Origin of the sequence: Streptomyces liliiviolaceus (assembly GCF_018070025.1) — a bacterium.
Taxonomy (GTDB): Bacteria; Actinomycetota; Actinomycetes; order Streptomycetales; family Streptomycetaceae; genus Streptomyces; species Streptomyces liliiviolaceus.
Genome location: NZ_JAGPYQ010000001.1, coordinates 1311654 through 1542339 on the forward strand (window position 1 = coordinate 1311654; position 230686 = coordinate 1542339).

Sequence of the window (230686 nt, forward strand, 5' to 3'; positions counted from 1 at the left end):
CTGTGCGCCCCGCCGCGCGCCTCGTGTCCGAGCCGCACGTCGCCCCGTGTGTGAGCCGCACGTCATCGGGTCTTCCGGCCCTGGGCGCTCTTCCGTACGACCGTACGATGGACAGCGTCCAGAGTCGTATCGAGGAGGCAGATCGTGTCGGAGGCGCTCATTCCGGAGACCCCGGAAGCCGTGCTTGAAGATGCCGCCGACCAGGCGGATGAAGAAGAGCCCATCAAGCAGCGCAAGAACGGCCTGTATCCGGGTGTGTCCGACGAGCTGGCCGAGAGCATGAAGTCCGGCTGGGCCGACACGGAGCTGCACGGCCTGGAGCCGATCGCGCAGGCCGCGCACACGGCGGCCCGCCGTGCCGCGCTCTCCGCGCGCTTCCCGGGCGAGCGCCTGGTCGTCCCTGCGGGGAACCTGAAGACCCGCTCGAACGACACGGAGTACCCCTTCCGTGCCTCGGTCGAGTACGCGTACCTGACCGGCAGCCTCACCGAGGACGGCGTCCTCGTGCTGGAGCCGGCCGCCGACGGCCACAAGGCCACGATCTACCTGCTGCCGCGCTCCGACCGCGAGAACGGCGAATTCTGGCTCTCCGGCCAGGGCGAGCTGTGGGTCGGCCGCCGCCACTCCCTGGCCGAGGCCGAACAGCTGTACGGCATCCCCGCCTCGGACGTCCGTGAACTGCCCGACAAGCTGCGCGAGGCCACCGGTCCGGTCCGGGTCGTGCGCGGTCACGACGCCGGGATCGAGGCGGCGCTCACCGACAAGGTCACCGCCGAGCGCGACTCCGAACTGCGGGTCTTCCTCTCCGAGGCCCGGCTGGTCAAGGACGAGTTCGAGGCCGGCGAGCTGCAGAAGGCGGTCGACTCGACCGTGCGCGGCTTCGAGGACGTCGTCAAGGTCCTGGACCGCGCCGAGGCGACCAGCGAGCGGTACATCGAGGGCACGTTCTTCCTGCGCGCGCGGGTCGAGGGCAACGACATCGGCTACGGCTCGATCTGCGCGGCCGGACCGCACGCGTGCACGCTGCACTGGGTGCGCAACGACGGCCCGGTGCGCTCCGGGGACCTGCTCCTGCTGGACGCGGGCGTGGAGACCCACACCCTCTACACGGCCGACGTCACGCGCACGCTGCCCGTCAACGGCACGTACTCGGAGATCCAGAAGAAGATCTACGACGCCGTGTACGAGGCCCAGGAGGCCGGCATCGCGGCCGTGCAGCCGGGTGCCAAGTACCGGGACTTCCACGACGCCGCCCAGCGTGTGCTGGCCGAGAAGCTCGTCGAGTGGAGGCTCGTCGAGGGCCCGGTCGAGCGGGTCCTGGAGCTGGGGCTGCAGCGCCGCTGGACGCTGCACGGCACCGGTCACATGCTCGGCATGGACGTCCACGACTGCGCGGCCGCGCGGACGGAGACGTACGTGGACGCGACGCTGGAGCCCGGCATGTGCCTGACCGTCGAGCCGGGGCTGTACTTCCAGGCGGACGACCTGACCGTGCCTCAGGAGTACCGGGGCATCGGCGTCCGGATCGAGGACGACATCCTCGTCACGGAGGACGGCAACCGGAACCTGTCCGCGGGGCTCCCTCGCCGGTCGGACGAGGTCGAGGCGTGGATGGCCGCGATCACGGCCTGACCTGCGGTCGGCTGGCAGACAGTGACATGAAGTGAAGTGAACGGCCGGGCACCGAAGGGGTGGCCGGCCGTTTTCGTCTGCGGGTGCGCTGTGGCCGGCCGCGCGGTTCCCCGCGCCCCTCAAGACAAAAGGCTGCGCGGTTCCTCGCGGCCCCGGCAGAAGGGGATCTGGTCGGTGGACTCGTTCTGGGCCGGTGTCGGTGTCGATCTGCATCTCGAACCCGACGTCTCCGACGGGCGTCGCGCCGGGCTCGAACGGGCGTTGCGCGACGCCGTCCGGGACGGGCGGCTGGCTCCCGGGGCACGGCTGCCCGCGACCCGGCGGCTCGCCGTCGAGCTCGGGATCTCGCGCGGCACGGCGAAGGCGGCGTACGACCAGCTCGTCGCCGAGGGCTATCTCACCGCGCGGCAGGGGGCGGGCACGCAGGTCGCCCCGCTGCCCTCCGTGGACGCTGCCGCTCCGAAAGCGTCGGCACGCACGCGTGCGCCCCGTTTCGATCTGCGGCCCGGCAGCCCCGACGTCGGTACGTTTCCGGCGGCGGCCTGGCTGCGGGCGCTGCGCCGGGCGATCGCGAACGCGCCCTCCCTGGCGTACGACTACGGGGATCCGCGCGGCCGGATCGAACTGCGGACGGCGCTGTCGGGGTACCTGGGGCGGGCCCGCGGGGTGATCGCGCCGCCCGAGCGGATCGTGGTCACGACCGGATACGTACAGGGGCTCGCGCTCCTCACCCGTGTGCTGGAGGGCGGGGCGATCGCCATGGAGGACCCCGGGCTGCCCTTCCACCGGGACGTGGTGCGGCACAACGGCGGGACGGTGGCCCCCGCGGAGGTCGACGAACGGGGCGTCCTCGTACGGGGGCTCGGTGACGCGGCGGCCGTCGTGGTCACGCCCGCGCACCAGTACCCGACCGGGGTGACCCTGCACCCGGAGCGGCGGCGGGCCCTCACGGACTGGGCACGCGCGCGTGGAGGGGTGATCGTCGAGGACGACTACGACGGGGAGTTCCGTTACGACCGGCAGCCCGTGGGCGCGCTCCAGGGGATGGCACCCGGGCAGGTGGCCTACCTGGGGACGGCGTCCAAGACGCTCGGACCCGCGCTGCGGCTCGGCTGGATGGTGCTGCCGCCGCACCTCGTCGACGCGGTCGCCGACGCCAAGCTGCACAGTGACCACCACACCGAGTCCATCGGCCAGTTGGCCCTCGCCGAGCTGATCACGGGCCACGCCTACGACCGGCACGTACGCGCGTGCCGGCTGCGCTACCGGCGCCGCCGCGACCAGCTCCTCGACCGGCTGGGCACGCGGCGGGGCGTACGGGGCATCGCGGCGGGGCTGCACGCGCTGGTCGAGGTGGCGGACGAGGGGGCGGTGCTGGCGCGGGCCGCGGAGAAGGGCCTCGCGGTGGGGCACCTCGGCGAGCACTGGCACATGCCGGGCGACGGACGGCCCCAGGGGCTCGTGGTGGGATACGGGACGCCTCGGGAGCGGGTCTATCCGGAGGCGTTGGAAGCGCTGGGGCAGGTGCTGGACGGGCTCTGAGGCAGGACGGGTCCGAGGCAGGACCGGCCTTGGGCAGGGCGGGAATTGGGCCAAGGAACAGCGTGGATATTGGGTCTGCCGAGAGGTCCACCGTCCCCATAGCGTCGTAGCCATGAGCAACCGAGCAACGGCAGCCGAGGCGTCCGTACGGGCGAACCGTGTGATCCCGCCCGCGGGGCCGCAGCGGGTCCTGGCCCTGGCCCAGTTGAGCAATTCCGTCGGGGACGGCGCCTATTACGTCACCTCCGCCCTCTACTTCACGCATGTGGTCGGGCTCGCACCCGCGCGCGTGGGACTCGGGCTGACGCTCGCCTGGGCGGTCGGTTCGGTGGCGGGCGTGCCCCTGGGCCGGCTCGCCGACCGGCGGGGGCCGCGCGGCACGGCGGTGCTCCTGGCGCTGGCCACGAGCCTCGCCGTGGCGTCCTTCCTCGTCGTACGCGGCTTCGTGCCGTTCGTGCTGGCGGCGTGCGCGTACGCGACCGCGCAGTCCGGGCTCGCGGCGGCCCGGCAGGCGCTGCTGGCCGGCCTGGTGTCCCGCCAGGAGCGCACGGGGCTGCTCGCGCACCTCCAGTCGACGCTCAACGCCGGGCTCGCGGTGGGGGCGGGCCTCGGCGGACTCGCACTGAACGCGGGGTCGCGGGCGGCCTACCTCGGGGTGTTCGCGCTGGACGCGGCGAGCTTCCTGCTGTGCGCGGCGGTGCTGCTGCGGCTGCCGGCCGTGGACGGGACGCACAAGCGAAACGGGACGCACGCGCGCGTGGAGGTCGATCAGGGGCCCGGGCGGGATGTTGCCGGGCGGGGTGACGCGTCCGGCGTGCTGCGCGATCGCCCCTACGCCGTCGTGACCCTCCTCAACACCGTGCTGCTGCTCCGGATGCCGTTGCTGAGTCTGGGCATCCCGCTGTGGATCGCCGAGCGGACCGCGGCTCCGACATGGGTGGTCTCCGCGCTGTTCGTGCTCAACACCGGTGCGGTGATGCTCTTCCAGGTGCGGACGGCCCGCGGCGTGACGGGCACGGCGTCGGCCACGCGCGCGGTACGGCGTTCGGGGCTCGTGATGCTGGCCTCGTGCGCGGTGTTCGCCCTGTCGGCCGGGGTCTCGCCGTGGACGGCGGTCGGCGTGCTGGCGGTCGGCGCGGTGCTCCAGGTCGTCGCCGAGATGCAGCAGTCGGCGGGGTCCTGGCAGCTCTCCTTCGACCTCGCCCCGCCCGACAGGGTGGGCGAGTACCAGGGCTTCTTCGGTACGGGTGTGACGGTGGCGCGGACGCTGGGCCCGCTGGTGCTGACGGCACTGCTGGTGGGCTGGGGCACGCCGGGCTGGCTGCTCCTCGGCACCCTGACGCTGGCGGCCTCGTACGCGATGGGGCCCGCGGTGCGGTGGGCGACGCAGAGCCGGGGCACGGAGGGCCAGGGCACGGACCCATTCGGCGGCCCGGCCCCGGAACCGACGCTCAAGCGGCCGGTACCCGTGAACTGACCCACACCGGAAGCGAGTCCGCGAACAGGGCCCCCGCGAGCAGCCCGCTGCTTCCGCGGGGGCTCCACGCGCGCGCGTGGAGGTCCGCGTCGAAGGCGGCCAGGGCCGCGCGGCCCGCCTCGGTGGACGTGCTGCCCGCCTCGACGACCCCGCGCGCACCCGCCTGCACGTGCCGCAGACCGTGCGGTCCCGCCATGTACAGCAACTCGGTGTCCTGGAGCGTCGACATGACGGTCAGCAGGGCGTCGAGCCGCGCGTACGGCTCGGGGACGCCCGCGGTGCGGGCCGCGGCCAGCGTGTCCAGCGCCCGGCGCACATGGGGGAAGCCGGCTTTCGCCTCGCCCCGGGCGCCGGCCGCTCCGTACTTCGCGGAGACCGAGGAGCCGCGGGAGGGCCGTCGGGGCGCCCGCCGGTCGGAGTGGGCCGCGATCCGCTTGGCGGCCGCGGTCAGGTCCCGACCGCCGGCCCGGGGTTCCAGGGCCGCGGCGGCCACCAGCAGGCCGAGCACCCACAGCGCTCCGCGGTGCCCGCCGCCCGCCAGACCCACCGAGTGCTCGGTGCAGCGCCCGATCGCGCCCAGTTCCGCCCGGAGTTCGGGCGTCGGCGAACCGGTGCGGCGGGCGGCGGCGGCCATCGCCGCGAGGCCCGGCTCCAGCGCCTTGGCCGACCAGCGCAGTGAACAGTGGTCCTCACCGGTCACCCGGGCACCGAGATCACGCGGGTCGGGCAGTCCTGGCTTGGGTGCCAGCGCCAGCTGCCCGGTGAGCGCGGTCACCGCGGCCCGCGCCAGCGTCTCGTCCGCACGGCTGCTCATCGCCCGCGGCCCCCTTACGAGGAGGCGGCGGAGGAGGAGGCCGACGCGCTCGGCGCGTCGCTGGGGGTCCCGCTCGGAGCGCCGCTCGGGGGCGTGCCGCCGCCACCGCCGCCGCTGCCCGCGCCGGTGTTCTCGGCGTCCGGGTCGATCCCGAGCGTGATGGAGCCCTTGTAGCCCTTGGAGGGGTCCTTCTTGTGCACGGCTTTGAGGGTGAGCAGGCCACTGGAGGCGCCCCCACCGTCGTAGACCATGTCGTCGTCGAGCTTGGTCCAGGTGCCCGAGTGCTTGGAGTAGGGCTCCAGTTCGAAGATCTGCTCGGCGATGTCGTCGTCGAAGAAGAGCTGGCCGGTGTAGTTGACCTTGCCGCCCTCGTAGGTGCCGTCCTCCTTCTCGCCACCGGTGTGCACCTTCACGTGGATGTGGCAGGTCCGCGGCGTGTACCAGCCGGGGACGATGGTCTCGAACGTGACGACCCCGTTGGCGTTCGCGACCTGGTAGCCCCGCAGATACGTCTTGTCGTCGGCGGTCGAGCCGTCCTCGCTCTCGGCGGGCGCGGAGCCGCCGGGGTTGGCCGTCGTGTAGCCCGAGTAGTAGCCCCAGGCGTCGCAGTGCCAGATCTCCACGGCCGCGCCGGCGACCGGGGCGCAGGACTCCGTGATGTCCTGCACGGTGATGCGCAGCGTCAGCGGGACACCGCTCTTGCCCTCGGTGATGTCCTTCCTCACGAGGGCGCCGTCCAGGTAGTACGGGCCTTCGGTGACGCTGGACATGAGGACGCAGGTACCGCTGCCCGAGGTGGCCGACGCGCTCGCGGAGGCCGTCTCCGTGGCGGTCCCCGCAGTCGTGGCGGTCGTCCCGTCGGCGAAGGCGGACTGGTATCCGGCGAACGCGAGACCGCCGGCCGCGGCCGTACCGCCGGTGACCGCGAGGGCCCGGCGCCGCGTGATGCTCGTGCCTTTGTGTGTTCCCGTCATGACAGAAAAGCTAGGGAGACCACCCGTCAGGGACATGGGTGAAAGCTGTGAGCCCCCTGAGAATGCCGGGAAAGCTGAAATCGGCGGGAAAACGCCCCTCTTGGGGGGCCGTCCAGGGGTGAGTCGCCGGGGTGAGCTCCTGGGGTGAGCCCCTGGGGCGGATCTCCGGGGTGAGCCCCTGGAGCGGATCGCCGGGACGTGCCGTCAGGTGGCCAGCAGCGACGTGCCCTCGCGCCACTTGAGGATCTTGTCGAAGCTGACCACGGCCCCGCCCCTGACGGAACTGCCGATCTGGACATGGTCGGCCAGCTCCTGGATCAGACACAGGCCACGGCCGTGCTCCGCGTCGCTGTGGGAGGGCCGCAGGGGCGCACGGCTGCGTCCCGACGGGAAGCCCGGGCCGGAGTCGGTCACTTCGATACGGCACTTCTCGCCGTCCAGATAGGCGGTGACCCGGTAGGCCTCGGTGGGCTTCCCCCGGTCCGTGTCGCCCCCGTGCTCGACGGCGTTGGCGCAGGCCTCGCTCAGCGCGACGGAGATGTCGTAGGAGATGTCAGGATCCACCCCCGCCGACTCCATCGTGCCGATCAGCAGGCGCCGGGCGAGCGGAACGCTCGCCGCTTCACGCCGGAGATGGAGGGACCACCAGATGCTCATGCTCCAGCCTCCTGGCCGCGGCTCGACATACCGATACGTATTGCCGCCGGAGCCCGGAACTAAGCGTGCGGCCGACGTGAGAACGCCCATACGGGGGATGTACCGAGGCCATCTGCCGGTGTATAGCCGGTGTGTATCCGACACAATGCCGGACACATGACGAACGCATGCCGGTGCATGTGCGGGCGAACAGTGCCAGAACCTCATCTTCCGGTCCGCACGTCATCTTGTGGACCTGCCGTATGGGGCGGGTAAGGCCAGTGCGATGATGAGCCCGCCATGACTGCCCCCCACCAGCGCGCGCGCACCGGAGGTGATCTCCGGGTCCTGAGGGCCGCGGTGTTCACCGCGGTCTGTGTCGTGCTGGCCGCGGCAGGCCACTCCATCGCCTCCTGCGCGACGGTTCCGCCGTGGTCGCTCGGGGTGGGTTTTCTCGCCGTCTTCGCCGTCGCGGCGCCGCTCGCCGGGCGTGAGCGCTCGCTGCCGGGCATCACCGTGCTCCTCGCGACCGGCCAGACGGTGCTGCACACGCTCTTCGGACTCGGACAGCACGGCACGGCGGCCGCCACCTCCACCGCCTCCACCGGGGTGGACACCTCGCTGGTGGCCCGGGCCGCGCGGCTGGTGTGCGGCGCGTCCGTGGCGACGCTCAGCCCCGCCCAGGCCCAGCGGATCCTCGCCGACGCACAACTCGGCACCGGCGGCAGCATCGGCACCGGCGGCACGAGTACCGGCATGGGCACCTCGCACGCGCTGCACGAGCAGACGGGCGCCATGTCGGCCGCCGCCGGATCACCGGCGTCGGTGCTGCCGTCGCTGCCGATGCTCCTCGGCCACGTGCTCGCCGCCGTCGCCGCCGGGTGGCTGCTGCGCCGCGGGGACATCGCCCTGCGGCGCCTCCTGCGGCTCTCGGCGCACGGAATGACGGAAGGGCCGCTGGTATCCCTGCGCGGCGCCCTGGCGCTCGTACGGGCCCTGCTGTCGGGCCTGCCCGGCGCGCTCCCGGCGGTGCCCGGCGCCCCGCGCGTCCGGGCGGACGAGCCACCGGCCCCGCGGACGACCGCTCTTCAGCACTCGGTCAGCCGGCGCGGTCCGCCGGCCGGCGAGGCACTCGCCCTCGCCGTCTGACACGACGGACCACTTCGGACGTACTTCTTCGGACGTACCACTCCAGGGGTGCCGTCGTGCGGCACGCGCGCGTGCCCGCTCTTTCACGCGCGCGCAATCCCCAGTTCTTCACCGAACGGTTCTTCACCGAACCAGTGCTGAAAGCGAAGTGTTGTCTGCCATGAAGGCTTCTCGTATCGCCGCGACCGGTGTCGTCGCCGCCTCCGCCGTCCTCGTCCTGTCCGGCCCCGCGTTCGCGCACGTCAGCGTGCAGCCCGAGGGCACGGCCGCCAAGGGCGGTTACGCGACGGTCAACTTCAAGGTGCCGAACGAGCGCGACAAGGCCTCGACCACCAAGCTGGAGATCAACTTCCCGGCCGACCACCCGCTCGCCTCGGTCATGCCGCAGCCCGTCGACGGCTGGAACGTCAAGGTCACCAAGTCCAAGCTCGACAAGCCGCTCGAACTGCACGGCGAGAAGATCAACGAGGCCGTCACCAAGGTCACCTGGACCGCGGACGGCAAGGGCATCCAGCCCGGCTTCTTCCAGAAGTTCCCGCTCTCCATCGGCGCGCTGCCCGAGGACGCCGACGAACTGGTCTTCAAGGCGATCCAGACGTACTCCAACGACGAGGTCGTGCGCTGGATCGAGACCCAGGAGAAGGGCGAGGAGGAGCCCGAGACGCCCGCTCCGGTGCTCGCGCTGTCCGCCGCGACCGACGACCACCACGGGTCCGCCGCCTCCGACGACGACGCCGACGCCGAGAAGGCCGACGACGCGAAGGCCGCCGCCTCGACCACCGAGGCCGCCTCCTCCGACAGCAGCGACACCACGGCCCGTGTACTGGGCGTCGTGGGGATCGTCGTCGGCGTGGCGGGCGTGGCGTTCGGCGTTCTGGCCGGCCGTCGGCGTACCAACGCATAAGTCCCATACGGCCTGCGCGCAGGTCCGGACCGGCCCCCGCCGGTCCGGTACGGCCTCCGCGCAGGTCAGGTCCGACCGATCCGACGTCGGACGCCCATCGCGATCCCGGCCGGTCCGTTTCCGGCCGGGGCCGGGGCCCGTACACAGGAGATCGCGTACGGCGTCCCCAGGAGAATGCACTATGCGCAAGAAGACGTACGCCGTGGCCGCGCTGTTCGCCGCGGCCGCTCTGACCCTTTCCGCCTGCGGCAGTGGCGACAGCGGCAGTGACAACACCGTCGCCGAGGTGTCCACCGGGACCGGCTCGGACAAGGCCGCCACGGTCCTCGACAAGCCGTTCGAGAAGCCGGACCTGGTCCTCACCGACACGCACGGCAAGAAGTACGACCTCCGCGAGGCGACCGCGGGCAAGCCGACGCTGGTCTACTTCGGCTACACCAACTGCCCCGACGTCTGCCCGCTGACGATGAACAACATCGCCGTCGCCAAGAAGCAGCTCGCCCAGGACAAGAAGCTGTCCCAGGCCGAGAAGGACTCGCTGCGCATCGTCTTCGTCAGCACCGACCCCGAGCGCGACACCCCCGCCGCGCTCGGCAAGTGGCTCAAGGGCATCGACTCGGACGTCGTCGGCCTGACCGGCTCCTTCGACACGATCCAGGCGGGTGCCCGCACGCTGGGCATCTCCATCGAGGCGCCGACGAAGGACAAGGACGGCAAGGTCACCTCCATGCACGGCACGCAGGTCATCGCCTTCTCCCCGAAGACCGACGGCGGTTACGTGCTGTACGGCGAGGACGCCACCGTCGACGACTACACCAAGGACCTCCCCGCGCTGATCAAGGGCGCGAAGCCGTGACCCGTCGTACGGCGTCCGCGGCGGCCCTCGTGGCCGCCGCCGCACTGATCCTGTCGGGCTGCGGGGACTCGGACTCCGGCGGCTCGGGGGGCTCCGGCAGCGGGCTCTCGGTGGGCTCCGCCTATATGCCGCAGCCCGTGTCGGACTCCATGGCGGCCGGTTTCCTGGTCATCGCCAACGACGGCGGTGCGGCCGACCGGCTGTCCTCCGTGACCAGTGACGTGGCCGGCGAGGTCACCATCCACACGACCGTCGGGCAGTCGATGGAGCAGGTGAAGGACCTCGACATCCCCGCCCACGGCAAGCTCGTCCTCGCGAGCGGTGGCGACCACCTCATGTTCGAGAAGCTGAAGCGCAAGCCGAAGGAGGGCGACACGGTGTCCCTGGAGCTGCGTTTCACCAAGTCCGATCCGATCAAGGTCGAGATGCCGGTGAAGTCCGCCACCTACCAGCCGTCGGCAGCGACGAAATCGTCCTCGCGGTCGTCTTCCGCCCCGACTGCTCCGACTGCTCCGACCGCCCCGTCCACCGTGTTCGCTGCATCCGCTCTGTCCGCTCTGTCCATGACATCGCACCACTGAGGGAGGGACCACCCTTGAGCCAGACCACCGCTCCCCGTGTGCGGACGCTGTTGCTGCTGCTCCTCGCCGTCACCGGCGCGCTCCTCGCCGGGGCCGTGCCCGTCTCCGCGCACGCCGCCCTGACCGGGAGCGACCCCCAGCAGGGAACGGTGGTCGCCGAGGCTCCCGCCCAGGTGTCGCTCACCTTCTCCGAGCAGGTCGCGATGTCCGACGGCTCGGTGCGCGTGCTCGACCCCAAGGGCAAGCGCGTCGACACGGGCAAGACGTCCGGGCAGGGCGGCAACACGTACGCCGTGAAGCTGCACTCCGGCCTGCCCGACGGCACGTTCACCGTGACCTACCAGGTGGTGTCGGCGGACAGCCATCCCGTCGCCGGCGCCTTCACCTTCTCCATCGGGGCGCCCTCCACGACCACCGTCGCCGTCTCCGACCAGGAGGCCGGCGGCGGGCTCGTGGGCGGCCTCTACGGCTTCGCGCGCTACGTCTCGTACGCGGGATTCATCCTGCTCGTCGGCGGCTCGGCCTTCGTGCTGGCCTGCTGGCAGCGCGGCACCGGTGTACGGGCGGTGCAGCGCCTCGTCGTCTCCGGGTGGCTCGCCCTGACCGGGGCCACGCTCGCCATGCTGATGCTGCGCGGGTCGTACACCGGCTCGGGGAAGTTCGGGGACGTCTTCGACCTGAACCTGCTCAGCGACGTGCTGCAGACCAAGACGGGCGCCGCCCTGGTGTCGAGGCTGCTGCTGCTCGCCGCGGCCGCGCTGTTCATCGCCGTGCTCTTCGGGGCGTACGAGAAGCGCGAGGACGAGGAGGAGAAGGGCGACCTGACTTTCGGGCTCGCCATCGGCGGGTTCGTCGTGGCGGCCGGTCTCGCCGCGACCTGGGCGATGGCCGAGCACGCCTCGACCGGTCTCCAGGCGGGGATCGCGATGCCCGCCGACGTGCTGCATCTGCTCGCCGTCGCGGTCTGGCTGGGCGGGCTGTCGACGTTGCTGGTGGCTCTCTACCGGGCACCGTCGATCGAGGAGTCCGCCGTGCGGCGCTTCTCCCAGGTCGCGTTCGGCAGCGTGGCCGTGCTGGTCGTGACCGGGATCTACCAGTCGTGGCGGCAGGTCGGCTCGTGGTCCGCGCTCACCGGGACCTGGTACGGGCAACTGCTGATGATCAAGGTCGGCCTGGTGGTCGTCCTCGTCGGTATCGCGTGGTTCTCGCGGCGCTGGACCGCCCGGCTGGCGCAGACGCCGGCGCCTGCCAAGGAGCGGGTGAAGGCCTCGGTCGGGGCTTCGGCTTCGGCTTCGGCTTCGGCTTCCAAGAAGTCGAACGGTTCGGCCGGATCGTCCGGATCGACGGGCTCGGCGGGATCGTCCGGGGGCAAGGGGTCCAAGAGCTCCAAGGGAGCCAAGGCGTCCAACAGCTCCAAGGGGGCCAAGGGCTCCAAAGCGTCCGCCGGGGCCGGGGAGAGCCCGGAGGAGAAGGAGAAGGTCCCCGCGGGCGGCGAAGGCGGGAACGGGGGCGGCGGCAAGCGGGCCGCCCAGCTGGCCCGGCAGCGGGCCGCGGTGGCCGTCGCGCGCGACAAGCGCCTGCGCGACGCCGACCCCGTCCGCTCGGGCCTGCGCCGCTCGGTGCTCGCCGAGGCGGGCGTCGCGGTCGTCCTGCTGGCCGTCACCACCGTGCTCACGTCCACCGAACCGGGGCGTACGGAGGAGGAGGCGAAGGCCGCCACCGCCGCCGCGTCCGCGGAGCAGACCGGTGAGGCGCTGTCGCTGGACATCCCGTTCGACACGGGCGGTCAGGACGGCAAGGGGATAGCCCGCGTCGAACTGGACCCGGCCCGCGTCGGCGGCAACGACATGCACGTCTACGTGGAGCGGCCGAACGGCAAGGCCTTCGACATTCCCGAGGTCAAGGTCGCCTTCACCCTCAAGGCGAAGGACATCGGACCGCTGCCCGTGGTCCCCGACCGCATCGCCACCGGACACTGGACGGCGAGCGGGGTGCAGATCCCCATGGCGGGCAGCTGGCAGATCGAGGTGACCGTGCGGACGTCCGACATCGACCAGGTGACCGTGGACAAGAACGCGCAGATCGGCTGAACGACACCATGGCTGAACAGTCCACTCCGAAGACCCCTGTTCCGAAAACCCCTGCTCCGAAGAGCCCTGTTTCGAATACCCCTGCTTCGGAGCCCTCCTCCAGCGGTGTCGTCTCACGGCGGCGTCTGCTCGGCACCGCCGGTGCCGCGGGCCTCGCGCTCGGCGCGGTGGGCGGAGCCGCCGGTTACGCCGCCGCGCCCGCCGCACCCACCGCCGACCGGACCGCGCTCCTCAACTCGGTGGGCGCGGACGAGGCGATGTTTCACGGGAAACATCAGCCGGGCATCACGAACGCCCTGCAGGCCAAGGGCCATCTCGTCGCCTTCGACCTGGCGGCGGGCGCGAGCCGCAAGGAGGCGGCGGCCCTGCTGCGGCGCTGGTCGACGACCGCCGAGCGGCTGATGGCGGGCGAGGCGTCCGCGAACGACGACACGGACGTGGCGCGCGACGCCGGACCCTCGTCCCTCACGGTCACCTTCGGCTTCGGCCACAGCTTCTTCGCCCGTACGGGACTGGAGAAGCAGCGCCCGATCGCCCTCGACCCGCTGCCCGACTTCTCGTCGGACCATCTCGACAAGGCCCGCAGCAACGGCGACCTGTGGGTCCAGATCGGCGCGAACGACTCCCTCGTCGCCTTCCACGCCTTGCGCGCGATCCAGCAGGACGCGGGCCGGGCGGCCAAGGTGCGCTGGCAGATGAACGGCTTCAACCGCTCGCCCGGCGCCACCACACGCCCGCTGACGGCCCGCAATCTGATGGGGCAGATCGACGGCACCCGAAATCCCAAGCCCTCGGAGTCCGACTTCGACCGGCGGATCTTCGTGCCCGACGCGGGCGACCCGGCGTGGATGGCGGGCGGTTCCTACGCCGTCGTACGCCGTATCCGGATGCTCCTCGACGACTGGGAGAAGCTCTCCGTCACGGACCAGGAGGACGTGATCGGGCGCCGGAAGTCCGACGGGGCACCGCTGTCCAGCGGCACCGGCGGCACCGAGACGACCGCGATGGATCTGGAGAAGACCGGCGGCGACGGAAAGCTGCTCGTCCCCATCAACGCGCACGCCCGGATCACCCGTCCCGACGAGAACGGCGGCGCGGCGATGCTCCGCCGGCCCTTCTCCTTCCACGACGGCATCGACGCGGACGGTGTGCCGGACGCGGGGCTGCTCTTCGTCTGCTGGCAGGCCGACCCGTTGCGCGGTTTCGTACCGGTGCAGCGCAAGCTCGACCGCGGGGACGCGCTGTCCACCTTCATCCGGCACGAGTCGAGCGGTCTGTTCGCGGTGCCGGGCGGGGCGGCGAAGGGGGAGTACGTGGGACAGAAGTTGCTGGAGGGCTGAGATCAGCTCACCGGGGCGGGGTTCCGGAAGCGTGAGCCCAGTTCCGCCAGGCCCATTAGGGTGAGGCCATGCCAGCCAGCTACGCGTATCTCGGCCCCGAGGGCACCTTCACCGAAGTCGCCCTGCGGACTCTTCCGGAGACGGCCACCCGGCAGCTCGTCCCGATGGTGTCCGTCCCCGCGGCGCTCGACGCCGTCCGGGCCGGGGAGGTCGAAGCGGCGTTCGTGCCGATCGAGAACTCGGTGGAGGGCGGCATCACCACGACGATCGACCAGCTGGCCGTCGGCGAGCCGCTGATGATCTACCGCGAGGTGCTCCTCTCGATCACCTTCGCGCTGCTGGTCCGGCCCGGCACGAAGCTGTCCGACATCAAGACGGTGAGCGCGCACCCGGCCGCCCAGCCGCAGGTGCGCAACTGGATGAGGGACAACCTCCCGGACGCCATCTGGGAGTCGGCGGCCTCCAACGCGGACGGCGCCCGTCTGGTGCAGGAGGGGCGTTACGACGCGGCCTTCGCGGGCGAGTTCGCGGCGGCGCGGTACGGCCTGGAGGCCCTGGAGACCGAGATCCACGACGCGGAGAACGCGCAGACCCGGTTCGTCCTGGTGGGCCGGCCCGCCCGGCCCGCGGCGCCGACCGGTGCCGACAAGACGTCCGTGGTGATCTGGCAGCGCGACGACCATCCCGGCGCCCTGCTCGAACTGCTCCAGGAGTTCGCGGTCCGCGGCGTCAACCTGATGCTGCTGCAGTCCCGGCCGACCGGTGAGGGCATCGGCAACTACTGCTTCGCCATCGACGCGGAGGGGCACATCGCGGACCGGCGGGTGGCCGAGGCGCTGATGGGGCTCAAGAGGGTCTGCCCGAAGGTGCGGTTCCTCGGGTCCTATCCGCAGGCCGACGTCGATCCGGCGGACGTCCGCGCACCGCGGGCCGGTACCTCGGACGGCGAGTTCGCGGCGGCCTCGGACTGGCTGGCGCGCTGCCAAGACGGCCGCTTCTAGCCGGTCCTGCCTGCTGGTCCTACCTGCTGGTCCTACCTGCTGGTCCTACCTGCAGATTTTCTTCGTCCACAGAAGTTATCCACAGGCTCGCTTCTCGACCTGGGGACAAGTCGACAACGAAGCACTACATGGTCGACAAATCGGCCTATGACCCACAACTGCTTCCACAGCCCCGCAGGTCACCCTTCGTCCACCTGTTTTCCCTGACCAATCCCTTAGAGGGAACCATTTCCACCCGAACGTGGGTGTAGAGAGGGTTTGGATCGGGAATTCCCCGCCCCGGATGCGGCTTTCGGAACGATCACTTCCGATGTCCACAGATCTTTCGCACAGCCTGTGGATAACTTTTCGAGGGTGTGGATTCCTGTGGACAACCCCCATGCCAAGTCCCTTGCGCCACAAGGGAATCGAGTCAACCCGCCACCTCCCGCCTGCCCCGTTCCAGGGAGTTGGGCCCTTTTCGATTGACGCGGATCCGACGAGGATCGACACAATTCAAACGATTCGACAATTCTCGCAAAGCATGACAGAAGCGACAGATCGGAATACCGGGTCGTGTCCCGGAACCCCGCACCGGTAGCCTTGTGGGGTGATTGACCTTCGCCTGCTTCGTGAGGACCCCGACCGTGTTCGCGCCTCCCAGCGCGCCCGTGGAGAGGATGTCGCGCTCGTCGACTCCCTGCTCTCCGCCGACGAGCGGCGCAGGTCGTCCGGCGTCCGCTTCGACGAGCTGCGCTCCGAGCAGAAGGCGCTCGGCAAGCTCATCCCCAAGGCCTCGGGCGACGAGAAGGCCGAGCTGCTCCAGAAGGCCGGCCGGCTCGCCTCCGACGTCAAGACGGCCGACGCCGAGCAGCACGAGGCGGACGAGGAGACCAAGCGGCTCCTGCAGCAGCTCGGCAACCTCGTGCACCCCGACGTCCCGGTCGGCGGCGAGGAGGACTTCGTCGTCCTGGAGACGCACGGCACGATCCGCGACTTCGGCGCCGAGGGCTTCGAGCCCAAGGACCACCTGGAGCTCGGCGAGGCGCTGGGCGCCATCGACGTCGAGCGCGGCGCCAAGGTGTCCGGCTCGCGCTTCTACTACCTGACGGGTGTCGGCGCGCTCCTGGAGCTCGCCCTCGTCAACGCGGCGATCGCGCAGGCCACGGAGGCCGGCTTCATCCCGATGCTGACCCCGGCGCTGGTCCGCCCGCGCGCCATGGAGGGCACGGGCTTCCTCGGCCAGGCCGCGGAGAACGTGTACCACCTGGAGAAGGACGACTTCTACCTGGTCGGCACCTCCGAGGTCCCGCTCGCGGCGTACCACATGGACGAGATCCTCGACGCGGACAAGCTGCCGCTGCGCTACGCGGGCTTCTCGCCGTGCTTCCGCCGCGAGGCCGGCACGTACGGCAAGGACACCCGGGGCATCTTCCGCGTGCACCAGTTCGACAAGGTCGAGATGTTCTCGTACGTCGATCCGGCGGACGCGGAGAACGAGCACCAGCGGCTCCTCGACTGGGAGAAGCAGTGGCTGACCGGCCTCGGGCTGCCCTTCCAGGTCATCGACGTGGCCTCGGGCGACCTGGGCTCCTCCGCCTCGCGCAAGTTCGACTGCGAGGCGTGGATCCCGACCCAGGGCAAGTACCGCGAGCTGACCTCGGCCTCGAACTGCGACGGCTTCCAGGCCCGCCGGCTGTCGGTGCGCATGCGGGACGGCAAGAAGGTGCAGCCGCTCGCGACGCTGAACGGCACGCTGTGCGCCGTTCCGCGCACGATCGTGGCGATCCTGGAGAACCACCAGCTGGCCGACGGTTCCGTACGGGTGCCCGAGGTGCTGCGTCCATATCTGGGCGGCCGTGAACTGCTGGAGCCGATCTCCAAGTGACCGGCACCACCCAGTCCACAGAGACCACCCAGTCCACAGGGTCCACAGAGACCACCGGGGCCTCCGAGGCATCGGAGGCGTCCGGGGCGTTCCCGTACAAGCTCGTCGCGACCGATCTCGACGGAACGTTGCTGCGCTCCGACGACACGGTCTCGGAGCGCACCCGTGAGGCACTCGCCGCGGCCACCGCGGCGGGTGCCGCGCACCTCGTCGTCACCGGCCGGGCGGTGCCCTGGACCCGGCACATCCTCGACGACCTCGGGTACGAGGGCCTCGCGGTGTGCGGCCAGGGCGCCCAGCTGTACGACGCCGGGGCGCACCGGCTGCTCACGTCGGTGACCCTCGACCGGCAGCTGGCGGGGCTCGCCCTCGCCAAGATCGAGGCGGAGGTCGGCCCGCTGGCCCTCGCCGCGAGCCGCGACGGACTCGACGGTGACGTGCTGGTCGGCCCCGGCTACCGCGTGCAGGGCCTGCTGGAGTCCGTCCCGTTCACCGACGTGGCCGAGCTGTGGGCCGCGCCCCTGACCAAGATGTACATCCAGCATCCCCGTCTCACCGACGACGAGCTGACGTCCGCGGCGCGGGCGGCGGCGGGCTCGCTGGTGAACATCGTGATGGCGGGCGAGGGCATCGTGGAGATCCTGCCCCTGGGCCTGTCCAAGGCCACGGGGCTCTCCCTGGCGGCCCGCCGCCTGGGCGTGAAGGCCGCCGACACGATCGCCTTCGGCGACATGCCGAACGACATACCGATGTTCGCGTGGTCGGCGCACGGCGTGGCGATGGCCAACGCCCACACCGAGCTCAAGGCCGTGGCCGACGAGATGACCCTGTCGAACGACGAGGACGGCATCGCGGTGGTGCTGGAGAGGCTGCTGGGCTAGGCCCTAGCGGCTCCACGGCGTCTCGGCACCTCGGGTCCCGCCCGGGAGGGGCGGCCCGCGCGGAGGTACGCGCTCGAAGCGGCCGCCCCGGGCAGCTCCCTGACGGGGCGGACCCGACGGAGCTGACTACTCCGGAGCCCGCGCGCTGCCCTGCCGGGAGCCCGACGCACCGCCACTGAAAGGCATCGTCGTGCTCCTCACCCGGACTGCGGCGCCGGAGGAATCCGGCGGCCTGGACATGACCACTGTGCCCGTGGGACGAGTCGGACGCCACTGAATAAAAGGGCGTCCGGCGCACGGCGGGCGGGCCGCTCAGCGGCGCCGCCACCTGCGCCGCCGCGCCTTGCTGAAGAACCATCCCGCGGGCGGCTCGTCGGAGCGCCAGGGCTGTGGATCGGGGCCGCCCTCGCGCCAGCGGGCGGCGAGCATACGGGCGCGCGCGGACGGCTCGGCCGTGTCGGCGGACCGTATGAAGTCCTCGTCCAGGACGAGTTCGTCCCAGACCTCCCCGGCAACCTCCCCCCGGCCTTCGCCGGGGCTCTGCCCGTCACCGCGTCCGTCGCCACGTCCGTCACCGCGTGGTGCCTGTGCTGCCATCCCCGTTCCTCCTCGTCGCATCCCCTCGGGCAAGTGTGCCGTCACCGGCGTAAAACCGACTTCAAGATCAAAACGCACGGCACGATCGAACCGCACGGCACGATCGAAACGAATGCGGCTCCACGCGCGCGTGGAGCCGCATCGGCCACCGGAGGCCCCGCCTCACCGGGCCCCGGAAGGCCTACTCCTCGCCGGCCAGCGTCAGCGTCCGCAGCTTCTGTCCCGCGAACCAGGTGGCGGCGACGGTCACCACGACCAGCAGCACCGTGCCGGTGGTGAGACCCACGTCCGAGGTGACGAGATCGCCGCCGGAGACCTTGTGGGCCACCGCGAGCGACCACTGCTGGACGCTGAGCGTCTTCGCCCCGGAGACCAGCGTCCCGAAGAGCGCCTCCCACACGAGGGCGTACACGAGCCCGAAGACCACCGCGTGCCGCGTGATGGTGCCGAGCAGCAGGAAGAGCGCGGCGTACGCGATCGAGGCGACCAGCGCGGCCACGGTGTAGGCGACGGCGACCTGCTGGCCGTTGCCGTTGAGGATCAGCCCGGCGAGGAACGTCGGGACCGCTGAGAACACCATGGTGACGGCGATGGCGACGATCAGCTTGGTGAAGATGATCGTGGGGCGCTTGACCGGCTTGGCGAGCAGGTAGACGACCGAGCCGTCGTCGATCTCCGGGCCGATCGCGCCGGTGCCCGCGATGACGCCGATGATGGGCACCATCGTGGCGAGCGCGAAGCCGCCGAGGACGTCCGCGGCCACCTGGTCGTCGGCGCCCGTGAAGCCGCGTACGGCCGCGGAGATGACGATCAGCAGGACGGGCAGGGCGCCCAGGATGAGGGCCCGGCGGCGGCCGAGGAGGCCGCGGTAGGTGAGCCGGGCGACTGTGGGGTCGTACATCTTTCGGCCTCCTACGCCGCGACGAGATACGAGAAGACGGACTCAAGGGACTCGTCGGACGGCGAGACCGTGAGCAGTCGGATGCCGTGGTCGCGGGCCACGCGCGGCAGCAGTGCCGTGAAGCGCGGGAAGTCGACGGCCTGGATGCGCAGGGCGCCCTCCTGGAGGTCCACCTCGATGCCGGACGTCGACGGGTCGGCGATGAGCGCCGCCGCGAGCGCGCGGTCGTCGCTGGAGCGGACCAGATAGCGGTGCGGGCGGTCGGTCATCAGGCGGCGGATCCGGCGGAAGTCGCCGCTCGCCGCGTGCCGTCCGGCGACGATCACCTCGATGTGCGAGGCGAGCTGCTCGACCTCCTCCAGGATGTGCGACGAGAAGAGGACCGTGCGGCCCTCGTCGCCCATCCGCCGCAGCAGGTCCATCAGCTGCATGCGCTGGCGCGGGTCCATGCCGTTGAAGGGCTCGTCGAGCAGCAGCAGCGAGGGGTTGTGGACGAGCGCGGAGGCCATCTTCACGCGCTGGCGCATGCCCTTGGAGTACGTCGAGATCTTCCGGTCCTGCGCGTACTCCATCTCGACCGTGGCGAGGGCCCGGTGCGCGGCCTTGTCTCCGAGGCCGTGCAACTCGGCGTTGGCGACGACGAATTCGCGGCCCGTGAGGAAGTCGTACATCGCCTCGCGCTCGGGGACGATGCCGATCTGCTGGTAGATCTCCTCGTTGCGCCAGGTCGGCCGGCCGTCGAGGGTGACGGAGCCGGTGGAGGGGGCCAGGAAGCCGCCCATCATGTTGATGAGGGTGGACTTTCCGGCGCCGTTCGGGCCGAGCAGGCCGGTGACGCCGGGGCCGATGGTCATGGTGATGTCGTTGACGGCCACCACGTTGCCGAACCAGCGCGAGACGTGGTCGATGGTGAGGGTGCTCATGGGCGCGGCCCGTTCCTTGGAAGGGTGGTGGCGGACGACGGGCGGGCGGTCACAGTCCGACCTTTCGGTAGCGGCGCATCAGGAGGCCGTAGCTGCCCGCGACGAGTCCGAGGACGACGAGCAGATACACGACGCCCTGGCCGCTCGAAGGACCGTCACCGCCGGGGAACGCGGACGTGGCTCCCAGGAAGGCGGTCTGCACCCCGTCGATCAGCGTGATCGGCGAGAAGAGGCCGAGCCAGGCGATCGCGTCGGTGCTGGACTGGTCGTAGGCGATGGCCTGGACGGTGGACACCGCTCCGTAGGAGATGGTCAGCACGGCGATGACGGCGGCGATACCGAAGCCGCGGCGCGGGGTGACCGCCGAGATGACCAGGCCGATGCCGGCGAAGAGCAGGGAGAGCAGTGCCACGGAGACGAGCCCTTGTCCGAAACCCTTGGTCTGGTCCCAGAAGTCGAGTTTGGCGAGCAGCGCTCCCACGTACAGCACGAGCAGCGGTGCGGCGGTGAGCATGAACAGCGCCGAGGCGAGCGCCGCGTACTTGGCGCGTACGTAGTCGGCGGTCTCGATGGGGCGTGAGAAGTACAGCGGGACGGTCTTGAAGCGCAGGTCGCGGGAGACGGACTGCGGTCCCTGGGAGGCGACGTACAGGCCGATGACGGCTTGCATGATGACCGCGTAGCGCGTGTAGTCGACGGGCAGGTCCTTCGCCTTGGTGGCGACGGCGACCGCGACCATGATCAGTGCGGGGACGCACATCACCACGAAGAGCAGCATCGGCAGCACTTTGGACTTCACCGAGCGGCCGAGGCCGTACGAGCCGCGCAGGGACATCGAGTAGAGCGAGCGGCGGGCGTACGCGCGGCCCAGGCGCGGGCCGTCGTAGTTGCGGTAGCCGATGTTGTGGATCCGGGTCTGCTCGCCCGCGCGGGCCGGAGCCGGGACCTGTGCCTGGGGCTGCTCAACCGCCATGGCCGACCGCCTCCTTCCGCTGTTCGTCGCCGTCCTTCAGGGCCGACCGGGCTTCGGCGTCCCTGGCTGCCTGCTCGTCGCTGTCCTTGAAGACCTCCGCGATGTGGTGCCTGCGCTGCTCCATGCGCACCAGACCGAGGCCCAGGTCGGCGACGACGTCCCGGACGAGGTCGTACGTCTCCTCGCCCTGCGCGGTGAGCAGGAGGATGTGGCCCGCGCCCGGCAGTCCGCTGCCGTCGTGGGTCTCGACATCGCGCGCGTGGAGCGCCTCGCGCAGTGCGCCGGTGCCGTCCGGGTGCTCGTCCGTGTCGGTGACCTCGACCGCGAGGATCGCGGTGCGCTGGGTGAAGTCCGTGGTGGAGCTGGACCGCAGGAGCTTGCCGCCGTCGATGACGACGACGTGGTCGCAGGTGCGCTCCAGCTCGCCGAGCAGGTGCGAGGTGACCAGGACGGAGATGCCGAAGTCGGTGTGGATACGGCGGATCAGGCCGAGCATCTCGTCGCGGCCGACCGGGTCGAGGCCGTTCGTCGGCTCGTCGAGGAAGACCAGCTGCGGGTCGTGGACCAGCGCCTGCGCGAGCTTCACGCGCTGCTTCATGCCCGTCGAGTAACCGCCGATGGGGCGGTACCGCTCCTCGTAGAGGCCGACGTGGCGCAGCGTGTCCGCGGTGCGCTCGCGGGCCGCCGCCGGGGGCAGGCCGGACATGCGCGCCATGTGGACGACGAACTCGGTGGCCGAGACGTCGGGCGGCAGGCAGTCGTGCTCGGGCATGTATCCGACGCGCTCCCGGATGTCGCCGCCCCTGGTGGCGACATCGAGTCCGAGCACCGCGGCGCGGCCCTCGGTGGCGGGGGACAGCCCCAGCAGGATCTTGATCAGTGTGGACTTGCCGGCTCCGTTGGCTCCGACGAGTCCGGTCACACCGGGCCCGACGTCCACGGAGAGCCGGTCAAGAGCGGTCACCCTGGGGAACCGCTTGCTCAGGCTTTCGGTCGCGATCACAGTCACGATTCGAAGGTAGTGGCGCAGGCCACATCAGTCGTCAGACCTGGGAGCTGTATCGCTGTCACTCTCCAGTCGTACGGGCCCGTAGGGGTCCCCCTCAGGTCGAACAACCGACGGCCGCCGCCGTGCCCGGGTCGCCCGGGGTCGGCCGGATCACCCGGGGCGCCCGGGGTCGCCCGGGTTGTCCACAACCACATGGTTTTCCACAGGTCTCGCACCCACCCCTTGACGCAGCCGCCGACAATGGTCACATTCATCAGTGTCAAGTTACGGGCGCGTACGGCAGTCGGCTTGGAACGGACGGTGGCATGACCTCAGCAGTGGCTCCGGCAGGGGCCTCATCCGGCCCGCTCGCCGCGGAGCTCGGCGGGTTCAGGCAGGTGCAGCGGCTCGCGTACGCGTGCGCCGAGGCGGTGGCCGCGCGGCTGGAGCCGGGTGTGACCGAGCGCGAGGCGGCGCGGATGCAGCGCGCGTGGCTGCACGAGCGCGGGGTCCGGGACTGGTTCCATCTGCCCTTCGCCTGGTTCGGGGACCGTACGGCGTTCGCGGGCTTCCGGATCCCGCTGCAGTTCTTCCCCACGAACCGGCGGCTGGAGCCGGGGATGCCGTTCATCCTCGACATGGCCCCGATCCTCAAGGGCTGCACCGCGGATATCGGCTACTCCGGCTCGCTGGGCCCGAATCCGGTGCAGGACCGGCTGCTCGCCGATCTGGAGGCGCATCGCGAGCTGCTGCTGCGCGAGGTGCGCGAGCGGCGCCCGCTGCGGGAGATCTACGAGGACGTGGACCGGCTCATGGTCCGCCAGGGCTACGCGAACCGTCATCGGGCGTACCCCTTCGGCGTGATCGCCCACAAGGTGGACCGCGTCCGGGAACGGCGCTGGTCACCGCGTCTGTTCGGCTTCGGCGTCCAGTCACTGAAAGGGCTGGCGGGCGACGCGCTGCACGGCCACCGCGACGGCTGGTCGCCCCTGTGGTCGCCGTACCGCTTCTCCGACCATCCGCCGCATCCGGGCCTGTGGGCGGTCGAACCGCACCTCGGATTCCGGGGCACGGGCGCGAAGTTCGAGGAGATCCTCGTGGTCACCGACTCCCGGGACCCCGAGCAGAGCGCGTTCTGGCTGGACGACGATCTGCCGCACGTGCGGCGCTGGGCGGAGGACGAATGACCCTTGGTGAAGGACGAGTGCCCCTGGCGGGCGGAGTGCCCCTCGCGGGCTGGCGTGAGCGCCGGGTGCGTACGGGCGGTGTCGAGCTGTGCGTCGTCGAGTGGGGCGATCCCTCGGCGCGGCCCACGGTGGTGCTCGTGCACGGCTATCCGGACTCCAAGGAGGTGTGGTCCGAGGTCGCCGGGCGGCTGGCCGAGCGCTTCCATGTCGTGCTGTACGACGTGCGCGGCCACGGCAGATCCACCGCGCCCCGGCCCCTGCGCGGCGGGTTCACCCTGGAGAAGCTGACGGACGACTTCCTGGCGGTCGTGGACGCGGTCAGCCCGGACCGGCCGGTCCATCTGGTCGGCCACGACTGGGGTTCGGTGCAGGCCTGGGAGTTCACCACGGTCAAGCGCACGGAAGGGCGGATCGCGTCCTTCACGTCGATGTCCGGTCCGTCCCTCGACCACTTCGGGCACTGGATCAAGAAGCGCATGTCCCGCCCGACGCCCCGCAAGGTCGGGCAACTGCTCGGCCAGGGCGCCAAGTCCTGGTACGTGTACCTGCTGCACACCCCCGTCCTGCCCGAACTGGCCTGGCGCGGCCCCCTCGGCAAGCAGTGGCCGAAGATCCTGCGCCGCCTGGAGAAGGTCCCCGCCGGCGGCTATCCGACCTCGTCGCTGCCCAGGGACGCGGCCAACGGCGCTTGGCTGTACCGCGACAACATCCGTCCCCGCCTGGGCAGCCCCCGCGGCGACGCGTACGCCCACGCGCCCGTGCAGCTCATCACGCCTCTGGGAGACGCCTACCTCTCGGAGCGGCTCTACGACGAACTGGAGCAGTGGGCACCGCAATTGGTGCGCCGCACCCTCCCGGCCAAGCACTGGATCCCGCGCACCCGGCCCGACCAGGTGGCGGCCTGGATCACCGAGTTCGTGACCTCGACCGAGGGCGGGCGGCCGGCACCGGCGGTGAGCGGTCCGCACGCCGAGCGCTTCGGCGGGCAGCTCGTCCTGGTCACCGGCGCGGGCAGCGGCATCGGACGGGCCACCGCCTTCGCGTTCGCCGAGGCCGGCGCGCGCGTGGTGGCCGTCGACCGGGACGCGGAGAGCGCGGCGCGCACCGCGGAGCTGTCCCGGCTCGTCGGCGCCCCGGAGGCCTGGGCCGAGACGGTCGACGTCTCCGACGAGCAGGCGATGGAACAGCTGGCCGCGAAGGTCGCCGCCGAGTACGGGGTGGTCGACGTCCTGGTGAACAACGCCGGGATCGGGCTGTCCGGCTCCTTCCTCGACACCACCGCGGAGGACTGGCGCAACGTCCTCGACGTCAATCTGTGGGGCGTGATCCACGGCTGCCGGCTCTTCGGCAAACAGATGGCGGAGCGCGGACAGGGCGGCCACATCGTCAACACCGCGTCGGCCGCCGCGTATCTGCCCTCGAAGGCGCTGCCCGCCTACAGCACCTCCAAGGCGGCGGTGCTGATGCTCAGCGAGTGTCTGCGCGCCGAGCTGGCGGGCCGGGGCATCGGCGTCTCGGCGATCTGCCCCGGATTCGTCAACACCGCCATCACCTCGACCGCGCGCTTCACCGGAGTCGACGCCGCCGAGGAGAAACGGCGCCAGAAGAGGTCCGCGCGGCTGTACGGGCTGCGCAACTACCCGCCGGAGAAGGTCGCCGAGGCCGTGCTGCGGGCCGTCGTCCGCAACCAGGCCGTGGTGCCCGTGACGGCGGAGGCCCGCGGCGGCCGTCTCATGTCCCGTTTCGCTCCCAGGGCACTGCGCGCGATCGCACGGATGGAGCCACCGCTGTGACAGAGCACCACGCCATCACCCCCCGCCGGGTCTCCTTCGACTGGGAGCGGACCCCGCTCCACTGGATACCGGACGAGCCGACCGCCACCCACGTCATCAATGTGCTGCATCTGCTGCTGCCCGCGGGGGAGCGGTGGTTCGTCAAGGTCTTCAAGGAAGGCCTGCCGCTGGTCACCGACCCCGAACTGCTCAAGGACGTCAAGGGGTTCATGGGCCAGGAGGCGACGCACAGCGTGCAGCACGCGTACGTGCTGGACCATCTGGCGGCGCAGCGCCTGGACACGGACGCGTACACGAAGCATGTCGAGTTCCTCTTCCGGCGGATCCTCGGTGAGACTCCGCCGCTGGGCCGCGTACCGGCCCGGGAGTGGCTGCTCTTCCGGCTCTCGGTGATCGCGGCCATCGAGCAGTTCACGGCGGTGCTCGGCGACTGGGTGCTGGCCGCCGAGGGGCTTGACGAGGCGGGCTCCGACGAGGTCATGCTCGACCTGCTGCGCTGGCACGGCGCGGAGGAGGTCGAACACCGCGCGGTCGCCTTCGACATGTACCAGCACTGCGGCGGCGAGGGCCTGCCCCGGTATGCGCGCCGGGTGGCGGGCATGGCGGTCACGGCCCCGGTGATGCTGTACATGTGGGCGTGGGGCGCGGGCTATCTGATCCGCCACGATCCCCGGCTGGCGGGTGGGCTGCGCTATTCGCTCGGGGCGCACAACCGGGCGGTGCGCAAGGGGCTGTTGCCCACGTGGAAGGAGCTGGGCTCGGCCGTACCGCGTTATCTGCGGCGCTCGTACCATCCTTCGCAGGAGGGCTCGATGCGCCGCGCGGTCGAGTATCTGGCGACGTCGCCCGCGGCCCGGGCGGCTGCGGGGGCGATCGGCAGGGCGGCGATCGCGTAGCCGACGGGCCCTCGGGAGGGCAGGAACCGAAAGGGCAGGAACCGAAGGGGCAGGGACTGTGATCGAGGAGTCGGCCGGCGCCGCGTACCGGATCGAGGACCTGGCGCACCGCAGTGGCGCCACGGTCCGGACGATCCGCGCCTATCAGGACCGCGGGCTGCTCCCCCGCCCGGAACGGCGCGGGCGCGCCAATCTCTACGCGGACACCCATCTGGCCCGGCTGCGGCAGATCGCGGACCTGCTGGACCGCGGCTACACCCTGGCCTCCATCAAGGAGCTCCTTGAGGCCTGGGACGCGGGGCGCGGTCTGGGCGGCGTGCTCGGTCTGGTCGCCGAGGTCCACGGGCCGTGGACGGACGAGGAGGCGGTCCGTATCTCACGGGCCGAGCTCGACGAACGGTTCGGCGGTCACCCGGACGACGCGGCGGTGGCCGAGGCGATCGAGCTGGGAGTGCTCGAACGGATCCCGGGCCAGGACGACACGTTCCTCGTGCCGAGCCCCCAAGAGCTGGCGGTGGCGGCGGAGTTGTACGAGGCGGGCGTTCCGCTGTCCGCGATCTCCAGCCATCTGCGGGAGTTGAGGGGCCAGGTGGAGCACATCGCCTCCCGGTTCCTGGAGTTCACGGCCGAGCACGTCTTCGCCCGCTATCTCGGCGAACACCCGCCGAACGACTCCGATGCCACGGAAGCGGCCGCGCTCGTACGCCGCCTGCGGCCGCTCGCACGCCAGACGGTGGACGCCGAACTGGCCCGGGCCATGCAGCTGTTCGCCCATCGACAGCTGCGCCGGCATCTCGGTGTGGAGAAACCCCGGGCGGACGCGGAGGAGACGCGTACCGTGGCGGTCCCGGCCGCGACAATGACCGCTGTGGAAGGGCTTGTCGGCGCGGAGCACGCGGCCGAGTTCATCGCGCTGGCCGCCGAACGCGAGGTCAGGGCACGGGCCTTGGACGCACTTGCCGCACACCGCCCTCAAACAGCCGAAGTTGACGAACCATCATAAAGTGTAAGGGAGTTGTCCACAGATTCCGCAACTACGCCTGTGGATAACGCATTTGGCTGTGGATCAAACCTCCGGGCCAAAATCAAATGCGTGATCAGTGTCTCTCCAGGCACCCTGGCGGGATGAACGAGAGACCCATGGACGAGAAGCGCACCGCGGACGAGAGGCGCACCGTGAAGGTGTCGAAGTACCTCTCGAAGCATCTGCGGCACCGGCCCGAGAGGATCGGGCTCACGCTCGACTACGGCGGCTGGGTCGAGATCGGCACGCTGATGGCCGCGGCGGCGGCGCACGGCTTCCCGTTCACCCGGGACGAGCTGGACCACGTGGTGGCCGCCAACGACAAGCAGCGCTTCGCGATCGAGGGCAACCGGATCCGCGCCAGCCAGGGCCACTCCGTGGAGGTCGACCTCGGACTGCCGCCGGCGACGCCGCCCGCGTACCTGTACCACGGCACCGTCGCCCGCAGCCTGGACGCGATCCGCGCCGAGGGGCTGCGGCCCATGAACCGGCACGACGTGCACCTGTCGGCCGACCGCGAGACGGCGACCCGTGTCGGAGCCCGCCGCGGCCGCCCCGTCGTGCTCTCCGTGGACGCGGGCGCCATGAGCCGCGACGGCCACGTCTTCACGGTCAGCGCCAACGGCGTCTGGCTCACGGCCGCCGTGCCCCCGCACTACCTGCGGTTTCCGGCCACGCACTGACGAACCGATGAACGGGGGAACGGGGTGGCTCGCACGGCCCGGCCGTGGCCGCCTCCGCCGGTCGGCCGCTTCGGTGTGCCGCACGGCTGCGCTTAGGCTCTGCGGCATGAGTCTGCGTCTGAGCACCGTGATCCTGCCGTACCTCCGCTGGCACGAGGGAGGGCGTTCCACCTGGCAGCGCGCCGAGCAGCTCGGTTTCCACACCGCTTTCACCTACGACCACCTGGCGTGGCGGACGTTCCGCGAAGGCCCCTGGTACGGCGCCGTGCCGACGCTGACCGCCGCCGCGGGCGCCACCGACCGGCTGCGCCTCGGCACGCTGGTGACCTCCCCGAACTTCCGGCACCCGGTGGCCCTCGCCAAGGAACTGATCTCCCTCGACGACATCTCCGGTGGCCGGATCACGCTGGGCATCGGCGCGGGCGGCTCCGGGTTCGACGCCACGACACTGCTGCGCACCGGCGAGGAGCCGTGGACGCCGCGCGAGCGCGCCGACCGCTTCGGCGAGTTCGTACCGCTGCTCGACCGGCTGCTCACCGAGGACACCGTGTCGTACGACGGCACGTTCTACTCGGCGCGTGAGGCGTACAACATCCCCGGCTGTGTGCAGCGCCCCCGGCTGCCCTTCGCGGTGGCCGCCACCGGACCGCGCGGGCTGAGGCTCGCCGCCGCGCACGGACAGGCGTGGGTGACCACCGGGGACCCGAAGATCTTCGAGACGGGCACCCCCGAGCAGTCGGTGGACGCCCTGCGGGGGCAACTGGAGAAGCTGGCGACCGCGTGCGAGACGGTCGGGCGCGATGTACGCGAGCTCGACAAGGTCCTGCTCACCGGCTTCACCCCGGACCGCGGACGTCCGCTGGAGTCCCTCGACGCGTTCGTCGACTTCGCGGGCCGCCACCTGGAGCTGGGCTTCACGGACATCGTGATCCACTGGCCCATCCCGGACTCCGACTTCGCGGCGGACGAGAAGGTCTTCGAGCAGATCGCGCTGGAAGCGGTCGCGCAGTTGGGCTGACGCCCCGTGGAAGGCCGGCACCCGGCGGGGAGGGGCCGACGCCCGGTGCGCGACCGCGGGTGTCCTGGGCCTGGGTTGCTCGCGCCGTTCCCCGCGCCCCTGATGGGACACGCCCCCGCCCAGGGGCGTGCGGCGTGCGGCTTGCGGCTTGCGGTGCGGAAAAGGGCAGGTGAGGGGTTACGTCACTCACATGTGCGGACCGCCGCACGCCCGTGCGCGCATATGCGGGAGAATGGCGGAGTGACCTCAGCGACCCGACGGCCCGGGATTCCGGCCTCCCCCCTCCCGCCCCGCCTGATCGCCACGGACCTCGACGGCACCCTGCTGGGCGACGACAAGTCCGTCTCACCGCGCACGGTGGCCGCCCTGGCCGCCGCCGAGGCGGCCGGCATCGAGGTCTTCTTCGTGACCGGGCGCCCGGCCCGCTGGATGGACGTCGTGAGCGACCACGTCCACGGCCACGGCCTCGCCATCTGCGGAAACGGCGCCGCCGTGGTCGATCTGCACGGCGGCCCCGGCGCCCACCGCTTCGTCAAGGTGCGGGAACTGGCACGGGAGAACGCCCTCGACGCCGTACGGCTGCTGCGCGACGCCGCTCCGGGCACACTCTTCGCCATCGAGCAGACCTACGGCTTCTACCAGGAGCCCGCGTACCCGAAGATGCACCTGGAGGCGCCCGACACCGTCGCGCCCGCCGAGAAACTTCTGGCGCCGGACGCCCCGGGCGCCGACGAGCCGGTGCTCAAGATCCTCGCGTTCCACCACGAGATCGCCCCGGACGACTTCCTCATGACCGCCCGGCTGGCCATCGGGGAGCGGGCCAACGTGACCCGGTCCAGCCCCAGCGCGCTGCTGGAGATCAGCGGTCCCGGCGTCTCGAAGGCCAGCACCCTCGCGCTGTGCTGCGCCGAGCGCGGCATCTCGCACGAGGAGGTCGTCGCCTTCGGCGACATGCCGAACGACGTGGAGATGCTCACCTGGGCGGGCACGTCGTACGCGATGGGCAACGCGCACCCCGACGTGATCGCAGCGGCGTCCGGACGCACGGCCGCCAACACCGAGGACGGCGTGGCCGTCGTGATCGAGCGGATACTCGCGGAGCGCCGGTAGGTACGGGACTCGCGGAGCACCAGTAGATACGGAAACTCTCGGAACACCGGTAGGACCGATAGGACCAGTAGGACCGGTAGGACGGGTAGAACCGGCAAGACCGGTAGATACGGAGCACGGTCGGCAGCGGTCGGCCCGCTCCTGCGGCTACAGCCGCACTCCCCGCTCGGCGAGCCACTCCCGCGGGTCGACTCCCGAGCCCGACTGCGGGGTCAGGCGTACCTCGAAGTGCAGATGCGGGCCCGTCGAGTTGCCGGTCGTGCCCGACTGGCCGACCCACTGCCCGGTGGACACCCGCTCCCCCTGGTCCACGGTGACGGCCGCCAGATGGGCGTACTGCGTGTAGTAGCCGCCCTCGTGCCGCACCACGACCTCCATGCCGAACGGGCCGCCGCACGACACCTTGACCACCCGTCCCCGGCCCACCGAACGCACCGGCGTACCGATGTCCACCGCGAAGTCCTGCCCGGTGTGCCGGCTCGCCCAGCGTTCACCACCGCTGCCGAACCCCGCGGAGAGCCCGTACGTCTCCACCGGGGGGATCCACGGCTGGGTGAAGGCCTCTTCCGGCTGATCGAGCCGGACCGAACCCCGGCACGCCCCGGCGGCGGCCGAGGCGTCCGCCTGCCCCTGGAGCGTGCCCTGGGCCTCCGCCAGCTTCCGCTCGATGCCGCGCCTGATCCCGGCGAGTTCGTCGTTGCGCCGCTCCAGCACCTGCCAGGCGGAGGCCGCCTTCGACTCGTCGGCCGCGAGCCTGCTCTCGGCCCGGCGGCTCTTGGTGACGGCGTTGTCGACCGCCAGATCCGCCTGCCAGACGGCACGCTGACCGCGCATCAGCTCCTCGGGGCTGTCCGCGAGCAGCAGCTGCACGGTGTGCGGGAGGCCTCCGCCGGTGCGGTACTGGGCACGTGCGATACGGCCGAGGTCCCCGTGCAGCACGGCGATGTCCCGCCGCTCCCGGTCGAGAAGCCGCTCCAGCCGCTGGGCCCGCCCCCGCTGCTCATCGGCCTCACGGCGCCCCGCCTCGTACCGCTGCGTCGCCACCGACGCCTCCTCGTACAGCCGCACGACCTCGGCGCCGACCCCGCCGGAACTGTCCGCGTCCCCGGTGGCCGCCGTGGGCCCCGCCGCCAGGACGGCCGGCGCGCACAACAGCGCCGTGACGAGCAGGGGGTGGCGACGTCGACGTGAGCGCATGACATGGATCGTGTCGCGCGGGGACGGCTCCGGTCCTGTTCAAGTCGTACACCTGGGGGAGGGGCGGGCACGGATGGACCACCGCGCTGGGCCGAACAGGGGTCCCGCCGAAGCCACTTCGGCAATTCGCCCCGCCCTCCCCTCGCGCCGCCCGATCCGCCCTGCCAGCCCCTCCCCGCCCGGTCCGCCCGGTCCGCCCGGACTCAGTACGGCGCCTCCCAGATCACCGACGTGCCGCCGCCGTCCTTCCCGGATCCCGGTCCGTACCAGCTGTCCCCGCCCAGCGACTCCGCGCGCCGCTTCAGGTTCTTCAGCCCGCTGCGCCGACCCCCTTCGGGGATGCCGACGCCGTCGTCCGTCACCGTCAGGCGTACGCCGCTCCGCTCGCCCGGAAGCCGTACGGTCGCGTCCACGGTGACGTCGATGCGGGACGCCCCCGCGTGCCGGAAGGCGTTGGACAGGGCTTCGCGGAGGGCCGCGACGAGGTTCTTGGCCGTGAGTTCGCCGACCACCGTGTCCACGGAGCCGACGAAGCGGTGCGACGGCTTGAAGCCGAGCGGTACGGCGGCCATGTTGATCTCCCGCAGTACGCGCGTGCGCAGCCGGGTCGGAAACTCCGCGGGCCCCTGCTGGAGGGCGAAGATGGCCGTACGGATCTCCTGGATGGTGACGTCGAGTTCATCGACCGCCTTGCCGACGCCCTTGCGGACCTCGGGCAGCACGGATCGCCGCTGGGCGCTCTCCAGCAGCATCCCGGTGGCGAACAGCCGCTGGATGACGAGATCGTGCAGGTCACGGGCGATCCGGTCACGGTCCTCGTAGACCGCGAGCTGTTCCCGGTCCCGCTGCGCCTCGGCCATCATCAGCGCGAGCGCGGCCTGGGAGGCGAACTGCGTCGCCAGGGTGCGCTCGACCTCCGTGAACGGACGGGCGTGCGCCGCACGTGCCATGACGAGGCTCCCCAGGACCCGGCCGCCGCTGTGGAGCGGAAGGAGCATCGTCGGTCCGTAGCCCCGGGAGAGGTCGGCGAGCATCCGAGGATCGGAGGCCGCGTCCTCGACGAACACGGCGTTCCCCGCGAGGATCTGGCCCGCCACCGCGTTCTCGGGCGGCACGACGAGGCCCAGTGCCCTCGACGGGTTTTCGGAGGCGACGGCGACGATCTCCAGTCCGCCCGCCGCCGCGGGCAGGAGCACGAGCGCGGCCAGCGAGTCGGAGAGCCGGCGGGCCTGTTCGGCGACCACCTGGAGGGCTTCGTCGGCGTCTCCTCCGGAGAGCAGCGCGGTGGTGACGGCCACCGATCCGTCGATCCAGCGCTCACGCCGCTTGGCCGCCCCGTACAGGCGCGCGTTGCCCACCGCGATGCCCGCCTCGCGCGCCAGTACGCGCACCATGTCGAGGTCGTGCTCGCCGAACGGACCCCCGTCGCGCTTTTCGGCGAGGTAGAAGGTGCCGAGGCTCTCGCCCTGTACGCGGACGGGTACGGCCAGGAAGCCGGCCTCGGGCGGACGACGGGTGTCCTCGGTCCCCCCGGCCCCGTCGTATCCGTCCGGCAGCCGCCCGATCCACCGGACCGCCTGTCCGCCGGTGTCCTCGCCCGCGTGCTCGGCGAGGCCGTCCCCGCACTCCACCGTCAGTGCGACCGCCGCGTACCGCGCGTCCGCCAGCTCCGCCGCCGTCTCGCAGATCCGTTCCAGCGTGGACCGCAGCTGCAGACCGCTTCCGACCGCGCGCATCGCCTCCAGCAGCCGCGGCACGTCGTCTGGATTCGGGGCGCCACCGGGGCCCGGCTCGACTGACATGCACCGAGCCTAGTTAGTCCCATTTGTCAGGGAAAGTCGAGCCCTGTCACGGAGTCCTGTGCGCTCCTCCCACCGCGCGACGGCCGACATCCCGTCACCGCGCGAGGGCCGGCATCTCCGTCCGGCTCTCCCGCTCGGCCATCCCCCGCAACGGCCCCTCCGCACGCACCAGCTCGTCGAACGCGCCCCGCTGCACCACATGTCCCTCGGCCATGACGATCACCTCGTCCACCGCTTCGAGGCCCGCTAGCCGGTGAGTGATCATCAGCGTCGTACGCCCCTCGGTCGCGGCCAGCAGATCGGCGGTGAGGGCGTCGGCGGTGGCCAGGTCGAGATGCTCGGCGGGCTCGTCGAGCACCAGCACGGGGAAGTCCGCGAGCAACGCGCGCGCGAGCGCCAGCCGCTGCCGCTGTCCCCCGGACAACCGGGCCCCGTGCTCCCCGATCATCGTGTCGAGCCCGTCGGGCAGACCGTCGGCCCAGTCGAGCAGCCGCACCCGGCCCAGCACGTCCCGCAGCGCGGAGTCCGTCGCGTCCTTCCGTGCGAGCAGCAGGTTCTCGCGCACCGAGCTGTCGAACAGGTGCGCGTCCTGCGCACAGAGCCCGACCAGTCGCCGCACGTCGTCACCGTCCATGCCGTACGCGTCCACGCCCCCCAGCGTGTACGTCCCGCCGCGCGGGTCCAGGAAGCGCAGCAGCACCTGCGCCAGCGTCGTCTTGCCGGACCCGGACGGCCCGACGACGGCGGTCCGGCGCCCCTGCCCGAGCACCAGGTCCACCCCGGCGACGGCGTCCCGCTCCTGTCCCTCGTACCGGGCGGCCAAGCCCTTCACCACGACCGGGAACGGCGATTCGGGCGCCTCCACCGGCCGCTCCGGTTCCCGTACGGGCTCGGGCGCGTCCAGGACCTCGTACACGCGCTCGGCGCTCCTGCGTACCCGCTGTCGGTACTGGGCGGCGAGCGGCAGGCCCAGGACGGCCTCGAAGGCGGCCAGGGGGGTGAGGACGACGACGGCCGTCGCGACGCCGCTGAGGCGCCCGTCGACGACCGCCTGGGCGCCCACGAGCGCGGCGGCCGTGACGGTGAGGCCGGAGATCAGCGCGGTCAGTCCGTCGCCGAGCGCGGTGGCGGTGGCGGCACGCGAGGTGATGCGGGTGAGTTCGGCGTCGGCCCGGCGCGCCTCGGCGGTACGGGCGGGCAGGGCGCCCGCGACGGTCAACTCGGCCGTTCCCGTGAGGAGATCGGCCACCCGGGTCGCCAGCACTCCGCGTGCCGGTGCCAGGCGGCGCTCGGCGCGGCGTGCGACGGCGCCGGTCACCAGTGGAACGCCCACGCCCGCGGCCAGCAGCCCGACGGCGAGAACGGCACCGGCCTCGGGCAGCAGCCAGGCCGTGAACCCGACCGAGCCGGCGGACACGACGGCGGCCGCGGCGGCGGGCAGCAGCCAGCGCAGCCAGTAGTCCTGCAGCGCGTCGACATCGCTGACGAGCCGCGAGAGCAGATCGCCGCGCCGGGTGGTCCGCAGTCCCGCGGGCGCCAGCCGTTCGAGGCGCCGGTACACGGCGACCCTGGTGTCGGCGAGCATCCGCAGCACCGCCTCGTGCGACACCAGCCGCTCGGCGTACCGGAAGACGGCTCGCCCGATCCCGAAGGCCCGCGTGACCGTCACGGCGACCATCAGATACAGCACGGGCGGCTGCTGCGAGGCCCTGGAGATCAGCCAGCCCGAGGTGGCCATGAGGCCCACGGCGCTTCCGAGCGCAAGGCTGCCGAGCAGGAGGGCCAGCGCGAGCCGCCCCCGGCGCGGCCCGGCCATGGCACGTACGCGCGCGAGCACGTCACCGCGCCTCTCCGGGCGCGCGGCCGTCTTCTCCGCGTCCGCCACGGGCAGGGCCGCCACCACGTCGGAGCGACCCGGCCGCGTACCGCCGGGCTCCGCGGTGGCCCGGTCCGCCGAAGCCGCCGGTTCCAGGCGCACCACCCGGTCGGCCACGCCCAGCAGGGCGGGCCGGTGGACGACCAGGAGGACGGTCCGTCCGACGGCGAGGCGCCGGACCGCCGCCACCACCTCGGCCTCGGTCGCCCCGTCCAGCGAGGCCGTCGGCTCGTCGAGCAGCAGCACCGGCCGGTCGGCGAGGAACGCCCGCGCCAGGGCGAGCCGTTGCCGCTGTCCGGCGGACAGCCCGGCACCGTCCTCACCCAGGAGCGTGCGCAGTCCGTCGGGAAGCGCGTCCACGAACTCCAGGGCGCCGGCGTCGGCCAGCGCCTCCCGCACCGCGGAATCGTCCGCGTCCGGCCGCGCCAGCCGTACGTTCTCGGCGACGGACCCGGCGAACAGATGAGGGCGCTGCGGCACCCAGGCGACGTGCGAACGCCACTGCTCCGGGTCGGCGTCCGTCAGATCGACTCCCCCGACCTCGACGCGCCCCTGTGTGGGCCGGACGAACCCCAGCAGTACGTTCACAAGGGTCGTCTTGCCCACGCCGCTGGGCCCCACGAGCGCCACCGTCTCGCCGGGCCGGACCGCGAAGGACACGTTCGACACCGCATCGGACGACCGACCGGGGTAGCGGACCGTCACGCCGTCGAAGCGCAGCTCGCCGGAGGCGGGCGCGACGCCGGTCCCGGGCTCCCGCACAGGCGTCTCCAGGACCGAGAAGATCTCCTCGGCGGCCGACAGCCCCTCCGCCGCCGCGTGGTACTGCGCTCCGACCTGGCGCAGCGGCAGATAGGCCTCGGGGGCGAGGATCAGCACGACCAGTCCGTCGTACAGCGCCATTTCGCCGTGGACGAGCCGCATGCCGATGGTGACCGCGACCAGGGCGACCGAGATCGTGGCGAGCAGTTCCAGCGCGAAGGACGAGATGAAGGCGATCCGCAGGGTCCGCATGGTCGCCTGCCGGTACTCCCCGGTGATCCGCCGGATGGACTCGGCCTGCGCTTTGGCCCGCCCGAAGACCTTGAGGGTGGGCAGCCCCGCGACGACGTCCAGGAAGTGCCCCGAGAGCCGGGACAGCAGGTGCCACTGCCGGTCCATCTGGGACTGCGTGACCCAGCCGATGAGCATCATGAAGATCGGGATGAGCGGCAGCGTGCCGACGATGATCGCCGCCGACACCCAGTCCTCGGTGACGATCCGCGCGAGGACGGCGACGGGTACGACCACCGCGAGCCCCAACTGCGGCAGATAGCGCGAGAAGTAGTCGTCGAGGGCGTCTACCCCGCGGGTGGCGAGCGCGATCAGTGAGCCTGTCCGCTGCCCGCTCAGCCACTCCGGACCGAGCGCGCCGGCCCGCTCCAGCAACCGTCCGCGCAGCTCCGACTTGACCGCCGCGCTCGCCCGGTGCGCCGCGAGTTCGGTGAGCCAGGAGATGAGCGCGCGACCGACCGCCACAGCCGCCAACAGAATCAGCGGCGTGCGGAGTTCGCCCGTCGACAGCCCGTGCTGGAAAGCACCGACCACCACTTCGGCGATGAGCATGGCCTGTGCGACGACCAGTCCAGCGCCCACGGCCCCCAGCCCCACGACCGCCATCAGGAAGAGACGGGTGGCGCGGGCGTATCGAAGAAGTCGTGGGTCGATCGGTTTCACGTGAAACACACCCCTGGGTCAAGCCGGTGTGTTTCACGTGAAACACACCTTCTTCTCATGAGGCATGTTTCACGTGAAACATGCCCCCGGATTCATGGGTCTCAGTGCACGGCGTCGGCGATGTGCTGGGTACCGATCCGCTTGCGGAACACCCAGTACGTCCAGCCCTGGTAGAGCATGACCACCGGTGTCGCAATCACCGCACACCAGGTCATGATCTTCAACGTGTACGGGCTCGACGAGGCGTTGGTGACCGTGAGGCTCCACTCGTCGTTCAGCGAGGACGGCATGACGTTCGGGAAGAGCGTCAGGAACAGCATCGCGACCGCGGCGACGATGGTGAGGCCCGACAGTCCGAAGGCCCAGCCCTCACGCCCCGCCTGGTTCGCCCCGATCGCCGCGACCAGCGCGACCACCGCCACGACCAACGCGACCAGACTCTTGCCGTCGCCGTTCTCGACCTGGGTCCAGAGCAGGAAGACCAGTGCGAGCACGGCCGTCACCACTCCGAGCCGCAGAGCCAGCTTCCGCGCCCGTTCCCGGATGTCACCGAGGGTCTTGAGCGCCGCGAACACCGCTCCGTGGAAGGTGAACAGCGTCAGCGTCACCAGCCCGCCCAGGACGGCGTACGGGTTGAGCAGATCGCCGAGATTGCCCACGTACTCGAAGTTCTGGTCGATCTTCACGCCCCGGACGATGTTGCCGAAGGCCACACCCCACAGGAACGCCGGGAGCAGCGAGGTCCAGAAGATCGCGTTCTCCCAGTTGCGCTGCCACTGCTCCTCGGGCCGCTTGGCCCGGTACTCGAAGGCGACTCCGCGCAGGATCAGGCAGACGAGGATGAGCAGCAGGGGCAGATAGAAGCCGGAGAAGAGCGTGGCGTACCACTCGGGGAAGGCGGCGAAGGTCGCGCCTCCCGCCGAGAGCAGCCACACCTCGTTGCCGTCCCAGACCGGGCCGATGGTGTTGATCAGCACCCGCTTCTCGGTCCGGTCGCGGGCGAGCAGCTTGGTGAGGACGCCGATCCCGAAGTCGAAGCCCTCCAGGAAGAAGTAGCCGATCCACAGGACGGCGATGAGGACGAACCAGATGTCGTGAAGTTCCATGACTCAGCAGCTCCCTGGGCCTAGTACGAGAAGGCCATCGGCTTGTCGGCGTCCCGAGGGTCGCCGCCGATCTTCGTGGGCGGGTTGAGGTCGGCCTCGGTGAGCTCGGGCGGTCCGGCCTTGATGTACTTCGCGAGCAGCTTCACCTCGACGACGGCGAGGATCGCGTAGATCGTCGTGAGGACGGCCAGCGAGATGATCATCTCGGTCTGGGAGACACCGGGGGAGACCGCGTCGCGGGTCTGCATGACGCCGTAGACGACCCAGGGCTGGCGGCCCATCTCGGTGAAGATCCAGCCCCACGAGTTGGCGATCAGCGGGAAGGCCATCGTCCAGACCGCCAGGAGCCAGTACAGCCGGGTGAGCCTGGAGCCGAGCGGCTTCCTCAGCAGCACCAGATGCGGTACCTCGTCCTCCCCCGTCCGCCGGGCGGCCGGCAGCAGGAACTTCTTCCGGGTCAGCCACAGTCCCAGCAGGCCCAGGGAGAAGGACGCCATGCCGAAGCCGATCATCCAGCGGAAGCCCCAGTAGGCGACGGGGACGATGGGCTTGTAGTCGCCGGGGCCGAACTTCTCCTGTTCGGCCTTGTTGGTGTCGTTGATGCCGGGCACGTACGAGTCGAAGTCGCTGTGGGCGAGGAAGGACAGGAGACCGGGTATCTCCAGGGCCACCGAGTTGTGCCCCTTGTCGACGTCCCCGTAGGCGAACACGGAGAAGGGTGCGGGCTCCTCGCCGTCCCACAGGGCCTCGGCGGCGGCCATCTTCATCGGCTGCTGCTCGTACATGACCTTGCCGAGGGTGTCGCCGCTGATCGCGGTGAGCAGCCCGCCGACCGCCATGGTGACCAGGCCGAGCCGCAGCGAGGTCCGCATCACCGGGATGTGCTTCTTGCGCATCAGGTGGAACGCCGCGATGCCCACCATGAAGGCGCCGCCCGTCAGGAAGGCCGCCGAGAAGCTGTGGAACACCTGGTTGAGCGCCGTGTTCTGGGTCAGGACCAGCCAGAAGTCGGTGAGCTCGGCCCGGCCCTTCTGCTCGTTGATCCGGTAGCCGACGGGGTGCTGCATCCAGGAGTTGGCCGCGAGGATGAAGTACGCGGAGAGCAGCGTGCCGATCGAGACCATCCAGATGCAGGCCAGATGGATCTTCTTCGGCAGCTTGTCCCAGCCGAAGATCCAGAGCCCGATGAACGTGGACTCGAAGAAGAAGGCGATCAGGGCCTCGAAGGCGAGCGGGGCACCGAAGACGTCACCGACGAAGCGTGAGTAGTCGGACCAGTTCATACCGAACTGGAACTCCTGCACGATGCCCGTGACGACACCCATCGCGATGTTGATCAGGAAGAGCTTGCCCCAGAACTTGGTGGCTCTGAGGTACTTCTCCTTCTCCGTGCGCACCCAGGCGGTCTGCAGGCCCGCGGTGAGCGCGGCGAGCGAGATCGTGAGCGGGACGAAGAGGAAGTGGTAGACGGTGGTGATGCCGAACTGCCATCGCGCTATCGTCTCCGGCGCCAAAGCCAATTCCACGTCGTCAACTCCTTACGTCGCCGTGGTAACCGCGGCAGTTTGTCCCGCTCGCCCCAGACATCCAGGGAGCAAATGGGACGCGCTTGTGAACGCGTTCACATTCACAAGCAATTATGACGCATGCCCGTTCGAGCCGTGACAGGTGGGGGTGCCTTGCTGCGGGCCCCGGCACCTCTGATACGAAACGCCAGCTCAGAGCCGCGCTGGGGCAAGAAACGAGACGAACGCCACAAGGCCCTGGCACCCCGCGAGCGCGGGGTGCCAGGGCCTTGATCGACAGCCTCTGCCGGCGGTTCGGCTAGATCTCCTTGCGGAAGCTCTCCGCCGTCTTCAGGAAGATGTCGTTGGCCTCGGTCTCGCCCACCGTCACCCGGACGCCCTCGCCCGCGAACGGCCGCACGACGACCCCGGCCCGCTCGCACACGGCGGCGAAGTCGGCCGTGCGCTCCCCGAGCCGCAGCCACACGAAGTTCGCCTGGGTGTCCGGCACCGTCCAGCCCTGGCCGCGCAGCGTCTCGACCACCCGCGTGCGCTCGGAGACCAGCGAACCGACCCGCCCGAGCAGCTCGTCCTCGGCGCGCAGCGAGGCGACCGCCGCGTCCTGCGCGAGCTGGCTCACACCGAAGGGCACGGCCGTCTTGCGCAGCGCCGCCGCCACCGGCTCATGAGCGATCGCGAAGCCGACCCGCAGCCCGGCGAGACCGTACGCCTTGGAGAACGTACGCAGCACGCACACGTTCGGCCGCTCCCGGTACAGCTCGACGCCGTCCGGCACCTCGGCATCGCGCACGAACTCCCGGTACGCCTCGTCGAGAACCACCAGGACATCGCCGGGCACCCGGTCGAGGAATCGTTCCAGCTCAGCCCGGCGCACGGCCGTGCCCGTGGGGTTGTTGGGGTTGCAGACGAAAATCAGCCGGGTCCGGTCGGTGATCGCGTCCGCCATCGCGTCGAGGTCGTGGACGTCCCCCGGCGTCAGCGGCACCTGGACCGGCGTCGCCCCGCCGACGCGGGTGATGATCGGGTACGCCTCGAAGGACCGCCAGGCGTAGATCACCTCGTCGCCCGGTCCGGCGGTCGCCTGCACCAGCTGCTGGGCGACACCGACCGACCCGGTGCCGGTCGCCAGATGCGTGAGCGGCACCCCGAACCGGTCCGCCAGCTCGGCCATCAGCCCCGTGCACGCCATGTCGGGGTACCGGTTGAAGGCCCCGACCGCCGCGGTCACGCTCTCCAGCACGCCCGGCAGCGGCGGATAGGGGTTCTCGTTGGAGGACAGCTTGTACGCCACCGGACCGTCCGCGGCCGCGGGCCTGCCCGGCTTGTACGTGGGGATACCCTCCAGCTCGGCTCGCAGCTTCGGGCTCGTCTCGCTCACCGCAGTCCTCCTCGTGACCGTCTCCGGCTCATCACCACCACCGGCTACCAATACTGCTCACCTTAAGAGGATTCGCGGCCGCTGAGTACGGCCCGGGACCGACCTCCCGGCCGCCACCGAAGATCCGTGTGCGCACTCCCGGGCATCACCGCACGAAGGCGTACGAAAGAGGGGGCGCGCCGCGCGCCACAGCCCGCGCCGGTGGCTCGCGCCGTGGCGCGCATCCCTCGTGAAGGTGAGTTGAGACCTCTTCGAGACATGGCCTCTTTGGCAGGCTCATGCGCGTCGACAAGTGACGTACTGCCATTGAATCGGTCAACTCCCTTGCATTCCAAGGACGTTGGGTACTTATGATCATGCAGAAACGTGCCTGTCAACGAGTGCATATGCGTCCGCACTACCCCACCGCATGAGCCCTACTATCGGCTCGCCATGACAGCAGCAGGGAAGCACCAGGTGAGCCGGTCGGATACCTCGCGTCGAGGAAACCGGCCGGGCCGGGCGGGCATCAGAGACGTGGCCGCGGCCGCCGGAGTCTCCATCACGACGGTCTCCGACGCCCTCAACGGCAAGGGACGGCTCCCGGACGCCACCAGACGCCATGTCCGCGAGGTCGCCGATCGGCTGGGCTACCGGCCCTCCGCGGCGGCCCGAACCCTCCGTACCGGCAAGTCGGGCCTCATCGGTCTGACCGTGACGACCTACGGGGACGAACCCTTCACCTTCACGGAGTTCGCGTACTTCGCGGAGATGGCCAGAGCCGCCACCTCGGCCGCGCTCGCCCGGGGCTACGCCCTGGTCATCCTCCCGGCGACCTCGCGCCACGACGTGTGGTCGAACGTGGCCCTGGACGGGACGGTCGTCATCGACCCCTCCGACCAGGACCCGGTCGTCAGCGAACTCGTCCGCCAGGGATTACCGGTGGTCTCGGACGGCCGCCCGGCCGGCTCGCTGCCGGTGACCGCCTGGGTGGACAACGACCACGAGGCCGCGGTCCTGGGCATCCTCGACCACCTGGCCGCCGCCGGAGCCCGCAGGATCGGCCTGCTGACCGGGACGACCACGGACACGTACACGCATCTCTCGACGACCGCGTACCTGCGCTGGTGCGAGCGCGTGGGCCAGGATCCCGTGTACGAGGCCTATCCCGCGCACGATCCCTGCGCGGGGGCGGTGGCCGCCGACCGGCTGCTCGCCCGGCCCGACCGTCCCGACGCCGTCTACGGGCTGTTCGACCCGAACGGCACCGACCTCCTCGCGGCGGCCCGGCGCTACGGCCTGCGCGTACCGGACGACCTGCTGCTCGTGTGCTGCAGCGAGTCCACCGTCTACGCCAACACCGAACCGCCCGTCACGACACTCTCGCTCAAACCGAGACGAATCGGTACGGCCGTGGTCCAGCTCCTCATCGACGCCATCGAGGGGGTCGAATCGGACCAACCGGTCGAGCAGGTGATACCGACCGAGCTGATCGTGCGCACCTCCTCCGAGCGACGACCGCCACGGACGACCGTCAGTCCGCCGAGGTCTCCGGAGCAGGGGTGACCTCCGACGCGGAAAGGTGCTCTCAATTCGGGAGAAAACCACGGTGAACTGGGGTTCTGCTCCGATTCACCACCCCTGGGTCATCACATGGCGCGATCCGCATTCCTATGATGGGCGGACGACACCGCGGGCCGCTGCGACCAGGCAGTCCGACGCGGTGCAGATGCGGCGCGATGGTGGTGGAGGGGTCGATGACTCAGGGGGCCGGTCAGGGACCCGAGATGCGGACGCCGACGGTGCGCGACTTCCGCGTACCGGCGTACGTCCACGAAGCCGGTCCGTACGCGCAGCCGCCCGGACCGCACCCGGCACCGCCCGGGCAGTACGACCGGCCGGCCGAACCGTACGACCGCTCCGCCGAGCCGTACGACCAGGCCGCCGACCCGTACACCGGGCCCCCGGAGCCGTACGTCCGATCCGGTTCCTACGCGGGCGTGCCCCCGCACGGTGAGGCCGGCGTCCCCGCCGCCGAGCCGGAGGGCTACACGCCGACGGAGCGCGATCTGCCGGTCATCAACCGCGGCGACACGGTCCAGGTGCCGGTCGACCCCGAGGCCGGGCAGATTCCGCAGCCCGAGGAGGGGCCGGGGCCGCTGTACGTCGTCGGTGACGTGCACGGGTACCTCGACGAACTCGTCTCCGCGCTGCACGAGAAGGGGCTCATCGACCTCGAAGGCCGCTGGGCGGCCGGTACCTCCCGGCTGTGGTTCCTCGGCGACTTCACCGACCGCGGGCCCGACGGGATCGGCGTCATCGACCTCGTCATGCGGCTGTCCGCCGAGGCCGCCGCGGTCGGCGGCTACTGCAAGGCGCTGATGGGCAACCACGAGCTGCTGCTCCTGGGCGCCAGGCGGTTCGGCGACACCCCCGTCAACTCCGGCGCGGGAACCGCCACCTTCCAGGCCGCCTGGCTGCTCAACGGCGGCCAGAAAACCGACATGGAACGTCTCCAGGACCACCATCTGCAGTGGATGGCCCGCCTGGACGCGATGGAACTGGCGGACGGGCATCTGCTCGTGCACTCCGACACGACCGCCTATCTCGACTACGGCGACTCCATCGAAGCGGTCAACGACACCATCCGCGAAACCCTCACCCGCAATGACGCGGACGAGTGCTGGGACCTGTTCCGCAAGTTCACCAAGCGCTTCGCGTTCCGCGACGACGGCGGTGCGCAGGCGGTCCGCTCCCTGCTGGAGACCTACGGCGGTTCACGCATCGTCCATGGTCACAGCCCCATTCCGTATCTCCGGGGCGAGGTCGGCTCGGAGGACGGGGAGAATTCGCCGCCTCTCGCGGTCGAAGAACCTCATGTGTACGCCGACAAACTCGCGATCGCGATGGACGGCGGCGTGACCATGGCCGGAAAACTGCTGGTCCAGCAGCTTCCCCTGGACAACTGAGCGTTCACGGGGCACGCGTCCTGCGATGGAGGACGCGTGCGGTCCGGGGGCAAATTCTGGAAACCCCCTGTCACCCTGTGCCGTCATCGCTCTACCATCGGCTTATCCGTAGCAGGCTCCCCTCCGTTTCTGCCCGACGGCTCGTCAGCATGCCGAGTCACCCAGCCCTACGGAGCATCGGGGGATGCACATGAACAGCGTTCCGCAGCACCTGCTGAGCGAGGACCGCCAAGAGTACGAGCGGATCCTCGACGAGGCGCTGCGCTCCGCACCACACCGTCCGGAACTCGCCGCTGTCGGTCAGCGGCTCAACCCCGAGCAACTGCGCACGATGGCACTCAACGCCACCGCACTCATCACGGCGGCCGCGTCGAGCGAGTACCAGCACTATGTGAAGGTCCGCGAGGAACTGCGCCAGCCGGCGCCGTCCACCCCTCACGTCCGCGAAGGATCCGGCAGTTCCTCGGATCCGGGCACCAGCGCGGTGGGGCTCGCCACGGCCATGGGGGAAGTCGCCGAGACCGCGGGGGCCGGCGCCGCCGCCGTCGTCGCCGTGCTCGCCCCGGTCCTCGCCGGCACCGCCGCGGCGATCTTCCTGCTCGTCGGCTACATCCTGAAGATGCTCGACCCCCAGCCGGGCATCGCACGGACCCTGCTCACCACCGGCTGGGTCTTCGGTGCCATCACGGCGGTCTCGATCCTGGTCGCCGCGGTCGGCCTGCTGCTCGCCGCCCTGCGCAACGGCGCCAGCTCACTGCAGGCCGGAGTCCACGGCGAACGGAGCGAGGAGGTCGCTCTGGCCAGGGAGGCCTGGCACGAAGCACTCCTGGAGCGCGGCCTCATGCCGTTCCTCAGGGAGGCTCTCGCCGACCCGGGCACCGCGGCCCTCGGCCGTATGAAGCCGACCGAACCGGTCAGCCGGATGCCGCAGCTCGGCTACAACCGCCCGGGCTTCAGCAGCCCCGACGGGGGTGCGTCAGCGGGCCCCCGTCCCAGCTACTCAAGCCCGGACTTCAGCAGCCCGGACTTCGGCGGACCTGAGCACGCTCCGGAGTAGGGCGGGCCCGCCGACACCGCCCGCCCCGGCAAGAATGATCGACGACGGAAATCCGTCGTCGATCTTTTTTGTGCGTTCGCCTCGCGTTCGGCGCGCATTCGGCATTCGCCCCCGTATACGGAGGTCCACGCCTCACAGCAATTCATTCGCACCGCTGGACAAGGAATCTCCCTCGCGCGACGGGAACAACATGACAGCACTCCTGAAGCTCTTCCGCACACATTCGCAGGTGGGCTTGTCATATGCGGTGGCTCGGAAGATGCTGTATGCCATGTGGCGATCCATCAGCAGGCAAGAAGCGGACACGCACTCCGCTGTACGGCGCTGAGCATGGTGGCGGACGGCGGACAGGCCGTTAGCCTGCTGACCGACAACGCCGGCTGTGTGGGGACGGAGTGCCAAGTGGCCCAGGAAGAGCCCGGATTCCAGCGTGCACGACTGCGGGACCGCCTGAGGAAGGCACGGGAGGGCGCGGGGCTGAAGCAGCGCGAGGTGGCCGAACAGCTCGACTGGTCACCGTCCAAGGTGATCCGCATCGAGGCGGGCACCGTCGGAGTGTCCGTGACCGATGTACGCGTTCTGCTGGGGCATTACGGAATCACCGACCAGGCTCAGGTAAAGGCCCTGACCGACATGGCCCGGGCGGCGCGTCAACCGCCGTGGTGGGCGCCGTACCGCTCCTGGGTGAGCCAGGATTTCGAGACCTACCTCGGTTACGAGAGTTCGGCGTCGGTCATTCGGAACTTCGAACCCCATGTGGTGCCCGGTCTGTTGCAGACCGAGGAATATGCCCGAGAACTCATGACGCGGACCAATGCCGGCACCGAGGCGACGGAACAGCTCGTGCAGCTCAGGATCGAGCGGCAGGACCGCCTTGTGCGGGCCGACGGGCCCGATATCTTCTGCGTCCTCGACGAAGCCGTGCTCCGCAGAGCAGTGGGCTCGCGGGAGACCATGAAAAGGCAGTACGAGAAGCTGCTGACCGTCAGTGAACTGCCGAACGTGACCGTACGCGTCGTCCCATTCGACGCCGGCGTCTACCGGCAGTTCCGCTCGCCCTATGTCCTCTTCGAATTTCCCGGCGACGAGGACGAGATGGTCGCCTACCTGGAGAGCGCGGACGGCGAAGTCATCATCAGCGAGAAGGCGTTGGGGCGCACCTCCCAACGTCGCCCCACCGACTACCTGGACGACTTCTGGGACGTGGAGAGGGGGGTGGCCACAGAGGTGACGAGGGAGTTTCTGTTCGGCCAGAGCTAAAGGCGCCAAGGGGAGCGTGCCACGGAGAAACATTCTGACCGCACGAACAGATTCCCGTCACCGTTCAGACAGGCAGGTCCCCTACGAGGATGCTCGTGGGGATGTGTCGCAGTCCTTCAGACCGGAGAGGAATGAGCGCCAAGCATATGCACTGAACCCCACCGATGCCCCGTCAGGGTCATTCGAATCGCGTACCGCTATCCCACCGGTGGCGGCCACCTCCACGCAGTTCCCCTCCACACTGGCCGAACTCCTCAGCCAGCGCACTTCAGCATCATCGAGCCCCATGCATCCCCCACACCTTCACCTACAAAAAGTGGCGATGCCCTGTATTTCGGCATCCAAATCAGTATGGGCGTCGCTCTCGGCACTGCCAAGACGCGCGTGAACGCCCGACGGAGGCCATTAAATGGAGGTATATGCATAATAAACGCAACAAAGGGCCGACCGCGCCGCGCAAATCGCTGGCCGAAAAGAAACCGGGATTGTTCATACGGGCCGGATCACCGAGGTCCTGGAAATGATCGTCCAAGACCTCGGCGTCGCGGCATCACAGCCTATCGGTCGGCCGAAAAGCGTACCGGAACGACGGGCAGCGCGGTTCAGTCCGCCAAGGGCAGATAGACCCGGTTGCCCGCGGCGGCGAACTCTTTCGACTTCTGGAGCATCCCGTCGGCGACCTCTTCGGGCGAGGCTCCCGCGGCCGCCGTACCGCCGAACTGCTCGTTGATGCTGTGGCTGATCTTCATCGAGCAGAACTTCGGCCCGCACATGGAGCAGAAGTGCGCTGTCTTGGCCGGTTCGGCCGGCAGTGTCTCGTCGTGGAACTCCCGGGCGGTGTCCGGGTCCAGTGCCAGGTTGAACTGGTCCTCCCAGCGGAACTCGAAGCGGGCGTCCGACAGCGCGTCGTCCCACTCCTGTGCGCCCGGATGCCCCTTGGCGAGATCCGCGGCATGGGCCGCGATCTTGTAGGTGATGACGCCCGTCTTGACGTCGTCCCGGTTGGGCAGGCCCAGGTGCTCCTTGGGCGTGACGTAGCAGAGCATCGCCGTGCCCCACCAGGCGATCATCGCGGCACCGATGCCGGAGGTGATGTGGTCGTACGCAGGCGCGATGTCGGTCGTCAGCGGGCCGAGCGTATAGAACGGCGCCTCCTCGCAGATCTCCTGCTGAAGGTCGATGTTCTCCTTGATCTTGTGCATCGGGACGTGCCCCGGGCCCTCGATCATGGTCTGTACGTTGAGACGCTTCGCGACCTTGTTGAGCTCCCCCAGCGTCCGCAGCTCCGCGAACTGCGCGGCGTCGTTGGCGTCCGCGATCGACCCGGGCCGCAGCCCGTCGCCGAGCGAGTACGTGACGTCGTACGCGGCGAGAATCTCGCAGAGCTCCTCGAAGTGCTCGTACAGGAACGACTCCTTGTGGTGCGCCAGGCACCACGCGGCCATGATCGAGCCGCCGCGCGAGACGATGCCGGTCTTGCGGTTCGCGGTCAGCGGGACGTACGGCAGGCGCACGCCCGCGTGGACGGTCATGTAGTCCACGCCCTGCTCGGCCTGCTCGATGACCGTGTCCTTGTAGATCTCCCAGGTGAGTTCCTCGGCGCGTCCGTCGACCTTCTCCAGCGCCTGGTAGAGCGGGACCGTGCCGATGGGGACGGGGGAGTTGCGCAGCACCCACTCGCGGGTGGTGTGGATGTTGCGGCCGGTCGACAGGTCCATCACCGTGTCGGCGCCCCAACGCGTCGCCCAGGTCATCTTGTCGACCTCCTCCTCGATGGAGGAGGTGACCGCGGAGTTGCCGATGTTGGCGTTGACCTTCACCAGGAACCGCTTGCCGATGATCATCGGCTCGATCTCGGGATGGTTGACGTTGGCCGGCAGTACGGCCCGGCCCGCCGCGATCTCCTCACGGACGATCTCGGGGTCGACGTTCTCGCGGATGGCCACGTACTCCATCTCCGGTGTGACCTCGCCCCGCCGCGCGTAGGCGAGTTGGGTCACCGCCTGCCCGCCACGGCTCCGGCGGGGCAGTCGTGGACGCCCCGGGAAGACCGCGTCGAGGTTGCGCAGTCCGCCGCGCGGCGAGGTGTGCTTGATCCCGTCGTCCTCGGGGCTCACCGGACGGCCCGCGTACTCCTCGGTGTCGCCGCGGGCGATGATCCAGTTGTCGCGCAGGGGCGTCAGCCCCCTGCGTACATCGGTGTCGACGGCCGGATCGGTGTACGGGCCGGAGGTGTCGTACAGGGTGACCGACTCACCGTTGGTGAGATGCACCTGACGGACCGGCACCCGTAGATCGGGGCGCGAGCCCGCGACATACGCCTTGTGCCAGCCGATCGACTTCGCGGTTTCGGACTTCGCGGTTTCGCCGTTCCCGGCCTCGCCGTTCGCGACCTCGCCGTTCGCGACCTCGCCGTTCCCGGGCGAAGCAGCTGCGCCGCCGCCCTCGGTCGCCGTGGACGCCTCGGTGCCGTCGACCGGGGCGGGCGCCCCACTCGTCTGGCTGGAGGCAGGCGTGCGTACGTCCTTGATGGTCATGAGACCTACTCCCTACGCCGGCATTACCCGGTAACAGGTTCGGCGGTCGACGCAGCGTTTCCCGTCCGGCGATGTTCCACGTGAAACATCGCGGATACGGAGGTCAGCGCCCTCTCAGCCCGGTGCTCCGAGCTCCCGCGTGTGCAAAGGTGCTTCCACGCTAGCGTCACAATGGGCGCGGTGAACAGTGGGCCCCTCTCGTTCTTGCGATGATCGGTCGGTGACCACGACGCAGCAGCCCCCACTTCCGCCGTCCGAACCGCCCCACGGACACGGCCACGACGGCCACGGTCACGGCGGCGGACCTGGACAGGGATCCCATGGCCCCGGAGGCGGCGGCGACCGGCCCGGCGGTGGCGGCGACGGACCTGTCGGCGGTGGGCACGGCCACTCGCACAGTCATGGCCCCGCGGCTCCTGTCTCCATGCACCTGCGCAAGATCATCGCGGCGGTGCTGATTCCTTTCGCCGCGGCGGTCGTGGTCGGTCTCGCGGTGCTCTGGCCGGGCGGCGCACCCGGACACGAGCGCACGGGCGTCGGCTTCGACCGGCAGACCCAGCAGGCCACCGTGACCAAGGTCGACAAGGTCGACTGCAAGTCCGTGAACGCCTCGGGCGAGACCCCGACAGGCGACACCTCGACGGCCGAGGGCTCATCGGCTCAGCAGCAGGAATCGGGCACCTGCAAGAAGGCGACGGTCCGGGTCGACTCCGGCAAGGACAAGGGCCGTACGTTCACGGAGATCGTCCAGCCGGACTCCTCACGCCAGTTGGAGCAGGGCCAGGAGGTGATCGTGGCGTACGCGCCCGACGCCCCCAAGGAGCTCCAGTACTCGGTCACCGATGTGAACCGCAAGTTCCCCATGGCGCTGCTCGCCGGCATCTTCGCCCTCGCCGTGGTCGTGGTGGGCCGGATGCGCGGTGTCATGGCGCTGATCGCGCTCGCCGTCAGCTTTCTGATCCTGACCTTCTTCATCCTGCCCGCGATCCTTCAGGGGTCGAATCCGCTGGTCGTGGCGGTGGTCGGGGCCAGCGCCATCATGCTGATCGCGCTCTACATGTGCCACGGCCTCTCGGCCCGGACATCGGTCGCCGTCATCGGCACGCTGCTGTCCCTGGTGCTGATCGGGCTTCTCGGCTCGCTGTTCATCGACTGGGCCGCGCTGACCGGCAACACCGACGACAACACCGGCCTGATCCACGGTCTCTATCCGTCGATCGACATGAGCGGCCTGCTGCTCGCGGGTGTCATCATCGGTTCGCTCGGAGTGCTCGACGACGTCACGGTGACGCAGACCTCGGCGGTCTGGGAGCTGCACGAGGCCAACCCGACGATGGGCTGGCGAGGGCTGTACCGCGCGGGCATCCGCATCGGCCGCGACCACATCGCGTCCGTCGTCAATACGCTCGTCCTCGCCTACGCGGGCGCGGCGCTGCCTCTGCTGCTGCTCTTCTCCATCGCGCAGAGCAGTGTGGGGACGGTGGCCAACAGCGAACTGGTGGCCGAGGAGATCGTCCGTACCCTCGTCGGCTCGATCGGGCTGGTCGCCTCGGTTCCGGTCACCACGGCTCTCGCGGCCCTGGTGGTCTCGGCCGACCGCCCGGGTGACACCGCCCCGGCCCAGCAGCCGCAGCCACAACACCCGCAGCCTCAGGCCCAGTCCGGCTCGAAGGCACCGCTGCGCGGGGGGAGCGGCCGCCGCCGCAAGCACTGAGACCGGTGCGTCACCGGGACGGACCGGTTCTCCTGGGGCCTTCTCGGACGGGGAAGCCTCACCTCACGACTGTCGCCGCCGCGTCACCCCGCGCTCTGTTCCTCCGCCAGGATGCGGTCCAGGGCCTCGTCCAGATGCGTGTCGAAGTCGGCGAGGGAACGCTCCTGGCCCAGCGGCACCAGCCGGTCCGTGCGGTCGAGGAACGCCAGCAGCGGCGCCGTACCGCAGCGGAACAGGGCCTGGTCGACGCCCACCTGGAGCCGGATCAGCACATCGCCGAAACCCTCGGAGTCCGAGGGAGCGATGTGCACGTCCCCGTCCCCGCACGGCCGGCCCACACCGTCGATCAGCAGCTCCCGGCCGAAGGCCCAGGTCACCGGAGCGTCGCCGGGCAGGTGGAAGGTCAGACGCACGGCATAGGGATCACAGGTCTCGTAACGCAGCTCCACCGGAATGCGGAAGGAGAGCTCCTCCGAGACGACGAAGCTCATCATGACCTCTGCCTGTACTACCGACTCGCGCATCGCCTACCCCGTCGTCTGCCGTCCATGGCCGGGAATCGTCCACCTAAACACTTCTGGCATCTTGCTGAACGTGTACACCAGATCACAAGGAGTGAGTTTTCAGATGCTGATAGAGACCGCAAGTGTCCCCAGCAGCGTGTCGATCTCGCTCTGCAGTCGCCGTGCCGCGAGCAGCAGCCGTTCGGCCTGGTGGGACGGCATGGAGATGGCCACCGTGGCCGCCGTGCTGCCCAGGGTGAGCGGGATCGCGGCGCAGACCGTGCCCAGCGCGTACTCCTGACGTTCGACCACCGGCTGCATGCGCCCGGTCGATTCGAGACGGCGAATCAAGGTCTGATCGTCACGCACCGTGTACGGCGTGACGGATCGCACGGGGTAGCGGTCGAGGTGGTCCCTGCGCCCCTGCGTGTCGAGCTGGGACAGCAGACACTGGCCGATCGCGTGCGCGTGCCCCGTCTCCCGGAAGTCCGCCCACTCCTGGACCGCGGGATTGCCCGGGGTGTCGGCGACGCACTCCACCTCGATCTCCCCGCCGCGGTAGACCGCGTAGTAGACGGGAGCACCGATCGAATCGCGCCAGCTTCCCAGAGCATCGGCGATCGTGCTGCGACGTTTCTGCTGGGCTCCGCTGCGGCTCAGCCGCTCGGCCGCCTCTCCGAGGAAGAACAGCCCCTTCTCGCGGCGCAGATATCCCTCGTGCACCAGGGTGCGCAGCAGGTGGTACGCCGTGGGGAGCGCGAGTCCGGCCTCGCGGGCCAACTGCTTCGCGGGCGCTCCGTGCTCGTGACGCGCGACGGACTCCAGAAGACGCATCGCACGCTGCACCGAACCGATGAGGGTCGTGGGATGCGGCTCGGAGGCCGAAACCTTCGGTCCTGCGGGTGCGGTGTCAACCGTGGCCAAAGGTCACTCCCGAAGCGCGAGGGGGCCGCCCGTGCGAGGGTGACACGGGAGGGTCAGGAACGCCGCTCCCGAGGATCAACCCCGCGGCGAGTTCCGGACTTTAACCGTCTGCCACCGATCGCCGACGACATGCCTCGAAAACTTCCCCCACCCGAGGGAACCGATGGTTCCCGCATGCAGTGGGGCCTGCCGGACAGTGGCGTCCGGCGGATCATGCGTCCCCCGCGCCGGCCGTCTACCAGTCGCTCCTCGACGTAGAGCCCGACATGAACTTCCGTACGACGTAGATCAGTCCGCCGACCAGTGCCACGAAGAGCAGCAGCTTGAAGAGCAGGCCGATCACGAATCCGACGACACTCGCTATCAGGCCGCCGAACACGACCAGGGCGATGACCGGCACCGCGACCCACTTAACCCACCACGGCATACCCGCGAAGATCTCTCGCATCGCCCTTGTTCCTTGTCTCTCTGCCCGTTTCCGAGTGCTGTCCCTGATCGTCCCCGCCGAGCCGGCGGGCCACGAATGTCCTGCCTCGATGCTAGGCGCGGCAGGGGTCCCTGCGGGGGCCTCGCACCCCTTGTCTGCCCCTGACCGTTCCCCTAGGGAACCCTGAGGCGGACGTCAGCTCTCCGGCGGAGAGAAGACCACCACGACCCGCAGATCCTCGCTGATGTGGTGGAACTTGTGAGCCACCCCCGCGGGTACGTACACGACGCTGCCACGCGCCACCTGGGTCGTCTCCATGCCGACCGTGATCGCGGCACGGCCGCTGACGACGAGGTAGACCTCGTCCTGGCGGTGGGGCTGCTGCGGGTCCTGTGTGCCCGCGTCCAGCGCGTACAGGCCGACCGACATGTTCTTCTCGCGCAGGAACTGGAGGTACGCGCCGTCGTTGGCGGCGCGCTCCGCCTCCAGTTCGTCCAGCCGGAATGCCTTCATCGCCCTGCTCCGCCCTCGCCCCGCTGCTCGTTTTCGATCTCTTCTGTCACGATCAGACACATGAAGAATTTCGTAGTCAAGACGATCGCCAACGCGGGCGCCCTGGCGGTGGCGGTGTGGCTGCTCGACAAGATCACCCTGAGCGGTGACAGCACGGGCAAGGAGATCGGCACGCTGCTGCTCGTCGCGCTGCTGTTCGGACTGGTGAACTTCCTGGTCAAGCCGGTCGTGAAGGTCCTCACCTTCCCGCTGTTCATCCTCACGCTCGGACTGATCACGCTGGTGGTCAACGCCCTGATGCTGCTGCTCACCTCGTGGCTGGCGGACAAGCTCGACCTAAGCTTCCACGTCGAGGGTTTCTGGACCGCCGTCCTGGGCGGCCTGATCATCTCGATCGTCTCCTGGGCCCTGAACGTCGTCCTTCCCGACGAGGACTGAGCGGCCCCCGATGCCCTATCGCGTGTGCTTCGTATGCACCGGCAACATATGCCGCTCCCCGATGGCCGAGTCCGTCTTCCGCGCGCGGGTGGCCGAAGCGGGCCTCGACGGTCTGGTCGAGGTGGACAGCGCGGGTACCGACGGCTGGCACGAGGGTGACGGAGCCGATCCGCGCACCGTCTCCGTGCTGGAGACGAACGGCTACGGCAGCGACCATGCGGCCCGCCGGTTCCGGCCCGAGTGGTTCTCCCGGCTCGACCTGGTGATAGCTCTCGACTCCGGCCACCTCACAGCCCTGCGCCGCCTCGCACCGACCCCGGCCGACGCCGAGAAGGTCCGGCTGCTGCGCTCGTACGACATCGCCGCCGGCGCCGATCTCGACGTACCTGATCCCTATTACGGGGGGATGGACGGTTTCGAGGAGTGTCTTGAGATGGTGGAGGCGGCGAGCACCGGACTGCTCGCCGCTGTACGCGAGCAAGTGGAGGAACAGGCGGCATGACGAATTCTTTCGAGGGAGCGGGTTCCGAGGGAGTGGGTGACGGCACGCGTGCCGTGCGGGCCGGGCTGCCCGAGCCGGTCAAGCACGAGCCGACCCTCCCCGGCCCGGTCTTCGCCGCCCACTTCCATCTGGCGGGCGAGCCCACCGGCTCCTACACCTACGGACGCGACGAGAACCCGACCTGGACCCATCTGGAGCGCGCCATCGGCGAGCTGGAGGCTCCGGGGCGGGACGGCGTCGAGACGCTCGTCTTCGCCTCCGGCATGGCCGCCATCTCGGCCGTCCTCTTCTCCCAGCTGAGCGCCGGCGACACGGTCGTGCTGCCCGACGACGGCTACCAGGTCCTGCCGCTCGTACGCGGGCAGTTGGAGGCGTACGGCATCGAGGTGCGCACGGCGCCGACCGGCGGCGACGCCCAGCTCGACGTCCTCGACGGAGCGAAGCTGCTGTGGATCGAGACCCCGTCGAACCCGGGGCTCGACGTGTGCGACGTGCGTCGGCTCGTCGAGGCCGCCCATGCGCGCGGCGCTCTCGTCGCGGTCGACAACACCCTGGCGACGCCGCTCGGACAGCGGCCGCTGGAGCTGGGCGCGGACTTCTCCGTGGCCAGCGGCACCAAGCAGCTCACAGGGCACGGAGACGTCCTCCTGGGGTACGTCACGGGCGTCGACGCCTCGGCGATGGCCTCCGTACGGCGCTGGCGCAAGATCGTCGGGGCAATCCCGGGGCCCATGGAGGCCTGGCTCGCGCACCGCTCGCTCGCCACGCTGCAGCTGCGCGTGGACCGGCAGAACGCGACTGCCCAGGTGATCGCCGAGACGCTGCGGGACTGGCCCGAGGAGCTCGGAGTCCGCTATCCCGGGCTGCCCGGCGACCCTTCGCACAAGATCGCCTCGCAGCAGATGCGGCGCTTCGGGTGTGTGGTGTCGTTCACGTTGCCCACGCGCGCGCGTGCCGACCGTTTTCTCGACGCGCTGCGGCTCGTGGACGACGCGACGAGCTTCGGCGGGGTGCGGTCGACCGCCGAGCGGCGCGGGCGCTGGGGCGGCGACGCGGTCCCGGAGGGCTTCATCCGTTTCTCGGTCGGCGCCGAGGATCCGGAGGATCTGGTGGCCGACGTCCGGCGGGCGCTCGACGAGTCCGCGAAGTGAGCGCCTGCTGAGTGACCGGCCAGTAGCCGCGCTACGCACAACGGACGGTCCGAGCCTCCCCCCTCGTGGCTCGGACCGCCCCGGTTCTCTGCGCTAAGAACCGCGCGAACAAGGCTAGTTGACTCTGTGTCAGTGTCCAATCACGGTAGCGACAGGGGGCTATCGACTTATTTATAGTTGGGGGCTTCCGGCAAGCTGAAGATCGAAGGGAAGCCATGGATCTGGCTCTGCTGCGGACCTTCGTGACCGTGCACCGGGCCGGCTCCTTCACCCGGGCCGCCGCTTTGCTCGGCCTCTCCCAGCCGGCCGTCACCTCACAGATCCGCACGCTCGAACGGCAGCTGGGACGCCCCCTGTTCCTGCGCCAGGCCCGTGGGGTGACCCCCACCACCATCGGGGACGAACTCGCCCACAAGGCCGCCCCGCATCTCGACGCCCTCGTGGAGATCACCGAGACCGGCCTCGACGCGGACTCCTCCCTGCGCACCCTCCACCTCGCCGGGCCACCGGAGTTCACCGCCGAGCGCGCGCTGCCCGCGCTCACCGAGCTGATCGGCGACGACGGCCACGGTTTCGCACTGCGGGCCTCCTTCGGCAATGCGGAGGAGACGCTGGAAGGACTCTCTGCCGGGCATCACGATCTGGCCATCAGCACGGCACGCCCCCGGGGCGCTCTGCTCACCGCGACTCCGCTCTGCGACGAGGAACACGTGCTGGTCGCCGCCCCGCGCTGGGTCGCCCGTATCGACTCCGACAAGTTACGGCTCCAGGGCGCGCCGGCCCTGGAGAACCTGCCCGTGGTCGAGGTGCACGAGTCGCTGCCGTTCATCGCCCGCTACTGGGCTTCCGTCTTCGACTCCCTGCCCGCCGCGTCGGGCACCGTCATCGTTCCCGACCTGCGGGCCGTGCTCGCCTGCGCCACCACCGGCGCGGGACTCGCGGTCCTGCCGCGCTATCTGTGCGGACCGGCCCTGGAGCGGGGCGACGTGGTGGCGCTGAGCGAGCCGACGGTCCCACCCCTTCGTACATACTTCCTGGTGGTACGGACCGGCACCCTGGCCATGCCGCATATCGCGCGGGCCCACGAATGGCTGATGCGCGCCGCTACCGGCTGGTCGTGACGCAGAAGCTTCGCCTGGTCCGGGCGGCGATGTTTCACGTGGAACCAACCGGGCCACATTCCTCCCATGACCGACCGACCCGTGGTCAAGCGCACCGCCCGGGCCGTCCTGCTGGACGGCAACGACTTGATCTTGATCAAGCGGACCAAACCCGGCGTCGATCCCTACTGGCTGACACCCGGCGGCGGGGTCGAGCCCGAGGACACGACCGTCGTCGACGCGCTCCACCGTGAAGTGCACGAGGAACTCGGCGCCAAGATCACCGATGTCGTGCCGTGCTTCGTCGACACCGTCGAGCACATCGGCGAGGACAGCAGCTCGACCGGGGTGAAGGTGCAGCACTTCTTCGTCTGCAACCTGGAATCCATGGATCCCTCGCTGCGCCACGGCCCCGAGATCGAAGAGCCCAGCGGCGAATACGAGATCGTGCGAATCCCCTTCACCCGCGTCGGCATCGCCTCCGTCCACCTCGTACCGCTGTCGCTGCGGCACTATCTCGACGGGAACATCGAGGGCGTACGGGCGATGCAGGCGCCCGATCTGGGCTGACCCCCCGCCCGTTGCCCCGCTGACGCGAGCCGGGGCCGGAGTCGGCCCGGTGTCAGTCGCGTGCCGCGACCAGGTCCTCCACCGCGTCGTGACGGATCCGGGCCGATGGGATACCGATGTCCCGGAGTGCGTCCACGCCGTTGCGGATCATGCCGGGCGGGCCGGAGAGATAGGCGTCGTACTCGTCCCACGGACCGTATTCGCGGACCGCGTCGGGCAGTTGGAGATGTGCCAGCTGGTCGACTATGGGACGCACCGAGAGCCATGAGTGGCTCTGCTGGAGCCGGAGCATGGTGTCGATGTCGTACAGGTCGTGATCGGTGCGGGCCCCGTAGAAGACCTCGACCGGGCGCCTCTGCCCATGCTCGGCGACGTCCTCGACCAGTGCCTTGATCGGCGCGATGCCGGTGCCGCCGCCCAGACAGAGCAGTCCGCTGTCGGTGGTGTGGTCTACGGTCATCGAGCCCGCGGGCGGTCCGAGCCTGACGATGTCGCCGGGGCGGGCCCGGTGCACCAGCGCGCTGGAGACCCAGCCCGCCGGAATCGCCTTCACGTGGAACGACAGCAGTCCGTCCGATCGGGGCGCGGAGGCGAACGAGTAGTGCCGCCAGACGCGGGGCCACCACGGGGTCTCCAGGCTCGCGTACTGGCCGGCGAGGAAGGGGTACGGCTGATCGGGGCGGACCGTGACGACAGCGACGTCCGGGGTCCTCAGATCGTGCGAGACCACCTCGGCGTACCACCAAGCCGGCGCGCGCAGTTCGTCCGCGGCCGCGGCGTCGATCATGACCTGGGAGATCGTCGTGTACGCCCTGACCCAGGCCGCCTCGGTCTCCCTGTCCCAGACCGTCCCCGCGAACCGGCTGAGCGCGCCGAGGAGGCACTCCCCGACGGCGGGGTAGTGCTCGGGGCGTGTGCCGTACTTGCGGTGGCCGCGGCCGAGGTTCTGCAGATACGAGACCAGGACCTCGGTGTTGTCGATGTGTTCGGCCGCTGTCAGCAGCGCCTTGAGCAGCCGGTCCCGCTGGGTGTCCATCGCGGCCGGGAACAGGGGGCGCAGGTCGGGATGGCGGACGAAGAGCAGCGCGTAGAAGTACGAGGTGACCTTGTCGGCGACGGGCGCCACCTCGGCCATGGTGCGGCGGATGAGGACGGCGTCGGGGGAGGCGGGCCTCGCGGGCGCGGGAGCCGGCTCGGGCTCTGAGGTCGCCGCGGGGGCCGGAGCCGACGTGGGCGCGGCTGCTGCGGGAGCGGGGGCGGCGAAGTGAGAGGGCTGCCGGCCGGGGCCGGCGTGCTCGCGATCCGGGCGCCCACGGTCCGGATGCTCACGGTCCGGCCTCGGTGAAGGGGGCGGCCCGTTGTGCGTCACCGCCGGCGGTGTCGCCTCGCGTGACGCCTGCGGGGGCCCGGACGAGTGGGCACGGGCGGCGCCTTCGCTCCCGCTGGGGGCGCCTCCACGACCGGGGCCGGGGCCGAAGTCGCGGCCGGCTCGGGCGGCGTCGGTCCGGTCGGCGGCGATCCGCTCGGCGTCGGTTCGCTCGGCGTCGGTTCGATCCGTGTCCGGTCCGGGCTCCGCCTTCGGGGGTATTCGTCGCGGTGCCGCGTCGTCCTCTCCCGCCGCGGGCCTGCGGACCGGCCGCAACGCGGCCAAGCGCCGCCCCTCGGTCGCCCCCTGCTCGCCGCCCGCGGGCGGCTCCGGTGGCGTGTGCGGTGTGAACCAGCCGCCTCCGCCGCCACCCCCTGAAGTGCCTTTGTCGGCCGACGTGGTGGTCGGAGCGTCCATGCTGTGCCTCGCCTCGAACATCTTTCGGTCGGTCTGCGCACCTCCTCGATCGGAAGATGCCTGCTTTCCCCCCGCAGACTGCTTGCTTCGCCCCGTTCCGTCCTGTCGGCCAATGCGCCCATATTGGACCGCGTCATCGCACGCTGGGGACAAGTGAGCCGAGAATGTGACATTGGCCGCACTACAGCCAAGTCAGCATCCCACCCATTACCACCAACCCGGTCGCGTAACCGGAAATGCGGGTCTTCGATCTTTCTGTCCCGTTAGGCTGCATTGTCGTTCGATCGCCCCGACGGGATGTGCGGACACCTCGTCGGACACGAACCGGAGTCGACCATACCGGCCGCGGTCCGACGCACAAGTCCCCGCTTCCTTACGTCAGGAATTGCGTGGTGGACGTTTCATCAATTCTTTCAATTCCCGGGCGGGACAAGCCAATTCGCGGCGTGTACGCCGAGGCTAGTACGCGCGGTTACTCCCGCTGTCAGATGCCTCAGGCCGCTCCCGCCCCGCACGGTGTTTCACGTGAAACTAAGCCGCCCCGTGCGCAGGGCCACCCTCGTCGTCCATGTAGCCGCGTCCGCGTGCTGGCTCGGGCTCACGCTCGGGCTGCTCGCCCTGGGAATCACCGCGACCACCACCGGGTCCGCGATGACCGTGGAAGCCTCCGTCCGCGCCATGAAGACCTTCGCCGACTGGCTTCTGCTCCCCCTCGCGTTCCTTACGCTCCTCACCGGCTTGGTGCTGTCCCTGGGCACGCCATGGGGGCTGGCGAGGCATCGGTGGGTCTACACCAAGTTCTGGCTGACGCTGGCCACCGCCACGGCCACCGTGTTCGCCCTGCGCCCCGGAGTCGACACCGCGGTCGCCGCGGTGGCGGACGGGGGACCGCTGCCCGACCCCGGTGACGTCCTGTTCGGACCGATCGTCTCGCTGTGCGCGTATCTCTTCATGACGGTGATCTCGGTCCTCAAGCCCTGGGGGCTGACCCGGCGCGGGCAAAGGATCCGTACGGCCGCCCGCAAACCGGTGGACGCGGAAGCCGCCCGTCGGACAGCCTGACCTGCGTGCCGACTCCTTCCCCCGCCGCTCTGCCCATCCGCCGTCTGACGCCTCGCGATCTCTCCGCCTGTGCCGACCTCTCCGAGAACCGGGGCTGGCCCCGCGAGGAACACAAGTGGGGTCTGCTGCTCGCGGCCGGTACGGGCCTTGGCATCGACGACCCCGGCGGGGGTCTTGTCGCCGCCTGCGTCGTGACCGCCTACGGGCCCCGGGAACAGCCGGATCTGACAGCCATCGGCATGGTGCTGGTCGCCGAGCGGTACGCCCGCCAGGGCATCGGACGCCGTCTCATGCGCCATGTCGTGGCCGAGCTGGGGACCACCCCGGTGACCCTGCACGCCACGCCGTACGGGCGCCCGCTGTACGAGGAACTGGGCTTCAAGGCCATCGGGCGTGCCGAGATGGTCCGTGGCCGCTTCAGCCCCCTGGGCCCGGAGCCCGAGATCGCCACACGTGCGGCCACGGCCGAGGATCTCGTCACGATCCTCCGCCTCGACGAGGAGGTCTTCGGCACGGACCGGACGCACATGATCACGCGGCTGCCCGCTTTCTCCGACCATCTGCGGGTCGCCGAGGAGGACGGCCGGATCATCGGGTACGCGGCCGCCTGGCCCAACATGGACAGCCATGTGGTGGGCCCGCTGATCGCCCGCGACACCGAGACGGCGAAGGCGCTCATCGCCTCGCTGGCCTCGCGTACCGACCGTCCACTGCGCACGGACATCGACGTACGCCATGAGGAACTGCTGGCGTGGGTCAAGGAGCGCGGGCTCACCTCCGTGAGCTTCAACGCGGTGATGACGTACGGCATCGGGGAGTTGCCCGGCGACTGGACGCGGCGGTTCGCTCCGCTCACCGTGGCCGCGGGCTGAACCGGGCGACGCGGACCGAACCGGGGGACGCGGACCGAACCGGGCGAACCGCCCGCTCTGGGATGAGCGGGCGGTTCTCCGGTACGGGGCGCTCCGAGCGCCGGCGGCCGTCCTAGCCGAGGGTCTGCACCGCGGCGGTGGCGAAACCGTGGTCCTGCTCCGGGGCGCCGCCGCCCACTCCGATCGCGCCGATCAGGCGGCCGTCGCGGTGGACCGGCACTCCACCGGCGATGAACAGGAGCGGCCGGTCGAGCGCGGTCGGCAGGGTGTGGAAGAGCCCTCCGGGCTGGACCGCTTCGACGAGATCCGCGGTGGGAGTGCCGAGTTGCAGCGCCGTGTAGGCCTTGCGGGTGCTGGTCTCGCCCGAGATCAGGACCGCCCGGTCGTCCCGCCGGAAGGCGAGCAGGTGGCCGCCCGCGTCGAGGACCGTGACGCTGACCTTGACGTCCGCGGCTTCCGCGGCACGGCGGGCGGCCGTGACGAGCGCCTCGGCGTCCTGGATGGTCAGCGGGGTGACGGTGGTGGTGCTCATGAGGGGTTTCTCCTTGCGAGATGGTGCGGTGTGGGGGATTGCGGCCGGCGCTCAGTGGTGGACGGCGGCCTGCTGCACGGAGTGCGCCTGTTCCGCCTTCACGACGACCGGGTCCGCCGAATCGGCGGAGTCGGCTGATTCGGCGGAGTCGGCGCGCCGCTCCAGTGCGGCCGAGAGGACGGCGAGCAGCAGGGCGGCGGCGGCCAGGACGGCGCCGACCCAGTTGGGGGCGGTGTAGCCCATACCGGCCGCGATCACGACGCCGCCGAGCCAGGCCGAGAGCGCGTTGCCGAGGTTGAAGGCGCCGATGTTCACGGCGGAGGCGAGTGTCGGGGCGCCGTGCGCCTGGTCGAGCACCCGCTTCTGCAGCGGCGGAACGGTGGCGAAGCCGAGGGCTCCGATCAGCGTGATGGTCACGGCCGCCGCGATCTTGTTGTGCGCGGTGAGGGTGAACAGGGCGAGTACGACCGCGAGGGCGCCCAGTGACACGTACAGCATCGGCATCAGGGCGCGGTCGGCGAACCTGCCGCCGACGAGGTTGCCGCCGACCATGCCGAGGCCGAAGAGGACGAGCAGCCAGGTGACGGAGCCGTCGGCGTAACCGGTGACGTTGGTCATCATCGGCGCGATGTAGGTGATCGCCGCGAAGACTCCGCCGAAGCCGAGCACGGTCATCGCCATGGCGAGCAGGACCTGGACGTTCTTGAAGGCGGCCAGTTCGTGGCGCAGGTGGACGCCTTCCGGCTTGGGCATGTCGGGTACGAGCCTGGCGATGCCGGCGAGGCCGAGGACGCCCAGCGCGGCGACGACCGTGAAGGTCACGCGCCAGCCCGCGGACTGCCCGATGAGGGTGCCCAGCGGTACGCCGACGACATTGGCGACGGTCAGGCCGGTGAACATCATCGCGATGGCGCCGGCCTTCTTGTCCGGCGCGACCAGGTCGGCGGCGACGACCGAGCCGATGCCGAAGAAGGCACCGTGCGCGAGCGAGGCGATCACGCGTCCGATCAGCATGACGGTGAAGGTGGGGGCGATCGCGGAGATCAGGTTGCCGACGATGAAGAGTCCCATCAGCAGCATCAGCATCCGCTTGCGGGAGATCTTGGTGCCGAGCACGGTCATGAGGGGCGCGCCGAACATGACTCCGAGCGCGTAGCCCGTCACGAGGAGACCCGCGGTGGGGATGGAGACACCGAAGTCGCCGGCGACCTCGGGTAGCAAGCCCATGATCACGAACTCGGTGGTTCCGATTCCGAAGGCCCCGATCGCGAGGGCCAGAAGCGCGAGAGGCATGGGGACGACCTTCCCAGAAGATTGCAGGAGCGCTTTACGTGCGTTCACAATAGTTGCAGACGCGGGTTAAGTGCAAGCGCAGGATATTGCGGTCGTGCCCTATCCTGGTGTCAGCCACTCCGGGACGGAGGAAATGCCATGACAGCGACGGACCCCGCGCTCACCGCTCTCGCCCAGGGCTGGTGCGCCCTCTCTCTGCTGCACGGGAGGATCGAGGCGCACATCGAGCGAGCCCTGCAGACGCGGCACGGTCTGAGCGTGCGCGAGTACTCGCTCCTCGACGTCCTCAGCCGCCAGCACGACGGCGACGGCGGCCATCTGCAGATGAAGCAGGTCGCCGACGCGGTCGTCCTCAGCCAGAGCGCCACCACCCGGCTGGTGACCCGACTGGAGGACAGAGGCCTGCTCTCGCGCTATCTGTGCCCGACCGACCGCCGCGGCATCTACACGAACGTCAGCGAGGCGGGGCTCAAGCTCCTGGAGGAAGCCCGGCCCACCAACGACGCGGCGCTGCGGGAGGCGCTGGACGAGGCGGCCAGGAGCCCCGAGCTGGCCCCGCTGGTCCGCGTCGTGGAATCGGCGAGCCTGCCCGCGCCCGCGTAGACAGCTGTCTACGTACACAGGTCCGCCGCCGTAAGCGGCTCGGCTGCGCCGATCCCGCTTCTGCGTAGGCTGCGGCCATGGGAGATCTTGAGATACGGCCCGCGGTCGCCGACGACATCCCCGCGATCGTCGGAATGCTCGCCGACGACCCGCTGGGCTCGCAGCGTGAGTCGCCAGACGACCTGACGCCGTACCTGGCCGCGCTGGAACGCCTCAGCGAAGATCCGAACCAGCACGTGGTCGTCGCTGTGCGGGAGGGCCGGGTCGTCGGCACGCTTCAGCTGACGATCGTTCCCGGGCTGTCCCGCAAGGGAGCGACCCGCTCGATCATCGAAGGCGTACGTGTCCATGCCGACGAGCGGGGCAGCGGTCTGGGCACCCGCTTCATCGAATGGGCTGTGGACCGCTCCCGGAGCGAGGGCTGCCAGTTGGTCCAGCTGACGTCGGACGCCACGCGGACGGACGCTCACCGGTTCTACGAACGCCTCGGCTTCACCGCGTCGCACGTCGGGTTCAAGCTGCAGCTCTGAGTCCCGACCCGGCGAAGTCGGGTCATGGATCACGACATGGCACGGCATGCCGAGGGGCGTCCTGTTTCACGTGAAACAGGACGCCCCTCGGCATGCCACATCCATGCGCTGCGGACGGATAGGCGGCTACTTGATCCCGCGCCACCCCTCGGGGTCCACTCCACCCGGGACCGGAGCGCCCTCACCGTACGGCTGACGGGTGAACACGAACGAGCCGAGGTCCAGGTGGGTGACCGACCCGTCAGGCCCCTCAACGGCCCGTAGAAGCTCACCGGCGTAATAGCCGTCGAGCCCGGTCCAGGTCCCGTCGTCCTCGGCCCGGAATCGCGAGCGCCGGCCGTTGCCCGCCAGTGGCCCGAGCGTCACGCCCCCGTCGGCCGTGAGCCGCAGCGCGAAAGCGTGCGTCCCCCAGTACCAGGGTCCGGCCAACTCCAGTACGGATTGGTCGACTTCGGACAGCGGTCGCCATGGCTCGGGAATCCGGGGCTCGGCCTCCGCGACGATACGCACGAGGTCGGCGGCGACCGTCGCCACCGGTGGACCCGAGGTGCAGTTCGCGAGCACGACGGCGGCGAGATCGTCCTCGACACTGATCATGAGCCCGGCGACGAAGCCCGGGAGGGAACCGCCGTGCCCCACCAGAGTCCGGCCGTCCCGATACTGAACCTGCATACCGAGCCCGTACGCGGCACCGGCCGCCACCTCCTCCGGTTCGGCGGGCGCGGCGGGCGTGCGCATCTCCCGTACGGACTCCGCGCTCAGCACCCGGTCGTCACCCCGTGCGAGGAAGACGGCGAAGCGCGCCAGATCGCCGCTGGTCGACCAGAGCTGACCGGCCGGCGCCATCAGCCCCAGGTCCTCGACCGGCTCGGGAAGCATGACGTCCGCCCAGGGGTGCACGGCCCAGCCGCCCGCATGAGGCGCCTGCGGCTGTCCGCTCGTCCGGTGCAGGCCCAGCGGTTCGAGTACCTCGCCGCGCAGGACCTCTTCCCAGGGGGCGCCTCGCAGTTCCTCCACCAACGCGCCCAGCAGGGTGTAGCCGGGGTTCGAGTAGTGGAACCGCCGACCGACCGGATGCCGGTGCGGCTGCTCGCCCAGGACATCGGCGAGTTCGGGACGCAGCGACCCGGGAGTGCGCTCCCACCAGGGGCCGGGCGACTCGGCGGCCAGCCCGGCTGTGTGCGCGAGGAGTTCGGCGATCGTCGCCTCCCCCGCGCCGGTGCCCGGAAGATGCTTCTCCAGCGGATCACCGAGGTCGAGCAGTCCCTCGTCCCGCAGCCGCAGGACCAGGACGGCCGTGAACGTCTTGGTGATCGAGCCGATGCGGTACTGCACGTTCTCGTCGGGGCCGTGCCCGTCCACCGAGGTACGGGACCCGTGCCAGACCGCCTGCCCGCCCCGCACCACCGCCGCGACCAACGACGGCGCACGCCCCTGCGCCTGGGCGGTGGCGATTCGGTGCAGCAGGGCCCGGCGCGTGGCCGGAAGCAGTTCTTCCGCGGATGTCGTCGTCATGTCCCCAGTCCACCTGGCCCGGCCTCCCGCGTCGAGCGCATTCGGCCCCGCCCCGGTGGCTCCTGAGGAGAGATCAGGTCTGTGCCATGTCCACGAAGCGGGAGTAGTGGCCCTGGAAGGCGACCGTGATGGTGGCCGTCGGGCCGTTACGGTGCTTGCCCACGATGATGTCCGCCTCGCCCGCGCGCGGTGACTCCTTCTCGTAGGCGTCCTCGCGGTGCAACAGGATCACCATGTCCGCGTCCTGCTCGATGGAGCCGGATTCACGGAGGTCGGAGACCATGGGCTTCTTGTCCGTGCGCTGCTCGGGACCACGGTTCAGCTGGGACAGTGCGATGACGGGCAGCTCCAGCTCCTTGGCCAGCAGCTTCAGGTTTCGCGACATGTCCGAGACTTCCTGCTGCCTGCTCTCGGAGCGGCCCTTGCCGCCCGACTGCATCAGCTGCAGATAGTCGATGATCACGAGCTTCAGATCGGCGCGCTGCTTGAGGCGGCGGCACTTGGCCCGGATCTCCATCATCGACAGGTTCGGGGAGTCGTCGATGTAGAGGGGAGCGGCCGAGACGTCCGGCATCCGGCGGGCGAGCCGGGTCCAGTCCTCGTCGGTCATCGTGCCGGAACGCATGTGGTGCAGGGCCACACGTGCTTCGGCGGACAGCAGACGCATGGCGATCTCGTTGCGGCCCATTTCGAGCGAGAAGATCACGCTCGGCATGTTGTGCTTGATCGAGCAGGCCCGGGCGAAGTCCAGCGCCAGCGTCGACTTACCCATCGCGGGACGGGCCGCGATGATGATCATCTGACCGGGGTGCAGACCGTTCGTGAGCTGGTCGAGGTCGGTGAAGCCGGTCGGCACACCGGTCATCTCCCCCGAGCGCGAACCGATCGCCTCGATCTCGTCGAGCGCGCCCTCCATGATGTCGCCGAGCGGCAGATAGTCCTCGGTCGTGCGCTGCTCGGTGACCGCGTAGATCTCGGCCTGGGCGCTGTTGACGATCTCGTCCACGTCGCCGTCGGCCGCGTAACCCATCTGCGTGATGCGCGTACCGGCCTCGACCAGGCGGCGCAGGACCGCGCGCTCGTGGACGATCTCCGCGTAGTACTCGGCGTTGGCCGCTGTCGGGACCGTCTGGACCAGGGTGTGCAGATACGACGCGCCGCCGACCTTGGTGATCTCGCCGCGCTTGGTGAGTTCGGCGGCGACCGTGATCGGGTCGGCCGGCTCTCCCTTGGCGTAGAGGTCGAGGATCGCGCCGTAGACGGTCTCGTGCGCCGGCCGGTAGAAGTCGTGGCCCTTGAGCACCTCGACCACGTCGGCGATGGCGTCCTTCGAGAGCAGCATGCCGCCGAGGACGGACTGCTCCGCGTCCACGTCCTGGGGCGGCACCCGCTCGAAGGACGAACCCCCGCCGTCCCAGCCACCGCTGTCCGAACCGCGGTCGTGCTGGTCCTCCCTGCCCCGGCCGCCACCGTCGCGGCGCTGTCGGGAGGCGGGCAGCCGGTCACTGGGACCGCTGTCGGCCCACGGGTCGTCCAAGGGCTCGGAAATACTCACCGGGCCACCTCCTCCCGTCCGCCGAGCGGACCTCGCCGTGCCCTTCATTCCTACGGCACGACACTGACAAATAAGACGCCCCAACTCCGGTTCTGACGCGTCGGTTTTGCGAGGTTTCCGAGGACGGAGGAGGGAGAGGGTGCCGCACCACGGTAGGCCCGCGGGCACCGTCAGCCAATCTGGTTATCCACAGGCCATGTGGACGACGGCCCCGATGCTGTGGAGAACTCCGCAAAACCTGTGCACGACCCGGTGGACAGGCCTGTGAACAAGCACTCAGCCCGTTTTCCACACCGTCTCTGACCTGCACGTATCCCATCCACCGGCTGTGCAGAAGAAAAACTTTCCGACTCGGGCCAAGATCGATGCGAATGGCGCGAGGTGGTACGTCGCACGAGTTTGCCAGTAAGGGTCGCTGGATAGTTGCATCTCTTACCTGTGGAAGATTAGATTGATGTGCATGACACAGGCTCCAGCAGCCCCCAGAGCCACTCGGCGACGGCACGACCGGGAGATCGTCGCGCTGGCCGTTCCGGCCTTCGGCGCGCTCATCGCCGAGCCTCTTTTCCTCATGGCCGACACCGCCATCGTCGGCCATCTCGGCACCGCCCAGCTCGCCGGACTCGGAGTCGCCTCCGCTCTCCTCACCACGGCCGTGAGCATCTTCGTCTTCCTCGCGTACGCCACCACGGCCGCCGTCGCCCGACGGGTCGGGGCGGGCGACCTTCAGGCCGCCATCCGCCAGGGGATGGACGGTATCTGGCTCGCCCTGCTGCTCGGCATCGCTGTCATCGCCGTCTTCCTGCCCACCGCACCCGCACTGGTGGAACTCTTCGGGACCTCGGACACCGCCGCGCCCTACGCCGTCACCTATCTGCGGATCTCGGCGCTCGGCATCCCCGCGATGCTCGTCGTCCTCGCCGCCACCGGTGTACTGCGGGGTCTGCAGAACACACGGACACCGCTCTATGTCGCCATCGCCGGCTTCATCGCCAACGCGGCCCTGAACGCGGGTCTCGTCTATGGCGCGGACCTAGGCATCGCCGGCTCCGCCTGGGGCACCGTCATCGCCCAGTTCGGAATGGCCGCCGCCTACCTCTTCGTGGTCGTCCGCGGTGCACGCAGGCACGGCGCCTCCCTGCGGCCCGACGCCGCCGGGATACGCGCCTGCGCCCAGGCCGGTGCACCGCTGCTCGTCCGCACTCTCTCCCTGCGGGCGGTGCTGATGATCGCCACCGCCGTCGCCGCACGCCTCGGAGACGCCGACATCGCGGCCCACCAGATCATCCTGTCCCTGTGGAGCCTGCTCGCCTTCGCGCTCGACGCCATCGCCATCGCGGGACAAGCCATCATCGGCCGCTATCTCGGCGCGGGCGACACCCAAGGAGCCCGTGAAGCCTGCCGACGCATGGTGGAGTGGGGCATCGCCGTCGGAGTCGTACTCGGCGGCCTGGTGATCCTCTGCCGCCCCCTCTTCCTTCCGCTGTTCACCAGCGACTCGGCCGTCCATGACATCGCGCTGCCCGCGCTGCTCATGGTGGCGCTCTCCCAGCCGATCTGCGGCATCGTCTTCGTCCTGGACGGCGTGCTGATGGGCGCGGGAGACGGCCCCTATCTCGCGCGGGCCATGGTGCTCGTCCTGGCGGTCTTCGCTCCGGTGGCGCTGCTCATTCCCACCCTCGGCGGCGGCCTCACCGCTGTCTGGGCGGCGATGACCCTCATGATGACCGTGCGCATGCTGACCCTGTGGCTGCGCACCCGCTCGGGCCGCTGGATCGTCACGGGCGCCACGCGCTGACTGCGCTGACTGTTTCACGTGAAACGGGGACGTTCGTGTTTCACGTGAAACGAGAACCGTCCTGGTTTCACGTGAAACAAGACACCGGCCGGCCCGGAGCAACGAGGCAGGACAGCAAGAAGGGCCGCACCCACACGGGGTGCGGCCCTTCTTTCAGCTCTGCTGAGCGCAGCGATCAGGCTGCGACAACCTCGATGCTGACCTTGGCGGCCACCTCGGGGTGCAGACGCACGGACGTCTCGTGAGCGCCCAGCGTCTTGATCGGCGAGCCCAGCTCGATGCGGCGCTTGTCGACCTCGGGGCCACCGGAAGCCTTGATCGCCGAAGCGACGTCGGCCGGGGTGACGGAACCGAAGAGACGGCCGGCGTCGCCGGAGCGGACGGCCAGGCGGACCTTGACGCCCTCAAGGCGCGCCTTGATCTCGTTGGCCTGCTCGATCGTCGCGATCTCGTGGATCTTGCGAGCACGACGGATCTGCTCGACGTCCTTCTCGCCACCCTTGGTCCAGCGGATGGCAAAGCTCCGCGGGATCAGGTAGTTGCGAGCGTAGCCGTCCTTGACGTCGACGACGTCGCCCGCGGCACCGAGGCCGGAGACCTCGTGGGTGAGGATGATCTTCATGTTTCGGTCACCCTTCCCTTATCGCGCGGTGGAGGTGTAGGGCAGCAGCGCCATCTCACGGCTGTTCTTCACGGCCGTGGCGACGTCACGCTGGTGCTGAGTGCAGTTGCCGGTCACGCGGCGGGCACGGATCTTGCCGCGGTCGGAAATGAACTTCCGCAGCATGTTCGTGTCCTTGTAGTCCACGTACGTGACCTTGTCCTTGCAGAATGCGCAGACCTTCTTCTTAGGCTTGCGCACAGGCGGCTTCGCCATGTGTGTCTCTCCTGTGTGATCAAGAAGTGTGGGTACGGCCCACCCTCTTCGGCCCTGGGCCTAGAAGGGGGGCTCGTCCGAGTAGCCGCCACCGGAACCGCCGGAGCCGCCGGAGTTTCCACCCCAGCCGCCACCGCCGCCGCCCTGGTTGCCGCCGCCCGCAGGAGCGCTGGTCGCCCAGGGGTCGTCGGCGGGAGCACCGCCACCGCCACCCTGCTGCTGACCGCCGCCGGAGCCTCCGCCCCAGTTGCCGCCCTGCTGGCCGCCGCCACCGCCGCCGCCGCTGTAACCGCCCTGGCCACCTCGGCCGGTGGTCTTGGTGACCTTGGCCGTGGCGGTCTTCAGGCTGGCGCCGACTTCCTCGACGTCCAGCTCGTAGACCGTGCGCTTGACGCCCTCACGGTCCTCGTAGGACCGCTGCTTCAGCCGGCCCTGCACGATGACGCGCATGCCTCGCTGGAGCGACTCCGCGACGTTCTCCGCCGCCTGACGCCAGACCGAGCAGGTCAGGAACAGGCTTTCGCCGTCCTTCCACTCGTTGGTCTGCCGGTCGAAGGTGCGGGGAGTGGACGCGACACGGAACTTCGCGACCGCCGCACCGGACGGGGTGAAGCGCAGCTCGGGGTCGTCGACAAGATTGCCGACGACCGTGATGACGGTCTCGCCTGCCATGGGGGAACCTCTCGGCGGGTTTGCTGCTGGCTGCTTGGTGCTGCTACTCGATGCCCGAGTTCAGCTGAGCGGGAAAGCTCAGTGGGTCTCGGGACGGAGGACCTTGGTCCGGAGGACCGACTCGTTCAGGTTCATCTGGCGGTCGAGCTCCTTGACGACCGCAGGCTCGGCCTGCAGGTCGATGACCGAGTAGATGCCCTCGGGCTTCTTCTTGATCTCGTACGCGAGACGACGACGGCCCCAGGTGTCGACCTTCTCGACCTTTCCGTTCGCCTCACGGACGACGGAGAGGAAGTTCTCGATCAGCGGCGAGACAGCACGCTCTTCGAGATCGGGGTCGAGGATGACCATGACTTCGTAGTGACGCATGTGTAACCCACCTCCTTTGGACTCAGCGGCCACGGTCGTTCCGTGGCAGGAGGGTTGTGATGCGTTCGCAACGGTATCGGCAGCCACTGACAATCGGACCGCCGATCAGCGAACTGAGCGAGGGACCGTGCCGTGGCCTGGGCAGACACCGGTGCAGACGCTACAGACTACCCGCTCACCGGCTTCCGGTTGAAATCAGGGCCCGGTGACCGTCAGTCTGTACCCATCGGGTGTGTATGGCGCTACGATGCGCCACCTTCCGCAGGAGGTGCCAGATGGCACAGACATTGCGACCCAACACCGCCGGCTCTCTCTTCGCCACCGACCACAAGCCCCATCCGCTCCAGCACACGCTGGTCGCCGTGACGGCGGTCCTCGGAGTCACGGCCTTCGTCTCCGCGATGTTCCACAGTCTCCATCTGCTCAGTTCGTGGGCGGGGCTGATCGGCATCATCACCGGCGCGTACGGACAGTTCGTCTCCGAGACCACCCGGGAACGGTTCGCACTGATCGTCGGTCTGGGTGCCTCCGCTGTCGGCTTCCTCCTCGGCATGGCGCACGGCGGCCTCTTCGGCGGCGTCATCGGCTGACGGCGCCCGCCACCACGTGTCAAAGGGCCCCGGCCACACACCGGTCGGGGCCCGGGACGCATACGGCCAGACGGGGCGCTCGCAGGGCGCAGTAGGCTTCGGCGCGAGAGCCGGAGCCCCTGTACCCATGGGGACACACCAGCCGAGGAGCGCCCCGAATGAGCCTGACCCTGAGGACCATCAGCCGCGAGCAGCATCTGGCGTACATCCAGAGCCTGCCCGCGGCCAGCCACATGCAGGTCCCCGCCTGGGCAGATGTCAAGGCGGAGTGGCGCTCCGAGAGCCTCGGATGGTTCGACGACAGGTCCGGCGAGATCGTCGGTGCGGGCCTGGTGCTGTACCGCCAACTGCCCAAGATCAAGCGCTATCTCGCCTATCTGCCCGAGGGCCCGGTCATCAACTGGTTCGCGCCGAATCTGACCGAGTGGCTGGATCCGATGCTCGCGCACCTCAAGCAGCAGGGTGCCTTCTCCGTGAAGATGGGTCCGCCGGTGATCATCCGGCGCTGGGAGGCCACCTCGATCAAGAGGGGCATCCAGGACCCGGACGTGAAGCGCCTGCGCGACATCGAGGCCGACTTCATCGAACCGCGCGCCTTCGAGGTCGCCGACAAGCTGCGGCGCATGGGCTGGCAGCAGGGCGAGGACGGCGGAGCGGGCTTCGGCGACGTACAGCCCCGCTACGTCTACCAGGTGCCGCTGGCGAACCGGTCCCTGGAGGACGTCCACAAGGGCTTCAACCAGCTCTGGCGGCGCAACATCAAGAAGGCCGAGAAGGCCGGCGTCGAGGTCGTCCAGGGCGGTTACCAGGATCTGGAGGAGTGGCAGCGCCTCTACGAGATCACGGCTCTGCGCGACCACTTCCGGCCCCGGCCGCTCTCGTACTTCCAGCGCATGTGGACGGCTCTCAACACCGAGGACCCCAACCGCATGCGGCTGTACTTCGCCCGGCACGAGGGTGTGAACCTGTCGGCCGCGACGATGCTGGTCGTCGGCGGGCACGTCTGGTACTCCTACGGCGCCTCCGACAACATCGGCCGTGAGGTCCGGCCCTCGAACGCGATGCAGTGGCGGATGCTGCGCGACTCCTACGCGCTCGGCGCCACCGTGTACGACCTTCGCGGCATCTCCGACTCGCTGGACGAGACCGACCACCTTTTCGGCCTCATCCAGTTCAAAGTGGGTACCGGCGGGCAGGCCGCCGAGTACCTCGGCGAGTGGGACTTCCCGCTCAACAAACTGCTCCACAAGGCGCTCGACATCTACATGTCGCGCCGCTGACGCACCAGAATTCGTCTTCACACCTCTGATACACCGCTGCCACGAGAAAGGTTCCAGGTCCGGCCATGGCGCTCACGCTCTACGTCGACACCGCACGCTGGCGGGCGCACCACAAGCACGTGTCCGAGCAGTTTCCGGGACTCGTCCCCGTCTGCAAGGGCAACGGCTACGGCTTCGGCCATGAGCGGCTCGCCGACGAGGCCACCCGCCTGGGCTCGGACGTCCTGGCCGTCGGCACGACCTACGAGGCGGCTCGGATCAAGGACTGGTTCGGCGGCGACCTCCTGGTGCTGACGCCGTTCAGGCGGGGCGAGGAGCCCGTACCGCTGCCCGACCGTGTCATCCGGTCCGTCTCGTCCGTCGACGGGGTCTACGGCCTCGTGGGCGCCCGTGTCGTCATCGAGGTCATGTCCTCCATGAAGCGGCACGGGGTGAGCGAGCGGGATCTGCCCCAGCTGCACGCCGCCATAGAGAACGTGCGCCTGGAGGGCTTCGCCATCCACCTGCCCCTGGACCGTACCGACGGCTCGGACGCCGTCGAGGAGGTCATCGGCTGGATGGACCGGCTGCGCGCGGCGCGGCTGCCGCTGCACACGATGTTCGTCAGCCATCTGAAGGCCGACGAGCTCGCCCGGCTGCAGCAGCAGTTCCCGCAGACCCGCTTCCGGGCCCGTATCGGCACGCGGCTGTGGCTGGGGGACCACGACGCGACCGAGTACCGCGGAGCCGTCCTGGACGTCTCGCCCGTCGCCAAGGGCGACCGTTTCGGCTACCGGCAGCAGAAGGTCGCCTCGGACGGCTGGCTGGTCGTCGTGGCGGGCGGTACGTCGCACGGGGTGGGCCTGGAGGCCCCCAAGGCCCTGCACGGCGTCATGCCACGCGCCAAGGGCGTCGCCCGGGCCGGTCTGGCCACGGTCAACCGGAACCTCTCGCCGTTCGTCTGGGGCGGCAAGCAGCGCTGGTTCGCGGAGCCCCCGCACATGCAGGTCTCGATCCTCTTCGTGCCCTCGGACGCGCCCGAGCCGAAGGTCGGCGAGGAACTGGTGGCCCATCTGCGGCACACCACCACGCAGTTCGACCGCGTCGTCGAGCGCTGACCGCACGGCGCCCCGCGCCGGGCCCGCACACGGGCGAAAGGCCGTACACGGACTGCGTGTACGGCCTTTCGTGTGTCTGCCCGGGCTCCTGTTCGCTCAGAGCGAACCCGGATCTCTCCCGCCCTTGCCCTCGCCGCCGCCCCATTCGACGTACGGGCCGTCGAAGTGCCCCGCGTGCCGGGGAGGATGAGCCGCGGGGCCCACGACGAAGACGTCCGGGGCGCCGTCCAGCACACCGCCCGACGGATCGTCGTCCCCGGAGCGGCGCACCACGTCCCTCTCGGGCATGAGGATGTCGCGCACGATCACGGCGCACAGGTACAGCGTCCCCAGGAGGTGGACGGCGATGGCCAGCTGGTAGCCCTCCTGGGGCAGTCCCTTGTGGGCGTCGCCGCTGGTCGTGTAGGCGAGGTACATCCAGATCCCGAGGAAGTACGCGACCTCGCACGCCTGCCAGATCAGGAAGTCCCGCCACTTCGGGCGGGCCAGCACCGCGAGGGGAACCAGCCACAGTACGTACTGAGGCGAGTAGACCTTGTTGGTAAGGATGAAGGCCGCGACGATCAGGAACGCCAGCTGGGCGAAGCGGGGCCGGCGCGGGGCGGCCAGCGTGAGCGCCGCGACCCCCGCGCTGGACAGCAGCATCAGTACCGAAGCCCACGTGTTGACGGCGTCGGTGTCGAGGGGTGTGTCGCTGCGCTGGGAGAGGATCAGCCAGAAGGAGCCGAAGTCGACTCCGCGTTCCTGGCTGAACGTGTAGAACTTCGACCAGCCCTCGGGCGCCAGGAGCATGACCGGAAGGTTCACGACCAGCCAGGCGCCCGCGGCGCCGAGCAGGGCGGTGCCGAACGCACGCCATCTGCCCGCCCGCCAGCACAGCACGAGCAGCGGCCCCAGCAGCAGCACGGGATAGAGCTTGGCGGCCGTTGCCAGCCCCAGGAGGACCCCGAAGGCGAGCGGACGGCTCCTGGACCACATGAGCATCGCCGCGGCCGTCAGAGCGACCGCCAGGAGGTCCCAGTTGATGGTGGCGGTCAGCGCGAAGGCGGGCGCCAGAGCGACCAGCAGGCCGTCCCAGGGCCGCCGCCGGTGGGTGCGGGTCACGCAGACGGCGATGACGGCCGTGCAGGCCATCAGCATCCCGGCGTTGACCATCCAGTAGACCTGCTCCTGGTCCTGGATGCTTCCGCTGCCCGGCGTGAGCCAGGAGGCGACCTCCATGAACACGCCGGTGAGGACCGGGTATTCGAGGTACTCCATGTCGCCTTCGAGCTTGTCGAAGTACGGCACGAGCCCGTCGGCGAAGCCACGCCCCTGGTAGAGGTGCGGAATGTCCGAATAGCAGGCGTGCGTGTACTGGGAGCTCGCTCCGAAGAACCAGGCACCGTCGTAGCAGGGCAGTTTCTGCACCATGCCGAGGGCGAACATGCCGATCGCGACGAGTGCGACGACCCGTACGGGGGTCCACCAGGACGTCCCCGTCAGCGCGCGCCGCCCGAGGGGACCGCCGAACAGTTCACTGCCGGTCGCCGCGACCGGGTCCTCCTTGGTCGGGGGCACCAGATCTGGCTCGTGCACGCTCGCGCGCGTCGTTTCTGCACTGGGCATGCCGCACATCCTGCCGTACGTGTCTGGGGATACGCCGAGAGCGGTCGGGTCCGGTGCCCCGGCGGATGACCGCCGGGGCACCGGACCTCGTAAAACGCGACGTGGTCGCCGGCCGGAGCCGGCGACCACGTCGCGTCGATGGGACCTCTGCCCGCTAGCCCGAGGAACCCTGGAAGAGGCCGCCGTTGCCGTTGCCTCTGCTGTTCCCGCCGTCCTCCTCCTCGGACTCCGAGGTCGAGGGACTCGCGCCGCCGTCCGTGCCACCGGTGTCGGTCTCGCCGGTGCTGGCTCCGCCGTCGTCCTCGCAGCCGAAGAAGGCGCCACAGGACTCACTGGTGGTGGGAGCGGGGGGAGACGGCTCGCTCTTGGTCGGCGTGGGCTCCGGCTCCTCGGACTCCTCCTCCTCCGTCTCGGTGGGCGTCGGAGTCGGGGTCGGGACCACGACGTCGTTGACGACCTCGCCGATGGGTTCGGGCGTCGGGAACTGCACGACCTTCGCGCCCTTGAGCGCCTGCTCCATGTAGTCGTGCCAGATCTCGGCCGGGAACGAGGCGCCGTGGATCTTGTCCTGGCCACCCGTTCCGTACATCTCCAGGAACTCGCGCTTCTTGTTGGACTCGTCGTCGTCCATGCGGTACATGGAGATCGCGGTCGAGAGCTGCGGGGTGTAGCCGACGAACCAGGCGGACTTGTTGCCGTCGGTCGTACCGGTCTTGCCCGCCACCGGCCGGTTGCTCAGCTTCGCCGCGGTACCGGTGCCCTCGTCGACGACGGTCTTGAGGACGTCGGTGACGTTGTCGGCGACCTGCGCGGTGAAGGCCTGCTTCGCCTTGGCCGAGTTCTCGTGCGTGAAGACCGTTCCGTCCTTGTCGGTGATCTCGTCGACCGAGTACGGCTCGTTCTGCTTGCCGCTCGCCGCGAAGGTGGCGTACGCGCCGGCCATGCGGATCGCGCTCGGGTCGGAGGTACCGATGGAGAAGGACGGGAAGTTGGCGCTGGCCAGGCTGCCTTCCTTGATGCCGGCGTCCACGGCGGACTCCCGCACCTTGTCCAGACCGACGTTCATGCCCAGCTGGACGTAGGCGGAGTTCGAGGAGACCCTCATCGCCTCACGCAGGTCGATCTGGAAGGTGGGCGGGTTGTACGACTCGTCGCCGTCGTTCCGCTGCAGCCATTCCTTCTCGTCCTTGTCCTTCCAGACCGTCCCGTCGTAGTCCTCGATCTTCAGCTTGTTCTTACCGCTGTACAGGCTCTTCGGAGAGACCTTGATCCGCTCGTCCTGGGCCTGGGTCGGCTCCAGGTCGGGATCGCGCACGCCCCACTTCATGGCCGCCGCGAGGACGAACGGCTTGAAGGTCGAACCGACCTGGGCGCCCGTCTGGTCGGCGTTGTTGGTGAAGTGCTTGGTCGCGTCCACACCGCCGTAGATGGCCTTGATCGCGCCGGTCTCCGGGTCCACGGAAGCGCCGCCGAACTGGACGTGCTTGTCCGTCTTCGGGCGCTCCTTCTCCTTGATGTTCTCCTTGCGGACCTTCTTCACCGCGGCTTCGAGCTGGGTGACCTTCTTCTTGTCGAAGGTCGTGTGGATCTCGTAGCCACCGTCACGCAGTTGCTTCTCGGTGATCCCGGTCTTCTCGCTGTTGTTGACGATGTACGCCTTGGCGAGGTCGACCAGATAACCGACCTGACCGCCCAGCTGGGCGTTCGACCGCGGACTCTGCAGCGTCGGGAAGTCGGGGTACTTGCTCCGTACCGACTCCTCCAGGTGCCCGTCCTTGACCATCTCGCCGAGGATCCAGCGCCAGCGGGTCTCCGCGCGCTGGCGGTTGGCCGCGGGGGTGGCGGAGGGGTCGATCGACTCCGCGCCCGCCGGGTCGTAGTACGTGGCGCCCTTGAGCACCGCCGCCAGGAAGGCGCACTGGCTCGGGTTGAGGTCGTCGGCGTCCTTGTCGAAGTACGTACGCGCGGCGGCCTGGATCCCGTAGGCGCCGCGGCCGTAGTAGGCCGAGTTCAGATAGCCGGCCATGATGTCTTCTTTGTCGACGTTGGCGCCGACCTTGATCGAGACGAAGAGCTCCTTGAACTTACGGGAGATCGTCTGCGACTGGTCCTCCAGCATGGCGTTCTTCACGTACTGCTGGGTGATCGTGGAGCCGCCCTGGGTCTGACCGCCCTTGGCCATGTTGAACAGGGCCCGGCCGATACCCATGGGGTCGACGCCCCGGTCGTTCTCGAACGTCTTGTTCTCGGCCGAGATGACGGCGTAGCGCATCTCCTTGGGAATCCGGGAGTAGTCGATGATCTGCCGGTTCGTCTCACCACCGGTGGCGACCATCTGCGTGCCGTCGGCCCAGTAGTAGACGTTGTTCTGGGCCTCCGCCGTCTTGGCGACGTCGGGCAGGCCCACCAGCGCGTACGCGACTCCCGCGACCGCCATCATGCTGCCGAAGAAGCCGATGAACAGACCCGTCACGAGCTTCCAGGACGGCACCCAACGTGCCGCCCCGTACTTGCCCGCGCGCGGGTAGTCGATGATCCGCTTCTTCGACGGTACGGACGCACGCCCGCGGCCGCGGCCTCCCTGCCCCGCGCCGTCGGCCGCTCTGCGTCGACCGGCGCCGCTGCTGTTTCTCTGTGACGCCCGCCGGGCCTCTGCGCGGCTGCCGTACGGGCGTTCCTCACCCCCCGAGTCGTATGAATCGGAAGGAGACTCGGTTGCGCCTCGCGGTGCCGCACGGCGGCCGGAGGACGAGCCGGTCTGGCCGCGTCGGGCCGCGGCACGTCCGCCACCTTGCGGCTGCGGCGATTTGCGACGGTGCTCGCTCATCGAACGATTACTCCTCGGGCAGGCGCACCTGAGCGCACCTGGAAACGGCAGCTGGTTTCCGGTCCCCCCGAAGTACGGATGCGGTCGTTTTTACATTCATCCGTACTGCACCGAGGACATGGACGTCCCCAGGCGTCACTCGGTTCCCGGTGGTTTGCATGGCGGACAGACTACGCACCGTCAAAACCTGCCTAGCACCGAAGTTCACCCCAAATCAGGCAACTTGCTTCCTACGAATCGGTGATGTGACGCCGTTCACCGTGCCCCCTCTTGTCGCAGGGGGAGGACCGATCTATCGTTCTGATGTATCGAGTCGATACATCAGCTCGGCATAAAGACCGTCACGGCACGGCCGCGGCAGAGAGGAGGCGACGATGAGCCGGCGTTCCGGAATCCTTGAGTTCGCCGTCCTCGGCCTTCTCCGCGAGTCCCCGATGCACGGCTATGAGCTGCGCAAACGTCTCAATACGTCACTGGGTGTGTTCCGTGCGTTCAGCTACGGGACGCTCTACCCCTGCCTCAAGACGCTGGTCGCCAACGGCTGGTTGATCGAGGAACCGGGGAACACCTCCGAGGACGCCCTCGCGGCACCGCTCGCAGGGCGTCGCGCCAAGATCGTCTATCGGTTGACGGCGGAAGGTAAGGAACACTTCGAGGACCTCCTCTCGCAGACGGGTCCCGACGCGTACGAGGACGAACATTTCGCCGCTCGTTTCGCCTTCTTCGGCCAGACGTCACGGGATGTACGGATGCGGGTCCTCGAAGGCCGCCGCAGCCGTCTCGAAGAGCGCCTGGAGAAGATGCGGGCCTCGCTGGCGCGCACCCGGGAGCGACTCGACGACTACACGCTTGAGCTCCAGCGCCACGGAATGGAGTCCGTGGAGCGCGAAGTGCGCTGGCTGAACGAGCTCATCGAGAGCGAGCGGGCGGGACGGGACCATCGGCGTCCCGGACCTGACGGCTCCGCTCAGCAGGACAACACATCTGGGGAGTCGGGCGGCCTGCCCCGGCCCGGGGGCACCCCCGGGCCGGATCCGTCCGATGACACTGCCACGTGAAGTCCTCTCAGGGCTTCACCGAGTACACACAGGGAGCAACCGGAATGGGTTCGGTTCGCGTAGCCATCGTCGGCGTGGGCAACTGCGCCGCCTCGCTGGTTCAGGGCGTCGAGTACTACAAGGACGCCGACCCGGCGTCCAAGGTGCCGGGCCTGATGCACGTCCAGTTCGGCGAGTACCACGTGGGTGACGTCGAGTTCGTCGCCGCCTTCGACGTCGACGCGAAGAAGGTCGGCCTCGACCTCTCGGACGCCATCGGCGCCAGCGAGAACAACACCATCAAGATCTGCGACGTCCCGAACAAGGGCATCACGGTCCAGCGCGGCCACACCCATGACGGGCTCGGCAAGTACTACCGCGAGACCATCGAGGAGTCGGCCGAGGCCCCGGTCGACGTCGTCAAGGTCCTCAAGGACCAGCAGGTGGACGTCCTCGTCTGCTACCTGCCCGTCGGTTCCGAGGACGCGGCGAAGTTCTACGCCCAGTGCGCCATCGACGCCAAGGTCGCGTTCGTCAACGCTCTGCCGGTCTTCATCGCCGGCACCAAGGAGTGGGCGGACAAGTTCACCGAGGCGGGCGTCCCGATCGTCGGCGACGACATCAAGTCGCAGGTCGGCGCCACCATCACGCACCGCGTGATGGCGAAGCTGTTCGAGGACCGCGGTGTCCGTCTTGAGCGCACCATGCAGCTCAACGTCGGCGGCAACATGGACTTCAAGAACATGCTGGAGCGCGACCGCCTGGAGTCCAAGAAGATCTCCAAGACGCAGGCCGTCACCTCGCAGATCCCCGACCGTGACATGGGCTCGAAGAACGTCCACATCGGTCCCTCGGACTACGTGGCCTGGCTCGACGACCGCAAGTGGGCCTACGTCCGCCTCGAAGGCCGCGCCTTCGGTGACGTCCCGCTGAACCTGGAGTACAAGCTGGAGGTCTGGGACTCCCCGAACTCCGCGGGTGTCATCATCGACGCCCTGCGCGCCGCGAAGATCGCCAAGGACCGCGGCATCGGCGGCCCGATCCTCTCCGCGTCGAGCTACTTCATGAAGTCCCCGCCGGTCCAGTACTTCGACGACGAGGCGTACGACAACGTCGAGAAGTTCATCAAGGGCGAGGTCGAGCGCTGAAGGCTCGTTCCGCGCACGGCTGTTGAGGGTCCCCGGGGCATCGCTCCGGGGACCCTCGCCCTGTGCGAGGCTGTAACCCATGGCTGTCGTGAGTGACCTGCGCGTACTCCTGCGCTTCAGGAACTTCCGGCGTCTGCTCGCCGTCCGGCTGCTGTCGCAGGGCGCCGACGGGGTCTACCAGGTCGCGCTCGCCACCTACGTCGTCTTCTCACCGGAGAAACAGACCTCGGCCGCCGCGATCGCCTCCGCGATGGCGGTCCTGCTCCTCCCGTACTCCCTCGTCGGCCCCTTCGCAGGCGTCCTCCTGGACCGCTGGAGACGCCGCCAGGTCTTTCTGTACGGGAACCTGCTGCGGGCGCTCCTGGCGGCTCTGACGGCCGTTCTGATGCTCAGCGGTGTACCGGACTGGCTCTTCTACGCCTCCGCGCTGTGCGTGACCGCCGTCAACCGGTTCGTGCTCGCGGGTCTGTCCGCCGCCCTGCCCCGCGTGGTCGACTCCGAGCGTTTGGTGATGGCGAACTCCCTGTCGCCCACGGCCGGAACACTCGCGGCGACCCTCGGCGGCGGCGTCGCCTTCGTCGTACGCCTCGTGGGCTCCGACTCCGACGCGGTGGTCGTCCTCGTGGGAGCGGCCCTGTACGTGTGCTCCGCGCTCGCCTCGCTGCGACTGGCCCCGGATCTGCTGGGCCCCGAACGGCAGTCGGCGCGGCCACGGCTGAGGACGGCCGTGCTCGGCACGGCGCGGGGCCTCGCGTCGGGCGTACGCCATCTGACCGAGCCCGCGCGCCGCGAGGCCGCCTGGGCGCTGGCCGCGATGACCCTGATGCGGTTCTGCTACGGCGCGCTGACGGTCATGGTGCTGATGCTCTGCCGGTACGCCTGGTCGTCCGGCCCCGACGACGACGGGCTCGCCCTGCTCGGCCTGGCCGTGGGGATCTCCGGAGCGGGTTTCTTCGCCGCGGCCGTGCTGACACCGGCGGGCGCGAACCGGCTCGGCCCCGGCGGCTGGATCATCGCCTGCGCGGCCGTCGCCGCGGTCCTGGAACCGGCGCTCGGCCTCTCGTTCTCGGAAGTTCCCCTCCTGATCGCGGCCTTCGTCCTGGGTCTGACCACCCAGGGGGCGAAGATCGCCACCGACACGGTCGTCCAGTCGTCCGTCGAGGACGGCTTCCGTGGCCGGATCTTCGCCGTCTACGACGTCCTGTTCAACGTCGCCTTCGTGGGCGCCGCGGGAGTGGCCGCCCTGATGCTGCCTCCTGACGGTCGATCCGTGCCGCTTGTGGTCACGGTGGCCGTTATCTACGGGGCGGTTGCTGCCGCTATGGCCCGTTTCGAGCGCCAGTAAGTGTCACATCAAGGACACAGAGACACTCCGGGCTACGGAGTTGTCAGTGGGGCCAGATAGCTTACGTGGGTCTTATTTCGCGCCAAGCGCTCCACGTTCGAGGGGGACCCCCAAGTGACCACGCCGCCGCCGCAGGGCCAGAATCCGTTCGCTCAGGGCCAGCCGGCCGAGGGAAATCCCTACGGGCAGCAGCAGCCGCCCCAGGGCAACCCCTACGGCCAGCAGCCCCCGCAGGGCTACCCGCAGCACCCGAACGCTCCCTACGCCCCGGTCACGCCCGAGCCGCCGAAGCGCAACCTGAAGAAGTACCTGCGCTTCGCCATCCCGGTCGTCGTCCTCATAGTCGCCGTGGGCGGCTGGATCGCGAGCCGCGACGACGCGTCGAGCGCCAAGGTCGGCGACTGCATGAGCATCGGTAACCCGAACAGCACCACCGACCCGGAGCTTGAGGTCGTGGACTGCGGCGACTCCAAGGCCGCGTACAAGGTCGAGCAGAAGAAGAGCGACAACTCCGGCTGCGACCGCACCAAGTACGCCGAGTACACCGAGACCGGCGGCAGCAGTGACTTCACCCTCTGCCTGTCGGAGTACTCCGCGAAGAAGTAAGAGCCTGGATACGCCGAGGGCCGTTGTTTCACGTGAAACAACGGCCCTCGGCGTATCCGGCTCACATCGGCCGGGGTGATGTTTCACGTGAAACATCACCCCGGCCGATCGCGCTCGCGTGCTCTCAGCTCTGCTCCGCCCACCACTCCTTGAGAGCCGACACCGCGGCGTCGTACTCCATCGGCCCGTTCTCCAGACGCAGTTCCAACAGGAACTTGTAGGCCTGCCCGATGGCCGGGCCCGGTCCGATGTCCAGGACCTTCATGATCTGGTTGCCGTCGAGGTCCGGACGGATCGCGTCCAGCTCCTCCTGCTCCTGGAGCTGGGCGACGCGCTCCTCCAGACCGTCGTAGGCGCGGGAGAGGGCGCTGGCCTTGCGCTTGTTCCGTGTCGTGCAGTCGGAGCGGGTCAGCTTGTGGAGCCGGCCGAGGAGCGGGCCCGCGTCACGGACATAGCGGCGGACGGCCGAGTCGGTCCACTCCCCGGTGCCATAGCCGTGGAAGCGCAGATGCAGCTCGACCAGGCGCGAGACATCCTTCACCAGCTCGTTGGAGTACTTGAGCGCGGTCATCCGCTTCTTGGTCATCTTCGCCCCCACCACCTCGTGGTGGTGGAAGGAGACCCGCCCGTCCTCCTCGAAGCGACGCGTCCGCGGCTTGCCGATGTCGTGCAGCAGCGCGGCCAGACGCAGGGTGAGGTCCGGGCCGTTCTCCTCCAGCGCCATCGCCTGCTCCAGGACGATCAGCGAGTGGTCGTAGACGTCCTTGTGCCGGTGGTGCTCGTCCCGCTCCAGACGCAACGCGGGCAGCTCGGGCAGCACGCGGTCGGCGAGCCCCGTGTCGACGAGCAGCGTCAGTCCCTTGCGCGGGTACGCGGAGAGGATCAGCTTGTTCAGTTCCTCACGCACACGCTCGGCCGAGACGATCTCGATGCGGTCGGCCATGGCCTTCATCGCCGCGACGACCTCCGGCGCCACCTCGAAGTCGAGCTGCGCCCCGAAGCGCGCCGCCCGCATCATCCGCAGCGGGTCGTCGGAGAAGGACGACTCGGGGGTCCCCGGAGTCCGCAGGACACGGGCCGCGAGATCACCGAGCCCGCCGTGTGGATCGATGAACTTCTTCTCGGGAAGCGCCACGGCCATCGCGTTCACCGTGAAGTCACGGCGGACCAGGTCTTCCTCGATGGAGTCTCCGTAGGACACCTCGGGCTTGCGCGAGGACCGGTCGTACGCCTCAGAGCGGTAGGTCGTCACCTCGATCTCGAAGCTCTGCACGACATCACCGACGCGTGCTTCCTTCTGCGCCCCCACCGTGCCGAAGGCGATACCGACCTCCCACAGCGAGTCGGCCCAGGGCCGCATGATCTTCAGTACGTCCTCGGGGCGGGCGTCGGTCGTGAAGTCCAGATCGTTGCCGAGCCGGCCGAGCAGGGCGTCCCGGACCGAGCCGCCGACGAGGGCGAGAGAGAACCCGGCCTCCTGGAAACGGCGGGCCAGCTCATCGGCGACGGGGGACACCCGCAGCAGCTCGCTCACCGCGCGGCTCTGCACCTGGCTCAGGGCACTGGGACTGTCTTCGTTGGCGTTCGACACAACAGAAAAGGTTACGTGGCCCCGATGCCCGAGGGCGCCTTCATTAAAAGTGCACAGGTCCCTCGCCTTGTTCACGGTGGGGACACTGCCCTAGATACGGCCACATAGAGGGACAGCCGGGTCTCTTCTTCCGATCTTGTGGAGCGGACCGCGGCACTTACCCTCGGCGCGCATCGTTACCATGCGTGGACGCACATTCCGACGACCACTGACGACGACGAGGGACGGGCGAGCGCGTGGCCGAGGCGGCAGACTTCCAGGGGACCAGTCCCTCACCTGCCCGCCGGTGGCTTCGGCGCACCGGAGCGGTGCTTGCCGGGGCGCCTCTGCTGGCCGGCGTCCTACAACTGCCCACTTCTTCGTCCTCGTATGCCGCTGAGCCCAGCGCAGCTGCGGAGGCCACCGGCTCCCGTACGGTCGACGTCTCGCTCGACTCGCTCAGCCCCAGCGTCCCGTCCGACGGTGACACGCTCACCGTCTCCGGCAGGATCGTCAACAAGGGCAAGCAGGCGGTCACCGCCGCTCACGTCGGACTCCGGGTGGGTCCGACGCTGAACGGCCGCTCGGCCATCGACGACGCCGCCAAGAGCAACCCCTACGCGGGCTCCGAGGTCGGTGGCAAGTACGTGGCCGAGTTCGAGAGGCTGGCGCCGGGCGTCCCGCAGACGTTCAGCATCTCCGTCCCCGTCGACAAGCTGGACCTCGGCTCCGACGGCGTCTATCAGCTCGGTGTCACGCTCACCGGCCGGACCACCGCCGCGGCGTACGACCAGATCCTCGGTATCGAGCGGACCTTCCTCCCGTGGCAGGAGGACGCCGCGGACTCGAAGACCAGGACCACCTACCTCTGGCCGCTGATCTCGACCTCCCACATGACGGCCGAGACGGGTTCGAACGAGCAGCAGACCCCCGTCTTCGCGGACGACGACGCCCTGGCCGCCGAGCTCTCCCCCGGTGGCCGTCTGGAACAGCTCCTCAGCCTCGGCAAGGACCTCGACATCACCTGGGTCATCGACCCTGACCTGCTCGCCTCCGTCGACGCCATGACCCGCAGCTACCGGGTCCAGGTGAACGGCTCCAGCCAGACCACCACGGCCGGCACGCACCAGGCGGTGGCCAAGCAGTGGCTCAGCAAGCTGGAGAAGGCGGTCGAGGGCGAGGAGGTCGTCGCCCTCCCCTTCGCCGACCCGGACCTGGCGTCGCTGGCCCACCACGGCACGAAGGTGACCGGGTCCCTGAGCCATCTCAAGGACGCCACCACCGCGGCTGCGATCACCGTGGAGGCGGTCCTCCATGTGACCCCCAGCACGGAGTACGCCTGGCCCGTGAGCGGAGCGATCGACCCGTCGATCGTCAAGGTCGCGACCTCGGCCGGCGCCGACACGGTGCTCGCCCGCAGCGACAGCCTCCAGGAGACCGGCGCCCTCCCGTACACGCCCTCGGCGGCCCGGCCGATCGGCGGCGGCACCACGGCGGTCGTCGCGGACGCCCGTCTGTCGACGGCTTTCCAGGGCGACATGACGGTGGCCGGCAACTCCACGCTCGCCGTGCAGCGGTTCCTCGCGCAGAGCCTGATGCTCAACCGCCAGGCGCCCGACAAGCAGCGCACCGCCGTGGTCGCCCCGCAGCGCATGCCGACCGCCAGCCAGGCCCAGACGATGGCGCAGGCACTGACAGCGCTCCAGGGCGGGAACTGGTCGGAGTCGGCCGAGCTGGCCGCGGCCACCAAGGCCAAGCCGGACGCGGGTGCCACCACCCGGGTGCCGTCGGCGTCCGCGTACCCCCGCTCCCTGGCCAAGCAGGAACTGCCGGAAGAGGCCTTCGCGCGGATCGAGGAGACACAGAGGAAGCTCAACAGCTTCCAGGTGGTCCTCTCCGACAAGTCCCGGGTGGTCACCCCCTTCGGGCGGGCCATGGACCGGTCGATGTCCACCTCCTGGCGCGGCCGTGCCGACGAGGCGGAGGCGTACCGCGAGGGTGTGCTGAACTACCTCATCGGCCTCACCGAGGGCGTCGGGCTGATCGACAAGTCCGAGGCCAAGCTCTCGGGCCGCAGCGCCACGATCCCGGTCACCGTGCAGAACAACCTCGTCCAGGGCGTCGACCACCTGGTGCTGCGTCTCACCTCCACACAGCCGAGCCGCCTCAGCATCGGGGACGGTGCCTTCCAGGAGCAGCCGGTCGCGGTCGCGGGCGGGCACAGCCAGTCGGTGAAGTTCACCACCAACGCCCACGCGAACGGCCGGGCCGGGGTGATCGCCCAGCTGTACACCGAGGACGGCCAGGCGTACGGACCCGCGGTCGCCTTCGATGTGAAGGTCACCGAGATCACCGCCACGGTGATGCTGGTCATCGCCGGCGGTGTCCTGCTGCTCGTGCTCGCCGGGTTCCGGATGTACACGCAGCGCAAGCGGGAGGCCGCCCGCCAGGCCGCGCTGGAGAAGGACGCCGTCCCCACGGACGACCCGGCGGAGAGCGCCTCCGCCACCGATGCGGAGAGCACCGACGCGAAGAACGCCGACACGGAGAGCGCGGACGGGACGGAGGGCGGTCACGACCGGGCGTCCACGACCGGATCGAGCGCACCCGACCCGGAGCACCCGAGTGACCCTTCACCGGACACCGCACCGGAAATCACCGACCCGTCCGGCACGGGTGAGAGAGTGGACCGTTGAGCGATGTCGTGGCCGGTGGGCCCGGGGACGATGAGGTGGGGTAACCATGAACGCGCCGTACGACGGTGACCGCGGTCAGGGCGCGGGAGGCTCCGGCCACCCCGACGGCCCGCCGCAGGGCCCGCCGGAACCTGGCGAGGTGCCTCCGCAGCCCGCGGCCGAGGTGTACTTCCAGGACGCCTACGCCCAGGATCCCTACCGGGCCCAGGACCTGTCCGCCCAGGACCCGGTCACCGAGGCCCTCTACGACCGCGCCGCGCATCCTCCGCCGCCGCCCGGCACGTACCCGCCCCAGCCTCCGCTCTATGCCCAGCCGCCCCAGTCCCCGTACGCCCCGGATCCCCGGGTGTGGGCGCAGACCCCGGCGCCCGAGCCGGAGGGCCCCACCCAGTACCTGCCCTACGGGGACGATCCCCGGACGACGCAGTTCGTGGGTGTCGACGACCTGGTGACCCAGGCCGGCGAGGAGCGCCACGAGCCGGACGCGTTCGCCCATCTCTTCCAGGACCAGCAGCAGGGCGGCGTCCAGCCCCCCGCCGGGCCGCCCAGCGTTCCCCCGCCCGCGCGGGAGCCCGCTGCTGCCACCACCACGGCGCCTCCCGCGCCGGCCGCCGCCCCCGCCAAGAAGTCCGGGGGCCGTGCGTCGGGGCTGCTGAAGTCGAGCGCCCTGATGGCGGCCGGCACCATGGTGTCCCGTCTCACCGGCTTCATCCGCTCCGCGCTGATCGTCGCCGCGCTGGGCGTCGGCCTCCTCGGTGACACCTTCCAGGTCGCCTACCAGCTGCCGACGATGATCTACATCCTCACCGTCGGCGGCGGCCTCAACTCCGTCTTCGTACCGCAGCTCGTACGTGCCATGAAGGACGACGAGGACGGCGGGGAGGCCTACGCCAACCGTCTGCTGACCCTCGTCATCGTGGTGCTCGGCGCCCTCACCGCACTCGCGGTGCTCGCCGCGCCCCTCCTGGTCCGCGCACTGTCGGCACCTGTGGCGGGCAACGCGGCGGCCAACGACGTCGCCGTCACCTTCGCCCGCTACTTCCTGCCCACGATCTTCTTCATGGGCATCCACGTGGTGATGGGTCAGATCCTCAACGCGCGCGGGAAGTTCGGCGCGATGATGTGGACCCCGGTCCTCAACAACATCGTCATCATCGTGACGCTCGGACTGTTCATCTGGGTGTACGGCACCGCGAGCAGCTCCGGCATGAAGGCCTCGACCATCCCGCCGGAGGGCGAGCAACTGCTCGGCGTCGGCGTCCTGCTCGGCCTCGTCGTCCAGGCCCTCGCGATGATCCCCTACCTCCGCGAGACCGGCTTCCGGCTGCGGCTGCGCTTCGACTGGAAGGGCCACGGACTCGGCAAGGCGGCGATGCTCGCCAAGTGGACCGTGCTCTTCGTCCTCGCCAACCAGGCGGGCGCGATCGTCGTGACCCAGCTGTCCACCGCGGCGGGCAAGGACTCGCCGGTCGACGGCACCGGTTTCGCCGCCTACGCCAACGCCCAACTCATCTGGGGTCTCCCGCAGGCCATCATCACGGTCTCCCTGATGGCCGCCCTGCTGCCGCGGCTCGCGCGCTCCGCCCACGAGGGCGACACCGGCGCCGTACGCGACGACATCTCCCAGGGGCTGCGTACGACGGCCGTGGCGATCGTGCCGATCTCCTTCGGCTTCGTCGCACTGGGCGTCCCGATGTGCACGCTGATGTTCGGCGCCTCCGGGACCAGCGAGGCCACGAACATGGGCTTCATGCTGATGGCCTTCGGCATCGGCCTGATCCCCTACTCGGTCCAGTACGTGGTGCTGCGAGCCTTCTACGCGTACGAGGACACCCGCACTCCCTTCTACAACACGGTCATCGTGGCGATCGTCAACGCCAGTGCCTCCGCGCTCTGTTTCCTTCTGCTTCCTCCGCGCTGGGCGGTGGCGGGCATGGCCGCCTCGTACGGTCTCGCCTACGCCATCGGCGTCGGGGTCGCGTGGCGGCGGCTGAGCAAGCGGCTGGGCGGCGACCTGGACGGCGGACGCGTCCTGCGCACCTACGCGCGGCTCGCGATCGCCGCGGTACCGGCCGCGCTGCTCAGCGGCGCGGCCTGCTACGGAATCAGCAAGTCGCTGGGACAGGGCGCCGGAGGCTCGCTCATCGCCCTGGTCGTCGGTGGTGTCGTACTGCTCGGAGTCTTCTTCGTCGCGGCGCGACGGATGCGCATCGAGGAACTGAACGGAATGGTGGGCATGGTCCGCGGGCGCCTTGGGCGCTGAGAGCGGGGTAGGCGCACAACCATCGTCCGCGACCGCGTGTCGTGCAGAGGGACGGACTGTGGGCACAATTGGCTTTGGCGTCGGAGAGCGCGCAACGAATGGGGAGGCAGGAGCGACGGTGGCAGAACGGAGCACGGCTGCCGTCGACGTGGCGGACAGCAGCGGCGATGAGCCGCTGACCGCGAAGGCGGACCAGTCCACGGCCGACGGGGTGGCCCAGAACCGGGAGCGGGACACGGACAGCTCGGAGAGCACAGAGGCACAGGGGAGCGGGGGGAACGAGAGCCCCGGCAGGACTGCACCGCCCGAGTTGCACAGCGGTCACAAGCTCGCCAGACGGTATCGCCTGGAGGAGTGTGTCACCCGTCTGGACGGTTTCAGCAGTTGGCGTGCGGTGGACGAGAAACTCCGCCGTGCCGTCGGTGTGCACCTGCTGCCCGCCGACCATCCACGAGCGCGTTCCGTCCTCGCGGCGGCCCGTTCGTCCGCCCTGCTGGGCGATCCCCGGTTCGTCCAGGTCCTGGACGCGGTCGAGGAGAACGACCTCGTCTATGTGGTGCACGAATGGCTGCCCGACGCCACGGAGCTGACGACGCTCCTGGCCGCCGGACCGCTGGAGGTGCACGAGGCGTACCAGATGGTCAGTCAGGTGTCCCAGGCGATGGCCGCCGCGCATCGCGAGGGGCTGGCGCATCTGAAGCTGACCCCGGGCGCGGTGCTGCGCACCTCGACCGGTCAGTGGCGCATCCGGGGCCTCGCTGTGAACGCCGCGCTGCGCGGCATCACTTCCGACACCCCGCAGCGCACGGACACGGAGGCGATCGGCGCTCTCCTGTACGCCGCGCTCACCCAGCGCTGGCCGTACGAGGACGACGCGTACGGGCTCTCCGGACTGCCCAAGGGCGTCGGCCTCATCGCGCCCGACCAGGTACGCGCAGGCGTGCACCGCGGTATGTCGGAACTCGCGATGCGCGCACTCGCCAACGACGGGGCCACCGCGTCCCGTCAGGAACCTCCGTGCACCACGCCGGAGGAACTGGTGAAGGCGATCGGCGAGATGCCCCGCATCCGTCCGCCCGAGCCGACGTTCACCGCGCCACCCGACTACCAGCGCACGACGTACCAGCAGGGCAACTACGGCCGTCCCGCGCCGCACCCGGGAGCCACCCAGGCGATGGCCGCGCCGCTTCCCCCGCTGCAGACCCGCACCGGCAAAGCCCTCAAGTGGGCTGTGTCCGCGCTTCTGATCGCCGCGCTGGGACTGGGCAGTTGGCAGCTCGCCGACGCGCTCATGGATCACGGGAAGTCCGACGAGACGGGCGACACCCAGATCACGGACGACAACGACAAGGGCAGCGACGAGACGAAGCCGGCCAGGCCGCTCACGATCCAGAGCGCCGCGGAGTACTACCCGGACGGCAAGCCCCAGCACGCGAACGACGTGGGCCTGACCTACGACAAGGACAGCTCCACGTACTGGCGGACGTACTCCTACCGGGGCGGTCCCAAGCTGGCGCCCTTCAAGGAGGGCGTCGGGATCGTCTACGACCTCGGATCCGAGAAGGACGTGTCGGCGGCCTCGATAGGGCTGTACTACGCGGGCGACCACACGACGGCCACGCTGTACGCGGCCAACTCGTTGTCGTCCTCGCAGAGTCTGAGTTCGATGACGAAGATCGCGGCAGGCACGACCAGTACGACGGACTTGAAGATCTCGGCCAAGAAGGCTGTGAAGACCCGGTACGTTCTGGTCTGGATCACGGCGGTGCCGAACGCGGCCGGCGACCAGTTCAGTGGCGCCGGTTACAAGCAGGCGATCACCGACGTGAAGTTCACCGGCTGAGGAGCAGACCGAGGGGGAGGGGGTTCGATGGCGGACGGCGCCTACAGCGAAGTAAGCGATCAGGACCTCCTCGCCCGTCATGTCGAAGGTGATCCCGATGCCTTCGGCGAGCTCGTACGGCGTCACCGCGACCGGCTCTGGGCCGTGGCCCTGCGGACGCTGGGCGACCGTGAGGAAGCCGCTGACGCCGTCCAGGACGCCCTCGTCTCCGCCTACCGGGCCGCCCACACTTTCCGCGGCCAGTCGGCCGTCACCACCTGGCTGCACCGGATCACGGTGAACGCCTGTCTGGACCGGGCTCGCAAGACGGCCTCCAGGAAGACCTCCCCGGTGGACGACACGGAACGCCTGGAGCAGCTCCTGGAGCCGCACGAGTCGGCTTCCGCGCCGGCCGAGCGCAACGATCTGCACCGTGAGCTGCTGGCCGCTCTGGGCACCCTGCCCGCCGACCAGCGGGCCGCTCTCGTCCTGGTGGACATGCAGGGCTATCCCGTGGCGGAGGCCGCCAGTCTGCTCGACGTGCCGACCGGCACGGTCAAGAGCCGCTGTGCCCGTGGCAGAGCCAGGCTCCTCCCCCTGCTCAAACACCTGCGCGCGGACGGCGGGAGCGACAGACCGAGCAAGAAGTCGGGCGAGGGAAGGAACCGTACGCAGGGGACATCCGTCCCACCCGCAGCGGGACCACATGACGGACCAAGCGATTCAGCGGCTGTGAAGGGCGGAGGTGGGCGAGCGTGACATCCACGACCGACACGGCCGGGCACCCGGACGTCACGGAGATCTCCGACCTCACCGAAGGTCTGCTCCCCCCGTCCCGGTCAGCCGATGTACGACGTCACCTGGACGACTGCGCTCTCTGTGCCGATGTGTACGACTCTCTGGAAGAGATCCGCGGCATGCTCGGCACGCTGCCGGGCCCCGTGCGGATGCCCGACGACGTCGCCGGACGCATCGACGCCGCTCTCGCTGCCGAAGCCCTGTTGAATGCCACCGGGCCTGACACCTCTGCTGTGGGGGCTCTGTCGTCCGTGAGTGAGTCCCGCCCGTCGGCGGACGACGAGCGCGCGAGCGTGAGTGGCGGCAGCAGCGGCAGTCGGCATGTTTCACGTGAAACATCGACCGTGACGGACCGCCCCGCAGGACATGCTCGTGCCGCCACAGGACCGGGTCGCACGAACCGCCCCCGTCGCGGTCGCCGCGGCACCGTCGTCCTGGGCGCCATGTTCACGGCTGCCGCGCTGGGCCTCGGAGGCCTGCTGATCCAGGCGATGGGAGGCGACGGCACGGACAACGACCCGCCGTCGGCATCCCCACAGCAAAGGGACTCCGCGAACACGTTCGCCGGAGAGAAGCTGGAGAACCAGGTGGCGGATCTCCTGGCCAAGGCGGGCGAGGAGAAGGAGGGCGGTCCTCGCTCCCGCCCCCAGGGCACCGCGTCCAGCGATGAGCCGAAGGTCCTCAACACACCCTCGGTGCCCAGCTGCGTCCTGCAGGGGATCGGCCGCGATGCGATTCCGATCGCTTCCAAGGAAGGCTCCTACGAGGGCACGGACGCGTATCTCGTGGTGCTGCCCGCCGCCACCGACCTGACACAGGTCACGGCGTACGTCGTCGACTCCGCCTGCATGGACAAGCCGTCGGCCGCTGGTGGCAAGGTCCTGCTGGAGCACACCTACCCGCGCAACTGAGTCCGCTCGGCTCCGTCACGGACGATCGTCGGCTCCCTTCGCCCTGCCCCTGACCTCCGCTCGCGATGGCTCGTCTTCGTGTGCCCGGACACAGTGGGAATGCGCGCCCCTTAGGATCCGTTGGGTGGGGTGAGAGTTCCGAGAGAAGCTCCCCCGGTCGTACGTAGCAGTCCCCAGAGACGAGGAATCAAGCCGTGACCGACGTCCGTAACGTGATCATCATCGGCTCCGGCCCCGCCGGCTACACGGCGGCGCTCTATACCGCGCGCGCGTCACTGAAGCCGCTGGTCTTCGAGGGCGCCGTCACCGCGGGTGGTGCCCTCATGAACACGACCGAGGTGGAGAACTTCCCCGGCTTCCAGGACGGAATCATGGGCCCCGAGCTCATGGACAACATGCGGGCACAGGCCGAGCGCTTCGGTGCCGAGCTGATCCCGGACGACATCGTCTCGGTCGACCTCAGCGGTGAGATCAAGACCGTCACGGACACCGCGGGCACGGTCCACCGGGCGAAGGCCGTCATCGTCACCACCGGCTCGCAGCACCGCAAGCTGGGGCTGCCGAAGGAGGACGTCCTCTCCGGACGCGGCGTCTCCTGGTGCGCGACCTGTGACGGCTTCTTCTTCAAGGACCAGGACATCGCCGTGATCGGCGGCGGTGACACCGCCATGGAGGAGGCCACCTTCCTCTCCCGGTTCGCCAAGTCCGTGACCATCGTCCACCGGCGCGAGACGCTGCGGGCTTCCAAGGCGATGCAGGAGCGCGCCTTCGCCGACCCGAAGATCAAGTTCGTCTGGGACAGCGAGGTGGCCGAGATCCAGGGCGACCAGAAGCTCGCCGGCCTGAAGCTGCGCAACCTGAAGACCGGCGAGACGTCCGAGCTGCCCGTCACCGGCCTGTTCATCGCGATCGGCCATGACCCGCGCACGGAGCTCTTCAAGGGCCAGCTCGACCTGGACGAGGAGGGCTACCTGGAGGTCCAGGCGCCCTCGACCCGCACGAACCTGACGGGTGTCTTCGGCGCCGGCGACGTCGTCGACCACACCTACCGTCAGGCGATCACCGCAGCCGGCACCGGCTGCTCCGCAGCTCTCGACGCCGAGCGATTCCTCGCCGCCCTAGCGGACGGCGAGCCTGCGGAGCCCGAGAAGACCACTGTCTGACCCCCATCCGCCCCACCGCACCAACCAGTTAAGGAGCCCGCCGTGGCCGGCACTCTGAAGCACGTGACAGACGACTCTTTCGAGCAGGACGTCCTGAAGAGCGACAAGCCCGTACTGGTGGACTTCTGGGCCGCTTGGTGCGGTCCGTGCCGCCAGATCGCGCCGTCCCTTGAGGCGATCGCCGCCGAGTACGGCGACAAGATCGAGATCGTCAAGCTCAACATCGACGAGAACCCGGGTACGGCCGCCAAGTACGGCGTCATGTCCATCCCGACCCTGAACGTCTACCAGGGTGGCGAGGTCGCCAAGACCATCGTGGGTGCGAAGCCGAAGGCCGCGATCGTGCGGGACCTTGAGGACTTCATCGCCGAGTAGTTCAGCGAGCCGTCGCCTACGGGCGACGATGTTTCACGTGAAACATGGATGGGCCGACCCCGGCGGGTCGGCCCATTTCCTATGTCCAGCACGGTCCGCTCTACAACGGGCGCAGAGCTGGTTCCTTCTGTACGGCTCCCAGCAACCGGTCGAGCGCCAACTCCACGTCTTCCTTCCAGGAGAGCGTCGTCCGCAGCTCCAGCCGCAGCCGCGGGTACGTGGGGTGCGGTCGGACGGTCTTGAAGCCCACGGCCAACAGATGGTCGGCGGGAAGGACGCAGGCGGGCTCTTTCCAACGGGCGTCCCCGAAAGCCTCGATGGCTTTGAAGCCTCGCCGCAGGAGATCCTTGGCAACCGTCTGGACCATCACGCGCCCGAGCCCCTGGCCCTGGAACTCCGGCAGGATGAAGGCCGTCATCAACTGGATCGCGTCGGGTGAGACCGGGCTCGTGGGAAATGCCGTTGCGCGCGGTACATAGGCGGGCGGTGCGTACATCACGAAGCCCACCGGTGCGTCGTCCACGTAGACGACCCGGCCGCAGGATCCCCACTCCAGCAGAACAGCGGAGATCCACGCCTCCTTCTCCAGATCGGGAGTGCCTGCCTTTACCGCGGCCTGGCCGCTGACTGGGTCCAGCTCCCAGAAGACGCACGCGCGACAGCGCTCGGGAAGGTCCTGAAGGTTGTCCAGCGTGAGCGGTACGAGCCGGCGCCCCATGAAGGCAGTTCCTCGCTTCCCTCGCCCGCGGCATCGCGAGCGGCTGTCAGAGCGCCCCGTTCCCGGAGCAGGCTGCCGACGAACCCGCCGACAGCGCCGAGCCCCAGACCCGCGCTCACCAGTCCTGTGCGGCTCACCGTTCGCATGGCTTCCGCCTCCCCACAGAAGGTACTGCCAGGTGAATGCGCCATACCCGAACGCATCGTATCCACGATGCGATTCCATCGATACCGACAGAAAGCAAAGAGCGGGCCGTGTTCCGGTACACACCGGACACGGCCCGATCCACTGGTCGGCCGGTCGCAGCCGACCGGCCGATCAAGACTCAGGACTCCGAACTCTCGGAGTCCTCGGAGTCGTCCTCCAGGAGGCTCTTCTGCAGAACCGGTCCCTCACCAGGGGCGAGCGAGCCAAGGATCCGCTCAAGGTCCTCCATCGAGGCGAACTCGACGGTGATCTTGCCCTTCTTCTGACCGAGGTCGACCTTCACCCGGGTTTCGAAGCGATCCGAGAGCCGACCCGCGAGATCGCTCAGCGCGGGAGAGACCAGCGCACCGGCTCGTGGACCCTTGGACCGCGGAGCCGACTGCGGCCGCGAACCCATGAGGGTGACGATCTCTTCGACGGCCCGCACCGAGAGCCCCTCGGCCACGATCCGATGAGCCAGTCGGTCCTGCTCCTCCGAGTCCGCGACGGAGAGCAGAGCACGGGCGTGTCCGGCGGAGAGAACACCGGCGGCCACCCGACGCTGGACCGACGGCGAGAGCTTCAGCAGACGCAGGGTGTTGGAGACCTGAGGGCGTGAGCGCCCGATGCGGTCGGCCAGCTGATCGTGCGTGCAGTTGAAGTCCTGGAGCAGCTGGTCGTAGGCGGCAGCCTCTTCCAGCGGGTTCAGCTGAGCCCGGTGCAGGTTCTCCAGAAGGGCGTCCAGGAGGAGCTTCTCGTCGTCCGTGGCGCGGACGATCGCCGGGATGGCCTCAAGCCCTGCCTCACGGCAGGCCCTCCAGCGCCGCTCGCCCATGATGAGCTCGTAGCGCGTCGGTCCCGCCTGCCGTACGACGACCGGCTGAAGAAGCCCGACCTCCTTGATGGAGGTGACGAGCTCGGCGAGAGCGTCGTCGTCGAACACCTCGCGGGGCTGGCGCGGGTTCGGCGTGATGAAGTCGAGGGGCAGCTCAGCGAAGTACGCACCCACAGGTGCCGCCGGAGCCTCCCCGAACACACTCACCGACGGCTCTTCCGGCTCAGGTGAAACCTGGGCCGGCGGAAGTGAGGCGACCTTGGCCGCCGCCACGCCGCGCTCGGCGGTGAGCACCGGTACGGCTCCCGGCGACGCTGACGCTCCGCCCATCGCCGGCGGTACTGCCTTCTCCCCTGTCGGGGCAGCAGGGATCAGTGCGCCGAGACCACGGCCCAACCCCCTCCGTCGCTCGCTCACTGGATCCCCTCCACCATGCTCTGTTCATTGAGTGCGCCCATGTGGGCGTGTTGCGCGTCGTAGGCCACGCCGGCTCCGCGCAAAGCGATCTCGCGCGCCGCCTCAAGATAGGAGAGAGCGCCGCTCGATCCCGGGTCGTAGGTCAGCACCGTCTGCCCATAGCTGGGGGCTTCGGAGATACGGACCGAGCGCGGAATGCTCGTGCGCAGTACCTCGTCGCCGAAGTGGCTGCGCACCTCGTCGGCAACCTGGGATGCGAGGCGCGTCCTGCCGTCGTACATGGTGAGCAGGATCGTCGACACGTGCAGGTTCGGGTTGAGGTGTCCCCGCACCAGGTCGACGTTGCGCAGCAGCTGGCCCAGACCCTCCAGTGCGTAGTACTCGCACTGGATCGGGATGAGGACCTCGGCGCCCGCGACGAGTGCGTTGACCGTCAGCAGTCCCAGAGAGGGCGGGCAGTCGATGAGGATGTAGTCGAGCGGCTGCTCGTACGCCAGGATCGCCCGCTCCAGCCGGCTCTCACGTGCCACCAAGGACACCAGCTCGATCTCCGCACCGGCGAGATCGATCGTGGCAGGCGCACAGAAGAGGCCCTCGACATCTGGGACCGGCTGAACAACCTCGGAGAGCGGCCTGCTGTCGATCAGCACGTCGTAGATGGACGGAACTTCGGCGTGATGGTCGATCCCCAGCGCGGTGGACGCATTGCCCTGGGGGTCCAGGTCGATCACCAGGACCCGGCCGCCGTGCAGTGCGAGAGAGGCAGCAAGGTTGACCGTGGTCGTGGTCTTCCCGACCCCGCCCTTCTGGTTGGCGACCACCATGACGCGGGTCTGCTCGGGCCGTGGCAGGCCCTCGCCGGCTCGACCTAGAGCGTCCACAGCAAGTTGGGCAGCACGACCAATGGGAGTGTCGTCCATCGGGGGCGGTGTTTCACGTGAAACATCGTCCCCGATCGACTCGGTTCGGGGACCGGGGACCGGATCGGTCATCGGTCCCGCGATGTTGGCGTCGGACCGCAAGGATTCACTCTCCTCGACTTCAGGCTCGCAATGAACAGAGCCTCCCATGCCATCGGGGTCGTGAACCAGCGAGGCCCGTGCTTCTGTGGAGAAATCCACCTCTGTGGACAACTCCGTGCCCTCTTCGGGGGACGCGCTTCGGTCAGGAGAGGCTCTTTTCCCGAAGGATCCCAAGGATCCCAGCGGGTTACGGTCGCGGGGTTCGGCCGCGGCACGACCGCGACCGATGATGCCGTGCAGCAATGAGCGACGTTTCACGTGAAACACGATGCACAGCGCGCAGGGTCGCCATCGCGCGACACTCCGGCATGCATAGGTTTGGCAGCTTGTGTGGAGTACGTCTCGTCGTCAGGACGGATCAGTCACCATGCCTCCGCCCCGACGACGTACACCCACCGTCCGGCACCCCCGCCGGACCCGGGTCAGCGGCGCCGGCGGGTCCTCCCCGTCCGCGCTGCCTTCGCCCGTTTGGCCGCGAACCGTACGCCGCCCGGGCTCTCCCCGACCTCCACACGCACCACCGTGGCCAGGGGCTCCACAACGCCCTCACCGACGTGCAGCACCGAGGTGTCGACGGCTCCGAGCTTGCTCAGGGCGGCTCCGGCGCTCTTGACCTCTTCCTCCGCGGTGTCGCCCTTGAGGAGCAGCATCTCTCCGTACGGACGCAGGAGCGGGACTCCCCAGGCCGCGAGGCGGTCCAGAGGTGCCACCGCCCTGGCCGTCACCACATGGACCGGAGGCAGCTTGCCGAGGACCTCCTCGGCACGCCCACGGACGACGGTGACATGGTCGAGCCCGAGCAGCTCGACGACCTCGTTGAGGAAGTTCGTGCGCCGCAGCAGCGGCTCAAGCAGCGTGATCTTGAGGTCCGGGCGGACAAGAGCCAGGGGGATGCCGGGCAGACCGGCCCCGGACCCGACGTCGCACACGGTCACGCCCTCCGGAACCACTTCCGAGAGCACGGCGCAGTTCAGCAGATGCCGTTCCCACAGACGAGGCACTTCGCGAGGACCGATCAGACCGCGCTGAACTCCCACGTCGGCCAGCAACTCCGCGAAGCGAACCGCGTCCGCGAAGCGATCACCGAATACCGCCCGAGCCTGCTCGGGCGCAGGGGGGAGCTCCGCTGCCTCCGTCACGGGGAACCGTCCTTCCGTACCGCTTGAGCGCATGACGCGCTGACTACAAGGACTATCAGGAACTATCGACAAACAACGGGCTGACAAAATTCGGCCCCGCCTGCGAACACAGACGGGGCCGGGAGTACGACGTGCTTGATCAGGCGGGGAGCACGACGACGAAGCGCTGCGGCTCCTCGCCCTCGGACTCGCTGCGCAGGCCGGCCGCCTTGACGGCGTCGTGCACCACCTTGCGCTCGAAGGGCGTCATCGGATTCATCTTCACCGGCTCGCCGGAGCTCCTGACCTCGGCCGCGGTCTTCGCGCCCAGCTCGGAGAGCTCCTCGCGCTTCTTGGCGCGATAGCCCGCGATGTCCAGCATCAGCCGGCTGCGGTCTCCGGTCTCCCGGTGCACGGCCAGGCGTGTGAGCTCCTGGAGTGCCTCCAGCACCTCGCCGTCACGGCCGACCAGCTTCTGCAGGTCGCGGCTGTTGGAATCACTGATGATCGAGACAGCCGCACGATCGGCCTCGACATCCATGTCGATGTCGCCGTCGAGGTCGGCGATGTCCAGCAGACCCTCAAGGTAGTCGGCCGCGATCTCGCCCTCCTGCTCCAGGCGGGTCAGGGTGTCGCCACCCTCAGGGGCAGCGGAGGTGGTGCCTTCCGTCACGGGATGGACTCCTTCTTGCTTACTTCTTGGACGGGGACTTGGGCCGCTGCGGACCCTTGCGCTGTCCGGACTGGGCCTTGCTGCGGGTGCCACCGGACGCGGGCTTACCGCCGGACGCGGGCTTGCCACCCGCAGGCTTGGGGCCGGGCTTGGCGTCCTGCGGTTCGTCGGTCTTGCTGAGGGAGGTCTTCGGCTCGGACTCGCCCGCGGCCTTGGCACCGCCCTGGACCGTGCCCGACTGCCGCTGGGACTTGCTCTGCCGCTTGGGCTGCTGGCGCTTGGGAGCCGCGCCTGCCGCCGGGGTGCCGTCCTCGGTCTCGACCAGGGTCGAGGCCTCGCTCTTCACCACGTTGCCGTCGGCCTGGGCCGCCAGGCCCGCCTTGGTCAGACCGTTGATGAACTTGCGCTCGAACTCGTTGCGGTCACGGCCCTTGGCGACGATGGCCTTGACGATGGCCTTCTGTCCGCGCCCGCGGGTCTTGCCGTGCTGCGTGACGTTCTTGTTCAGACGCTCCAGGTAGGAGGCCTGAGCCTTGGAACCCGGCGTCGGGTTGTTGCGGATGACGTACATCTGCTGGCCCATGGTCCACACGTTGGTGGTCAGCCAGTAGACGAGGACACCGACGGGGAAGTTGATACCGAAGACGGCGAACATGATCGGGAAGACGTACATCAGCATCTTCTGCTGCTGCATGAACGGCGTCTTGACCGTGGTGTCGACGTTCTTCGTCATCAGCTGACGCTGCGTGTAGAACTGCGAGAACGACATCAGGACGATCATGATCGCCGTGACGACGCGCACGTCGGTGATCGAGGAACCCAGTGCCTGTACCTTGGCGTCGCTGTCCGTGAACTTCGCGGCCAGCGGTGCTCCGAAGATGTGCGCCTTCTGCGCGCTCTCCAGCAGCCGGTTGTTGATCACGCCGATGGTGTCGTTCGACGCGATGCTGTTGAGCACGTGGTACAGGGCGAAGAAGAACGGCGACTGCGCCAGGATGGGAAGGCACGAGGAGAGCGGGTTGGTACCCGTCTCCTTGTACAGCTTCATCATCTCTTCGGACTGGCGCTGCTTGTCGTTCTTGTAGCGCTCCTGGATCTTCTTCATCTCGGGCTGCAGCGTCTGCATCGCCCGGGTGGCCTTGATCTGCTTCACGAAGAGCGGGATCAGGCAGATACGGATCAGGATCACCAGGGACACGATGGACAAGCCCCAGGCCCAGCCCGTGTCGGGGCCGAAGATGGCGCCGTACACCGAGTGGAACTGGACGATGACCCAGGAAACGGGTGTCGTGATGAAGCTGAAAATACTGGCAATCGTGTCCACTAATCAGGCTCCTTGAGCATGGGACGGGGTCTCGGCGGCCGGGCTTGAGGGTTGGTTGGACATACCGTGCCCCTCGGTGGCCGGTTCGGCGGCGGAGTTCCCGCCCTTGCGTGCACGCCAGGCGTTGCGCAGCATCTCGTGCCACCGCGGACGCTTGCGCGGCGGGACATGGTCCACACCGCCGAGCGACCACGGATTGCACCGCAGGATGCGCCAGGCGGTGAGTGCCGTTCCCTTGATCGCACCGTGCCGGTCGATGGCTTGGTACCCGTAGTGGGAACACGACGGGTAGTACTTGCACACCGGCCCGAGCAACGGGCTGATGGTCCACTGGTACATCTTGATGAGAGCCAGCAGCGGGTACTTCATCGCGCGCCCCCTCCCAGCAACCGCTCCAGGGCGGCGTCCAGGTCTCGGGCCAGCTGTGCATGGTCGGCGTCACCCGCACCGGGCAGCGCTCGTACGACTACCAGGCTACCGGGGGTCAGCCGAGCCACTCGCGTACGCATCAGATGGCGAAGCCGACGCTTCACCTTGTTGCGTACGACGGCTCCGCCCACGGCTTTGCTGACAACGAAACCCGCACGCGTCGGGGGAGTGCTCTCCCCAGGCACGTGCGGGTCTGTTGCACCGCTACGAAGGTGGACGACGAGGAGCGGGCGTCCGGCCCGGCGTCCTCGGCGTACCGCGGTCGCGAAGTCCTCGCGCCGCCTCAGCCGATGCTCGGTAGGCAGCACGTCATGACCTGTTTAGGTAATCAGGCGGACAGGCTGCTGCGACCCTTGCCACGGCGGTTCGCGAGAATCGCGCGGCCGGCGCGGGTACGCATCCGCAGACGGAAGCCGTGGGTCTTGGCGCGACGGCGGTTGTTCGGCTGGAAGGTGCGCTTGCTCACTCGGGGGCTCCAGTAAGAATCGGTGGCGGCGGAGTGCCGTCCTGGCTGTCACCGTGCGCCAACGAGTAGCTCGCATTACGCCCGAGTGCACCGCTTCCCGATCACTCTTCGCGATCTGTGCCCATCGGAGGCAGGCGGCAGCAGCCATCGACAACTCGACCTGGTCACGGTACGCGCGGCTACGCCATCCGGTCAAACCGGCGCCGCCCGGGAGACACTGTCCACAGGCTGGGGACAACAACTTGAACCGCATGGGTCGCCCTGACTACCGTGGCCGGACTCCGGTTCGTTCCCTTCTCCCCGCTCCACCGCCTTCGTTCCGGCCGCTCCAGCGGATTCGTCCACCCCGTTCACCGAGTTCCAACCCGACCCGTCCCAGGAATCACACGTTCGTGGGACCCGTGAGAGAGCGTGCCCTGTGGCTGACGTACCTGCCGATCTTGCCGCAGTGTGGCCACGAGTATTGGAGCAACTTCTCGGTGAGGGCCGCGGGCAGGGTGTCGAGACGAAGGACGAGCACTGGATCAAGCGCTGTCAGCCGCTGGCCCTGGTGGCGGACACCGCACTGCTGGCGGTCCCCAACGAGTTCGCGAAGAACGTCCTCGAAGGCCGGCTGGCCCCGATCGTCAGCGAGACGCTGAGCCGCGAGTGCGGCCGGCCGATCCGTATCGCGATCACAGTCGACGACTCCATGGGGGAATCCCCCGCACCGTCGGCGCCGCCCGTCCAGCAGTCGCAGCAGCGTTACGACGAGCCGGAGCGCCCGCCCTCGCAGGGCCGCGACGGCTACCGCGGGTACGGCCGGCACCGCGCGGACGACCGCATGGACGACCGGCTGGACGACCACCCGCAGGGCCGTCCCGACCAGCAGCCCTCCCACGAGGACCAGCTCCCGACGGCCCGCCCCGCGTACCCCGACTACCAGCGCCCCGACCCCGGCGCCTGGCCGCGGTCCTCGCAGGACGACTACGGCTGGCAGCAGCAGCGGCTCGGCTTCCCCGACCGCGACCCCTACGCGTCGCCTCCGCGGGACTACCGGCAGCAGCCGGGCCGCTCTCCTTACGACCAGCGGTCCGACTACGAGCAGCAGCGGCCCGACTACGACCAGCCGCGCTCCGACTACGACCAGCGTCCGGACCGCCGTGACCGGTCCGAGCCGCCGTCCCCGTCCGGCATGGGCCACGTCCACCGCGGCGGCCCGGTCGGCTCGTCCCTGCCCGCCTCCAGCGGCGCCCCGGGCCCGCTGGCCGCGCAGCCGGCGCCCGCGACGGGTCCCGGCGAGCCCACCGCGCGCCTCAATCCGAAGTACCTCTTCGACACGTTCGTCATCGGGGCCTCGAACCGTTTCGCGCACGCGGCCGCGGTGGCCGTCGCCGAGGCGCCGGCCAAGGCGTACAACCCGCTCTTCATCTACGGGGAGTCCGGCCTCGGCAAGACGCACCTGCTGCACGCGATCGGGCACTACGCGCGCAGCCTCTACCCGGGGACGCGGGTGCGGTACGTGAGCTCCGAGGAGTTCACCAACGAGTTCATCAACTCCATCCGCGACGGCAAGGGCGACAGCTTCCGCAAGCGGTACCGCGAGATGGACATCCTGCTCGTCGACGACATCCAGTTCCTGGCGGACAAGGAGTCGACGCAGGAGGAGTTCTTCCACACCTTCAACACCCTCCACAACGCGAACAAGCAGATCGTGCTCTCCAGCGACCGGCCGCCCAAGCAGCTGGTGACGCTGGAGGACCGGCTGAGGAACCGCTTCGAGTGGGGTCTGATCACCGACGTCCAGCCGCCCGAGCTGGAGACCCGTATCGCCATCCTCCGTAAGAAGGCGGTGCAGGAGCAGCTCAACGCCCCGCCGGAGGTGCTGGAGTTCATCGCGTCCCGCATCTCGCGCAACATCCGCGAGCTGGAGGGCGCGCTGATCCGGGTGACGGCGTTCGCGTCGCTCAACCGGCAGCCGGTCGACCTCGGTCTCACCGAGATCGTCCTCAAGGACCTGATCCCCGGCGGAGAGGACTCGTCCCCGGAGATCACCGCGCCGGCCATCATGGCGGCCACCGCCGACTACTTCGGCCTCACGGTGGACGACCTGTGCGGCTCCTCGCGCAGCCGGGTCCTGGTGACGGCGCGCCAGATCGCCATGTACCTCTGCCGCGAGCTCACGGATCTCTCCCTGCCGAAGATCGGCGCGCAGTTCGGCGGCCGCGACCACACGACCGTGATGCACGCCGACCGCAAGATCCGCGCGCTGATGGCGGAGCGCCGCTCCATCTACAACCAGGTCACCGAGCTCACGAACCGCATCAAGAACGGCTGACACCCACCGCGGTACGTCACCGAAGGCGCCCCGGGACTCGTTCCCGAGGGCGCCTTCGCCGTTCCCACGGCTGATCGGCACCACGGGTGCTGCCGTCCCCGGATGCGCTCGGACGCTCCCGTAGGCGTCCTGTGGACCGTCTCCAGGAGGCTCCAAGACCCTCTTCGGACCCCCGGAACCCCTCCCGAGCCGCCCCCGAACCGCCCCCGAACCGCCTTCGACCCCCTCCAGGACCCCGCCCGGACCCGTTCCGCCGTTACCCGACAGCCATCAGCCGTTCGATTACGCGCCTGGTTACGGGCGCCCTCCACAGATTCGGGCACTTTCTTGTGTCCACACCCTGGGGACTGCGAAGTTGTCCAGATCGTGTCCACAGGCACGGCGGCTGAAAGAGGATCAGTGCAGCTCAGTCGCCTGTGGATCCGTGGACAAAAGATCTCCACAGGCTGTGGACAAAGAAAAGATCCACAGGCTGTGCGGAAAGTTGTCCACCGGCGACCCACAGGCTAGGGGCAGTTGTCCCCAGTGATCGTCAGCTTCTCCACATCGCTGTCCACTGTTCGGCAACACGACGCGCGTTCTCACCGGGTCGAGTGAAAGGCGTCACACGAAGGTGCCGGGTTGGGCTGTGGGGAACGTGGGTAAAGCTGGGGACGGCGCTGGGGAGAAGTACCCCCCGCCTGTGCACGGAGTGTGCAGAACTTTTCGCCGTCCACAGAAGAGGCGTGTTATCCACCGCCTCCGCCCACAGGGGCAGTGGACAAAAAAGCGGCCCTGACCTGCGAAAACGGGGTTATCCACGGTATCCACAGGCCCTACTACTACTGACAACTAGAGAGAGCCTGAGAACCGTTTCGAAGTCTGGGCTGTGCACAACTCTCGCTCGGAGCCTCGACTGCCGCTCGGAACGACTTGACCCCGAGAGGCACCGACTGTCAGTGCGGTGCGTCAGACTGTTCCCCGGCGACCGGCCCATCGGTGGGCTGAGCAACGCCGAGTCAGACGACGAAGACCGAGCAGGGCGAGAGCGCCGGCAACAGACGGAGGCGGCAACGGTGAAGATCCGGGTGGAACGCGACGTACTCGCGGAGGCAGTGGCCTGGGCGGCACGCAGCCTCCCGGCCCGTCCACCGGCGCCTGTGCTCGCCGGCCTCCTTCTGAAGGCCGAGGAGGGCGCACTGAGCCTCTCCAGCTTCGACTACGAGGTCTCGGCACGCGTCTCCGTGGACGCGGAGATCGACGAGGAAGGCACGGTGCTCGTCTCCGGCCGCCTGCTCGCCGACATCTGCCGCGCCCTCCCCAACCGTCCGGTGGAGATTTCCACAGACGGTGTACGGGCGACCGTGGTCTGCGGCTCCTCCCGCTTCACCCTCCACACACTGCCTGTGGAGGAGTACCCGGCGCTGCCGCAGATGCCGTCCGCGACCGGCACCGTCCCCGGCGATGTCTTCGCCTCGGCCGCCGCCCAGGTGGCCATCGCGGCTGGCCGCGACGACACGCTGCCCGTGCTCACCGGTGTGCGCATCGAGATCGAGGGCGACACGGTCACCCTGGCCTCCACCGACCGCTACCGCTTCGCGGTCCGCGAGTTCCTGTGGAAGCCGGAGAACCCGGAGGCGTCCGCGGTCGCCCTGGTGCCCGCCAAGACGCTCCTGGACACCGCCAAGGCGCTCACGAGCGGCGACAGCGTGATCCTGGCGCTGTCCGGCTCCGGAGCCGGTGAGGGCCTCATCGGCTTCGAGGGGGCGGGCCGGCGTACGACCACGCGCCTGCTGGAGGGCGACCTCCCGAAGTACCGCTCGCTGTTCCCGACGGAGTTCAACTCGATCGCCGTCATCGAGACCGCCCCCTTCGTGGAGGCCGTCAAGCGCGTGGCCCTGGTCGCCGAGCGCAACACCCCGGTGCGGCTGAGCTTCGAGCAGGGCGTGCTCATCCTGGAGGCCGGCTCCAGCGACGACGCACAGGCTGTGGAAAGGGTCGACGCCCAGCTGGAGGGCGACGACGTCTCGATCGCCTTCAACCCGACGTTCCTGCTCGACGGACTGAGCGCCATCGACTCCCCGGTCGCGCAGCTCTCCTTCACGACGTCCACCAAGCCGGCGCTCCTCAGCGGCAGGCCCGCCCTGGACGCCGAGGCGGACGAGGCCTACAAGTACCTGATCATGCCGGTGCGGCTCAGCGGCTGACGAAGAGCCGCAGGTGAGGGCATACGTCTGAGCGGCTATGCCCACAGGTGTGCAGGAGAGTCCGGGTTTAGGCTCGGGCGCAGGTACGAAAGTGCCCTCCTGCCACATCGCTAGTGAAGGAACAACCTGATGGAGCTCGGTCTCGTCGGCCTCGGCAAGATGGGCGGCAACATGCGCGAGCGCATTCGCCGCGCAGGCCACACCGTCATCGGATACGACCGCAACGCGGATCTCGCCGATGTCCACAGCCTTGAGGAGCTTGTGGGCAAGCTCAAGGGCCCGCGGGTCGTGTGGGTGATGGTCCCGGCCGGTGCCGCGACGCAGTCCACCGTCGACGAGCTGGCCGAGCTCCTTGAGCCGGGTGACGTGGTCGTGGACGGCGGCAACTCGCGCTGGACGGACGACGAGAAGCACTCCGAGGAGCTGGCGGCCAAGGGCATCGGCTTCGTCGACGCCGGCGTCTCAGGGGGCGTGTGGGGCCTGCAGAACGGCTACGCGCTGATGGTCGGCGGCGACGCCGAGCACATCGCCAAGGTCCAGCCGGTCTTCGACGCCCTCAAGCCCGAGGGCGACGCCGGGTTCGTGCACGCGGGCAAGGTCGGCGCCGGGCACTTCTCCAAGATGGTCCACAACGGCATCGAGTACGCCATGATGCAGGCCTACGCCGAGGGCTGGGAACTCCTCCAGGCCGTCGACTCGGTCACGGACGTGCGCGAGGTCTTCCGGTCCTGGCAGGAGGGCACGGTGATCCGTTCCTGGCTGCTGGACCTGGCGGTCAACGCGCTGGACGAGGACGAGCACCTGGAGCGGCTGCGCGGCTTCGCGCAGGACTCCGGCGAGGGCCGCTGGACCGTCGAGGCGGCCATCGACAACGCGGTACCGCTGCCCGCGATCACCGCGTCGCTGTTCGCCCGCTTCGCGTCCCGGCAGGACGACTCGCCGCAGATGAAGATGATCGCGGCACTGCGCAACCAGTTCGGCGGCCACGCCGTCGAGAAGAAGTAGCCCGGAGGCGGTCCGGAGGATTCCGGCGGCGGTTCGGGAGAAGAAGCAGTCCACGGGTCCGCTCCGCGGATCCACAGCTCCGGGGGAGGTCGGCGAACGACCATGCACGTCACGCATCTGTCGCTGGCCGACTTCCGCTCGTACGCCCGGGTCGAGGTTCCGCTCGACCCGGGCGTCACCGCGTTCGTGGGGCCCAACGGACAGGGAAAGACCAACCTCGTCGAGGCGGTCGGCTATCTCGCCACCCTCGGCAGCCACCGGGTCTCGTCCGACGCGCCTCTCGTGCGGATGGGCGCCGAACGGGCGATCGTCCGGGCCAACGTCCGCCAGGGCGACCGCCAGCAGCTCGTGGAACTCGAACTGAACCCCGGCAAGGCGAACCGCGCCCGCATCAACAGATCCTCGCAGGTCAGACCCCGTGACGTGCTCGGCATCGTACGGACCGTGCTGTTCGCGCCCGAGGACCTGGCGCTGGTGAAGGGCGACCCCGGGGAGCGCCGGCGGTTCCTCGACGAGCTGATCACCGCGCGCTCGCCGCGGATGGCGGGCGTGCGCTCGGACTACGACCGCGTCCTGAAGCAGCGCAACACCCTCCTGAAGTCGGCCGCGCTCGCCCGCCGCCACGGCGGCCGCACGATGGACCTCTCCACCCTCGACGTGTGGGACCAGCACCTCGCGCGCGTGGGCGCCGAGCTGCTCGCCCAGCGGCTCGATCTGATCGCCACGCTCCAGCCGCTCACCGACAAGGCGTACGAGCAGCTGGCGCCCGGCGGCGGTCCGGTGTCGCTGGAGTACCGGCCCTCCTCGCCCGGGATCACCGGGCACGCGCGCGAGGAGCTGTACGAACAGCTGACGGCGGCCCTGGTGGAGAGCCGCAAGCAGGAGATCGAACGGGGGGTCACCCTCGTGGGCCCCCACAGGGACGAACTACTGCTCAAACTTGGCCAGCTGCCCGCGAAGGGATACGCGTCACACGGCGAGTCCTGGTCGTACGCGCTGTCGCTGCGCCTCGCCTCGTACGACCTGCTGCGGGCCGAGGGCAACGAGCCGGTGCTGGTCCTCGACGACGTGTTCGCCGAGCTGGACACCCGCCGCCGCGAACGCCTCGCCGAACTGGTCGCCCCCGGCGAGCAGGTACTGGTGACGGCCGCGGTCGACGACGACGTGCCGGGCATGCTGAAGGGGACGCGGTACGCCGTGTCCGAGGGTGCCGTGGAGCGCGTATGAGCGAGAACACACCCGACCCGAAGGACGCCCCGAAGAACACTCCCGAGCCTTCCGGGGTCGACCTCGCGCGCGTGGCCCTGCGCGCGGCGAAGGAGCAGGCACGCGCGCGCGGGGACGCGGCGCGGGACAAGAAGCAGGCGCGTCGTGGCGGTCTGCGCTCCGGCGCGCACGCCGACGGGCGCGATCCCATGGCCCTCGGGTCCGCCATCAACCGGCTCATCACCGAGCGCGGCTGGGAGACCCCGGCCGCCGTCGGCGGAGTCATGGGCCGCTGGCCGCAGATCGTCGGGGACGACCTGGCCAAGCACTGCGTACCGGAGAAGTACGACGAGGACGAGCGGGTACTGGTCGTGCGGTGCGACTCGACGGCCTGGGCCACCAACCTGCGGCTGCTCGCTCCGCAGCTGGTCGCCCGCCTGAACGAGGACCTCGGGCACGGCACGGTGCGGCTGATCAAGGTGCTGGGCCCCGGGGGTCCCGCCCACCGCTACGGCCCCCTGCGCGCCCCCGGCAGCACGGGTCCCGGCGACACCTACGGCTGAGCCAGACCGGACGGTATGCCGTCCGTAGCGCCGGGTTGACACCCGGAAGCGCTGAGTGCCGCTCTGCGCCTCTTTGAGCCCGGGTCCACATATGGGGAGTCGGTGGAGACCGGTTCAGGGCGGCACATGCGGACTCAGGTACCGGCAAACCCCCATCACTGTCGGCGCTACCGGTAGACTGGAAGCTAATCCCGCCCCACTTGTGGGACACACCGAGCAACGCTGACAAAGGCTTACCGACGTAACACGCCGCAGCCGCTCCGGACACCCTCCTCCGAGAGGACCCGGAGCTTGGCTTGTGCTGTGCCAGAAAGGGCGCTTCGTGGCCGATTCCGGCAACCCCAACGAGAACATCCCGTCCACCGACGCGGCCGCGAAAAGCGGGTCTCACTCCTCGAACGGCGAGGTCAAGGCCTCGTACGATGCCAGCGCCATCACCGTCCTCGAAGGTCTGGACGCGGTCCGCAAGCGACCCGGTATGTACATCGGCTCGACCGGCGAGCGCGGACTGCACCACCTCGTGTACGAGGTGGTCGACAACTCCGTCGACGAGGCGCTGGCCGGCCACGCGGACACGATCGACGTCACGATCCTTCCCGACGGCGGTGTCCGCGTCGTCGACAACGGCCGTGGCATCCCGGTGGGCATCGTCCCCTCCGAGGGCAAGCCCGCCGTCGAGGTCGTCCTGACCGTGCTGCACGCGGGCGGCAAGTTCGGGGGCGGCGGCTACGCGGTCTCCGGTGGTCTGCACGGCGTCGGCGTCTCCGTCGTGAACGCGCTGTCCACCAAGGTGGCCGTGGAGGTCAGGACCGACGGCCACCGCTGGACCCAGGACTACAAGCTGGGCGTCCCGACGGCCCCCCTCGCCAAGCACGAGGAGATCGAGAAGACCGGCACGTCGGTCACCTTCTGGGCCGACGGGGACATCTTCGAGACCACGGAGTACTCCTTCGAGACGCTCTCGCGGCGCTTCCAGGAGATGGCGTTCCTCAACAAGGGTTTGACCATCAAACTCACTGATGAGCGCGACTCGGCGAAGGCCACGGCGGGCGCCGACGAGGCCGGTACGGACGAGGCCGAAGAGGTCAAGACCGTCACGTACCACTACGAAGGCGGCATCGTCGACTTCGTGACGTACCTCAACTCCCGCAAGGGCGAGGTCATCCACCCCACGGTGATCGACATCGAGGCCGAGGACAAGGAGCGCATGCTCTCCCTCGAAGTCGCGATGCAGTGGAACGGCGGCTACAGCGAGGGCGTGTACTCCTTCGCCAACACCATCCACACCCACGAGGGCGGTACGCACGAGGAGGGCTTCCGCGCGGCGCTCACCGGTCTCATCAACCGGTACGCGCGCGACAAGAAGCTGCTGCGCGAGAAGGACGACAACCTCACGGGCGACGACATCCGCGAGGGTCTGACGGCGATCATCTCGATCAAGCTGGGCGAGCCGCAGTTCGAGGGCCAGACCAAGACCAAGCTGGGCAACACCGAGGCGAAGACCTTCGTACAGAAGGTCGTGCACGAGCACATCAGCGACTGGCTGGACCGCAACCCGAACGAGGCCGCGGACATCATCCGCAAGTCCATCCAGGCGGCCACCGCGCGCGTGGCGGCCCGCAAGGCCCGCGACCTCACCCGTCGCAAGGGGCTCCTGGAGACGGCGTCGCTGCCGGGCAAGCTGAGCGACTGCCAGTCGAACGACCCCACCAAGTGCGAGATCTTCATCGTCGAGGGTGACTCCGCCGGCGGTTCGGCCAAGTCCGGCCGCAACCCCCAGTACCAGGCGATCCTCCCGATCCGGGGAAAGATCCTCAACGTCGAGAAGGCGCGGATCGACAAGATCCTGCAGAACCAGGAGATCCAGGCGCTGATCTCGGCCTTCGGCACCGGGGTCCACGAGGACTTCGACATCGCCAAGCTCCGCTATCACAAGATCATCCTGATGGCGGACGCCGACGTCGACGGCCAGCACATCAACACCCTGCTGCTGACCTTCCTGTTCCGCTTCATGCGCCCCCTGGTCGAGGCAGGGCACGTCTTCCTGTCCCGTCCGCCGCTCTACAAGATCAAGTGGGGTCGCGACGACTTCGAGTACGCGTACTCGGACCGTGAGCGCGACGCCCTGATCGAGCTCGGCCGGCAGGCCGGCAAGCGCGTCAGGGAGGACTCGATCCAGCGCTTCAAGGGTCTCGGTGAGATGAACGCCGAGGAGCTGCGCATCACGACCATGGACCAGGAGCACCGCGTCCTCGGCCAGGTCACCCTCGACGACGCCGCCCAGGCCGACGACCTCTTCTCGGTGCTGATGGGCGAGGACGTCGAAGCACGCCGCGCGTTCATCCAGCGCAACGCCAAGGACGTCCGCTTCCTCGACATCTGAGTCGGTCTCAGCTGACCGCGTCAGAAAGGATCTGCACCAGCAATGACCGACGAGACACCCATTTCCCCCACCGGTCCGGGCATCCCCGCGGGCATTCCCGTGGAAGAGGACGGGACCGCTCTGCGGGTCGAGCCCGTCGGGCTCGAAACCGAGATGCAGCGCTCGTACCTCGACTACGCGATGTCCGTCATCGTGTCGCGCGCGCTGCCCGACGTACGGGACGGTCTCAAGCCCGTCCACCGCCGCGTCCTGTACGCCATGTACGACGGCGGCTACCGGCCCGAGAAGGGCTTCTACAAGTGCGCCCGCGTCGTCGGCGACGTCATGGGCAACTACCACCCGCACGGCGACTCCTCGATCTACGACGCGCTGGTCCGTCTCGCGCAGCCGTGGTCGATGCGGATGCCGCTGGTGGACTCGAACGGCAACTTCGGTTCCCCGGGCAACGACCCGGCCGCCGCCATGCGGTACACCGAGTGCAAGATGATGCCGCTGTCCATGGAGATGGTCCGCGACATCGACGAGGAGACCGTCGACTTCACGGACAACTACGACGGCCGCTCCCAGGAGCCGACCGTCCTCCCCGCCCGCTTCCCGAACCTGCTGATCAACGGCTCGGCGGGCATCGCGGTCGGCATGGCCACCAACATCCCGCCGCACAACCTGCGCGAGGTCGCCTCCGGTGCCCAGTGGTACCTGGAGAACCCCGAGGCCTCGCACGAGGATCTCCTGGACGCGCTGATCGAGCGCATCAAGGGCCCCGACTTCCCGAGCGGCGCCCTGGTGGTGGGCCGCAAGGGCATCGAGGAGGCGTACCGCACGGGCCGTGGCTCCATCACGATGCGCGCGGTCGTCGAGGTCGAGGAGATCCAGAACCGCCAGTGCCTGGTGGTCACCGAGCTCCCCTACCAGGTCAACCCCGACAACCTGGCCCAGAAGATCGCCGACCTGGTGAAGGACGGCAAGATCGGCGGCATCGCCGACGTCCGGGACGAGACCTCGTCGCGTACGGGCCAGCGCCTGGTCATCGTCCTGAAGCGGGACGCCGTCGCCAAGGTCGTCCTGAACAACCTGTACAAGCACACCGACCTGCAGACGAACTTCGGCGCCAACATGCTGGCGCTGGTGGACGGCGTGCCGCGCACCCTGTCGCTCGACGCGTTCATCCGGCACTGGGTGACGCACCAGATCGAGGTCATCGTCCGGCGTACGCGGTTCCGGCTGCGCAAGGCCGAGGAGCGCGCGCACATCCTGCGCGGCCTCCTGAAGGCCCTGGACGCCATCGACGAGGTCATCGCGCTGATCCGGCGCAGCGACACCGTCGAGATCGCGCGCGAGGGCCTGATGGGCCTCCTGGAGATCGACGAGATCCAGGCCAACGCCATCCTTGAGATGCAGCTGCGCCGGCTGGCGGCCCTGGAGCGCCAGAAGATCGTCGCCGAGCACGACGAGCTGCAGGCGAAGATCCGCGAGTACAACGCGATCCTGGCCTCGCCCGAGCGGCAGCGCGCCATCATCAGCGAGGAACTGACCGCGATCGTCGACAAGTTCGGTGACGACCGCCGCTCCAAGCTGGTGCCCTTCGACGGCGACATGTCCATGGAGGACCTGATCGCCGAGGAGGACATCGTCGTCACCATCACGCGCGGTGGCTACATCAAGCGGACCAAGGCCGAGGACTACCGCTCGCAGAAGCGCGGCGGCAAGGGCGTACGCGGGACGAAGCTCAAGGAAGACGACATCGTCGACCACTTCTTCGTGTCGACGACGCACCACTGGCTGCTGTTCTTCACCAACAAGGGCCGGGTCTACCGGGCGAAGGCGTACGAGCTTCCCGACGCCGGGCGCGAGGCGCGCGGCCAGCACGTCGCGAACCTGCTGGCCTTCCAGCCGGACGAGGCGATCGCCGAGATCCTCGCGATCCGCGACTACGAAGCGGTGCCTTATCTGGTCCTCGCCACCAAGGGCGGGCTGGTGAAGAAGACATCCCTGAAGGATTACGATTCGCCGCGTTCCGGAGGCGTCATCGCGATCAATCTCCGTGAGACGGAGGACGGTTCCGACGACGAGCTGATCGGAGCCGAGCTGGTTTCGGCAGAGGACGATCTGCTTCTGATCAGCAAGAAGGCCCAGTCGATCAGGTTCACCGCGACGGACGACGCACTGCGCCCCATGGGCCGTGCCACCTCGGGCGTCAAGGGGATGAGCTTCCGCGAGGGCGACGAGCTGCTCTCGATGAATGTTGTTCGACCCGGTACGTTCGTGTTCACTGCCACAGACGGTGGGTACGCGAAGCGGACCGCTGTCGACGATTACCGCGTCCAGGGTCGCGGTGGCCTGGGTATCAAGGCCGCCAAGATCGTCGAGGACCGGGGCTCGCTCGTCGGCGCGCTGGTGGTCGAGGAGACGGACGAGATCCTCGCCATCACACTGTCCGGTGGCGTGATTCGCACGCGAGTCAACGAGGTCAGGGAGACGGGCCGTGACACCATGGGCGTTCAACTGATCAACCTGGGCAAGCGCGATGCCGTCGTCGGTATCGCACGTAACGCCGAGGCCGGTCGCGAGGCCGAGGAAGTCGACGGGGTGGTCGACGACTCGGACGAGGTCGAGACGGTCGCCGGCACGGACGAGGGCGAGCCGTCCTCGGACGAGTAGCGCGAGGAGTGAGTCATCGTGAGCGGAGCCGCGGGCGCCGGTTCGACCGAAACGGAAACGGACGGCGGCCGTGGCTCCGCCACGGAGGCGACTGACTCCCATGACTCTCATGGATCCCAGGGGGGAACTGTGACGGACACCCGAGGCCCACAGACGCCGCACTACGCGGCCGGTGCGGCCCCAGGCTCGCAGGTGCCTCCGGGCCCGGCGGCCTCTCCTGGCACGGCCGTGCCGCCGGCGCCGGGCTCGCCCCTCCCGGGCGAGCGGCAACCGCAGCAGGCCGCCCAGCCGTACCACCCGCCGCAGGCGTACGCGGCGCACACGGCGCCCGCAGCGGGCGCCGTCCGCCGGCCGCGCACCGGGGCGCGCACCACGCCCCGTACGCGCAAGGCCCGGCTGCGGGTGGCCAAGGCCGACCCCTGGTCGGTGATGAAGGTCAGCTTCCTGCTCTCGATCGCGCTCGGGATCTGCACGATCGTCGCGGCCGCGGTGCTGTGGATGGTCATGGACGCCATGGGCGTCTTCTCCACCGTGGGCGGCACGATCTCCGAGGCCACCGGCTCGAACGAGTCGAACGGCTTCGACCTCCAGTCGTTCCTGTCGCTGCCGCGCGTCCTGATCTTCACGTCGATCATCGCCGTCATCGACGTCGTCCTGGCCACCGCGCTCGCCACCCTCGGCGCGTTCATCTACAACCTCTCCGCGGGCTTCGTGGGCGGTGTGGAGCTCACGCTCGCCGAGGACGAGTAAACGTTGTCACCACGGCTTCACCGCGAGAGCGCATCCCGGTCCGGGGTGCGCTCTCGCGCTGTCCGGGGTGCCGTTCCGTGTCGGGGAGGGTCCTTCCGCGGTGGCGAGGAGCGACCTTCCGCGGTGGCGGTGGGTGCGTTTTCGGCCTGCCCGGGCAGGCCGGGGTGGGCCGCGGATACCGATTTTGGGACTGGCCCCGTCGTGCGCTAATCTTCAGAGGTCAGCGCGCGGGACATACACCGCAGAGCGCGGCGGGGCTATAGCTCAGTTGGTTAGAGCGCATCCCTGATAAGGATGAGGCCACAGGTTCAAATCCTGTTAGCCCCACTTGTTCAAAGACCTCCAGGCCATCGTGCCTGGGGGTTTTTGGCGTTACTGGAGCCTGGAGTCTGAAGGTTCTGGCGGGCTGCGGGAATGCCTGAGGGGGGCCTGAGAAGCCCTGAGAACTGTCGGGAGCGCGCCCGGCCGGGAAACCCGCGGAGTTTCCGCGTTCGGCGGCTGACCGGCCGTCAGGGGGCGCGTGGCGGTATGGGCTGCCGACGGGTCCGGTGGCCGCGTCGACGGCATGCGTGTGGCGCGTACGCGCTGGTTCATGTGAACGCGAGAATTCAATCCATCGATCTGCGATCCACGTGCCCGTGCAGATGCCGATGGTCAATGTTTGAGCTTGTGATCAGGGGCTTTCAGCCGAATGGGGCGTCCGACGTGGGTGTGTCGGACCTGGGTCGATCTGAGTGATCCGAGCGATCTGATTGCCTGTATGGCGGTGTGTCCGTCTGCCGCGAGTGGCGGCCGGGGCGCGAGGGTGAGGGGCAGGGTGGGGATGGCGGGCGGGGGCAGTCGGCATCCTGGGGCGTTGTAAGGCGCCTGCGAATCGGTCGGCGGAGCCCGGATCGTCCAAGCGTCGGACGTCGGACGTCGTCGAAGCGTCTGGCGCCGGCCTGTCGGGTCTGCCGGGTCTGCGAGATTTGTTGAACCTGCTGGGTCTGCGGGGTCTGTCGAACCTGCCGAGGGACGGGCGATCCTGCGCGGACCCCTCGGGCGGGGCACCGTACGGCTGGGGCGGGTGGCCTGCGCCTGTGGCGATGCCGGGGGTACGAGGTCATCCCCGAGTCGCTGAGCCGACGGCGGCCAGGACCGGAGCGGGAGCCGGCGCCGGGAGCTGGACCGGTGCCGAGGACTGTGAGGGGAGCATGACGGCACCGATGGGCGCGGCCTCCGTGGCGGGTGCTGCCTGGCCTGTCTGACCTGCCGGAGCCGCTGCGTGTACGGCCCGTACCGCGGGTACGTCGAAGTCGAAGGCGCCGGTGGTCGTGTGGGTCGTGCCGCAGGGACGGGCGGGCACCGAGACGGCATCCCTTGTGACAGGTGCCTGCGTGGCACGTTCCCTCGTGGCGCGTTCCCGCGCGTCGGAGTCCGTTGTATCGACGGCAGTAGGTACTGCGGCGCTCAGCGCGGCGACGACTTCTGGTGCCTCGGCGCTGTCCCGTGCGACGGCTGTCTCCGCGTCCGTCGCGTCCGTCGGCGGGCGGTGCCGGCAGGACGGTGAGGAGCCGTGCGCCTCCGCGTGGATGCGCTGTTTCATCGTGGGCGGCAGGGAACTCGCCCGTGGGCGGCTCCAGATGGGCTCCTCCTGCGCCGTCGCCTCCTGCGGGGCGTTGGTGTTGCGCGCTGTCTGCGTCGCGGGTACGGCGGCGACGGCAGTCGTCGTGATCAGTCCGAGTGACGTGCACAGTGCGAGGAAGGCGGTGACGACCGCGGTCCACAGGTTCATGACCTTGTTGCGAGTCATGGTCCCTCTCCTTTCGGGTGGGTGGATTTGCATACTTTCCTCATGATGTGTATGTCGGTGGCGAAGTGACGGACCGACGCCCGTGGCGCGGCGATCTTCTGATGAACACCACTCGGATGGGCTCAATGCTCGCTAAATGAGCGGAAGCATGAGGAAAGCGGGGCGAAATAGCCCTCGGTGAGGATGTGATCACCCTCCGATCCGAGCGGTCGGCCCCGGTCGTACTGCGCTGCCCCGGCGGGCAGTTGAGGCCCCGACGCAGGTCACCGATCGGTATCGGCCGGTGTGTATAGTCGGGCGCCAGAAGTCCCCAACGCCTAAGAAAGACGAGGTCTCGCGGTGAAGAAGCTTCTCCTGGTCGCACTGGCCGCCATCGGCGGGCTCCTCGTGTACCGCCAGATCCAGGCGGATCGCGCCGAGCAGGACCTGTGGACGGAGGCGACCGACTCCGTGCCCACGGGTTCGTGAGTGTCGACGACAGTCTCAGTACAAACCCCGGCCGCCTTGCTGCGGCCGGGGTTTTGTGTTGCCCGGGTGCGCGGAGCCCGGTAGGGGCAGGATGGTCGAGGCTTCGCGGGCGTTCGGGACGGTGTCGGAACAGCGACGTCGCCGACCCGCGGGAGCCCGTCGGGTGAGGGTCCGGGTTACGGCGAGGGGGCGCGTGATGGGGCGGCGCACGGGATGGTGGCGCGGCCGTACGGTCCTGGCGGGGGCGGCGGCGCTGCTCTCGGTCGCGGTGCCGGCGGGGCAGGCGACGACGGCGACCGCGGCCGACGCTCCCCCTCCCTACCGTTTCGCCGTCGACGCCGAGCGGATCGAGGGCGCGGACCAGGCCACCGACGCCGAGAGTCTGACACCCGGCACGTACTACCGGAGCACCGTCCCCGACAACGGAAAGCTCTACTACGGGCTGCGGCTCGACGAGGCCTCCACCGCGTCCGGCGCGTACGTGTCGGCCACCGCCGTACCCAAGCCGGGTACGAAGGTCAGGTACTCGGACGGCATCAAGGTGTCCCTCCAGGACCCCGAAGGTCACCGCTGCTTCTCCGGGGACGCCGGCATCGCCCGTTTCGGCCCCACCGAGAGCCCCCGTCCGATCACCGCCTGGGCGTCGCGAAGGACCGGCCCCGGCGCGTACATCTGCAAGGGCGCCGGTACGTACTCGGTGCTCGTCGAGCGTACGAGCGGGCCCGGCTCCTCGCTGGACGACTGGGAGCTGGAGCTCCAGTACGTCTCGGAGCCCGCTCTGGGGAAAGCCGCTTCCACGGCCGCCCCGCAGGTGTGGGACTCCGCCTCCCCCCAGGCGTTCGAAGGCCCCGCCCTGGCCCGTGAGGGGGGTACGGGCTTCAGTGGGGCGCGTTCGCTGGAACAGGGCGTCTGGAAGGACGGGATCCGGGCCGGGCAGACGCTCTTCTACCGCGTTCCCGTCGACTGGGGACAGCAGTTGGACGCCACCGCCGAACTGGGCCCGGCGGCGAGCGGCGACGGCTATCTGGGGAACGCGCTCGTCATGTCGCTCCACAACCCCGTACGCGCCCTGGTGGACGACGCCGACACCGGATACGACGGCACGCGGAAGCAGACCGCGCTGAGGCCGCTGCCTCCGGTCGCCTACGAGAACCGGTTCGCCGTCGAGGACCAGGTCGGCGGTATGCGGTTCGCCGGCTGGTACTACCTCGTCGTACATCTGGCGGCGGAGGTGTCCGACAAGTTCGGCGACGGGCCGTTCGCGCTGACGCTGCACGTGCGGGTGAAGGGGACGGCCCAGGAGGCACCGGCCTACAGCGGTGCCGCCGTGCCGCGCGACGTCTTCGAGGTCACCGCCAAGGACAAGCACGCCGCGGCGAGCGGCAGCGCGGCGACCGGTGGGGACGGCGGTGACGGTGGCTCTGCGGGCGAGAACACCGCGATGAAGGCGGTGGCCGTGGGCGGGATCGGCACGGGGTGCGTCCTGGTCCTGGGGCTCGCGATGTGGACGGTGATCGCCCGGCGGCGGGCGGGGGCCGGGACGGCCGAGGGTGCCGCGCCCGTTGCCGGCGGCGGAGTCGCGAGGACGTACGGACGGTCCCGGGTCCGGTAGGCCGACGGTTCTGCCGGCCGGTGGGGTGGGTCGACGGTTCTGCCGACCGGTGGTCCAGGAGGTCCGGTGGTCCGGTAGGTCCCGGGGGGCGTCTCAGATCCGTCCCAGTGCCCAGAATCCGACCGCGAAGCAGATCAGCGCGAGCAGGAGCACCGGAACCGTCACCGCCATGGGGGGTCCGGGCCGCCGTCGTGACCGTCTGGCGCGGTGCCGCGCAACCGGCTGCGGCTGAGGTGGAACCCGAACGCCTTGAGCGGTGTATGAAGCAGTAGAGGCTGTCTCACGCGGCTGTGACTGCGGCAGGGGCAGAGGCAGCGGCATGGATTGGGGCAGTGGCAGCGGTAGCGGGAGGGCCTGCTGGGGCGCTTGCGGCAGCGGGTGTGGCGTAGGCGCGGACGCAGGGGCGGGAGCCGTTGGGTACGGGGCCTGGGGGGAGGGCACGTGGGTGGGTTCGTACGACTGCGACGGGGTGTAGGCGGAATCCGGGAGTTCCTGCGGGGCGGGGGGAGCGAGGGGCTGCTTCTCCCGCAGCGGGGGCGGCAGATGGAAACTGCCGGTGTCCGAGGGGCTGGGGGGCTGCGAGGGGGTGGGATCGGTGGTCGGCTGGGGCGGTATGCCGCCGGTCCACCGGCCGGAAGCGGAAGGGGCGGGGGAGGGACCGCTCGCCGGGAGACCGTCCGCCGGGAGACCGCCCGCCGGGGAGGCGTCTCCCGTGTCGGCCTCCGGAGAGACCGTGCCCGGCGCCGTGTTCTGCGCTCTGCCCGTCCGCTGGGCCTGTCCTGGTTCCGGCCCCGGTCCTGGCCCCGTTCCTGGCCTCGGTGTCTGTTCGGAGGCCGTCGCCCGGGACGTCGTGGTGGCCGAGGCAGCCCTGGCAGCCGTGCTCGTGAGAGGGCCTTCGGGACCGAATCCCTTGGGAAGCGGACCGAGTTGGTCGAATATCTCGATCAGCTCGTCGTCGGGGCCGGGCTCCGGGAGGAGCTCCCTGGCCGAGACGAGCGCTTTGCGCGCCCCGTTGGCCGTGCGGAACCGCGCGTGCGGGTCCGGTTCGAGCAGAGACGCCACGACCTGCCACAGAGGCTCGGGTATCCCCTTCGGGGCGCCTGGCGTGCCATGGGCGTCGAAGTGCTCGACCAGCGCCTTGGCGTCGGGTTTGGCGCCCTCCAGGAGGAACAGGGCCACCAGGCCCACGGCGAAGAGGTCGGCGGGGAAGTCCGGGTCGGCGCCGCGCAGCTGCTCGGGGGCGAAGTAACCGGGCGTTCCCACCACGTAGTTGGTCTCGGTGAGCCGCGGCTCACCGAGGCGCATCGAGATGCCGAAGTCGGACAGCCGCAGCCGCGGACGGCCCGTGCCGGTCGACTCCAGCAGGATGTTGGCGGGCTTGATGTCACGGTGCACGATCCCCTCCGCGTGCACCGCGGCGAGTCCCGCCAGCAGCTGGTCGAGCAGGGTGCAGACGAAGGCCGGCGGCAGCGGGCCGTAGTCCCCGATCAGGTGGACCAGGGATCCACCACCGACGAGATCCATGGTGAACAGGACCTTGTCGTCGTCGGCCGCCCAACTGGCGGGAGCGAGCACATGGGGGTGATCGATCCGGACCGCCTGCTCGCGCACGAACCGCAGCAGCGAGTGGGCGTCGCTCTGCTGGAGCACCTTGGCGGCCACATACCGGCGCCGCCGGTGGTCCCAGGCGCGCCAGACGGCACCGACTCCCCCGCGTCCGACAGGGTCGACCAGTTCGTACCGGCCGGCGAAGACCTCACCCATGGTCGTGCGTCGCTCCCCCTTCGGCGGTCGGTACTGCGGTGGCCTCTTTCCGAGGTGCCCGGCTGCCTGGCTTCCGCCGCTGGAAGCCCGGACAGGGCTCCGGTGGCGGGGTGTTCGGCTGCCGGGCGGTGTACTCAGTTCTGGTGGGACTGGTAGTGGGCGACCGCGTCGGACGTGCGTCCGGCTCCGTACACCCGGAGGAACTCTGCCAGTTCCGGGTGGGTCGGGGCGAGGGTGTCCGCCGCGTCGATGATGTCCCCGGCCGCGGACACCGAGCGGAGCAGCGACTGGATCTCGCGCACCACGCGCTTCACCGTGGGCGCACCGCCCGAAGTGGTCGTCGACTGCGTGGTGTTGCTGAGCACCGAGCCCCCCTGAGACTTCTTGATCTCGTCCATGCGTTCGGTGGCCTCGGCGGCGCTGACACTGCCGTCCGCGACCTGACCTGCGAGATCCTGCAGCAGCTGCACGCGCTGGACCACCGCGGGATTGCCGATCTTGGCGCGCTGGCCGCTCATCAGCTGAGACAGCATGGGCGCGGACAGGCCGAGCACCCCCGCCAGACGGGCCTGGTTGAGACCCAGGTCATCTATGAGCCTACGGAAGAGCGCCCCCAGCGGCTCCCCGTACCAGTTCCGCTGCAGCTCCCGGGCTCTCGCGGTTGCTTCCTGCTGTGCGGCGTCCATGCGCGTCTCCCCATCGCTTCCCCAAGTACCGTGGTTCGCTGTAGCGAACCACGTCGAGCATCTTACGGAGAGTGGTCGTGCACGGGGACCCCCAATCTTTTTGCGGGATACCCGGGGTGACCCGGTAGTCTGGTCTGCGGTGGCAGCGCGGAGGGAGATCTTTCCGGTGTCTGCCTTCCTTTCGGGGCCTTAGCTCAGTTGGTAGAGCGCTGTCTTTGCATGGCAGATGTCAGGGGTTCGACTCCCCTAGGCTCCACGAGAAGAACCCCCTCGGACCGGCTTTACGCAGGTCGGAGGGGGTTTTCTCATGTGGTGGAGTGGGGGAACCGGTGGAGTGCCGGCCCTCTCGGGGGCTGTGGGGGACCGGCCGTCGCTCCGTCCGCGGTGCTGCTCGTGGTGCCGGGTGCATCGCCCGTGAAGAATTTTGATCTCACGCGGTTTCGCCGTGATCCCGCTCCGGGCCGGCCTCTTCAACGGGTCCGGGACGAAAGGGAATTGGCCGCCCGCCGTGACGTGACGTGGCCTCATCAACCTTCAAGGTGCACGTTTTCCGGGGCGCAGACACTCCATTGGGTCATGTGCGGTGACGTGCGTCACAGGGTTTTCGTTGCGATCTTTGCAGTTGTTTGCGCAAAGCATTGCCCGGGGGGAAGGGTGTGCGATCGCCGTTCAGGGGGTCCGGGTGACGTGAGGGTGGCATGCAGGAGTCGTGAAGGCATGTGTGAGCTGCTGTGAACGAAGGTGCGTAACCAGAACGCTGCGCTCCGTTAGTCGGATCGGCGCGAATGTTGCACAGTCGGTCGGTTGCAAACGTCATCGTGGTTCGAGGACGTAAACAGCGCCTGTTTCACGTGAAACATGGCTGTAGGGCAGCAGACTTGAAGCCTCCTGCCCTACAGCTCTTCACTCTGTCCGACCTCGACGTGCTCGGTCTCGACATGTCCGGTCCCGGCGTCGCGCACCGCAGGCGTGCCGGACGCGTCAGCCGCGCTCGGTGCGGTCCGCTGCCTCCGCCTCGGCCTGCTTGGCCTGGACCTCGGGGTCGAGGTCTTCCTGGCCGCTGCCGTCGACCGAGGTCAGCCGGCCGGTCTCCGGGACCTCGGTGGCGGCGGGCGGTTCGACCAGCCAGTCCGGGTTGGCCTGCTTGTCCCACCACTTCCAGGCGGCGAAGGCGCCACCGGCCAGGAGGCCGAGCACGGCCAGCCTCTTGGCGAGACGACCGTTCCTGGCGCGCCGCTCGTGCTTGCGGACCAGCTTCTCGACCTCCTTGGCCGAGACCTGGCCACGCAGAGCTGCCAGCGCCGCCGTGCTTCGGGATGCGGCCTCCTCGCGGACGGGTCCGGCCGCGGCCCTCGCATGCTCGATCCGCGGGCGGGAGTACTCCGCCGCCTGCCGAGCGGCCTTGCGCGTACGAACAGCGGCCTCGTGCGCGGCGTGGTCGACCTTCGGCGGCACATGTGTACGCGCCTGCTCGATACGTGGTGCGAGATGAGCGGCGTACTGGGTGCGTGCCTGTTCGGCGGCTGTGACGGCGGTGGACGACACCTTGGGCGCGAGCTTCACACGGGCTTCATGCGCGTAGTGGGTGGCTCGGTCCTTTGTCGTGTCGGCGTAGGGCGCCACCACTTCCGCGGCGTGCCGCACGCTGTCCTTCGCCGACTCGGCTGCCGCGCGCACGCTGTCCTTGCGGGTCACGGGATCCTCCTCCTCGGTGGCGTACATGGGGGCTCGGGGGCCGTCCCCCGGAAAGTCACAGTTCGCCTTTCCACCCTTATCCGGATCATGCCTGCCGGAGCGCTTCGGGGCATGTGAGGGCAGGCATCCGGGTCATGAAAGGTGACTCCGGGTGTACTTGGTGCAATAACCGATCAATATGGTGCAACAGGAGTCTGCGACGACAATGCCACGGATCCCCGGTCCGCGCGCCTGTTTGGTGCGAAGCGGCTGAACCGGTGTGTACGGCGGTGACGCAAGACTGGCGGCGCGGTCCGTGCGAGGATCGGAGCGTCACAAAGGACAACGGAAGGCAGATCGTGGCCGAGCAGCTTTACGCCACCCTGAAGACCAATCACGGCGACATCGAAGTGCGGCTCCTGCCGAACCACGCGCCCAAAACGGTCCGGAACTTCGTGGAACTCGCCAAGGGCGAGCGTGAGTGGACCAACCCGGCCACGGGTGTGAAGACGACGGACAAGCTCTACGACGGCACGGTCTTCCACCGCGTGATCAGCGGCTTCATGATCCAGGGCGGCGACCCGCTGGGCAACGGCACCGGCGGACCCGGCTACGAGTTCGAGGACGAGTTCCACCCGGATCTCGCCTTCGACAAGCCGTACCTGCTGGCCATGGCGAACGCCGGCCCGGGCACCAACGGCTCGCAGTTCTTCATCACCGTCTCGCCGACGGCCTGGCTGACCCGCAAGCACACCATCTTCGGTGAGGTCACCGAGGGAGCCAGCCAGAAGATCGTGGACGCCATCGTCTCGCTGCCGACGAACCCGCGTACCGACCGTCCTGTCAACGACGTCGTCATCGAGTCGGTCGTCGTGGAGACCCGCTGACCCGGCAGTCGTGACCTGCTGTCGGTGAGCCCCCTCCGGCCCGGTGCCGGAGGGCTCCCGCAGGGAACCAAACGCCCCGCCCGTCCGTAAGGATGAGCGGGGCGGTTCGTTGCGTACCCAGTGCGTACAGAAGGATGAGGGGAACCCGATGGATCAGGTGCCAGGCAGCCCGCAGGGACCGCAGGGTGCCCCGAGTCTGCCCACCTGCTACCGGCATCCGGACCGGGAGACCGGCATCAGCTGCACCCGGTGCGAGCGCCCGATCTGTCCCGAGTGCATGATCAACGCCTCGGTCGGCTTCCAGTGCCCGGAGTGCGTACGGGAGGGTTCCGGCACCGGGCACGCGCCCGGGGCGTCCCAGCCCCGCACCCTCGCGGGCGGCACGGTCACCTCGGACCCCCGGCTCCTCACCAAGATCCTCGTCGGGCTCAATCTCGCCGTCTATCTGGTCCAGCTCTCCGTGGGCGACCGCTTCACCGACAGCTTCGACCTGATCGGCCGGGCGTTCGTGCCGGTCCTCGGCGATGTCGAGGGTGTCGCGGAGGGCCAGTGGTACCGGATGGTCACGGCGATGTTCCTGCACGGGAGCTATATCCACATCGCCTTCAACATGCTCAGCCTGTGGTGGATCGGCGGCCCCCTGGAGGCGGCGCTCGGCCGCGCCCGCTATCTCGCCCTGTACGTGACGTCCGGCCTCGCGGGCAGCGCGCTCACGTATCTGATCGCCGAGCCGAACCAGCCCTCGCTCGGCGCCTCCGGAGCGATCTTCGGTCTCTTCGGCGCGACCGCCATCCTGATGCGGCGGCTCAACTACGACATGCGCCCGGTCATCGCCCTGCTGGTGATCAACCTGATCTTCACCTTCGGGTGGAGCAACATCGCCTGGGAAGCCCACATCGGCGGTCTCGTCGGTGGTGTCCTCATCGGCTACGCGATGGTGCATGCGCCCCGGGAACGACGAGCGCTCATCCAGTACGGCGCGTGTGCGCTGGTACTGCTCGCGGTTGTGGTCATGACACTCATCAGGACTGGTCAGCTCACCTGAGCGTCCACGTTGTCCACAGACCGTGGCGGATCTTGTGCATGCTGTGGGGGAACAAGTGTGCCCCCTGTCGCTGACCTGGGTTTCCCCAGGCAGGACAGGGGGCGAACATGCTTCCGGATCCCAGTAGGTCAGTCACACCGGCGTCAACATGACGGCAGTCCCGAGAGGGTTATCCACAGATCTTCTGACCTTTTCCCCACTGTGGAAATCGCTGTGGATAACTCAGTGGACAACTTGGGCCAGGGCTTGCGGACAAGGGCTCGCACAGACTCCGTGCAAGCCCTCGGTACTCCGGGTGGGAGTTACTTCCACTGGGTGGAGACGCCGAATCCCGCCGCGATGAAGCCGAAGCCGACCACGATGTTCCAGTTGCCCAGAGAGTCGATCGGCAGCGAGCCGTCCGTCACGTAGAACACGACGATCCAGGCGAGGCCGATGAGGAACATGGCCAGCATGACCGGGGCGACCCAGGCACGGCTGTTCAGCTTGATGTTGGTCGCCTGCTTCGCCGGCGGCGGCGTGTAGTCGGCCTTCTTGCGGATACGTGACTTCGGCACGAGGGTCTCTCCTGTCGATGCGCTGCGTGGCCGCGCAGGGAACGTGGGCTGCCGAAGCAGCGTACAAGGGGACTCCCAGGACCTGTCCTAGTGCTCCCCCGGGCGTCCGTTAGCGTAGTGCTTCCGCGGCGCCGAAGGAGATAAGGGTACGTTGAGCAATTCTGCCGACTCTCCCCGGCCGGGTTCCGGCCCCGACCGTATCCGGCGATTCCGGCCGGTGCGGTTGCTGACCATGGCCGTCTTCGCACTGGCCGGGCTGATCTTCTTCACCAGCTTCGACACGGCCAACGGCACCAACATCCGTACCGACGCCTCGCTGCTCAAGCTCTCCGACCTCATCCAGGAGCGCAGCCACAAGAACGGACAGCTCGACGAGAGCAACGGTTCGCTGCGCGACGACGTCGAGACCCTCGCCGAGCGGGACAACGGCAGCACCGCGGCGGAGGCGGCCAAGCTCGCCGCCCTGGAGAAGCACGCGGGTACCCAGAAGCTCAAGGGCGAGGCCCTCACCGTCACGCTCAACGACGCGCCCCCGAACGCGACGGCCAAGCTCCCCGGCTACCCCGAGCCGCAGCCCGACTACCTGGTCATCCACCAGCAGGACCTGCAGGCCGTGGTCAACGCCCTGTGGCAGGGCGGTGCCAAGGGCATCAAGGTCATGGACCAGCGGCTGATCTCCACCAGCGCCGTCCGCTGCGTCGGCAACACCCTGATCCTCCAGGGCCGCGTCTACTCGCCCCCGTACAAGGTCCAGGCGATCGGTGACCCGGAGAAGCTCCAGAAGTCCCTCTCGGCGTCCCCGGCGATCCAGAACTACATGGTGTACGTCAATGTCTACGGGCTCGGCTGGAAGGTCGAGGAGGACGGGACGCGCACCATGCCCGGCTACACGGGCACGGTGGACCTCCACTACGCGAAGCCCGTGGAGTAGCGGGGCGGCGGATCCGATGTCCAAGACTTCCCAAGGTCCCGTGCGGCGGGGGCCGTTGGGGTAGAAGGCTGTGGAGAACGGGAACAGCTGCCGCTGGGGGACCTTGTGTCGGTGCGAATCGTCGTCAGGACGTTCAGCGAGCTGTGCATCACGGTCGGCACGGTGATCGTGCTCTTCGTGGTCTACGTGCTGTTCTGGACGGGTGTGAAGGCCGACACCGCGATGGACGACCAGATCGAGCAGCTGCAGGAACAGTGGGCGAAAAGCTCCGCAGCGGCCGAGCCCGGCGGATCGACCACTACGGAGAGCCCGGACAAGGCTCCGGAGAAGCCCGCCGCGTACCAGGACGGGCGGCCGTTCGCCGTCATGTACATCCCCAGGCTTGGTTTCACGTGGAACAAGCCCGTGCTCGAAGGCACGAAGACGAAGACGCTCAAGAAGGGCCTGGGCCACTACGCGAACACCGCGCAGCTCGGGCAGCGGGGCAATTTCGCCGTCGCCGGCCACCGCCGGACGTACGGGGACCCGTTCAAGGACTTCCCCCGGCTGCGCCCCGGGGACCCGGTGGTGCTGACCGACGGCACGTCCTGGTTCACGTACCGCATCGACACCAAGCCCTATCGGACGCTGCCGAGTGACACAGCAGTCATCGACCCCGTCCCGAGGAAGTCCGGGTACACGCGAGAGGGCCGTTATCTGACGCTGACCACGTGCGACCCCGAATGGGGCCACAGCCACCGGTTGATCGTCTGGGCACACCTTGACGAAACCCAGCCCGTGGAGGCTGGGAAACCGGAGGCTCTGCGCCGTTAGTCTGAGTGGGTACGGCGTGAGTCTGGTGCCGTGGTGCGACGGAAGGGACGGCATGTACGGCTTTATCTGGCGGCTTCTGCCGGGGAACACGTGGATCAAGGCACTGCTCTCGATCGTGCTGGTCCTCGCGGTGGTCTACGTGCTCTTCCAGTACGTCTTCCCGTGGGCCGAACCGCTGCTCCCCTTCAACGATGTGACGGTGGACAACCAGTGACCGCGCGGATCCTCGTCGTCGACAACTACGACAGCTTCGTCTACAACCTGGTCCAGTACCTCTACCAGCTCGGCGCCGAGTGCGAGGTGCTGCGCAACGACGAGGTGGCGATGGCGCACGCGCAGGACGGGTTCGACGGCGTGCTGCTGTCGCCCGGACCGGGCACGCCCGAGGAGGCCGGGGTCTGCGTCGACATGGTCCGGCACTGCGCCGCGACCGGGGTCCCCGTCTTCGGGGTCTGCCTCGGGATGCAGTCGATGCAGGTGGCGTACGGCGGGGTGGTGGACCGCGCCCCCGAGCTGCTGCACGGCAAGACCTCGCTCGTCGAGCACGCGGGCCGGGGCGTGTTCGCCGGACTGCCCTCGCCCTTCACCGCCACGCGCTACCACTCGCTGGCCGCCGAGCCGGGGACCGTGCCGGCCGACCTTGAGGTCACGGCCCGTACCCACGACGGGATCATCATGGGTCTCAGACATCGCGAACTCCCGGTCGAGGGAGTGCAGTTCCACCCCGAGTCCGTGCTGACCGAACACGGTCACCGCATGCTGGCCAACTGGCTGGCCGAGTGCGGCGACCAGGGAGCCGTGGCCAGGTCGGCGGGGCTCGCCCCGGTGGTGGGCAGGGTCACGGCGTGACCGCGCTGCGCCCCGAGCGCGACAGTGCCGCCCCGTACGGCGAGGACGCCGGGTACGGGAGCGCTGCGGCGTTCGAGGCGCCGGGTGCCGGCGGCGCCATGCGGGCCGCCGTGGACGGGCTGGCGGACCCGCTCAGCGATCCCCTGCCGGGCCGACGGCAGCCCGCGGCGCCGGAGCAGGGGTGGTACGACCCGCAGACGTACGCACCGGACTGGAGCGTCGGGCAGAACGCCCAGAGCACCTCGACGTACGCGGATCCGGCGGGCCGTGGGCAGGCGGAGCCCGCGCACGGCTATTCGGCACCGGCCGCGCCGCAACAGCCGTACGCGGCACCCCAGGCACACGCGCACACTCAGCAGCCCTACGCGCAGCAGCCCCAGCCCCAGCAGGCGTACGGGCAGGCGCAGTCGGGGTACCCCGGCTACCAGGAGCCGCGGCCGCAGTACGGCGAGGCGTACGCGCCCGCCGCCCCGGTCGCGCCCGCCGCCCAGCCGCTGCCGGACGCCCAGCCCTACACACCGTCGTACGAGCCTTCTCCGTCCGCCGAAGAGACCGTCGCCCTGCGCGTCGCCGACATCGGGTCCATAGCGAGCCGTCAGAAGCCCTCAGCGGCCTCTGAGGGCCCCGTGGCGGCTCCGGGGCCCTCGGGGGCCCCGGGAGGCCGCGCGGCCCGGCGCAAGGCCTCCAGGCGCCACGGACGGCACGGCGGGGCCGACACCGGCGGGATGCACGAGGAGCAGACGGAGGCCGACGCGGCCGACGCGCCCGTCTCGCGCGCGGCGGCCCGGCGCGCGGCGAAGGCGCGCAAGCCCGGGGCGGCCGTGATGGCGAGCCGCGCGATCGGCGAGGTGTTCATCACCACCGGTGTACTGATGCTGCTGTTCGTGACCTACCAGCTGTACTGGACGAACATACGGGCCCACGCGCAGGCCGACAGCGAGGCCAGCAGCCTCCAGGACGACTGGGCGAGCGGCAAGGGCGCTCCGGGCACGTTCGAGCCGGGGCAGGGCTTCGCCCTGCTGCACATCCCCAAGCTCGACGTCGTCGTCCCGATCGCCGAGGGCACCGACAAGAAGCGGGTCCTGGACCGCGGCATGGTGGGCCACTACGCCGAGGACGGCGTGAAGACCGCGATGCCGGACGCCAAGAAGGGCAACTTCGGGCTCGCGGGCCACCGCAACACCCACGGCGAACCGTTCCGCTACATCAACCGTCTCAAGCCGGGCGACGCGATCGTCGTGGAGACGCAGAACAAGTACTTCGTCTACAAGATGGCCTCGATCCTGCCGGTGACGCCACCGAGCAACACGTCTGTCCTGGACGCGGTTCCCAAGGGATCGACCTTCAAGTCGGCGGGCCGCTACATCACTCTCACCACCTGCACCCCGGAATTCACCAGTAAGTACCGGATGATCGTCTGGGGCACGATGGTCGAGGAACGATCGCGCGACAAGGGCAAACCGGACGAACTCGTCGGCTGACCGCGCGGGCACCCTCCTGAACACCTTTCTGAACATCTGAACAGCTCTCTGAGACACCAGACGGGGAAAACGCAGTGGCAGCGACGACCGACCACGAAGAGCACACGGACGCGCCGGCGTCCCCGCCCGCGCCGCGGCGCCGCGGCGGCGGCCCGATCGCGACGGCCGTCAGCGTCCTGGGCGAACTCCTCATCACGGCGGGCCTGGTCCTCGGCCTGTTCGTCGTCTACTCCCTGTGGTGGACGAACGTGATCGCGGACCGCGAGGCCGACAAGCAGGGCGACAAGGTGCGCGACCACTGGGCCGAGGACCGCGGTCCGGTCGGCCTGGACACCAAGGACGGCATCGGCTTCCTGCACGTCCCGGCGATGAAGAACGGCGAGGTGCTGGTCAAGAAGGGCACCGCCACGAAGCTGCTCAACAACGGCATCGCCGGCTACTACACGAACCCCGTCAAGTCCGCGCTCCCGCAGGACGAGAAGGGCAATTTCTCGCTGGCCGCCCACCGTGACGGGCACGGCGCGAAGTTCCACAACATCGACAAGCTCAAGAAGGGCGACGCGATCGTCTTCGAGACCAAGGACGACTGGTACGTCTACAAGGTCTACGCGACGCTTCCGGAGACGTCGAAGTACAACGTCAACGTCCTCGGGGCGGTCCCCAAGGAGTCGGGGAAGGCGAAGGCGGGCCGCTACATCACGCTGACGACCTGCACGCCGGTCTACACGTCCCGCTACCGGTACGTGGTCTGGGGCGAGCTGGACCGCGTGGAGAAGGTCGACGACGAACGGACGCCCCCGGCGGAGCTGCGCTGACGGCTCCCGTAGGAGCCCCCGTACGACGAAGAGGCCCTGGCCCCCCTGTGAGGGGGGCCAGGGCCTCTTCGTGCGGTCGGTGCGGTTGCCGGGCGTCAGCCCGAGCCGCCTCCGAGGAAGCCGCCGCCGTTGCCGCCGCCGTTGTTCCCGCCGCCGGTGTCGACCGTGACGAGGTTGACCTTGTCGCCGGCCTTCACCTCGTTGCCCTGACCGGGGTCGCTGGCGAGGACGATGGCGTTGTCGTCCTGCGATCCGTTGACGTTGCCGAGCTGGAGCTGACTCTGCGAGAGGACCTGCTTCGCCTGCGCGAGGGTCATCTGGGTCACCTTCGGCATGGCGAACTTCTGCGGCTCCTCTTCCTGCTTCTTCTTGCCGATCTGGATGGTGACCGTCGACCCCGGGTCGGCCGGCGAGCCCGCCTGCGGCGAGGTCGCGACGACCTTGCCGACCAGGTTGTCGTCGTCGGTCTCCACCTCTGTGCAGGTACCCGTCAGATCGTTCTGTTCCATCTGGGCCTTGGCCTGGTCACAGCTCTGACCGCCGACGTCGGGAACGGTGGACTGTTCCTTCTCCTTGGCGACGGTGAGCGTGATCGTGGAGCCCTTCTCGACCTCTTCGCCCGAGGACGGGTCCTGGTCGAGGACGGTGCCGGGGTCCTCGCTGGACTCCTTGCTCTCCGTCTTGACCTCGAACTCGTACTTATCGCTCTCAAGCTTCTTGGTCGCGGCGTCCACGGAGTCGTCGATGACGTTGGGAACCGCCACCTTCGGCGCCCCCGTCGACACCGTCAGGGTGATCGTGTCGCCCTTCTTGACCTGGGTCTTCGCGGCCGGGCTCTGGTCGCAGACGCTGCCCTTGACCGTGTTCTCGCACGGCTTGCGGTTGATCGTGAGTTCGAGCTCGCGATTGGTCGCCTGCTGTTTGGCGTCGGCCTCGGTCCGGTTCACGAAGTTCGGCGCGTCGAACGTGTTGTTCCCGCTGCCGCCGTCCCCGGTGAACGCCCACTTGCCGATGAGGATCGCGCCGATCAGCACGAGCACACCGGCGACGACCAGGAGGATCGTCGAGGTGTTGCTCTTCTTCTGCTGGCGGCGCCGGCCGGCCCGGTCGTCGTAGCCGAAGGCCCCGTCGTCCGGGTTCTGCGGAGGCAGCATCGTGGTGTGCTGGCCGTCCGAGGAGCGCAGGGCGGTGGTCGGCTGGTCGTCCGGGTAGCCGCCGTAGCCGACCGAGCCCATGGCGGCGGTGGCCGCGACCGGCTGGCCGTCGAGGCAGGCCTCGATGTCCATCCGCATCTCGTCGGCGGACTGGTAGCGGTAGTCCGGGTCCTTGGTCAGCGCCTTCAGGACGATGGCGTCCATCTCGGGCGTGATCTCGGGGTCGAAGACGCTCGGCGGCTGCGGCTCCTCGCGCACGTGTTGGTACGCGACCGCCACCGGGGAGTCCCCGATGAACGGCGGGCGCACCGTCAGGAGCTCGTACAGCAGACAACCCGCCGAGTACAGGTCGGAGCGGGCGTCGACCGGCTCGCCCTTCGCCTGCTCCGGAGAGAGGTACTGCGCGGTCCCTATGACCGCCGCGGTCTGCGTCATCGTCATACCGGAGTCGCCCATCGCGCGGGCGATGCCGAAGTCCATGACCTTGACCTGGCCGTTGCGCGTCAGCATGACGTTCGCGGGCTTGATGTCGCGGTGCACGATGCCGGCGCGGTGCGAGTACTCAAGGGCCTGGAGGATGCCGATGGTCATCTCCAGGGTGCGCTCGGGCAGCAGCTTGCGCCCGGAGTGCAGCAGTTCGCGCAGCGTGGACCCGTCGACGTACTCCATCACGATGTACGGGATGGAGATGCCCTCGATGTAGTCCTCACCCGTGTCGTACACGGCGACGATCGCGGGATGGTTGAGCGAGGCGGCCGACTGGGCCTCCCGGCGGAACCGGGCCTGGAACGACGGGTCGCGCGCGAGGTCCGCTCGCAGCGTCTTCACCGCTACCGTGCGGCCGAGCCGGGTGTCATGGGCGAGGTGTACCTCCGCCATGCCACCACGGCCGAGCACGTGGCCCAGCTCGTACCGGCCGCCGAGGCGACGCGGCTCTTCCATAGCTACCTACCAGCCTTTTCCGACGGTCCCGACCACACCACGTGTGGTCCGGCGGTGTGCTGTCCGGGCATACCGTACCCGGACCGCCTTGACTGACCTGGCCACAACCGTCACCCGATACAGGACCGGTATCGCAACGTGCACCGATGTGAAGGGGACGTGAGCGGGGTCACTTCTTGCTGTCGATGACTGCCTTCATCACGTCCCTCGCGATCGGAGCGGCGAGACCACCGCCGGAGATGTCGTCACGGTTGGCGCTCTCGTCCTCGACCACCACGGCGACGGCGACCGGAGAGCTGCCGTCGTCGAGCTTCGCGTACGAGATGAACCAGGCGTACGGGTTCTCGCTGTTGTCGACACCGCGCTGGGCGGTACCGGTCTTGCCGCCGACGGTGACGCCGCTCTCGTTGATCTGGGCGTTGGTGCCGGTGCCCTTCTCGACGACCGTCTCCATGATCGACTGAAGGATCTGGGCGTTCTTCTCGGACAGCGGCTCGCTCATCTTCTCCGGGTCGGTCTGCTCGATGACGTCGAGGCTCGGCGCCTGGAGCTTGTCGACCATGTACGGCTTCATGAGCGTGCCGTCGTTGGCGACGGCCGAGGCGACCATCGCCATCTGCAGCGGAGTCGTGGCGGTCTCGAACTGGCCGATCGAGCTGAGCGCGGTCTGCGGCCGGTCCATCTTCTCGGGGAAGTTGGAGGCGCTGGAGCGGATCGGCACGAACTGCTCCTCGTTGAAGCCGAACTTCTTCGCCGTCTCCAACATGTCCTCCTTGCCGACGTCGACGCCGAGCTTGCCGAAGACGGTGTTGCAGGACACGCGCAGCGCCTCGCGCAGCGTCGCGTTCTTGCAGGGGATGTTCCCCTCGTTCTTCAGCTCGGTGGTGGTGTCCGGCAGGGTGTACGGAAGAGGAGAGTCGGTTTTCTCATCCGCGCTGTCGACGATCCCGTGCTCCAGCGCCGCCGCGGCCGTGACCACCTTGAACGTCGACCCGGGCGGGTAGATCTCGCGCAGCGCCCTGTTCTGCATCGGGTCGTCGGGGTTGTTCTTCTTCTGCAGCTTGTTCCAGGCGTTTCCGTCGACCTTGGTGGAGTTCCCGGCGAACGTCGAGGGGTCGTACGAGGGGGTGGAGGCCAGTGCCAGGATCGCGCCGGTCTCCGGGTCGATCGCGGCGACGGCGCCCTTGCCCTGCTTCAGCAGCCCCTTGTACGCGGCCTTCTGCGCGGCGGCGTTGAGCGTGGTGACGACATTGCCGCCCGCCTGCTTCTTGCCGGTGATCATGTCGAGCGTGCGGCGGAAGAAGAGCCGGTCGTCGTTGCCGGTGAGGATCCCGTCCTCGATGCTCTCCAGCTGCGTGGCACCGAAGGCCTGCGAGGCGTAGCCCGTGACGGGGGCCCACATCGCGCCGTCCTTGTAGGTGCGCTTGTACTCGAAGTCGTTGAAGTCGTCGCCGTTCGTCTTGGCGGACCCGGTGATCGGTTCGCCGTCGACGATGATGTCGCCGCGCGGTGTGGCGTAGCGCGCGATGGCGACGCGGCGGTTCTTCGTGTCGTCCTTCAGCGAGTCGGCCTGGACGTACTGGATCCAGTTGTCGCGGATGAGCAGGGCGAGCACGAGGAGCCCGCAGAAGATCGCGATCCGGCGCAGGGGCTTGTTCACGGTCGGACCACCTGGGTCATCTCGGCGTCGGGGTTGGGTGCGGGGGCCGGCGCGGGCCGGCGGGCGGTGTCGCTGATGCGGATCAGGATGCCGACGAGGGCCCAGTTGGCGATGACGGACGAACCTCCGTACGCCAGGAACGGCATCGTCATACCGGTGAGCGGGATCAGGCCCATGACGCCGCCGGCGACCACGAAGACCTGGAGGGCGAAGGCGCCCGAGAGACCGATGGCGAGCAGCTTGCCGAAGGGGTCGCGGGCGGCGAGGGCGGTGCGTACGCCGCGTTCCACGATCAGGCCGTACATCAGCAGGATCGCCATCACGCCGGCCAGGCCCAGCTCCTCGCCGAAGGTGGCGAGGATGAAGTCGGAGTTGGCGGCGAAGCCGATGAGGTCGGAGTTGCCCTGGCCGAGGCCGGTGCCGAGGGTGCCGCCGGAGCCGAAGGCCCACAGCGCCTGCATGGACTGCTCGGTGTGGCCGATGACGCCCTGCTGGCTGAGCTCGTACTCGTGCATCGGGTCGAGCCAGGCCTGGACGCGCTGCTGGACGTGCGACTCGAAGGAGGCCACGCCGACGGCGCCCGCCGCGGACATCAGCATGCCGAACACGATCCAGCTGGTCCGCTCGGTGGCGACGTACAGCATGATCACGAACATGCCGAAGAAGAGCAGCGAGGTACCGAGGTCGGTCTCGAAGACCAGGATCAGGATGGAGATGATCCAGACGACGATGATCGGGCCCAGGTCGCGTCCGCGCGGCAGGTAGATGCCCATGAAGCGGCGGCTGGCCAGGGCGAGCGCGTCGCGTTTCACCATGAGATAGCCGGCGAAGAAGATCGCGAGGACGATCTTCGCGAACTCACCGGGCTGGATGGTGAATCCGGCGATCGAGATCCAGATCCTGGCGCCGAAGACGTTCAGGCCGAGGCCCGGGACCAGCGGCAGGAGGAGCAGGATCAGCGCGCCGACCATGGAGATGTAGGTGTAGCGCTGCAGGACGCGGTGGTCCTTGAGGAACACCAGTACGACCACGAAGAGGGCCACGCCCAGCGCGGAGTACAGCAGCTGGCGGGGGGCCGCCTCGACGAACGTACTGCTCGCCTGCAGCCGCTTGGACTGGTCCAGGCGCCAGATGACGACCAGACCGATGCCGTTCAGCAGCGTCGCCAGCGGCAGCAGCAGCGGGTCCGCGTACGGCGCGAACTTTCGTACGACGACATGGCCGACGGCCGCGAGCAGGCCGAGGCCGAGCCCGTAGCTCAACAGGCCCGGCGGCACCGAGTCATTGATGGCCAGCCCGACGTTGGCGTAGGCGAACACCGGGATGAGCACGGCGAACACGAGCAGCGCGAGCTCGGTGTTGCGCCGGCTCGGTGTGCCGATCGAGCCGATCGTGGACGTGTGGTGCGTCGACGTGTTGGAAGTACTGCTCATCGTGTGACAGGGCCCCTCACGGCTGCTTACTGCTTACCGCACAGCGAGACCAGCTTCTGCTCTTCGTCGGAGAGGCTGGGGCCGGGTGTCGGAGTGGGTGCGGTCGTGGACTTGGACGGGTCGGGCGACGGGCTCGACGAGGTCGCCGTCGGCGTCGGTGTGGCCTTGGACGCGGCGGAGTTGCGAGTGGTTCCCGTGACCCCGCCGGCCTCGCCCTCGCCGGTCTTCGCGTTCTGCTTGCTCTCGGCCTCGCGGCGGTCGGCGTCCTTCTTGCACGCGGACGCCTGCGTCTGCAGCTCGTCGATCTTCGACCGGGCGTCGTTCAGCCCGCCCTCGGTGATCGTCGCCTTGACCTGCTTCTGCTGGTACGGCGGCAGGTACTTGAGTTCGATCTCGGGGTGGTCCTTCTCCACCTTCGAGAGCGAGACCCAGGCGAGGTCCTGGCTGATGCCGCGGTACAGCGCGACGTGCTCGTCGTTGGCGCCCACGTAGTACTGCGTCTGCGTCCAGCGGTAACCGCCGTACAGCCCGCCGCCGATGACGCCGAGCGCGAGCACGATGTAGAAGGATCTCTTCAGCCACTTCCGCCCGGAGCGCGGCTTGACGAAGTCCTCGTCGGAGTAGTCGCCGAACCCTCCGGTGGGTACGTAACCGGTGGTGTCGCCGCTTCCGGGCGGGCCGAACTCGCCGCCGCCCTGTCCGGGGACCTGCCGGCCGAGGTTGGAGGCGCGGCCCGCGGGCGTCTGCATGGCGCCGTTGTCGTGCAGCTGGTGCTGGTTCTCGGCGACCGCGCCCACGACGACCGGGGTGTCGGAGAGCTGCCCCGCGAGGGTGTCCCCGCCGTCGATGTCGAGGACGTCGGCCACGATCACGGTGATGTTGTCGGGGCCGCCGCCGCGCAGCGCGAGCTCGATCAGCTGCTGAACGGTCTCCTGGGGGCCCTGGTAGCTGGCGAGGGTGTCCTCCATCGTCTGATGGGAGACGACGCCCGAGAGCCCGTCGGAGCAGATCAGGTACCGGTCGCCGGCGCGGACCTCACGGATGGAGAGATCCGGCTCGACGTGGTCGCCGCTGCCCAGCGCGCGCATGAGGAGCGACCTCTGCGGGTGGGTGGTGGCCTCTTCCTCCGTGATGCGGCCCTCGTCGACGAGGCGCTGCACCCACGTGTGGTCCTGCGTGATCTGCGTGAGCACGCCGTCCCGCAGCAGGTACGCGCGGGAGTCGCCGACGTGCACGAGGCCGAGGCGCTGACCGGTCCACAGGAGGGCGGTGAGGGTCGTCCCCATGCCTTCGAGCTGGGGGTCCTCCTCGACCATCATCCTGAGCTGGTCGTTGGCGCGCTGCACGGCCGTACCGAGCGAGGTGAGGATGTCGGAGCCGGGCACGTCGTCGTCGAGCGCGACGATCGTGGAGATCACCTCGGACGAGGCCACCTCACCGGCGGCCTGGCCGCCCATCCCGTCCGCGATCGCGAGCAGCCGCGGTCCGGCGTAACCGGAGTCCTCGTTGCCCTCTCGGATCATGCCTTTGTGCGATCCGGCGGCGAAGCGCAGTGACAGACTCATGCGCACCTCGCCCGTCGGCTCCGGGTACATCCGCACGGTGCCCACCCTCCGGTCGGGAGCGCGCCGGGGTCCGTCGTGGGGACCGCCGCTGCTCGCTCGCTCCGCTCGCTCATTGTCGTACTACTTCCGCAGCTCGATGACGGTCTTGCCGATGCGGATCGGCGCGCCCAGCGGAACCGGCGTGGGGGTCGTCAATCGGGTCCGGTCGAGATACGTGCCGTTGGTGGACCCGAGATCCTCGACGATCCACTGGCCGTCACGGTCCGGGTAGATCCTGGCATGCCTGCTGGATGCGTAGTCGTCGTCCAGCACGATGGTGCTGTCGTGTGCGCGACCCAGCGTGATGGTCTGTCCCTGAAGGGCAACGGTCGTGCCCGTGAGGATGCCCTCCGAGACGACCAGCTTGGTGGGAGCGCCGCGGCGCTGACGGCCGCCGCCGCTGGGCGCCGCCTGCTGTCGCTGCGGCGGCGGTGCGCTCTGGCGCGCAGCGGCCTGCTGCGGCCTCTGGGCTTCCCGTCGCGACCCGCGCTGTGTGACACGCGTTCCGAACAGGTCGCTGCGGATGACCTGCACGGCCACGATCACGAACAGCCACAGTACGGCCAGGAAACCCAGCCGCATGACCGTGAGGGTCAGCTCTGACATTGCCCCCGCTTCACCCTTCGGCTTGCCGGTAAATGATGGTGGTGCTGCCCACGACGATCCGCGAGCCGTCGCGGAGCGTAGCGCGGGTGGTGTGCTGTCCGTCCACCACGATGCCGTTGGTGGACCCAAGATCCTGGACGGTCGAGGGCGTTCCGGTCCGGATCTCACAGTGCCGGCGCGAGACGCCGGGGTCGTCGATCCGCACGTCGGCTTCGGTGCTGCGGCCCAGCACGAGCGTCGGGCGGGAGATCTGATGGCGGGTGCCGTTGACCTCGATCCAGTGCCGCGTGCGTCCACCCGGCTGCGGGGCCGCGGCGGGCCGCTGGCCCGCGGGTGCGGCACCCGGGCGTCCGCCGGGCGGCGGTCCTGCGGGCATGGGCGGAGCGGCCGCGGGCGGGTAGCCGTAGCCACCGGGCTGGCCGCCCGCCTGGCCCCGGCCGGCCGCCGGGGGCGGGCCCGCGGGGGCGCGCTCGGGAGCGCCCTGCTGGTTGGCGGAGGAGGCGAGCGTACGACTGCGGACCCGGTACAGGCCCGTGTCGAGGTCGTCCGCCTTCTCCAGGTGGACCTTGATGGTGCCCATGAACGTGTAGCGCTGCTGCTTGGCGTAGTCGCGCACCATGCCGGCCAGCTCGTCGCCGAGCTGGCCCGAGTAGGGGCTGAGACGCTCGAAGTCCGGCGTGCTCAGCTCCACGATGAAGTCGTTGGGGACCACGGTGCGGTCCCGGTTCCAGATGGTGGCGTTGTTGTCGCACTCGCGCTGGAGCGCTCCGGCGATCTCCACCGGCTGGACCTCGGACTTGAACACCTTGGCGAAGGTGCCGTTGACCAGACCTTCGAGGCGTTGCTCGAACTTCTTCAGGACTCCCATGGGGCACCTCCTCCTGTGTCGTCGCCCTGGTACTGCTTACTGATCGTATCCACGCGCCGGGAAATCGGCTGGTTCCCCCTGTCGGCCCGGTCGACGGATGTCGACGCCCACTGAAGTCCCCTCCCGCTGTTCCCGCCGAAGTCCCTCTTCGAACTCCCCCGAGGCACTCCGTATGGGGAGGATCGTAGAGGCGGCTTCACCACAGTGTCCCGCACGCGGCAGTGGACCCCGGCCCCCTGACGGGGAGATGGCCGGGACCGGTACGAGGTTGATACGTGAACCGGTTCCGCTTGATACGTGGCGGCCGGGGTCGGTGGGATCCGGGGCGCCACGGGAGTCGGTCCTGCTGGTGACGGTGGGGTGGCGCGGGGGCCGGTCGCCGTGCCGCGGACCTCCTGCCGGGCTCCCGGGGCCCTCGGAAACGGATGTGAATCCACCCCCACCAGCGTGCTAATCTTCTGCATGTCGGAAGGCGCTCACCCACCTGGTGAGAGACGGATGACACACCCAATGCGCGGGTGGCGGAATAGGCAGACGCGCTGGATTCAGGTTCCAGTGCCCGAAAGGGCGTGGGGGTTCAACTCCCCCCTCGCGCACCAGCAGAGACGGGTCTCCGTCAGAACGAAAGTTCTGGCGGGGGCCCGTTTCTCGTTCCCTCGTCGTCACACAGTCGGGCTTCGACCCGACGTATGACACGGCACGGCCCTGGCGGTGAGGTATCTCACGGCTGGGGCCGTGTGTGTTGTGTGGGGCGTTCTGTGGGGCGGTCGGCGCGGGTGCGCCGGACTCGGGCCGGGGATCCGTCCAGGGCGACCGGAGGGCGGTTCGATGGGCTGGTGATCGGAGAAACGACTCAGCTTGTCAGCGGAATACCACTTGATCACTCAAGCCGGTGAAGCATCCCGTCGTCCAGAAACATGATCACCGCGACGGAGTTCATTCCGGTCGGAAGAGATTCTCCGCCGGAAGGGATTGTTCATGGCCGCGCTTTTTCGATTCAGGCTTCCCATCGCCGCCGCTGCCGCCTGCGCTCTCGTACTGACGAGCGCCTCGACGGCACAAGCCGGCGCCGTCGGGTCGACACCGGTGCGGACGTTCGAGTACAGCGTCGGGGGCATGACGATGAAGGTCCCGACCGGTTGCTTGTTCACGCACATCATCCGTGGTGGCGGAAAGAAGATCACCTACCAGAACGCCGGCGTGGACTGCGCCTTCGTCGCCGCGCTCGGCAGCGGGTTCTGCAACTGGCGGATCGACTTCACGTACAGCAACACCAACAACAAGATCTACCGGACGTCCCGCGGGCGGACGCACCCCGAGTGCAAGATCGATCCGATGCGGAACAACTCTCCTCAGACGCTGCCTCGTTATGGAAAAGCGTGTGCGCACCTCTATGTGACCGGGGTGCGGCGAGTGAGTCAGTGCCATCACATTACGAAGTGAGCTGTTCATGATCGATCAACAGCAGGAGCGGGAGCGGCCGGAGAAGTCGCGGCGGCGCTCGGTCGAGATTGCCGCCTTCTTGGCGGGCCTCGTGGCGACCCTCGCCTTCTTCGCCTTCTTCCCCGGGCTTCCGCACGTCATCGACTGGGGGGCGATCGTCGTCTCCCTCCTCGTGGCAGCGCTCGCGAGATGGGCTTGCCGGCGCTGGGCGGAAAGGGGAAACAGGGAGTCCCCGCGTCCTTGAGGGGCGCGGGGAACGGCGCGATCGGCCACAACGCGCCCGCAGTTGGCGCACGGCCGACGCGCGCCTTGGCCGATTCACGGCCCGCGCGTGGAAGTGCGACGGTGACGTATCTCACGGTCGGGAAAGTCCAGGGCGTGTCCGCAAAGTCCTGTCGTCCGCCCGGAGGGCGGGTCACTGCGGCGTCTGGTGCGGCGAGTGGTGGTCCCCCGGCCGGAGGCTGAGCGAGCGTGCCAGGCGTCGCGGGCTGGGGGCGCCTCCCGGCCGAAGACTGGAGGAGGGACTTCGCGGGCACGCCCTGGGGTGCCTGTTCGGACTACGGTGCCTGTCCGGACTACGTGGTGGGAGTGGGGCTCTGTGAAGGTGATCCTCTTCGGTGCGACCGGGATGGTCGGGCGTGGAGTTCTGCGGGAGTGTCTGCGGGACGCGGCGGTCGAGAGCGTCCTCGTGATCGGCCGCACGACGGTGGGGGTCACGCATCCCAAGCTGCGCGAGATCGTCCGGGCCGACCTCACCGACCTCGGCGGGCTGGAGGGCGAACTCTCCGGGTACGACGCCTGCTTCTTCTGCCTCGGCGTCTCCTCGGCGGGCATGAAGGAGGCCGCGTACCGCGAGATCACGTACGACCTCACGCTCTCCGTGGCGCGCACGCTGGCCGCGTCGAGTCCGGGGCTGACCTTCTGTTACGTGTCCGGGCAGGGCACCGACAGTTCCGCGCGCGGGCGGGTGATGTGGGCGCGGGTCAAGGGGGAGACGGAGAACGCGCTGCTCGCGCTGGACGGCGTGGACGCGTACATGTTCCGGCCGGGGCTCATCCAGCCGCTGCACGGGATCACGTCCAAGACGCGGGTCTACCGGATGGTCTACGCGGCGACCGGGCGTCTGCTGCCCCTCCTGCGGAAGCTCGCGCCCCGCTGGATCACCACTACGGAGCAGGTGGGTCTGGCGATGGTCGCCGTGGCTCGCGGCGAGTCCGGGGTCCGGGTGCTGGAGACCGCGGAGATCAACAGGCTCGCGGGGGCGTGACGCGCGCCCCGCCCGTGGTGGCGGGGCGGGGCGCGGGTCCGTGCGGTGGTGTGCGGCCGTCCGGTTGTCCGGCCGCGTGCCGTGAGGCCGCCGTGCGTCAGGCGGCCTTCGGGGCGAGCTGCTCGGCGAGGGTCCGGCCCTTGGCGGCCGCGTCCTCAAGGGCCTTGTCGCGGGACGCCTCGAAGAGCGGGACCAGGTCGGCCAGCGCCGGCATGTGCGGGGCCATCGTGAGCTCCGGGACGATGAATTCGACGTCCAGGCCGAGCATGTCCTTCAGGACGGCCCCCAGGTAGTTCTGCACGTACTCGTAGCCCTCGCGGGGCGTGCCCGGCCCGTAGGCGCCGCCGCGGCTGGCCACGACGGTGACCGGGGTGCCCTTGGCGGACTGGGTCTCGCCCGCGGTGCGGCCGACGACGATCACGTTGTCCAGCCACGCCTTCAGGGTCGACGGGATCGAGAAGTTGTACATGGGCGCGCCGATCAGGACGGCGTCCGCCTGCTCCAGCTCCTCGATGAACTCCAGGCGCGCGGCGAAGGCCGCGGCCTGCTCCGGGGTGTGCGCCGACGGATCGGCGAAGACGGCGCTGTGGGCGTCGGCGGTGATGTGCGGGACCGGGTGCGCGGAGAGGTCGCGGTAGACCACGGTGCCCTCCGGGTGCTGCTCCTCCCAGGCCTTGCGGAAGGCGTCCGTGACGGAGCGGGACGCCGAGGCGGAACCGGGAAGGACGGACGAGTCCACGTGCAGCAGGGTGGCCATGGGGTTCTCCATTTGAGGTGTTCGGCGCATCGGGTTGCGGGCGTTCGCAGGGGTGCGCGCACCGCAGAGGGCGCGGTTGTCGTGGGCGATCCGGGTCAGGGCCCGCCCACGGCTTCGCTTTTTCGTTCGTAACTATGAATAACACAGGAGCTTACTTTTTTTCATCCCCGTACGGGGCGGCAAGTACCCTGAAGGCATGGCGGTCCAGGAAAACCACGACGCTGCGTCGTGCAGACGGGTCGACGACGGCATCACCCGTGTCTTCCAGGTGATCGGAAAGCGCTGGACGGGCCCGATCGTGGCCGTGCTCATGCCGGCGCCCGTGCACTTCGCCGACCTGCGCCGGGCCATCCCCGGCATCAGCGAGCGGATGCTCTCCGATCGGCTCACCGAGCTGGCGGGCCTCGGAATCGTGGTGCGCGAGGTCGACGAGGGACCGCCGCTGCGCGTCTCCTACCGGCTGACGGAGGCCGGTTCCGCACTGGAGCCCTCGCTCAGGGAACTGGGCATGTGGGCGGAGAAGTACCTGCTGGAGGACGGCCGTTGCGCGGAGCAGTTCCGGAACTAGCGAAGTGGTCCGGGGCTCTTCCTCCCCGTTGAGCTGCGGTGTTTTCCACAGGCGCGGAGTTGTCCACAGGGGCTCACGCGAATCGGCGCCCGGCGGTACGGTCGTCCCGAGTTGATGTTCGGGTGCGGGGGAGGCGGTTCGAGTGAGTGAGACCGGTGGAGCGGTGACCGGGACGGCCGGAGCTACTGGAGCGGCCGGAGTCGCCGGAGTTGGCGGGACGGCGAGGATTCCGGCGGTGCGCGGATTCGCGCCGTGGCCCTCGGAGGACTCGGCCAAGAAAGAGGGCAAGGCCCTCAGGGCACGCGTCCCGCGCGGCGCGCACGCGTCGCTCGACACGAACGGCGACCGCCCGGACGCGGTGACGGCCGTGGAGGAGTCCGGCCGGGGCCGGATCGCCGAGCTCACACCGATACGGGTGGGCAGGATGGCGGCCACGCCGTTCGCCTTCCTGCGCGGTTCGGCCGGCCTCATGGCCTACGACCTGGCGCGTACGCCCGTGACGGGCATCGGCGCCCAGATCTGCGGCGACGCGCACGCGGGCAACTTCGGTCTGTACGGGGACGCGCGCGGCGGCCTCGTCATCGACCTGAACGACTTCGACGAGACGGTGCGCGGACCGTGGGAGTGGGACCTCAAGCGACTGGCGACCTCGCTGGTGCTCGCCGCGCGCGAGGCGGGAGCGGACGAGGACACCTGCCGCAAGGCCGCGCACTTCACGGCCGGCTCCTACCGGCGCACGATGCGGCTGCTCGCCAAGCTCCCGGCCCTGGACGCGTGGAACGCCATCGCGGACGAGGAGTTGGTCTCCCACACGGACGCGCACGACCTGCTCGGCACCCTGGAGCGGGTCGCGGAGAAGGCGCGGTCCAACACCAGCGGACGGTTCGCGGCCAAGTCGACGGAGGCCGTCGAGGGCGGCGGGCGCCACTTCGTAGACGCCCCGCCGGTGCTGCGCCGCGTCCCGGACGGCGAGGCCACGGCGGTGGCGCTGGCCCTGGAGGAGTACCTGGGCACGCTCTCCCCGGACCGGCTCCCGCTCCTCGCGCAGTACGCGGTGCACGATGTCGCCTTCCGGGTGGTCGGCACCGGCAGCGTGGGCACCCGGTCGTACGTGGTGCTGCTGCTGGACCACCGTGACGAGCCGCTCGTCCTCCAGGTGAAGGAGGCCCGCGCGTCCGTCCTGGTCCCGCATCTGAAGACGGCGGGTCTCCCGCTGCCGGAGGCCGAGCACGAGGGCCGCCGGGTCGTCCTCGGCCAGAAGCGCATGCAGGTCGTCAGCGACAACCTCCTGGGGTGGACCACGGTCGACGGACGCCCCTTCCAGGTGCGGCAGTTCCGCAACCGCAAGGGCAGCGTGGACCCCGCGGCGTTGGCCGCGGACCAGATAGACGACTACGCGCGGATGACGGGGGCGCTGCTGGCGCGGGCCCACGCGCACAGCGCCGATCCGCGGTTGGTCTCGGGCTACTGCGGCAAGAACGAGGAGCTGGACGAGGCGATAGCCGACTTCTCGGTGGCGTACGCGGACCGGACCGAGGCCGACCACGCGGAGCTGGTGACGGCCGTGCGCTCGGGCCGGATCGCGGGGGAGCTGGGGGTCTGACGGGCCGCGGGCCGCTCTCGCGCGCACTGCCTCAGCTTCGGCCGGGGCAGGTTCGGGTGGCCGGTGGAGCTGTGGCCTAGGCTGGACGGGTGACGACCCCGGAAGCTGAGCAGTCCCCGTCCGAGCCGCCGTCCGAGCCCTCCGCGGAGCCGGTCGCCGGTGAATCGCGTGCCGGTGCGGCCGGTGCCGAGGAGGCCCACGCCGGAGCGGGGGCCGAGTCGCCTGCCGGCGGGGGTGCCGACGCGGGCGCCGAGCCGGCTGCCGCGGCCGGTGGAGCCGGTACCGAGGCCGATGCCGAGGTCAGTGCAGAGGCCGGTGCGAAGTCGGTCGATGAGGCCGGCGCCGAGTCGGTCGGTGAGGCCGGTGCTGCCTCGGGCACAGGCACGGACTCGGACGCAGACTCGGACGCCGGTGCGTCGGCGGGTGCGGGTGCCGTCGGGGGCGACGAGCCCGTGGGCGGTGCCGTGAGTGACGGGGGCGAGCGGCCCGAGGAGCGGCTTGAGCGGGCCGTGCGCGCGGCCGAGCAGGCGTTGATCGAGTTCGAGATCGCGGTGGAGACGTTCCGGGTCGAGGTGGAGAACTTCTCCCGGCTGCACCACCAGCGGCTCGGCCCGATGTACTCGCGGCTCGACGAGCTGGAGGCGCAGATCGCCGAGGCGCGGGCCGCGAGCACCGGTGACCCGGAGGACGTGCGCAAGGCGAAGGAGGCCCGGGCCAGGGTCATGCCGATGCCGGGCATAGAGGAGCTGTTCCACGACTGGCTCGACTCGGACGGACTGTCCCCGGAGGCCTCGGCCATGCTGACCGAGCAGCCGGTGCGTCCGCCGCAGCGGGTGCGGCCGAGCGACGAGGCCCGCAAGCTCTACCGGGAGCTCGTCCGCAAGGCGCACCCCGACCTGGCGCAGGACGACGCGGAGCGCGCGCGGCGCGACGAGTTCATCTCCCGCGTCAACGCCGCCTACGGCCGTGGGGACGAGGCCCTGCTCCGAGAGCTGTCCGAGGAGTGGGCCGCGGGACCGGTCGCGGAGGAGTGGCGGCCGAGCCGTAGCGAGGAGCTCTACGCCCGTCTCGAATGGCTCGCGCAGCGCAAGGAACTGCTCGCCCTCGTGGCCCGCGAGCTGGAGGAGAGCGCGATCGGCGGGATGCTCAAGATCGCGCCGGACGATCCCGACCGGCTGCTGGAGGAGATCGCCGAGCAGCTGCTCGCGCAGGTGAGCGAGCGGGAAGCGGAGCTGGCGGGTCTGCTCGGCAGCGGTGCCTGATCCCTCCGGTCCCGGGGCGACGGGTGTGCTGCTCTCCGCGGGCCGGTGAGGGCTGGTCGCGCGGTTGCCCGCGCCCCTGAACGGCGGGGGCGCGCCCCTTGGTAGCGTCGGGCCATGAGTTTCGGAGCTGGTGTGCCCACGGTCGAGGTCGGAGATCTCGCGGACGGAGACTTCCTGCTGGACGTCCGGGAGGACGACGAGTGGCAGGCGGGTCACGCCGAAGGGGCCCTGCACATCCCCATCAGTGAATTCGTGGCCCGCTACGGCGAGTTGACCGAGGCGGCCCCGCAGGACGGCAGGGTCAACGTGATCTGCCGTTCCGGCGGCCGGTCGGCGCAGGTCGCCATGTATCTGAACCAGCAGGGCGTCGACGCGGTGAACGTCGCCGGCGGCATGCAGGTCTGGGCGGCCAAGGGCCGCCCGGTGGTGAACACCGAGGGGCAGCCGGGGTTCGTGCTGTAGCGGACCCACGGTTTCCCCGGGGAGCCCCCGGCGTTCGCGAGTCCTGGCTTCGGATCTCGGACCAGGGCTCGGCCGTTTGGCCGTTCAGTCGCTCGCTCGGCCGCTCGGTCAGCCGGTCAACCCAGGGGATGGGCCGCCAGCAGGTCGCCCAGCGCCTCCTCGTGTGCCGCCGCCGGGCCGAGCGACAGCTCCAGATGCTTGGCCCAGGCGTGGTACCGGTGCAGCGAGTAGTCGGTGTCCGCGCCGAAGCCCCCGTGCAGATGCTGCGCGGTCTGCACGACCCGGCGTACGCCCTCGGAGGCCCAGACCTTGGCGACGGCCACGTCACCGGACGCGGGCAGCGCTCCGCCCGCTCCCGTGCTGATCCGCCACGCGGCCTGCCAGAGGGTCGCCTCCATCGCGCGCAGATCGATGTAGCGGTCGGCGGCCTGCACGGCCACGGCCTGGAACGTGGCGACCGGGTGGCCGAACTGCTCCCGCTTGCCGGTGTATTCGCTCGTCATGCCGAGGACCCGCTCGCCCAGTCCGAGGGCCAGCGCACACGTTCCGGTGGCGAGCAGATTCCGCAGCCACTCCCAGGCACCGTCGGCGTCGATGACGTCACGGGCGGGGATCCGTACGGAATCCAGGTGGAGTTCGCCGAGCAACTCGCCCGTCGTCGAGATCTGCTCGGCGAGCGTCGCGCCCTGGTGGTCACGGGGCACGAGGGCGAGTACGGAGCGGCCCGTGCCGGTGCTCAGGGCGGGTACGAGGACGAAGTCGGCGTTCCGCGCCCAGGGAACCGCCGTCTGCAGCCCGTCCAGCACCCACGCGCCGTCCTCCTGCCGTGCGGTCACGGCGAGTTCGGCGCCGTCGTGTCCGGTCCGCCCGTTGGCGGCGACCGTCAGGACCAGTTCGCCCCGGCCGGCCCGTACGAGCAGATCGGCCTGCAACTCCTCGCCGCCGTAGGTCTGTACGGCCACGGTGGCCGCCGTGCTCTCCAGCAGCGGAACCCGGGCGAGTACCTTCGCCGACTCCCGCAGCACCAGGCACAGGGCGACGGCGTCCAGACCGGCGCCGCCGTGGCGGTCGTCTAGCAGCAGGCTCAGCAGGTCCGCGTCGGCGAGCCGGGACCACAGCGCACGGTCGAAGTCGTCCGCGACGGCGCCCGCGGTGAGCGCGGGACTCGGTACGCCGTCCGGCGCGACCCCCGCGAAGACCGCCTTCGCCGCCTCCACGGCCGCCTGCTGTTCCTCGGTGAAGGTGAAGTCCACGGTCCCGTCCTCCCGGTCGGTCTGACGCGTCGGTCCGGCGGAGCGACAAGATAGAACAGGTTCTACAAAAAGGGAACGACGGCGGGCCGTAAGGTGTCCACCGCTCCGCCGTGCCCCCTGGGCTGTGCCGGGCGTGTGGGGCTGAGTACCGTTCCGGTGCGGCCGTCGCCGTCGCGGCACGGGCGACGACAATCGGGCAGACATGGGGAAACGGGGCGCAATGGATGCGTACGACGAGGGCGCGGACGCCCGTCCCGTGGCGGGCGAGCCCCCGGAGGCTCCCTCGCCCACCGCCGCGCCCACCGCAGTGCCCGCCGCCGCGCCCGCCCCGGGCCCGCTCCCGGCCGACCCCCCTCCCTCGGACTCCCCTCCCCCCGACGGCCCTCCCTCCGCCGGTTCTCCCCCTGCCGGACCTCCCCTTGCCGGACCTCCTCCTGCCGGTTCTCCTCCCGTGGGCATCGCCGCGCTCTCCCTCCCCTTCCAGATCGCCGCGGCTCTCGCGTTCGCGCTCGTCGCGCTGGTCGCCTGTGTGCACCTCGGCATGGTCTTCCTGCATGTCGCGCCGTCGAACACGGTCACCAAGCAGCACGGGCAGGCGATCGACGAGTGGATCTACCCGGAGTTCGAGCAGAACTGGAAACTCTTCGCGCCCAACCCGCTGCAGCAGAACATCGCGGTCCAGGTCCGGGCCGAGGTGAAGGGCACGGACGGCGCCATCAGGACGACCCGCTGGTACGACCTCTCCGCGCTGGACGGCCGGGCCATCGACGGCAACCTGCTGCCCAGCCACACCCAGCAGAACGAACTGCGCCGGGCCTGGGACTTCTTCACCGCCACGCACGACAACGCGAACCGTCCGAACGGTCTGCGCGGCGATCTCTCCGAGCGCTATCTGCGCCGCATCGCGGTTCTGCGCCTCGACCGTGAGGGGGCGGGCGGCCGGGGCGCCGTCGTCCAGCAGGTCCAGGTCCGTTCCCGTACGACCAACGTGCCGCCACCGGAGTGGAGCCAGGAGCAGGTGTCCGACAAGCCCGTCCTGCGCCAGCTGCCCTGGTGGCCGCTGTCCGACACCGACCGGGCGGCCGGGACCCGGCCCGTGGACTCTGCGGAAACGGCGGCGAGCGCCCGATGAGCGACGACGAGAGCACCCCGGTGAGCGATCAGGACAGCGGTCCGGCGAGGGATCAGGACAGCGGTCCGGCGAAGGGTCAGGACAGCGGTCCGGCGAAGGGTCAGGACAGCGGTCCGGCGAAGGATCACGACGACGCCCCCGTGAGCGACCGGCCCGGCACCTCGGTGGGTGCCCCGGAGCCACGGCCGGCGCGCAATGCCGGTCGGGAACGGCTGGCCGGACGGATCAGCCGTTTCGACCGCACGCACCGGCTCGACCGCAAGCTGGGGCACGCCGTCTCGCGTCTCACCGGGCAGGCGCTGGGGCCCTACCAGACCGCGGTGATCCGCATAGGTTTCGCCGGGACCTGGCTGCTCTTCCTGTTGCGGGAGTTCCCGCACCGCCAGGAGATGTACGGGCCCGACGGACCCTGGAGCTGGGACCTGGCCCAGCAGCTCATCGCGAGCAACCACGCCTTCACGGTCCTGATGTGGGCCGACAGCCAGGTCTGGTTCGAGATCGTCTTCGGGTTCGCCGTGCTCTCCGCGGCCCTGTTCATGCTCGGCTGGCGCACCCGCACCATGTCCGTGCTCTTCCTGCTCGGGGTGCTCTCCCTCCAGAACCGCAGCATCTTCATGGGGGACGGCGGCGACAACGTCATCCATCTGATGGCGATCTACCTGGTGTTCACCCGCTGCGGCCAGGTGTGGTCGCTGGACGCGCGGCGCGAGCGCCGGACGGCGGCGGCCCGCCCGCGTGACGGGGACGAGGGGCAGCCGGACCGGGTCGGTGTCGTTCTGTGGGCCGTGCTCGGCCTCGCCCTGACGGCCGCCACGCTCGCGGGGAAGATCGACGGCGGAACGCTGGGCGGCTGGCGGACGATCTACTGGGGACTGTGGGCGCTCCAGGCCCTGTGGTGGCTGGCCGGCCGGTACGCCGCGCGGAGCGACCAGCCACGGATCTTCCTCGACGTGGTCGCCAACCTCGTCCACAACGCGGCCCTCTTCGTGATCATGGCCGAGGCGTGTCTGATCTACGCGACCGCCGGCTGGTACAAGATCCAGGGCTCGCGCTGGCAGGACGGCACGGCCGTGTACTACCCGCTGCACCTGGACTACTTCTCCCCCTGGCCCGCCCTGTCCGACCTCCTGTCCGCGAGCGGCACCATGGTGATGCTGGTGACGTACGGGACGGTGGTCGCGCAGGTCGCCTTCCCCTTCACCCTCTTCAACCGGCGGGTGAAGAACGTCCTGCTGGCGATCATGATGACCGAGCACGCCGTGATCGCCGTGGTGCTGGGTCTGCCGTTCTTCTCCCTCGCGATGATCGCCGCCGACGCGGTCTTCCTGCCGACGTCCTTCCTGCGCCGGCTCGGCGGCTGGGCCGCCCGCGTGCGCGAGTGGCTGCTCTCCCGGCTCTCCAGGCTCTCCCGCGTCCTCCGCGTCTCCCGGTCCGGGCGCCTCGGGATAAGGCTCCCGGGGTCGCGCGAGAACTCCGGCGAGGACAACTCCGGCGAGGACTCCTCCGGCGACGGGTCGGGCGGCGAGGCGGGTGAGGGGGTCCGCGTCCCCCGGAGGAGGCCGATCACCCGCACGTAGGCTTCACGGCATGACGGAACCCCGCGACCGCGAGCCTCTGAGCGCCTGGCACCGGCTCGCCGACACCGCCGTGCTGCTCGACGGCTTCCACGCCCTCAAGCACGCGCTGCGCTTCCATGCCGAGGTCCCGGTCGCCGTCACCACGGACCGGACGGCCACGCTCGCCCTCGCGGACGAACTGGCCCCGGACGTACGGGAGACGCTGGACGTCCTCCTGGCGGAGGTCCCGGAGGCCGCGTACCGGGCGCTCGTCGCGCGGCCGCACCCCACGGGGGTGGCCGCCCTGGCGGTACGGCCCTCACGTGACGCCAATCTGCGGGCGCTGGCCCGTATGCCCCGTACCGCGCCGGTGGTCGTCCTCGACCAGCCGCGCAATCTCGGGAACGCCGGGGCGGTGATCCGGCTCGCGGCCGGGTTCGGGGCGACCGGGGTCGTCACGACCGGCACGCTCGATCCGTGGCATCCCACGGTCGTGCGGGGCGGGGCGGGGTTGCACTTCGCCACGGCCGTCGAGCGGTTGGCCGTGGCGGAGCTGCCCTCCGGGCCGGTGTTCGCGCTCGACCCGGAGGGGGCGGACATTCGGGAGCTGAAGCTTCCCGATGACGCTGTTCTTGCCTTCGGCTCGGAGCGGAGTGGGTTGTCGGGGGAGCTGCGTGGTCGTGTCGACCACCTGGTTTCCCTGCCGATGCGGGCTCAGGTGTCCAGTTACAACCTCGCCACGAGTGTGGCCATGGCGTTGTTCCACTGGAGTGCGTCTTAGGGGGCGCGTGGTCGGCTGCGGGTCCGTCGTGGCTGGTCGCGCAGTTCCCCGCGCCCCTCAAAGAGCGGGGCCGCGCCCCAGCTCGTTCGTCGGCTGCGGGCCCGGTGGGGGCTGGTCGCGCCGTTCCCCGCGCCCCTGACGGGGCCCCTGTGCGGGGGCTATGCCTTCGTGTGGGGTTCGCTTCGGGTTTCCACCACTCGGAAGCGGTTGGAGACGAATGCTCCGTCGCACAGGGCGGAGTTGGCCGCCGGATTGCCGCCCGAGCCGTGGAAGTCGGAGAAGGCGGCCGTCTGGTTGACGTACACCCCGCCCGTCAGGTTCAGGGAGAGCTGGGCCGCCTCGTCCAGGCAGGCCTCCCGGACGGCTTCCTCGACCTCCTCCGAGGTCGTGTACGCGCCGACGGTCATCGCGCCCTTCTCACGGACGGTGCGGCGCAGCAGCTCCACCGCCTCGGCCGCCGAGTCGACCGCGACGGCGAACGAGACCGGGCCGAAGCACTCGCTCATGTAGGCGGCCTGGTCGTCCGGCTTGCCCCCGTCGAGCTTCACGATCACCGGCGTGCGGACCACCGCGTCGGGGAAGTCGGGGTTCGTGATCTCCCTTGAGGCGAGGGCGACTTCGCCCAGCCCGGCCGCGGCCTCGACGCGGGCCTTCACGTCCGGGTTCACGATCGCGCCCAGCAGGGCGTTCGCCCGGGCGTCGTCCCCGAGGAGCCCGTCGACGGCCCTCGCGAGGTCGGCGACCACCTCGTCGTACGACTTGGGGCCCTCCTCCGTACGGATGCCGGCGCGGGGGACGAGGAGGTTCTGCGGGGTCGTGCACATCTGGCCGCTGTAGAGGGACAGGGAGAAGGCGAGGTTCGACAGCATTCCCTTGTAGTCGTCGGTCGACTCCACGATCACCGTGTTGACGCCGGCCTTCTCCGTGTAGACCTGCGCCTGGCGGGCGTTGGTCTCCAGCCAGTCGCCGAACGCCGTCGAACCGGTGTAGTCGATGATCCGGACCTCGGGGCGGGTCGCCAGGGTCTTGGCGATGCCCTCGCCCGGCCGCTCGGCGGCCAGCGCCACCAGGTTCGGGTCGAAGCCCGCCTCGGCGAGCACCTCGCGGGCCACCTGGACGGTGAGCGCCAGCGGAAGGACCGCGCGCGGGTGGGGCTTCACCAGTACCGCGTTGCCCGTGGCCAGGGAGGCGAACAGGCCCGGATAGCCGTTCCACGTGGGGAAGGTGTTGCAGCCGATCAGCAGCGCGATCCCGCGCGGCACCGGCGTGAACTGCTTGGTCAGCGTGAGCGGGTCGCGCTTGCCCTGGGGCTTCGTCCACTCCGCCGTGTCGGGCGTGCGGACCTGCTCCACGTACGCGTACGCCACCGCCTCCATGCCGCGGTCCTGGGCGTGCGGTCCGCCCGCCTGGAACGCCATCATGAAGGCCTGGCCGCTGGTGTGCATGACCGCGAGCGCGAACTCGTGCGTGCGGTCGCTGATCCGCTTGAGGATCTCCAGACACACCACCGCGCGGGCCTCCGCGCCCGCGTCGCGCCACGCGCGCTGCCCCGCGCGCATGGCGGGCAGCAGCGCATCGACGTCCGCGTGCGGGTACGTGACGCCCAACTCGATGCCGTACGGCGAGACCTCGCCGCCCACCCAGTCGTCGGTGCCGGGCTGGTCCAGGTCGAGCCGGCCGCCCAGCAGGGCGTCGAAGGCGGCCTTGCCCTCGGCCATCCCCAGGCTGCCGTTCTCCCCGTACGCCTTGGGGTGTTCGGGGTGGGGCGACCAGTACGCGCGCGTGCGCATCGCCTCCAGCGCCTGGTCGAGGGTCGGCCGGTGCTCGGCGATGAGCTCGTGCGCGGTCAGTGCGGCGGCGGCCATGCGGAACCATCTCCTCGTTTCGTGAACTCTTCGTCGAGCTCAGGACCTGGCAAGTCCAGCTCATGACCTGGGCAGAAACAGCCGGACAGAGTTAGAGTAACCGAACGATCGGTCGGGACAAGGGGGTCCGCTGAACCTGTGGAAAACCCCGTGCGGGAGGATCGCGAGCATGACAGCACTCGACCTCGCCGGCCCCGTGGCCGTCGTCGGCACCGGCACCATGGGCCAGGGCATCGCCCAGGTCGCGCTCGTCGCGGGCCACCCCGTGCGGCTGTACGACACCGTGCCCGGCCGTGCCCGGGCGGCGGCCGAAGAGATCGGCGCCCGGCTCGACCGGCTCGTCGAGAAGGACCGGCTGACCGGCGCCGAGCGCGACGCCGCACGTGCCCGGCTGCGCCCCGCCGGGAGCCTCGCCGAACTCGCCGACTCGGGGCTCGTCCTCGAAGCCGTCCTGGAGCGACTGGACGTCAAACAGCAGCTGTTGCGCGAGCTGGAGGACATCGTCTCGGACGACTGCCTGCTCGCCACCAACACCTCCTCCCTGTCGGTGACCGCGATCGGCGGCGCCCTGCGCAACCCCGGCCGCTTCGTCGGACTGCACTTCTTCAACCCCGCGCCGCTGCTGCCCCTCGTGGAGGTCGTCTCCGGGTTCGCGACCGACGTCACGTCGGCCACGCGCGCGTACGAGCTGGCCCGCGCCTGGGGGAAGACCCCGGTCGCCTGCGCCGACACCCCGGGTTTCATCGTCAACCGCATCGCGCGGCCCTTCTACGCCGAGGCCTTCGCGGTCTACGAGGCCCAGGCCGCCGACCCCGCGACGATCGACGCGGTCCTGCGCGAGTCGGGCGGCTTCCGGATGGGAGCCTTCGAACTGACCGACCTCATCGGCCAGGACGTCAACGAGTCCGTCACGCGCTCCGTGTGGGAGGCCTTCTTCCAGGACGTGCGCTTCACCCCCTCGCTGGCCCAGCGGCGGCTCGTCGAGTCGGGCCGCCACGGCCGCAAGACGGGCCACGGCTGGTACGACTACGGGGACCAGGGCGAGCGGCCCGAGCCGCACACCGCGGAGAAGGTCCAGCCGCCCGCGTACGTCGTCGCCGAGGGCGACCTGGGCCCCGCCGCCGAACTGCTCGCGCTGATCCGCGAGGCGGGCATCCAGGTCCGCGAGGACGAGGAGGACCACGGCACGCGCCTGGTCCTGCCGGGCGGCGGCCAACTGGCCCTCGCGGACGGCCAGACGGCCGTCGAGTTCCGTGACGTCGTCTACTTCGACCTGGCGCTCGACTACCGCAGGGCGACCCGGATCGCCCTGTCCCACTCGCAGGACACCCAGACGCAGACCCTCGCCGAGGCCACCGGGCTCTTCCAGGCGCTCGGCAAGGACGTCAGCGTCATCGGGGACGTGCCCGGTCTGATCGTCGCCCGCACGGTGGCCCGCATCGTCGACCTCGCGCACGACGCCGTCGCCAAGGGGGTCGCCACCGAGGAGGACATCGACACGGCGATGCGCCAGGGCGTCAGCTATCCGCTGGGCCCCTTCGAGTGGAGCCGCAGGCTCGGCCGGAGCTGGGCCTACGACGTCCTGGACGACCTGCACATGCGCGATCCGTCGGGGCGTTACGCGCCGTCCCTCGCGCTCTACCGCCACGCGTACGCCTCGGAAAAGCGGGAGGGCACCCCATGACCACCGCCAAGCGCGACACGTACACGCCGGAGACGCTGCTCTCCGTGGCCGTGCGGGTCTTCAACGAGCGCGGCTACGACGGCACCTCCATGGAGCACCTCTCCAAGGCGGCCGGCATCTCCAAGTCGTCGATCTACCACCACGTCACCGGCAAGGAGGAACTGCTGCGCCGGGCCGTCAGCCGGGCGCTCGACGGCCTCTTCGGGATCCTCGACGAGGAGCACGCGCGCGAGGGGCGTGCCGTGGAGCGTCTGGAGTACGTCACCCGGCGCATGGTCGAGGTCCTCACCGCCGAACTGCCGTACGTGACGCTGCTGCTGCGCGTGCGCGGCAACACCGACACCGAGCGCTGGGCCCTGGAGCGGCGCAGGGACTTCGACCACGAGGTGGCCGCGCTCCTGAAGGCGGCGGCCGCCGACGGGGACGTACGAGCCGACCTGGAGGTCCGGCTCGCGACCCGGCTGGTCTTCGGGATGATCAACTCGATAGTCGAGTGGTACCGCCCGGACGGGCGCGGCATGGGCGAGCGCGAGGTCGCCGACGCGGTGGTGCTGATGGTCTTCGGGGGACTCAGACAGGCGGGCTGAGCGGAATCCCACGGGGCGCGTGGGCCGGACGGCGCGCCCCCGCCAGCCCCGCTCACCCCTGCGGTTCCAGGTCCTCCTCCTCGAACACCAGCAGCGTCCGGGTGCTGAGCACCTCGGGGATGGCCTGGAGCCGGGTGAGGACCAGTTCGCGCAGGGCCCTGTTGTCCGGCGTGTGCACCAGCAGCAGGACGTCGAAGTCGCCGCCCACCAGCGCGATGTGGGAGGCCCCGGGGAGCCTCGTGAGCTGCTCGCGCACCGTGCGCCAGGTGTTCTGCACGATCTTCAGCGTGATGTAGGCCGAGGTGCCGTGTCCCGCGCGCTCGTGGTCGACGCGGGCGCCGAAGCCGCGGATCACGCCGTCCTCGACGAGGCGGTTGATCCGCGCGTAGGCGTTGGCGCGCGACACGTGGACCCGCTCGGCGACCGACCGTATCGAGGCGCGGCCGTCCGCCTGGAGCATCTGCAGAATGTCCTGATCGATGGAGTCGAGCGGACGCGGCGGCGGCAGGGCCGCCGCGGGGTCCGGCCCCTCGGCCATTTGTTCAGGTGCCATGTCCCCCGCCTCCCTACCATGGACGTACTGCGTCCATCTCAGGCTGTGCAGAACCGTTTGTCCACAGCCTGGAGGTGCCTGTAGCCAAAATGTGCCGACGACCGAACAATCGGTAGGTGAGGCGCGTCACTCTCGGCGGCCTTCCGAAGCGACTCCCACGAGGAGGTGCCGACATGACGGTCATGGAGCAGCGAGGCGCATACCGGCCGACGCCCCCGCCCGCCTGGCAGCCACGTACCGACCCCGCGCCACTGCTGCCCGACGCGCTGCCCCACCGCGTCCTCGGCACCCGGGCGGCCGATCGGGTCGACCCGGATCTCTTGCGCCGGCTGTACGCGGAGCTGGTGAAGGGCCGCCGGTACAACGCGCAGGCCACCGCCCTCACCAAGCAGGGCCGTCTCGCGGTCTACCCCTCCTCCACCGGCCAGGAGGCCTGCGAGGTCGCCGCCGCGCTCGTCCTCGAAGAGCGCGACTGGCTCTTCCCGAGCTACCGGGACACCCTCGCGGCGGTCGCCAGGGGCCTCGACCCCGTCCAGGCGCTGACGCTCCTGCGCGGCGACCGGCACACCGGCTACGACCCGCACGAGCACCGCGTCGCCCCCCTCTGCACCCCCCTGGCGACCCAGCTCCCGCACGCCGTGGGCCTCGCGCACGCCGCCCGCCTCAAGGGCGACGACGTGGTCGCGCTCGCGCTGGTCGGCGACGGCGGCACCAGCGAGGGCGACTTCCACGAGGCGCTGAACTTCGCGGCCGTCTGGCAGGCCCCGGTGGTCTTCCTGGTCCAGAACAACGGCTTCGCCATCTCCGTCCCGCTCGCCAAGCAGACCGCCGCCCCCTCACTGGCCCACAAGGCCGTCGGGTACGGGATGCCGGGCCGGCTGGTCGACGGGAACGACGCCGCCGCCGTGCACGAGGTCCTCGGCGAGGCGATCGCCCACGCGCGCGCGGGTCTCGGCCCGACGCTCGTGGAGGCGGTGACGTACCGCATGGAGGCCCACACGAACGCGGACGACGACAAGCGCTACCGCGAGGACGCGGAGGTCGAGGCCTGGCGGGCGCACGACCCGATCGCCCTCATGGAGCACGAGCTCACCGAGCGCGGACTGCTCGACGAGGACGGGATGCGCGCCGTGCGCGAGGACGCCGAGGCGATGGCCGCGGACCTGCGCGAGCGTATGAACCAGGACCCGGCCCTCGACCCGATGGACCTGTTCGCGCACGTCTACGCCAGGCCCACCCCGCAGCTCCGGGAGCAGGAGGCGCAGCTGCGCGCCGAGCTGGACGCCGAGGCGCGCCACCACGACGACGAGGACGCGCACGCGGACGCTCACTCGCACGAGCCGGAAGGGAACACGCGATGACCACCGTCGCGGTGAAGCCGGCCACCATGGCGCAGGCCCTCGGACGGGCCCTGCGCGACGCCATGACCGACGACCCCACCGTCCACGTGATGGGCGAGGACGTCGGCGCCCTCGGCGGTGTCTTCCGTGTCACCGACGGCCTCGCCAAGGAGTTCGGCGAGGACCGCGTCACCGACACACCGCTGGCCGAGGCGGGCATCCTCGGCACGGCGGTCGGCATGGCCATGTACGGGCTCAGGCCGGTCGTGGAGATGCAGTTCGACGCCTTCGCGTACCCGGCCTTCGAGCAGCTGATCTCGCACGTGGCGAAGATGCGCAACCGCACGCGCGGGGCGATGCCGCTGCCCCTGACCGTGCGCGTGCCCTACGGCGGCGGCATCGGCGGGGTGGAGCACCACAGCGACTCCTCCGAGGCGTACTACATGGCGACTCCGGGGCTGCACGTCGTGACACCCGCGACGGTCGCCGACGCGTACGGGCTGCTGCGCGAGGCCATCGCCTCCGACGACCCGGTCGTCTTCCTGGAGCCCAAGCGGCTGTACTGGTCGAAGGACGCCTGGAACCCCGACGAGCCGCGGGCCGTGGAGCCGATCGGCCGCGCGGTGGTCCGCCGCCCGGGCCGCAGCGCCACCCTCATCACGTACGGGCCCTCCGTGCCCGTCTGCCTGGAGGCCGCGGACGCGGCGCGGGCCGAGGGCTGGGACCTGGAGGTCGTCGACCTGCGCTCCCTGGTGCCCTTCGACGACGAGACGGTCGCCGCGTCCGTGCGCCGCACCGGCCGGGCCGTCGTGGTGCACGAGTCGGGCGGCTACGGAGGGCCCGGCGGGGAGATCGCCGCCCGGGTCACCGAGCGGTGCTTCCACCATCTGGAGGCGCCGGTGCTGCGCGTGGCCGGGTTCGACATCCCGTATCCGCCGCCGATGCTGGAGCGCCACCATCTGCCCGGCGTCGACCGGATCCTGGACGCGGTGGCGCGGCTGCAGTGGGAGGCACAGAGCTGATGGCCCAGGTCCTGGAGTTCAAGCTGCCCGACCTCGGCGAGGGGCTCACCGAGGCCGAGATCGTCCGCTGGCTCGTCCGGGTCGGCGATGTCGTCGCCGTCGACCAGCCCGTCGTGGAGGTCGAGACGGCCAAGGCGATGGTCGAGGTCCCCTGCCCGTACGGCGGCGTGGTCACGGCCCGCTACGGCGAGGAGGGCACCGAACTGCCCGTGGGCTCGCCGCTGCTGACGGTCGCCGTGGGAGCGCCGGCCACCGGCACACCGGACTTCGACGCGGCGGACCTCGGCCCGTCCGCCCTCGACTCCCCGGATTCCGGCGCACGGTCCGACGGCGGCGAGGACGAGGGCTCCGGGAACGTGCTCGTGGGCTACGGCACGCAGGCGCCTCCGGCACGGCGCCGCAGGGTACGACCGCCCGCGTCCGGCACGGGTCCCGGCCACCGGTCACCGGGCGGGTCCTCCGGCGCGGCACGTGTCGTCGCGCCGTCGTCATCGCCGTCGCCGTCGCCGTCGCCGTCGCCTGCGCCTGCGTCCGCGGCGGGCGTGCGTGCCGACACCGGGCGCCGGGTCGACGGACCCGTGCCGGTGATCTCGCCGCTCGTGCGGCGGCTGGCCCGGGAGAACGGGGTCGATCTGCGGGCGCTGGCGGGTTCGGGACCCGACGGTCTGATCACGCGTGCGGACGTGGAGCACGCCGTACGGGCCGGTGCGTCCGCCCCGACTGTCCCGGCCGCCCAGGCTGCCCCGACTGTCGCGCGGCCGGAGCGGAGCCCGGCGGAGGCACCCGTACCGGCCGCCCCGTACGCGTCCGGCACCGCCGCTCCCCGTGCGGGCACCCGTGTCCCCCTCAAGGGTGTGCGCGGTGCCGTCGCCGACAAGCTCTCCCGGAGCCGGCGCGAGATCCCCGAGGCGACCTGCTGGGTGGACGCCGACGCGACGGAACTGATGCACGCGCGCGCGGCGATGAACGAGGCCGGCGGGCCGAAGATCTCCCTCCTCGCGCTCCTCGCCCGGATCTGCACCGCCGCGCTGGCCCGGTTCCCCGAGCTCAACTCGACGGTCGACATGGAGGCCCGCGAGATCGTCCGGCTCGACGAGGTCCACCTCGGGTTCGCGGCGCAGACCGAGCGCGGACTCGTCGTACCGGTGGTGAAGGGGGCGCACACCCGGGACGCGGAGTCGCTGAGCGCGGAGTTCGCCCGGCTGACCGAGGCGGCCAGGACCGGGACGCTCACCCCGGCGGACCTCACCGGAGGGACCTTCACGCTGAACAACTACGGGGTGTTCGGCGTCGACGGCTCGACCCCGATCATCAACCACCCCGAGGCGGCCATGCTCGGCGTCGGCCGGATCGTCCCCAAGCCGTGGGTGCACGAGGGCGAGCTGGCGGTGCGCAAGGTCGTACAGCTCTCGCTCACCTTCGACCACCGGGTGTGCGACGGCGGGACGGCGGGCGGTTTCCTGCGGTATGTGGCGGACTGCGTGGAACAACCGGCGGTGCTGCTGCGGACCTTGTGACCTCCTCGGCCCCGCGGAGCGCGTGGCCGTCCGTCGCCACCCCCGTCCACATGCTGTGCGCGGGGGTGGAAATGATCCACCGGACATCCATACTCGTGGGGTGACCGCGTTCGAGCCACCCAGCGCTTCCGGTTCCTCCCACGCCTCCGGTTCCTCCCACGCACCCGGTTCCTCCGACGCGTTCGGTTCCTCCGGCGCACCTGGTACGGACGGCCATGACGCCGTCGTACTCGCCGGGGGCGCCGCCCGCCGCCTCGGCGGCGCGGACAAGCCGGGCGTTCGGGTGGGCGGTCGCGCACTGCTCGACCGCGTCCTGGCCGCCTGTTCCGGCGCGGCCGTCACCGTGGTCGTCGCGGATCCCCGGCCCACCGCACGCCCCGTGGAGTGGGCGCGCGAGGACCCTCCCGGCGGGGGCCCGCTCGCCGCGCTGGACGCCGGCCTGCGGCACACCACCGCCGAGTACGTCGTCGTGCTCTCCGCCGATCTGCCGTTCCTGCACCGGGAGACGGTACGAAAACTGCTGACCGCCCTTCACGAGAGCGGCGGCGAGGGCGTGTTGCTCACCGATCCGGACGGCCGCGACCAGCCCCTCGTGGCCGTGTACCGCCGCTCGGCGCTGCGACGTGAGCTGACGGCGCTGCGCGCCGAGCACGGCGAACTGACCGGTCTGCCGCTGCGGCGGCTCACCGGCGCGCTCGAACTGACCCGTATCACCGACCCCGTCGCGTCCTTCGACTGCGACACCTGGGACGACATCGCCGCCGCCCGGGCACGTATCAGGGAGCATGGGCACGTGTTGGATGAATGGATCACCGCAGTCAAGGACGAACTGGGCCTCGACCTGGACGTCGACACCGACGTCCTGCTCGACCTCGCCCGCGACGCCGCCCACGGGGTGGCCCGTCCGGCGGCGCCGCTGACGACGTTCCTCGTCGGGTACGCGGCGGGCCGGGCCGAGGGAGGCCCCGAAGCGGTCGCGGAGGCCGCCCGCAAGGCCGCGGCTCTCGCGCTGCGCTGGGCGGCGGAGGCCGACCCCACCGGCCCGGACGCCGGATGACCGCCTCGGGGCGGTTCGAGGAGATCGACTTCGACGTCGAGGAAGCCCTGGCCCTGGTCAAGGAAGGCGGTGCCCCGGTGCCCGACGACTCCGGATCCACCGGAGCCTCCCGTCCGGTGCCCTCACCGGCCGCGGGCGCCGCGAGCCGGAAGGACCCCGCCGAGCGCCAGGCCGCCGAGCAGCACACCGCCACGCCCTGGCAGCGGGCCCGGACCATCGCCGGGCGGGCCCCCCGCCGCCCGGACACCGCCGTCTCCGTCACGCTGGACGCCGCGCTGGGCCTCGTCCTCGCGGCCCCGCTCGCCGCGCTCTCGGACCTGCCGTCCTTCGACACGTCCGCGATGGACGGCTGGGCGGTCGCCGGACCCGGCCCGTGGGACGTCCGGGCCGAGGGAGTGCTCGCGGGCCACGGCGCACCGCAGCGGCTCACCGACGGCGAGGCGGTGAAGATCGCCACCGGCGCGCGGATCCCGCAGGACGCCTCCGCCGTGATCCGCAGCGAGCACGGCCGCACCGACGAGAAGGAGCGGCTGTACGCGACCCGGGACGTCGCACATGGCCAGGACATCCGGCCCCGCGGCCAGGAGTGCCGCTCCGGCGACCCCCTGCTGCCGCCCGGCACGCTGGTCACCCCGGCCGTGCTCGGCCTCGCCGCAGCCGCCGGATACGACACCGTCGCCGCCCTCCCCCGGCCCCGTGCGGAAATCCTGGTCCTCGGCGACGAGTTGCTCACCGAGGGACTGCCGCACGACGGGCTGATCCGGGACGCGCTCGGCCCGATGCTGCCGCCCTGGCTGCGCGCGCTCGGCGCGGAGGTCGTCGCGGTGCGCCGGCTCGGCGACGACGCCGAAGCCCTGCGCAAGGCCCTCAAGAACTCCGACGCCGACCTGATCGTCACGACCGGGGGCACCGCCGCCGGTCCCGTGGACCACGTCCACCCGATCCTGCGCCGCCTCGGCGCCGAACTCCTGGTGGACGGCGTCGAGGTGCGCCCCGGCCACCCGATGCTGCTGGCACGCCTCAAGGACAACCAGCACCTCGTCGGGCTGCCCGGCAATCCGCTCGCCGCCGTCTCCGGCCTTCTCACGCTCGCCGAGCCTCTGCTGCGCACCCTCGCGGGACGCGCGGCCCCGGAGCCGTACACGCTGCCTCTTCAGGACAGCGTGCACGGGCACCCGTACGACACCCGGCTGATTCCCGTCGTTCTGCGCGGGGACCGGGCCGTGCCGCTGCACTACAACGGGCCGGCCATGCTGCGGGGTATCGCAGTGGCCGACGCGCTCGCGGTCGTGCCGGCGGGCGGTGCACGGACGGGTCAGGAACTTGAGATCCTCGACCTGCCCTGGGCCATGGCTGGGATCGAGGTGTGTTTCACGTGAAACTTCCGGGCCACGACGCGATCGCCCGGCAGGCGGGCGAACGGCTGGCCACCCATCGGGTGGAGCTGCCCCGCCAGCGGGTGGAACGCCCCCTGTTCCAGGTCACCAAGCGCGTCCTCATGGCGCTGCTGGTACTGGTCGGCACGGCTTTCATCGTGTACTTCGACCGAGAGGGCTACACCGACAACTCCGACAAGTCGGTCGACCTGCTCGATGCCTTCTACTACGCGACCGTCACGCTCTCGACCACCGGGTACGGCGACATCACCCCGGTCAGTGACGGCGCCCGACTCACCAATATCTTCCTGATCACGCCTCTGCGCGTGCTCTTCCTGATCATCCTGGTCGGCACCACTCTCGAAGTTCTCACCGAACGGACTCGGGAGGAGTGGCGGCTGAACCGCTGGAGGACCGCCTTGCGGGAGCACACCGTTGTCATCGGGTTCGGCACGAAGGGCCGCTCGGCGATTCAGACCGTGTGCGCGACGGGGCTGAAGAAGGAACAGGTCGTGGTCGTCGACCCCAGCTCCAAGGTGATCGAGGCGGCGACCGCGGACGGGTACGCGGGGGTGATCGGCGACGCCACGCGCAGTGACGTCCTGCTGCGGGCCGAGGTGCAGCGGGCCCGGCAGATCATCATCGCGACCCAGCGCGACGACACCGCCGTGCTCGTCACGCTGACGGCGCGGCAGCTCAACCGCAAGGCGAAGATCGTGGCCGCCGTGCGTGAGGAGGAGAACGCGCCGTTGCTGAAGCAGTCCGGCGCCGACGCCGTCATCACCAGCGCGAGCGCCGCCGGCCGCCTTCTCGGTCTCTCCGTGCTCAGCCCCAGCGCGGGCATGGTCATGGAGGACCTCATCCAGCAGGGCAGCGGGCTCGACATGACCGAGCGGCCCGTCATAAAGGCCGAGGTCGGCAAGGGGGTCCGCGAGATCGAGGACCTGGTGGTGAGTGTCGTACGAGGACATCGGGTGCTCGGTTACGACGATCCGGGCATCGGGAAGCTGCAGTTGACGGACCGTCTGATCACCATCGTGCGGGTCAGCCCGCACAGCCAGATCGCGCCGGACATGAAGCCGCTGCCGCAGGACTGAACCCGCGGGGCGGGGCGTCTCCCCACGCGGCGGGCTGAATCCCCACGTGACGGGCTGTCGGGAGTAGCCTCGCCCGCATGCGAGCGATCACGATTCCTGAACCTGGTGGGCCCGAGGCGCTGGTGTGGGACGAGGTCCCGGACCCGGTGCCCGGCGAGGGCGAAGTGCTGGTCGAGGTGGTGGCGAGCGCGGTCAACCGCGCCGATCTGCTGCAGCGGCAGGGCTTCTACGACCCACCGCCCGGCGCGTCCCCGTATCCGGGGCTCGAATGTTCCGGACGGGTCGCCGCGCTCGGACCCGGTACCTCGGGGTGGAACGTCGGGGACGAGGTGTGCGCGCTGCTCTCGGGCGGCGGGTACGCCGAGAAGGTGGTCGTCCCGGCCGGGCAGCTGCTGCCCGTGCCCGAGGGAGTCGACCTCGACAAGGCGGCCGCGCTGCCCGAGGTGTCCTGCACGGTCTGGTCCAACGTCTTCATGATCTCCCATCTGCGGCCCGGCGAGACGCTGCTGGTGCACGGCGGATCGAGCGGTATCGGCACGATGGCGATCCAGCTGGCGAAGGCCGTCGGGGCGAAGGTCGCCGTCACCGCCGGGAGCAAGGCGAAGCTGGACTTCTGCGGTGAGCTGGGTGCGGACGTGCTCATCAACTACCGCGAGCAGGACTTCGTCGAGGAGATCAAGGCGGCCACGGACGGGGTGGGTGCCGATGTCGTTCTCGACAACATGGGTGCGAAGTATCTCGGCCGCAATGTCAGCGCTCTCGCCGTCAACGGGCGGCTCGCGATCATCGGGATGCAGGGCGGGATCAAGGGGGAGCTGAACATCGGGGCGCTGCTGGGCAAGCGCGGCGCTGTCACCGCTACCTCGTTGCGGGCTCGGCCGGGTGGGGAGAAGGCGGCGATCGTGGCGGCCGTGCGGGAGCATGTGTGGCCGTTGATTGCGGGTGGGCATGTGCGGCCGATCGTTGATCGGGAGCTGCCTATGCGTGAGGCCGCGGCGGCGCATCGGGTGCTGGAGGAGAGCAGTCATATCGGGAAGGTGCTGCTCACGTTGCCGTAAGCCTGCCGGCCGGGTGGGGTGAGGTGGGGTTTTGGGTGCGGGGCGGTGGGGGCTTGTCGCGCAGTTCCTCGCGCCCCTGAAAAGCGGGGTGAGGTCGTGGGTCGGGTGCGGCTGGGTGGGGGTTGCTCGCGCAGTTCCCCGCGCCCCTGACAAGCGAGGCCTCGCCCCGTTGCGTTCGTGCGGCGCAGTTCCCCCGCGCCCCAAAAAACGAGGGCGTCGGCCTCAGCCCCGGCGGGATCTCAGGGCCAGGAAGGTCAGGGCCAGGCCCAGGCCGATCAGGATCAGGCCTGTGCCCAGGGGGAGTACCTGGAGGACCGGTTCCGAGGTGTGTGCCGGGTGGTCGGCCGCCTCGTGGGCGTCGACGGGGCGGGCGGGCCGCTCAGGAGGCCGGGAGGGCTCTGCGCTGTCCGGGTGAGTCGACGGGGTGTCCTCCGGCGGCGGAGGCGTCACCCGGCCCGGGCGCTCGCGGCCCTCTCCCGCCCGGCTGCCGGCCCGCGACTCGGCGGGGACCGGCTCGTACGCGGCGGCGTACGGCGTGAACGCGGGGCCCGCCAGCAGCGGCAGCAGCAGGCCGGTCACGCGAAGGGTGCGAAGCCATGGAGTCACGTCGGTGACCCCCTCCCGGTACGGAGGATCCAAGATCAGCGGCTTCAGCCTCACACGGGGCGTCCGCACCGGCATCCGGAGCCCGGAAGCCCTCCGCCCTGCCACGTTCAGTGACACCCGTGGCGTGCACAGGTGTACGGGGTACAGATCGGGTATGTCGATACGCCACGGCCTGCTGGCGCTCCTGGAGCGCGGTCCCCGCTACGGCTCCCGGCTGCGCACCGAGTTCGAGGCGCGCACCGGCTCGACCTGGCCGCTGAACATCGGCCAGGTCTACACGACCCTCGCCCGGCTGGAACGGGACGGCCTGGTCGTACAGCAGGGCGCGGACGAGGCGGGACACGTGCTGTACGCGCTGACGGACGCCGGGCGGGCCGAGCTGCGGTCCTGGTTCATCCGTCCCGTGGAGCGCTCGAACCTGCCGCGCGACGAACTGGCGATCAAGCTGGCCATGGCGGTCGGGGCGCCGGGAACCGATGTGCGGGCGATCGTGGAGGCGCAGCGGCGGTATCTCTCGGAGGCCATGCACACGTACACCCGGCTCAGGGCCCGGGCGCTCTCGGAGGCGCCCGCGCACCGCGACGAGGTGGCGCGGCTGTTCGTCCTGGAGCACCTGATCTTCCGCGCGGAGGCCGAGATCCGCTGGCTGGACCACTGCGAGGCCCGTCTGCTGCGGCTCGCGGAGGCCGCCGCCACGGAGCCGCCGCCCCCGTCGCCGCCGCCCGCCTGACGCGGGGCGCCCGTTCGTACAGGGTGGATCACGTCCTGGAGGGGGCACCACGCTGGTGACGTGTGCGAGTGCGAGAGAATGGCGGCATGGAGATGCCGAGGAACGAGAGGTCGCCGGAGAACCCCCAGATCCTGGTCGTAGGCCAGGACGGGATGGCTCTCGGTGGCGGTGGAGACGAGGACTCCCGAGAGATCCCGGTGACGGAGATGGTGGAACAGCCGGCCAAGGTCATGCGGATCGGGAGCATGATCAAGCAGCTGCTGGAGGAGGTGCGTGCGGCACCCTTGGACGAGGCGAGCCGGGTACGGCTCAAGGAGATCCACGCCAGCTCGGTGAAGGAGCTGGAGGACGGGCTCGCTCCCGACCTCGTCGACGAACTGGAGCGGCTCTCCCTGCCGTTCACGGACGACGGCATCCCTTCCGACGCCGAACTGCGGATCGCGCAGGCTCAGCTGGTCGGCTGGCTGGAGGGTCTCTTCCACGGGATCCAGACCACTCTGTTCGCCCAGCAGATGGCGGCCAGGGCCCAGTTGGAGCAGATGCGCCGGGCGCTGCCGCCGGGTGCGGGCGGTGAGGAAGAGCCGGCGGACCCGCGCGCGGGCGGCCGGTCGGGCGGCCCGTACCTGTAGAACGCAGTCACCCGTACCTGTAGAAGCCGTCATACGACAGGGGCCCGGCAGAGATGCCGGGCCCCTTCACGCTGTCCCGTCACGACCCGTGACGTAACGCTACGGACTGTGACGGATCAGGCGGGGTCGCCCGTCGACACGTAGAGCTGGATCTTCGGCACGCTCTTGGGGTCGACGTCCGTCCCCGCCTCGGGGATCTGGGTCATGACCGTGCCCTCGCCGTAGGCGTTCTCGTCCACCGACTTGGCCTCGTACTGCCAGCCCGCAGCCTGGAAGCACGCCTTCACGGACTCGATGTTCTTGAACTTGAAGTCCGGGACCTTGATCTTGTCGGCGTCGTTGTACGACTCGTCGGGCTCCGTGCACTGGGTCGAGTCGATCTTCTTCGTGGTGTCCGGGCCCTTGTGGTTCTCCCCGGCCGCCTCCTCGGAGGCCGACGCGCGGGCACTGTTGGCGGCGTCCGTCTTCTTGTCGTCGTCGCCACCGCCCATCGACAGAGCGGTGATCAGCCCGCCGATGGCGAGCAGCGCGACGACGATCGAGCCCACGATCACCGGCATGTTGCTCTTGCGTCCACCACCGGACCCGCCCGCGGACTGCGGGGACATCGTGTACGGCGGCGGGGTCGTCAGACCCTGCTGCGGGCTGTACGCGGCGGTCTGGTGCGGCGTCGGATAGCCGCCCTGCTGCGGATAGCCGTACGACGGAGTCGGCGCGTGCGCGGGATTCGGCGCCGGGGTGGGCGCGGGCGTCGACGGGCCGTAGGGGCCGGGCTGGTACGGCGTCTGCACGTTGCCCTGCGGTGTCTGCGCCGAATGGTCGACCGGCGGGAACACCGCGGAGCCCACACCGGCTCCGCTGGACGTCTGCACGCCCGGCACGATGCTCGGGGGCACGGCCTGCACGGACTGGGCCACGCGCAGGCACTCGTCACGCATCGACTCCGCGTTGACGAAGCGCTCGTTCGGGTTCTTCTTCAGCGCGCGGGCGATCAGCGCGTCCACGGCCGGCGGCAGCGAGCGGTTGACCGAGGAGGCCGCGACGGGCGTCTCCTGGACGTGCGCGTACGCGATGGCCAGCGGCGAGTCCGCCTCGAACGGCAGCCGCCCGGTGACCAGTTGGAAGAGCATGATCCCGACCGAGTACAGGTCGGAGCGGGCGTCGACACCGCGGCCGAGGGCCTGCTCGGGGGAGAGGTACTGCGGGGTGCCGACGACCATGCCGGTCTGGGTCATGGAGGTCACACCGGACTGCATGGCGCGGGCGATGCCGAAGTCCATCACCTTGACCACGCCGCGCTTCGTCATCATGACGTTGCCCGGCTTGATGTCGCGGTGGACCAGCCCCATCTCGTGGCTGATCTCCAGAGCGGCCAGCACGTCCGCGGTGATCTTCAGGGCCTTGTCGACGGGCATCGCGCCGTACTGCGCGACGTCCTGGTCGAGGACCGAGCCGAGCGGACGGCCCTCCACGTACTCCATGACGATGTACGGGGTCGGCGCACCGGAGCCGCCGTCGAGCTGGGTGTCCTCGCCGGTGTCGAAGACCGAGACGATGTTCGTGTGCGTGAGCTTGGCCACCGACTGGGCCTCGCGGCGGAAACGCTCGCGGAAGGCCTGCTCACGGCCGAGGTCGGTGTGCAGTGTCTTGATCGCGACCTGTCGGTCGAGCACCGAGTCGTAGGCGAGGTGCACCGACGCCATGCCGCCCTCGCCGAGCAGGTCGCGCAGTTGATAGCGCCCGCCGGCGACCGATCGCCCCACGTACCGGCCGTGTGCGCCGTCCTGGCTCATCTTTCTGCGTCCCCCATCGGCAGTGCGTCGTCACGCGGGTGAAAGTCGTCCGGTGCGGCTCCCGCGGCCGGTGATCTCTGGTGTTATTCCGGCCAAGTCTGCCGGAGGGCACTGACACGTCAAGCTCAGTGCCCGTTCCGTGACCGTACGCGAAGGAAGCGTCGCGGAAGCGTTACAGGTGCTGTACGGCCGGTACACACAATGTGCACCCGCGGACCGGCCGCGGGTTCCGCGAGCGGGTCCATCACGGACCGGCGGTTCGCGTGGAGGCTGTAGCGTGGCCCGACGGAGACCGTAACAACCACCGCGCGTACTACGTCGACCGGTGCGGACAGAAACGACGGCGAGGACTGATGGCACAGCAGCAGCGCGCTCAGGGCCCGTCCGACCCCGAGGCGACTGGCGGCGGTATGTCAGATGCGCCGGAGTTGTGGGGTAACGGCGGACTGGTCGGGGACGGCCGGTATCGGCTGACCCACAGACTCGGCCGGGGCGGTATGGCCGAGGTGTTCGCGGCCGAGGACGTCCGGCTGGGACGGACCGTGGCGGTCAAGCTGCTCCGTTCCGACCTGGCCGAGGACCCGACCTCGAAGGCCCGCTTCACACGCGAGGCCCAGTCGGTCGCCGGCCTCAACCACCATGCGGTGGTGGCGGTCTACGACTCGGGCGAGGACGTCCTCCCCCACCAGGTCGTCCCGTACATCGTGATGGAGCTCGTCGAGGGCCGCACGATCCGCGACCTCCTGATCAACGCCGAGGCCCCGGGGCCCGAGCAGGCGCTGATCATCGTCTCCGGTGTGCTCGAAGCGCTCGCCTACTCGCACCAGCACGGCATCGTGCACCGGGACATCAAGCCCGCGAACGTGATCATCACCGACACCGGTGCGGTGAAGGTGATGGACTTCGGCATCGCGCGCGCCCTGCACGGCGCCCAGTCGACGATGACCCAGACCGGCATGGTCATGGGCACGCCCCAGTACCTCTCCCCGGAGCAGGCGCTCGGCAAGGCGGTCGACCACCGCAGCGACCTGTACGCGACGGGCTGTCTGCTCTACGAACTCCTCGCGCTGCGGCCCCCGTTCACCGGTGAGACCCCGCTTTCGGTGGTCTACCAGCACGTCCAGGACATTCCGGTGCCGCCGTCCGAGGTCTCGGACGCGACGCCGCCGGAGCTCGACGGCCTGGTCATGCGCTCCCTCGCGAAGGAGCCGGACGACCGGTTCCAGACCGCCGAGGAGATGCGCGGACTCGTCCAGTACGGGCTGCAGATGCTGTACGACCAGGGCGGCCACACCGGCACCTGGAACACCGGCCCGGTGGCCGCGCACGAGGGCATGAGCACTCCGGCGCACGGTCTCGCGGGCGCGGCCGGGCTGCCGCACCCCGGTGACTCGGGCACCGCCCAGATCCCGTCACCGCTGCTGCCCCCGGGCATGGGCGGAGGCGACGACGGCGGCTTCGAGGGACACGGCAACCACGGCAGCGGTCGCGGCAAGATGTGGATCCTCGCCGTCTTCGCGGTGATAGCGATCGCCGCGGGTGTGGCGCTGGCGCTGAACGGCGGTGGCGACGGCGGTGGCGGGGCGGGCACGAAGACGACGCCGACCGCCTCGGAGAGCGAGAAGGACACCACCCCGAGCGAGGACACCTCGGACGAGCCGACGGACGAGGAGACGGACGAGGACACGAGCACGGGCGGCAACTCGGACTACACGCCGTCGTACGAGCCGTCGCCGACCTACTCGCCCTCGCCCACCGAGTCGAAGCCCTCGGCCGACCCCACGACGAAGGAGCCCACTCCGACGGAGACGGAGGAGGAGCCGACTCCCACGGAGGAGGAGCCGACCGCGTCCGAACCGGCGGACGACGGTGGCAACACGAACGGCGAGCCGGGCGCCGAGGGCTGACCGGCCCGACCGCGCCCCGCACCCCGTACCTGAAGGAACGTCCCCCACGCGCGCGTGGAGCCCGAAAACGGGCTCCACGCGCGCGTGCCGTTCGTCCGGGGCCCGGCGGGGAGCGGTGGCGGGGGGCCTCACCCCACGAACGCCTCGCACACCGCGTCGTACTCCCGTGTCCACCACACCGCCAGCGCGGAGGCCGCGGGGAACTGCGGGTCGGCCCGGGTGTCCCCGCGTTCGTAGTGCCAGCGCAGTATCCAGAAGTCGTTCAGACGCTCCCACCACACCCGGTGCACGGCGGCCGAGAGTTCGGCCGGGGTGGCCCGTGCGGAGCGGCGGTACGCGCGCGCGTAGGCCCGTACCTTCGGCAGGTCGAGCGTGCCGGCGGGGCGTACGAAGAAGATCACGGCGGCCCGCACCGCCTCCTCGGCCTGCGGCTGGACGCCGAGCCGGTCCCAGTCGACGATCGCGGCGGGGGCACTTCCTCTGTAGAGCACGTTGAAGGGGTGGAAGTCCCCGTGCACCCAGCCCACCGAACCGCCGCGCGGGGGCAGCCGGTCCGCGTGCCGCTCCAGGAGGGTGCGCCGCTCCAGGAGACGGTGCCGGGCCAGTTCGTCGAAGGTGTCGGCCGGGCGGTGACGGCGTACCCGGGCGAGCAGGTCGTCGATGAGCGCGAAGGTGTCCACGGGGTCGGCGCTGTCGGCCCGCTCCTCGGACTCCCGTGGCGGCATCACCTGCTCCAGGGACGCGTGGACGACCCCCAGGAGGGCGCCGAGGCGGCGGCACTGCTCGGGGGTGAGCTGGGCGCCGCTGCGGTGGCGTCCGTCGACCCAGGGGTGCAGGGCGTACGCGTGGCCGCCGATCACGGCGACCGTGCGGCCGTCCCTGCCGGTCAGCGGCGGCGCCACCGGGACGCCCAGATCGGCGAGCCGCTGGGTCGCGCGGTGCTGTCGGGCGATCGCCGCGGGGTCGGCCGTCTCGGGGTCGAAGTGGTGCTTGAGGAAGTACCGGCCCCGGGTGGTGGCGAGCCGGTAGCCGCGGTTGAGCAGCCCCTGGTCGACGGGTTTGCAGGTCAGCGGAGCCCCGGCGGCGTACCGGCGCAGCAGGGCGCCCAGCGGGGGTGCGGGAGAGGGAGCGGGTGAAACAGATGAGCGCGGCACGCGCCAGATGTTAGGGCACCGGAGGGACCCTCCGTATCGTGCTCATTACTTATTGTGCTCGTTCGAGTGCTCCATGGCGATGCCCAGGGAGTGCACGGTGGCCATGCTGGGCGCGATCTCCAGGTAGACCGCCTCGAAAGGGCTGCCGTCCACGCGCAGCGGGCCGGGGCCGAAGCGGGCGAGCTGGGCGTCGGTCGGCTCGGCGCTCTCGCACCACCCGACGACCTGGACCGACCAGCGCTCCGTGCCGACGGGGGCGGAGCCCAGGTTGTCCGCGCCGTACGCGACGACACTGCCCGCGCACACCTGGTGGTGGCCGTGGCCCCGGTGCATCCTCAGCAGGACGCGGTCGCCCACGACGATATGGCGGGCCGGTGCCAGGAAGGGCAGTGCGCGCACGCTGGCCGCCACCCGGCCGTACTCGACGCGGCCGAGCAGGCCGGCGGCGATGTGCTGGTCGGTCGGCATGCCCCCCAATCTGCGGCACCGGGGGAGCCGGGAGAAGAGGCCGCCGGGCCCCCGCGGGCGGGCCGTAGGTCCCGTTTCCCGCCGCTCGCCGCGAGGGGGGCTTCAGCTCACTGCCGGCGGCCCGCCTGCATCCGGGCCACATAGGCGGCCGCCTGCGCGCGCCGCTCCATGCCGAGTTTGGCCAGCAGGCTGGAGACGTAGTTCTTGATGGTCTTCTCGGCGAGGTGCAGCCGCTCGCCGATCACGCGGTTGGTCAGCCCCTCGCCGATCAGGTCGAGGATCCTGCGCTCCTGGTCGGTGAGCTTGGCGAGCCTGGCGTCCCCCTTGGGGCTGCCCCCGTCGCGCAGCCGCTCCAGGACGCGGGCCGTCGCCTCCGGGTCGAGCAGGGACTTGCCGGCCGCCACGTCACGGATCGCCGAGAGCAGTTCGTCGCCGCGGATCGCCTTGAGCGCGTAGCCCGAGGCGCCCGCCATGATCGCGTCGAAGAGGGCCTCGTCGTCGGCGTAGGAGGTCAGCATCAGGCACTTGATCGACTCGTCCTTGGAGCGGATCTCGCGGCAGACCTCCACTCCGCTGCCGTCCGGCAGCCGTACGTCCAGCACGGCGACGTCGGGGCGGGTGGCCGGAATTCGCGCCAGCGCGTCGGCCGCCGTACCGGCCTCGCCGACCACCTCGATGTCGTCCTCCATCGAGAGCAGCTCATGAACTCCCCGGCGGACCACTTCATGGTCGTCGAGAAGAAAAACAGTGATTTTTCCCTCTTCGCGCACGGAGTCAGTCTCACACACGATCTTTCCGCTTGCGCCAGTCGAGCCCTTCCCGTCCCCGGGGTGACCGGGATAACGTGCCGGTGTTCCGGCCCCCTGCCAGGCTGTTACCAGTGCTGTGACCAGCGACTGTTCCCGACGTGTGCGAACTAGTTGGAAGTCCGAGTGGAAAGTACTTGGAACTCCGAGCAAAAACGCAGGTCAGGAGGGGTTTCACAGAATTGTGAAGCACTGGGTAACGTGCTTGTTGCAGGGCGCTCGCCGGGGCACCTGTCACGCCTGTTCCCGGCCGAGGGCACCCACCCCGTGCACGGGTACGAGGACCAGGCGAGCCGCTCCCCCGGCTCTCGACGAGCTGGGGGAACCCCAGTTCCCGGCAACCCCGGGGGCCGGACCGACGGAGGAGCACACGTGACCGTGGAGAGCACTGCCGCGCGCAAGCCGCGACGCAGCGCCGGTACAAAGCGCACCGCTGCGAAGAAGTCGCCGGGCGCCCGGCCGGACCTCGTACAGCTGCTGACCCCCGAGGGGAAGCGCGTCAAGAATGGCGAATATGACGCGTACGTAGCCGACATCACCCCCGAAGAGCTGCGCGGCCTGTACCGCGACATGGTGCTCACCCGGCGCTTCGACGCCGAGGCCACCTCCCTGCAGCGCCAGGGCGAGCTGGGCCTGTGGGCCTCGCTGCTCGGCCAGGAGGCCGCCCAGATCGGCTCCGGGCGGGCCACCCGCGAGGACGACTACGTCTTCCCGACCTACCGCGAGCACGGCGTCGCGTGGTGCCGCGGCGTCGACCCGGCCAACCTGCTCGGCATGTTCCGCGGCGTGAACAACGGCGGCTGGGACCCGAACAGCAACAACTTCCACCTGTACACGATCGTCATCGGCTCGCAGACGCTGCACGCCACCGGCTACGCCATGGGCGTCGCCAAGGACGGCGCCGACTCGGCCGTGATCGCGTACTTCGGGGACGGCGCCTCCAGCCAGGGCGACGTCGCCGAATCGTTCACCTTCTCCGCGGTCTACAACGCGCCCGTCGTGTTCTTCTGCCAGAACAACCAGTGGGCGATCTCCGAGCCCACCGAGCGCCAGACCCGCGTCCCGCTCTACCAGCGCGCGCAGGGGTACGGCTTCCCGGGCGTCCGCGTCGACGGCAACGACGTCCTCGCCTGCCTCGCCGTCACGAAGTGGGCGCTGGAGCGGGCCCGCAGGGGCGAGGGACCGACCCTCGTCGAGGCGTACACCTACCGCATGGGCGCCCACACCACCTCCGACGACCCGACCAAGTACCGGGCCGACGAGGAGCGCGAGGCCTGGGAGGCGAAGGACCCGATCCAGCGCCTGCGCACGTACCTGGAGGCCTCAAACCACGCGGACGAGGGATTCTTCGCGGAACTCGAAGCCGAGAGCGAGGCGTTGGGCAAACGAGTACGCGAAGTCGTCCGTGCCATGCCGGACCCGGACCGCTTCGCCATCTTCGAGAACGCGTACGCGGACGGGCACGCGCTCGTCGACGAGGAGCGGGCCCAGTTCGCCGCCTACCAGGCGTCGTTCGCCGATGAAGGGGAGGGTATTCAGCGATGACAGCGGAAAAGATGGCGCTGGCCAAGGCGATCAACGAATCGCTGCGCACGGCCCTCGACGCGGACCCCAAGGTCCTGATCATGGGCGAGGACGTCGGCAAGCTCGGCGGAGTGTTCCGGGTCACCGACGGCCTGCAGAAGGACTTCGGCGAGGACCGGGTCATCGACACCCCGCTCGCCGAGTCGGGCATCGTCGGCACCGCGATCGGCCTCGCGCTGCGCGGCTACCGCCCGGTCGTGGAGATCCAGTTCGACGGCTTCGTCTTCCCGGCGTACGACCAGATCGTCACGCAGCTCGCGAAGATGCACGCGCGGGCGCTCGGCAAGATCAAGCTCCCCGTCGTCATCCGCATCCCGTACGGCGGCGGCATCGGCGCGGTCGAGCACCACTCCGAGTCCCCCGAGGCGCTGTTCGCGCACGTGGCGGGCCTGAAGGTGGTCTCCCCGTCGAACGCGGGCGACGCCTACTGGATGATGCAGCAGGCCATCCACAGCGACGACCCGGTGATCTTCTTCGAGCCGAAGCGGCGCTACTGGGACAAGTCCGAGGTGAACCGCGAGGCGATCCCCTCCCCGCTGCACAAGGCGCGTGTGGTCCGCGAGGGCACCGATCTGACGCTCGCCGCGTACGGGCCGATGGTGAAGGTCTGCCAGGAGGCCGCGGCAGCGGCCCAGGAAGAGGGCAAGTCCCTCGAAGTGCTGGACCTGCGGTCGATGTCCCCGATCGACTTCGACGCCGTCCAGGCCTCGGTCGAGAAGACCCGCCGCCTGGTCGTGGTGCACGAGGCGCCGGTGTTCCTCGGGACGGGCGCGGAGATCGCGGCCCGGATCACCGAGCGGTCCTTCTACCACCTGGAGGCGCCGGTGCTGAGGGTCGGCGGCTATCACGCCCCGTATCCGCCGGCCCGCCTGGAGGACGAGTACCTGCCGGGCCTGGACCGGGTGCTCGACGCCGTCGACCGCTCGCTGGCGTACTGAGGAGAAGGTCGTGACGACGATGACTGAAACGGCCTCGGGGCTGCGCGAGTTCAAGATGCCCGATGTGGGCGAGGGCCTGACCGAGGCGGAGATCCTCAAGTGGTACGTCCAGCCCGGTGACACGGTGACCGACGGGCAGGTGGTCTGCGAGGTCGAGACCGCCAAGGCCGCCGTCGAGCTGCCGATCCCCTACGACGGGGTGGTGCACGAGTTGCGCTTCCCCGAGGGGACGACGGTGGACGTCGGCCAGGTGATCATCGCGGTGCGGGTGGGCGGCGGGGCGGCTCCTTCGGCCGCTCCGGCTGCTTCAACCGCTTCGGCTGCTTCAACTGCTTCGGCCGAGGCTCCGGCCTCGGTGGCTCCGGTGGCTCCTGCCCCGGCGGCTCCGGCCGCGACTCCGGCTCCCGCGGAGGCCGAACCCGCGGCGGAAGGCCGCAAGCCGGTTCTCGTCGGGTACGGGGTATCGGTGGCCTCCACCAAGCGCCGCCCCCGCAGAGGTGTACCGGCCCAGCAGCCGGAAGCCGCGGCCGTGGCCGAGGCGGTCCAGAAGGAGCTGAACGGACACACGGCCCCCGCGGCCCGTCCGCTCGCCAAGCCTCCGGTGCGCAAGCTGGCCAAGGACCTCGGGGTGGATCTGGCGGCGGTCACGCCTTCCGGTCCGGACGGGATCATCACCCGCGAGGACGTGCACGCGGCGGTGGCCCCCGCCTCCGCCCCGGCCCCCGTTCAGGAACCCGCGGTCACCGCGGCGCCCGCGACGGCACCGGCGTCCGTCGGTGCTCCGGCCGCGGCCCCGCTCGCCCCGCCCGCCTCGTACGACGGCGTGCGGGAGACCCGTGTCCCGGTCAAGGGTGTCCGCAAGGCGATCGCGGCCGCGATGGTCGGCTCGGCGTTCACCGCGCCGCATGTCACCGAGTTCGTCACGGTCGACGTGACGCGCACGATGAAGCTGGTCGAGGAGCTCAAGCGGTCCGACGAGTACGGGATGCAGGGGCTGCGGGTGAACCCGCTGCTGCTGATCTCCAAGGCCCTGCTGGTCGCCATCAAGCGCCATCCGGACGTCAACGCCTCATGGGACGAGGCCAACCAGGAGATCGTGCGGAAGCACTATGTGAACCTGGGCATCGCGGCGGCCACGCCGCGCGGTCTGATCGTCCCGAACATCAAGGACGCCCACGCCAAGACGCTGCCGGAGCTCGCCGAGGCGCTGGGTGAGCTGGTCGGCACCGCCCGCGAGGGGCGTACGTCGCCGGCGGCCATGCAGGGCGGGACGGTGACGATCACCAACGTCGGGGTGTTCGGGGTCGACACGGGTACGCCGATCCTCAACCCCGGTGAGTCGGCGATCCTCGCCGTCGGGTCCATCAAGCCGCAGCCGTGGGTGCACAAGGGGAAGGTCAGGGTCCGGCAGGTCACGACCCTCGCGCTGTCCTTCGACCATCGGCTGGTCGACGGGGAGCTGGGGTCGAAGGTGCTTGCGGATGTGGCGGCGGTTCTTGAGCGGCCGAAGCGGTTGATCACTTGGGGGTAGCGGTTCTTCTGCGGGCCGGTGGGGGCCGGTCGCGCAGTTCCCCGCGCCCCTGAAGGACAAAAGACTGCGCCGTTCCCCGTGCCCCTTTTCAGGGGCGCGGGGAACGGCGCAGTCTTTTGAGCCGGTTACCTGGCGAAGCCGTAGTTCATGAGCTTCTTCGCGTCCGACTCACGGGCCGAGATGGACGTGGACGCCAGCACCGTACCGACGACGGTCTTGCCGTTGCGCGTGGCGGCGAAGACCAGGCAGTACTTGGCCTCCGGGCCGGAACCGGTCTTCACACCGATCGAACCGGAGTAGCTGCTGAGCAGACCGTTGGTGTTGGTCCACGGCGCCATCGTGCGGGTGCTGCCGGTCTTCGTCACGGTCTTGGCCGTGTACTTCTTCGTCTTGACGATCGCGCGGAAGTTGGCACTCTTCAGCGCGCTGCTGGTGATCTTCGTGAGGTCACGCGGCGTCGAGTAGTTCGAGCCGTTGCCGATGCCGTCGAACGAGTCGAACTTGGTGTTCGTCAGGCCGAGGTCCTTGGCCTGCTTGTTCATCTTGCCGATGAACGACTTCACCCGGGCGGCCCGCGTCGAGCCGGAACCGAACTTGTCGGCGAGGGCGTACGCGGCGTCGCAACCGGACGGCAGCATCAGGCCGTACAGCAGCTGGCGGACGGTGACCTTGTCGCCGACGATCAGACGGGCCGAGGAGGCCGTGTTGGCGACGATGTAGTCGCTGTACGCCTTCTGGATGGTGACCTTGGCGTCCAGGTTGAGGTTCGGCTGGGACAGCACGACCTTGGCGGTCATGATCTTCGTGGTGGAGCCGGTGGAGCGGCGGGTGTCCGCAGCCTTGGTGTAGAGCGACGTGCCCGTACCGTTGTTCATCACGAAGCCGCCCTTGGCGGCGATCGTGGGCTTCGTGAGGGCCTGCGCGGGCGCCGTGCCGAGGGCACCGGTCGCGAGCACGGCTCCGGTGGTGAAGACCACTGCGGCAGCTCTGCGGACGCGCATACCCTTAATGGCAGTTATCAAGTCGATTACCCCGATTACGTTGTAAACACCGAAGTGGTGTCAAATGCCTCAAGAGAGCGCCCAGTTGCCGGTGGCGCCTTCTCTTCAGACACACGAGTAGCACAAAAGGATGTGCAGTTCCTGAAGCGGGGTGCCCCTTTTTACCTCGTCCATATCCTGGACCGTCCGAGACGATGCGTACGTGTTGTATCTATGCTGTGCGCATGCCTTCCGCCCCGTCCCCCGTCGTGAAGTCGCCGCCCGCCGCCGAACGCGTATACGCGCACGTCAAACAAGCTGTACTGGAGCGTCGGTACGAGGGCGGGACCCTGCTCACCGAGGGCGAGCTGGCCGACGCCGTCGGTGTCTCGCGGACGCCGGTGCGCGAGGCGCTGCTCAAACTGGAAGTCGAAGGGTTGATCCGGCTCTACCCGAAAAAGGGAGCCCTCGTCCTGCCCGTCTCCGCGCAGGAGATCGCGGACGTGGTGGAGACCCGGCAGCTCGTCGAGGCGCACGCCATCCGCAAGGCGGTGCCGGCCTCGCCCCTGCTGATCGAGCGCCTGACCGAACTCCTCGCGAAGCAGCAGGACCAGGCCGCCGCCGGTGATCTGGCCGGAGCCGCCGTCACCGACCGCTGCTTCCACGCCGAGATCGTCCGCAGCGGGGGCAACGAGATCCTCTCCCGCCTCTACGACCAACTGCGCGACCGGCAGCTGAGGATGGGCGTCGCCGTGATGCACGCCCACCCCGACCGGATCACCAAGACGCTCACCGAGCACCAGGAGATCCTCGACGCGCTGCGCTCCGGCGACGCCGAGGCGGCGGTCGACCTGGTGCACCGCCACGTCAGCTGGTTCTCCAACCTCGCCCGGGGTGACGTCCGATGAGCTCGTCCTCGTCGTCATCCCTGACACTGCCCGGCGACCCGCCCGGCGGCCGTCGCGCCGTCACGGTCTGGTCCGTCGGCGTCTCCGTCTACTTCGTCGCGGTCATCTTCCGTACGTCGCTGGGGGTCGCCGGCCTCGACGCCGCCGACCGCTTCCACGTCAACGCCTCCGCGCTCTCCACCTTCTCGATCCTCCAGCTCCTCGTCTACGCGGGCATGCAGATACCCGTCGGCCTGATGGTCGACCGGCTGGGCACGAAGAAGGTGCTGACCCTCGGCGTCGTGCTGTTCACGATCGGACAGCTGGGCTTCGCGTTCTCACCGACGTACGGAACGGCGCTGGCCTCGCGCGCGCTGCTCGGGTGCGGTGACGCGATGACGTTCATCAGCGTGCTGCGGCTCGGCTCGCGCTGGTTCCCGGCCCGGCGCGGCCCGATGGTCGCGCAGCTCGCCGGTCTGGTGGGCATGGCGGGCAACCTCGTCTCGACGCTCGTACTGGCCAGGCTGCTGCACGGAGTCGGCTGGACGGCCGCGTTCGCGGGCAGCTCGGTCGCCGGTGTCGTCGTCCTCGTGCTGATGCTGGCGTTCCTGAAGGACCACCCCGAGGGACACGAGCCGGAGCCGTTCCCGCACCGGGGGGCCGCCTACGTACGCCGTCAGATCGCCGCGTCCTGGCGGGAGCCCGGCACCCGGCTCGGACTGTGGGTGCACTTCACGACCCAGTTCCCGGCGATGGTGTTCCTGCTGCTGTGGGGACTGCCGTTCCTCGTCGAGGCCCAGGGCCTGTCCCGCGCGACGGCCGGCGAACTCCTCACCCTCGTCGTGCTCTCCAACATGCTCATAGGCCTGGTGTACGGGCAGATCGTCGCCCGGCACCATGCGGCGCGGCTGCCGCTGGCGCTCGGCACGGTCCTGGCCACGGCGACCGTGTGGGCCGCCACGCTCGCGTACCCCGCCGATCACGCGCCGATGTGGCTGCTGGTCGTGCTGTGCGTGGTGCTCGGCGCGTGCGGGCCCGCTTCGATGATCGGGTTCGACTTCGCGCGGCCGGCGAATCCGCCCGAGCGGCAGGGGACCGCCTCCGGCATCACCAACATGGGTGGGTTCATCGCGTCCATGACGACGTTGTTCGCGGTGGGGGTGCTGCTGGACGCCACCGGGGAGAGCTACACCGTTGCGTTCTCCGCGGTGTTCGTGCTGCAGGCGCTCGGGTTGAGTCAGATTCTTCGGTTGCGGAAGCTTGCGGCTCGGAGGGAGCGGGAGCGGTTGGTGGCGAGTCGGGTGGAGACGGTGCACGTGCCGGCGTAGGGGTGGGGGTGGGTGTGCGGGGGCTTTTTTCGCCCCCGCCGCCCCTACCCGTTCCCGTCCACGTATGGGGGCTGCGCCCCCTTGCCCCCGTATCGCGCTTCGCGCTCGTCCTCAAACGCCGGACGGGCTGAGAAGCAGCAGCTACGGCGTGACCGTGAAGTTGTGGAGGATCGCTGCCGTCAGGTCCGGGTCGCCCTCTGTTTTCAGGCGGTCCGCGACCGCTTCCGGGGTGACCCGGCCGCAGGCCAGGCGGAAGTAGGTCTCCCAGTCGAGGGCGAGGGTGGCGGCCGGGCCGAGGGAGGGGGAACCGTCTATCGAGCCGACACCGTCGGCGTCGACGCGGACCGTGCGCAGGAACTCGACGGGGCCGTGGACGTCGAAGACGATCGCCGAGTTCGCCGGTGCGCCCGCGTCCTTGGCGACGACCTTGGGGAGCCTGCTGAGCAGGACGTCGCGGGCGATGAACGCACCCGGGGAGTCGAGGTTGCCCGGCCTGCCGAGGGTGGTGCGCAGGTCCTGTTCGTGCACCCAGAGGTCGAACGCCCGGTTGCGCATGGACTCTTCGAGGGTGACCTCGGTGCCGAGCGGGCCGCGGACCAGCGCGTCGGGCTGGCGCGACTCGTTACGCAGCTGACGGTTGCGGCGGATGATCGTGTACTCCAGCTCGGAGGTCATCTCCGGAGCGGTGTGGTGACGGCGGACGTCGACCTGCATCTCCATGTACCGCTGGTGCTCGTTCGTCACGTGGTACAGGTCGCGGGGGAGCGTGTGGATCGGCCTGGGGTCGCCCAGCGCCTCGCAGTCGAGGCCGATCACATGGGAGACGATGTCGCGCACCGACCAGCCAGGGCATGGAGTCCGCCGATTCCATTCACCCTCCACCAGCGGCGACACGAGATCGGATATCGCGTCGATGGAGTGCGTCCAGGCGTCGGCGTAGGACTGAAGGCTGGGATGCAGACTCACGGAACGGGACCCCTCGGGCGGTTGGGCGCGGGCAGAACACAGGCTGCGGGTGTCTTGGGACGCTAAGTTACGCTGCTGTGAGGCACCCCGGCAGTGCTTTCGTGTGACGATCGTAGGCCCGTATCAAAGCCTCGAATGCCAGGACGGTGGTAGTGTGCGCGCCTCTCTCCTCCAGATCGCCGTGGACGAGACCGAATCGGTCGACGCCCGCAGACAGCGTGTCGCCTCGCTCGTACGGCAGCAGACCGCGTCCGACCTGGTCATCCTGCCCGAACTCTGGACGACCGGCGCCTTCGCCTACGAGTCGTTCGACACCGAGGCCGAGCCGCTCGAAGGGCCCACGTACGAAGTGATGGCCAAGGCGGCGAGCGACGCGGGTGTGTGGTTGCACGCGGGGTCGATTCCCGAACGGGTGACAGGTGAGGGTGGAGGGCTGTACAACACCTCGCTCGTCTTCTCGCCCTCCGGTGATCTCGTCGCCACGTATCGCAAGATCCATCGTTTCGGCTTCGACAAGGGCGAGGCCGTGCTGATGGGTGCCGGGTCCGAGCTGGTCACCGTGCGGCTGCCGGACACCACGGTCGGGCTGGCGACCTGTTACGACCTCCGCTTCCCCGAGCTCTTCCGGGGGCTCGTCGACGCCGGGGCCGAGACGCTCGTCGTCTCCGCGGGGTGGCCCGAGCGGCGGCGCTCGCACTGGACGCTGCTGGCGCAGGCGCGGGCCGTCGAAGATCAGGCGTACGTGCTTGCCTGTGGGACCGCGGGGGTGCATGCGGGGGTGCCGCAGGCCGGGTACTCGATCGTGGTCGATCCCTGGGGGGAGGTTCTCGCCGAGGCGGGGGCCGGGGAGGAGGTTCTCGTGGTGGACTTCGATCCCGCGCGGGTGGGGGTGACGCGGGAGCAGTTTCCCGCGCTGAAGGATCGGTTGCTGGGGGTTGCGGTGCCGCGACGGTGAGGTGGGCGGGGCCTTTTTCGCCCCCGCCGCCCCTACCCGTTCCCGTCCACGTATGGGGGCTGCGCCCCCTTGCCCCCCGTATCGCGCTTCGCGCTCGTCCTCAAACGCCGGACGGGCTGAATCGTTTTCAGCCTCTCCGGCGTTTGAGGAGCGGGGGTTCGGGGGCTGGCCCCCAAGTCAGTGACGGGACGGGTAGGGGCGGCGGGGGCGAGGAAAACCCGGCGTCAGTCCGACTCGGCCTCCGCCAGGTGGATCACGCATACCGCCACCGCGATCAGCAGCGCCGGATCCGCGTCGTCCCGTACGACCTCCACGCCGTACGTCTCCCGCACCCGCAGCCAGCGGCGCGAGATGAGGGCGAGCAGTTCGCCGTCGTACTCGACGACGAACTCCCGGTCCAGGATCTTGCCGCTGACGTCGAGCTCGGTACCGTCCGCGAGCGTGACGCGATAGTGGTTGCGCAGCAGCGACAGCCGTTTGCGCCGGATGGTCGCCAGCGGCTCGCCGTCCCGCTCGACGACCATCGTGTCCCGCAGCGCGAGCATCTTCTTGTGGATGTCGATCAGCACGCGCCCCTGCCGGTCCTTCAGCTCGAAGGTGTCCCGCAGACGCATCGCCTTGCCGTCGACGAGGAAGGCCTTGCGGCCCTGCTCGTCCTCGATCCAGTAGTCGTCACCGAAGCCCAGGAGCCGGTCGCGTACGAGGAATCTCATGCTTTTAGCGCTTCCCCGGCAGCGGGGCCGAAACGCCGGCGGTAGGCCGACGGACTGAGTCCCATCTCGCGCCGCAGCCGGGCCCGCAGGTTGGCGGCGGTGCCGAGGCCGCTGCGCTGCGCCACGACGTCGAGCCGTTCCTCGCCGCGTTCGATGAGCCGGCAGGCCAGCGCCACCCGCTCGGCGGTCAGCCAGGCCAGCGGGGTCGTACCGAGCTGGGCGCGGAAACGGCGGTGCAGCGTGGCCGGGCTGACCGCCGCGTGCGCCGCGAGGTCCGGGACGGCGAGGGGTTCGCCGATCCGTTCCGCGGCCCAGGCGAGCAGCGGCGCCAGGGATTCGTCCGGGACGTCGGGGAGCGGTCGTTCGATGAACTGCCGCTGTCCGCCGTCGCGGTGGGCGGCGAAGACGAGCCGCCGGGACACGGCGTTCGCGATCTCGGCGCCGTGGTCGCGCCGGACGATGTACAGCCCGAGGTCGAGGGCCGCCGCGCTGCCCGCCGCGGTCAGTACGTCTCCCTCGTCCACGAACAGGACGTCCGGCTCCAGGAGGACCTTCGGGTGCAGCTCACGGAAGAGGTCGGCCCAGCGCCAGTGCGTGGTGGCCCGGCGCCCGTCCAGGATTCCGGCCTCGGCGAGCGCGAAACTCCCGGTGCACAGGCTCACGACGCGGGCGCCCCGCGCGTGGGTGCGCCGGACGGCGTCGAGGACGGCCTCCCCGCGCGGGACGACGTTGTCGGGGCGGCCGGGGACTATCAGGGTGTCCGCGCTGTCCACCGCTTCGAGTCCGGGCACTCCGCTCAGCGTGAAGAAGCCGTGGTTCATGCGGATGCCGGGGGTGGGCGTGCACAGGGTCAGCTCGTACAACGGGTCCGGGAGGCCGAGTTCGGGGCGGGGCAGTCCGAACAGCTCGGTCGCGACCCCGACCTCGAAGGGGTTGGTGCCCTCGTCGACGATCACGGCCACGCGGTGCGAGGATCCATGCGGCATGTGCGATTTCTAGCACTCGTCCGAGCCGTGCGCCATCGCCGACGATGACGGTATGAGCGCACCCACGGAACCTGTCGCCCTGTCCGCCGCCCTGGCCTCGTTCACCGAGCGGTGGAGTCCTCGCATCGTCGCCGCCGTCAACGACTACGACGTCCGCGTGGCCAAGGTCGAGGGTGAACACCTCTGGCACGTCCACGACCACACCGACGAGTTCTTCCTGGTCCTGGACGGCGAACTGCACATCGCGCTGCGCGAGGCGGCCGGCGAGCGCACGGTCGTCCTGCCCAGGGGCAGTGTCTTCACGGTCCCGCGCGGCACGGAGCACAAGCCGTACGCCTCCGTACCGACCGAGATCCTTCTCCTCGAACCGACCGGCACGTCCACGGTCGGGGACCGCCACGACGAGGTACCGGACCATGTGGACGAGACGACGGGCCACGCGCTGCGCTGAGCCGTCACCGACGTTTCACCGCCGTGAGCCGGGCGTTGAGTGCGGTGGGGGTGGGTGAGAGGACGGCCGTCGGGGTGTCGCTCTCGCGGAGGTGGAGGGTGGTCGCGGGGGTGGCTGCTATCTCCAGGCAGTCGTTGTCCACGTCGCCTGCGGAGTACGAGGACTTCTGCCAGCGGAGTATCTGAGACACCGGAGACCTTTCAAAGTTCTTGGGCGATGCAGCGGATGAGGCCGAGGGAAGCGTGCTCCGTGAGCGCCACGCTGTCAACGCGTTCGAGTTTGGTCCGATACCGACGCAACTGGGCTGGTGCGTCGATGAATTCGGCACCGTGTGGCGTATCGATCCGGTCGACCCCGGGGCGCCGGACAGCAGCGCGGCCGGGCTTGCGTGAACTCCTCATCCCTCACCGGAGTCGATGCCCCATGCCCTCGTACACCCTCATCTGCCCACCTCGCGACACCTCCCCCCACATCGCCCGCGAGTTCGTCGCCACCGTCCTGCGCGTCCTGGAGCTGGACCGCGGCCTCGTGGACGACGCGATCCTCTGTACCTCCGAACTCGTCACCAACGCTTGCGTGCACGCCAAAAGTGACGGCACCGTGCTGTGGCTGGCCGTGGAGGAGGGGAAGGTGCGCGTGGTGGTGTACGACGGGGACGAGAACCCGCCGGTGATAAGAGAACTGTCGGCCGAGACGTGGGAGCGGGGCGGTGGCCGGGGCCTCTACCTGGTGGACAGCCTCACGGAGGGCCGCTGGGGCCACGGTCCGGACATCCCGTACGGCGGGCAGACCCACCCGGAGGGCAAGGCGGTCTGGTTCGACCTGTCCGTACCGCGTCCGACGGCACCATGACCGGGCGACGGTGGGATCGGGAGCGGGAGCCGGAACCGATCGGCCCACCGCCCCGACCCGGACATACCGCGGCGACCTGAGTCACCTCAGGTGACCGGTATCAGGTGGCGCGTACGCCGGTCAGCCGCCGTAACCGTCGCTGTAGCCGCTGTGGTTGTGGTGGCGCTGGTCGTCGACCACCGTCGTGGTCGGGGGTGCTATCACGGCCCGCCGACGCCTGGCGATGCTGCTGAAGGTCGCCACACCGATCAGGCCGACGATCATGAAGATGACGCCGACCAGGTCGAGGTTGACCCCCTGCATGTCCCAGTCGGTCGCGAAAGTGAGGATCGCCCCTGCGGCGATCAGAATGATGCATCCGCCCAGGCCCATGGATGTCGCCTCCTGTTGCGCACGGTCTCGTGCCGGGCCCGGAGACCGTTCGGCCCCGGGCCCAGTGCGGGTACCCGGAACCGGACCCTCCATGCAGGGGCGGACGACTCGCCGGGAAGCGGCACGTGGACCCATTCGCTGTACGGGGCCTGCCAGTTGGGGGTCCCGGAAGGTTTCACGTGAAACGCTCTAGCCCTCCAGAAACGCCACCAACGCATTAGCCAGCAGGAACGGGTCGTCCGCGCCGCACAGTTCGCGGGCGCTGTGCATCGACAGGATGGCCACGCCGATGTCGACCGTCTTGATGCCGTGGCGGGCCGCGGTGATGGGGCCGATGGTCGTGCCGCAGGGCATGGAGTTGTTGGAGACGAAGGTCTGGAAGGGCACCCCGGCCTTGTCGCAGGCGGTGGCGAAGACCGCGCGGCCCGAACCGTCCGTGGCGTAGCGGTTGTTGACGTTCACCTTGAGGATCGGGCCCTTGCCCGCGCGCGGGTGGTGCGTCGGGTCGTGCCGCTCCGCGTAGTTCGGGTGCACGGCGTGACCCGTGTCGGAGGAGAGACAGACGGTGCCCGCGAACGCGCGCGCCCGGTCCTCGTACGACCCTCCGCGTGAGAAGACCGAACGTTCCAGCACGCCGCCGAGCAGCGGGCCGTCCGCGCCCGTGTCGGACTGCGAGCCGTTCTCCTCGTGGTCGAACGCCGCGAGGACCGGGATGTACGGCAGGGCCTCCTCGGAGGTGGCCACCGCCGCCAGCGCCGCCGTACCGGCGTGCACGGACAGCAGGTTGTCCATGCGCGGGCCCGCGACGAGGTCCTTGTCGCGGCCCAGGTAGGCGGGCGGTTCGATCGAGTGGACCATCAGGTCCCAGCCGATGGTCTCGCCCTCGGCGATGCCGGCCTCCTCCTCCAGGAAGCGGATCAGATCGCCGTCGCGCACGTCGTCGCCGAGGCCCCAGACGGGCTGCAGATGCCGCTGCTTGTCGAGCTTGAGGCCCTCGGCGGTGACGGAACGGTCCAGGTGGATGGCGAGCTGCGGCACCCGCAGCAGCGCGCGGTCGACGTTCACGAGCCGTGTCGAACCGTCCCGCAGCGAGAGCCGGCCGGCCAGTCCGAGGTCGCGGTCCAGCCAGGAGTTGAGCAGGGGGCCGCCGTAGACCTCGACCGCGACCTGTCTCCAGCCGTGCCCGCCGTTGTCGGGGCGCGGCTTCACCCGCAGGTTGGGGGAGTCGGTGTGCGCCCCGACGATGCGGAAGGGGGTGTGGGGCTCGGCGCCCTCCGGCACGTACCAGGCCACGATCGCGCCGCCGCGCAGCACGTACTTCCCGCCGGTGGTCCCGTCCCACGCGTCGGTCTCCGCGACCTGGCGGAAGCCGGCCTTCTCCAACCGCTCGGCGGCGTTCGCCACCGCGTGGTACGGGGACGGGCTCGCCGCCAGGAAGGACATGAGGTCGTCGGTGTGTCCGCGGTCGAAGCGGGGGGGTGTGCGCATGGGTTCACCTTAACGACGGACGAAGGCCCGTTCCCGGGGATGGGAACGGGCCCTCCGGCCGGGAAGGGGTGGGGGTGCGTTGTCGCGTGCGGGCCGGTGGGGGTCGGCCGCGCAGTTCCCCGCGCCCCTGGAGGGCGGGGCTGCGCCCCTGCCCCGTGTGGGCTGTGTGTTCGGGTGCGGGTCGTGTGTGGCTGGTCGCGCAGTTCCCCGCGCCCCTGAAGAAGGAAGGCGGGGGCTGCGCCCCGCCGTCCCTCCTCAGGCCGTGGCCCCGGTCAGAACGCCGCCTCGTCCAGGTCCATCAGGTCCAGTTCGACCGCCTCGGCGAGCTTGCGCGCGCCCGTGACGCCCGGGAGGACGTTCGCGGCGAAGAAATTGGCCGCCGCGATCTTGCCGGTGTAGAACGCCCGGTCCTTCGCCGAGGCCGTCTCCAGCTTCTCGGCGGCGACGGCCGCCCCCTTCAGGAGCAGGTAGCCGACGACGACGTCACCGGAGGCCATCAGCAGGCGGGTGGTGTTCAGCCCGACCTTGTAGATGTTCTTGACGTCCTGCTCGGTCGCCGCGAGGTCCGTGAGCATCAGGCCGACGATGGCCTCCAGCTCGACGGCCGCCTTGGCGAGGTGCTCACGGGCGCCGGACAGCTCCTCGCCGCCCGTGCCGAGCGCCAGGAACTTCTTGATGTCCTCGGCGAGCGAGTTCAGCGCCGCGCCCTGGTTGCGGACGATCTTCCGGAAGAAGAAGTCCTGGCCCTGGATCGCGGTCGTGCCCTCGTACAGCGTGTCGATCTTCGCGTCGCGGATGTACTGCTCGATCGGGTACTCCTGGAGGAACCCGGAGCCGCCGAAGGTCTGCAGCGACTGGGCGAGCTGCTCGTAGCCCTTCTCGGAGCCGTAGCCCTTCACGATGGGCAGGAGCAGGTCGTTGAGCGCTTCGAGGGCGCCGGCGTCCTCGCCCTCGGCCTCCTTGACCTGGATCTCGTCCTGGATCGCGGCGGTGTGCAGCACCAGCGCGCGCATGCCCTCCGCGTACGCCTTCTGCGTCATGAGCGAGCGGCGCACGTCCGGGTGGTGCGTGATGGTGACCTTGGGCGCGGTCTTGTCCATGAACTGCGCGAGGTCGGGGCCCTGGACGCGCTCCTTGGCGTACTCCAGCGCGTTCAGGTAGCCCGTGGAGAGCGTGGAGATCGCCTTCGTGCCGACCATCATGCGGGCGAACTCGATGATGCGGAACATCTGGCGGATGCCGTCGTGCTTGTCGCCGATGAGCCAGCCCTTGGCGGGGTGGCGGTCGCCGAACGTCATCTCGCAGGTGTTGGAGGCCTTGAGGCCCATCTTGTGCTCGACGTTCGTGGCGTACACGCCGTTGCGCTCGCCCAGTTCGCCGGTCTCGAAGTCGAACTCGTACTTCGGTACGAGGAAGAGGGACAGGCCCTTGGTGCCGGGTCCGGCGCCCTCCGGCCGGGCGAGGACGTAGTGGAGGATGTTCTCCTCCATGTCGTGCTCACCGGACGTGATGAAGCGCTTGACGCCCTCGATGTGCCAGGAGCCGTCCTCCTGCTGGACCGCCTTGGTGCGGCCGGCGCCGACGTCCGAGCCGGCGTCCGGCTCGGTGAGCACCATGGTGGAGCCCCAGTGCTTGTCGACGGCGATCTTCGCGATGTGCTTCTGGACCTCGTTGCCCTCTTCGAAGAGGATGCCCGCGAAGGCGGGGCCCGAGCAGTACATCCAGACCGCGGGGTTCGCGCCGAGGATCAGCTCCGCGTACGCCCAGATCAGGGAGCGGGGCGCGGTGGTGCCGCCGATCTCCTCGGGCAGGCCGAGCCGCCAGTACTCGGCGTCCATGAAGGCCTTGTAGGACTTCTTGAAGGACGCCGGTACGGGCGCCGTGTTGGTCTCCGGGTCGAAGACCGGCGGGTTGCGGTCGGCGTCCGCGAAGGACTCCGCCAGCTCGTTCTCGGAGAGGCGGGTCAGTTCTTCGAGGATGCTCTTGGCGGTCTCGGTGTCCATCTCCGCGAACGGGCCGGTGCCGTACAGCTTGTCGCGCCCGAGCACCTCGAAGAGGTTGAACTCGATGTCGCGGAGATTCGACTTGTAGTGCCCCATGGCGACGGCTCCGTTAAGGGATCGGGGAGGTGGTGATTCCTCGTACCTGGTTCGGGCTACGTGGTGCGAGTCTGGTGCGCATCTGGTTCACGTACCAACTAGTAGCTACGATGATGCTACCCGTCGGTAATAAGAAGCAACCCCTGTTTGCCCAAGTGTGAGCAGGGTCTACATTCGGCTGCGACCCGACGGGCCCGCCACCTGTTCGAGGAAATCCGCCAGTGGCGACCTTGGGCCCCCGTGCCGTCGGTACTCTTGCCCCCATGTACGGCTACGACCAGAACGTGGGACCGGGGCAGCAGCAGTACGCGCAGTCCCAGCCGCCGCCGCAGCAGCAGATGCCCGGTGGGGTCGGCGGGGTCGGCGGGTACGGCCAGCAGCCGCCGCTCTACCCGGAGCCGTCGCCGCCGTCGCTCGCGGACGCGGTGCGCGCGTTCACCACGGGGTCGCTGACCCCCGAGGACTTCCAGCAGGTCTTCGCCACGTCCAAGGTCTACTGCCCGCGCGGCGACAATCCCGGCTTCCTGGCGCTGCACAACACGCAGCAGCCCGTGATCCCGATGTTCACCTCGCTCAAGGAGCTGCGCCGGTACGCCGGCAAGGAGTCCAAGTACTTCGTGATCACCGGAGCCGAGGTGATCGACCTGCTGCCCACGGGCTACGGCTTCGTCCTGGACATGGAGGGCGAGCACCGCATCGTCTTCGACGCGAAGGCGGTCGAGCAGATGGTGGACTTCGCGATGCGCCGCATGTACGGCTGAGGCCTCTCGGGCCCTGCCCTGTCCGGGTGGCGCCGGGTGCGTTGTCCGCCGCGGGCCGGTGGGGGCCGTTCGCGCAGTCCCCCGCGCCCCTCAAAAGCGGGGCTGCGCCCCAGCTTTTGCCTGCAGGGGCGCGGGGAACTGCGCGAGCCACCACGACGCACCCGCGGGCTCGCACGCTCCGCAACCCCCACCCCTCAGGGGCGCGGGGGACTGCGCGAACGGCCCGCACCGGCCCGCAGTCGACAGCGCACCCGTCATCACCCCTTGGCGCTCGGAGGGAATTCCCTCCGAGCGCTTCGTGTTGCGGGTGGCAAGAAGTTCTACGTTCAACTAAACTCCGAGCGCAAGGAGGTACCGACATGCCTGCAGTGACCGTCGAGAACCCGCTGACCCTGCCCCGTGTGGCGGCATCGGCAGAGGCCGTCGCCCGTCCCGTGCTCACCGTGACCACCGCACCGAGCGGTTTCGAGGGTGAGGGCTTCCCGGTTCGACGCGCGTTCGCCGGGATCAACTACCGCCATCTGGACCCGTTCATCATGATGGACCAGATGGGTGAGGTGGAGTACGCGCCGGGAGAGCCGAAGGGCACCCCCTGGCACCCCCACCGCGGCTTCGAGACCGTGACCTACATCATCGACGGCGTCTTCGACCACCAGGACTCCAACGGTGGCGGCGGCACGATCACCAACGGCGACACCCAGTGGATGACGGCGGGCTCGGGCCTGCTGCACATCGAGGCCCCGCCGGAGTCGCTCGTCGTGTCGGGCGGCCTCTTCCACGGGCTCCAGCTGTGGGTGAACCTGCCGGCCAAGGACAAGATGATGGCGCCGCGCTACCAGGACATCCGCGGTGGCTCGGTCCAGCTGCTCAGCACCGCCGACGGCGGCGCGCTCCTGCGGGTCATCGCCGGTGAGCTGGACGGCCACGAGGGCCCCGGCATCACGCACACGCCGATCACCATGGTCCACGCGACCGTGGCGCCCGGTGCCGAGCTGACCCTCCCGTGGCGCGAGGACTTCAACGCCCTCGCGTACGTGATGGCCGGCCGCGGCAGTGTCGGAGCGGACCGTCGTCCGGTCCACACCGGCCAGACGACCGTCTTCGGCGAGGGTTCCTCGCTCACGATCCGCGCGGACGAGAAGCAGGACGCGAACACTCCTGACCTGGAGGTCGTCATCCTGGGCGGCCGGCCGATCCGTGAGCCGATGGCCCACTACGGCCCGTTCGTGATGAACACCCGTGACGAGCTCCAGCAGGCCTTCGAGGACTTCCAGAAGGGCCGCCTGGGCACGGTCCCGGCCGTGCACGGCATGTCGGAGGGCGGGCTCTAGGGCTCACCGAGCGGCGTAGAACGAGAGGGGCCCCGTCCGCGAACCGGACGGGGCCCCTCTCGTCATGCACCGCTCGTCTCCACGCCGGCCCCGGGCCCGTCCTCGTACAGCTCGAACCAGATGCTCTTGCCCTCGCCCCGCGGGTCGACGCCCCACGCGTCGGCGAGCAGTTCGGTGAGGACCAGGCCCCGGCCCGACGACGCCAGCTCGCCCGGGTGGCGCCGGTGGGGGAGGTCGTCGCTGCCGTCCGTCACCTGGATGCGTATCCGGCGGGTGCCCGCCGCACCGGTCATCTCGGCGACGAGCAGCGCGTCCGCGTCCGTGTGGACGAGCACGTTCGTGACCATCTCGGAGACCAGCAGGACCGCCGAGTCGACCTGGTCGACGGAGGGCCAGTCGTGCAGGAACTCCCGCAGCTGCTGCCGTGCCAGCGCGACCTTCTGGGGCTCGGCCTGCGCGATGGTCAGCATGGTGCGCCGTACGGCCGCCCGCACGGTCGGCACGGTGTCCGGATCGCAGCCCTCCTCCCCCGCCCGGCACAGCAGCAGCACCGCGATGTCGTCCTCGCGGCGGTCCGCCAGCGGGCCCGTCGTGTGATGCGAGGAAGGCCCGTGCACGGCCCTGACCAGCGCGTCGGCGAGCGCCTCCATGTCACCGTCGTGGCTCTCCAGGATCTTGCGGATCCTGAGCCAGCCGGTCTCCAGGTCATGGCCGCCGGTCTCGATCAGCCCGTCCGTGCAGATCAGCATCGTCTCGCCGGGCTCCAGCACGAGCCGCGTCGTCGGATAGTCGGCGTCCGGGTCGATGCCCAGCGGCAGCCCGCCCGCGGTGGGCCGGGTCAGCACGGTCCCGTCCGCCATGCGTATCGCCGGGTCCGGATGCCCGGCCCTGGCTATCTCCAGCACACCGCTCTCCGGGTCCACCTCCACGTACAGGCAGGTCGCGAAGCGCAGGTCCGCGATGTCGTCGTCGGAGGTGATCCCGTACAGGAAGCGTGAGGCGCGGGAGAGGACCGCGTCCGGGCGGTGTCCCTCCGAGGCGTACGCCCGCAGCGCGATCCGCAGCTGGCCCATCAGTCCCGCCGCGCGTACGTCGTGGCCCTGGACGTCGCCGATGACCAGCGCGAAGCGGCCGCCTCCGGGGCTGGTCCGCGAGGTGCCGCCGGGCAGCGGGATCATGTCGTACCAGTCGCCGCCCACCTGGAGCCCGCCGCCCGTGGGCACGTACCGGGCGGCGACGCTCATGCCGGGGATCTTCGGTCCCAGGGTGGGCAGCATCGAGCGCTGGAGGCCGTCGGTGAGCTCCCGCTCGGACTCGGCGACCCCGGCCCGCGAGAGGGCCTGCGCCAGCATCCGCGCCACCGTCGTCAGCACGGACCGCTCGTCGGGCGTGAAGGTGACCGGATACGTGAAGGCCGCCATCCACGCGCCCATCGTGCGCCCCGCCACCGTGAGCGGCAGAAACGCCCAGGACTCCCGGCCGAAGCCCTCGGCGAGCGGCCAGGCGGCCGGAAAACGGCCGCGGTAGTCGTCCGGGGAGGACAGATAGACCGCGCGACCGGTGCGGACGACCTCCGCGGCCGGATAGTCCGTCTCCAGCGGCATGTGCGAGAACGGCTCCTCGTCGCCCGGCTGCTGCCCGAAGTGGCCGATGACGGTGAGCCGGTCGGCCTCCGCGCCGAAGACCGCGAGTCCGTCCGGCGAGAACCCGGGCATCGACAGACCGCCCGCGACCCGCAGCACCTCCTCCGTGTTTCGTGCTTCGGCCAGCGCCCGCCCGGCGTCCAGCAGGAACGCCTCGCGCGAGCGCCGCCAGTCACCGGTCACGGGCGAGCGCGCCGCGGCGCCCGGCGGCGGCTCGGTGACCTCCTGGAGGGTGCCGATCAGCTGGTACGCCCCGGTGTTCGGGTCGATCGACGGCTTGGAACGGCTGCGTACGGTCCGCAGTACGCGGCCCTGGTCGTCCATGACCCGCAGGCGCAGCTCGGCAAGTGTCCCCTCGGCGGCGGCGAGCTGGACGACGCCGTTGACCTCGTTCCAGTCGACGGGATGGAACCGGGCCCGTACACCTGCCTCCGTCAGCACGGTCGGCTGGGAGAGCAGGCCGAGAAGCCGGGAGGCCTCGGCGTCGAGGGTGACCTTCCCGGCGGCGTCGTCCCACCTCCACAAGCCGGTGGCGAGGGTGACGAGGACATCCCCCACGGACGGAAGGGGATCACCTGTGCGCATTGACCCACTGTATGAACAGGTGAACGAAGGGTGCCACTGCGGCCCTGCGAACTATTGCGGACGGCGATCACGGGGCGGCCGGTACCCTTGCACGTGTTTCACGTGAAACATGTCCCCGACCGCGAAGACTGGATGAACGACGATGCATCGGTACAGGTCCCACACCTGCGGCGAGCTCCGCGCCTCTGACGTCGGCAGCGACGTCCGGCTGAGCGGCTGGCTGCACAATCGGCGAGACCTGGGCGGCATCCTCTTCATCGATCTGCGGGACCACTACGGCATCACGCAGCTCGTCGCCCGCCCCGGCACCCCCGCGTACGAGGCCCTCGACAAGGTCTCCAAGGAGTCCACGGTCCGGGTCGACGGCAAGGTCGTCTCCCGTGGCACGGAGAACGTGAACCCGGAGCTGCCGACCGGTGAGATCGAGGTCGAGGTGAGCGAGGTCGAGCTGCTCGGCGCCGCCGCCCCGCTGCCCTTCACGATCAACACCGAGGACGGGGTGAACGAGGAGCGGCGTCTTGAGTACCGCTTCCTCGACCTGCGCCGCGAGCGCATGCACCGCAACATCCTGCTGCGCACGTCGGTCATCTCCGCCATCCGGCACAAGATGACGACGCTGGGCTTCAACGAGATGGCGACGCCGATCCTCAGCGCCACCTCCCCCGAGGGCGCGCGCGACTTCGTCGTCCCGTCCCGGCTGAACCCGGGCCGTTTCTACGCGCTGCCGCAGGCCCCTCAGCAGTTCAAGCAGCTGCTGATGATCTCGGGCTTCGACCGGTACTTCCAGATCGCGCCCTGTTTCCGTGACGAGGACGCCCGCGCCGACCGCTCGCCGGGCGAGTTCTACCAGCTCGACGTGGAGATGTCCTTCGTCGAGCAGGAGGACGTCTTCCAGCCGATCGAGAAGCTCATGACCGAGCTGTTCGAGGAGTTCGGCAACGGCCGGAACGTCACCTCCCCCTTCCCGCGGATCCCGTTCCGCGAGTCGATGCTGAAGTACGGCTCCGACAAGCCGGACCTGCGGGCCCAGCTGGAGCTCGTCGACATCACCGACGTCTTCGAGGGCTCGGAGTTCAAGGCCTTCGCGGGCAAGCACGTACGCGCCCTGCCGGTGCCGGACGTGGCCGCGCAGTCCCGCAAGTTCTTCGACCAGCTCGGTGACTACGCGGTCTCGCAGGGCGCGAAGGGCCTCGCCTGGGTGCGGGTGGCCGAGGACGGCTCGCTGACGGGCCCGATCGCCAAGTTCCTCACCGAGGAGAACGTCGCCGAGCTGACGAAGCGTCTGTCGCTCGCGGCCGGCCACGCGGTGTTCTTCGGCGCGGGCGAGTTCGACGAGGTCTCCAAGATCATGGGCGCGGTACGCGTCGAGACCGCCAAGCGCGCCGGGCACTTCGAAGAGGGCGTCTTCCGCTTCTGCTGGATCGTCGACTTCCCGATGTACGAGAAGGACGAGGAGACCGGGAAGATCGACTTCTCGCACAACCCGTTCTCGATGCCGCAGGGCGGTCTGGAGGCCCTGGAGACCCAGGACCCGCTGGACATCCTGGGCTGGCAGTACGACATCGTCTGCAACGGTGTCGAGCTGTCCTCCGGCGCCATCCGGAACCACGAGCCGGAGATCATGCTCAAGGCCTTCGAGATCGCGGGCTACGACCGGGACACCGTCGAGGAGCAGTTCGCGGGCATGCTGCGCGCGTTCCGCTTCGGCGCCCCTCCGCACGGCGGCATCGCCCCCGGCGTCGACCGCATCGTCATGCTCCTCGCCGACGAGCCGAACATCCGGGAGACCATCGCGTTCCCGCTGAACGGCAACGCGCAGGACCTGATGATGGGCGCGCCCACCGAGCTGGACGAGACGCGGCTGCGTGAGCTGCACCTCTCGGTGCGCAAGCCGGTGAACCCGGCGAAGTAGGGCCTGGCCGACCCGCGTCAGGCGCTTGTGGGGCGGTGCCACCTCTGGACGAGGTGGCACCGCCCCACGGTCGTTCACCGGCCGGGTCCGGCCGGCTCGTCCCCGTCCCGGAAGGGCTCGTCGTCCGGGAGCGGCGGGAGCCGTAGGTCGGCCGGGTCCGGGCCCTCGTCGTGGCTGCGGGCGTACCGGTGCATGCGCACCTCCAGGTTCATCCGCCGGGACTCCTTGCTGAGGCGGCGCTTCTCGCGACGCCCGGCCTCGTCGTCGTCCAGCTCGTGGTATCTCCGACGGGTCTCCCAGAAGGCGCGCTCCCGGGCGGCCGCCGCCTCCCCGGGCGTGACGGCGGCGGGATCAGGACCGACACGGCTCTCGTCGCGTTCGTCTGCCATGCGTCACACAGTGACATGGATCGGCGATGACGACGAGTGACCCCGTAATGACCCTCATACGGGTGATAAGGGTTTTTCCCGGGACGTAGAGTTCCGGACAGTGTGCGTCCGTCGTGACTTTCGGTAACCGGAGCGCGGCGGGAACCCCGCTCGATCACCGCTGCCGTGCGAGCACTGCCCGCGCGTCGATCGCGCCCCCTCCGCACGCTCCTCGCGGCCCCGTCGCACGACGTCACTTACCGGCCATACACCTCATTGACCGCGAAGTGCCCGTCCCCGCAGGCTCCTCCCGCACGAGGTCTCCCCGTTCCCGGGGCGACCTGGGAGTGCCCCGGGCCGACCCGGGGCCGGACGAGAGGAAGACCGACGATGGCCCGTAGCGCGGAGAACCAGCACAAGCCGGTCCGCAAGTCGCTGACCGAGCGCACGCAGGACGAACTGGAGATCGCCGGGTTCGACGAGGTCGAGACCCCCGAGGCGGACATCGTCAGCCTCGGGGGTGCCAGCTACACCAAGATGCTCGGCAAGATCTACGCCTGACCGCTCCCTCGGGGCTCCGGCGAGCGAGACGCCGGGGCCCCGGGACCCGCCCTGCCGGACCCGGACCCCGGAGAGCCCGTCGATGCAGCGCATCACCTCGGAACTGCCCTACTTGGACCAGGCAGGTCATGTCTACGTGCCGCTCGCCGGACCGGCACGGTCCTGTCTGAAGCTCAACCGTCACGCGTCCCGCGTCTGGCGCGAGGCCCTGCGCGGCCCCGTGGACCTCGACACCCTGCCCGCCCCGGACCGGGACTTCCTGCTCGGCCTCGTCCAGGGCGGCGCCCTGCACAGCGCACCCGCGCCCGTATCCGCGTCGGCGTCGGCGTCCGCGTCCGCGTCGGAGGGGATGTGAGATGGGCACGCCGACACCGCTGGTTCGGACATCGCTGGTTCAGACACCGCCGGTCCGGACACGGCCGGCCATCGCCTTCGTCAACCCCTCGGTCGGCTTCTCCGACCGCCGTAAGTCCAAGCCCATCGGGCTGGCGTACATCATGGCCTACCTGGAGAAAGCCGGATTCCCCAGCTCGGGCTTCGACTTCGGGGACTCCGAGGACGACGCCGTCGAACTGGCCGCGCACTACGGACTCGACCGCTTCGACGTCGTCGGGTTCTCCGTCTACAACGAGTCGTTCCGAGCCGCGGTCGCCATGGCCGAGTGGATCAGGAGCCGTCGCCCGGAGTGCCTGATCGTCCTCGGCGGCCCGCACGCCACCGCCGTGCACGAACACATCCTGCGCCACCACCCCTGTGTCGACGTCGTGGTCCGGCGCGAGGGCGAGGAGGCGATGCTCGACCTGGTCCGCGGCCTCGACGACCGCGCCGGGCTGACGACGATCAGGGGCACCACCTGGCGCGCTCCCGACGGCGACGGGGGAAACAGCGACGGCGACGGTGGCCTGCTGGTCAACGAGGACCGGGACTTCGTACCCGACCTCGACCAGATCCCGTTCCCCGACGCCGAGTTCGTCTCGCACTCCGGGTACCCCGACCTGACGTACTACGACGAGGTCCAGGGCCGGCTGAAGGCCGCGCTGACGATCTGCAGCAGCCGCAGCTGCCCGTACGACTGCTCGTTCTGCGGGGTGCTCACCATCGGCCGGAAGTACCGCTCGCGCGAGGCGGAGCGGGTCGTCGCCGAGTTGCTGCACTTCCGTGCGCGGCACGGCGTCCACTACGAGCACGTGTACTTCAGCGACGCCAACTTCTTCGTCTCGCCGACCCGAGCCCTGGAGGTCGCCGAGGCGCTGTACGAGGCCGATCCGCAGGTCACCTTCAGTTTCGGCACCCGGGTCAACCAGATCCTCAAGGCCGCCGACGTCCTGCCCCGGCTCAAGGAACGCGGCCTGCGGTTCATCGAGCTGGGCATCGAGTCCGCCTCGGAACCGGTGCTGGAACGGCTCGCCAAGCATGTGAAACCCGAGGTCAACGTGGCGGCCGTACGCCTGTTGAAGCGGCTTGGCATCGAGATCTCCCTCGACTTCATCATGCTGGACCCGGCCACCACCCTGGCCGACATCCGCGCCAACATGGAGTTCCTGCGGGAGACCGGCTTCTACGACTACGTGCCGCACGACCACCTCTACACCGCGCTCGTGCTCTACGAGGGCACGCCGATCCGGGACTTCTACGCCCGGCGGTTCGGTGTCGTCTTCGACCCGGACGAGCTGCCCAGCCCCTTCACGCTCTTCGAACTGCCCGAGGTGCAGCGGTTCAGCGACACGCTGAGGGCCTTCCGCAAGCGGTGGCAGGACCGGATCGACGGGGCGCTGGCACAGGGGGAGCTCACGCTCGCCTCGGTCGGGGACGGCACGAGTCCTCCGAGTCTCCCCAGGGCGTCGCACGCCCGGCTGCAACTGGACGTCGTGTCGCTGCGCCACGCGCCCAACCTCCTCACGGAAGGCCTGCTGGCGGACGCCGAAGCGGGCTTCCCCCTGCTGGACGCGGGCGGCCTCGAAGCGCTGCTGCCCCGCCTGGGACACGACCGCGTCCCGTTGCACGACCTGATCGAACGCACCGAGGCCGTGGCGCGGGAGGCGGGCTTCGCCCAGACCCCGGGCGCCGTCGGCCCGCACGGGAGGGACTAGGCCCTGTCGCACATGGGAGGGACCAGCACACATGGCAGGTACGGGCGCATGGGAGGCGACGGCCGTATGACCACGGCAGTGAGTACGGGGTCCCCGGTCCCCGAACCGGGTCCGCCCGGTGTCCGCGGGATCTGTTTCAGCTGCGACTCGATCAAGGACATGGACATCGCGGAGGAGGTGGCCACCAGGCTCCGTACCCCGTCCCTGGCCCCGGGCGCAGGCACAGGCGGAGGCGGAGGCACAGGCGCGACGGCCGCCACCTGGTACAGCGTGGGCATCCTCGCCACGGACGAGGAACTCGCGCTGCGCTGCGCGGACTTCTGCCGCCGGCACGGGCTGCACGCGCTGTTCCACCCCCTCGACCTGGACGTGTGCGGCACCGACCCGCTCGACGACCGGCTGCTGCGCCTGCTCGGTCGGCGCGCCGACGAACTGGACTCGCCCTGGCTCAACATCGACCTGGCGATGTGGGTCCGTCAGGGGGAGACCCTGCTGGAGTCCCTGGTGCCCATGCCGCTCGTCGACGAGGCCGTCGACTGGGCGGTGGACCGCGTCAAGCACGCCCAGGACGTCATCGGCCGACCCCTGACCATCGAGAACGCGCCCTACCCCTTCGTGGTCGGCGACCGGGACATCCTCACCCTGATGACGCGTATCGCGGAACGCGCCGACTGCCTGATGACCATCGACGTCGGGCACCTGTACGGGCTGCGGACGCAGCGGGGGCTGCCGCCGGTGCTGCCGAGCGACGACGACATCGCCTGGGACCGGGTCGTCGAGGCGCACATGAGCGGCACGTTCGTCCGGCGTTTCGAGGGCGGGGTGCGCCTGGTCGACGACAAGCACGACTGGCCGGTCGGCGACGAGGTGTGGGAACTCGCCGACGCGCTGCTCCCCCGCGCTCCCCGGCTGCGCTCGGTGATGGCCGAGGCGGAGGGCATGGGCGCCGACGAACTGACCGAGAGCGTACGGCGCTTCGCCCGCCGGGCCGACCACTGGTGGAGTGCCTCATGAACCGGGACGCCCTTGATCACACCGGACTCGACCGCGCCGGACTCGACCGCACCAGGCTCGATCACGCCGGTCTCGACTACGTCAGGCTGACCGACACGACCTGGCGCATCCTCAACGCCACCCCGGGCCGCCGCGCCGAACTGCTCGCCGCGCTGCCCCCGGCCGAGCGCGCGGTCGTCGCCGAGGGCACCAGCGGGCCGGGCTTCGACATGGAGCAGGCCCGGCGTCGCAAGACCGTCGCCGACGTGCTGAACGTCAGCTTCCCGGTCACCTTCTTCGCGTACTACGGGCGGACCGGCGCAGCGGGCCTGCACACCTTCCTGGACAGCGAGTTCTGGCAGCGGCGGCCCGCCCAGCCGGGGTCCGTCTTCCCGCCCGCGGCCACCGCGTCGGCCGCCTTCGCCGGGTTCCTGCGCGCGTCCGACTGGATCGACCGGCAGGAGGACTGGGTCGGCGAGGCCTTCGCCTTCGAGGACGCCCACCTCTTCGGCGGGGCGACGACGGACCCGTACCGGGACCGTGCCGCCGGTCGTCCCCGGCTGGTGGCGGGCGCCTGGACCGCGGAGGCCACGTTCGACGTGCCCGCGTACGGCGGGCTGCTGCGTGAGCGGGGCACCGTCGATCCCTGGACCGAGGCCCTGCTGCTGGTCAAACGCTGGCCCGCGCCGCTCGCCGTCATCTCGGTCCCGGCCGGTGAACGCGTCCGCCGCGTCCGCCTCACGGGTGCCACGGTCGCCGCACTGCGCTGGCTGTGGGACACCGGTACGCCGGTGCCGGAGGGCGCGGCCGGGACACCCGCGTATGCCAGGGCGGTCGGCGCCGGACTGGTGGACGGGGCGGTCGGGTGACCTCCCGTACGTCCCACGGCCTCCGTCGGGACCGTCGGGTCCGTCAGGTCCGGCGCGGCTATCTGCTGGTGTCCGGACTCGACTACTTCGCCGACATGCTCCTCACCGTGACGTCGGTCCTGCTGCTGCAGTCGCTGGGCATGGGCTCCGGCGCGGTGTTCGCCCTGATCGCCGCGGTGTGGATCGTCGAAGGGGTCTCCGAGATCCCCACGGGCGTCCTCGCCGACCTGCTCGGCCGCCGCGTCTCGGTCGCGATCAGCTTCGTCCTGCGGGCGGTCGGCTACAGCGCCCTGTTCTTCAGCGGCAGCGTGTACGTGGCCGCCGCCGGTGTCCTCCTCGCCGCGCTGGGCGGCACCTTCGCGTCCGGCGCCCTGGAGGCCTGGGCCGTGGACGAGACCGGGGCCGGCGACCCCGGCGCCCTGGACCGACTCTTCGCCCAGGGCAAGATCGCCGAGAACGCGGGCCTCGTCCTGGGCACGCTGACCGGCGCCGCCCTGGGCACGCTGGACCTGGCACTGCCCCAGATCGTCGCGGGCGTCTCCTGCGCACTGGCGGCCGTACTGTCGCTGCGGCTCATGACCGGCCGACCTCAGCCGCCGCGCCCCGGCCCGCGCCCCGGCCCCCGCGCGGGCCTCGGCCCACGCCTGCGGGAGTCGTTCGGGGAGGTCATGACCGGAACCCGGCTCACCCTGCGCGGCGACAAGGTACTGATCGCCCTGATCGTCGCCACCGCACTGCTGTGGCTGTTCCGGGGCATCCCCGGCGTGCAGTGGACGGTCGTGTACGAGGGACTCGTCGGCGGTGATCTGCTGGTGCTCGGCGCGATGCGCAGCGTCGGCTCGCTGCTGGAGATCCCGCTGCTCGGCTGGACCATGAGCCTGCAGAGACGCCGGGCCGCCGCGCGCCGGACCGTCATCGTCACCGCGTCGACGGTCGGCGCGCTCGCCCTCGTCTGCGCCGCCGCCGTACGGGAACCGGCCGTCTCGATCGTCTGTTACGTCTGCTTCTCCACGGCGTTCGGCCTGTGCATGCCCGGTGTCCGGGCGGCCATGAACGAACGGATCGACAGCGGGCACCGCGCCACCGTGCTGTCGGTCGCCTCCCTGTTCAACAGCGTGTTCACCGGCGGCGGCCTGATCCTCACCGGCCTGGCCGTCGGCGACCTCGGCAGCGCGGCCGTGGCCTGGCCGCTCGCCGCGGCGGGCTTCGGGGTGGCGGGACTGTGGGTGGCGTCGCTGGCCGTACGGGAGGGGGCGGGGCCGCCCGCGGGGCCGACCCCGCCGGTGGCTGAGCCGATGACGGGGCCGATGACGGGGCCTCAGGAGGTGCCCGCGCCATGACCGCCGTCCACCCGGCTCCGGTCCAGGTCACGGCCTCAGCCCCGGCCCACATCGACGACCTGCTCGCCGATCTTCAGCTGGAGCGCGCCGGGCTGCCCGGCCGGGGTCCGGTTCCGGCGGCCGAGCGCGCCCGGCAGGCCGCCGACGAGCTTGCCGAACTGGGCCTTTCCCGGTTCGTCGCCGAGCTTCTGGGGGAGTCGGCACCCGTGCCCGCCCCCAGGGCCGTACTCGATCTGGAGACCGACGACGAGGGCCGGCGGGCTTCGTACGAGACCTGGTGCGCCGAGGCGCGTGAGCTGACCGGGGAGGTCTGGCGGTGGCTGACCGAGCGCCGCCGCGCCGCCGGTGCGTCCCGTGACCTTGATGAACTGCCCTGGTGGTGCGGGGAGTCGGCGTTCCCGTTGCCCCGCGACTCCGTGCGGCGGCTCGCCGCGGCGACGGCTCCGGTGCCGGATCTGTCGGAGACCGCCGAGGCCTGGGCACGCTCCGCCGGACTGCGCGGCCGGGCCACCGCCGAGTACAACTGGCGCTGGCTGCTGCTCGGCAAGGGACTGAGGGTGAAGGGTCCGGCAGGGTCGTCCGGTGGCGAGCCGCCCCCGGCCCTGCCTCCGCTGAACGAGCTGATCACCCGGCTCGTCGGGGAGGCACGGCGGCACGGGCTGCTGCCGCCCGGCCACCGGGTGCGGGTGCTGCGGCGCCCGAACACCCCGTCCATGGTCATGCCCGTACGGCTGCCGGGCTCCTCGCTGCTGTCCCTGCCGACCGCGGTCACTCCGGTGACGGTCCAGTACCTGCAGCACGAGCTGGCCCATCTCGCCGAGCACGCGTCGCGCCCGGCGGGGGCGCCGCCGGCCGACCGGTGGACGTTCGATCCGCTGCGGTCGGAGGGCTGGGCCCTGCTGCTGGAGCAGCTGGCCGGGTCGACGGCGTTTCTCGCCCGGCTGGGCGTCGACGAGGAGACCGCCGCGGTCCTCGCCCGCTTCCTCGCCGAGGAGGAGCACTTCAGCCGCGGACTGATGGCGGCGGACCTGGCCCTCGACGCGGACCTCGCGGGCTGCCGGACGGCGGCCGAGGCGCTGGAGGCCGCGTCGGCGGTGGCCGCCGGCACGGGACTGCGCTGGGCTCCGGAACTGCTCCTGCTGCGGCAGACCCGCGTCCTGCACTGGCGTTCCTACGTGGCGGGTTACGCCTGGCGGGACACCGTCCGCACCGAACTCGTCGCGCGCTTCGGCGACCACTGGGCGGAGCGGGAGGAGGCCTGGGCGCTGCTGCGGGACGCGCTGGGCCGTACCGGGCCGGTGGCGGGATCGGCCGCGGGATTCCTGACGGCGCTGACCGCGTCGTCAGCGCCGGCCCCGCTGGGCCGGCCCGAGTCGCAGGAGCCGTACGCATCCCGGGTCCATGAGCACGAGGAGGCAGGATCACGATGACGGTGACGACCACTGGGGCAGCAGGGGCAACCGGGGCAGCCGAGGCGGTGGAGGCGGTGGAGGCGGCCGGGCCGCGGGACGCGCTGCGGCTGCTCTGCCGTGATTCCCGTACCGCGGACGGTCTGTCCCGTACCGCGGACGGTCTGTCGTGGGACGAGTTGCCGTGGGGCAGGGCGCACGCCGTCTTCGACGCCTCGCCGGACGTCGCCGAGGTCGTCGCCCGGCAGGACCTGGAGGACTGGCTGGACTGCGGCCTGCTCCACTACCCGGTGCTGAACGCGATGCGCGGCGGTACCCCGGTACCGCCCGAGGAACTGACCCGGGTCATGCACGTGTCCGGCGACCCCCGGGGCGGTTACGTGGACGGGGCGAAGGTCCGTGCCCAGCTCGCGGCCGGGGCGACCGTGGTCGTGCAGAACCTGCACGAGTGGCACCGCCCCGCACAGCACCTGTGCCGACGCCTCGCGCGACTGTTCTCGGCCAAAGCCGGGGCCGTGGCGTTCTGGACGCGGGCGGGGGAGGACGGCCTGCGCGTCCACCGGGACGACGGCCATCTGTTCGTCGTCCAGATCAGCGGGACGAAACGCTGGTTCCTGTACGACACTCCGCGCGAGGCGGCCGACTGGCGCCCCGGATACGTACCGGAGCAGGACCTCGCGGGCGCCGGGACCGTGGAGACAGCGGGGACAGCGGGGACCGTGGACCTGCGGGCCGGCCAGGTGCTGTACCTGCCGGAGGGCATCGCCCACCACACCCGCACCCTCGACACGGAGTCCGTGCACGTCACCGTCGCGATCCGGGAACCCGGGCTGCGGGACACGGTGGAGCTGGCCGTACGCGCCTGTCTCGCGCGCATTCCGGACCACGCCACCCTCTCCGGGACCCCCGCCGACCGCGAACGGGCCGCCGACGACCTGCTCACCCGGCTCGCCGACGCGCTCGGACGGGTGGACCGGGCGGCCCTGGTCCGTGACGTGTCGAGGCGGGCGGCGGAGACGCGGGGCAGCCGTTGAGCCGCGGTCGTCCGGAGGCCTCCGCCCGGAGGCCTTCGCCCGGAGGGTTCGACGGCGGCCGATCAATTCGCGCCACGTTCCGCACGCGAACGGTAATCCACAGTCCGCGCCCACGCTGTTGACAGCCTTCTTCCCTAGCTTCCTCGCTCATGACGGGAAACATGACAGGAAGTCAGTCGGCCCAAGGGCCGAAACACAAGCGGAACGTGACGCGGCGCAAGGTCGTCGTGGCAGGTGGCGCTGCGGTCGCCGCGGTGGGCGTGGGCGGCACGATCGCCGCGACCGCGAACGCCGGCCAGACGGCCGCGAGCGCGCAGGGCGCGTCGGCGAGCGCCACCTCGACGGTCGCGGAGGGCTGCTACAAGCTCACCTCCGAGACCACCGAGGGGCCGTACTACATCGATGCCGACAAGCTCCGGCAGGACATCACCGAGGACAGAGAGGGCATCGCGATGACCCTCCGCCTCAAGGTGATCGACAACGAGACCTGCAAGCCCATCAAGAACGCCGCGGTGGACATCTGGCACTGTGACGCGCTGGGTCTCTACTCCGGTTACGAGGACTCATCCGGCGGTGGCGGCGGTACGCCTCCCACCGGGGCGCCCACCGACGTGCCCACCGACACACCGACGGGCACACCGACCGGTCCCCCGCCCGGCGGTGGCGGTGGCGGCCACCAGGAGCCCACCGACGACAAGCGCTACCTGCGCGGCACGTGGAAGACGGACAAGCAGGGTTTCGTCACCTTCAAGACGGTCTTCCCCGGCTGGTACCAGGGGCGTTGCGTCCACATCCACACCAAGGTGCACGTCGGCGGCACCTGGACGGACGCCGGTTACGAGGGCGGGAACACCTGCCACACCGGCCAGTTCTTCTTCGACGAGGAGTCGGTGCTCGCCTCGGCGGAGGTCGAGCCGTACTCCACGTCGACGACCGAGCGCACGACGCTCACCGAGGACACGATCTACGACCAGTCCGGTACGGCCGGCGGTCTCCTGAAGCTCAAGTACAAGAAGAACGCCATCGCGAAGGGGGTCGTCGGCTCCATCACGATGGGCGTCGACCCGGACGCGACGCACGAGGGTACGGACGACGCGGTGCAGCCGGGGGCGTCGGAGACGGCGTCGGCGTCGGCAAGCTGAAGCTGGTGACCGCCGATTGAGTCGGCCGCGCAGGCCGCGCAGGCCGCGCAGGAACGCGTACGGCGAGTGGGCCCGGGACGAAGGACGTCCCGGGCCCACTGGGGTGATCAGGGTGGTCGGGGCGATCAGGGTGGTCGAGGTGGTTGCGGTGATCAGGTGACCCACAGGGTGTTCGTCGGGTGGGCACAGCGACGGGGCGTCTGATGGCAGGTGCGAGGGTGGGAACACCCCGCAGGCCCGCAGGCCCGCGGGACACCGGCGGCGCCGGACGAGATCACCGGAGGAGAACATGGGATTCGCCGTGCTGCTCGCACTGTTGCTGATCGCCGGAGCGGTGGTCGCGAGGAGCCGCTGGGGCTGGACGCGCGACCGGCCCGGCCCGTCTGGCCAGTCCGGCCCGTCCGGGCTGTCAGGCATGTCCGACCTGGACGCGGAGGCCGACGCCAACCGCTGGGTGGTCCGGCTGGGGGCAGGCCTGTCGGCCCTTGAGGTACGCGCATGGACAGGAGCGAGGGTGGACGGGACGGCGACGCAGGCCCTCACGGACGCCTCGGAACGCCTACGCACGGCCCGGGCGGAACTGGCCACCGCCCGTACGGCGGCCGAGTACGCCCTGGTGAAAAGGACGGCGGCCGAGGGAATCGACCATGTCCGCAGGGCCCGTACTTCCCTCGGCCTGGACCAGGCCGACGCGGAGGCGCGGCGGAGCGAGGACGGGCGGGCCTGGCGGAGTGCTCAGGTGTCGTAGGTGCCGTCCCAGGGCGGGTCGAAGCCGAGGCGGTCCGGGTAGAGCTCGGCCCAGGGTTCGCCCTCGTCCTCGCCGGTCAGCAGGCCGAACAGCACGCCGTCGCGGGTGAGCCGGAAGGGCTGGACCGCGATGTCCGTGTAACGGCGCCGAGGGAGGCTCCGGAGCAGCTTCGCGAGATGGGCCTGCGCCTGGGCGAGGACCGAGTCGGGCCCCTGCGGGTTGCGCTGCTGCTCGGCCCAGCTGCCGGCGCACCAGATCTCCGAGTCGCGGTGACGGCCCTCTGAATCGAAGGTGTGGAGCACGGTGAAGAGCCGTTTGTGTTCTTCCCAGCCGTCGTCGGGGCGGTAATCCTCGGGGAAGGCGTAGGTGACCGACCCCAGGAATTGCCCCTCCGCGTAGTGACCGATGGCATCGGTGCGGTGGCGCGGCTCGTACGCGATCGGGATGAGCTGGGGGACTGCCATGACGAAACCATACGGATGAATCGTGCACATGCCAGGAGCGGGGTCCCGTAACGGGGGCGCATTCAGCTGGGCGTTATGGCTTCGTTATCCGCTGAGCCAGAACCCAACACCCCGCGTATTCACTCTTGATGCTCATGACCAAGATCAACCGCCGCGCGACCAAGCCGTCCTCGACAGCGAGATCCCGCCGCCGTCGCAGAGGCTCCGCGGGCGGGGGTGGCGGTAGCGGCAGGGGAAAGGGGCCCCTGTTGTGGGGCGTGGCGGCGCTGGCGGTGTTATCGGCGGCGGCGCTGACGGTGGGTGGGGGGACACCGGCGGAGTCCAGTTCAAGCAGCTCCGACAGCGAACCGCAGGCAGCGGCCGAGGAGTCGAACCGGCCCTCATCCCCGCCCTCGCCGGAGAGCAAGCCCAGTGCGAGCCCGGAAAACGAGGAGTCCCCGGACTCGATCTCTTCTCCCTCGTCTCCCTCGTCCTCCCCCTCCATCCCCTCCTCGGGGCCAGGGACGTTCACCACGGCCGGCGGTGGGAGCGGAACCGTGGGGAAGGGCGCCCGCACGCTGCGCTACAAGGTCGTCGTGGAGAAGGGCCTCGCGCAGTCGGCGGCGGACGTGGCAGGCCAGGTGGAGGACGTACTGGCGGACAGGCGAGGCTGGACGGCCGACGGCAGGTCGGGCTTCAAACGGGTCTCGACAGGTTCGGCCGACTTCGTCGTACGCCTGGCCACACCGGGAACGGTGGACGAGATCTGCGGCCGCTACGGCCTGAACACGCGCGGCGAGGTCAACTGCAGCGTGGGCAAGGACGTGGTGGTCAACCTCAAGCGCTGGCTGCTGGCGACCCCGGTCTACGCCGACGACGTGGACGCGTACCGCGCCCTCATCATCAACCACGAGGTGGGCCACTTCCTCGGCCACGGCCACGTGACATGCCCCGGCCCGGGCAAACCGGCCCCGGCGATGATGCAACAGATCAAGGGGATGCGGGGCTGCACGCCGAATGTCTGGCCGTACGACGAGAAGGGGCGGGCGGTTACGGGGCCGAGGGTGCCGTGAGCGAGGCCTTCGGCGTGACCTGCCCCCGCCTGGCCAGGGCGGAGGCTTTCCCGAGTCATGACGTGACTAGTCGTCGGTGAAGATCGCGTCGGCGGAGGGGGCTACGGCGGCGCGTCGCAGCCAGTGGCGCAGGATTTCGAGGTCAACGCAGTTGGTGATGCGCTCCCGGACGGCTTCGGGGACGTCGATGCCGCGCACCTCGAAGATGTCCAAGATGCCCTCGGCCCGGCTCTGTGCTTGCCCTTCCTCCCGCCCTTCCTCCCGCCCTTCCTCCCGCCCTTCTTGTCGGCCTTCCTGTCGGCCTTGGTCTCGGGCCTCCTCGCGGACTTCTTCGAAGATGGGTGACTTGTAGAAAGAAAGGTCCACGGCCACGAGTGTCCTCCAAAGTGCTGCGGCGGGCAGCTTGCCCAGGCCGCGTGAGATGAATTCGATGACTGGGTTCTTGACCGCGTCCGGTTCGTCCCGCAGAACGGTCGTCACCGCTTTGAGTATCGTCCCGATCTCAGGGCCCTTGCCGTGAGTGATCGCGGACAGTGTCGCGAGCGCGAGATCCTTGCGTACCTCCGCCGGACTCGTGATCACCGGCATGTTGTGCGGCCCCGCGACCAGCGGGCGCAGGGTGAGCAACGGCCATTGGGGCGGACCGAACTGGACCGGCTGTTCAGCCCACTTGGCTGTCGCGTGGTCCTGGCAGACGACCAGCAGCATCGGCTGCAGCCGGTACTTCGTGAGCAGGTACGAGGCGTAGTACGCCCAGCTCGCCGGCTTGTCCGGGTCTTTCTTGCCCTGTGCCTCGATGGCGACCAGGAGCGGTTCGTCGTCCTCGGTCTCCAGCCGCAGCAACGTGTCGACGCGGCGTTCAAGTGGGCTGGCCTCGGTGAGGTCGGTCGGCATGAGAGTGACCGAGGTGGGCGGGGCGAAGTCGACGCCGAGCACCTTGGAGACCCCGGAGAAGAGGTCCGGGTGGTCCTGAAAGATGCGGTGCATCGCCTCGTGCGGCGCGCTGACCATGAGGGTTCCTGGCGGTGTGAGATATGCCGGTGGCGCATGCCAGCAGCAGGTTGCAGTGGGAGCGTAAGGCCCCAAAGCAACCTGATAACTACATAGTTGGAAATATTCACCCGCCCGAGTGAGCGCCCGCCATCAGCGGCGATGAAGCCTTTTACGACGACGGAGGCCACTGGATAGCGACCTCATGAGCCGCCTCTACGCGCTGCCGAGGGCGCCGGAACGTATGCCGTGGAGGAGACGGGCTAGGGAGGTGTGAGTGGTGACGAGTTCTGTGGAGGGGTCGTCGCTCTCGCGAAGGTGGATGGCGTGCTGGGCGGCGGATAGCTCGACGCAGTTGTTGCCGTCGGCGCCGCCGGAGAAGGACGACTTCTGCCAGTTCTTGGGGGTGGGCATGGTGCGCCTCACAGTTCCTTGGCCAGCCGGTGGATGAAGTCACGCGACTTTTTGGGGTCGAGTGACACGGTCTTCACCTTACGAAAGAGGGTTCGCAGCGCTGCGAGTTGTGCCTCTGAATCAATGGAGGCGGTTCCGTGGGCGGTATCGCGAAGCGCTGTGTCCAGTTTGGGTACCACACCACCCGCGTACGCCATCGCGCTCCACGCTCCGCCGAAGTCGTCCAGGTCGAAAGGGATCACGCGCGTAGTGATGTGATCGGCTTCGGAGTGCTCCAGGATGTGAGTCAGCTGAGCTTGCGTGGCGCTCCGGTTGCCGACTCGGATGCGAAGAGCCGACTCGTGGATTAGCGCTTCGTACGGAATGGGCGCTGGACCGGTGATGACCACTTTGCGCTCCATGCGGTGACCCACTCGCAATTCCAGTTCCGTATAAGGGAGTTCGGGGACGCGGTACGAGAAGAGTCCGCGAGCGTAGTTCTCCGTCTGGAAGAGGCCGGGGACGTGGAGGAACTCGACATCGAACCGGTGCGAGGCGTGGTGCTCCAACTCGGCGATGTCCAGAAACGAGATCGGCAGCAGGCCTTGGTACTTCTCCCACCAGCCGCGAGTTCGGTCAGTCGCCATCGATACCAGTGCATCGATCAGTTGGCTGTCTGAACAGGAGTAGGCGGCGGCGAGTCGGCGGACGGTGTTCTCGCTCATGCCGACGACCCCGGACTCGATCTGACTCAGCCGCGCCGAGTCCGTTCCCAGCGCCGCGGCAGCCTCGCGCCCCTTGAGGCCGGCCGCCTCGCGCAGCCTCTGCAGCTCGGTACCGAGGCGCATCTGGCGTGCGGTGGGCTGCCGTCTCCGAGCCATGGGTTCTCCTCGTCGCAGCGGCGGTGCAGGTTGCCTCGTTCGGGGGCAGATTATGACAGCCGGTTGCATGAGACCAACTTTGGTCTCTACCGTCAGTCACGCTACGCACACGCTGCGAATTCCCGGGGACTCCGGAAGCGCACCACTCCGTCCTGCCATGACGGCTGCGGCATGCCACTACTCCCCACTCTCACCTTCCCATTCATGGAACGGAGTTCCCGCATGCCGCAAAACGTCAACGAACCCGAACCCTGGGAGTACACGCTCAGCATCCCCGCCGACCCCCGCGCGGTGACGGTCTGCCGTCGTACCTTCCGCCTCATCCTCACGATCCACGGCCTGATCCGCCTCACCGACACCGCCGAGCTACTGGTCACGGAGCTGATCTCCAACGCGGTCTGCCACGCGAAGGGCCCCGCCGCCCTACGCCTGCGCTGGCGGGACGGGGTCCTGCGGATCGGCGCGTGGGACGGCGACCCCGACCCTCCGCAACCGGCGGCGGCGTTCGCGAACCCGGCGGACATGGCGGAGTCGGAATCGGGCCGAGGCCTCGCCCTCGTCCAGGCATGCGCGGACGTCTGGGGCTGGTACCCACTGCCGAGAGACGGCAGTGGGGGCAAGTACGTGTGGTGTGACTTGAGTGCCGCTTAGAAGGAGAAGAGTCGATGGCGAGTTCGGTGGCCGGTTCTCCGGCCCGCAGAGCCCATCCGGATGGGTCCGCCCGTCTGGAACTCGCTCACCGTAAGACCGCTGGTCCTCGGTCCGGATTCACCGAGTCATGCCTGGTCGACCCCCAGGCGAAGCAGATCTGGAGGGACCTGATGACGGCGATCAACTACCTCTTCCGGCACGAAGTCGCCGAGAAGGTACGGGAAGAAGGGCGCGAAGAGGGGCGTATCGCGGATCGTGCCGAGATGACGCTGAACATCCTTCAGTGGCGCGGCATCGAGGTCCCGGACTCGGTACGCGAGCGCGTGCGCACCTGCACCGATCTCGACGAGCTCGAACTCCGGGCGCAGCGGGCCGTTCATGCGACGGATGCGGCGCAGCTCTTCGGCGAAGAGTAGAGGAGTAGGGCCCGGGCACCGTCGTTGTGCGGTGTCCGGACCACCCCGGCCGTCGGAGGGGGAGCGGAGGCGTTACTCCGGGGCTCCGCCGAAGCGCTCCTTGTACGTTTCCAGGTCCTCGTCCGTGATCTTGGCGAAGAGGACCGGGGGGACCGTGAAGGGGGTGCCCGCGGGGAGGGAGTCGAGGGACTTCGCTTCCTCCTGGGTTACCCACGTCGCCGTGTCGTTCGGCAGGGCGAAGGCTGCTCGCATCGCCGCCGACGAGGACGGGATGAACGGCTCCGAGACCACCGCGTACAGGTGGATCAGGTTCATCGCCGTGCGCAGCGTCAGCGCCGCGCCCTCCGGGTTCGTCTTGATCTCCAGCCAGGGGGCCTTCTCCTCCAGGTAGGAGTTGCCCGCCGACCACAGGGCGCGCAGGGCAGCCGCCGCCTTGCGGAACTGGAGCGCCTCCATCTGGGTCTCGTAGTCGGAGAGGAGCGCCGCGATCTCCTCGCCGAGCTTCGCCTCCGGGGCGCCCGCCTCCGCGCCCGCGGGGACCTCGTCGCCGAAGCGCTTGCGCGAGAAGGACAGGACGCGGTTGACGAAGTTGCCGAGGGTGTCGGCCAGGTCCTTGTTCACCGTCGCCGTGAAGTGCTCCCACGTGAACGACGAGTCGTCCGACTCGGGGGCGTTCGCGATGAGGAAGTAGCGCCAGTAGTCCGCGGGCAGGATGTCGAGCGCCTGGTCGGTGAAGACGCCCCGCTTCTGCGAGGTGGAGAACTTGCCGCCGTAGTACGTCAGCCAGTTGAAGGCCTTCAGCTGGTCGACCTTCTTCCACGGCTCCCGTACGCCCATCTCCGTCGCGGGGAACATCACGCTGTGGAAGGGGACGTTGTCCTTCGCCATGAACTCCGTGTACCGCACGTCCGACGCGCCCGCCGGCTCGTACCACCACGACTTCCAGTCCCGGTTCTCCTCCGGGGCCGCGTCCGCCCACTCCTTCGTCGACCCGATGTACTCGATCGGCGCGTCGAACCAGACGTAGAACACCTTGCCGTCGGCGGCCAGCGCCGGCCATGTGTCGGCCGGGACGGGTACGCCCCAGTCCAGGTCACGGGTGATCGCGCGGTCGTGCAGGCCCTCGGTCAGCCACTTGCGGGCGATGGAGGACGCGAGCTGCGGCCACTCGTCCGCGACCTCGTCGATCCACGCCTCCACCTCGCCCTGCAGCTTCGACTGGAGGAGGAAGAGGTGCGATGTCTCGCGGACCTCCAGCTCCGTCGAGCCCGAGATCGCCGAGCGCGGGTTGATCAGGTCGGTCGGGTCCAGGACGCGCGTGCAGTTCTCGCACTGGTCGCCGCGCGCCTTGTCGTAACCGCAGTGCGGGCACGTGCCCTCGACGTAACGGTCCGGCAGGAAGCGGCCGTCGGCCGGCGAGTACACCTGCCGGATCGCGCGCTCCTCGATGAAGCCGTTCTCGTTCAGGCGGCGGGCGAAGTGCTGCGTCAGCTCCGCGTTCTGCGGGGACGAGCTGCGGCCGAAGTGGTCGAAGGCGAGCGCGAAACCGTCGTAGATCGCCTTCTGCGCGTCGTGCGCTCCGGCGCAGAATTCGGCGACCGGCAGGCCCTGCTCCTTCGCCGCCAGTTCGGCGGGGGTGCCGTGCTCGTCCGTCGCGCAGATGTAGAGGACGTCGTGACCGCGCTGGCGGAGGTACCTGGCGTACACGTCCGCCGGGAGCATGGACCCCACCATGTTGCCCAGGTGCTTGATCCCGTTGATGTACGGAAGGGCGCTGGTGATGAGGTGTCGAGCCATTGCGGGCTGCTCCCGAGTCGCTACGTGGGGTGACGGCCGGTCGGGTGCTGCTTCGACTTTCGGCCGTCTTACGAACCTTGAAATCGTAGCCGACATGGGTGGGCCGCCCGCTCCTCGTTTTATGAGACGAGAAGGGGCGGCCCGGGTGAGGCTGTGGCGTGGGGTTACGGGCGCCAGTTCGCCAGTACGCCCTCGTAGATCTCCGCGTCCGTGAGTTCGCGGGGGGTCGGGCCCGCGTGGAAGAACGCGGTGTTGTCCGACTTCAGCTTGCGGAGGTAGTCGAAGGCCTTGTTGTCCTGCTCGCCGAACGCGACGAAGGAGAAGAAGAGGCCGGGGTGACTCTTCGCCGCCGACGTCAGGGCCTGGGTGGCCGGGGTCTTGGCGTCCGGGGCGCCGTCCGTCTGGAAGACGACCAGGCCGGGCTCCGCGGGGGCGCCCGCCTTCTCGTGCAGGGCGATCACTTCCTCCACGGCCGCGTGATAGCTCGTACGGCCCATGCGGCCGAGGCCCGCGTGGAGTTCGTCGATCTTGTTGTCGTGCTCGGCGAGGGTGAGTTCGCCGGTGCCGTCCAGCTCGGTGGAGAAGAAGACGACCTGGACGTTCGCCTCCGGCGTCAGGTGGGCCGCGAGGGCGAGGGTCTGCTCGCCGAGCGCCTGTGCGGAGCCGTCCTTGTAGTACGGGCGCATCGACGCGGAGCGGTCGAGGACGAGGTAGACCTTGGCGCGGGCGTCGGTGAGGTTCTGGTTCGCCAGGGCGGTGGCGGCTGCTTTGTAGGCGCTGAGGAGGGCGGGGGCCTGGGCGGCGACCGCGTCCTCGCCCCCGGCGGGCTCGGCCGCGGCGGGTTCGGCCGCGGCGGGCTCGGCCGCGGTTTCGGGGGCCGAGGGCTTCTCGGCCTCTGCCGTGGCGACAGCGGCGGGCTCGGGTGCCGGTTCCGTCTTGGGTTCCGGCTTGGAGTCCGACTGGGGGTCCGGCTTCGAGTCCGACTTGGGCTCCTGCGCCGGCTCCGGGGTCACCTCGGCGACGGCCGCCTCGGCCTCCGCCTCTGCCTCGGAGGCCTCCTCGGCGGCTGCGGCCTCGGCCTTCGGTTCGACGGTCGGTTCGACGACCGGTTCGGTCTCGGGCTCGGTCTCGGTCTCGGGCTCCGGGACGAGCTGGATGACCAGCTCGGGTTCGGCCTCGGCCGCGGCGACGACGGCGGGCTCGGGCGCTACGACGGGCTCCGGCTCCGGCTCCACCACGGGCTCCGGCTCGGCCTTCGCGGCAGGCGCCGCCTCGGGCTCCGCCTCCACGACGGGCTCGGGCTCGGCCACCGGCTCGGGCTCAGCCTTCGCCTCGGCGGCAGGCTTCGCCTCGGCCACAGCCTCCGCGGCAGCCTCGACATCGGCCTTGGCCGCCGCCTCAGCCTCGGCCTCAGCGTCGGCCTCGGCCTCAGCCCGCGCCGCAGGCGCCGTCGTCTGCTTCGGGACCGTCACGTTGTCGAACGCCGCCGAGACCAGGTCGTCCACCGAGGACGCCTTCGTCTCGGTCTTGCGCTCGGTCGTGCGCTCGGCCTGTCGCTCGGGCTTCGGCTCCGGCTCCGGCGCGGCCTCGGGCTCGCGCTCCGTGGCCGGTGCGGGGACAGCGACCTCAGGCTCGGCTGCCGCAGGCGTGGGCTCGGGAGCCGTCTCCTGCCGGGCGGCCGGCACGGTCGGCTCGGCGGCGGCAGATGCGGAAGGGACCGCGGCAGCGTCAGCGTCCCCCTTGCGTGACTTTCCGAACGCATTCCGCAGGCGGGTGAGAATGCCCATGTGCGCAACCCTTCGCATGAGTTGGTTCCGTCAATCCCTGGCCAGGACGGACACGTAAGGTTAGCCGCCAGGACCGAAGATCTTTATCGGGCCCAAACATCGAACCTGTTCCCGTACGCCTGTCGGGGTCAAAGCCCTTTTGGCTGGGCCCAGTTCACTCTCCGTTCACCTTGCGTCCGCGCTCTCGCACGCGCGTGCCCCTAGCGTCTCGCCAGACACAGACATAGGGGAGGGAACGTGCGCAACCTGCTGCCTCTGCTCGGCTCGACCGGTTCACACCCGGGCGGCCGTTCCGAGATGACCTGTCGGTACCGCTGTGGTGATGCCTGCTTCCACCCGGCGCCCAACACCAGCGCCAACGAATACGTCGGCGACGTCATCGCCGGAGCGCTCAGCCGTCGGTCGATGATGCGTGCCGCCGCCGCGGTGACCGTGACCACGGCGGCCGGCGGGGCGCTCGTCGGCGCGGGCGCGGCCCCGGCCGCCGCCCAGCCCGCCGAGGGTGCGGCGGCCACCTTCGGAACCGGCTCGCACGGTGCGCACGGCTCGCACGGCTCCCACGGTTCGAAGGGCAAGGCCGCCCGCGGCCTGCGCTTCACCCCCGTCGCGCCCAACACCACCGACGCCGTCACCGTCCCCGAGGGCTACGGCCAGAACGTGGTCATCCGCTGGGGCGAGCCCATCCTGCGCGGTGCCCCGGCCTTCGACCCGGACAGGCAGACGGCCGCGGCGCAGGCCGGCCAGTTCGGCTACAACTGCGACTTCCTCGCGCTGCTCCCGCTGCCTGGCGAGCGCGGCCGTCAGCTGCTCGTGGCGAACCACGAGTACACGGACGAGGTCCTGATGTTCAAGGGCTACGACCCCGCGAACCCGACCCGCGAGCAGGCGGAGATCGCCTGGGCCGCGCACGGTCTGGGTGTCGTCGTGGTCGAGGAGGAGCGCAGGACCGGCAAGCTCACCGCCGTGCCCCGCCACCACCTCAACCGTCGTGTCACCGCGACCACCGAGTTCAAGGTGACCGGACCGGCGGCCGGATCGAGCCTCCTGAAGACCTCCGCCGACCCGACCGGCAAGAAGGTCCTCGGCACGCTCAACAACTGCGCCGGCGGCGAGACCCCCTGGGGCACGACGCTGCACGGCGAGGAGAACTTCAACCAGTACTTCGCCAACGCGAGCCGGACCACCGACGCCCGCTACGGCATCGGCACCGGCGCTTCCGAGCGCAAGTGGGAGCGTTTCGACAAGCGTTTCGACGTCGCCCAGGAGCCGAACGAGGTCCACCGCTTCGGCTACATCGTCGAGCTGGACCCGTACGACCCGACCTCGACGCCCCGCAAGCGCACCGCGCTCGGGCGGTTCAAGCACGAGGGCGCGACGATCCGTCTCACGGACGACGGCCGCCCGGTCGCCTACACCGGCGACGACGAGCGCTTCGACTACATGTACAAGTTCGTCGGCAGCAAGCGGATGCGCCACGGCAACAGCCGCGCCGCCCGCGAGCACAACCTGACCCTCCTCGACGAGGGCACGCTGTACGTCGCCAAGCTCACCGGCGACTCCCCGGCGATCGAGATCGACGGCACCGGCAAGCTTCCGTCGGACGGCGAGTTCGACGGAAGCGGTACGTGGATCCCGCTGGCCACCGCCACCGCGAAGGGCGCCGTCTCGCACGTCCCCGGCATGACCGCCGAGGAGGTGTACGTCTTCACGCGCCTCGCCGGTGACAAGGTCGGCGCCACGAAGATGGACCGCCCGGAGGACATCCAGCCCTCCCCGCACACCGGCAAGGTGTACGTCGCCCTGACGAACAACACCAACCGCGGTGTCGGCTCCAACGCCAAGGTCGACGAGGCCAACCCGCGCAACGCCAACAAGCACGGGCACGTCCTGGAGCTGACCGAGCGCCGCAACCGCGCCGACGCCACCAGCTTCGCCTGGTCGCTGTTCCTGGTCGCGGGCGACCCGAAGGACCCGGCGACGTACTTCGCGGGCTACCCGAAGGACAAGGTCAGCCAGATCTCCTGCCCGGACAACGTGGCCTTCGACCCGCACGGCAACCTGTGGATCTCCACCGACGGCGCCCAGCTCGGTTCCCACGACGGCCTGTTCGGCGTGGCGACCAAGGGCGACCGGCGCGGTGAGCTGAAGCAGTTCCTGACCGTGCCGAAGGGCGCCGAGACCTGCGGCCCGCTCGTCCAGGACCGCCGTGTCCTCGTCGCGGTCCAGCACCCGGGCGAGATCACGGGCGCGACCGTCGAGAACCCGGCGAGCGTGTGGCCCGACGGCCCCGGCAAGATCGTCCGCCCGTCGGTCGTCTCGGTCTGGCGCAAGGACGGCGAGGACATCGGCGTCTGACGCAGACGATGGCAGAGGGCGCCTTCCAGGGAAGAGGGCGCCCTTTGTCTTTCGCCTTTGGCTTTCAGGGGCGCGGGGAACTGCGCGAACGGCCCCCACCGGCCCGCACCCGACACACGACCGTCACACCGCCCCCGGGAACGTCCCTACACCCCCACCAGATCCAGCCACTCCCCATAGCCGGGAGCGTCCCGCGCAACCTCCGCGTACGCCTCCCACAGCTCGGGAAAAACCAGGTCCAACTCCCCCTCCGTACGCGCCGCGAGCACCAGCCGGACCCCCAGCGGGTCCCCCTGGATCCGCCGCACCGCCATCTCCGGACGCGGCTGGCACGTCGGCTGGCACACCGTGACGACCTCGCCGGTCGCGACCAGCGAGGCGGCCGTGTGGTAGTCCCCGTGCAGCACCCGGGGCCGCAGCCCCGCCGCCCGCAGCATGCGGTGCACGGCGTCCCACTCGCCGTCGACCGTCGGATCGATCATCCACCTGTCCCCGGCCAGGTCGGCGAGCCTGACCTCCGTGCACGCGGCCGCCGGATGGTCGGCCGGCAGCGAGACGAACTGCGGTTCGCGGTCGACCAGGACGCGCAGCGCCAGCCCGTCCGGGATGCGCAGCGGGCTGCCCTCCACCTCGTGCACGAAGGCCACGTCGAGCCGGCCGGCGGCGAGCATGCGCAGCAGGGCGTTCGGGGAGACGTCCATCTGCAGGACCGGTTCGCGCTGGCGGGCACGGAGCCGGCGCAGCCAGCCCGCGAGGGCGCGGCTCGCGGTGGAGCCGATACGGAGCTGGAGCCCGTCGGCGTCCGTCGCGGCGGCCCGTGCCTCCGCGACCAGCGACCGCATTTCGGCCACCAGCGGGCGGGCGCGGCCCAGGACGACCAGGCCGAGCGGGGTCGGACGGCAGCCGGTGCGTTCGCGGAGGAAGAGGGGGCCGCCGAGCTCCTGCTCGATGCGTTTGAGCTGGGTGCTCAACGACGGCTGGGCCACGCCGAGCTGCCGGGCGGCCCGGTGCAGGCTGCCGGTGTCGGCTATGGCGCACAGTGCGCGGAGGTGCCTGACCTCAAGGTCCATGCCGCCGGAGCCTAAAACGGAAGTACAGCTTTCACCAGATGCACAAACCCCATCCAAATCAGGTGAGTCGGGCGATCGGTTTCGTACGGATAGCTGTGTCCTATCGCCTGTTGGCATCATCACAGCCGCCTCACAGACGCCGAAACTCCTCGGTGACGACTTCACCCCCCACGCAAGGAGTCATCGATGCGACTGTCCACACCCATGCTCTCCGCCGCGCTCGGCCTCGGTCTCACCGCCGCCGCGCTCGGTACCGTCCCGGCCGCGGCGGCCCAGGCGCCGGAGCCGGCGTCCACCACCTCCGTCGCTTCCCTGGCGGGCGCGGGCTACAACGGTTCCGGCGAAGAGGCGAAGGCCAACGAGGCCTTCTTCGAAGCCGTGCTGAAGTCCGTGGCCGAGAAGCGCGCCGCGAACCCGACGTCCGCCGCCGCCGTCACCGTGGTCTACAACGCCTCGGCGGCGCCGTCCTTCGCCACCCAGATAGCCCGCAGCACGTCGATCTGGAACAGCTCCGTCACGAACGTCAAGCTCCAGGCCGGCACCAGCGGCGCGAGCTTCACGTACCGCGAGGGCAACGACTCGCGCGGTTCGTACGCGTCCACGGACGGGCACGGCAGAGGGTACATATTCCTCGACTACGCGCAGAACCAGCAGTACGACTCCACGCGCGTCACCGCCCACGAGACCGGGCACGTGCTCGGACTCCCCGACCACTACTCCGGCCCGTGCAGCGAGCTGATGTCGGGCGGCGGACCGGGTACGTCCTGCACGAACTCGATCCCCAACAGCGCGGAGCGCTCCCGCGTGAACCAGCTGTGGGCCAACGGGCTCGCCAAGGCCCTGGCGAAGGTCAACCAGGACTGAGCCGGCCGTACTGATCCTGCGTCGGGGCGGTGCGGAGTCGGCGCCGCACCGCCCTGACGCAGGGACATCGGGACATCGGGACCGAAAGGTCCCCCTCGGACGCACCACCCACCCCCCACGGACGTGGGCCGCCCCTCCTGCACAGAGGGCGGCCCACGTCGTGTTTTCCGGGTCCGGGTCCGGGTCCTGTCCGGGTACGTGTCCCGCTACGTGCTCTTGCGCAGGGTCAGGTCCACGACCAGGGCCCGGTGGTCGGTGTCGTCCAGGTCCAGGAAACGGGTCCTGGTCGCCGTGAAGCCCCGGGACACCAGGATGTGGTCGATCTGGGCGCCGAAGGCCGGGGCCGTCAGGGCGGGCCAGCTCGGCGTACGGGTGTCGCCGGTGAGGCGGGCGCCGTCCATGAAACCGGTGTCCAGGATGCGGCGGAAGGCCGCGTGGTCCTGGGTGGCGTTGAAGTCGCCCGCGACGACGGTGGGCCGGCCTATGTTCGCGGCGGCGTAGTCGCGCAGGGCGCCCAGCTCCTTGCGCCAGGTTCCCAGGTGGGACGGGAGCGGCGGCATGGGGTGGGCCAGCTGGAGATGGATCTCCTGGCCGTCCACGTCCGCGGTGGCGCCGGGCATGCCCATGGTGGCGGGGATGCCCTTCGCGGGTGTGAGGGGGTGGCGGCTGAGGATGACGGAACCGTCGGACCCCTCGGAGGTGGAGCTCTCGACGATCTGCCGGTACGGGTAGACGCTGGCTTTGTCCTTGTTCTTGTCTTTGTCTTTGGCCGCGGACTTGCCGAAGGCCTGGTTCAGCTTCTTCTCGCAGGTGTCCTCGCATTCCTGGACGAAGACCAGGTCCGGGCGCTGCTTCGAGACCGTCTCGATCAGGCTGTCCGTCGCCCGGCCGAACTCGACGTTCGCCGTGAGCACGCGGATCTCGGCGACCGGGACGCCGCCGGGTTCCATCGTCTTGCCGTACGGCTCGATGTACCAGGCGATCACGGCGAGGGCGGCCACGCCCCAGACGAGGCCGATGCGCCAGTGGGCGAGCGCGGCGAAGAGCAGGGCGATGCCGGTGGGGGCGAGGAGCCAGGGGAGGAAGGCGAGCAGTTGGGGGACGGGGGTGATGGCGTCCGTGTCGGCCATGCGGCAGCCGAGGACGACGCTCACGGTGAGGAGGAGGAGGGCTGCGAACCAGGCGCCGGGCCTTGTGCCGCCGTGTCTCGGCACCGGGACGTTGTCGTCACCGGTCCACTTGTCCGTCTCCGCCGTCGTGCCGCGCAAGGCCACGTCTCCCACCCCTTCTGCCCCCCCGGCCACCCCAGCCATCTGCATGGATCCTCTCTCAAAGACGGGGGGAGTGTGCGGGGGGTTGCGTGGCGGGGGGTCCCCCGCGCCCCTCGAAGGCGGGGCTGCGCCCCGGCCTGCGTCTTCGTCTGCGGGTCCGGTGGGGGCCGCTCGCGCAGTTCCCCGCGCCCCTTGAGGGCGGGGCTGCGCCCCTGCCCGTCCCTTCGTCTGCGGGTCCGGTGGGGGTTGTTCGCGCCGTTCCCCGCGCCCCTCAAAAGCGGGGCTGCGCCCCGGCTTTTGCCCCGGGGAGCGGCGCAGCCGCTTCAGGGGCGCGGGGAACTGCGCGGCCCGCCCCCACCGACCCGCAGGTGGAAACGCGCGGTTCTCGCCCCTGAGGGGCGCGGGGAACGGCGCAGTCTTTTGTATTCAGGGGCGCGGGGAACTGCGCGCTCAGCCCCCACCGGCCCCCACCGGGTCGCAGCGGAGCAGCAGGGCGGACAAGGCCTCGTTGAAGGCCGTCGGGTGTTCCAGGTTCGGCATGTGGGCCGCGCGCCGTACGACACAGAGCTCAGAGCCCCGTACAGCCGCGTGCATCGCCTCCGCATCCGACACGGGAGTGAACGCGTCGTCCTCCCCCACCACCACCAGCGTGGGAACGCCGACCCGGGTCAGCAGTTCCCGGTAGTCGGGCCGCTCCGCCCGCCCCCGCAGGGCCGCCGCGGCCCCCTCCGCCGACGTCCCCGTCATCATGCGGCGCACATGCGCCACCACCTCCGGGCGGGCGTACGGCGCCACCATCCGGTACAGGACCTCCTCGGCGTACCCGCCCATCCCCTCGCGGAGCAGCCGCTCGGCCATCGCGTTCCGCGACGTCCGCCCCTGCGGCGTCTCCGCCGCCGGGAACGTGTCCGCGAGGAGCAGGCCCCGGATCCGTTCGGGGAACAGCCGGTAGCACTCCATGACGATCTGGCCGCCCATGGAGAGTCCCCCGAGGACGAATTCGGGTACCCGGAGTTCGTCGAGGAGGGCCGCCACGTCCTCGGCGAAGACGGAGAGCGGGGTGACTCCGGGCACGACCGGGGACGCGCCGTAGCCCCGCAGGTCCGGCACGATCACCCGGCGGTCCGGCGCGAAGGCCGCCACCTGGGGAGCCCACATCGTCCGGTCGAAGGGATGGCCGTGGATCAGGACAAGGGGCAGCGCCGTGGCAGCATGCGGGCCTTTGTCCTCGTATGCGAGGAAGGGAGCCATGATCGGACCCTAGATCCCCTCAACTCCTCGGTGCAATAAGATCTTTGCTCTCGGTGCAATACGAGAACGGGAGGGAGTGGCGTGGAGGACTATCGGCGTATCGCCGACCGGCTGGCCGAGGAGATCTACTCGGGGCGGCTGAAGGCCGGCGAACGGCTGCCGCCGCAGCGCGTGTTCGCCCGGCGCCGGCACATCGCGGGGTCCACGGCCGGACGGGTGTACGGAGAGCTGGTCCGGCGCGGGCTCGTCGTCGGCGAGGTCGGCCGCGGCACCTTCGTACGGGCCGCGCCGCCCCCCTCCGGCCGGGCCCTCACGGAGGCCACGCACGACCACGACCCTGAGGTGAAGGTCAATCTGGAGCTCAACTACCCCTCCGTACCGGGGCAGTCGGAGCTGATGGCCGACGGGCTCGCGCCGCTGCTGCGGCCCGACGTGCTGGGCGAGGCCACCCGTACCGTCCCGGCCGACGGGACCCCCGCCGCGCGCGAGGCCGTCGCGGGGCTGCTGGCGGCGTCCGGGTGGCGGCCGGCGCCCGGGCAGCTCCTCTTCGCGGGCAACGCCCGGCAGGCCATCGCGGGCGTCCTCGCCTCGCTGGTACGGCCCGGCGGGCGGGTCGGCGTGGAGGCGCTGACGTATCCGCTGGTCAAGGAGATCGCCGAGCGGATCGGCTGCACGCTCGTGCCGCTCGCCACGGACGAGGAGGGGCTGCGGCCCGATGCCGTCGCCCTCGCCCACCGCGCCGCGCCGCTCTCCGCCCTCTACGTCCAGCCGACGCTGCACAACCCGACCGGAGTGACCGCGGGGGACCGGAGGAAGCGCGAACTCGCCTCTGTCGTGCGGGACTTGGATCTGCCCGTCGTCGAGGACCGTGTGTGGTCCTTCCTCCATGAGGAAGGCGTGCCGTTCGCCGCGTACGCCCCCGAGCGCGTCCATGTCGTCGACGGGCTGTCGAAGCGGGTGGCGCCCGGGCTGACCGTCGGTTTCCTCGTCGTGCCCGAGGAGCGGGCCGGGGCGGTGGGCGGGGCCCTGCGGTCGGGCGGGTGGACGGCTGGGCGGTTCGCGCTGGAGGCGGGTACGCGGTGGATCCGGGACGGGACCGTCGAGCGGCTCGTCGGCAAGAAGCGCGACGACGCCGCCCGGCGCCAGCGCGTCGTCGCGGAACTGCTCGACATGTTCACGGTCCGGGCCGACCCGTACGCGTACTACGCCTGGTGGGAGCTGCCCGCGCCCTGGCGCGCGGACACCTTCACGGCTGCCGCCGCCGCCCGCGGGATCGCGGTCACCCCGGGGCCCGCCTTCGCCGTGGGGCAGGCGGGGTCGCAGGGCGCGCCGGACGCCGTCAGGCTCGGGCTCGCGTCGGTTCCGGTACCGGTGCTGGGACAGGCGCTGCGGACGCTGCGCGACGTCGCGCGCGGACGTCCGTGAGCCAGGTCGCCAGCGCCACCGTCAGCCCGAGGGCGAGGATGAACCAGGTCGCCGTGCGCAGGGTCCCGGTGAGGGCGTCGTAGACCGCGCCCGCCGCGGCGCGCGAGACGTGCTCGGGCAGGCCCGCGAGGGTCATGGCCCGGCCGACGACCGTGGCGAGGGCCAGCAGCGCGGCGCCCAGGGCCATGCCGAGCGCGGTGGCCGTGACGGCACGGCGGCGGCGTACGGCGAGCAGGATGCCGCCGAGGGCCAGGGCGACCGCCGCCAGCGGCAGCCAGAAGCCCGCGATCTCCAGCATGGGGAAGCCTTTCCGCAGGTGACGCAGCTCCTGGGCGTCGAGGACCGTGACCTCGGTGTGCTCGACGGGAATGCGGTCCGCCATCGGCACGCGGTCGTCGGCCAGTTGCGCCTTGAGGCGGGCGGTGACCGGTGCCAGGTCGAGCGTGACCGCGCCCTCGCTGTCGCTGCGCAGGGCCCGCAGGACGGCGTCGTGCGCGGCCCGGTTCGCCGTGGTCCAGGCCGCCCGGAAGGCCTCCGTACCGGTGAAGGACCGCACCGCCCGGTGGACGTACGCGCGGACCTCCCCCTCCAGCGGCCCGACCTCGACCTCGCTCATGATCCCGTCCGTGACGGTGTCCGCGATCGCGCCCTGGACGTCGGGTCCGGCGGCGAGCGGCGCCATCGTGTCGACGTACCGCCCGGTGTCGCCGATCTCGTACTTCGCCCACGCCGAGAGCCCGCCCAGCGGCACGAGGACGCAGGCGAGCACGATCAGCAGCGCCGAGAGGACGTTCCGCAGCGCCGAGTGGCCGGGGTCGGAGCCGGGGTCGGATCCGGTGTCTTTCCGCACCCCTCAAGGAAGGGCCCCGGCCGGGCCCCTCGCCATCGGGGCACGGCCGGGGTGACTGCATCCGGACGCGGATTGCGTTCTTCCGGGGGACCCGGACGGCGTTCGCCGAGCTCCGGACGGCGTTCGGTGAACGCCGGAAGGTCTTCGGCGGGCTCCGGAAGGCCTGCCTACTTGCGGTTGTAGAGCCTCATCGTGACCGGGCCGAAGACCGCGACCAGCACCCCGGCCCAGCCCAGCGACCACGCGATCTCGGCGGCCGGCCAGGAGCCCTCCATCAGGCCGCGGACCGCCGAGGCGACATGCGTGACGGGGTTGTTGTTGACGAAGGCCTGGAGCCAGCCCGGCATCGTCTCGGGGCGGACGAAGATGTCGCTGAGGAAGGTCAGCGGGAACAGGATCATCATGCTCACGCCCATGACCGACTTCTCCGTGCGCAGCAGCAGTCCGAACATCGTCCACACCCAGGAGAAGGCGAACGAGAAGACGATCAGCAGGACGACGCCCGCCACCACTCCCTGGACGCCGCCGTCCGGACGGAAGCCCATGATCAGGCCCACCGCGAGCATCACGACCGACGCGATCGTGTAGCGCAGGGCGTCCCCGAGCAGATAACCGACCAGCGTCGACGGGCGCCAGATGGGCAGCGAGCGGAAGCGGTCGAAGACGCCCTTCGCGATGTCGATGTTGACCGAGACGCCCGTGTACATCGTGATCATGACGACCGACATCACGAGGATGCCGGGGAGCAGGTACTGGATGTACTCCTCGGGGGAACCGGCGAGCGCGCCCCCGAACAGGTACGTGTACATCAGCACCATCATGATCGGGAACGCCGTCACGTCGAAGAGCTGCTCCGGTACGTGCTTGATCTTGAGGATCGCCCGCCAGCCGAAGGTGAGCGAGGCCTGGAGGGCGTTCGGGCGCGGCGGACGCTCGCCGGCGACCAGGATCGCGGCGAGGCTCTCGGTACGGACCGGCGCGAGGTCCGCGGTGTCCGCGGTCGCGGTTCCGCTGCCGGGGGACTGGGTCGCGGTGCTCATGCCGTGGCCTCTTTCTTCAGCGTCGGCTGGGGTTCGGGTCGGCTGTCGGGCGGGCCGTCCTGTCGGCCGTCAGGCCGACCGTCAGGCTGGCCGTCGGTCCGGCCGTCGGGCTTTCCGGTGAGGGCGAGGAAGACCTCGTCCAGGCTCGGCTGACCGAGGGAGAAGTTGTCCACGGTGATGCCCGCGTGGGCGAGTTCGGCGAGGGCGCGGGACGCCTTCTCGGCGGCTGCCGCGCCGTCCGGCGAGCCGTTGCCGACCCGGGCCGTCAGCGCCACCGGGTCCGGCTCCAACTGGACGTCCGCGCCCAGGGCCTGCCGCAGCACCCGCTCGGCGTCCGGCCGCCGGTCCGCGTCCCGCAGCCGTACGTGCACGGCGCCCGCGCCCACCGACGCCTTCAGCTCGCCCTTGGTGCCCTCCGCGATCACCCTTCCCTTGTCGATGACGGCGATCCGGGACGCCAACTGGTCCGCCTCGTCGAGGTATTGGGTGGTCAGCAGGACCGTGGTGCCCTGGGCGACGACCGCCCGCACGATCTCCCACACCTGGTTGCGGCTGCGCGGGTCGAGGCCCGTCGTCGGCTCGTCCAGGAACAGCAGGTCCGGGGTGTTGAGGATGGACGCGGCGATGTCGATACGGCGCCGCATGCCGCCCGAGTAGTTCTTCACCTGGCGGCCCGCCGCCTCCGACAGGCCGAAGGCGTCCAGGAGTTGGGCCGCGCGGTCGTACGAGGCCTTCTTGGCGTGGCCCGTCAGCCGGGCCAGCAGCACGAGGTTCTCGGTGCCGGTCAGGTCCTCGTCCACGGACGCGTACTGGCCGGTGAGGCTCACCAGGCCGCGTACCGCGTCCGCCTCCCGTACGACGTCGTGGCCGAAGACGTGGGCCTCGCCGCCGTCGGGGCGCAGCAGGGTCGCCAGCATGCGCACGGTCGTGGTCTTGCCCGCGCCGTTCGGGCCCAGCAGGCCGTACACCGTGCCCGGTTCGATCCGCAGGTCCACGCCGTCGACCGCGCGGATGTCGCCGAAGGTCTTCACCAGGCCCGCGGTCTCGATGGCCGGCCCGGCCCGGTGGTCGGTGCGGTTGCTGCTCGTCATGTCGGTCCGCCCATCCGCGTCGTTCTGGTGACTGGTTTCGTAGCTGGTAGCTGGTTTCGGAATGCAGACCCCCGGGGTCGCGAAAACTCATCGGTGGGGCGGGGTCTCGGGTCTCCGGTGGAGGGTTGACCCGAACGGGTGTTACCTGGTTTCGGGGGAGAGGAGGCCGATCATGCGTGTCACCCTGGCTCTCAGGACCCTTGGAACCGCCCTGGTCAGCGGCGGTGTGCTGGCCGTCGCGGCCGCAGGTACGGCGACTGCGGGCGACCTCGGCGACCAGCGCGGCGACCGCCGTGGCGGGGACCCCGTGTGGGGGACCGTCGTCTCCCACGGCGATCTGAAGGTACGGGCCCGCCCCGACCTCGGCTCGACGATCGTCGACCGGCTCTCGCCCGGCAGTCAGGACCGGGTCGCGTGCGTGACGCGGGGCTCGCACGTCTTCGGCAACCCGCACTGGTACTGGCTCGTGGGGGCGCGGGCCTGGGCGAGCGCGGCGTTCGTCGACCTCGGCGGGGAGGGTGTGCCGAAGTGTTCCGACCCCTGCGAGGGGGCCTGGAAGGACCGGTGGGATCGGTGGGACGAGGCTTCGGGCTCCACGGACTCCGGCTGGGAGTGGGTGCCCGGCGGGAGGTGAGCGGTCCGAGGAGGGCGGGGCCCCGGCTTTCGAGCCGGGGCCCCGTAGTCCTGGGGTGTCAGTCCTCGGTCGTGTAGTAGCGGTAGAAGACCACCGCGAGGATGCCTGCGGCGATCACGAGGGACAGGAGCACGGTCTTGACGATGCCGGCGTCCGTGAGGCTGTAGATGAAGCCGAACGCGATGCCCGCGAACGCCGCCCAGGTGGCCGCGCGCAGTTCGCGTGGCAGGCGGGGGGCGATGGCGTGGACGCCGTACGCGGCCGCGGCGAACGCGAGGGCCGAGACGACGCCCAGGAGGACGTTCCAGCCGGTGATCGGGCCTGCGTGGCGGTCTATGCCGGAGGTCCAGAGGCCGTAGACGATGCCGGCGAGCGCGGGCAGTACGAGTTTCGCCTTCAGCGGGATGGTGGGGTGGTGGGTGGTTCGTGGGCCGGTCCTTGCGGGTGCCGTGTGAGCCATGACAGCACTCCTCTCTTCCTCGCCCCCGCCTTCCAGGTCACACCTGGGGGGTGGGGAGGGCAAGTTTTAGGCTCTCGTCCGCGGGCCGGTGGGGGCCGTTCGCGCAGTTCCCCGCGCCCCTAGAGCGGCTGCGCCGCTCCCCGGGGCAAAAGCTGGGGCGTAGCCCCGCTTTTGAGGGGCGCGGGGAACTGCGCGGCCCGCCCCCACCGGACCCGCAGGTCGCATGGAGTCGGGGTGGCGGAGCCGGGGAGTCCGGCGTGCGGCGCGTGCGTGTGCGTGCTTCGCTGGGCGGGTGAGCGGCGGCGCGGAGCACAGAACGCGGGCCCAGCGGCAGCAACTGCTCCGCGTGCGCGGACGCAGCGTCGCTTGGGCACCCCCACTGCTCCTCCTCACCGCGATCGCCGTGATCGACAGCAACACCTCGGGCGAGTTCAGGATCATCTCCTGGATCGTCCTCGTCCCCGGCATCGCCGCGGCGATCTGCGGAGTCAGAGGCACGGCCGTCCTCGCCGCCCTCGCCCTCGTCACGTACATCGAGGTGGACGCCGCCTGGCCGCACCAGGACCAGACCGGCCTGCCCGACTTCATCCTCGTCGCCGTGGGCGGCGCCCTGGCCACCATGGCGTGTGCCGTGCGCGTGCGCGAAGAGCGCCGCATGCTGCACATGCGGGACGTCGCCGACACGACCCGCCGTACCGTGCTGCGCCCGATGCCCACCCCCTGGGCCGGCCTGGACCACGCGGCCGTCTACCTCGCCGCCGACATCGAGGCCCGTGTCGGCGGCGACTTCTACGACATCCAGCCCGGCCCGCACGGCACCCGCGTCCTCCTCGGCGACGTACAGGGAAAGGGCCTGCCCGCGGTGGACGCCGCCGCCGCGCTGCTCGGCACGTTCCGCGAGGCCGCGTACCACGAGGCGTCGCTTGGCGTCGTCGCCGAACGGCTGGAGGTGCGGATGCGCCGCCAGCGGCAGTACGTGGCCGACCTGGGCGAGGAACCGGCCCGCGGCGTGGAACGCTTCGCGACCGCGGTCCTCGTCGGGTTCCCGCCGCCGGGCGCTCCCGGCGGCCATATCGAGGTCGTCAACTTCGGGCACGAGCCCCCGCTGGTGGCCGGACCGTCCGGGGTACGCCTCCTGCCGCCCGGCGACGGCCTGCCGCTCGGTTTCGGCGGGCTGGCCGGTCCTGCCTCGGGCGTCCCGCCGGTCCGCCGGGTCCCCTTCGCCGCCGACGAGACCCTGCTGCTCGTCACGGACGGCGTGACCGAGGCCCGGGACGCCGAGGGGGCCTTCTTCCCGCTCCACGAACGCGTCGCCCTGGCCGTCTCCGTCGACCCCGGCCTCACCCACCCCCGACACCTGGTGGAACTGGTCCGCGAGGGCACCCTCCGCCACAGCACGGGCCACCTGGTGGACGACACGACGATCTTCGCGGTCCGCGCGGTCCGCCCGGTTCGCGGGTGAGACGGTGGCCGAACAAACCGCCACCACCCACCCCCTATCGCCCCCACCACAACCCCCTTTGCACCCGCACCGGTTACCGTGCTGCCGTGGTGATCGAAGGGAAGCGAAGGGGAGGGAGACGGCGATGCCCGGAACCGTACTGCTGATCGCCGCGTCGCCGGCGGGCAAGGGCTGCCTCGTCGACGCCGCGTCCGTACTCCCCGTACTCGCCGCGGTGGCGCCCTCCGTGCTCTCCGGCACCGACACCGCGAACGTGGTCGAACTCGCCGACCCCCTGCAGCCGCAGGCCGTCCTGACCCGGCTGCGGGCCGCCGCGACGGCCCCCGGTCCGCTCACGGTCTTCCTCACCGGGCAGCTCCAACTGGACCGCAGACAGCGGCGTCCGCACCTGGCGCTCGCCCGGACGACCCCCGCGACCGTCCGCTACACCGGCTTCCCGTGGCACTGGATCCGTGAGGAGCTCCGCCTGCGCGCCCCGGGCAGCACGACCCTCCTCGTCGATCTGCACACCGACGCGGAGACCTGGCAGCACCTGGCGGGCCAGCCCCTCACCGGGGGTCCTGGGGTCGCGCTGTACGGCCGTGTGGCCCCGCCTCCCCCGCGCCGCGCGATGGCGGTGCCCACGTACATGAAGTCCCTGGCCACGATCCTCCGCAGCGGTCACCGTCCGCCGCTCGCGCAGCTCCACCAGCAGGCGCTGACCCGCTCGTACGGCGAGGACCCGGACTCCGCCCGGCGGGACCTCGTCCTCGCGGTCGAACCCAGGTACCGGGCAGGGGTTCCGATGCCGGGGCCGGCCACGGCCCACGGGTACGCGGCGGCACCGGCGCCCGCACCCATGCCCGCGTCCGTGCCCGCACCCATGCCCGCGCCCGCACCTGTGCCTGGGCCCGCGCCCTACCTCGCCGCCGTGCCGATGCCCGCGGCCCCGCCCGTGACGGTGCCGCCCGTGACGGTGCCGCCTCCCGTTCCCACGCTCGCGCCCGCGCCCGCCCCGGCGGATCCGCACGCCGAGATCACCGCCGCCGTGCAGAGCGGCCGGCACGCCGAGGCCGCCGTGCTGGCCGAGCAGTGGGAGCGGACCGCGCTGCGGACGTACGGGCCGGGCGCCGACGAGGTCGTGCACTGGATGGAGGTGCGCGCGGACCTGGCCATGTTCGCGGGCGACGCCGAGCTGAGCTGCCGGATCTGGCTCGCGGTGGCCGACGCGCGGCTGACCGCGGGGCAGCCCTCCGACGCCCCCGCCGTCGAGGCGGCCGTCGACCGGGCGCACCACCAGTGGGGCCGGATCGGCGACTCGGCGCGGGCCCGTGAGCTGGGGCCCGCGCTGGCCGATCTGCGCGGACGGGTTCCCGGGCGCCGGCAGGGCGCACTGGACGACATCCGGCGCAACCTCAGCCGGCTCGGCACACAGGTGAGTCCTTAGCCGGACAGGCCCTGGCCGGCGAACATCTCCAGCGCGCCCGACACCAGCGTCCGTACGCCGGGGCCGACCGTCGCCAGGTCCGGGGCGAAGTGCGGGCTGTGGTTGCTGGGGACGGCGGCCAGTTGTTCCAGGAGGTCGTCCCCGGCCCTGGCCGCGGCCGCGTTCCAGACCTCCGCCGGTGTGCTCGTCACGAACCAGTAGGCGTACGGGATCTTGCCGCCGGGGCCGCCCTCCGCGAGGAGCGGGAAGTCCTCGCTGCCCATGACCGGGCCGAAGTCGAGGACCGTGCCCGCGCCGAAGACCTCGCCGTGCACGGCCGCGACCCGGCGGTCGGTGTCGGCGTCGTTCACGGTCACCGGGAAACTCCCGCTCACCGTCACGGACGGTTCGCGCGGGCAGCCCGCCGCCGCGCACTCGCCCGCCGCGATACGCCGGATCGAGGCGAGCATCCGCTCCCGTACCTCGGCCGACTGCGTACGGAGGTTGAGGGAGATGCGGGCCTCGGCGGGGATGATGTTGTGCCGGGTGCCCGCCTCGATGCGGCCCACGGTCAGCACGGCCGACTCGCGGGCCGCGATCTCGCGCGAGACGACACTCTGCAACCGCGTCACGATGTACGCGGCCGTCACCACCGGGTCCACGGTCGCCTCGGGCCGTGAACCGTGCCCGCCCACCCCGTGCACGACGATGTCGACGTCCGTGGACGCCGACATGATCAGGCCCGGCGTGTGCGCGTACAGCCCGGCCGGGCCGGGGGCCGCGTGCTGGGCGAGCAGGACGTCCGGGCGCGGGAAACGCTCGTACAGGCCGTCCGCCACCATCGCGGCGGCGCCCGTACCGGTCTCCTCGGCGGGCTGCCCGACCACCAGCAGCGTGCCGGACCAGGTGTCCCGCCCGGCGGCGAGCGCCTCGGCGGCGCCGGTCAGCCAGGTGACGTGCAGGTCGTGGCCGCAGGCGTGCATGACACCGGGGTTCTCGGAGGTGTACGGCAGCCCGGTCTCCTCGGTGACCGGCAGCGCGTCCATGTCGCCGCGCAGCAGGACGGTCGGCCCGTCGCCGTTGCGCAGCACCCCGACGACCCCCGGGCCGCCGGTGCCGCCGACGCCCTCGGCGGTCTCGTACCCGGCCTCGCGCAGGCGTCCGGCGAGGACCCCGGCCGTGCGGTGTTCGCGTGCCGACAGCTCGGGGTGCCGGTGGAGGTCCCGGTAGAGGTCCTCCAGTGCGGACAGCGGGAGGTCGGCGGTGAGGTCCAGGGCGGTGCGCGCGGCGGCGGAGGGTCCCGCGGCGGAGGGCTCGGCGGCGGGTTCGGCGGGAGAGGTCACCTCGTCAGCGTATGCGGCGCGTGTCACCCGTATGGCGGTGTTCAGCGCGGTTGCGACGGGGTGTCGCTGCTATCCACGAGGGAGGGGGACGACACCCACCGAAGGAAGTGCGGCATGGCAGGCACGCTCGCCATCAACTTCACCCAGGGGCTCGACGACGCCTGGTCGAAGATCGCGACATTCGTCCCCAAACTCATCGGGTTCCTCGTCATCCTGGTGATCGGCTGGGTCATCTCGAAGATGATCGCCCGCGTACTGGACCGGGTCCTGCGCAAGGTGGGCTCCGAGCGCCTGTCGGAGCGGGCCGGCACGGAACGGCTGCTGAGCGAGTCCAAGTACGACATGACGGGGATCATCTGCAAGATCGTGTACTACGCGCTGATGCTGATCACGCTGCAGCTCGCGCTCGGCGTCTTCGGCGCGAACCCCGTCAGCGAGATGATCAACGGGATCGTGGCGTGGCTGCCGCGCGGCATCGTCGCCGTGGTCCTCGTGGTGATCGCGATGGCCATCGCGAACGGCGTCCGCACGATCGTGGGCAGCGCGCTGTCGTCCGTCTCCTACGGGCGGACGGTGGCGACCATGATGTGGGCCGCCATCCTCGCGCTGGGCGTGATCGCGGCGCTCGGCCAGGCGGGCATCGCGACGACGGTCACCCAGCCGGTCCTGTACGCGGCGCTCGCGGCCGTGGCAGGTGTCCTGATCGTCGGTGTGGGCGGCGGCATGATCATGCCGATGCGGCAGCGGTGGGAGCGGTGGCTCGACACGGCCGAGCGGGAGAGCGTGAACGCGAAGGGGAGCATGTCGGCGTACCAGTCGGGCCGTGACGACGCCCTGCGCGGGCAGCCGGCGAGGGAGCGGACGGATCGGGCCGCGGGCCCTGGCCCGGGCCCGGGCTCGACGATGGACATGTGACGGCCGTACGTCATCTGCGGCCCGGCGGGGGCTGAGCGCGCAGTTCCCCGCGCCCCTTGAGGGCGTCTGCGGGCCGGTGGGGGTTGGCCGCGCAGTTCCCCGCGCCCCTAAAAGACGAAAGGCAGGGGCGCAGCCCCGCTTTTCAGGGGCGCGGGGAACTGCGCGGCCGGCCATGTGCGGCCGGCAGACGACATTCCGGCGGACGCCCCACCCCCTGGGGGCGCGGGGAACTGCGCGCTAGGCCCCCACCGGGCCGCAGGTGAAGTCGTGCCCCCACGGCTAGTGGTCGCGCTGCGGTGGGATCAGGGCGTGGTGGTGGATCAGCCACGTGATCGCGGTCAGACGGCACACCGCGTAGTCGTGGCCCACCGGCTCCGCCCAGTCCGTCTCCGCGAGCCCGTCCAGGAAGCCGAGGGCGTAGTCCGTGAGGGTCTCGCGATCCGGCGGCAGCGGGACCAGCCCGGGACCCCCCACCGTCAGCCGGTCGCGCAACTCCGCCACATGCTGGTCCACCGCCGCCGTGAACGCCGGCTCGAACGCGAACTCCGCGAAGCGCGGCGCGTACGTGCGGGCGATCTCGACCAGCGGGGTCAGGGGGGCGGCGGATGACATTCGTCCACCGTAAAGCGGGTGGAGCGGTGCCAGGAGGGGGATTTCGGATGGTTTCCGTCACATCGGGGCAGGTGGCACCCGTGGACCCGTGGGACCCGTCAGAGCGGCGGATGCGCCGGCGCCGGCCCCAGCGTCGTCGTGCCGGGAGCCGTGCGATGCCCGAGCCCCGTCCGGTACGCGTCCAGCGCCGCGTCGATCCGCCCCGTACGCCGCAGCAGATCGCCGAGCAGACGGCACAGGTCGGCCAGATCCCCCGCCGCGCCCGCCCGCTCCAGCAGGCTGAGCGCCCGCACGTAGTGCTCCTCGGCCGTCTCGGTGTCCCGGCCGTCCTCCGCGATGATGCCGAGCAGCCGGTGCGCGCCCGCGGAGTGGACCGCCCCGCGCTCCGAGCTGAGGTCGCCCAGCACGCCGTGCAGCAGGGTCGCGGCCTCCTGCGACTTGCCGCGCCGGTGGAGCACGTCCGCCAGTTCCACCGCGACCTGGCTGGTGTAGAGCGCGGCGCGCTGCGCGGAGTGCATGGCCTGCGCCTCGCGCAACTCGCTCTCGGCGCGCTCCAGATCACCGTTCTGCGCGTACAGATATCCGCGCATCCAGTGGCAGTTGGCCAGTTCGGTACGGATCTGGAGCTGCCGGTACAGCTCCGCCGCCTTGCCCAGGGACGCGTCGGCCTCGGCCATCCGCCCCTCGGCGATCATCGTGCGGGCCACGGACCGGTGCATACGCGCCAGCAGCGCGGGATCGCCGACCTGCGGGGCCAGTGCGAGCGCGAACTCCGCCGCCTGCGCCGCCCGCGCGTGCGCCCCCATGTCCATGTAGGGCGCGATCACCGCCGCGTAGAGCAGCAGCAGGGCGTCCGGGTCGTGCAGCCCGCCCTTGTTCAGCTCGTCGATGGCGGATTCGAGCAGGTAGCAGGCGTACCGGAGCTCGCCCGCGAGGTAGTGCGAGACCGCACGGCCGCGCAGCGCCGGGACGCGGACGGGCAGCGGTTCGTCCGCGAGCCGTTTCTCGGACTCCTCGAAACGCGCCCGGGCCGTCGTCAGGTCGCCGGTGTCCATGGCGCACTCGCCGAGGCCGAGCAGGGCGGCGGCGCACTCGGCGTCCAGGCCGAGGTCCTGCGCCTCCGCGAGCAGCGCGGTGTACTGCTCGGCGGCGATCTCCGCCTCGCCGGTCGCCAGGGTGCGCTGGGCGTCGGTGAGCCTCAGCCGCAGGTCGGTGGCGAGGTGGGCGGGCCGGCCGGTGGCCAGTTCCTCGTAGGCGACCCCGAGCCGTTCGGCGATGTGCCGCAGCGCCTCCTCGGAGGGCCGCACGCGTCCTGCCTCCAGCGTGGAGACGTACGCGGGGGTGTAGGCGGGTTCCGCCAGTTGTTTCTGTGTCAGCCCGCG

The 230686-nt window shown here is 70.1% G+C and carries 207 protein-coding genes, 3 tRNA genes and 1 pseudogene (1 of these 211 running past the window's edge); 122 read left to right on the forward strand and 89 right to left on the reverse strand.

Annotated elements, in window-relative coordinates; genetic code table 11:
* Nucleotides 1-144: 144 nt before the first annotated feature.
* From J8N05_RS05810 to J8N05_RS05820, 3 genes are all read left to right on the forward strand, one after another.
* A complete protein-coding gene (locus J8N05_RS05810; RefSeq protein WP_407699884.1) occupies nt 145-1632 on the forward strand; it encodes an aminopeptidase P family protein in 1488 nt (495 codons plus the stop codon).
* A 174-nt stretch (nt 1633-1806) separates the two neighbouring features.
* Nucleotides 1807-3174, forward strand: a complete 1368-nt coding sequence (gene pdxR, locus J8N05_RS05815; RefSeq protein ID WP_210881382.1) for a MocR-like pyridoxine biosynthesis transcription factor PdxR — start codon at nt 1807-1809, stop codon at nt 3172-3174.
* Between the two features lie 112 nt (nt 3175-3286).
* Nucleotides 3287-4651 carry an MFS transporter gene (locus J8N05_RS05820; RefSeq protein WP_210881383.1) on the forward strand — a complete coding sequence of 455 codons (1365 nt, stop codon included), beginning with the start codon at nt 3287-3289 and terminating at the stop codon, nt 4649-4651.
* Here J8N05_RS05820 and J8N05_RS05825 read toward each other — a convergent pair.
* The 3 genes from J8N05_RS05825 to J8N05_RS05835 form a co-directional block, all read right to left on the reverse strand.
* Nucleotides 4626-5465: a triphosphoribosyl-dephospho-CoA synthase gene (locus tag J8N05_RS05825; protein ID WP_210881384.1), complete on the reverse strand. Its 840-nt coding sequence runs from the start codon at nt 5463-5465 to the stop codon at nt 4626-4628. The genes J8N05_RS05820 and J8N05_RS05825 overlap by 26 nt on opposite strands.
* A gap of 14 nt (nt 5466-5479) precedes the next feature.
* Nucleotides 5480-6439: an intradiol ring-cleavage dioxygenase gene (locus J8N05_RS05830; protein ID WP_247706164.1), complete on the reverse strand. Its 960-nt coding sequence runs from the start codon at nt 6437-6439 to the stop codon at nt 5480-5482.
* Nucleotides 6440-6643: 204 nt separating this feature from the next.
* Nucleotides 6644-7096 carry an ATP-binding protein gene (locus J8N05_RS05835; protein ID WP_210881386.1) on the reverse strand — a complete coding sequence of 151 codons (453 nt, stop codon included), beginning with the start codon at nt 7094-7096 and terminating at the stop codon, nt 6644-6646.
* A 279-nt stretch (nt 7097-7375) separates the two neighbouring features.
* On the opposite strand from J8N05_RS05835, the gene J8N05_RS05840 reads away from it, so the two are divergent.
* From J8N05_RS05840 to J8N05_RS05880, 9 genes and pseudogenes are all read left to right on the forward strand, one after another.
* The gene (locus J8N05_RS05840; protein ID WP_210881387.1) at nt 7376-8224 is read left to right on the forward strand and encodes a hypothetical protein; all 849 of its coding nucleotides are present in this window, start codon (nt 7376-7378) and stop codon (nt 8222-8224) included.
* 160 nt (nt 8225-8384) lie between these two features.
* On the forward strand, nt 8385-9128 hold the full coding sequence (locus J8N05_RS05845) for a YcnI family copper-binding membrane protein (protein ID WP_210881388.1): 744 nt from the start codon (nt 8385-8387) through the stop codon (nt 9126-9128).
* A gap of 181 nt (nt 9129-9309) precedes the next feature.
* Nucleotides 9310-9984: an SCO family protein gene (locus J8N05_RS05850; RefSeq protein WP_210881389.1), complete on the forward strand. Its 675-nt coding sequence runs from the start codon at nt 9310-9312 to the stop codon at nt 9982-9984.
* Nucleotides 9981-10445: pseudogene (locus tag J8N05_RS05855) on the forward strand (copper chaperone PCu(A)C); the annotation flags it as partial. The gene J8N05_RS05850 and the pseudogene J8N05_RS05855, both read left to right, overlap by 4 nt.
* A gap of 134 nt (nt 10446-10579) precedes the next feature.
* Nucleotides 10580-12655: a copper resistance CopC/CopD family protein gene (locus tag J8N05_RS05860; protein WP_210881391.1), complete on the forward strand. Its 2076-nt coding sequence runs from the start codon at nt 10580-10582 to the stop codon at nt 12653-12655.
* Between the two features lie 8 nt (nt 12656-12663).
* Complete coding sequence (gene efeB, locus J8N05_RS05865; protein ID WP_210881392.1) at nt 12664-13995, forward strand: iron uptake transporter deferrochelatase/peroxidase subunit; 1332 nt, start codon at nt 12664-12666, stop codon at nt 13993-13995.
* Nucleotides 13996-14063: 68 nt separating this feature from the next.
* A complete protein-coding gene (gene pheA, locus J8N05_RS05870; RefSeq protein ID WP_210881393.1) occupies nt 14064-14996 on the forward strand; it encodes a prephenate dehydratase in 933 nt (310 codons plus the stop codon).
* 589 nt (nt 14997-15585) lie between these two features.
* The gene (serS, locus tag J8N05_RS05875; protein WP_210881394.1) at nt 15586-16863 is read left to right on the forward strand and encodes a serine--tRNA ligase; all 1278 of its coding nucleotides are present in this window, start codon (nt 15586-15588) and stop codon (nt 16861-16863) included.
* Nucleotides 16860-17744 carry an HAD family hydrolase gene (locus J8N05_RS05880; RefSeq protein WP_210881395.1) on the forward strand — a complete coding sequence of 295 codons (885 nt, stop codon included), beginning with the start codon at nt 16860-16862 and terminating at the stop codon, nt 17742-17744. Before serS ends, J8N05_RS05880 begins: the two co-directional genes overlap by 4 nt.
* Before the next feature lie 312 nt (nt 17745-18056).
* Here J8N05_RS05880 and J8N05_RS05885 read toward each other — a convergent pair whose 3' ends face one another.
* From J8N05_RS05885 to J8N05_RS05905, 5 genes are all read right to left on the reverse strand, one after another.
* Nucleotides 18057-18341: an SGM_3592 family protein gene (locus J8N05_RS05885; protein WP_210881396.1), complete on the reverse strand. Its 285-nt coding sequence runs from the start codon at nt 18339-18341 to the stop codon at nt 18057-18059.
* Between the two features lie 181 nt (nt 18342-18522).
* Nucleotides 18523-19242 (reverse strand): ABC transporter permease, encoded by a 720-nt coding sequence (locus J8N05_RS05890; protein ID WP_210881397.1) that lies wholly within the window; start codon nt 19240-19242, stop codon nt 18523-18525.
* Between the two features lie 11 nt (nt 19243-19253).
* Nucleotides 19254-20165 (reverse strand): ABC transporter ATP-binding protein, encoded by a 912-nt coding sequence (locus tag J8N05_RS05895; protein ID WP_210881398.1) that lies wholly within the window; start codon nt 20163-20165, stop codon nt 19254-19256.
* 49 nt (nt 20166-20214) lie between these two features.
* On the reverse strand, nt 20215-21138 hold the full coding sequence (locus J8N05_RS05900; RefSeq protein ID WP_210881399.1) for an ABC transporter permease subunit: 924 nt from the start codon (nt 21136-21138) through the stop codon (nt 20215-20217).
* Nucleotides 21128-22141, reverse strand: a complete 1014-nt coding sequence (locus tag J8N05_RS05905; RefSeq protein WP_210890038.1) for an ABC transporter ATP-binding protein — start codon at nt 22139-22141, stop codon at nt 21128-21130. Before J8N05_RS05905 ends, J8N05_RS05900 begins: the two co-directional genes overlap by 11 nt.
* 311 nt (nt 22142-22452) lie before the next feature.
* Here J8N05_RS05905 and J8N05_RS05910 point away from each other — a divergent pair, with 311 nt between their 5' ends.
* From J8N05_RS05910 to J8N05_RS05940, 7 genes are all read left to right on the forward strand, one after another.
* Complete coding sequence (locus J8N05_RS05910) at nt 22453-23313, forward strand: M24 family metallopeptidase (protein WP_210881400.1); 861 nt, start codon at nt 22453-22455, stop codon at nt 23311-23313.
* Entirely contained in the window at nt 23310-25106 is a 1797-nt protein-coding gene (locus J8N05_RS05915; protein WP_210881401.1) for an SDR family oxidoreductase, read from the forward strand. Before J8N05_RS05910 ends, J8N05_RS05915 begins: the two co-directional genes overlap by 4 nt.
* On the forward strand, nt 25103-26002 hold the full coding sequence (locus J8N05_RS05920; RefSeq protein ID WP_210881402.1) for a metal-dependent hydrolase: 900 nt from the start codon (nt 25103-25105) through the stop codon (nt 26000-26002). The genes J8N05_RS05915 and J8N05_RS05920 overlap by 4 nt, the downstream gene beginning before the upstream one ends.
* A 58-nt stretch (nt 26003-26060) precedes the next feature.
* Complete coding sequence (locus tag J8N05_RS05925) at nt 26061-27005, forward strand: MerR family transcriptional regulator (RefSeq protein WP_210881403.1); 945 nt, start codon at nt 26061-26063, stop codon at nt 27003-27005.
* A gap of 122 nt (nt 27006-27127) precedes the next feature.
* Entirely contained in the window at nt 27128-27709 is a 582-nt protein-coding gene (locus tag J8N05_RS05930) for an RNA 2'-phosphotransferase (RefSeq protein WP_210881404.1), read from the forward strand.
* Nucleotides 27710-27815: 106 nt separating this feature from the next.
* Nucleotides 27816-28727 (forward strand): LLM class flavin-dependent oxidoreductase, encoded by a 912-nt coding sequence (locus tag J8N05_RS05935; protein WP_210881405.1) that lies wholly within the window; start codon nt 27816-27818, stop codon nt 28725-28727.
* 222 nt (nt 28728-28949) lie between these two features.
* Nucleotides 28950-29837 (forward strand): Cof-type HAD-IIB family hydrolase, encoded by an 888-nt coding sequence (locus J8N05_RS05940; RefSeq protein ID WP_210881406.1) that lies wholly within the window; start codon nt 28950-28952, stop codon nt 29835-29837.
* A gap of 147 nt (nt 29838-29984) precedes the next feature.
* On the opposite strand, the gene J8N05_RS05945 is transcribed toward J8N05_RS05940, so the two are convergent.
* The 6 genes from J8N05_RS05945 to hisC form a co-directional block, all read right to left on the reverse strand.
* Nucleotides 29985-31034 carry a M23 family metallopeptidase gene (locus J8N05_RS05945; RefSeq protein WP_210881407.1) on the reverse strand — a complete coding sequence of 350 codons (1050 nt, stop codon included), beginning with the start codon at nt 31032-31034 and terminating at the stop codon, nt 29985-29987.
* Between the two features lie 203 nt (nt 31035-31237).
* Entirely contained in the window at nt 31238-32836 is a 1599-nt protein-coding gene (locus J8N05_RS05950) for a sensor histidine kinase (protein ID WP_210881408.1), read from the reverse strand.
* Nucleotides 32837-32930: 94 nt separating this feature from the next.
* Nucleotides 32931-36428: a thiol reductant ABC exporter subunit CydD gene (gene cydD / locus J8N05_RS05955; protein ID WP_210881409.1), complete on the reverse strand. Its 3498-nt coding sequence runs from the start codon at nt 36426-36428 to the stop codon at nt 32931-32933.
* Between the two features lie 101 nt (nt 36429-36529).
* Nucleotides 36530-37534 carry a cytochrome d ubiquinol oxidase subunit II gene (gene cydB, locus J8N05_RS05960; RefSeq protein ID WP_210881410.1) on the reverse strand — a complete coding sequence of 335 codons (1005 nt, stop codon included), beginning with the start codon at nt 37532-37534 and terminating at the stop codon, nt 36530-36532.
* 20 nt (nt 37535-37554) lie between these two features.
* Entirely contained in the window at nt 37555-39060 is a 1506-nt protein-coding gene (locus J8N05_RS05965) for a cytochrome ubiquinol oxidase subunit I (protein WP_210881411.1), read from the reverse strand.
* 298 nt (nt 39061-39358) lie between these two features.
* Nucleotides 39359-40438, reverse strand: coding sequence for a histidinol-phosphate transaminase (hisC, locus tag J8N05_RS05970; RefSeq protein ID WP_210881412.1), 1080 nt, complete (start codon nt 40436-40438; stop codon nt 39359-39361).
* 432 nt (nt 40439-40870) lie between these two features.
* On the opposite strand from hisC, the gene J8N05_RS05975 reads away from it, so the two are divergent.
* The 4 genes from J8N05_RS05975 (at nt 40871) to J8N05_RS05990 (ending at nt 45703) form a co-directional block, all read left to right on the forward strand.
* Nucleotides 40871-41983 carry a LacI family DNA-binding transcriptional regulator gene (locus J8N05_RS05975; RefSeq protein WP_107020452.1) on the forward strand — a complete coding sequence of 371 codons (1113 nt, stop codon included), beginning with the start codon at nt 40871-40873 and terminating at the stop codon, nt 41981-41983.
* Between the two features lie 176 nt (nt 41984-42159).
* Nucleotides 42160-43386, forward strand: a complete 1227-nt coding sequence (locus J8N05_RS05980) for a metallophosphoesterase (RefSeq protein ID WP_247706672.1) — start codon at nt 42160-42162, stop codon at nt 43384-43386.
* Between the two features lie 184 nt (nt 43387-43570).
* Complete coding sequence (locus J8N05_RS05985) at nt 43571-44443, forward strand: hypothetical protein (RefSeq protein WP_210881414.1); 873 nt, start codon at nt 43571-43573, stop codon at nt 44441-44443.
* A gap of 330 nt (nt 44444-44773) precedes the next feature.
* Nucleotides 44774-45703 (forward strand): helix-turn-helix domain-containing protein, encoded by a 930-nt coding sequence (locus J8N05_RS05990; RefSeq protein ID WP_210881415.1) that lies wholly within the window; start codon nt 44774-44776, stop codon nt 45701-45703.
* 81 nt (nt 45704-45784) lie between these two features.
* Here J8N05_RS05990 and J8N05_RS05995 read toward each other — a convergent pair whose 3' ends face one another.
* The 3 genes from J8N05_RS05995 to J8N05_RS47230 form a co-directional block, all read right to left on the reverse strand.
* The gene (locus J8N05_RS05995) at nt 45785-45991 is read right to left on the reverse strand and encodes a DUF397 domain-containing protein (RefSeq protein WP_210881416.1); all 207 of its coding nucleotides are present in this window, start codon (nt 45989-45991) and stop codon (nt 45785-45787) included.
* Between the two features lie 314 nt (nt 45992-46305).
* The gene (gene thiC, locus J8N05_RS06000) at nt 46306-48240 is read right to left on the reverse strand and encodes a phosphomethylpyrimidine synthase ThiC (protein WP_247706165.1); all 1935 of its coding nucleotides are present in this window, start codon (nt 48238-48240) and stop codon (nt 46306-46308) included.
* A 166-nt stretch (nt 48241-48406) separates the two neighbouring features.
* Nucleotides 48407-48643 (reverse strand): hypothetical protein, encoded by a 237-nt coding sequence (locus J8N05_RS47230; RefSeq protein WP_247706166.1) that lies wholly within the window; start codon nt 48641-48643, stop codon nt 48407-48409.
* Between the two features lie 21 nt (nt 48644-48664).
* Between J8N05_RS47230 and J8N05_RS06005 the strand changes: the two genes are divergently transcribed.
* Entirely contained in the window at nt 48665-49954 is a 1290-nt protein-coding gene (locus J8N05_RS06005; RefSeq protein WP_247706167.1) for a YibE/F family protein, read from the forward strand.
* A gap of 83 nt (nt 49955-50037) precedes the next feature.
* Here the strand turns inward: J8N05_RS06005 and J8N05_RS06010 are convergent, their stop codons facing one another.
* The 4 genes from J8N05_RS06010 to J8N05_RS06025 form a co-directional block, all read right to left on the reverse strand.
* Nucleotides 50038-50478, reverse strand: coding sequence for an SsgA family sporulation/cell division regulator (locus J8N05_RS06010; RefSeq protein ID WP_210881418.1), 441 nt, complete (start codon nt 50476-50478; stop codon nt 50038-50040).
* Nucleotides 50479-50577: 99 nt separating this feature from the next.
* Nucleotides 50578-51381: an IclR family transcriptional regulator gene (locus J8N05_RS06015; protein WP_407699885.1), complete on the reverse strand. Its 804-nt coding sequence runs from the start codon at nt 51379-51381 to the stop codon at nt 50578-50580.
* A gap of 235 nt (nt 51382-51616) precedes the next feature.
* Entirely contained in the window at nt 51617-51829 is a 213-nt protein-coding gene (locus tag J8N05_RS06020) for a DUF5326 family protein (RefSeq protein WP_210881420.1), read from the reverse strand.
* A 174-nt stretch (nt 51830-52003) separates the two neighbouring features.
* Nucleotides 52004-52321: a cupin domain-containing protein gene (locus tag J8N05_RS06025; RefSeq protein WP_210881421.1), complete on the reverse strand. Its 318-nt coding sequence runs from the start codon at nt 52319-52321 to the stop codon at nt 52004-52006.
* Nucleotides 52322-52381: 60 nt separating this feature from the next.
* Here J8N05_RS06025 and J8N05_RS06030 point away from each other — a divergent pair, with 60 nt between their 5' ends.
* The 5 genes from J8N05_RS06030 to J8N05_RS06050 all read left to right on the forward strand — a co-directional run bounded on the left by J8N05_RS06030 (nt 52382) and on the right by J8N05_RS06050 (nt 56082).
* Nucleotides 52382-52759 carry a phage holin family protein gene (locus J8N05_RS06030; RefSeq protein WP_210881422.1) on the forward strand — a complete coding sequence of 126 codons (378 nt, stop codon included), beginning with the start codon at nt 52382-52384 and terminating at the stop codon, nt 52757-52759.
* A gap of 10 nt (nt 52760-52769) precedes the next feature.
* Complete coding sequence (locus J8N05_RS06035; RefSeq protein ID WP_210881423.1) at nt 52770-53261, forward strand: low molecular weight protein-tyrosine-phosphatase; 492 nt, start codon at nt 52770-52772, stop codon at nt 53259-53261.
* A complete protein-coding gene (locus J8N05_RS06040; RefSeq protein ID WP_210881424.1) occupies nt 53258-54412 on the forward strand; it encodes a cystathionine gamma-lyase in 1155 nt (384 codons plus the stop codon). Before J8N05_RS06035 ends, J8N05_RS06040 begins: the two co-directional genes overlap by 4 nt.
* Before the next feature lie 215 nt (nt 54413-54627).
* Nucleotides 54628-55533: a LysR family transcriptional regulator gene (locus tag J8N05_RS06045; RefSeq protein ID WP_210881425.1), complete on the forward strand. Its 906-nt coding sequence runs from the start codon at nt 54628-54630 to the stop codon at nt 55531-55533.
* Nucleotides 55534-55599: 66 nt separating this feature from the next.
* Nucleotides 55600-56082 (forward strand): NUDIX domain-containing protein, encoded by a 483-nt coding sequence (locus J8N05_RS06050; protein WP_210881426.1) that lies wholly within the window; start codon nt 55600-55602, stop codon nt 56080-56082.
* Between the two features lie 52 nt (nt 56083-56134).
* Here J8N05_RS06050 and J8N05_RS06055 read toward each other — a convergent pair whose 3' ends face one another.
* Nucleotides 56135-57865 carry a globin domain-containing protein gene (locus J8N05_RS06055; protein WP_210881427.1) on the reverse strand — a complete coding sequence of 577 codons (1731 nt, stop codon included), beginning with the start codon at nt 57863-57865 and terminating at the stop codon, nt 56135-56137.
* 525 nt (nt 57866-58390) lie between these two features.
* Here J8N05_RS06055 and J8N05_RS06060 point away from each other — a divergent pair.
* Together J8N05_RS06060 and J8N05_RS06065 are read left to right on the forward strand one after the other, a co-directional pair.
* Complete coding sequence (locus J8N05_RS06060; protein WP_210881428.1) at nt 58391-58927, forward strand: DUF2269 family protein; 537 nt, start codon at nt 58391-58393, stop codon at nt 58925-58927.
* Nucleotides 58928-58932: 5 nt separating this feature from the next.
* Nucleotides 58933-59799, forward strand: coding sequence for a GNAT family N-acetyltransferase (locus J8N05_RS06065; protein ID WP_210881429.1), 867 nt, complete (start codon nt 58933-58935; stop codon nt 59797-59799).
* Between the two features lie 112 nt (nt 59800-59911).
* Here J8N05_RS06065 and J8N05_RS06070 read toward each other — a convergent pair whose 3' ends face one another.
* Both J8N05_RS06070 and J8N05_RS06075 read right to left on the reverse strand, forming a co-directional pair.
* A complete protein-coding gene (locus tag J8N05_RS06070) occupies nt 59912-60331 on the reverse strand; it encodes a GlcG/HbpS family heme-binding protein (RefSeq protein WP_210881430.1) in 420 nt (139 codons plus the stop codon).
* 51 nt (nt 60332-60382) lie between these two features.
* Complete coding sequence (locus J8N05_RS06075; RefSeq protein ID WP_247706168.1) at nt 60383-61624, reverse strand: MFS transporter; 1242 nt, start codon at nt 61622-61624, stop codon at nt 60383-60385.
* 138 nt (nt 61625-61762) lie between these two features.
* On the opposite strand from J8N05_RS06075, the gene J8N05_RS06080 reads away from it, so the two are divergent.
* Both J8N05_RS06080 and J8N05_RS06085 read left to right on the forward strand, forming a co-directional pair.
* Nucleotides 61763-62227 (forward strand): MarR family winged helix-turn-helix transcriptional regulator, encoded by a 465-nt coding sequence (locus J8N05_RS06080; protein ID WP_210881431.1) that lies wholly within the window; start codon nt 61763-61765, stop codon nt 62225-62227.
* A gap of 77 nt (nt 62228-62304) precedes the next feature.
* Nucleotides 62305-62757, forward strand: a complete 453-nt coding sequence (locus J8N05_RS06085; protein ID WP_210881432.1) for a GNAT family N-acetyltransferase — start codon at nt 62305-62307, stop codon at nt 62755-62757.
* Between the two features lie 126 nt (nt 62758-62883).
* Here the strand turns inward: J8N05_RS06085 and J8N05_RS06090 are convergent, their stop codons facing one another.
* The gene (locus J8N05_RS06090; RefSeq protein ID WP_210881433.1) at nt 62884-64272 is read right to left on the reverse strand and encodes a serine hydrolase domain-containing protein; all 1389 of its coding nucleotides are present in this window, start codon (nt 64270-64272) and stop codon (nt 62884-62886) included.
* 73 nt (nt 64273-64345) lie between these two features.
* On the reverse strand, nt 64346-65827 hold the full coding sequence (gene dnaB, locus J8N05_RS06095; RefSeq protein ID WP_210881434.1) for a replicative DNA helicase: 1482 nt from the start codon (nt 65825-65827) through the stop codon (nt 64346-64348).
* Between the two features lie 460 nt (nt 65828-66287).
* Between dnaB and J8N05_RS06100 the strand changes: the two genes are divergently transcribed.
* Complete coding sequence (locus tag J8N05_RS06100; protein WP_210881435.1) at nt 66288-67625, forward strand: MATE family efflux transporter; 1338 nt, start codon at nt 66288-66290, stop codon at nt 67623-67625.
* Nucleotides 67626-67800: 175 nt separating this feature from the next.
* Here J8N05_RS06100 and rplI read toward each other — a convergent pair whose 3' ends face one another.
* The 4 genes from rplI to rpsF form a co-directional block, all read right to left on the reverse strand.
* Nucleotides 67801-68247: a 50S ribosomal protein L9 gene (gene rplI, locus J8N05_RS06105; protein WP_210881436.1), complete on the reverse strand. Its 447-nt coding sequence runs from the start codon at nt 68245-68247 to the stop codon at nt 67801-67803.
* Nucleotides 68248-68265: 18 nt separating this feature from the next.
* A complete protein-coding gene (gene rpsR / locus J8N05_RS06110; RefSeq protein WP_003949403.1) occupies nt 68266-68502 on the reverse strand; it encodes a 30S ribosomal protein S18 in 237 nt (78 codons plus the stop codon).
* A gap of 60 nt (nt 68503-68562) precedes the next feature.
* Nucleotides 68563-69174, reverse strand: a complete 612-nt coding sequence (locus J8N05_RS06115; protein WP_210881437.1) for a single-stranded DNA-binding protein — start codon at nt 69172-69174, stop codon at nt 68563-68565.
* 78 nt (nt 69175-69252) lie between these two features.
* Nucleotides 69253-69543, reverse strand: coding sequence for a 30S ribosomal protein S6 (rpsF, locus tag J8N05_RS06120; RefSeq protein WP_028804085.1), 291 nt, complete (start codon nt 69541-69543; stop codon nt 69253-69255).
* Between the two features lie 275 nt (nt 69544-69818).
* Between rpsF and J8N05_RS06125 the strand changes: the two genes are divergently transcribed.
* The 3 genes from J8N05_RS06125 to J8N05_RS06135 all read left to right on the forward strand — a co-directional run bounded on the left by J8N05_RS06125 (nt 69819) and on the right by J8N05_RS06135 (nt 72510).
* Entirely contained in the window at nt 69819-70133 is a 315-nt protein-coding gene (locus tag J8N05_RS06125) for a hypothetical protein (protein WP_210881438.1), read from the forward strand.
* A 158-nt stretch (nt 70134-70291) separates the two neighbouring features.
* Nucleotides 70292-71413 carry a peptidoglycan bridge formation glycyltransferase FemX gene (gene femX, locus J8N05_RS06130; RefSeq protein WP_210881439.1) on the forward strand — a complete coding sequence of 374 codons (1122 nt, stop codon included), beginning with the start codon at nt 70292-70294 and terminating at the stop codon, nt 71411-71413.
* A gap of 65 nt (nt 71414-71478) precedes the next feature.
* Nucleotides 71479-72510 carry an alanine racemase gene (locus tag J8N05_RS06135; protein ID WP_189771406.1) on the forward strand — a complete coding sequence of 344 codons (1032 nt, stop codon included), beginning with the start codon at nt 71479-71481 and terminating at the stop codon, nt 72508-72510.
* A gap of 96 nt (nt 72511-72606) precedes the next feature.
* On the opposite strand, the gene J8N05_RS06140 is transcribed toward J8N05_RS06135, so the two are convergent.
* Nucleotides 72607-74127, reverse strand: a complete 1521-nt coding sequence (locus tag J8N05_RS06140) for a glycosyltransferase family 87 protein (RefSeq protein ID WP_210881440.1) — start codon at nt 74125-74127, stop codon at nt 72607-72609.
* A 145-nt stretch (nt 74128-74272) separates the two neighbouring features.
* The gene (locus J8N05_RS06145; protein ID WP_210881441.1) at nt 74273-76945 is read right to left on the reverse strand and encodes a transglycosylase domain-containing protein; all 2673 of its coding nucleotides are present in this window, start codon (nt 76943-76945) and stop codon (nt 74273-74275) included.
* Nucleotides 76946-77319: 374 nt separating this feature from the next.
* Here J8N05_RS06145 and J8N05_RS06150 point away from each other — a divergent pair, with 374 nt between their 5' ends.
* The 4 genes from J8N05_RS06150 to J8N05_RS06165 all read left to right on the forward strand — a co-directional run bounded on the left by J8N05_RS06150 (nt 77320) and on the right by J8N05_RS06165 (nt 81081).
* Nucleotides 77320-78003, forward strand: a complete 684-nt coding sequence (locus J8N05_RS06150; RefSeq protein WP_210881442.1) for a PadR family transcriptional regulator — start codon at nt 77320-77322, stop codon at nt 78001-78003.
* A gap of 44 nt (nt 78004-78047) precedes the next feature.
* On the forward strand, nt 78048-79130 hold the full coding sequence (locus J8N05_RS06155) for an inositol-3-phosphate synthase (protein WP_210881443.1): 1083 nt from the start codon (nt 78048-78050) through the stop codon (nt 79128-79130).
* 79 nt (nt 79131-79209) lie between these two features.
* A complete protein-coding gene (locus J8N05_RS06160) occupies nt 79210-80475 on the forward strand; it encodes an MFS transporter (RefSeq protein ID WP_210881444.1) in 1266 nt (421 codons plus the stop codon).
* 114 nt (nt 80476-80589) lie between these two features.
* Nucleotides 80590-81081, forward strand: a complete 492-nt coding sequence (locus tag J8N05_RS06165) for an LppU/SCO3897 family protein (RefSeq protein ID WP_210881445.1) — start codon at nt 80590-80592, stop codon at nt 81079-81081.
* A gap of 124 nt (nt 81082-81205) precedes the next feature.
* Here the strand turns inward: J8N05_RS06165 and J8N05_RS06170 are convergent, their stop codons facing one another.
* Nucleotides 81206-82672, reverse strand: coding sequence for a CCA tRNA nucleotidyltransferase (locus J8N05_RS06170; RefSeq protein ID WP_210881446.1), 1467 nt, complete (start codon nt 82670-82672; stop codon nt 81206-81208).
* 236 nt (nt 82673-82908) lie between these two features.
* Between J8N05_RS06170 and J8N05_RS06175 the strand changes: the two genes are divergently transcribed.
* The 7 genes from J8N05_RS06175 (at nt 82909) to trxA (ending at nt 92679) form a co-directional block, all read left to right on the forward strand.
* Entirely contained in the window at nt 82909-85347 is a 2439-nt protein-coding gene (locus J8N05_RS06175) for a DUF6049 family protein (RefSeq protein ID WP_210881447.1), read from the forward strand.
* Between the two features lie 46 nt (nt 85348-85393).
* Nucleotides 85394-87610: a murein biosynthesis integral membrane protein MurJ gene (murJ, locus tag J8N05_RS06180; RefSeq protein ID WP_210881448.1), complete on the forward strand. Its 2217-nt coding sequence runs from the start codon at nt 85394-85396 to the stop codon at nt 87608-87610.
* A 118-nt stretch (nt 87611-87728) separates the two neighbouring features.
* Nucleotides 87729-89453: a protein kinase family protein gene (locus J8N05_RS06185; RefSeq protein ID WP_210881449.1), complete on the forward strand. Its 1725-nt coding sequence runs from the start codon at nt 87729-87731 to the stop codon at nt 89451-89453.
* Between the two features lie 27 nt (nt 89454-89480).
* On the forward strand, nt 89481-90191 hold the full coding sequence (gene sigM, locus J8N05_RS06190; protein WP_210881450.1) for an RNA polymerase sigma factor SigM: 711 nt from the start codon (nt 89481-89483) through the stop codon (nt 90189-90191).
* Nucleotides 90188-91141, forward strand: a complete 954-nt coding sequence (locus tag J8N05_RS06195) for an anti-sigma factor family protein (RefSeq protein WP_210881451.1) — start codon at nt 90188-90190, stop codon at nt 91139-91141. The genes sigM and J8N05_RS06195 overlap by 4 nt, the downstream gene beginning before the upstream one ends.
* Nucleotides 91142-91335: 194 nt before the next feature.
* Nucleotides 91336-92304, forward strand: coding sequence for a thioredoxin-disulfide reductase (gene trxB / locus J8N05_RS06200; protein WP_210881452.1), 969 nt, complete (start codon nt 91336-91338; stop codon nt 92302-92304).
* 42 nt (nt 92305-92346) lie between these two features.
* On the forward strand, nt 92347-92679 hold the full coding sequence (gene trxA / locus J8N05_RS06205) for a thioredoxin (protein WP_190203100.1): 333 nt from the start codon (nt 92347-92349) through the stop codon (nt 92677-92679).
* A gap of 100 nt (nt 92680-92779) precedes the next feature.
* On the opposite strand, the gene J8N05_RS06210 is transcribed toward trxA, so the two are convergent.
* From J8N05_RS06210 to rpmH, 9 genes are all read right to left on the reverse strand, one after another.
* Nucleotides 92780-93397, reverse strand: coding sequence for a GNAT family N-acetyltransferase (locus J8N05_RS06210; RefSeq protein WP_210881453.1), 618 nt, complete (start codon nt 93395-93397; stop codon nt 92780-92782).
* A 325-nt stretch (nt 93398-93722) separates the two neighbouring features.
* Entirely contained in the window at nt 93723-94835 is a 1113-nt protein-coding gene (locus tag J8N05_RS06215; protein ID WP_210881454.1) for a ParB/RepB/Spo0J family partition protein, read from the reverse strand.
* Nucleotides 94832-95905: a ParA family protein gene (locus J8N05_RS06220; RefSeq protein ID WP_210890040.1), complete on the reverse strand. Its 1074-nt coding sequence runs from the start codon at nt 95903-95905 to the stop codon at nt 94832-94834. The genes J8N05_RS06215 and J8N05_RS06220 overlap by 4 nt, the downstream gene beginning before the upstream one ends.
* A gap of 374 nt (nt 95906-96279) precedes the next feature.
* On the reverse strand, nt 96280-96996 hold the full coding sequence (rsmG, locus tag J8N05_RS06225; RefSeq protein WP_210881455.1) for a 16S rRNA (guanine(527)-N(7))-methyltransferase RsmG: 717 nt from the start codon (nt 96994-96996) through the stop codon (nt 96280-96282).
* A 139-nt stretch (nt 96997-97135) separates the two neighbouring features.
* Nucleotides 97136-97648 (reverse strand): Jag family protein, encoded by a 513-nt coding sequence (locus J8N05_RS06230; protein ID WP_210881456.1) that lies wholly within the window; start codon nt 97646-97648, stop codon nt 97136-97138.
* Nucleotides 97649-97667: 19 nt separating this feature from the next.
* Nucleotides 97668-98972, reverse strand: coding sequence for a membrane protein insertase YidC (gene yidC, locus J8N05_RS06235; protein WP_210881457.1), 1305 nt, complete (start codon nt 98970-98972; stop codon nt 97668-97670).
* Nucleotides 98973-98975: 3 nt separating this feature from the next.
* On the reverse strand, nt 98976-99341 hold the full coding sequence (yidD, locus tag J8N05_RS06240) for a membrane protein insertion efficiency factor YidD (RefSeq protein ID WP_210881458.1): 366 nt from the start codon (nt 99339-99341) through the stop codon (nt 98976-98978).
* Nucleotides 99338-99709 carry a ribonuclease P protein component gene (gene rnpA, locus J8N05_RS06245; RefSeq protein ID WP_210881459.1) on the reverse strand — a complete coding sequence of 124 codons (372 nt, stop codon included), beginning with the start codon at nt 99707-99709 and terminating at the stop codon, nt 99338-99340. Before rnpA ends, yidD begins: the two co-directional genes overlap by 4 nt.
* 20 nt (nt 99710-99729) lie before the next feature.
* On the reverse strand, nt 99730-99867 hold the full coding sequence (gene rpmH / locus J8N05_RS06250) for a 50S ribosomal protein L34 (protein ID WP_003967884.1): 138 nt from the start codon (nt 99865-99867) through the stop codon (nt 99730-99732).
* A gap of 418 nt (nt 99868-100285) precedes the next feature.
* On the opposite strand from rpmH, the gene dnaA reads away from it, so the two are divergent.
* From dnaA to J8N05_RS06295, 9 genes are all read left to right on the forward strand, one after another.
* Entirely contained in the window at nt 100286-102184 is a 1899-nt protein-coding gene (gene dnaA / locus J8N05_RS06255) for a chromosomal replication initiator protein DnaA (protein WP_210881460.1), read from the forward strand.
* Nucleotides 102185-103239: 1055 nt separating this feature from the next.
* Nucleotides 103240-104370, forward strand: a complete 1131-nt coding sequence (gene dnaN, locus J8N05_RS06260) for a DNA polymerase III subunit beta (protein ID WP_210881461.1) — start codon at nt 103240-103242, stop codon at nt 104368-104370.
* Nucleotides 104371-104499: 129 nt separating this feature from the next.
* On the forward strand, nt 104500-105375 hold the full coding sequence (gene gnd / locus J8N05_RS06265; RefSeq protein WP_210881462.1) for a phosphogluconate dehydrogenase (NAD(+)-dependent, decarboxylating): 876 nt from the start codon (nt 104500-104502) through the stop codon (nt 105373-105375).
* Nucleotides 105376-105477: 102 nt separating this feature from the next.
* On the forward strand, nt 105478-106602 hold the full coding sequence (gene recF / locus J8N05_RS06270; protein WP_210881463.1) for a DNA replication/repair protein RecF: 1125 nt from the start codon (nt 105478-105480) through the stop codon (nt 106600-106602).
* The gene (locus tag J8N05_RS06275; RefSeq protein ID WP_210881464.1) at nt 106599-107144 is read left to right on the forward strand and encodes a DUF721 domain-containing protein; all 546 of its coding nucleotides are present in this window, start codon (nt 106599-106601) and stop codon (nt 107142-107144) included. Before recF ends, J8N05_RS06275 begins: the two co-directional genes overlap by 4 nt.
* Before the next feature lie 322 nt (nt 107145-107466).
* On the forward strand, nt 107467-109527 hold the full coding sequence (gyrB, locus tag J8N05_RS06280; RefSeq protein ID WP_210881465.1) for a DNA topoisomerase (ATP-hydrolyzing) subunit B: 2061 nt from the start codon (nt 107467-107469) through the stop codon (nt 109525-109527).
* Between the two features lie 42 nt (nt 109528-109569).
* On the forward strand, nt 109570-112185 hold the full coding sequence (gene gyrA, locus J8N05_RS06285; RefSeq protein WP_247706169.1) for a DNA gyrase subunit A: 2616 nt from the start codon (nt 109570-109572) through the stop codon (nt 112183-112185).
* 18 nt (nt 112186-112203) lie between these two features.
* The gene (locus tag J8N05_RS06290) at nt 112204-112935 is read left to right on the forward strand and encodes a DUF3566 domain-containing protein (protein ID WP_210881466.1); all 732 of its coding nucleotides are present in this window, start codon (nt 112204-112206) and stop codon (nt 112933-112935) included.
* A 253-nt stretch (nt 112936-113188) separates the two neighbouring features.
* A tRNA-Ile gene (locus tag J8N05_RS06295) sits at nt 113189-113262 on the forward strand.
* Between the two features lie 775 nt (nt 113263-114037).
* Here the strand turns inward: J8N05_RS06295 and J8N05_RS48110 are convergent.
* Complete coding sequence (locus tag J8N05_RS48110) at nt 114038-114727, reverse strand: DUF6344 domain-containing protein (RefSeq protein ID WP_407699886.1); 690 nt, start codon at nt 114725-114727, stop codon at nt 114038-114040.
* Nucleotides 114728-115066: 339 nt separating this feature from the next.
* On the opposite strand from J8N05_RS48110, the gene J8N05_RS06305 reads away from it, so the two are divergent.
* Both J8N05_RS06305 and J8N05_RS06310 read left to right on the forward strand, forming a co-directional pair.
* On the forward strand, nt 115067-115195 hold the full coding sequence (locus tag J8N05_RS06305; protein WP_003999697.1) for a DLW-39 family protein: 129 nt from the start codon (nt 115067-115069) through the stop codon (nt 115193-115195).
* 196 nt (nt 115196-115391) lie between these two features.
* On the forward strand, nt 115392-116807 hold the full coding sequence (locus J8N05_RS06310; protein WP_210881467.1) for a hypothetical protein: 1416 nt from the start codon (nt 115392-115394) through the stop codon (nt 116805-116807).
* Nucleotides 116808-116900: 93 nt separating this feature from the next.
* On the opposite strand, the gene J8N05_RS06315 is transcribed toward J8N05_RS06310, so the two are convergent.
* Nucleotides 116901-118571, reverse strand: a complete 1671-nt coding sequence (locus tag J8N05_RS06315) for a serine/threonine-protein kinase (RefSeq protein ID WP_210881468.1) — start codon at nt 118569-118571, stop codon at nt 116901-116903.
* Between the two features lie 134 nt (nt 118572-118705).
* Nucleotides 118706-119257: a helix-turn-helix domain-containing protein gene (locus tag J8N05_RS06320; protein ID WP_210881469.1), complete on the reverse strand. Its 552-nt coding sequence runs from the start codon at nt 119255-119257 to the stop codon at nt 118706-118708.
* A 183-nt stretch (nt 119258-119440) separates the two neighbouring features.
* On the opposite strand from J8N05_RS06320, the gene J8N05_RS06325 reads away from it, so the two are divergent.
* A tRNA-Ala gene (locus J8N05_RS06325) sits at nt 119441-119513 on the forward strand.
* A 725-nt stretch (nt 119514-120238) separates the two neighbouring features.
* Here J8N05_RS06325 and J8N05_RS06330 read toward each other — a convergent pair.
* Entirely contained in the window at nt 120239-120952 is a 714-nt protein-coding gene (locus J8N05_RS06330) for a DUF5324 family protein (protein WP_210881470.1), read from the reverse strand.
* A 338-nt stretch (nt 120953-121290) separates the two neighbouring features.
* On the opposite strand from J8N05_RS06330, the gene J8N05_RS06335 reads away from it, so the two are divergent.
* Together J8N05_RS06335 and J8N05_RS06340 are read left to right on the forward strand one after the other, a co-directional pair.
* Nucleotides 121291-121818, forward strand: a complete 528-nt coding sequence (locus J8N05_RS06335; protein ID WP_210881471.1) for a peptidylprolyl isomerase — start codon at nt 121291-121293, stop codon at nt 121816-121818.
* A 148-nt stretch (nt 121819-121966) separates the two neighbouring features.
* Entirely contained in the window at nt 121967-122863 is an 897-nt protein-coding gene (locus J8N05_RS06340) for a rhomboid family intramembrane serine protease (RefSeq protein WP_210881472.1), read from the forward strand.
* Nucleotides 122864-123165: 302 nt separating this feature from the next.
* Here the strand turns inward: J8N05_RS06340 and crgA are convergent, their stop codons facing one another.
* Nucleotides 123166-123420 carry a cell division protein CrgA gene (gene crgA, locus J8N05_RS06345; RefSeq protein WP_055517312.1) on the reverse strand — a complete coding sequence of 85 codons (255 nt, stop codon included), beginning with the start codon at nt 123418-123420 and terminating at the stop codon, nt 123166-123168.
* Nucleotides 123421-123571: 151 nt separating this feature from the next.
* On the opposite strand from crgA, the gene J8N05_RS06350 reads away from it, so the two are divergent.
* From J8N05_RS06350 to J8N05_RS06375, 6 genes are all read left to right on the forward strand, one after another.
* On the forward strand, nt 123572-124351 hold the full coding sequence (locus J8N05_RS06350) for a DUF881 domain-containing protein (RefSeq protein ID WP_210881473.1): 780 nt from the start codon (nt 123572-123574) through the stop codon (nt 124349-124351).
* Nucleotides 124352-124456: 105 nt separating this feature from the next.
* Nucleotides 124457-125164, forward strand: coding sequence for a class E sortase (locus J8N05_RS06355; RefSeq protein ID WP_210881474.1), 708 nt, complete (start codon nt 124457-124459; stop codon nt 125162-125164).
* 52 nt (nt 125165-125216) lie between these two features.
* Nucleotides 125217-125378, forward strand: a complete 162-nt coding sequence (locus J8N05_RS06360; protein WP_210881475.1) for a hypothetical protein — start codon at nt 125217-125219, stop codon at nt 125376-125378.
* Nucleotides 125375-126013, forward strand: a complete 639-nt coding sequence (locus J8N05_RS06365) for an aminodeoxychorismate/anthranilate synthase component II (protein WP_210881476.1) — start codon at nt 125375-125377, stop codon at nt 126011-126013. The genes J8N05_RS06360 and J8N05_RS06365 overlap by 4 nt, the downstream gene beginning before the upstream one ends.
* Nucleotides 126010-127494: a class E sortase gene (locus J8N05_RS06370; protein ID WP_210881477.1), complete on the forward strand. Its 1485-nt coding sequence runs from the start codon at nt 126010-126012 to the stop codon at nt 127492-127494. Before J8N05_RS06365 ends, J8N05_RS06370 begins: the two co-directional genes overlap by 4 nt.
* Nucleotides 127495-127568: 74 nt before the next feature.
* The gene (locus tag J8N05_RS06375) at nt 127569-128309 is read left to right on the forward strand and encodes a class E sortase (RefSeq protein WP_210881478.1); all 741 of its coding nucleotides are present in this window, start codon (nt 127569-127571) and stop codon (nt 128307-128309) included.
* 95 nt (nt 128310-128404) lie between these two features.
* On the opposite strand, the gene pknB is transcribed toward J8N05_RS06375, so the two are convergent.
* The 6 genes from pknB to J8N05_RS06405 all read right to left on the reverse strand — a co-directional run bounded on the left by pknB (nt 128405) and on the right by J8N05_RS06405 (nt 136576).
* Nucleotides 128405-130405, reverse strand: coding sequence for a Stk1 family PASTA domain-containing Ser/Thr kinase (gene pknB / locus J8N05_RS06380; RefSeq protein ID WP_210881479.1), 2001 nt, complete (start codon nt 130403-130405; stop codon nt 128405-128407).
* Between the two features lie 169 nt (nt 130406-130574).
* Entirely contained in the window at nt 130575-132065 is a 1491-nt protein-coding gene (locus J8N05_RS06385; RefSeq protein ID WP_210881480.1) for a peptidoglycan D,D-transpeptidase FtsI family protein, read from the reverse strand.
* Complete coding sequence (locus J8N05_RS06390) at nt 132062-133498, reverse strand: FtsW/RodA/SpoVE family cell cycle protein (RefSeq protein ID WP_210881481.1); 1437 nt, start codon at nt 133496-133498, stop codon at nt 132062-132064. Before J8N05_RS06390 ends, J8N05_RS06385 begins: the two co-directional genes overlap by 4 nt.
* A 26-nt stretch (nt 133499-133524) precedes the next feature.
* Nucleotides 133525-135093: a Stp1/IreP family PP2C-type Ser/Thr phosphatase gene (locus J8N05_RS06395; protein ID WP_247706675.1), complete on the reverse strand. Its 1569-nt coding sequence runs from the start codon at nt 135091-135093 to the stop codon at nt 133525-133527.
* A gap of 90 nt (nt 135094-135183) precedes the next feature.
* Complete coding sequence (locus J8N05_RS06400) at nt 135184-135708, reverse strand: FHA domain-containing protein FhaB/FipA (RefSeq protein WP_107017882.1); 525 nt, start codon at nt 135706-135708, stop codon at nt 135184-135186.
* 10 nt (nt 135709-135718) lie between these two features.
* The gene (locus tag J8N05_RS06405; protein ID WP_210881482.1) at nt 135719-136576 is read right to left on the reverse strand and encodes an FhaA domain-containing protein; all 858 of its coding nucleotides are present in this window, start codon (nt 136574-136576) and stop codon (nt 135719-135721) included.
* Between the two features lie 512 nt (nt 136577-137088).
* On the opposite strand from J8N05_RS06405, the gene J8N05_RS06410 reads away from it, so the two are divergent.
* From J8N05_RS06410 to J8N05_RS06425, 4 genes are all read left to right on the forward strand, one after another.
* Nucleotides 137089-137175: transfer RNA gene (locus J8N05_RS06410), tRNA-Leu, on the forward strand.
* Between the two features lie 379 nt (nt 137176-137554).
* A complete protein-coding gene (locus J8N05_RS06415) occupies nt 137555-138019 on the forward strand; it encodes a hypothetical protein (RefSeq protein WP_247706170.1) in 465 nt (154 codons plus the stop codon).
* 7 nt (nt 138020-138026) lie between these two features.
* Nucleotides 138027-138263 (forward strand): hypothetical protein, encoded by a 237-nt coding sequence (locus J8N05_RS06420; RefSeq protein WP_210881483.1) that lies wholly within the window; start codon nt 138027-138029, stop codon nt 138261-138263.
* A gap of 354 nt (nt 138264-138617) precedes the next feature.
* Nucleotides 138618-139286, forward strand: a complete 669-nt coding sequence (locus J8N05_RS06425; RefSeq protein WP_210881484.1) for an NAD-dependent epimerase/dehydratase family protein — start codon at nt 138618-138620, stop codon at nt 139284-139286.
* 97 nt (nt 139287-139383) lie between these two features.
* On the opposite strand, the gene J8N05_RS06430 is transcribed toward J8N05_RS06425, so the two are convergent.
* Nucleotides 139384-140043, reverse strand: a complete 660-nt coding sequence (locus J8N05_RS06430) for an FMN-dependent NADH-azoreductase (protein ID WP_210881485.1) — start codon at nt 140041-140043, stop codon at nt 139384-139386.
* Nucleotides 140044-140239: 196 nt separating this feature from the next.
* Here J8N05_RS06430 and J8N05_RS06435 point away from each other — a divergent pair, with 196 nt between their 5' ends.
* The 4 genes from J8N05_RS06435 to J8N05_RS06450 all read left to right on the forward strand — a co-directional run bounded on the left by J8N05_RS06435 (nt 140240) and on the right by J8N05_RS06450 (nt 143938).
* Nucleotides 140240-140611: a winged helix-turn-helix transcriptional regulator gene (locus tag J8N05_RS06435; protein ID WP_210881486.1), complete on the forward strand. Its 372-nt coding sequence runs from the start codon at nt 140240-140242 to the stop codon at nt 140609-140611.
* A gap of 163 nt (nt 140612-140774) precedes the next feature.
* Complete coding sequence (locus J8N05_RS06440; protein ID WP_247706676.1) at nt 140775-142214, forward strand: DUF2252 domain-containing protein; 1440 nt, start codon at nt 140775-140777, stop codon at nt 142212-142214.
* Nucleotides 142215-142666: 452 nt separating this feature from the next.
* Complete coding sequence (locus J8N05_RS06445) at nt 142667-143476, forward strand: J domain-containing protein (protein WP_210890044.1); 810 nt, start codon at nt 142667-142669, stop codon at nt 143474-143476.
* A 132-nt stretch (nt 143477-143608) separates the two neighbouring features.
* A complete protein-coding gene (locus tag J8N05_RS06450; protein ID WP_107017886.1) occupies nt 143609-143938 on the forward strand; it encodes a rhodanese-like domain-containing protein in 330 nt (109 codons plus the stop codon).
* A gap of 116 nt (nt 143939-144054) precedes the next feature.
* On the opposite strand, the gene J8N05_RS06455 is transcribed toward J8N05_RS06450, so the two are convergent.
* A complete protein-coding gene (locus J8N05_RS06455; protein WP_210881488.1) occupies nt 144055-145191 on the reverse strand; it encodes an acyl-CoA dehydrogenase family protein in 1137 nt (378 codons plus the stop codon).
* Between the two features lie 220 nt (nt 145192-145411).
* Here J8N05_RS06455 and J8N05_RS06460 point away from each other — a divergent pair, with 220 nt between their 5' ends.
* The 3 genes from J8N05_RS06460 to J8N05_RS06470 are packed head-to-tail and all read left to right on the forward strand — an operon-like array spanning nt 145412 to nt 148660.
* Nucleotides 145412-146323, forward strand: a complete 912-nt coding sequence (locus J8N05_RS06460) for a DUF5819 family protein (RefSeq protein ID WP_210881489.1) — start codon at nt 145412-145414, stop codon at nt 146321-146323.
* Nucleotides 146320-147900 carry an HTTM domain-containing protein gene (locus J8N05_RS06465; protein ID WP_247706171.1) on the forward strand — a complete coding sequence of 527 codons (1581 nt, stop codon included), beginning with the start codon at nt 146320-146322 and terminating at the stop codon, nt 147898-147900. Before J8N05_RS06460 ends, J8N05_RS06465 begins: the two co-directional genes overlap by 4 nt.
* A gap of 10 nt (nt 147901-147910) precedes the next feature.
* The gene (locus J8N05_RS06470; RefSeq protein ID WP_210881490.1) at nt 147911-148660 is read left to right on the forward strand and encodes a TrmH family RNA methyltransferase; all 750 of its coding nucleotides are present in this window, start codon (nt 147911-147913) and stop codon (nt 148658-148660) included.
* A gap of 158 nt (nt 148661-148818) precedes the next feature.
* Here J8N05_RS06470 and paaN read toward each other — a convergent pair whose 3' ends face one another.
* Nucleotides 148819-150525: a phenylacetic acid degradation protein PaaN gene (paaN, locus tag J8N05_RS06475; RefSeq protein WP_210881491.1), complete on the reverse strand. Its 1707-nt coding sequence runs from the start codon at nt 150523-150525 to the stop codon at nt 148819-148821.
* Nucleotides 150526-150694: 169 nt separating this feature from the next.
* Here paaN and J8N05_RS06480 point away from each other — a divergent pair, with 169 nt between their 5' ends.
* Nucleotides 150695-152209: a 3-hydroxyacyl-CoA dehydrogenase gene (locus J8N05_RS06480; protein WP_210881492.1), complete on the forward strand. Its 1515-nt coding sequence runs from the start codon at nt 150695-150697 to the stop codon at nt 152207-152209.
* Complete coding sequence (locus J8N05_RS06485) at nt 152206-152796, forward strand: TetR/AcrR family transcriptional regulator (RefSeq protein ID WP_210881493.1); 591 nt, start codon at nt 152206-152208, stop codon at nt 152794-152796. The genes J8N05_RS06480 and J8N05_RS06485 overlap by 4 nt, the downstream gene beginning before the upstream one ends.
* 52 nt (nt 152797-152848) lie before the next feature.
* Here J8N05_RS06485 and J8N05_RS06490 read toward each other — a convergent pair whose 3' ends face one another.
* Complete coding sequence (locus tag J8N05_RS06490; protein ID WP_210890046.1) at nt 152849-153334, reverse strand: Lrp/AsnC family transcriptional regulator; 486 nt, start codon at nt 153332-153334, stop codon at nt 152849-152851.
* A gap of 188 nt (nt 153335-153522) precedes the next feature.
* Between J8N05_RS06490 and pdhA (J8N05_RS06495) the strand changes: the two genes are divergently transcribed.
* From pdhA (J8N05_RS06495) to J8N05_RS06525, 7 genes are all read left to right on the forward strand, one after another.
* The gene (pdhA, locus tag J8N05_RS06495) at nt 153523-154710 is read left to right on the forward strand and encodes a pyruvate dehydrogenase (acetyl-transferring) E1 component subunit alpha (protein ID WP_247706172.1); all 1188 of its coding nucleotides are present in this window, start codon (nt 153523-153525) and stop codon (nt 154708-154710) included.
* Nucleotides 154707-155711, forward strand: a complete 1005-nt coding sequence (locus J8N05_RS06500) for an alpha-ketoacid dehydrogenase subunit beta (protein WP_210881494.1) — start codon at nt 154707-154709, stop codon at nt 155709-155711. The genes pdhA (J8N05_RS06495) and J8N05_RS06500 overlap by 4 nt, the downstream gene beginning before the upstream one ends.
* On the forward strand, nt 155711-157228 hold the full coding sequence (locus J8N05_RS06505; RefSeq protein WP_210890047.1) for a dihydrolipoamide acetyltransferase family protein: 1518 nt from the start codon (nt 155711-155713) through the stop codon (nt 157226-157228). The genes J8N05_RS06500 and J8N05_RS06505 overlap by 1 nt, the downstream gene beginning before the upstream one ends.
* A gap of 100 nt (nt 157229-157328) precedes the next feature.
* On the forward strand, nt 157329-158285 hold the full coding sequence (locus J8N05_RS06510) for an NTP transferase domain-containing protein (RefSeq protein WP_210881495.1): 957 nt from the start codon (nt 157329-157331) through the stop codon (nt 158283-158285).
* On the forward strand, nt 158282-159664 hold the full coding sequence (locus J8N05_RS06515; protein ID WP_210881496.1) for a molybdopterin molybdotransferase MoeA: 1383 nt from the start codon (nt 158282-158284) through the stop codon (nt 159662-159664). Before J8N05_RS06510 ends, J8N05_RS06515 begins: the two co-directional genes overlap by 4 nt.
* Complete coding sequence (locus tag J8N05_RS06520; protein ID WP_210881497.1) at nt 159652-160758, forward strand: potassium channel family protein; 1107 nt, start codon at nt 159652-159654, stop codon at nt 160756-160758. Before J8N05_RS06515 ends, J8N05_RS06520 begins: the two co-directional genes overlap by 13 nt.
* 77 nt (nt 160759-160835) lie before the next feature.
* Nucleotides 160836-161816, forward strand: coding sequence for an NAD(P)H-quinone oxidoreductase (locus J8N05_RS06525; RefSeq protein WP_210881498.1), 981 nt, complete (start codon nt 160836-160838; stop codon nt 161814-161816).
* A 222-nt stretch (nt 161817-162038) separates the two neighbouring features.
* Here J8N05_RS06525 and J8N05_RS06530 read toward each other — a convergent pair whose 3' ends face one another.
* Nucleotides 162039-162422, reverse strand: a complete 384-nt coding sequence (locus J8N05_RS06530) for a hypothetical protein (RefSeq protein WP_210881499.1) — start codon at nt 162420-162422, stop codon at nt 162039-162041.
* Between the two features lie 154 nt (nt 162423-162576).
* Between J8N05_RS06530 and J8N05_RS06535 the strand changes: the two genes are divergently transcribed.
* Nucleotides 162577-163152: a PadR family transcriptional regulator gene (locus tag J8N05_RS06535; RefSeq protein WP_210881500.1), complete on the forward strand. Its 576-nt coding sequence runs from the start codon at nt 162577-162579 to the stop codon at nt 163150-163152.
* An 86-nt stretch (nt 163153-163238) separates the two neighbouring features.
* Nucleotides 163239-163781: a bacterial proteasome activator family protein gene (locus tag J8N05_RS06540; RefSeq protein ID WP_210881501.1), complete on the forward strand. Its 543-nt coding sequence runs from the start codon at nt 163239-163241 to the stop codon at nt 163779-163781.
* Between the two features lie 116 nt (nt 163782-163897).
* Here J8N05_RS06540 and J8N05_RS06545 read toward each other — a convergent pair whose 3' ends face one another.
* Nucleotides 163898-165574 carry a protein kinase domain-containing protein gene (locus J8N05_RS06545; protein WP_210881502.1) on the reverse strand — a complete coding sequence of 559 codons (1677 nt, stop codon included), beginning with the start codon at nt 165572-165574 and terminating at the stop codon, nt 163898-163900.
* Nucleotides 165575-165927: 353 nt separating this feature from the next.
* Between J8N05_RS06545 and J8N05_RS06550 the strand changes: the two genes are divergently transcribed.
* Nucleotides 165928-167481 carry a protein kinase domain-containing protein gene (locus J8N05_RS06550; protein WP_210881503.1) on the forward strand — a complete coding sequence of 518 codons (1554 nt, stop codon included), beginning with the start codon at nt 165928-165930 and terminating at the stop codon, nt 167479-167481.
* Between the two features lie 128 nt (nt 167482-167609).
* On the opposite strand, the gene J8N05_RS06555 is transcribed toward J8N05_RS06550, so the two are convergent.
* The 3 genes from J8N05_RS06555 to J8N05_RS06565 all read right to left on the reverse strand — a co-directional run bounded on the left by J8N05_RS06555 (nt 167610) and on the right by J8N05_RS06565 (nt 169873).
* Complete coding sequence (locus J8N05_RS06555; protein ID WP_210881504.1) at nt 167610-168635, reverse strand: phosphotransferase; 1026 nt, start codon at nt 168633-168635, stop codon at nt 167610-167612.
* Nucleotides 168636-168680: 45 nt separating this feature from the next.
* Complete coding sequence (locus tag J8N05_RS06560) at nt 168681-169103, reverse strand: pyridoxamine 5'-phosphate oxidase family protein (RefSeq protein WP_210881505.1); 423 nt, start codon at nt 169101-169103, stop codon at nt 168681-168683.
* A gap of 107 nt (nt 169104-169210) precedes the next feature.
* The gene (locus J8N05_RS06565; RefSeq protein ID WP_210881506.1) at nt 169211-169873 is read right to left on the reverse strand and encodes a response regulator; all 663 of its coding nucleotides are present in this window, start codon (nt 169871-169873) and stop codon (nt 169211-169213) included.
* Nucleotides 169874-170281: 408 nt separating this feature from the next.
* Between J8N05_RS06565 and pdhA (J8N05_RS06570) the strand changes: the two genes are divergently transcribed.
* Genes pdhA (J8N05_RS06570) through J8N05_RS06580 form a run of 3 tightly spaced genes read left to right on the forward strand, consistent with a single transcriptional unit; the run spans nt 170282 to nt 173962 of the window.
* Nucleotides 170282-171454 (forward strand): pyruvate dehydrogenase (acetyl-transferring) E1 component subunit alpha, encoded by a 1173-nt coding sequence (gene pdhA / locus J8N05_RS06570; RefSeq protein WP_210881507.1) that lies wholly within the window; start codon nt 170282-170284, stop codon nt 171452-171454.
* Nucleotides 171451-172431: an alpha-ketoacid dehydrogenase subunit beta gene (locus tag J8N05_RS06575; RefSeq protein ID WP_210881508.1), complete on the forward strand. Its 981-nt coding sequence runs from the start codon at nt 171451-171453 to the stop codon at nt 172429-172431. Before pdhA (J8N05_RS06570) ends, J8N05_RS06575 begins: the two co-directional genes overlap by 4 nt.
* Nucleotides 172432-172441: 10 nt before the next feature.
* Complete coding sequence (locus J8N05_RS06580) at nt 172442-173962, forward strand: dihydrolipoamide acetyltransferase family protein (protein WP_210881509.1); 1521 nt, start codon at nt 172442-172444, stop codon at nt 173960-173962.
* A gap of 125 nt (nt 173963-174087) precedes the next feature.
* Here J8N05_RS06580 and J8N05_RS06585 read toward each other — a convergent pair whose 3' ends face one another.
* A complete protein-coding gene (locus tag J8N05_RS06585; RefSeq protein WP_407699887.1) occupies nt 174088-174963 on the reverse strand; it encodes a D-alanyl-D-alanine carboxypeptidase family protein in 876 nt (291 codons plus the stop codon).
* A 224-nt stretch (nt 174964-175187) separates the two neighbouring features.
* Between J8N05_RS06585 and J8N05_RS06590 the strand changes: the two genes are divergently transcribed.
* Both J8N05_RS06590 and J8N05_RS06595 read left to right on the forward strand, forming a co-directional pair.
* Nucleotides 175188-175850: a GntR family transcriptional regulator gene (locus J8N05_RS06590; protein WP_210881511.1), complete on the forward strand. Its 663-nt coding sequence runs from the start codon at nt 175188-175190 to the stop codon at nt 175848-175850.
* A complete protein-coding gene (locus J8N05_RS06595) occupies nt 175847-177157 on the forward strand; it encodes an MFS transporter (RefSeq protein ID WP_210881512.1) in 1311 nt (436 codons plus the stop codon). Before J8N05_RS06590 ends, J8N05_RS06595 begins: the two co-directional genes overlap by 4 nt.
* Before the next feature lie 141 nt (nt 177158-177298).
* Here J8N05_RS06595 and J8N05_RS06600 read toward each other — a convergent pair whose 3' ends face one another.
* The gene (locus J8N05_RS06600; RefSeq protein ID WP_210881513.1) at nt 177299-178123 is read right to left on the reverse strand and encodes a maleylpyruvate isomerase family mycothiol-dependent enzyme; all 825 of its coding nucleotides are present in this window, start codon (nt 178121-178123) and stop codon (nt 177299-177301) included.
* A gap of 154 nt (nt 178124-178277) precedes the next feature.
* Between J8N05_RS06600 and J8N05_RS06605 the strand changes: the two genes are divergently transcribed.
* Nucleotides 178278-179078: a carbon-nitrogen family hydrolase gene (locus J8N05_RS06605; RefSeq protein WP_210881514.1), complete on the forward strand. Its 801-nt coding sequence runs from the start codon at nt 178278-178280 to the stop codon at nt 179076-179078.
* Nucleotides 179079-179302: 224 nt separating this feature from the next.
* Here the strand turns inward: J8N05_RS06605 and J8N05_RS06610 are convergent, their stop codons facing one another.
* Together J8N05_RS06610 and J8N05_RS06615 are read right to left on the reverse strand one after the other, a co-directional pair.
* On the reverse strand, nt 179303-179791 hold the full coding sequence (locus tag J8N05_RS06610) for an LURP-one-related/scramblase family protein (RefSeq protein ID WP_210881515.1): 489 nt from the start codon (nt 179789-179791) through the stop codon (nt 179303-179305).
* On the reverse strand, nt 179788-180777 hold the full coding sequence (locus J8N05_RS06615; RefSeq protein ID WP_210881516.1) for a GlxA family transcriptional regulator: 990 nt from the start codon (nt 180775-180777) through the stop codon (nt 179788-179790). The genes J8N05_RS06610 and J8N05_RS06615 overlap by 4 nt, the downstream gene beginning before the upstream one ends.
* Before the next feature lie 52 nt (nt 180778-180829).
* Here J8N05_RS06615 and J8N05_RS06620 point away from each other — a divergent pair, with 52 nt between their 5' ends.
* Entirely contained in the window at nt 180830-181228 is a 399-nt protein-coding gene (locus J8N05_RS06620) for a cupin domain-containing protein (protein WP_210881517.1), read from the forward strand.
* Nucleotides 181229-181232: 4 nt separating this feature from the next.
* Here J8N05_RS06620 and J8N05_RS06625 read toward each other — a convergent pair whose 3' ends face one another.
* Together J8N05_RS06625 and J8N05_RS47235 are read right to left on the reverse strand one after the other, a co-directional pair.
* The gene (locus tag J8N05_RS06625; protein ID WP_210881518.1) at nt 181233-181418 is read right to left on the reverse strand and encodes a DUF397 domain-containing protein; all 186 of its coding nucleotides are present in this window, start codon (nt 181416-181418) and stop codon (nt 181233-181235) included.
* Nucleotides 181419-181428: 10 nt separating this feature from the next.
* On the reverse strand, nt 181429-181629 hold the full coding sequence (locus J8N05_RS47235; RefSeq protein WP_247706173.1) for a Scr1 family TA system antitoxin-like transcriptional regulator: 201 nt from the start codon (nt 181627-181629) through the stop codon (nt 181429-181431).
* 22 nt (nt 181630-181651) lie between these two features.
* On the opposite strand from J8N05_RS47235, the gene J8N05_RS06630 reads away from it, so the two are divergent.
* Nucleotides 181652-182080, forward strand: a complete 429-nt coding sequence (locus J8N05_RS06630; RefSeq protein ID WP_210881519.1) for an ATP-binding protein — start codon at nt 181652-181654, stop codon at nt 182078-182080.
* A gap of 120 nt (nt 182081-182200) precedes the next feature.
* Here J8N05_RS06630 and J8N05_RS06635 read toward each other — a convergent pair whose 3' ends face one another.
* From J8N05_RS06635 to J8N05_RS06645, 3 genes are all read right to left on the reverse strand, one after another.
* Nucleotides 182201-182452 carry a DUF6458 family protein gene (locus J8N05_RS06635; protein WP_210881520.1) on the reverse strand — a complete coding sequence of 84 codons (252 nt, stop codon included), beginning with the start codon at nt 182450-182452 and terminating at the stop codon, nt 182201-182203.
* 189 nt (nt 182453-182641) lie between these two features.
* The gene (locus J8N05_RS06640) at nt 182642-183940 is read right to left on the reverse strand and encodes a M18 family aminopeptidase (protein ID WP_210881521.1); all 1299 of its coding nucleotides are present in this window, start codon (nt 183938-183940) and stop codon (nt 182642-182644) included.
* 272 nt (nt 183941-184212) lie between these two features.
* Nucleotides 184213-186039: an acyl-CoA dehydrogenase gene (locus J8N05_RS06645; protein WP_210881522.1), complete on the reverse strand. Its 1827-nt coding sequence runs from the start codon at nt 186037-186039 to the stop codon at nt 184213-184215.
* Nucleotides 186040-186302: 263 nt separating this feature from the next.
* Between J8N05_RS06645 and J8N05_RS06650 the strand changes: the two genes are divergently transcribed.
* Together J8N05_RS06650 and J8N05_RS06655 are read left to right on the forward strand one after the other, a co-directional pair.
* Nucleotides 186303-186800 carry an SseB family protein gene (locus J8N05_RS06650; RefSeq protein ID WP_055517152.1) on the forward strand — a complete coding sequence of 166 codons (498 nt, stop codon included), beginning with the start codon at nt 186303-186305 and terminating at the stop codon, nt 186798-186800.
* Nucleotides 186801-187159: 359 nt separating this feature from the next.
* Nucleotides 187160-188131: a pirin family protein gene (locus tag J8N05_RS06655; RefSeq protein ID WP_107017922.1), complete on the forward strand. Its 972-nt coding sequence runs from the start codon at nt 187160-187162 to the stop codon at nt 188129-188131.
* A gap of 62 nt (nt 188132-188193) precedes the next feature.
* On the opposite strand, the gene J8N05_RS06660 is transcribed toward J8N05_RS06655, so the two are convergent.
* Nucleotides 188194-190359 carry a SpoIIE family protein phosphatase gene (locus tag J8N05_RS06660; RefSeq protein ID WP_210881523.1) on the reverse strand — a complete coding sequence of 722 codons (2166 nt, stop codon included), beginning with the start codon at nt 190357-190359 and terminating at the stop codon, nt 188194-188196.
* Nucleotides 190360-190501: 142 nt separating this feature from the next.
* Between J8N05_RS06660 and aspS the strand changes: the two genes are divergently transcribed.
* Nucleotides 190502-192271 carry an aspartate--tRNA ligase gene (gene aspS, locus J8N05_RS06665; RefSeq protein ID WP_210881524.1) on the forward strand — a complete coding sequence of 590 codons (1770 nt, stop codon included), beginning with the start codon at nt 190502-190504 and terminating at the stop codon, nt 192269-192271.
* 74 nt (nt 192272-192345) lie between these two features.
* Here aspS and J8N05_RS06670 read toward each other — a convergent pair whose 3' ends face one another.
* Nucleotides 192346-192660 carry a hypothetical protein gene (locus tag J8N05_RS06670; RefSeq protein ID WP_210881525.1) on the reverse strand — a complete coding sequence of 105 codons (315 nt, stop codon included), beginning with the start codon at nt 192658-192660 and terminating at the stop codon, nt 192346-192348.
* A 369-nt stretch (nt 192661-193029) separates the two neighbouring features.
* On the opposite strand from J8N05_RS06670, the gene J8N05_RS06675 reads away from it, so the two are divergent.
* The 10 genes from J8N05_RS06675 (at nt 193030) to J8N05_RS06720 (ending at nt 202825) form a co-directional block, all read left to right on the forward strand.
* On the forward strand, nt 193030-193200 hold the full coding sequence (locus J8N05_RS06675) for a hypothetical protein (RefSeq protein WP_189771229.1): 171 nt from the start codon (nt 193030-193032) through the stop codon (nt 193198-193200).
* 82 nt (nt 193201-193282) lie between these two features.
* A complete protein-coding gene (locus J8N05_RS06680) occupies nt 193283-193555 on the forward strand; it encodes a hypothetical protein (protein WP_210881526.1) in 273 nt (90 codons plus the stop codon).
* A gap of 1 nt (nt 193556) precedes the next feature.
* Nucleotides 193557-195290: a B12-binding domain-containing radical SAM protein gene (locus J8N05_RS06685; RefSeq protein ID WP_210881527.1), complete on the forward strand. Its 1734-nt coding sequence runs from the start codon at nt 193557-193559 to the stop codon at nt 195288-195290.
* A 66-nt stretch (nt 195291-195356) separates the two neighbouring features.
* A complete protein-coding gene (locus J8N05_RS06690) occupies nt 195357-196304 on the forward strand; it encodes a multinuclear nonheme iron-dependent oxidase (protein ID WP_210881528.1) in 948 nt (315 codons plus the stop codon).
* On the forward strand, nt 196301-197152 hold the full coding sequence (locus J8N05_RS06695) for a hypothetical protein (RefSeq protein ID WP_210881529.1): 852 nt from the start codon (nt 196301-196303) through the stop codon (nt 197150-197152). Before J8N05_RS06690 ends, J8N05_RS06695 begins: the two co-directional genes overlap by 4 nt.
* Nucleotides 197149-198492, forward strand: coding sequence for an MFS transporter (locus tag J8N05_RS06700; RefSeq protein ID WP_210881530.1), 1344 nt, complete (start codon nt 197149-197151; stop codon nt 198490-198492). The genes J8N05_RS06695 and J8N05_RS06700 overlap by 4 nt, the downstream gene beginning before the upstream one ends.
* The gene (locus J8N05_RS06705; RefSeq protein ID WP_210881531.1) at nt 198489-199922 is read left to right on the forward strand and encodes a hypothetical protein; all 1434 of its coding nucleotides are present in this window, start codon (nt 198489-198491) and stop codon (nt 199920-199922) included. Before J8N05_RS06700 ends, J8N05_RS06705 begins: the two co-directional genes overlap by 4 nt.
* The gene (locus J8N05_RS06710; RefSeq protein ID WP_210881532.1) at nt 199919-200935 is read left to right on the forward strand and encodes a JmjC domain-containing protein; all 1017 of its coding nucleotides are present in this window, start codon (nt 199919-199921) and stop codon (nt 200933-200935) included. The genes J8N05_RS06705 and J8N05_RS06710 overlap by 4 nt, the downstream gene beginning before the upstream one ends.
* Nucleotides 200936-201084: 149 nt before the next feature.
* The gene (locus tag J8N05_RS06715; RefSeq protein ID WP_210881533.1) at nt 201085-202077 is read left to right on the forward strand and encodes an intradiol ring-cleavage dioxygenase; all 993 of its coding nucleotides are present in this window, start codon (nt 201085-201087) and stop codon (nt 202075-202077) included.
* A gap of 289 nt (nt 202078-202366) precedes the next feature.
* Nucleotides 202367-202825, forward strand: a complete 459-nt coding sequence (locus J8N05_RS06720; protein WP_210881534.1) for a hypothetical protein — start codon at nt 202367-202369, stop codon at nt 202823-202825.
* Here J8N05_RS06720 and J8N05_RS06725 read toward each other — a convergent pair.
* The gene (locus J8N05_RS06725) at nt 202813-203289 is read right to left on the reverse strand and encodes a hypothetical protein (protein ID WP_210881535.1); all 477 of its coding nucleotides are present in this window, start codon (nt 203287-203289) and stop codon (nt 202813-202815) included. The two genes, J8N05_RS06720 and J8N05_RS06725, sit on opposite strands and share 13 nt — an antisense overlap.
* A gap of 134 nt (nt 203290-203423) precedes the next feature.
* On the opposite strand from J8N05_RS06725, the gene J8N05_RS06730 reads away from it, so the two are divergent.
* Nucleotides 203424-204341, forward strand: coding sequence for a DUF3152 domain-containing protein (locus tag J8N05_RS06730; RefSeq protein WP_210881536.1), 918 nt, complete (start codon nt 203424-203426; stop codon nt 204339-204341).
* 66 nt (nt 204342-204407) lie between these two features.
* Here the strand turns inward: J8N05_RS06730 and J8N05_RS06735 are convergent, their stop codons facing one another.
* From J8N05_RS06735 to J8N05_RS06745, 3 genes are all read right to left on the reverse strand, one after another.
* Entirely contained in the window at nt 204408-205352 is a 945-nt protein-coding gene (locus tag J8N05_RS06735) for a hypothetical protein (RefSeq protein ID WP_210881537.1), read from the reverse strand.
* Nucleotides 205353-205547: 195 nt separating this feature from the next.
* A complete protein-coding gene (locus J8N05_RS06740) occupies nt 205548-205745 on the reverse strand; it encodes a DUF397 domain-containing protein (protein WP_210881538.1) in 198 nt (65 codons plus the stop codon).
* Between the two features lie 8 nt (nt 205746-205753).
* On the reverse strand, nt 205754-206605 hold the full coding sequence (locus tag J8N05_RS06745; RefSeq protein ID WP_210881539.1) for a helix-turn-helix domain-containing protein: 852 nt from the start codon (nt 206603-206605) through the stop codon (nt 205754-205756).
* A 222-nt stretch (nt 206606-206827) separates the two neighbouring features.
* Between J8N05_RS06745 and J8N05_RS06750 the strand changes: the two genes are divergently transcribed.
* Together J8N05_RS06750 and J8N05_RS06755 are read left to right on the forward strand one after the other, a co-directional pair.
* On the forward strand, nt 206828-207256 hold the full coding sequence (locus J8N05_RS06750; protein ID WP_210881540.1) for an ATP-binding protein: 429 nt from the start codon (nt 206828-206830) through the stop codon (nt 207254-207256).
* Between the two features lie 170 nt (nt 207257-207426).
* Nucleotides 207427-207672 carry a hypothetical protein gene (locus tag J8N05_RS06755; protein ID WP_210881541.1) on the forward strand — a complete coding sequence of 82 codons (246 nt, stop codon included), beginning with the start codon at nt 207427-207429 and terminating at the stop codon, nt 207670-207672.
* Nucleotides 207673-207744: 72 nt separating this feature from the next.
* Here the strand turns inward: J8N05_RS06755 and metG are convergent, their stop codons facing one another.
* Nucleotides 207745-209469: a methionine--tRNA ligase gene (gene metG, locus J8N05_RS06760; RefSeq protein WP_210881542.1), complete on the reverse strand. Its 1725-nt coding sequence runs from the start codon at nt 209467-209469 to the stop codon at nt 207745-207747.
* 164 nt (nt 209470-209633) lie between these two features.
* Nucleotides 209634-211256: a VWA domain-containing protein gene (locus tag J8N05_RS06765; RefSeq protein WP_210881543.1), complete on the reverse strand. Its 1623-nt coding sequence runs from the start codon at nt 211254-211256 to the stop codon at nt 209634-209636.
* A gap of 237 nt (nt 211257-211493) precedes the next feature.
* Here J8N05_RS06765 and J8N05_RS06770 point away from each other — a divergent pair, with 237 nt between their 5' ends.
* Nucleotides 211494-213611, forward strand: a complete 2118-nt coding sequence (locus tag J8N05_RS06770; protein WP_210881544.1) for an alkaline phosphatase PhoX — start codon at nt 211494-211496, stop codon at nt 213609-213611.
* Nucleotides 213612-213757: 146 nt separating this feature from the next.
* On the opposite strand, the gene J8N05_RS06775 is transcribed toward J8N05_RS06770, so the two are convergent.
* Complete coding sequence (locus tag J8N05_RS06775) at nt 213758-214681, reverse strand: LysR family transcriptional regulator (protein ID WP_210881545.1); 924 nt, start codon at nt 214679-214681, stop codon at nt 213758-213760.
* Between the two features lie 186 nt (nt 214682-214867).
* On the opposite strand from J8N05_RS06775, the gene snpA reads away from it, so the two are divergent.
* Nucleotides 214868-215545: a snapalysin gene (gene snpA, locus J8N05_RS06780; RefSeq protein WP_210881546.1), complete on the forward strand. Its 678-nt coding sequence runs from the start codon at nt 214868-214870 to the stop codon at nt 215543-215545.
* A gap of 206 nt (nt 215546-215751) precedes the next feature.
* On the opposite strand, the gene J8N05_RS06785 is transcribed toward snpA, so the two are convergent.
* Together J8N05_RS06785 and J8N05_RS06790 are read right to left on the reverse strand one after the other, a co-directional pair.
* On the reverse strand, nt 215752-216819 hold the full coding sequence (locus J8N05_RS06785) for an endonuclease/exonuclease/phosphatase family protein (RefSeq protein ID WP_407699889.1): 1068 nt from the start codon (nt 216817-216819) through the stop codon (nt 215752-215754).
* Between the two features lie 447 nt (nt 216820-217266).
* A complete protein-coding gene (locus J8N05_RS06790) occupies nt 217267-218067 on the reverse strand; it encodes an alpha/beta fold hydrolase (RefSeq protein WP_210881548.1) in 801 nt (266 codons plus the stop codon).
* Between the two features lie 81 nt (nt 218068-218148).
* On the opposite strand from J8N05_RS06790, the gene J8N05_RS06795 reads away from it, so the two are divergent.
* Entirely contained in the window at nt 218149-219492 is a 1344-nt protein-coding gene (locus J8N05_RS06795) for an aminotransferase-like domain-containing protein (protein WP_210881549.1), read from the forward strand.
* On the opposite strand, the gene J8N05_RS06800 is transcribed toward J8N05_RS06795, so the two are convergent.
* The 3 genes from J8N05_RS06800 to J8N05_RS06810 all read right to left on the reverse strand — a co-directional run bounded on the left by J8N05_RS06800 (nt 219407) and on the right by J8N05_RS06810 (nt 222473).
* Nucleotides 219407-220342: a hypothetical protein gene (locus J8N05_RS06800; protein ID WP_210881550.1), complete on the reverse strand. Its 936-nt coding sequence runs from the start codon at nt 220340-220342 to the stop codon at nt 219407-219409. The two genes, J8N05_RS06795 and J8N05_RS06800, sit on opposite strands and share 86 nt — an antisense overlap.
* A gap of 167 nt (nt 220343-220509) precedes the next feature.
* The gene (locus J8N05_RS06805) at nt 220510-221382 is read right to left on the reverse strand and encodes an ABC transporter permease (protein ID WP_210881551.1); all 873 of its coding nucleotides are present in this window, start codon (nt 221380-221382) and stop codon (nt 220510-220512) included.
* Nucleotides 221379-222473: an ATP-binding cassette domain-containing protein gene (locus tag J8N05_RS06810; protein WP_210881552.1), complete on the reverse strand. Its 1095-nt coding sequence runs from the start codon at nt 222471-222473 to the stop codon at nt 221379-221381. Before J8N05_RS06810 ends, J8N05_RS06805 begins: the two co-directional genes overlap by 4 nt.
* Nucleotides 222474-222645: 172 nt before the next feature.
* Here J8N05_RS06810 and J8N05_RS06815 point away from each other — a divergent pair, with 172 nt between their 5' ends.
* Entirely contained in the window at nt 222646-223107 is a 462-nt protein-coding gene (locus J8N05_RS06815) for an SH3 domain-containing protein (RefSeq protein WP_210881553.1), read from the forward strand.
* A gap of 58 nt (nt 223108-223165) precedes the next feature.
* On the opposite strand, the gene J8N05_RS06820 is transcribed toward J8N05_RS06815, so the two are convergent.
* A complete protein-coding gene (locus J8N05_RS06820) occupies nt 223166-223567 on the reverse strand; it encodes a hypothetical protein (RefSeq protein WP_247706174.1) in 402 nt (133 codons plus the stop codon).
* 223 nt (nt 223568-223790) lie between these two features.
* On the opposite strand from J8N05_RS06820, the gene J8N05_RS06825 reads away from it, so the two are divergent.
* Both J8N05_RS06825 and J8N05_RS06830 read left to right on the forward strand, forming a co-directional pair.
* On the forward strand, nt 223791-225029 hold the full coding sequence (locus J8N05_RS06825; protein WP_210881554.1) for a PP2C family protein-serine/threonine phosphatase: 1239 nt from the start codon (nt 223791-223793) through the stop codon (nt 225027-225029).
* 124 nt (nt 225030-225153) lie between these two features.
* Entirely contained in the window at nt 225154-226455 is a 1302-nt protein-coding gene (locus tag J8N05_RS06830; protein ID WP_210881555.1) for a hypothetical protein, read from the forward strand.
* On the opposite strand, the gene J8N05_RS06835 is transcribed toward J8N05_RS06830, so the two are convergent.
* The gene (locus J8N05_RS06835; protein WP_210881556.1) at nt 226452-227777 is read right to left on the reverse strand and encodes an amidohydrolase; all 1326 of its coding nucleotides are present in this window, start codon (nt 227775-227777) and stop codon (nt 226452-226454) included. The two genes, J8N05_RS06830 and J8N05_RS06835, sit on opposite strands and share 4 nt — an antisense overlap.
* A 114-nt stretch (nt 227778-227891) precedes the next feature.
* On the opposite strand from J8N05_RS06835, the gene J8N05_RS06840 reads away from it, so the two are divergent.
* Nucleotides 227892-228692, forward strand: a complete 801-nt coding sequence (locus tag J8N05_RS06840; protein WP_210881557.1) for a mechanosensitive ion channel family protein — start codon at nt 227892-227894, stop codon at nt 228690-228692.
* A gap of 279 nt (nt 228693-228971) precedes the next feature.
* On the opposite strand, the gene J8N05_RS06845 is transcribed toward J8N05_RS06840, so the two are convergent.
* Together J8N05_RS06845 and J8N05_RS06850 are read right to left on the reverse strand one after the other, a co-directional pair.
* Entirely contained in the window at nt 228972-229304 is a 333-nt protein-coding gene (locus tag J8N05_RS06845) for a DUF6401 family natural product biosynthesis protein (RefSeq protein WP_210881558.1), read from the reverse strand.
* 98 nt (nt 229305-229402) lie between these two features.
* On the reverse strand, nt 229403-230686 hold the 3' portion of the coding sequence (locus tag J8N05_RS06850; RefSeq protein WP_210881559.1) for a helix-turn-helix domain-containing protein. It continues 60 nt past the right edge of the window; only the last 1284 of its 1344 coding nucleotides appear in the window; its start codon lies off the right edge, out of view; it ends in the stop codon at nt 229403-229405.

Coding starts and splice junctions, on each gene's coding strand:
- J8N05_RS06400 (WP_107017882.1), bottom strand. CDS start 135,708: ATGTCAGAGCTGACCCTCACGGTCATGCGGCTGGGTTTCCTGGCCGTA.
- J8N05_RS06810 (WP_210881552.1), bottom strand. CDS start 222,473: ATGACGAGCAGCAACCGCACCGACCACCGGGCCGGGCCGGCCATCGAG.
- J8N05_RS05990 (WP_210881415.1), top strand. CDS start 44,774: ATGGTGGCGGACGGCGGACAGGCCGTTAGCCTGCTGACCGACAACGCC.
- J8N05_RS06525 (WP_210881498.1), top strand. CDS start 160,836: ATGCGAGCGATCACGATTCCTGAACCTGGTGGGCCCGAGGCGCTGGTG.
- J8N05_RS06025 (WP_210881421.1), bottom strand. CDS start 52,321: ATGAAGGCATTCCGGCTGGACGAACTGGAGGCGGAGCGCGCCGCCAAC.
- efeB (WP_210881392.1), top strand. CDS start 12,664: ATGGCTGAACAGTCCACTCCGAAGACCCCTGTTCCGAAAACCCCTGCT.
- J8N05_RS06730 (WP_210881536.1), top strand. CDS start 203,424: ATGACCAAGATCAACCGCCGCGCGACCAAGCCGTCCTCGACAGCGAGA.
- thiC (WP_247706165.1), bottom strand. CDS start 48,240: ATGACCATCAAGGACGTACGCACGCCTGCCTCCAGCCAGACGAGTGGG.
- J8N05_RS05985 (WP_210881414.1), top strand. CDS start 43,571: ATGCACATGAACAGCGTTCCGCAGCACCTGCTGAGCGAGGACCGCCAA.
- J8N05_RS06460 (WP_210881489.1), top strand. CDS start 145,412: ATGGATGCGTACGACGAGGGCGCGGACGCCCGTCCCGTGGCGGGCGAG.
- J8N05_RS06220 (WP_210890040.1), bottom strand. CDS start 95,905: ATGGGAGGCTCTGTTCATTGCGAGCCTGAAGTCGAGGAGAGTGAATCC.
- J8N05_RS06545 (WP_210881502.1), bottom strand. CDS start 165,574: ATGAGCCAGGACGGCGCACACGGCCGGTACGTGGGGCGATCGGTCGCC.
- rplI (WP_210881436.1), bottom strand. CDS start 68,247: ATGAAGATCATCCTCACCCACGAGGTCTCCGGCCTCGGTGCCGCGGGC.
- J8N05_RS06635 (WP_210881520.1), bottom strand. CDS start 182,452: ATGGGCCTGGGCGGATGCATCATTCTGATCGCCGCAGGGGCGATCCTC.
- J8N05_RS06670 (WP_210881525.1), bottom strand. CDS start 192,660: ATGGCAGACGAACGCGACGAGAGCCGTGTCGGTCCTGATCCCGCCGCC.
- J8N05_RS05900 (WP_210881399.1), bottom strand. CDS start 21,138: ATGGCGGTTGAGCAGCCCCAGGCACAGGTCCCGGCTCCGGCCCGCGCG.
- J8N05_RS06505 (WP_210890047.1), top strand. CDS start 155,711: ATGGCCCAGGTCCTGGAGTTCAAGCTGCCCGACCTCGGCGAGGGGCTC.
- rpsR (WP_003949403.1), bottom strand. CDS start 68,502: ATGGCGAAGCCGCCTGTGCGCAAGCCTAAGAAGAAGGTCTGCGCATTC.
- J8N05_RS06715 (WP_210881533.1), top strand. CDS start 201,085: ATGACGGGAAACATGACAGGAAGTCAGTCGGCCCAAGGGCCGAAACAC.
- cydB (WP_210881410.1), bottom strand. CDS start 37,534: ATGGAACTTCACGACATCTGGTTCGTCCTCATCGCCGTCCTGTGGATC.
- J8N05_RS06615 (WP_210881516.1), bottom strand. CDS start 180,777: ATGCCGCATGGATCCTCGCACCGCGTGGCCGTGATCGTCGACGAGGGC.
- J8N05_RS06080 (WP_210881431.1), top strand. CDS start 61,763: ATGACAGCGACGGACCCCGCGCTCACCGCTCTCGCCCAGGGCTGGTGC.
- J8N05_RS06650 (WP_055517152.1), top strand. CDS start 186,303: ATGTACGGCTACGACCAGAACGTGGGACCGGGGCAGCAGCAGTACGCG.
- J8N05_RS06155 (WP_210881443.1), top strand. CDS start 78,048: ATGGGTTCGGTTCGCGTAGCCATCGTCGGCGTGGGCAACTGCGCCGCC.
- J8N05_RS06005 (WP_247706167.1), top strand. CDS start 48,665: ATGCACCTGCGCAAGATCATCGCGGCGGTGCTGATTCCTTTCGCCGCG.
- paaN (WP_210881491.1), bottom strand. CDS start 150,525: ATGGCCGCCGCCGCACTGACCGCGCACGAGCTCATCGCCGAGCACCGG.
- femX (WP_210881439.1), top strand. CDS start 70,292: ATGAGCCTGACCCTGAGGACCATCAGCCGCGAGCAGCATCTGGCGTAC.
- yidD (WP_210881458.1), bottom strand. CDS start 99,341: ATGAAGTACCCGCTGCTGGCTCTCATCAAGATGTACCAGTGGACCATC.
- J8N05_RS06560 (WP_210881505.1), bottom strand. CDS start 169,103: ATGCCGACCGACCAGCACATCGCCGCCGGCCTGCTCGGCCGCGTCGAG.
- J8N05_RS06390 (WP_210881481.1), bottom strand. CDS start 133,498: ATGAGCAGTACTTCCAACACGTCGACGCACCACACGTCCACGATCGGC.
- J8N05_RS06790 (WP_210881548.1), bottom strand. CDS start 218,067: ATGGCTCCCTTCCTCGCATACGAGGACAAAGGCCCGCATGCTGCCACG.
- J8N05_RS06010 (WP_210881418.1), bottom strand. CDS start 50,478: ATGCGCGAGTCGGTAGTACAGGCAGAGGTCATGATGAGCTTCGTCGTC.
- J8N05_RS06825 (WP_210881554.1), top strand. CDS start 223,791: ATGGAGTCGGGGTGGCGGAGCCGGGGAGTCCGGCGTGCGGCGCGTGCG.
- J8N05_RS05940 (WP_210881406.1), top strand. CDS start 28,950: ATGCGGGAGAATGGCGGAGTGACCTCAGCGACCCGACGGCCCGGGATT.
- J8N05_RS06485 (WP_210881493.1), top strand. CDS start 152,206: ATGACCACCGCCAAGCGCGACACGTACACGCCGGAGACGCTGCTCTCC.
- J8N05_RS06210 (WP_210881453.1), bottom strand. CDS start 93,397: ATGGGGCGCCGGCTCGTACCGCTCACGCTGGACAACCTTCAGGACCTT.
- J8N05_RS06550 (WP_210881503.1), top strand. CDS start 165,928: ATGGCACAGCAGCAGCGCGCTCAGGGCCCGTCCGACCCCGAGGCGACT.
- pheA (WP_210881393.1), top strand. CDS start 14,064: ATGCCAGCCAGCTACGCGTATCTCGGCCCCGAGGGCACCTTCACCGAA.
- J8N05_RS06705 (WP_210881531.1), top strand. CDS start 198,489: ATGACCGCCGTCCACCCGGCTCCGGTCCAGGTCACGGCCTCAGCCCCG.
- J8N05_RS05910 (WP_210881400.1), top strand. CDS start 22,453: ATGACCTCAGCAGTGGCTCCGGCAGGGGCCTCATCCGGCCCGCTCGCC.
- J8N05_RS06620 (WP_210881517.1), top strand. CDS start 180,830: ATGAGCGCACCCACGGAACCTGTCGCCCTGTCCGCCGCCCTGGCCTCG.
- J8N05_RS06640 (WP_210881521.1), bottom strand. CDS start 183,940: ATGCGCACACCCCCCCGCTTCGACCGCGGACACACCGACGACCTCATG.
- J8N05_RS06535 (WP_210881500.1), top strand. CDS start 162,577: ATGTCGATACGCCACGGCCTGCTGGCGCTCCTGGAGCGCGGTCCCCGC.
- J8N05_RS05975 (WP_107020452.1), top strand. CDS start 40,871: ATGACAGCAGCAGGGAAGCACCAGGTGAGCCGGTCGGATACCTCGCGT.
- J8N05_RS47235 (WP_247706173.1), bottom strand. CDS start 181,629: ATGAGGAGTTCACGCAAGCCCGGCCGCGCTGCTGTCCGGCGCCCCGGG.
- J8N05_RS06830 (WP_210881555.1), top strand. CDS start 225,154: ATGCCCGGAACCGTACTGCTGATCGCCGCGTCGCCGGCGGGCAAGGGC.
- J8N05_RS06610 (WP_210881515.1), bottom strand. CDS start 179,791: ATGAGATTCCTCGTACGCGACCGGCTCCTGGGCTTCGGTGACGACTAC.
- J8N05_RS06845 (WP_210881558.1), bottom strand. CDS start 229,304: ATGTCATCCGCCGCCCCCCTGACCCCGCTGGTCGAGATCGCCCGCACG.
- J8N05_RS06050 (WP_210881426.1), top strand. CDS start 55,600: ATGACCGACCGACCCGTGGTCAAGCGCACCGCCCGGGCCGTCCTGCTG.
- J8N05_RS06405 (WP_210881482.1), bottom strand. CDS start 136,576: ATGGGAGTCCTGAAGAAGTTCGAGCAACGCCTCGAAGGTCTGGTCAAC.
- J8N05_RS06680 (WP_210881526.1), top strand. CDS start 193,283: ATGCAGCGCATCACCTCGGAACTGCCCTACTTGGACCAGGCAGGTCAT.
- J8N05_RS06755 (WP_210881541.1), top strand. CDS start 207,427: ATGACGGCGATCAACTACCTCTTCCGGCACGAAGTCGCCGAGAAGGTA.
- murJ (WP_210881448.1), top strand. CDS start 85,394: ATGAACGCGCCGTACGACGGTGACCGCGGTCAGGGCGCGGGAGGCTCC.
- J8N05_RS06415 (WP_247706170.1), top strand. CDS start 137,555: ATGGCCGCGCTTTTTCGATTCAGGCTTCCCATCGCCGCCGCTGCCGCC.
- J8N05_RS05935 (WP_210881405.1), top strand. CDS start 27,816: ATGAGTCTGCGTCTGAGCACCGTGATCCTGCCGTACCTCCGCTGGCAC.
- J8N05_RS06840 (WP_210881557.1), top strand. CDS start 227,892: ATGGCAGGCACGCTCGCCATCAACTTCACCCAGGGGCTCGACGACGCC.
- J8N05_RS06125 (WP_210881438.1), top strand. CDS start 69,819: ATGGCACAGACATTGCGACCCAACACCGCCGGCTCTCTCTTCGCCACC.
- J8N05_RS06140 (WP_210881440.1), bottom strand. CDS start 74,127: ATGTGCGGCATGCCCAGTGCAGAAACGACGCGCGCGAGCGTGCACGAG.
- J8N05_RS06310 (WP_210881467.1), top strand. CDS start 115,392: ATGGGGCGGCGCACGGGATGGTGGCGCGGCCGTACGGTCCTGGCGGGG.
- J8N05_RS05885 (WP_210881396.1), bottom strand. CDS start 18,341: ATGGCAGCACAGGCACCACGCGGTGACGGACGTGGCGACGGACGCGGT.
- J8N05_RS06045 (WP_210881425.1), top strand. CDS start 54,628: ATGGATCTGGCTCTGCTGCGGACCTTCGTGACCGTGCACCGGGCCGGC.
- J8N05_RS06675 (WP_189771229.1), top strand. CDS start 193,030: ATGGCCCGTAGCGCGGAGAACCAGCACAAGCCGGTCCGCAAGTCGCTG.
- J8N05_RS06805 (WP_210881551.1), bottom strand. CDS start 221,382: ATGAGCACCGCGACCCAGTCCCCCGGCAGCGGAACCGCGACCGCGGAC.
- J8N05_RS06075 (WP_247706168.1), bottom strand. CDS start 61,624: ATGCCTCTCGCGCTTCTGGCCCTCGCGATCGGGGCCTTCGGAATCGGA.
- J8N05_RS06765 (WP_210881543.1), bottom strand. CDS start 211,256: ATGGGCATTCTCACCCGCCTGCGGAATGCGTTCGGAAAGTCACGCAAG.
- J8N05_RS05850 (WP_210881389.1), top strand. CDS start 9,310: ATGCGCAAGAAGACGTACGCCGTGGCCGCGCTGTTCGCCGCGGCCGCT.
- J8N05_RS05835 (WP_210881386.1), bottom strand. CDS start 7,096: ATGAGCATCTGGTGGTCCCTCCATCTCCGGCGTGAAGCGGCGAGCGTT.
- J8N05_RS05845 (WP_210881388.1), top strand. CDS start 8,385: ATGAAGGCTTCTCGTATCGCCGCGACCGGTGTCGTCGCCGCCTCCGCC.
- J8N05_RS06540 (WP_210881501.1), top strand. CDS start 163,239: ATGGAGATGCCGAGGAACGAGAGGTCGCCGGAGAACCCCCAGATCCTG.
- J8N05_RS05915 (WP_210881401.1), top strand. CDS start 23,310: ATGACCCTTGGTGAAGGACGAGTGCCCCTGGCGGGCGGAGTGCCCCTC.
- J8N05_RS06160 (WP_210881444.1), top strand. CDS start 79,210: ATGGCTGTCGTGAGTGACCTGCGCGTACTCCTGCGCTTCAGGAACTTC.
- J8N05_RS06040 (WP_210881424.1), top strand. CDS start 53,258: ATGACGAATTCTTTCGAGGGAGCGGGTTCCGAGGGAGTGGGTGACGGC.
- J8N05_RS05820 (WP_210881383.1), top strand. CDS start 3,287: ATGAGCAACCGAGCAACGGCAGCCGAGGCGTCCGTACGGGCGAACCGT.
- gnd (WP_210881462.1), top strand. CDS start 104,500: ATGGAGCTCGGTCTCGTCGGCCTCGGCAAGATGGGCGGCAACATGCGC.
- J8N05_RS06100 (WP_210881435.1), top strand. CDS start 66,288: ATGACACAGGCTCCAGCAGCCCCCAGAGCCACTCGGCGACGGCACGAC.
- J8N05_RS06645 (WP_210881522.1), bottom strand. CDS start 186,039: ATGGGGCACTACAAGTCGAATCTCCGCGACATCGAGTTCAACCTCTTC.
- J8N05_RS06660 (WP_210881523.1), bottom strand. CDS start 190,359: ATGCGCACAGGTGATCCCCTTCCGTCCGTGGGGGATGTCCTCGTCACC.
- J8N05_RS06320 (WP_210881469.1), bottom strand. CDS start 119,257: ATGGACGCCGCACAGCAGGAAGCAACCGCGAGAGCCCGGGAGCTGCAG.
- J8N05_RS06575 (WP_210881508.1), top strand. CDS start 171,451: ATGACAGCGGAAAAGATGGCGCTGGCCAAGGCGATCAACGAATCGCTG.
- J8N05_RS06515 (WP_210881496.1), top strand. CDS start 158,282: ATGACCGCCTCGGGGCGGTTCGAGGAGATCGACTTCGACGTCGAGGAA.
- J8N05_RS06690 (WP_210881528.1), top strand. CDS start 195,357: ATGACCACGGCAGTGAGTACGGGGTCCCCGGTCCCCGAACCGGGTCCG.
- J8N05_RS06435 (WP_210881486.1), top strand. CDS start 140,240: ATGGCGGTCCAGGAAAACCACGACGCTGCGTCGTGCAGACGGGTCGAC.
- J8N05_RS06340 (WP_210881472.1), top strand. CDS start 121,967: ATGGATCAGGTGCCAGGCAGCCCGCAGGGACCGCAGGGTGCCCCGAGT.
- J8N05_RS05840 (WP_210881387.1), top strand. CDS start 7,376: ATGACTGCCCCCCACCAGCGCGCGCGCACCGGAGGTGATCTCCGGGTC.
- J8N05_RS06720 (WP_210881534.1), top strand. CDS start 202,367: ATGGGATTCGCCGTGCTGCTCGCACTGTTGCTGATCGCCGGAGCGGTG.
- J8N05_RS06735 (WP_210881537.1), bottom strand. CDS start 205,352: ATGGTCAGCGCGCCGCACGAGGCGATGCACCGCATCTTTCAGGACCAC.
- J8N05_RS06090 (WP_210881433.1), bottom strand. CDS start 64,272: ATGACGACGACATCCGCGGAAGAACTGCTTCCGGCCACGCGCCGGGCC.
- J8N05_RS06695 (WP_210881529.1), top strand. CDS start 196,301: ATGAACCGGGACGCCCTTGATCACACCGGACTCGACCGCGCCGGACTC.
- J8N05_RS05825 (WP_210881384.1), bottom strand. CDS start 5,465: ATGAGCAGCCGTGCGGACGAGACGCTGGCGCGGGCCGCGGTGACCGCG.
- J8N05_RS06085 (WP_210881432.1), top strand. CDS start 62,305: ATGGGAGATCTTGAGATACGGCCCGCGGTCGCCGACGACATCCCCGCG.
- J8N05_RS06775 (WP_210881545.1), bottom strand. CDS start 214,681: ATGGACCTTGAGGTCAGGCACCTCCGCGCACTGTGCGCCATAGCCGAC.
- sigM (WP_210881450.1), top strand. CDS start 89,481: ATGGCGGACGGCGCCTACAGCGAAGTAAGCGATCAGGACCTCCTCGCC.
- J8N05_RS06070 (WP_210881430.1), bottom strand. CDS start 60,331: ATGAGCACCACCACCGTCACCCCGCTGACCATCCAGGACGCCGAGGCG.
- J8N05_RS06480 (WP_210881492.1), top strand. CDS start 150,695: ATGACAGCACTCGACCTCGCCGGCCCCGTGGCCGTCGTCGGCACCGGC.
- J8N05_RS06655 (WP_107017922.1), top strand. CDS start 187,160: ATGCCTGCAGTGACCGTCGAGAACCCGCTGACCCTGCCCCGTGTGGCG.
- J8N05_RS06035 (WP_210881423.1), top strand. CDS start 52,770: ATGCCCTATCGCGTGTGCTTCGTATGCACCGGCAACATATGCCGCTCC.
- J8N05_RS05945 (WP_210881407.1), bottom strand. CDS start 31,034: ATGCGCTCACGTCGACGTCGCCACCCCCTGCTCGTCACGGCGCTGTTG.
- J8N05_RS06465 (WP_247706171.1), top strand. CDS start 146,320: ATGAGCGACGACGAGAGCACCCCGGTGAGCGATCAGGACAGCGGTCCG.
- J8N05_RS06315 (WP_210881468.1), bottom strand. CDS start 118,571: ATGGGTGAGGTCTTCGCCGGCCGGTACGAACTGGTCGACCCTGTCGGA.
- J8N05_RS06150 (WP_210881442.1), top strand. CDS start 77,320: ATGAGCCGGCGTTCCGGAATCCTTGAGTTCGCCGTCCTCGGCCTTCTC.
- J8N05_RS06630 (WP_210881519.1), top strand. CDS start 181,652: ATGCCCTCGTACACCCTCATCTGCCCACCTCGCGACACCTCCCCCCAC.
- J8N05_RS06470 (WP_210881490.1), top strand. CDS start 147,911: ATGACGGAACCCCGCGACCGCGAGCCTCTGAGCGCCTGGCACCGGCTC.
- J8N05_RS06595 (WP_210881512.1), top strand. CDS start 175,847: ATGAGCTCGTCCTCGTCGTCATCCCTGACACTGCCCGGCGACCCGCCC.
- J8N05_RS06115 (WP_210881437.1), bottom strand. CDS start 69,174: ATGGCAGGCGAGACCGTCATCACGGTCGTCGGCAATCTTGTCGACGAC.
- J8N05_RS47230 (WP_247706166.1), bottom strand. CDS start 48,643: ATGACTGTGCGAGTGGCCGTGCCCACCGCCGACAGGTCCGTCGCCGCC.
- J8N05_RS06725 (WP_210881535.1), bottom strand. CDS start 203,289: ATGGCAGTCCCCCAGCTCATCCCGATCGCGTACGAGCCGCGCCACCGC.
- J8N05_RS06490 (WP_210890046.1), bottom strand. CDS start 153,334: ATGGCCGAGGGGCCGGACCCCGCGGCGGCCCTGCCGCCGCCGCGTCCG.
- aspS (WP_210881524.1), top strand. CDS start 190,502: ATGCATCGGTACAGGTCCCACACCTGCGGCGAGCTCCGCGCCTCTGAC.
- J8N05_RS06745 (WP_210881539.1), bottom strand. CDS start 206,605: ATGGCTCGGAGACGGCAGCCCACCGCACGCCAGATGCGCCTCGGTACC.
- J8N05_RS06275 (WP_210881464.1), top strand. CDS start 106,599: ATGAGCGAGAACACACCCGACCCGAAGGACGCCCCGAAGAACACTCCC.
- J8N05_RS05995 (WP_210881416.1), bottom strand. CDS start 45,991: ATGGGGCTCGATGATGCTGAAGTGCGCTGGCTGAGGAGTTCGGCCAGT.
- pknB (WP_210881479.1), bottom strand. CDS start 130,405: ATGGAAGAGCCGCGTCGCCTCGGCGGCCGGTACGAGCTGGGCCACGTG.
- J8N05_RS05830 (WP_247706164.1), bottom strand. CDS start 6,439: ATGACGGGAACACACAAAGGCACGAGCATCACGCGGCGCCGGGCCCTC.
- recF (WP_210881463.1), top strand. CDS start 105,478: ATGCACGTCACGCATCTGTCGCTGGCCGACTTCCGCTCGTACGCCCGG.
- J8N05_RS06500 (WP_210881494.1), top strand. CDS start 154,707: ATGACCACCGTCGCGGTGAAGCCGGCCACCATGGCGCAGGCCCTCGGA.
- J8N05_RS05930 (WP_210881404.1), top strand. CDS start 27,128: ATGAACGAGAGACCCATGGACGAGAAGCGCACCGCGGACGAGAGGCGC.
- J8N05_RS06420 (WP_210881483.1), top strand. CDS start 138,027: ATGATCGATCAACAGCAGGAGCGGGAGCGGCCGGAGAAGTCGCGGCGG.
- J8N05_RS06430 (WP_210881485.1), bottom strand. CDS start 140,043: ATGGCCACCCTGCTGCACGTGGACTCGTCCGTCCTTCCCGGTTCCGCC.
- rpsF (WP_028804085.1), bottom strand. CDS start 69,543: ATGCGTCACTACGAAGTCATGGTCATCCTCGACCCCGATCTCGAAGAG.
- J8N05_RS06590 (WP_210881511.1), top strand. CDS start 175,188: ATGCCTTCCGCCCCGTCCCCCGTCGTGAAGTCGCCGCCCGCCGCCGAA.
- J8N05_RS05895 (WP_210881398.1), bottom strand. CDS start 20,165: ATGAGCACCCTCACCATCGACCACGTCTCGCGCTGGTTCGGCAACGTG.
- J8N05_RS06585 (WP_407699887.1), bottom strand. CDS start 174,963: ATGCGCGTCCGCAGAGCTGCCGCAGTGGTCTTCACCACCGGAGCCGTG.
- J8N05_RS06685 (WP_210881527.1), top strand. CDS start 193,557: ATGGGCACGCCGACACCGCTGGTTCGGACATCGCTGGTTCAGACACCG.
- J8N05_RS06815 (WP_210881553.1), top strand. CDS start 222,646: ATGCGTGTCACCCTGGCTCTCAGGACCCTTGGAACCGCCCTGGTCAGC.
- J8N05_RS06135 (WP_189771406.1), top strand. CDS start 71,479: ATGGCGCTCACGCTCTACGTCGACACCGCACGCTGGCGGGCGCACCAC.
- J8N05_RS06360 (WP_210881475.1), top strand. CDS start 125,217: ATGTACGGCTTTATCTGGCGGCTTCTGCCGGGGAACACGTGGATCAAG.
- J8N05_RS05950 (WP_210881408.1), bottom strand. CDS start 32,836: ATGTCAGTCGAGCCGGGCCCCGGTGGCGCCCCGAATCCAGACGACGTG.
- J8N05_RS05890 (WP_210881397.1), bottom strand. CDS start 19,242: ATGTACGACCCCACAGTCGCCCGGCTCACCTACCGCGGCCTCCTCGGC.
- J8N05_RS06055 (WP_210881427.1), bottom strand. CDS start 57,865: ATGGACGCTCCGACCACCACGTCGGCCGACAAAGGCACTTCAGGGGGT.
- J8N05_RS06750 (WP_210881540.1), top strand. CDS start 206,828: ATGCCGCAAAACGTCAACGAACCCGAACCCTGGGAGTACACGCTCAGC.
- J8N05_RS06710 (WP_210881532.1), top strand. CDS start 199,919: ATGACGGTGACGACCACTGGGGCAGCAGGGGCAACCGGGGCAGCCGAG.
- gyrA (WP_247706169.1), top strand. CDS start 109,570: ATGACCGACGAGACACCCATTTCCCCCACCGGTCCGGGCATCCCCGCG.
- snpA (WP_210881546.1), top strand. CDS start 214,868: ATGCGACTGTCCACACCCATGCTCTCCGCCGCGCTCGGCCTCGGTCTC.
- J8N05_RS48110 (WP_407699886.1), bottom strand. CDS start 114,727: ATGACTCGCAACAAGGTCATGAACCTGTGGACCGCGGTCGTCACCGCC.
- J8N05_RS06820 (WP_247706174.1), bottom strand. CDS start 223,567: ATGGCTCACACGGCACCCGCAAGGACCGGCCCACGAACCACCCACCAC.
- J8N05_RS06145 (WP_210881441.1), bottom strand. CDS start 76,945: ATGAGCGAGCACCGTCGCAAATCGCCGCAGCCGCAAGGTGGCGGACGT.
- pdhA (WP_247706172.1), top strand. CDS start 153,523: ATGACGGTCATGGAGCAGCGAGGCGCATACCGGCCGACGCCCCCGCCC.
- J8N05_RS06020 (WP_210881420.1), bottom strand. CDS start 51,829: ATGCGAGAGATCTTCGCGGGTATGCCGTGGTGGGTTAAGTGGGTCGCG.
- J8N05_RS06395 (WP_247706675.1), bottom strand. CDS start 135,093: ATGTACCCGGAGCCGACGGGCGAGGTGCGCATGAGTCTGTCACTGCGC.
- J8N05_RS06740 (WP_210881538.1), bottom strand. CDS start 205,745: ATGCCCACCCCCAAGAACTGGCAGAAGTCGTCCTTCTCCGGCGGCGCC.
- metG (WP_210881542.1), bottom strand. CDS start 209,469: ATGGCTCGACACCTCATCACCAGCGCCCTTCCGTACATCAACGGGATC.
- J8N05_RS06030 (WP_210881422.1), top strand. CDS start 52,382: ATGAAGAATTTCGTAGTCAAGACGATCGCCAACGCGGGCGCCCTGGCG.